The 230686-nt window shown below is 44.5% G+C and carries 221 protein-coding genes, 4 tRNA genes, 7 pseudogenes and 4 riboswitches (1 of these 236 only partly in view); of the genes and pseudogenes, 72 read left to right on the top strand and 160 right to left on the bottom strand.

The features are described from left to right. From dltB to M1M80_RS20120, 5 genes are all read left to right on the top strand, one after another. Positions 1-729, top strand: the 3' portion of a protein-coding gene (dltB, locus tag M1M80_RS20100) for a D-alanyl-lipoteichoic acid biosynthesis protein DltB (RefSeq protein WP_060399794.1). 459 nt of this gene lie to the left of the window's left edge; the window shows 729 of its 1188 coding nt (coding positions 460-1188); the start codon falls outside the window, past its left edge; its stop codon occupies positions 727-729. Between the two features lie 16 nt (positions 730-745). Beyond that, complete coding sequence (dltC, locus tag M1M80_RS20105; protein ID WP_003227325.1) at positions 746-982, top strand: D-alanine--poly(phosphoribitol) ligase subunit DltC; 237 nt, start codon at positions 746-748, stop codon at positions 980-982. Next, on the top strand, positions 982-2160 hold the full coding sequence (gene dltD / locus M1M80_RS20110; protein ID WP_060399795.1) for a D-alanyl-lipoteichoic acid biosynthesis protein DltD: 1179 nt from the start codon (positions 982-984) through the stop codon (positions 2158-2160). Before dltC ends, dltD begins: the two co-directional genes overlap by 1 nt. A gap of 86 nt (positions 2161-2246) precedes the next feature. Beyond that, entirely contained in the window at positions 2247-3005 is a 759-nt protein-coding gene (locus M1M80_RS20115; RefSeq protein ID WP_060399796.1) for an SDR family oxidoreductase, read from the top strand. Between the two features lie 141 nt (positions 3006-3146). Then, on the top strand, positions 3147-4238 hold the full coding sequence (locus M1M80_RS20120; protein ID WP_104010202.1) for a branched-chain amino acid aminotransferase: 1092 nt from the start codon (positions 3147-3149) through the stop codon (positions 4236-4238). 30 nt (positions 4239-4268) lie between these two features. On the opposite strand, the gene licH is transcribed toward M1M80_RS20120, so the two are convergent. The 7 genes from licH to M1M80_RS20155 all read right to left on the bottom strand — a co-directional run bounded on the left by licH (position 4269) and on the right by M1M80_RS20155 (position 10621). Next, positions 4269-5597 carry a 6-phospho-beta-glucosidase LicH gene (licH, locus tag M1M80_RS20125; RefSeq protein WP_060399798.1) on the bottom strand — a complete coding sequence of 443 codons (1329 nt, stop codon included), beginning with the start codon at positions 5595-5597 and terminating at the stop codon, positions 4269-4271. Beyond that, entirely contained in the window at positions 5594-5926 is a 333-nt protein-coding gene (licA, locus tag M1M80_RS20130; RefSeq protein ID WP_019259850.1) for a PTS lichenan transporter subunit IIA, read from the bottom strand. Before licA ends, licH begins: the two co-directional genes overlap by 4 nt. 18 nt (positions 5927-5944) lie before the next feature. After that, complete coding sequence (licC, locus tag M1M80_RS20135; protein WP_060399799.1) at positions 5945-7303, bottom strand: PTS lichenan transporter subunit IIC; 1359 nt, start codon at positions 7301-7303, stop codon at positions 5945-5947. A 15-nt stretch (positions 7304-7318) separates the two neighbouring features. Further along, positions 7319-7627, bottom strand: a complete 309-nt coding sequence (licB, locus tag M1M80_RS20140) for a PTS lichenan transporter subunit IIB (RefSeq protein ID WP_003218755.1) — start codon at positions 7625-7627, stop codon at positions 7319-7321. A gap of 128 nt (positions 7628-7755) precedes the next feature. Continuing rightward, positions 7756-9681 (bottom strand): transcriptional regulator LicR, encoded by a 1926-nt coding sequence (gene licR / locus M1M80_RS20145; RefSeq protein WP_060399800.1) that lies wholly within the window; start codon positions 9679-9681, stop codon positions 7756-7758. 162 nt (positions 9682-9843) lie between these two features. After that, positions 9844-10002: a hypothetical protein gene (locus M1M80_RS20150; RefSeq protein ID WP_009968374.1), complete on the bottom strand. Its 159-nt coding sequence runs from the start codon at positions 10000-10002 to the stop codon at positions 9844-9846. Between the two features lie 28 nt (positions 10003-10030). Then, entirely contained in the window at positions 10031-10621 is a 591-nt protein-coding gene (locus M1M80_RS20155) for a DNA-3-methyladenine glycosylase (RefSeq protein WP_003236124.1), read from the bottom strand. Positions 10622-10748: 127 nt separating this feature from the next. Between M1M80_RS20155 and katX the strand changes: the two genes are divergently transcribed. Both katX and M1M80_RS20165 read left to right on the top strand, forming a co-directional pair. Beyond that, positions 10749-12392 (top strand): catalase KatX, encoded by a 1644-nt coding sequence (gene katX, locus M1M80_RS20160; protein ID WP_019259855.1) that lies wholly within the window; start codon positions 10749-10751, stop codon positions 12390-12392. A 103-nt stretch (positions 12393-12495) separates the two neighbouring features. Further along, positions 12496-13698, top strand: coding sequence for an MFS transporter (locus M1M80_RS20165; RefSeq protein ID WP_060399801.1), 1203 nt, complete (start codon positions 12496-12498; stop codon positions 13696-13698). Here the strand turns inward: M1M80_RS20165 and M1M80_RS20170 are convergent. From M1M80_RS20170 to sigY, 6 genes are read right to left on the bottom strand one after another with little or no spacing between them, the layout of a single operon-like run. Then, a complete protein-coding gene (locus M1M80_RS20170; protein WP_060399802.1) occupies positions 13695-14471 on the bottom strand; it encodes an ABC transporter permease in 777 nt (258 codons plus the stop codon). The two genes, M1M80_RS20165 and M1M80_RS20170, sit on opposite strands and share 4 nt — an antisense overlap. Beyond that, the gene (locus M1M80_RS20175; protein ID WP_003236133.1) at positions 14468-15355 is read right to left on the bottom strand and encodes an ABC transporter ATP-binding protein; all 888 of its coding nucleotides are present in this window, start codon (positions 15353-15355) and stop codon (positions 14468-14470) included. Before M1M80_RS20175 ends, M1M80_RS20170 begins: the two co-directional genes overlap by 4 nt. Positions 15356-15361: 6 nt before the next feature. Continuing rightward, the gene (gene yxlE / locus M1M80_RS20180) at positions 15362-15550 is read right to left on the bottom strand and encodes a sigma Y negative regulator YxlE (protein ID WP_003218770.1); all 189 of its coding nucleotides are present in this window, start codon (positions 15548-15550) and stop codon (positions 15362-15364) included. Further along, positions 15547-15753: a sigma Y negative regulator YxlD gene (gene yxlD, locus M1M80_RS20185; RefSeq protein ID WP_060399803.1), complete on the bottom strand. Its 207-nt coding sequence runs from the start codon at positions 15751-15753 to the stop codon at positions 15547-15549. Before yxlD ends, yxlE begins: the two co-directional genes overlap by 4 nt. Beyond that, complete coding sequence (locus tag M1M80_RS20190; protein WP_003236138.1) at positions 15750-16070, bottom strand: YxlC family protein; 321 nt, start codon at positions 16068-16070, stop codon at positions 15750-15752. Before M1M80_RS20190 ends, yxlD begins: the two co-directional genes overlap by 4 nt. Next, entirely contained in the window at positions 16063-16599 is a 537-nt protein-coding gene (gene sigY, locus M1M80_RS20195) for an RNA polymerase sigma factor SigY (protein WP_060399804.1), read from the bottom strand. Before sigY ends, M1M80_RS20190 begins: the two co-directional genes overlap by 8 nt. A gap of 211 nt (positions 16600-16810) precedes the next feature. On the opposite strand from sigY, the gene M1M80_RS20200 reads away from it, so the two are divergent. Next, positions 16811-18184 (top strand): cytosine permease, encoded by a 1374-nt coding sequence (locus tag M1M80_RS20200; protein WP_060399805.1) that lies wholly within the window; start codon positions 16811-16813, stop codon positions 18182-18184. Between the two features lie 13 nt (positions 18185-18197). Here M1M80_RS20200 and M1M80_RS20205 read toward each other — a convergent pair whose 3' ends face one another. The 5 genes from M1M80_RS20205 to cydA all read right to left on the bottom strand — a co-directional run bounded on the left by M1M80_RS20205 (position 18198) and on the right by cydA (position 24948). Then, positions 18198-19028, bottom strand: coding sequence for an NAD(P)H-hydrate dehydratase (locus tag M1M80_RS20205; protein ID WP_060399806.1), 831 nt, complete (start codon positions 19026-19028; stop codon positions 18198-18200). Positions 19029-19114: 86 nt separating this feature from the next. Further along, positions 19115-20842: a thiol reductant ABC exporter subunit CydC gene (cydC, locus tag M1M80_RS20210; protein WP_060399807.1), complete on the bottom strand. Its 1728-nt coding sequence runs from the start codon at positions 20840-20842 to the stop codon at positions 19115-19117. Then, positions 20839-22542: a thiol reductant ABC exporter subunit CydD gene (cydD, locus tag M1M80_RS20215; protein WP_060399808.1), complete on the bottom strand. Its 1704-nt coding sequence runs from the start codon at positions 22540-22542 to the stop codon at positions 20839-20841. The genes cydC and cydD overlap by 4 nt, the downstream gene beginning before the upstream one ends. Further along, positions 22542-23558 (bottom strand): cytochrome d ubiquinol oxidase subunit II, encoded by a 1017-nt coding sequence (gene cydB / locus M1M80_RS20220; RefSeq protein WP_060399809.1) that lies wholly within the window; start codon positions 23556-23558, stop codon positions 22542-22544. Before cydB ends, cydD begins: the two co-directional genes overlap by 1 nt. Then, positions 23542-24948, bottom strand: coding sequence for a cytochrome ubiquinol oxidase subunit I (cydA, locus tag M1M80_RS20225; protein WP_060399810.1), 1407 nt, complete (start codon positions 24946-24948; stop codon positions 23542-23544). Before cydA ends, cydB begins: the two co-directional genes overlap by 17 nt. A gap of 554 nt (positions 24949-25502) precedes the next feature. Between cydA and cimH the strand changes: the two genes are divergently transcribed. Then, the gene (cimH, locus tag M1M80_RS20230; protein WP_060399811.1) at positions 25503-26855 is read left to right on the top strand and encodes a citrate/malate transporter CimH; all 1353 of its coding nucleotides are present in this window, start codon (positions 25503-25505) and stop codon (positions 26853-26855) included. A gap of 181 nt (positions 26856-27036) precedes the next feature. Then, on the top strand, positions 27037-27231 hold the full coding sequence (locus M1M80_RS20235) for a hypothetical protein (protein WP_003236158.1): 195 nt from the start codon (positions 27037-27039) through the stop codon (positions 27229-27231). A gap of 12 nt (positions 27232-27243) precedes the next feature. Here M1M80_RS20235 and M1M80_RS20240 read toward each other — a convergent pair whose 3' ends face one another. The 4 genes from M1M80_RS20240 to M1M80_RS20255 all read right to left on the bottom strand — a co-directional run bounded on the left by M1M80_RS20240 (position 27244) and on the right by M1M80_RS20255 (position 31127). Beyond that, positions 27244-28083, bottom strand: a complete 840-nt coding sequence (locus M1M80_RS20240; RefSeq protein ID WP_060399812.1) for a polysaccharide deacetylase family protein — start codon at positions 28081-28083, stop codon at positions 27244-27246. A gap of 101 nt (positions 28084-28184) precedes the next feature. Then, the gene (locus tag M1M80_RS20245) at positions 28185-28910 is read right to left on the bottom strand and encodes a ZIP family metal transporter (protein WP_060399813.1); all 726 of its coding nucleotides are present in this window, start codon (positions 28908-28910) and stop codon (positions 28185-28187) included. Between the two features lie 105 nt (positions 28911-29015). Beyond that, positions 29016-30113: a maltodextrin ABC transporter ATP-binding protein MsmX gene (gene msmX / locus M1M80_RS20250; RefSeq protein WP_060399814.1), complete on the bottom strand. Its 1098-nt coding sequence runs from the start codon at positions 30111-30113 to the stop codon at positions 29016-29018. Positions 30114-30233: 120 nt separating this feature from the next. Next, positions 30234-31127: a PucR family transcriptional regulator gene (locus tag M1M80_RS20255; protein ID WP_060399815.1), complete on the bottom strand. Its 894-nt coding sequence runs from the start codon at positions 31125-31127 to the stop codon at positions 30234-30236. Positions 31128-31311: 184 nt separating this feature from the next. Here M1M80_RS20255 and M1M80_RS20260 point away from each other — a divergent pair, with 184 nt between their 5' ends. Continuing rightward, the gene (locus M1M80_RS20260; RefSeq protein ID WP_060399816.1) at positions 31312-32769 is read left to right on the top strand and encodes an aldehyde dehydrogenase family protein; all 1458 of its coding nucleotides are present in this window, start codon (positions 31312-31314) and stop codon (positions 32767-32769) included. A 40-nt stretch (positions 32770-32809) separates the two neighbouring features. Here M1M80_RS20260 and M1M80_RS20265 read toward each other — a convergent pair whose 3' ends face one another. After that, positions 32810-33646, bottom strand: a complete 837-nt coding sequence (locus tag M1M80_RS20265) for a YitT family protein (RefSeq protein ID WP_003236173.1) — start codon at positions 33644-33646, stop codon at positions 32810-32812. A gap of 69 nt (positions 33647-33715) precedes the next feature. Beyond that, positions 33716-33818, bottom strand: a riboswitch (guanidine-I (ykkC/yxkD leader). Positions 33819-34207: 389 nt separating this feature from the next. Between M1M80_RS20265 and M1M80_RS20270 the strand changes: the two genes are divergently transcribed. Further along, positions 34208-34747: a DUF4352 domain-containing protein gene (locus M1M80_RS20270; protein ID WP_119914626.1), complete on the top strand. Its 540-nt coding sequence runs from the start codon at positions 34208-34210 to the stop codon at positions 34745-34747. A gap of 73 nt (positions 34748-34820) precedes the next feature. On the opposite strand, the gene galE is transcribed toward M1M80_RS20270, so the two are convergent. Next, a complete protein-coding gene (gene galE / locus M1M80_RS20275) occupies positions 34821-35840 on the bottom strand; it encodes a UDP-glucose 4-epimerase GalE (protein ID WP_060399818.1) in 1020 nt (339 codons plus the stop codon). Between the two features lie 264 nt (positions 35841-36104). On the opposite strand from galE, the gene M1M80_RS20280 reads away from it, so the two are divergent. The 9 genes and pseudogenes from M1M80_RS20280 (at position 36105) to M1M80_RS20315 (ending at position 43977) form a co-directional block, all read left to right on the top strand. Then, positions 36105-36578, top strand: a complete 474-nt coding sequence (locus M1M80_RS20280) for a DUF1453 family protein (protein ID WP_060399819.1) — start codon at positions 36105-36107, stop codon at positions 36576-36578. Positions 36579-36595: 17 nt separating this feature from the next. Next, complete coding sequence (locus tag M1M80_RS20285) at positions 36596-37816, top strand: sensor histidine kinase (protein ID WP_032731727.1); 1221 nt, start codon at positions 36596-36598, stop codon at positions 37814-37816. Next, on the top strand, positions 37803-38459 hold the full coding sequence (yxjL, locus tag M1M80_RS20290) for a two-component system response regulator YxJL (protein WP_060399820.1): 657 nt from the start codon (positions 37803-37805) through the stop codon (positions 38457-38459). The genes M1M80_RS20285 and yxjL overlap by 14 nt, the downstream gene beginning before the upstream one ends. A 49-nt stretch (positions 38460-38508) precedes the next feature. Further along, the gene (pepT, locus tag M1M80_RS20295; RefSeq protein WP_003236188.1) at positions 38509-39741 is read left to right on the top strand and encodes a peptidase T; all 1233 of its coding nucleotides are present in this window, start codon (positions 38509-38511) and stop codon (positions 39739-39741) included. Between the two features lie 104 nt (positions 39742-39845). After that, entirely contained in the window at positions 39846-39974 is a 129-nt protein-coding gene (locus M1M80_RS21585; RefSeq protein ID WP_003236190.1) for a hypothetical protein, read from the top strand. A gap of 278 nt (positions 39975-40252) precedes the next feature. After that, a complete protein-coding gene (locus M1M80_RS20300; RefSeq protein ID WP_080030776.1) occupies positions 40253-40531 on the top strand; it encodes a hypothetical protein in 279 nt (92 codons plus the stop codon). 174 nt (positions 40532-40705) lie between these two features. Continuing rightward, positions 40706-41194 (top strand): LURP-one-related/scramblase family protein, encoded by a 489-nt coding sequence (locus M1M80_RS20305; RefSeq protein WP_060399821.1) that lies wholly within the window; start codon positions 40706-40708, stop codon positions 41192-41194. Between the two features lie 65 nt (positions 41195-41259). Next, a riboswitch (SAM riboswitch) is annotated at positions 41260-41366 on the top strand. A gap of 83 nt (positions 41367-41449) precedes the next feature. Continuing rightward, a pseudogene (locus M1M80_RS20310) lies at positions 41450-42588 on the top strand (5-methyltetrahydropteroyltriglutamate--homocysteine S-methyltransferase). A gap of 68 nt (positions 42589-42656) precedes the next feature. Next, positions 42657-42763: riboswitch (SAM riboswitch) on the top strand. Positions 42764-42840: 77 nt separating this feature from the next. Continuing rightward, positions 42841-43977, top strand: coding sequence for a 5-methyltetrahydropteroyltriglutamate--homocysteine S-methyltransferase (locus tag M1M80_RS20315; protein ID WP_060399822.1), 1137 nt, complete (start codon positions 42841-42843; stop codon positions 43975-43977). Positions 43978-44026: 49 nt separating this feature from the next. Here M1M80_RS20315 and M1M80_RS20320 read toward each other — a convergent pair whose 3' ends face one another. From M1M80_RS20320 to M1M80_RS20340, 5 genes are all read right to left on the bottom strand, one after another. Next, entirely contained in the window at positions 44027-44800 is a 774-nt protein-coding gene (locus tag M1M80_RS20320) for a 3-hydroxybutyrate dehydrogenase (RefSeq protein WP_060399823.1), read from the bottom strand. Positions 44801-44816: 16 nt separating this feature from the next. Next, positions 44817-45473, bottom strand: coding sequence for a CoA transferase subunit B (locus M1M80_RS20325; protein ID WP_019259883.1), 657 nt, complete (start codon positions 45471-45473; stop codon positions 44817-44819). After that, positions 45470-46186 carry a CoA transferase subunit A gene (locus M1M80_RS20330; protein ID WP_060399824.1) on the bottom strand — a complete coding sequence of 239 codons (717 nt, stop codon included), beginning with the start codon at positions 46184-46186 and terminating at the stop codon, positions 45470-45472. The genes M1M80_RS20325 and M1M80_RS20330 overlap by 4 nt, the downstream gene beginning before the upstream one ends. 23 nt (positions 46187-46209) lie before the next feature. After that, positions 46210-47628, bottom strand: a complete 1419-nt coding sequence (locus M1M80_RS20335) for a GntP family permease (RefSeq protein WP_060399825.1) — start codon at positions 47626-47628, stop codon at positions 46210-46212. Between the two features lie 150 nt (positions 47629-47778). Continuing rightward, complete coding sequence (locus M1M80_RS20340) at positions 47779-48639, bottom strand: putative RNA methyltransferase (RefSeq protein ID WP_060399826.1); 861 nt, start codon at positions 48637-48639, stop codon at positions 47779-47781. 380 nt (positions 48640-49019) lie between these two features. Next, a riboswitch (purine riboswitch) is annotated at positions 49020-49121 on the top strand. 127 nt (positions 49122-49248) lie between these two features. Between M1M80_RS20340 and M1M80_RS20345 the strand changes: the two genes are divergently transcribed. Continuing rightward, positions 49249-50442, top strand: a complete 1194-nt coding sequence (locus M1M80_RS20345; RefSeq protein ID WP_060399827.1) for a NupC/NupG family nucleoside CNT transporter — start codon at positions 49249-49251, stop codon at positions 50440-50442. Between the two features lie 41 nt (positions 50443-50483). Here M1M80_RS20345 and M1M80_RS20350 read toward each other — a convergent pair whose 3' ends face one another. From M1M80_RS20350 to M1M80_RS20360, 3 genes are all read right to left on the bottom strand, one after another. Next, the gene (locus tag M1M80_RS20350; RefSeq protein WP_060399828.1) at positions 50484-51155 is read right to left on the bottom strand and encodes a DUF3298 and DUF4163 domain-containing protein; all 672 of its coding nucleotides are present in this window, start codon (positions 51153-51155) and stop codon (positions 50484-50486) included. Positions 51156-51301: 146 nt separating this feature from the next. Next, entirely contained in the window at positions 51302-51592 is a 291-nt protein-coding gene (locus M1M80_RS20355; RefSeq protein ID WP_003236216.1) for a hypothetical protein, read from the bottom strand. A 49-nt stretch (positions 51593-51641) separates the two neighbouring features. Further along, on the bottom strand, positions 51642-53702 hold the full coding sequence (locus tag M1M80_RS20360) for a catalase (RefSeq protein ID WP_060399829.1): 2061 nt from the start codon (positions 53700-53702) through the stop codon (positions 51642-51644). Between the two features lie 202 nt (positions 53703-53904). Between M1M80_RS20360 and citH the strand changes: the two genes are divergently transcribed. Further along, complete coding sequence (gene citH, locus M1M80_RS20365) at positions 53905-55185, top strand: citrate transporter CitH (protein WP_019259891.1); 1281 nt, start codon at positions 53905-53907, stop codon at positions 55183-55185. Between the two features lie 180 nt (positions 55186-55365). Here citH and bglS read toward each other — a convergent pair whose 3' ends face one another. The 5 genes from bglS to M1M80_RS20390 form a co-directional block, all read right to left on the bottom strand. After that, positions 55366-56097 carry a beta-glucanase gene (bglS, locus tag M1M80_RS20370; protein ID WP_003236223.1) on the bottom strand — a complete coding sequence of 244 codons (732 nt, stop codon included), beginning with the start codon at positions 56095-56097 and terminating at the stop codon, positions 55366-55368. Between the two features lie 476 nt (positions 56098-56573). Next, positions 56574-57998, bottom strand: a complete 1425-nt coding sequence (locus tag M1M80_RS20375) for a glycoside hydrolase family 1 protein (protein WP_060399830.1) — start codon at positions 57996-57998, stop codon at positions 56574-56576. A gap of 20 nt (positions 57999-58018) precedes the next feature. Beyond that, positions 58019-59851, bottom strand: a complete 1833-nt coding sequence (locus tag M1M80_RS20380; protein ID WP_060399831.1) for a PTS beta-glucoside transporter subunit IIBCA — start codon at positions 59849-59851, stop codon at positions 58019-58021. Positions 59852-60166: 315 nt separating this feature from the next. Beyond that, entirely contained in the window at positions 60167-61000 is an 834-nt protein-coding gene (licT, locus tag M1M80_RS20385; RefSeq protein ID WP_044454766.1) for a transcriptional antiterminator LicT, read from the bottom strand. A 93-nt stretch (positions 61001-61093) separates the two neighbouring features. Further along, on the bottom strand, positions 61094-61774 hold the full coding sequence (locus M1M80_RS20390; protein ID WP_060399832.1) for a hypothetical protein: 681 nt from the start codon (positions 61772-61774) through the stop codon (positions 61094-61096). A 205-nt stretch (positions 61775-61979) separates the two neighbouring features. Here M1M80_RS20390 and M1M80_RS20395 point away from each other — a divergent pair, with 205 nt between their 5' ends. After that, on the top strand, positions 61980-63266 hold the full coding sequence (locus M1M80_RS20395) for an MFS transporter (protein WP_080429068.1): 1287 nt from the start codon (positions 61980-61982) through the stop codon (positions 63264-63266). A gap of 18 nt (positions 63267-63284) precedes the next feature. On the opposite strand, the gene dbpA is transcribed toward M1M80_RS20395, so the two are convergent. Beyond that, positions 63285-64724, bottom strand: coding sequence for an ATP-dependent RNA helicase DbpA (gene dbpA, locus M1M80_RS20400; protein ID WP_060399834.1), 1440 nt, complete (start codon positions 64722-64724; stop codon positions 63285-63287). Positions 64725-64805: 81 nt separating this feature from the next. Then, positions 64806-65954: a rhamnogalacturonan acetylesterase gene (locus tag M1M80_RS20405; RefSeq protein WP_060399835.1), complete on the bottom strand. Its 1149-nt coding sequence runs from the start codon at positions 65952-65954 to the stop codon at positions 64806-64808. Positions 65955-66118: 164 nt separating this feature from the next. Here M1M80_RS20405 and M1M80_RS20410 point away from each other — a divergent pair, with 164 nt between their 5' ends. Together M1M80_RS20410 and M1M80_RS20415 are read left to right on the top strand one after the other, a co-directional pair. Further along, complete coding sequence (locus M1M80_RS20410; protein ID WP_060399836.1) at positions 66119-66460, top strand: PadR family transcriptional regulator; 342 nt, start codon at positions 66119-66121, stop codon at positions 66458-66460. Continuing rightward, on the top strand, positions 66457-67014 hold the full coding sequence (locus M1M80_RS20415) for a DUF2812 domain-containing protein (protein ID WP_060399837.1): 558 nt from the start codon (positions 66457-66459) through the stop codon (positions 67012-67014). The genes M1M80_RS20410 and M1M80_RS20415 overlap by 4 nt, the downstream gene beginning before the upstream one ends. A gap of 18 nt (positions 67015-67032) precedes the next feature. Here M1M80_RS20415 and M1M80_RS20420 read toward each other — a convergent pair whose 3' ends face one another. From M1M80_RS20420 to M1M80_RS20500, 17 genes and pseudogenes are all read right to left on the bottom strand, one after another. Further along, positions 67033-67470, bottom strand: coding sequence for a hypothetical protein (locus tag M1M80_RS20420; RefSeq protein ID WP_044454778.1), 438 nt, complete (start codon positions 67468-67470; stop codon positions 67033-67035). A gap of 221 nt (positions 67471-67691) precedes the next feature. Beyond that, positions 67692-68045 carry a DMT family transporter gene (locus M1M80_RS20425; protein ID WP_266131953.1) on the bottom strand — a complete coding sequence of 118 codons (354 nt, stop codon included), beginning with the start codon at positions 68043-68045 and terminating at the stop codon, positions 67692-67694. 237 nt (positions 68046-68282) lie between these two features. Beyond that, positions 68283-68399 (bottom strand): annotated as a pseudogene (locus M1M80_RS20430) (hypothetical protein); the annotation flags it as partial. A 21-nt stretch (positions 68400-68420) separates the two neighbouring features. Beyond that, positions 68421-68873, bottom strand: a complete 453-nt coding sequence (locus M1M80_RS20435; protein ID WP_060399838.1) for a hypothetical protein — start codon at positions 68871-68873, stop codon at positions 68421-68423. A gap of 13 nt (positions 68874-68886) precedes the next feature. Beyond that, positions 68887-69183 carry a YxiJ family protein gene (locus tag M1M80_RS20440; protein ID WP_060399839.1) on the bottom strand — a complete coding sequence of 99 codons (297 nt, stop codon included), beginning with the start codon at positions 69181-69183 and terminating at the stop codon, positions 68887-68889. Positions 69184-69206: 23 nt separating this feature from the next. After that, the gene (locus M1M80_RS20445; protein WP_248596955.1) at positions 69207-69506 is read right to left on the bottom strand and encodes a hypothetical protein; all 300 of its coding nucleotides are present in this window, start codon (positions 69504-69506) and stop codon (positions 69207-69209) included. A gap of 25 nt (positions 69507-69531) precedes the next feature. Next, entirely contained in the window at positions 69532-70014 is a 483-nt protein-coding gene (locus tag M1M80_RS20450) for a hypothetical protein (RefSeq protein WP_060399840.1), read from the bottom strand. A gap of 30 nt (positions 70015-70044) precedes the next feature. Beyond that, positions 70045-70803: a hypothetical protein gene (locus M1M80_RS20455; protein ID WP_060399841.1), complete on the bottom strand. Its 759-nt coding sequence runs from the start codon at positions 70801-70803 to the stop codon at positions 70045-70047. Positions 70804-70806: 3 nt separating this feature from the next. Next, positions 70807-71310: a DUF2716 domain-containing protein gene (locus tag M1M80_RS20460; RefSeq protein ID WP_080429130.1), complete on the bottom strand. Its 504-nt coding sequence runs from the start codon at positions 71308-71310 to the stop codon at positions 70807-70809. A gap of 17 nt (positions 71311-71327) precedes the next feature. After that, positions 71328-71780 (bottom strand): hypothetical protein, encoded by a 453-nt coding sequence (locus M1M80_RS20465; protein ID WP_248596986.1) that lies wholly within the window; start codon positions 71778-71780, stop codon positions 71328-71330. A 72-nt stretch (positions 71781-71852) separates the two neighbouring features. Further along, positions 71853-72179: pseudogene (locus tag M1M80_RS20470) on the bottom strand (DNA-binding protein); the annotation flags it as partial. A gap of 228 nt (positions 72180-72407) precedes the next feature. Next, complete coding sequence (locus M1M80_RS20475) at positions 72408-72824, bottom strand: YxiG family protein (protein ID WP_060399843.1); 417 nt, start codon at positions 72822-72824, stop codon at positions 72408-72410. Positions 72825-72874: 50 nt separating this feature from the next. Then, a pseudogene (locus M1M80_RS20480) lies at positions 72875-73256 on the bottom strand (hypothetical protein). Further along, positions 73250-73720 carry a YxiF family protein gene (locus M1M80_RS20485; protein WP_060399845.1) on the bottom strand — a complete coding sequence of 157 codons (471 nt, stop codon included), beginning with the start codon at positions 73718-73720 and terminating at the stop codon, positions 73250-73252. The pseudogene M1M80_RS20480 and the gene M1M80_RS20485 overlap by 7 nt, the downstream one beginning before the upstream one ends. A 180-nt stretch (positions 73721-73900) precedes the next feature. Further along, complete coding sequence (locus M1M80_RS20490; RefSeq protein ID WP_060399846.1) at positions 73901-74350, bottom strand: hypothetical protein; 450 nt, start codon at positions 74348-74350, stop codon at positions 73901-73903. 245 nt (positions 74351-74595) lie between these two features. Further along, positions 74596-75531: a DMT family transporter gene (locus M1M80_RS20495; protein ID WP_060400072.1), complete on the bottom strand. Its 936-nt coding sequence runs from the start codon at positions 75529-75531 to the stop codon at positions 74596-74598. 67 nt (positions 75532-75598) lie between these two features. Continuing rightward, positions 75599-76060, bottom strand: coding sequence for an SDR family NAD(P)-dependent oxidoreductase (locus M1M80_RS20500; RefSeq protein WP_225515539.1), 462 nt, complete (start codon positions 76058-76060; stop codon positions 75599-75601). A gap of 661 nt (positions 76061-76721) precedes the next feature. Here M1M80_RS20500 and M1M80_RS20505 point away from each other — a divergent pair. Beyond that, positions 76722-77486: a TerC family protein gene (locus M1M80_RS20505; protein WP_060399847.1), complete on the top strand. Its 765-nt coding sequence runs from the start codon at positions 76722-76724 to the stop codon at positions 77484-77486. Positions 77487-77762: 276 nt separating this feature from the next. Here M1M80_RS20505 and M1M80_RS20510 read toward each other — a convergent pair whose 3' ends face one another. The 13 genes and pseudogenes from M1M80_RS20510 to M1M80_RS20570 all read right to left on the bottom strand — a co-directional run bounded on the left by M1M80_RS20510 (position 77763) and on the right by M1M80_RS20570 (position 89319). Then, complete coding sequence (locus tag M1M80_RS20510) at positions 77763-78209, bottom strand: universal stress protein (RefSeq protein WP_003236288.1); 447 nt, start codon at positions 78207-78209, stop codon at positions 77763-77765. A gap of 102 nt (positions 78210-78311) precedes the next feature. Continuing rightward, positions 78312-79721 carry an aryl-phospho-beta-d-glucosidase gene (gene bglH / locus M1M80_RS20515; RefSeq protein WP_060399848.1) on the bottom strand — a complete coding sequence of 470 codons (1410 nt, stop codon included), beginning with the start codon at positions 79719-79721 and terminating at the stop codon, positions 78312-78314. 22 nt (positions 79722-79743) lie between these two features. Beyond that, the gene (gene bglP / locus M1M80_RS20520; RefSeq protein ID WP_060399849.1) at positions 79744-81573 is read right to left on the bottom strand and encodes a PTS beta-glucoside transporter subunit IIABC; all 1830 of its coding nucleotides are present in this window, start codon (positions 81571-81573) and stop codon (positions 79744-79746) included. Between the two features lie 298 nt (positions 81574-81871). Continuing rightward, positions 81872-82387 (bottom strand): DUF2247 family protein, encoded by a 516-nt coding sequence (locus tag M1M80_RS20525; RefSeq protein ID WP_080429069.1) that lies wholly within the window; start codon positions 82385-82387, stop codon positions 81872-81874. Between the two features lie 439 nt (positions 82388-82826). Next, positions 82827-83330: a hypothetical protein gene (locus M1M80_RS20530; protein ID WP_060399851.1), complete on the bottom strand. Its 504-nt coding sequence runs from the start codon at positions 83328-83330 to the stop codon at positions 82827-82829. Between the two features lie 16 nt (positions 83331-83346). After that, positions 83347-83727 (bottom strand): hypothetical protein, encoded by a 381-nt coding sequence (locus tag M1M80_RS20535; RefSeq protein ID WP_060399852.1) that lies wholly within the window; start codon positions 83725-83727, stop codon positions 83347-83349. A 101-nt stretch (positions 83728-83828) separates the two neighbouring features. Beyond that, entirely contained in the window at positions 83829-84080 is a 252-nt protein-coding gene (locus M1M80_RS20540) for a hypothetical protein (RefSeq protein ID WP_060399853.1), read from the bottom strand. Positions 84081-84083: 3 nt separating this feature from the next. Next, a pseudogene (locus tag M1M80_RS20545) lies at positions 84084-85601 on the bottom strand (T7SS effector LXG polymorphic toxin); the annotation flags it as partial. Between the two features lie 289 nt (positions 85602-85890). After that, the gene (locus M1M80_RS20550; protein WP_014481380.1) at positions 85891-86217 is read right to left on the bottom strand and encodes an Imm8 family immunity protein; all 327 of its coding nucleotides are present in this window, start codon (positions 86215-86217) and stop codon (positions 85891-85893) included. A gap of 16 nt (positions 86218-86233) precedes the next feature. After that, positions 86234-87850 carry a ribonuclease YeeF family protein gene (locus M1M80_RS20555; RefSeq protein WP_060399854.1) on the bottom strand — a complete coding sequence of 539 codons (1617 nt, stop codon included), beginning with the start codon at positions 87848-87850 and terminating at the stop codon, positions 86234-86236. A 19-nt stretch (positions 87851-87869) separates the two neighbouring features. Further along, on the bottom strand, positions 87870-88139 hold the full coding sequence (locus M1M80_RS20560; protein ID WP_060399855.1) for a YwqI/YxiC family protein: 270 nt from the start codon (positions 88137-88139) through the stop codon (positions 87870-87872). A gap of 11 nt (positions 88140-88150) precedes the next feature. Then, positions 88151-88516, bottom strand: coding sequence for a YwqH-like family protein (locus tag M1M80_RS20565; RefSeq protein ID WP_060399856.1), 366 nt, complete (start codon positions 88514-88516; stop codon positions 88151-88153). A gap of 374 nt (positions 88517-88890) precedes the next feature. Next, positions 88891-89319, bottom strand: coding sequence for a very short patch repair endonuclease (locus M1M80_RS20570; RefSeq protein ID WP_060399857.1), 429 nt, complete (start codon positions 89317-89319; stop codon positions 88891-88893). Positions 89320-89471: 152 nt separating this feature from the next. On the opposite strand from M1M80_RS20570, the gene M1M80_RS20575 reads away from it, so the two are divergent. Next, entirely contained in the window at positions 89472-90578 is a 1107-nt protein-coding gene (locus tag M1M80_RS20575) for a DNA cytosine methyltransferase (RefSeq protein WP_060399858.1), read from the top strand. Between the two features lie 84 nt (positions 90579-90662). Here M1M80_RS20575 and M1M80_RS20580 read toward each other — a convergent pair whose 3' ends face one another. The 4 genes from M1M80_RS20580 to M1M80_RS20595 form a co-directional block, all read right to left on the bottom strand. Continuing rightward, positions 90663-92663: a Z1 domain-containing protein gene (locus tag M1M80_RS20580; protein ID WP_060399859.1), complete on the bottom strand. Its 2001-nt coding sequence runs from the start codon at positions 92661-92663 to the stop codon at positions 90663-90665. 11 nt (positions 92664-92674) lie between these two features. After that, positions 92675-93634, bottom strand: a complete 960-nt coding sequence (locus tag M1M80_RS20585; RefSeq protein WP_080429070.1) for a restriction endonuclease PLD domain-containing protein — start codon at positions 93632-93634, stop codon at positions 92675-92677. A 122-nt stretch (positions 93635-93756) separates the two neighbouring features. Next, complete coding sequence (abnB, locus tag M1M80_RS20590) at positions 93757-95175, bottom strand: arabinan endo-1,5-alpha-L-arabinosidase AbnB (protein WP_060399861.1); 1419 nt, start codon at positions 95173-95175, stop codon at positions 93757-93759. 73 nt (positions 95176-95248) lie between these two features. Next, complete coding sequence (locus M1M80_RS20595) at positions 95249-96238, bottom strand: Gfo/Idh/MocA family protein (RefSeq protein ID WP_060399862.1); 990 nt, start codon at positions 96236-96238, stop codon at positions 95249-95251. A gap of 243 nt (positions 96239-96481) precedes the next feature. On the opposite strand from M1M80_RS20595, the gene hutP reads away from it, so the two are divergent. From hutP to M1M80_RS20625, 6 genes are all read left to right on the top strand, one after another. Beyond that, on the top strand, positions 96482-96928 hold the full coding sequence (hutP, locus tag M1M80_RS20600; RefSeq protein ID WP_003236310.1) for a hut operon transcriptional regulator HutP: 447 nt from the start codon (positions 96482-96484) through the stop codon (positions 96926-96928). A gap of 112 nt (positions 96929-97040) precedes the next feature. After that, the gene (gene hutH, locus M1M80_RS20605; protein ID WP_060399863.1) at positions 97041-98567 is read left to right on the top strand and encodes a histidine ammonia-lyase; all 1527 of its coding nucleotides are present in this window, start codon (positions 97041-97043) and stop codon (positions 98565-98567) included. After that, positions 98564-100222: a urocanate hydratase gene (gene hutU, locus M1M80_RS20610; RefSeq protein WP_060399864.1), complete on the top strand. Its 1659-nt coding sequence runs from the start codon at positions 98564-98566 to the stop codon at positions 100220-100222. The genes hutH and hutU overlap by 4 nt, the downstream gene beginning before the upstream one ends. A gap of 12 nt (positions 100223-100234) precedes the next feature. Continuing rightward, complete coding sequence (gene hutI / locus M1M80_RS20615) at positions 100235-101500, top strand: imidazolonepropionase (RefSeq protein ID WP_060399865.1); 1266 nt, start codon at positions 100235-100237, stop codon at positions 101498-101500. Beyond that, the gene (hutG, locus tag M1M80_RS20620; RefSeq protein ID WP_060399866.1) at positions 101493-102449 is read left to right on the top strand and encodes a formimidoylglutamase; all 957 of its coding nucleotides are present in this window, start codon (positions 101493-101495) and stop codon (positions 102447-102449) included. Before hutI ends, hutG begins: the two co-directional genes overlap by 8 nt. Before the next feature lie 78 nt (positions 102450-102527). Next, positions 102528-103955, top strand: coding sequence for an amino acid permease (locus tag M1M80_RS20625; protein ID WP_003236315.1), 1428 nt, complete (start codon positions 102528-102530; stop codon positions 103953-103955). Positions 103956-103998: 43 nt separating this feature from the next. Here the strand turns inward: M1M80_RS20625 and M1M80_RS20630 are convergent, their stop codons facing one another. The 17 genes from M1M80_RS20630 to M1M80_RS20710 all read right to left on the bottom strand — a co-directional run bounded on the left by M1M80_RS20630 (position 103999) and on the right by M1M80_RS20710 (position 120652). Further along, positions 103999-105300, bottom strand: a complete 1302-nt coding sequence (locus M1M80_RS20630; RefSeq protein ID WP_060399867.1) for a pyrimidine-nucleoside phosphorylase — start codon at positions 105298-105300, stop codon at positions 103999-104001. A gap of 28 nt (positions 105301-105328) precedes the next feature. Then, entirely contained in the window at positions 105329-106510 is a 1182-nt protein-coding gene (nupC, locus tag M1M80_RS20635) for a nucleoside permease NupC (RefSeq protein WP_003236317.1), read from the bottom strand. 93 nt (positions 106511-106603) lie between these two features. Next, positions 106604-107272 (bottom strand): deoxyribose-phosphate aldolase, encoded by a 669-nt coding sequence (gene deoC, locus M1M80_RS20640; protein ID WP_060399868.1) that lies wholly within the window; start codon positions 107270-107272, stop codon positions 106604-106606. A gap of 105 nt (positions 107273-107377) precedes the next feature. Further along, complete coding sequence (deoR, locus tag M1M80_RS20645; protein ID WP_060399869.1) at positions 107378-108319, bottom strand: DNA-binding transcriptional repressor DeoR; 942 nt, start codon at positions 108317-108319, stop codon at positions 107378-107380. 135 nt (positions 108320-108454) lie between these two features. After that, on the bottom strand, positions 108455-109282 hold the full coding sequence (locus M1M80_RS20650; RefSeq protein WP_060399870.1) for a DUF1206 domain-containing protein: 828 nt from the start codon (positions 109280-109282) through the stop codon (positions 108455-108457). A gap of 64 nt (positions 109283-109346) precedes the next feature. Continuing rightward, entirely contained in the window at positions 109347-110465 is a 1119-nt protein-coding gene (eutH, locus tag M1M80_RS20655; RefSeq protein WP_003236325.1) for an ethanolamine utilization protein EutH, read from the bottom strand. Between the two features lie 69 nt (positions 110466-110534). After that, on the bottom strand, positions 110535-111872 hold the full coding sequence (locus M1M80_RS20660) for an MmgE/PrpD family protein (RefSeq protein WP_060399871.1): 1338 nt from the start codon (positions 111870-111872) through the stop codon (positions 110535-110537). Further along, positions 111869-113011 (bottom strand): N-acetyl-sulfur-metabolite deacetylase SndB, encoded by a 1143-nt coding sequence (sndB, locus tag M1M80_RS20665; protein WP_060399872.1) that lies wholly within the window; start codon positions 113009-113011, stop codon positions 111869-111871. The genes M1M80_RS20660 and sndB overlap by 4 nt, the downstream gene beginning before the upstream one ends. 16 nt (positions 113012-113027) lie before the next feature. Beyond that, a complete protein-coding gene (locus M1M80_RS20670; RefSeq protein ID WP_003236332.1) occupies positions 113028-113777 on the bottom strand; it encodes an amino acid ABC transporter ATP-binding protein in 750 nt (249 codons plus the stop codon). Between the two features lie 12 nt (positions 113778-113789). After that, complete coding sequence (locus tag M1M80_RS20675; protein ID WP_003236334.1) at positions 113790-114464, bottom strand: amino acid ABC transporter permease; 675 nt, start codon at positions 114462-114464, stop codon at positions 113790-113792. Positions 114465-114486: 22 nt separating this feature from the next. Then, entirely contained in the window at positions 114487-115281 is a 795-nt protein-coding gene (locus M1M80_RS20680; protein WP_060399873.1) for an amino acid ABC transporter substrate-binding protein, read from the bottom strand. Positions 115282-115305: 24 nt separating this feature from the next. Beyond that, complete coding sequence (locus tag M1M80_RS20685; RefSeq protein ID WP_003236337.1) at positions 115306-115803, bottom strand: GNAT family N-acetyltransferase; 498 nt, start codon at positions 115801-115803, stop codon at positions 115306-115308. A 13-nt stretch (positions 115804-115816) separates the two neighbouring features. Then, complete coding sequence (locus tag M1M80_RS20690; protein WP_060399874.1) at positions 115817-117142, bottom strand: LLM class flavin-dependent oxidoreductase; 1326 nt, start codon at positions 117140-117142, stop codon at positions 115817-115819. Positions 117143-117585: 443 nt separating this feature from the next. Next, complete coding sequence (locus M1M80_RS20695; protein WP_060399875.1) at positions 117586-118572, bottom strand: choloylglycine hydrolase family protein; 987 nt, start codon at positions 118570-118572, stop codon at positions 117586-117588. Between the two features lie 309 nt (positions 118573-118881). Beyond that, entirely contained in the window at positions 118882-119694 is an 813-nt protein-coding gene (gene yidA, locus M1M80_RS20700) for a sugar-phosphatase (RefSeq protein WP_060399876.1), read from the bottom strand. Positions 119695-119733: 39 nt separating this feature from the next. After that, on the bottom strand, positions 119734-120294 hold the full coding sequence (locus M1M80_RS20705; protein WP_060399877.1) for a hypothetical protein: 561 nt from the start codon (positions 120292-120294) through the stop codon (positions 119734-119736). Beyond that, entirely contained in the window at positions 120284-120652 is a 369-nt protein-coding gene (locus M1M80_RS20710; protein WP_060400074.1) for a DUF3255 family protein, read from the bottom strand. The genes M1M80_RS20705 and M1M80_RS20710 overlap by 11 nt, the downstream gene beginning before the upstream one ends. Before the next feature lie 158 nt (positions 120653-120810). Here M1M80_RS20710 and cotNE point away from each other — a divergent pair, with 158 nt between their 5' ends. Then, entirely contained in the window at positions 120811-121176 is a 366-nt protein-coding gene (gene cotNE / locus M1M80_RS20715) for an inner spore coat protein CotNE (protein ID WP_003236354.1), read from the top strand. Between the two features lie 246 nt (positions 121177-121422). Further along, positions 121423-121776: a hypothetical protein gene (locus M1M80_RS20720; protein ID WP_060399878.1), complete on the top strand. Its 354-nt coding sequence runs from the start codon at positions 121423-121425 to the stop codon at positions 121774-121776. A gap of 43 nt (positions 121777-121819) precedes the next feature. Here M1M80_RS20720 and M1M80_RS20725 read toward each other — a convergent pair whose 3' ends face one another. Further along, positions 121820-122218 carry a hypothetical protein gene (locus M1M80_RS20725; protein WP_060399879.1) on the bottom strand — a complete coding sequence of 133 codons (399 nt, stop codon included), beginning with the start codon at positions 122216-122218 and terminating at the stop codon, positions 121820-121822. Positions 122219-122394: 176 nt separating this feature from the next. On the opposite strand from M1M80_RS20725, the gene M1M80_RS20730 reads away from it, so the two are divergent. Beyond that, positions 122395-123360 carry an iron-hydroxamate ABC transporter substrate-binding protein gene (locus tag M1M80_RS20730; protein WP_060399880.1) on the top strand — a complete coding sequence of 322 codons (966 nt, stop codon included), beginning with the start codon at positions 122395-122397 and terminating at the stop codon, positions 123358-123360. 40 nt (positions 123361-123400) lie between these two features. Here the strand turns inward: M1M80_RS20730 and M1M80_RS20735 are convergent, their stop codons facing one another. The 15 genes from M1M80_RS20735 to iolA form a co-directional block, all read right to left on the bottom strand. After that, entirely contained in the window at positions 123401-123748 is a 348-nt protein-coding gene (locus tag M1M80_RS20735; RefSeq protein ID WP_014478474.1) for a YxeA family protein, read from the bottom strand. A 13-nt stretch (positions 123749-123761) separates the two neighbouring features. Beyond that, complete coding sequence (gene yxdM, locus M1M80_RS20740; RefSeq protein ID WP_060399881.1) at positions 123762-125630, bottom strand: ABC transporter permease YxdM; 1869 nt, start codon at positions 125628-125630, stop codon at positions 123762-123764. Next, on the bottom strand, positions 125605-126378 hold the full coding sequence (gene yxdL, locus M1M80_RS20745) for an ABC transporter ATP-binding protein YxdL (RefSeq protein WP_003236367.1): 774 nt from the start codon (positions 126376-126378) through the stop codon (positions 125605-125607). Before yxdL ends, yxdM begins: the two co-directional genes overlap by 26 nt. Positions 126379-126521: 143 nt before the next feature. Continuing rightward, on the bottom strand, positions 126522-127499 hold the full coding sequence (gene yxdK, locus M1M80_RS20750) for a two-component system sensor histidine kinase YxdK (protein ID WP_003236369.1): 978 nt from the start codon (positions 127497-127499) through the stop codon (positions 126522-126524). Continuing rightward, positions 127496-128185: a two-component system response regulator YxdJ gene (gene yxdJ / locus M1M80_RS20755; RefSeq protein WP_003236371.1), complete on the bottom strand. Its 690-nt coding sequence runs from the start codon at positions 128183-128185 to the stop codon at positions 127496-127498. Before yxdJ ends, yxdK begins: the two co-directional genes overlap by 4 nt. Positions 128186-128292: 107 nt before the next feature. Then, the gene (gene iolJ, locus M1M80_RS20760) at positions 128293-129165 is read right to left on the bottom strand and encodes a 6-phospho-5-dehydro-2-deoxy-D-gluconate aldolase (protein WP_060399882.1); all 873 of its coding nucleotides are present in this window, start codon (positions 129163-129165) and stop codon (positions 128293-128295) included. 20 nt (positions 129166-129185) lie between these two features. Beyond that, on the bottom strand, positions 129186-130022 hold the full coding sequence (gene iolI, locus M1M80_RS20765; protein WP_060399883.1) for a 2-keto-myo-inositol isomerase: 837 nt from the start codon (positions 130020-130022) through the stop codon (positions 129186-129188). 86 nt (positions 130023-130108) lie between these two features. Beyond that, positions 130109-130978: a sugar phosphate isomerase/epimerase family protein gene (locus M1M80_RS20770; protein ID WP_003236377.1), complete on the bottom strand. Its 870-nt coding sequence runs from the start codon at positions 130976-130978 to the stop codon at positions 130109-130111. A gap of 18 nt (positions 130979-130996) precedes the next feature. After that, on the bottom strand, positions 130997-132031 hold the full coding sequence (gene iolG / locus M1M80_RS20775; protein ID WP_060399884.1) for a bifunctional inositol 2-dehydrogenase/D-chiro-inositol 1-dehydrogenase: 1035 nt from the start codon (positions 132029-132031) through the stop codon (positions 130997-130999). Between the two features lie 22 nt (positions 132032-132053). Then, on the bottom strand, positions 132054-133370 hold the full coding sequence (gene iolF, locus M1M80_RS20780) for a myo-inositol transporter IolF (protein WP_060399885.1): 1317 nt from the start codon (positions 133368-133370) through the stop codon (positions 132054-132056). A gap of 14 nt (positions 133371-133384) precedes the next feature. Beyond that, on the bottom strand, positions 133385-134278 hold the full coding sequence (iolE, locus tag M1M80_RS20785) for a myo-inosose-2 dehydratase (protein ID WP_060399886.1): 894 nt from the start codon (positions 134276-134278) through the stop codon (positions 133385-133387). A 15-nt stretch (positions 134279-134293) separates the two neighbouring features. Next, on the bottom strand, positions 134294-136207 hold the full coding sequence (gene iolD / locus M1M80_RS20790) for a 3D-(3,5/4)-trihydroxycyclohexane-1,2-dione acylhydrolase (decyclizing) (protein ID WP_060399887.1): 1914 nt from the start codon (positions 136205-136207) through the stop codon (positions 134294-134296). Positions 136208-136239: 32 nt separating this feature from the next. Further along, positions 136240-137217, bottom strand: a complete 978-nt coding sequence (gene iolC / locus M1M80_RS20795; protein WP_019259953.1) for a 5-dehydro-2-deoxygluconokinase — start codon at positions 137215-137217, stop codon at positions 136240-136242. A 23-nt stretch (positions 137218-137240) separates the two neighbouring features. Beyond that, positions 137241-138056 carry a 5-deoxy-glucuronate isomerase gene (gene iolB / locus M1M80_RS20800; RefSeq protein WP_060399888.1) on the bottom strand — a complete coding sequence of 272 codons (816 nt, stop codon included), beginning with the start codon at positions 138054-138056 and terminating at the stop codon, positions 137241-137243. A 74-nt stretch (positions 138057-138130) separates the two neighbouring features. Further along, the gene (gene iolA / locus M1M80_RS20805) at positions 138131-139594 is read right to left on the bottom strand and encodes a methylmalonate-semialdehyde dehydrogenase (protein WP_060399889.1); all 1464 of its coding nucleotides are present in this window, start codon (positions 139592-139594) and stop codon (positions 138131-138133) included. Between the two features lie 420 nt (positions 139595-140014). Here iolA and iolR point away from each other — a divergent pair, with 420 nt between their 5' ends. The 4 genes from iolR to M1M80_RS20825 all read left to right on the top strand — a co-directional run bounded on the left by iolR (position 140015) and on the right by M1M80_RS20825 (position 143028). Next, positions 140015-140770, top strand: coding sequence for a myo-inositol utilization transcriptional regulator IolR (gene iolR / locus M1M80_RS20810; RefSeq protein ID WP_003236399.1), 756 nt, complete (start codon positions 140015-140017; stop codon positions 140768-140770). Positions 140771-140823: 53 nt separating this feature from the next. After that, positions 140824-141756, top strand: a complete 933-nt coding sequence (locus tag M1M80_RS20815; protein ID WP_060399890.1) for an aldo/keto reductase — start codon at positions 140824-140826, stop codon at positions 141754-141756. A gap of 309 nt (positions 141757-142065) precedes the next feature. Then, positions 142066-142716: a hypothetical protein gene (locus M1M80_RS20820; protein ID WP_060400075.1), complete on the top strand. Its 651-nt coding sequence runs from the start codon at positions 142066-142068 to the stop codon at positions 142714-142716. A 3-nt stretch (positions 142717-142719) separates the two neighbouring features. Next, a complete protein-coding gene (locus M1M80_RS20825) occupies positions 142720-143028 on the top strand; it encodes a DUF2653 family protein (RefSeq protein ID WP_060399891.1) in 309 nt (102 codons plus the stop codon). 42 nt (positions 143029-143070) lie between these two features. On the opposite strand, the gene M1M80_RS20830 is transcribed toward M1M80_RS20825, so the two are convergent. Together M1M80_RS20830 and M1M80_RS20835 are read right to left on the bottom strand one after the other, a co-directional pair. Then, complete coding sequence (locus M1M80_RS20830; RefSeq protein WP_060399892.1) at positions 143071-144288, bottom strand: MFS transporter; 1218 nt, start codon at positions 144286-144288, stop codon at positions 143071-143073. Between the two features lie 154 nt (positions 144289-144442). Further along, on the bottom strand, positions 144443-144913 hold the full coding sequence (locus tag M1M80_RS20835) for a hypothetical protein (protein WP_060399893.1): 471 nt from the start codon (positions 144911-144913) through the stop codon (positions 144443-144445). 78 nt (positions 144914-144991) lie between these two features. Between M1M80_RS20835 and M1M80_RS20840 the strand changes: the two genes are divergently transcribed. From M1M80_RS20840 to M1M80_RS20850, 3 genes are all read left to right on the top strand, one after another. Next, positions 144992-145558 carry a CGNR zinc finger domain-containing protein gene (locus M1M80_RS20840; protein WP_080429071.1) on the top strand — a complete coding sequence of 189 codons (567 nt, stop codon included), beginning with the start codon at positions 144992-144994 and terminating at the stop codon, positions 145556-145558. 134 nt (positions 145559-145692) lie between these two features. Next, positions 145693-146181 (top strand): HPP family protein, encoded by a 489-nt coding sequence (locus M1M80_RS20845; RefSeq protein WP_248596987.1) that lies wholly within the window; start codon positions 145693-145695, stop codon positions 146179-146181. Between the two features lie 118 nt (positions 146182-146299). Further along, positions 146300-147685 carry a sugar porter family MFS transporter gene (locus M1M80_RS20850; protein WP_060399896.1) on the top strand — a complete coding sequence of 462 codons (1386 nt, stop codon included), beginning with the start codon at positions 146300-146302 and terminating at the stop codon, positions 147683-147685. Between the two features lie 40 nt (positions 147686-147725). Here the strand turns inward: M1M80_RS20850 and htpG are convergent, their stop codons facing one another. Together htpG and M1M80_RS20860 are read right to left on the bottom strand one after the other, a co-directional pair. Then, positions 147726-149606: a molecular chaperone HtpG gene (htpG, locus tag M1M80_RS20855; protein WP_060399897.1), complete on the bottom strand. Its 1881-nt coding sequence runs from the start codon at positions 149604-149606 to the stop codon at positions 147726-147728. 175 nt (positions 149607-149781) lie between these two features. Then, on the bottom strand, positions 149782-150033 hold the full coding sequence (locus M1M80_RS20860) for a hypothetical protein (RefSeq protein WP_060400076.1): 252 nt from the start codon (positions 150031-150033) through the stop codon (positions 149782-149784). Between the two features lie 117 nt (positions 150034-150150). Between M1M80_RS20860 and M1M80_RS20865 the strand changes: the two genes are divergently transcribed. Further along, entirely contained in the window at positions 150151-150972 is an 822-nt protein-coding gene (locus M1M80_RS20865; protein WP_060399898.1) for an SDR family oxidoreductase, read from the top strand. 28 nt (positions 150973-151000) lie between these two features. On the opposite strand, the gene M1M80_RS20870 is transcribed toward M1M80_RS20865, so the two are convergent. Further along, positions 151001-152143 carry a TetR/AcrR family transcriptional regulator gene (locus tag M1M80_RS20870; protein WP_060399899.1) on the bottom strand — a complete coding sequence of 381 codons (1143 nt, stop codon included), beginning with the start codon at positions 152141-152143 and terminating at the stop codon, positions 151001-151003. Between the two features lie 142 nt (positions 152144-152285). On the opposite strand from M1M80_RS20870, the gene M1M80_RS20875 reads away from it, so the two are divergent. Continuing rightward, positions 152286-153623 carry an aldehyde dehydrogenase family protein gene (locus tag M1M80_RS20875; RefSeq protein ID WP_060399900.1) on the top strand — a complete coding sequence of 446 codons (1338 nt, stop codon included), beginning with the start codon at positions 152286-152288 and terminating at the stop codon, positions 153621-153623. 415 nt (positions 153624-154038) lie between these two features. Here M1M80_RS20875 and M1M80_RS20880 read toward each other — a convergent pair whose 3' ends face one another. The 3 genes from M1M80_RS20880 to M1M80_RS20890 form a co-directional block, all read right to left on the bottom strand. Beyond that, positions 154039-154464, bottom strand: coding sequence for a DUF5391 family protein (locus M1M80_RS20880; protein WP_060399901.1), 426 nt, complete (start codon positions 154462-154464; stop codon positions 154039-154041). 122 nt (positions 154465-154586) lie between these two features. Then, positions 154587-155528 carry an aldo/keto reductase gene (locus tag M1M80_RS20885; protein WP_060399902.1) on the bottom strand — a complete coding sequence of 314 codons (942 nt, stop codon included), beginning with the start codon at positions 155526-155528 and terminating at the stop codon, positions 154587-154589. A 79-nt stretch (positions 155529-155607) separates the two neighbouring features. Further along, positions 155608-155988 carry a MerR family transcriptional regulator gene (locus tag M1M80_RS20890; RefSeq protein ID WP_060399903.1) on the bottom strand — a complete coding sequence of 127 codons (381 nt, stop codon included), beginning with the start codon at positions 155986-155988 and terminating at the stop codon, positions 155608-155610. A 155-nt stretch (positions 155989-156143) separates the two neighbouring features. Here M1M80_RS20890 and M1M80_RS20895 point away from each other — a divergent pair, with 155 nt between their 5' ends. Further along, entirely contained in the window at positions 156144-156599 is a 456-nt protein-coding gene (locus tag M1M80_RS20895) for an RDD family protein (RefSeq protein WP_060399904.1), read from the top strand. A 29-nt stretch (positions 156600-156628) separates the two neighbouring features. Here M1M80_RS20895 and M1M80_RS20900 read toward each other — a convergent pair whose 3' ends face one another. The 3 genes from M1M80_RS20900 to yxaF all read right to left on the bottom strand — a co-directional run bounded on the left by M1M80_RS20900 (position 156629) and on the right by yxaF (position 159626). Then, a complete protein-coding gene (locus M1M80_RS20900) occupies positions 156629-157837 on the bottom strand; it encodes a DUF418 domain-containing protein (RefSeq protein WP_060400077.1) in 1209 nt (402 codons plus the stop codon). Between the two features lie 107 nt (positions 157838-157944). Beyond that, a complete protein-coding gene (locus M1M80_RS20905) occupies positions 157945-158958 on the bottom strand; it encodes a quercetin 2,3-dioxygenase (protein ID WP_060399905.1) in 1014 nt (337 codons plus the stop codon). Between the two features lie 92 nt (positions 158959-159050). Next, on the bottom strand, positions 159051-159626 hold the full coding sequence (yxaF, locus tag M1M80_RS20910) for a transcriptional regulator YxaF (protein WP_060399906.1): 576 nt from the start codon (positions 159624-159626) through the stop codon (positions 159051-159053). A 129-nt stretch (positions 159627-159755) separates the two neighbouring features. On the opposite strand from yxaF, the gene M1M80_RS20915 reads away from it, so the two are divergent. Further along, positions 159756-160829 (top strand): SDR family oxidoreductase, encoded by a 1074-nt coding sequence (locus tag M1M80_RS20915; RefSeq protein ID WP_060399907.1) that lies wholly within the window; start codon positions 159756-159758, stop codon positions 160827-160829. A gap of 48 nt (positions 160830-160877) precedes the next feature. Here the strand turns inward: M1M80_RS20915 and M1M80_RS20920 are convergent, their stop codons facing one another. Continuing rightward, complete coding sequence (locus M1M80_RS20920) at positions 160878-161309, bottom strand: MarR family transcriptional regulator (RefSeq protein ID WP_003236430.1); 432 nt, start codon at positions 161307-161309, stop codon at positions 160878-160880. Between the two features lie 223 nt (positions 161310-161532). Here M1M80_RS20920 and M1M80_RS20925 point away from each other — a divergent pair, with 223 nt between their 5' ends. Both M1M80_RS20925 and M1M80_RS20930 read left to right on the top strand, forming a co-directional pair. Further along, positions 161533-161937 carry a CidA/LrgA family holin-like protein gene (locus M1M80_RS20925; RefSeq protein WP_060399908.1) on the top strand — a complete coding sequence of 135 codons (405 nt, stop codon included), beginning with the start codon at positions 161533-161535 and terminating at the stop codon, positions 161935-161937. After that, positions 161907-162599, top strand: coding sequence for an LrgB family protein (locus M1M80_RS20930; protein ID WP_003236432.1), 693 nt, complete (start codon positions 161907-161909; stop codon positions 162597-162599). Before M1M80_RS20925 ends, M1M80_RS20930 begins: the two co-directional genes overlap by 31 nt. Positions 162600-162692: 93 nt before the next feature. On the opposite strand, the gene M1M80_RS20935 is transcribed toward M1M80_RS20930, so the two are convergent. Then, positions 162693-163205, bottom strand: a complete 513-nt coding sequence (locus M1M80_RS20935; RefSeq protein WP_060399909.1) for a DUF1433 domain-containing protein — start codon at positions 163203-163205, stop codon at positions 162693-162695. A 60-nt stretch (positions 163206-163265) separates the two neighbouring features. Between M1M80_RS20935 and M1M80_RS20940 the strand changes: the two genes are divergently transcribed. Both M1M80_RS20940 and M1M80_RS20945 read left to right on the top strand, forming a co-directional pair. Beyond that, a complete protein-coding gene (locus M1M80_RS20940) occupies positions 163266-164732 on the top strand; it encodes a DUF2974 domain-containing protein (protein WP_060399910.1) in 1467 nt (488 codons plus the stop codon). Between the two features lie 14 nt (positions 164733-164746). After that, complete coding sequence (locus tag M1M80_RS20945; RefSeq protein WP_060399911.1) at positions 164747-165157, top strand: hypothetical protein; 411 nt, start codon at positions 164747-164749, stop codon at positions 165155-165157. A 45-nt stretch (positions 165158-165202) separates the two neighbouring features. On the opposite strand, the gene M1M80_RS20950 is transcribed toward M1M80_RS20945, so the two are convergent. Beyond that, on the bottom strand, positions 165203-166234 hold the full coding sequence (locus M1M80_RS20950) for a polysaccharide pyruvyl transferase family protein (protein ID WP_060399912.1): 1032 nt from the start codon (positions 166232-166234) through the stop codon (positions 165203-165205). Positions 166235-166327: 93 nt separating this feature from the next. Continuing rightward, positions 166328-167476, bottom strand: coding sequence for a glycerate kinase (locus M1M80_RS20955; protein ID WP_060399913.1), 1149 nt, complete (start codon positions 167474-167476; stop codon positions 166328-166330). Positions 167477-167672: 196 nt separating this feature from the next. Here M1M80_RS20955 and gntR point away from each other — a divergent pair, with 196 nt between their 5' ends. The 6 genes from gntR to ahpF all read left to right on the top strand — a co-directional run bounded on the left by gntR (position 167673) and on the right by ahpF (position 175335). Beyond that, positions 167673-168404: a gluconate operon transcriptional repressor GntR gene (gene gntR, locus M1M80_RS20960; protein WP_060399914.1), complete on the top strand. Its 732-nt coding sequence runs from the start codon at positions 167673-167675 to the stop codon at positions 168402-168404. Next, positions 168397-169938 carry a gluconokinase gene (gene gntK / locus M1M80_RS20965; RefSeq protein WP_060399915.1) on the top strand — a complete coding sequence of 514 codons (1542 nt, stop codon included), beginning with the start codon at positions 168397-168399 and terminating at the stop codon, positions 169936-169938. The genes gntR and gntK overlap by 8 nt, the downstream gene beginning before the upstream one ends. 28 nt (positions 169939-169966) lie before the next feature. Continuing rightward, positions 169967-171313 carry a gluconate permease GntP gene (gene gntP / locus M1M80_RS20970; protein WP_003236443.1) on the top strand — a complete coding sequence of 449 codons (1347 nt, stop codon included), beginning with the start codon at positions 169967-169969 and terminating at the stop codon, positions 171311-171313. Positions 171314-171336: 23 nt separating this feature from the next. Then, on the top strand, positions 171337-172743 hold the full coding sequence (gene gnd, locus M1M80_RS20975; protein WP_060399916.1) for a decarboxylating NADP(+)-dependent phosphogluconate dehydrogenase: 1407 nt from the start codon (positions 171337-171339) through the stop codon (positions 172741-172743). A 485-nt stretch (positions 172744-173228) separates the two neighbouring features. Continuing rightward, complete coding sequence (ahpC, locus tag M1M80_RS20980) at positions 173229-173792, top strand: alkyl hydroperoxide reductase subunit C (RefSeq protein ID WP_003236447.1); 564 nt, start codon at positions 173229-173231, stop codon at positions 173790-173792. Between the two features lie 13 nt (positions 173793-173805). Continuing rightward, complete coding sequence (gene ahpF / locus M1M80_RS20985) at positions 173806-175335, top strand: alkyl hydroperoxide reductase subunit F (protein ID WP_019259981.1); 1530 nt, start codon at positions 173806-173808, stop codon at positions 175333-175335. Between the two features lie 111 nt (positions 175336-175446). On the opposite strand, the gene M1M80_RS20990 is transcribed toward ahpF, so the two are convergent. The 3 genes from M1M80_RS20990 to M1M80_RS21000 all read right to left on the bottom strand — a co-directional run bounded on the left by M1M80_RS20990 (position 175447) and on the right by M1M80_RS21000 (position 180403). After that, positions 175447-176799, bottom strand: coding sequence for a polysaccharide pyruvyl transferase family protein (locus tag M1M80_RS20990; protein WP_060399917.1), 1353 nt, complete (start codon positions 176797-176799; stop codon positions 175447-175449). Between the two features lie 282 nt (positions 176800-177081). Further along, positions 177082-178521 (bottom strand): 6-phospho-beta-glucosidase BglA, encoded by a 1440-nt coding sequence (bglA, locus tag M1M80_RS20995; RefSeq protein ID WP_060399918.1) that lies wholly within the window; start codon positions 178519-178521, stop codon positions 177082-177084. 13 nt (positions 178522-178534) lie between these two features. Continuing rightward, a complete protein-coding gene (locus M1M80_RS21000) occupies positions 178535-180403 on the bottom strand; it encodes a beta-glucoside-specific PTS transporter subunit IIABC (protein ID WP_060399919.1) in 1869 nt (622 codons plus the stop codon). 157 nt (positions 180404-180560) lie between these two features. Between M1M80_RS21000 and M1M80_RS21005 the strand changes: the two genes are divergently transcribed. Together M1M80_RS21005 and fbp are read left to right on the top strand one after the other, a co-directional pair. Next, positions 180561-181271 carry a GntR family transcriptional regulator gene (locus M1M80_RS21005; protein ID WP_060399920.1) on the top strand — a complete coding sequence of 237 codons (711 nt, stop codon included), beginning with the start codon at positions 180561-180563 and terminating at the stop codon, positions 181269-181271. Positions 181272-181566: 295 nt separating this feature from the next. After that, positions 181567-183492, top strand: coding sequence for a fructose-1,6-bisphosphatase (fbp, locus tag M1M80_RS21010; RefSeq protein ID WP_060399921.1), 1926 nt, complete (start codon positions 181567-181569; stop codon positions 183490-183492). 1009 nt (positions 183493-184501) lie between these two features. Here the strand turns inward: fbp and M1M80_RS21015 are convergent. From M1M80_RS21015 to M1M80_RS21030, 4 genes are all read right to left on the bottom strand, one after another. Then, positions 184502-187540 carry a DEAD/DEAH box helicase gene (locus tag M1M80_RS21015; protein ID WP_060399922.1) on the bottom strand — a complete coding sequence of 1013 codons (3039 nt, stop codon included), beginning with the start codon at positions 187538-187540 and terminating at the stop codon, positions 184502-184504. 250 nt (positions 187541-187790) lie between these two features. After that, a complete protein-coding gene (locus M1M80_RS21020; protein WP_060399923.1) occupies positions 187791-191495 on the bottom strand; it encodes a P-loop NTPase family protein in 3705 nt (1234 codons plus the stop codon). A gap of 290 nt (positions 191496-191785) precedes the next feature. Further along, positions 191786-192265 carry a 23S rRNA (pseudouridine(1915)-N(3))-methyltransferase RlmH gene (rlmH, locus tag M1M80_RS21025; RefSeq protein WP_060399924.1) on the bottom strand — a complete coding sequence of 160 codons (480 nt, stop codon included), beginning with the start codon at positions 192263-192265 and terminating at the stop codon, positions 191786-191788. A gap of 80 nt (positions 192266-192345) precedes the next feature. Continuing rightward, positions 192346-192516 (bottom strand): CxxH/CxxC protein, encoded by a 171-nt coding sequence (locus M1M80_RS21030; RefSeq protein ID WP_003236479.1) that lies wholly within the window; start codon positions 192514-192516, stop codon positions 192346-192348. A 184-nt stretch (positions 192517-192700) separates the two neighbouring features. Between M1M80_RS21030 and M1M80_RS21035 the strand changes: the two genes are divergently transcribed. Further along, a complete protein-coding gene (locus tag M1M80_RS21035; protein WP_060399925.1) occupies positions 192701-193114 on the top strand; it encodes a hypothetical protein in 414 nt (137 codons plus the stop codon). A 33-nt stretch (positions 193115-193147) separates the two neighbouring features. Here M1M80_RS21035 and fdhA read toward each other — a convergent pair whose 3' ends face one another. The 6 genes and pseudogenes from fdhA to M1M80_RS21065 all read right to left on the bottom strand — a co-directional run bounded on the left by fdhA (position 193148) and on the right by M1M80_RS21065 (position 197580). Then, the gene (fdhA, locus tag M1M80_RS21040; RefSeq protein ID WP_080429073.1) at positions 193148-194374 is read right to left on the bottom strand and encodes a formaldehyde dehydrogenase, glutathione-independent; all 1227 of its coding nucleotides are present in this window, start codon (positions 194372-194374) and stop codon (positions 193148-193150) included. Positions 194375-194436: 62 nt separating this feature from the next. Continuing rightward, positions 194437-194607 (bottom strand): hypothetical protein, encoded by a 171-nt coding sequence (locus tag M1M80_RS21045; RefSeq protein WP_060399927.1) that lies wholly within the window; start codon positions 194605-194607, stop codon positions 194437-194439. 179 nt (positions 194608-194786) lie between these two features. After that, a pseudogene (locus M1M80_RS21635) lies at positions 194787-195024 on the bottom strand (DUF2651 family protein). 18 nt (positions 195025-195042) lie between these two features. Next, the gene (locus M1M80_RS21055) at positions 195043-196206 is read right to left on the bottom strand and encodes a hypothetical protein (protein ID WP_060399928.1); all 1164 of its coding nucleotides are present in this window, start codon (positions 196204-196206) and stop codon (positions 195043-195045) included. A 10-nt stretch (positions 196207-196216) separates the two neighbouring features. Beyond that, positions 196217-196954: a YiiX/YebB-like N1pC/P60 family cysteine hydrolase gene (locus tag M1M80_RS21060; RefSeq protein ID WP_060399929.1), complete on the bottom strand. Its 738-nt coding sequence runs from the start codon at positions 196952-196954 to the stop codon at positions 196217-196219. A 155-nt stretch (positions 196955-197109) separates the two neighbouring features. Next, positions 197110-197580, bottom strand: a complete 471-nt coding sequence (locus tag M1M80_RS21065; protein WP_104010203.1) for a GNAT family N-acetyltransferase — start codon at positions 197578-197580, stop codon at positions 197110-197112. Between the two features lie 110 nt (positions 197581-197690). Between M1M80_RS21065 and rapG the strand changes: the two genes are divergently transcribed. Further along, a complete protein-coding gene (gene rapG / locus M1M80_RS21070; protein WP_060399930.1) occupies positions 197691-198788 on the top strand; it encodes a response regulator aspartate phosphatase RapG in 1098 nt (365 codons plus the stop codon). Beyond that, positions 198789-198905, top strand: coding sequence for a Phr family secreted Rap phosphatase inhibitor (locus tag M1M80_RS21075; RefSeq protein ID WP_060399931.1), 117 nt, complete (start codon positions 198789-198791; stop codon positions 198903-198905). Positions 198906-198939: 34 nt separating this feature from the next. Here the strand turns inward: M1M80_RS21075 and rocF are convergent, their stop codons facing one another. The 3 genes from rocF to rocD form a co-directional block, all read right to left on the bottom strand. Continuing rightward, positions 198940-199830 carry an arginase gene (rocF, locus tag M1M80_RS21080; protein WP_003236498.1) on the bottom strand — a complete coding sequence of 297 codons (891 nt, stop codon included), beginning with the start codon at positions 199828-199830 and terminating at the stop codon, positions 198940-198942. A gap of 73 nt (positions 199831-199903) precedes the next feature. Beyond that, positions 199904-201307: an amino acid permease gene (locus tag M1M80_RS21085; protein ID WP_060399932.1), complete on the bottom strand. Its 1404-nt coding sequence runs from the start codon at positions 201305-201307 to the stop codon at positions 199904-199906. A gap of 223 nt (positions 201308-201530) precedes the next feature. Continuing rightward, positions 201531-202736 carry an ornithine aminotransferase gene (gene rocD / locus M1M80_RS21090; RefSeq protein WP_060399933.1) on the bottom strand — a complete coding sequence of 402 codons (1206 nt, stop codon included), beginning with the start codon at positions 202734-202736 and terminating at the stop codon, positions 201531-201533. 240 nt (positions 202737-202976) lie between these two features. Between rocD and rocR the strand changes: the two genes are divergently transcribed. Then, entirely contained in the window at positions 202977-204362 is a 1386-nt protein-coding gene (gene rocR, locus M1M80_RS21095) for an arginine utilization regulatory protein RocR (RefSeq protein ID WP_060399934.1), read from the top strand. Positions 204363-204367: 5 nt separating this feature from the next. Here rocR and M1M80_RS21100 read toward each other — a convergent pair whose 3' ends face one another. Then, positions 204368-205819 carry a sensor histidine kinase gene (locus M1M80_RS21100; protein ID WP_104010204.1) on the bottom strand — a complete coding sequence of 484 codons (1452 nt, stop codon included), beginning with the start codon at positions 205817-205819 and terminating at the stop codon, positions 204368-204370. Next, a complete protein-coding gene (locus M1M80_RS21105) occupies positions 205816-206499 on the bottom strand; it encodes a response regulator transcription factor (RefSeq protein WP_060399936.1) in 684 nt (227 codons plus the stop codon). Before M1M80_RS21105 ends, M1M80_RS21100 begins: the two co-directional genes overlap by 4 nt. A gap of 212 nt (positions 206500-206711) precedes the next feature. Between M1M80_RS21105 and M1M80_RS21110 the strand changes: the two genes are divergently transcribed. Together M1M80_RS21110 and M1M80_RS21115 are read left to right on the top strand one after the other, a co-directional pair. Continuing rightward, positions 206712-207611 (top strand): PepSY domain-containing protein, encoded by a 900-nt coding sequence (locus tag M1M80_RS21110; protein WP_060399937.1) that lies wholly within the window; start codon positions 206712-206714, stop codon positions 207609-207611. A 171-nt stretch (positions 207612-207782) separates the two neighbouring features. Then, positions 207783-208283, top strand: a complete 501-nt coding sequence (locus tag M1M80_RS21115) for a PepSY domain-containing protein (protein WP_060399938.1) — start codon at positions 207783-207785, stop codon at positions 208281-208283. 2 nt (positions 208284-208285) lie between these two features. Here the strand turns inward: M1M80_RS21115 and M1M80_RS21120 are convergent. The 14 genes and pseudogenes from M1M80_RS21120 to dnaB all read right to left on the bottom strand — a co-directional run. Continuing rightward, positions 208286-208409: pseudogene (locus M1M80_RS21120) on the bottom strand (hypothetical protein); the annotation flags it as partial. A 19-nt stretch (positions 208410-208428) separates the two neighbouring features. Next, entirely contained in the window at positions 208429-209631 is a 1203-nt protein-coding gene (gene htrC, locus M1M80_RS21125) for a serine protease HtrC (protein WP_003236516.1), read from the bottom strand. A gap of 81 nt (positions 209632-209712) precedes the next feature. Further along, positions 209713-210507, bottom strand: coding sequence for an MBL fold metallo-hydrolase (locus M1M80_RS21130; RefSeq protein WP_003236518.1), 795 nt, complete (start codon positions 210505-210507; stop codon positions 209713-209715). A gap of 20 nt (positions 210508-210527) precedes the next feature. After that, on the bottom strand, positions 210528-211370 hold the full coding sequence (walI, locus tag M1M80_RS21135; RefSeq protein ID WP_003236521.1) for a WalRK two-component regulatory system regulator WalI: 843 nt from the start codon (positions 211368-211370) through the stop codon (positions 210528-210530). Continuing rightward, the gene (gene walH / locus M1M80_RS21140) at positions 211357-212724 is read right to left on the bottom strand and encodes a WalRK two-component regulatory system regulator WalH (protein WP_060400078.1); all 1368 of its coding nucleotides are present in this window, start codon (positions 212722-212724) and stop codon (positions 211357-211359) included. The genes walI and walH overlap by 14 nt, the downstream gene beginning before the upstream one ends. Next, positions 212714-214549: a cell wall metabolism sensor histidine kinase WalK gene (walK, locus tag M1M80_RS21145; RefSeq protein ID WP_003236524.1), complete on the bottom strand. Its 1836-nt coding sequence runs from the start codon at positions 214547-214549 to the stop codon at positions 212714-212716. Before walK ends, walH begins: the two co-directional genes overlap by 11 nt. Positions 214550-214556: 7 nt before the next feature. Then, positions 214557-215264, bottom strand: a complete 708-nt coding sequence (walR, locus tag M1M80_RS21150) for a cell wall metabolism DNA-binding response regulator WalR (protein WP_032731843.1) — start codon at positions 215262-215264, stop codon at positions 214557-214559. 383 nt (positions 215265-215647) lie between these two features. Next, positions 215648-215720 (bottom strand) — tRNA-Phe (locus M1M80_RS21155). A 35-nt stretch (positions 215721-215755) separates the two neighbouring features. Continuing rightward, positions 215756-215832: transfer RNA gene (locus tag M1M80_RS21160), tRNA-Asp, on the bottom strand. 81 nt (positions 215833-215913) lie between these two features. Beyond that, a tRNA-Glu gene (locus M1M80_RS21165) sits at positions 215914-215985 on the bottom strand. A 9-nt stretch (positions 215986-215994) separates the two neighbouring features. Further along, a tRNA-Lys gene (locus M1M80_RS21170) sits at positions 215995-216070 on the bottom strand. Between the two features lie 223 nt (positions 216071-216293). Further along, the gene (gene purA, locus M1M80_RS21175; protein WP_003236530.1) at positions 216294-217586 is read right to left on the bottom strand and encodes an adenylosuccinate synthase; all 1293 of its coding nucleotides are present in this window, start codon (positions 217584-217586) and stop codon (positions 216294-216296) included. Between the two features lie 205 nt (positions 217587-217791). Then, positions 217792-218211: a VOC family protein gene (locus tag M1M80_RS21180; RefSeq protein ID WP_060399939.1), complete on the bottom strand. Its 420-nt coding sequence runs from the start codon at positions 218209-218211 to the stop codon at positions 217792-217794. 116 nt (positions 218212-218327) lie between these two features. After that, positions 218328-219692 carry a replicative DNA helicase gene (gene dnaB / locus M1M80_RS21185; RefSeq protein ID WP_003226923.1) on the bottom strand — a complete coding sequence of 455 codons (1365 nt, stop codon included), beginning with the start codon at positions 219690-219692 and terminating at the stop codon, positions 218328-218330. A 168-nt stretch (positions 219693-219860) separates the two neighbouring features. Between dnaB and M1M80_RS21190 the strand changes: the two genes are divergently transcribed. Beyond that, positions 219861-220061 carry a DUF2188 domain-containing protein gene (locus M1M80_RS21190; RefSeq protein WP_003236532.1) on the top strand — a complete coding sequence of 67 codons (201 nt, stop codon included), beginning with the start codon at positions 219861-219863 and terminating at the stop codon, positions 220059-220061. Between the two features lie 47 nt (positions 220062-220108). Here M1M80_RS21190 and M1M80_RS21195 read toward each other — a convergent pair whose 3' ends face one another. Beyond that, positions 220109-220312, bottom strand: coding sequence for a hypothetical protein (locus M1M80_RS21195; RefSeq protein WP_060399941.1), 204 nt, complete (start codon positions 220310-220312; stop codon positions 220109-220111). A gap of 120 nt (positions 220313-220432) precedes the next feature. Here M1M80_RS21195 and M1M80_RS21200 point away from each other — a divergent pair, with 120 nt between their 5' ends. From M1M80_RS21200 to M1M80_RS21210, 3 genes are all read left to right on the top strand, one after another. Further along, entirely contained in the window at positions 220433-220576 is a 144-nt protein-coding gene (locus M1M80_RS21200) for a YycC family protein (RefSeq protein ID WP_003236536.1), read from the top strand. A 72-nt stretch (positions 220577-220648) separates the two neighbouring features. Beyond that, complete coding sequence (locus M1M80_RS21205) at positions 220649-221857, top strand: CynX/NimT family MFS transporter (protein WP_060399942.1); 1209 nt, start codon at positions 220649-220651, stop codon at positions 221855-221857. A gap of 117 nt (positions 221858-221974) precedes the next feature. After that, entirely contained in the window at positions 221975-224062 is a 2088-nt protein-coding gene (locus M1M80_RS21210; RefSeq protein ID WP_060399943.1) for a glycosyltransferase family 39 protein, read from the top strand. A 35-nt stretch (positions 224063-224097) separates the two neighbouring features. Here M1M80_RS21210 and rplI read toward each other — a convergent pair whose 3' ends face one another. The 4 genes from rplI to M1M80_RS21230 form a co-directional block, all read right to left on the bottom strand. Further along, positions 224098-224547 (bottom strand): 50S ribosomal protein L9, encoded by a 450-nt coding sequence (gene rplI / locus M1M80_RS21215; protein WP_003236543.1) that lies wholly within the window; start codon positions 224545-224547, stop codon positions 224098-224100. Further along, on the bottom strand, positions 224544-226523 hold the full coding sequence (gene gdpP / locus M1M80_RS21220; RefSeq protein ID WP_060399944.1) for a cyclic-di-AMP phosphodiesterase GdpP: 1980 nt from the start codon (positions 226521-226523) through the stop codon (positions 224544-224546). The genes rplI and gdpP overlap by 4 nt, the downstream gene beginning before the upstream one ends. A gap of 36 nt (positions 226524-226559) precedes the next feature. After that, positions 226560-227489: a YybS family protein gene (locus M1M80_RS21225; RefSeq protein ID WP_060399945.1), complete on the bottom strand. Its 930-nt coding sequence runs from the start codon at positions 227487-227489 to the stop codon at positions 226560-226562. Positions 227490-227715: 226 nt separating this feature from the next. After that, a complete protein-coding gene (locus M1M80_RS21230; RefSeq protein WP_003236551.1) occupies positions 227716-227865 on the bottom strand; it encodes a hypothetical protein in 150 nt (49 codons plus the stop codon). A 145-nt stretch (positions 227866-228010) separates the two neighbouring features. On the opposite strand from M1M80_RS21230, the gene cotF reads away from it, so the two are divergent. Further along, positions 228011-228490, top strand: coding sequence for a spore coat protein CotF (gene cotF, locus M1M80_RS21235; protein WP_019260014.1), 480 nt, complete (start codon positions 228011-228013; stop codon positions 228488-228490). A gap of 29 nt (positions 228491-228519) precedes the next feature. Here cotF and hypR read toward each other — a convergent pair whose 3' ends face one another. Next, entirely contained in the window at positions 228520-228897 is a 378-nt protein-coding gene (hypR, locus tag M1M80_RS21240; RefSeq protein ID WP_003236556.1) for a transcriptional regulator HypR, read from the bottom strand. Between the two features lie 205 nt (positions 228898-229102). Here hypR and M1M80_RS21245 point away from each other — a divergent pair, with 205 nt between their 5' ends. Continuing rightward, the gene (locus M1M80_RS21245; protein WP_003236558.1) at positions 229103-230032 is read left to right on the top strand and encodes a manganese-dependent inorganic pyrophosphatase; all 930 of its coding nucleotides are present in this window, start codon (positions 229103-229105) and stop codon (positions 230030-230032) included. A gap of 32 nt (positions 230033-230064) precedes the next feature. On the opposite strand, the gene M1M80_RS21250 is transcribed toward M1M80_RS21245, so the two are convergent. Next, positions 230065-230511 (bottom strand): DUF6376 family protein, encoded by a 447-nt coding sequence (locus M1M80_RS21250; protein ID WP_060399946.1) that lies wholly within the window; start codon positions 230509-230511, stop codon positions 230065-230067. Positions 230512-230686 lie beyond the last annotated feature (175 nt).

Raw genomic sequence — 230686 nt, forward strand, 5'->3', positions numbered from 1 at the left:
CTGTTTTTCCCGACGATTTCCTCCGGTCCGATCGACAGATACCGCCGGTTCGTCAAGGATGAACAGAAGGCTTGGACGAAAGAAGAATACGCCGACCTATTGTATACAGGGATTCATAAGATCTTTATCGGTTTCCTGTACAAGTTTATTATCGGCTATGCAATCAATACGTACTTCATCATGAATCTTCCCGCGATCACGCACAATAAGATTCTTGGGAACCTGCTGTACATGTACGGCTACAGCATGTATTTATTCTTTGATTTCGCCGGCTACACGATGTTTGCCGTCGGGGTCAGCTATATCATGGGCATTAAATCACCGGAAAACTTTAATAAACCGTTTATCAGTAAAAATATTAAAGATTTCTGGAATCGCTGGCATATGTCTCTGTCATTTTGGTTTAGAGATTATGTGTTTATGAGATTCGTATTTTGGATGACAAAGAAAAAGTGGATCAAAAACCGTATGGCTGTCTCAAACATCGGGTATTTCCTGCTGTTTATGCTGATGGGGGTTTGGCACGGGCTTGCGCCGCAATATATCATCTACGGCCTCTATCACGCCTTGCTGATGACGTGTTACAACTTTTTCGAGAAGTGGAATAAGAAATATAAATGGCTGCCGTCCAACCGCTGGACAACCGTTCTCGCTATTGTGATCACGTTCCACTTCGTTTGCTTCGGGTTTTATATTTTCTCAGGAAAATTATTTCATCACCACCATTAAAGGAGATTAGAAAGCTATGGATTTTAAACAAGAGGTATTAGACGTTTTAGCAGAGGTTTGCCAGGATGACATCGTAAAGGAAAATCCTGATATTGAAATTTTTGAAGAAGGTTTGCTTGATTCTTTTGGAACAGTAGAATTGTTGCTTGCGATTGAAAACCGTTTTGATATTTTAGTGCCGATCACTGAATTTGACCGGGATGTTTGGAATACGCCTAACAACATTGTAAACCAGCTGTCTGAGTTGAAATAATGAAAAAGCGTTTTTTCGGTCCAATTATTTTGGCGTTTATTCTATTCGCAGGCGCCATCGCAATTCCATCTTCATGGCTGACAGGCTTCATCACCGATAAACGGGTGAAAGAGTCAGCAACAGCCTTGAACCCAAGTATGTTTCAAGGGCTTTATTTACAAGATCAAATGCTCAAAGATCCGACATATCTTCCGATTTACGGGTCTTCTGAGCTTTCCCGGCTGGACGAGTTCCACCCATCTAATTATTTTCAAGTAAACAATGAGGGGTTCACGCCATACCTTGTCGGCAAAGGCGGGTCCCAGTCATTGATTCATTCTTTAAACTTCGCTGCCCATATGGATCAGCTGAAGGGCAAAAAAATCGTATTCATCGTGTCTCCGCAATGGTTTATTAAGCGCGGGTCTGATGAACAGCATTTCGCCCCGAACTATTCTGCGCTGCAAGGGCTAGATTTGGCATTTAACGAGCAGATCGACCCTGATGTGAAAAAGAAAATGATGAAACGCATGCTGCGCTTTAAGGCCGTGCAAAACGATGCGATTCTTTCCGAGCTGTACAAAGCAATGGTAAACGGCCAGACATGGAAAGCAAACGCGCTGAAGCCGGCGGCAAAAGTCTATTACAGCATGCTGGAAAAGAAAGACATGTATTATTCAGCGATGGAATCATCCGGGCCAAAGCGTTATATCTCGCAGTCAGTAAAGGATAAGTCATGGTCTGAATTAAATAAACTCGCAGATCAATCAGGCAAACGCCACTCCGGATCTAACGATTTTCATATCGACAATCCAGTTTATAAAAAGCTGAAGCCGAAAGTGCCAAAGCTGAAAGGGAAAAACAAAGGAAGATCGTATGCAGTGTCACCGGAATACGGCGACTTTGAAATGATGCTTGATATCCTGAAGGATGCGGGTGCAGAGCCTATGTTTGTCACCATCCCTGTTAACGGAAAATGGTACGACTACACAGGCTTCCCGAAAAAAGGCCGCACCGACTATTACAAAAAAGTGAATAAACAGATTAGAGCGAAGGGCTTCCAGGTTGCTGATTTTTCAGGACATGAATATGACCCGTATTTCATGAAAGATACCATCCACATCGGCTGGAAAGGCTGGGTGTACGTCGATAAAGCAATTGACGAATTTTATAAAACCGGAAAAGTCACTTCATCCTGAGCATCTCGTAGGACGCTGCTGCATATTTCCTGCTAAGATTTGAAATAGTAAAGGAATCACAGCCAACTAGTAAGAGGTGTACATTAATGAAGATGACAGGCAATACGGTTTTAATTACAGGGGGTTCCGCAGGCATTGGGCTTGAACTGGCCAAGCGGCTGCTGGAATTCGGCAATGAAGTCGTGATTTGCGGACGCAGCGAAGCGCGGCTTTCAGAAGCGAAGCAGCAGCTCCCAAACATCCATACAAAGCAATGTGATGTTGCAGACCGTTCGCAGCGGGACGCATTGTTTGAATGGGCTCTAAAGGAATTTCCGAACCTGAATGTTCTCGTCAACAACGCCGGCATTCAAAAGGAAATCGACTTCAAAAAAGGGACAGAGGAGCTTTTTGTGGACGGAGATGAAATTGAACTTAATTTCCAAGCGCCTGTCCATTTATCAGCCCTTTTCACACCTCATTTGATGAAGCAGCCCGAGGCGGCAATCGTTCAGGTCACGTCCGGCCTTGCATATAACCCGTTAGCTGTTTATCCGGTGTACTGCGCAACAAAAGCGGCGCTTCACTCGTTCTCGCTTACACTCAGACACCAGCTTCGGGATACGAGCGTGGAAGTGATTGAAATGGCGCCGCCTATGGTGGACACGGGATTAAACCAAAAATCACGCGATAAACAAGGCCTGACATACCGGGGCATTTCAGCTGAAGAATATGTTCAATATTTCTTGGACGGCTTGAAAGAAGGCAAACAAGAGATTACAAATGAACGTGTTGAAGGTCTTCGGAATGCCACTCGCGCCGATTATGACAGGGTGTTCGAACAAATGAACACGCAGGAGAATTAATTTCTCCTGCTTTTTTCTTATGAATTTCTTACAAATTTGAGCAAACCTATTGCGAATATTTGTTGAAGGTATACAATAGAATATAAATTATTTTCAAATAAGTTTGATAATATAAACAATTTAACAGCAGGGAGATTGACCATGACTAAACAAACGATTCGTGTTGAATTGACATCAACAAAAAAACCGAAACCAGACCCAAATCAGCTTTCGTTCGGAAGAGTGTTTACAGACCACATGTTTGTAATGGACTACGCGGCGGATAAAGGATGGTACGACCCAAGAATCATTCCTTATCAATCTATTTCAATGGACCCAGCGGCAATGGTATATCACTACGGCCAAACCGTGTTTGAAGGGTTAAAGGCTTACGTGTCAGAGGATGACCATGTCCTGCTTTTCAGGCCGGAAAAAAATATGGAGCGCCTGAATCAATCAAACAACCGCCTCTGCATCCCGCAAATCGATGAAGAACAGGTTCTCGAAGGCTTAAAACAGCTTGTCGCGATCGATAAAGACTGGATTCCGAATGCGGAGGGCACGTCCCTTTATATCCGTCCGTTCATCATCGCCACCGAGCCTTTCCTTGGTGTTGCGGCATCTCATACGTATAAGCTCTTTATCATTCTTTCTCCGGTCGGCTCATATTACAAAGAAGGCATCAAGCCGGTCAAAATCGCTGTTGAAAGTGAATTTGTCCGTGCGGTAAAAGGCGGAACGGGAAATGCCAAAACCGCAGGGAATTACGCTTCAAGCTTAAAAGCGCAGCAGGTAGCCGAAGAGAAAGGATTTTCTCAAGTACTCTGGCTGGACGGGATTGAAAAAAAATACATCGAAGAAGTCGGAAGCATGAACATCTTCTTCAAAATCAACGGTGAAATTGTAACGCCAATGCTGAACGGAAGCATCCTGGAAGGCATTACGCGCAATTCCGTCATCGCCTTGCTTAAGCATTGGGGCCTTTCCGTTTCAGAACGGAAAATTGCGATCGATGAGGTCATCCAAGCCCATAAAGACGGCATCCTTGAAGAAGCCTTCGGAACCGGTACAGCTGCTGTTATTTCCCCGGTCGGTGAGCTGATCTGGCAGGATGAAACACTGTCGATTAACAACGGTGAAACAGGAGAAATCGCAAAAAAACTATATGACACGATTACAGGCATTCAAAAAGGCACTGTCGCGGATGAATTCGGATGGACGACTGAAGTTGCAGCGCTGACTGAAAGCAAATAAGAAAAAAGCCGGCCACTGGGCCGGCTTTTTTTACGCTTCAATTTTGTTAAAGAACTGCGGCAGGTACGCTTTGTGCGCCTCCATCATTTCGTCTAAAATTTGTTTGGCCACAGTGTCGGATGGAACGAGCGGGTTAATCGTCATGGCGAGGAGTGCTGTTTGATAGTCGCCTGTGACCGCCGCTTCTGCCGCGACACGCTCAAAGGATTTGATTTGCTGGACGAGGCCCCGGACAGACACCGGCAAGTCGCCGACAGCTATTGGCTTAGGGCCGTTTTTCGTCATCACGCAGTTCACTTCAACCGCGGAATCGTCTGGGATGCTGGCGATTGCGCCGTTATTGACCGTGTTCACCGGCTGAATGTCGTGTTTATCATTGTAAATGGAGCTGATCAAGTTACACGCTGCATCGCTGTAGTAAGCACCGCCCCGTTTTTCCAGCTGCGGCGGTTTGATCGCAAGGTTCGGATCTTTGTAAAGTTCGAACAGCTCTTTTTCGACCTTCTGTACAACTTCAGCGCGGGTGCCTTCCGTTTGTGATGCTTCCAGTTCGTGCTCCAGCATCTCTTTCGTTTTGAAGTAGTAACGGTGGTAGCCGCAAGGGATGATATCGAGCGCTTTTAAAAATTCCGGCTCCCACTCTGCTCCTGAGATGTTTTTCATCGTCATTGCGTTTTTCGGATCACCCATCGCTTCGATTACTTGATCCTTCACACTTACGCCGTCCAAGAAAACATCCAGCCCGAACACCATGTGATTTAATCCGGCGAATTGGACTTCTACGCGGTTCACATCTACGTCAAGCGCTTTGGCCACACCCATTTTGATGCCGATCGGAACGTTACAGAGACCGACGACTTTCTTCAGGTTAGAGTAGCGAAGCAAGGCCTCTGTCACCATGCCGGCAGGGTTTGTGAAATTGACGAGCCATGCATTCGGGCAGAGCTCTTCGATATCCTTTGCGATCTCAAGGATGACCGGAATCGTTCGCAACCCTTTAAACAGGCCTCCCGGGCCGTTCGTTTCCTGGCCGATGACGTCATATTTTAATGGGATACGTTCATCCTTGGCTCTTGCCTGCAGAAGCCCGACGCGGAATTGAGTCGTGACAAAGTCTGCGTCTTTCAGCGCTTTTCTCCGGTCGAGCGTAAGGTGAATGTCGATTGGGACGCCGGCTTTTTCAACCATCCGTTTGGCGAGCGTGCCGACAATATTCAGCTTTTCTTCGCCCTCAGGGATATCGACGAGCCATAATTCACGGACAGGCAGCTCATCATACCGTTTAATGAACCCTTCCACAAGCTCTGGCGTGTAGCTTGAACCTCCGCCAATCGTTACAATCTTCAATCCTTTTGTCATATGCTTGCTCCCCTTTGCTCAGTGATTTTTTCATATAACTCAATGAACTCCGCCGCCAGATCCTTGACTGTCATCGCATTCATTAAATGATCCTGTGCATGCACCATCAGAAGCGTCATTTCCGTTTTTTCTCCGCCCGCTTCATTTTGGATCAGCTCTGTCTGATAATGATGGGCTTTTGTTAATTCTTCTCCTGACTCTTGAAGCTTTTTCCGCGCTTCTTCTGCGTCACCGCTTTTCGCAGCGGCAATGGCCTCCATTGCAGAGCTCCTTCCGTTTCCTCCGTGAAGGATAATTTGAAAAATGATTTGCTCCATTTTCTCATTCACGCGATTCACTTCCTTTCTCTACAGAGCCGCTTCTTTGTCATCTGATGCTGCAGGCGTTTGGACGAGCTCCAGATCGTTTTCTTCTTTCAGCTTCTGTTTATCCCACATTCTAAAGAACGGGTAGTAGACAACAAAGGATACGGCGATATTAATGGCTTGCATGACCGCACCTGAGACTTTTCCCCCTGTCGCCAGATAGCCTGAAAAGATCGGCGGCATGGTCCATGGAACTGCAATACCCGCCGGTTTAGCAACAAGTCCGGTGCTCATTCCGATGTATGTGAGTGTCACTGTGACAAGCGGCGTGATGATAAACGGAAGTAAGAGCATCGGGTTCATGACGATCGGCATTCCGAAAATAATCGGTTCGTTAATATTGAAGATGGCCGGCCCGATCGCAAGCTTTCCGAGCTGCTTCATTTGTTTGCTTCGGGCGCGCAGGAACATCGTGACAACCAGTGCCAAAGTGGCTCCGCTTCCGCCGATATTAATCCAGATATCAAAAAACTGCTGGGTGAAAATCTTAGGCAGCTCCTCACCCGCTTGGAACGCGATCCGGTTGGCATCCATGGCGCCGTACCAAATCGGTGCCATGACGCCGCCGACAATGTTGGCGCCGTGAAGGCCGCAGGCCCATAAAAGCATTTTGACAGCTTCTGCGACAAGGCTGCCTCCGAGGCTTCCGCCAAGAATGGATAGCGGCGTCCCCAGTAAAACGCTTACAATATTATGAAGGCTTTCAAACGGTGTTGCTTCAACAATCAGCCGGGCTGCCCAAATCAGGAAGATGACGGCAAAGCCGGGGATTAACGCGACAAATGACTTGCTGACTGCCGGCGGAACACCATCCGGCATTTTGAAGACCAAATTGCGCTGGATAATGAGGCGGTAAATCTCTGTGGACACCATCGCGATAATCATGGCGACAAACAGGCCTTTGCTTCCCATGAGTGAAAGCGGAATCCCGCCGCCGACCATAATCTCTTTCGTCGAACCATCAGGCGTAAACGGCACTTGATACGGTGTCGCTAACAAAAATGCCGCAAGTGAAATAGCTCCGGCCGACAAGGCATCAACACCGTATTTCTCGGCGAGCCGGTAGGCGATGCCGAACGCGGCGACCAGACCCATAATTTCAAAGGTGGCGTCAACTGGGTAGGCCAGCTTTTCAGACCAGGCGCTGCCAAACGTTTTTGCCATAAACTCAGCGTATCCCGGGATCGGGAGGTTGCCGATGATGAGGAAAAAGGAACCGATGATAATCAGCGGCATCGTAAGGATGATACCGTCACGCAGCGCCTGCAAATGGCGCTGTCCCGCAATTCTTCCCGCTATAGGCATGACCTTTTCTTCTAAGATCTGATTGACTTTATTCACATAGCCCGCCCCTCTCTATGACACATGTCCAAGCTGTTCAGCCGATTTCAGCACTTCTGCCCCGTTGCACGTGCCATAATGGACGGTATTAATGACGTCTACCGGAACCCCCTTTGACTCTCCTAGTTTTTTTAGCTGCGGAAGCATATAACGGACTTGCGGGCCGAGAAGCAATACATCCGCTTTATCAATATGATTTTGTACAGAATCACCTGAAACTGCCCAAATGGTATAGTCTTTTCCTTGTTCCTGCGCACTTTTTTCCATCTTGCTCACCAGTAAGCTAGTAGACATGCCTGCTGCACAAACGAGTAATATATTCATGTAAAAGACCCCCTAGAGTTTGATCAATTTTGTCATGTCCTGTTGTTGATATCATCATATTATGAAATCGCTTTCATAAACACTCAAGGTTTTTCCGCAGGAAACGGAAAAAAGGTATATACAGGCTGTCAGTTCAGCATTTTTTGGTCAAACACATCCGAAAGCTCTTGATACGAACGGCATTTGATCAGCTGGTTCACCGCCGCCGGGTCATCCAAAATGCTGCCAAGCAGTTTATACATGCTTTGCAAATCCGCTTTGTTCTCCTTTTCGACACAAAGCAAACAGACAAATTGAACACGCTGATTCTCCCAATCTATCGGTTTTTTGAGCGTACAAACGGCCCAAAATGTTGTTTTTGTCTGCGGAACGAGCGGGTGCGGTATGGCAACAAGATTGCCAAAGCACGTTGGCGACATGTCTTCTCGTTCAAAAATGGATTCTATGATTTCTTTTTCGGCATAGCCGCAATCAACTGCTTTCTGCCCTAAAAATTGAATCACTTCCTCTTTTGAGCGCAGATCCTTCTGGAAAAACACGAGTTCTTTTTTAAGGTAGCGGGCTGCTTTTTCTTTTTCATCACTCAGAATGGATTCAATTTTTATAAAGTCGGTTCCGCCCAAGAGTGTGTTGACCTTCAGCACTGGTACAGGGAGCTCTTTTTTGATCGGGATGGTGCTGATGACAAAATCAATGGATTCATAGGACATCTGGTCAAGACTGTAATACTCAGCAGTTCCTAGAATATCGAGCCGTTTGCCGAAATGGGAGCGGAGTTTTTCACGCAATAGCTGAGCGCTCCCGGCACCTGATGCGCACACAATGATACAGCGCTTCGGCGGGCTTTCTGTTTTTTTTCGTTCAATCGCGGCGCCAAAGTGGAGGGCCAAATAACCAATTTCGTTTTCATGAATGTCGATGCCCGTTTGTTCCTTTATCACCATTCCGGCAACGATCCCGGCTTCAAAAGCGAGAGGATAGTGTTCCTTGATCGCTGCCAGCATCGGATTTCTCAGGTTCATGCCGTATCGGTTGCGGCTGATCGCCGGCTTTATATGGAGCGCTAAGCCGATTTTCAGCTCTTTGTCATGCAAGATTCCGAGCTTCAGTTCACGATCAACGGCCTTTATCATAGCAAATGTCAGCTGATCGGTTTCTTCGTCTATTGAAAATGTATCCTCCCCGCATTGTGGTTGTGTCATTCGCTTTGTGCCGAGGAGATGCATGGCGATATAGGCCGTCTCGTCTTTCGGAAACGTAACGGCAAGTGCTGATTCCAGCTCTTTTACGATGGCTTCGGCAGCCAGGTATTCTTTTTGATCCAGGATATGATCCATATCTTCCGGGAAAAGAGATACGTAGTTTTCCGTTCTGATCCGTTTACAAGCGATGGCAATATGGATGATGAGGTTATTCAGCCCTAAGTTAGACAGAGGGATGCGGTCGTTTTTGATTTTTTTCAGGATGGCTGAACGGATGATTTCGATTTCTTCATCTGGCAATATATCAGCCTTTTCATTCAGAACATCAATCTCTGTTTCTCTTTCATCGACAATGTACTCTGCCATACAGTACCTCATCTGGACCTCGTCCCCGCGCAGCTTGAAGCCGTAATTCGGGCGTGTTTCCATGACGATGCGATAGGGCAGCAGACGTTTCTTTACTTCTTTTAAATCCGTTTGGAGTGTAGATTTTGAGATAAATAGTTCTTCAGCCAATTCATCGAGCTTGAGGTAATGCTCCGCCAGCAGCAGACGTTTCATGAGATAGGCCATTCTCTCCTCCGGCAACACCGGCAGGCCCTTTTTTTGCTGAAATACATCTTGCAGCAGCATTCTGAATGTCTGCTCGTCGTGAATGCGGAGTTTGTAACCAGAGCCTCTTACCGATTGGACAAAGGCACCATGACCGCTTAGCACGCCTTGCAATTCCTTTATATCATTGCGGACCGTCCGCGTCGTCACGTTTAATTGCGCGGCAAAAAACGAGCTTGTCACCGGGGCTTCAGCCGCCATCAGCAAGCGCAAAATATCACGAAGTCGCCCATGAAGCATGAGAAAAACCTCCTATCAAGTAGATGCAGGGATAAAGTGAATAGGCAGAAAGGATGATGAAGGAATGCGAAATGTATATAAATTCTATAATGGGGCGAATGGCAAGTCAATGAACATCGGAGGGACAAGAGGGAAAACTGACCCATAAAAAAACAGCCGGATTCAGCCGGCTGTTCGGGAAGCGGACATGTTCTTTTGTTTAGACGCCTTGCGATCCTTCATGATTTTTCGAACAATCGGGTAAATGACCGGCGCCCATTTGATAACGGTTTTGATCATCTTTTTCAAAGCTCCGATTCTCCCTTCTTTTTTCTCAACCATTCCCCTGATTGCCTTTTGCTTAAACATGCTAACGTGACACGTACCTGTTTCCCGTCACCCAGAAACGCCACGGATAATCGCGCGCCTCTCCGCTGTTGTCAATGCCGATGCGCGGCCCGGTAGAAATCTCTTCCGGTGTGTACCCGCTTTCAATGTAAAGCGGCTGTTCCGTGATCCAGCGTCCGTAGTCATTCATCGTGACGCCAAGCGCTTTCGTCAGCTTTCCGGGCCCGTTTGTCCATTCCCTCGGACGCCGGCCCGGCCTTCTCTCCTCCATTAACAGCTGGCCTTCATGAGGCTCAATCGCCCTGATTAATACCGCTTGCGGAACATCCACTTCTGCGGCAACGACATTCAGCAACGTATGGGTGTGCATCACGTATGTATACACTCGTCCGGCTTCCGCAAACATAATCTCAGTCCGCTTCGTCCGGCGATTGTTAAAGCTGTGGGCCGCTCTGTCTCCGGCGCCCATATAGGCCTCTGTTTCCACAATATAGCCTGACGCTGTGCCTTCATCTGTTTCTTTTACCAGAAGGCAGCCAAGAAGCGACGGGGCAAGCTCAAGAGCGGTTTTTTGGTAAAACGTGATGGGCAGCGGATTTTTTTCTCTCGTCACGAATCGAACTCTCCTTTTACCGATTTTTGTACATTGTACCATTCCCGAAGCAGCTGAAAAAAAACGGCTGTTTTAAAATCTTCCCATTCAGGGAATATTGTTACCGTTAATAAAGGAGGGTCAACCAATGAATGATGATCATCAGAAAAAACATCACGGAACAAATGCCCAAAGCAGCGAGGATACGCTTTCTCATAAGACGTCCGGGAAAAACGAGTCAGAGGATACCTTAACGAACAGACAGGGGCACCCTGTCACTGACAACCAAAATGTAAGAACTGTCGGGAATAGAGGGCCTACAACACTTGAGAACTATGATTTTCTCGAAAAAATCAGCCACTTTGACCGTGAACGCATTCCTGAGCGGGTTGTTCATGCCAGAGGAGCGGGTGCACACGGGTATTTTGAAGCGTACGGAAGCTTTGGAGACGAACCGATTTCAAAATACACCCGGGCTAAGCTCTTTCAGGAAAAAGGCAAGAAAACACCGGCATTTGTCCGTTTTTCTACGGTGAATCATGGAAAACACTCACCTGAAACATTGAGAGACCCGCGCGGTTTTGCCGTTAAGCTTTATACCGACGACGGAAACTGGGATTTGGTCGGGAACAATCTGAAAATCTTTTTTATTCGCGACCCGCTGAAATTTCCGGATCTTGTGCACGCATTTCAGCCTGATCCAGTAACCAACATCCAAGATGGTGAACGTATTTTCGACTTCATCTCTCAGTCTCCTGAAGCGACACATATGATCACCTTCTTGTTTTCGCCTTGGGGCATCCCAGCCAACTACAGGCAAATGCAGGGTTCAGGCGTACACGCCTATAAGTGGGTGAATGAGGAAGGCAAGGCCGTTCTCGTGAAATACCATTTCGAACCAAAGCAGGGCATCCGCAACCTGACACAGAAGGAAGCGGAAGAGATTCAAGGGAAAAACTTTAACCATGCAACACAGGATTTGTATGAAGCGATTGAAAATGGAGATTATCCGGAGTGGGAAGTGTATGCCCAAATTATGAGCGATGATGAGCATCCCGAACTGGACTTTGACCCGCTCGATCCGACAAAACTGTGGTATAAAGACGATTTCCCATGGAAGCCGATCGGCAAATTGGTGCTTAATAAAAACCCGGAAAACTACCATGCGGAAGTGGAGCAAGCTTCTTTCGGAACGGGAGTGCTTGTTGACGGGCTTGATTTCTCAGATGATAAGCTGCTTCAGGGCCGGACGTTTGCCTACTCTGATACGCAGCGCTACCGTGTAGGCGCAAATTACCTGCAGCTTCCGATCAATTCGCCGAAAAAGCATGTCGCCACCAACCAGGAAGGCGGGCAAATGCAATATCGGGTCGATAGAGCAGAAGGCCAAAACCCGCACGTCAACTATGAGCCCTCCATTATGGGCGGGCTGAAAGAAGCGAAGCAGGATGGAAAAGATCATACGCCGCATGTCGAGGGCGATGTAAAGCGTGAGGCGATCGACAGAACGAACAACTTCGGTCAGGCCGGAGAAACATACCGGAGATTTACTGAATTTGAACGGAACGAATTGATCACGAACCTGGTTAATACGCTTTCTACATGCCGCAAAGAAATCCAGGATCAGATGATTGAGAATTTCACAAAAGCTGATCCGGACTACGGGAAACGCGTGGCAGAAGGACTGAAAAAGGCCTCCGAGAATAACAGCAACGGACCGATCGGCACAACAGAAACGGAACAGGCTACAAAACAGGCTGAACAGGAAAGCCATCCGTCTGATCCGTATTAAAAACAGCGAACAGGACTTTTTTGAAGTCCTGTTTTTTTATTTTTCTATTGAAACGCTTTCAGCAGTTGTGTTGTACTGGAAGGAAAGGGGGGGGAGAGAAACGATGGAATTACAGCAGGATATGATTCCTCAGAAAAAAACAATCGGCGCTTTAGATCACGCCGTTTTTTTATGCATGATATTTTGTTTTTGGTTTTCAGGCTATATTTATGTTCCTGTATTCAGCCTGTATTTGGAGGATCTGCACTTTTCATACGGCGCAATCGGCATCATCCTCGGCAGCTACGGGGTCACGCAAATCCTTCTGCGATTCCCGCTCGGCCTTCTGTCAGACATCCTGTTTTCTCTGCGCAAGCAATTGTTAATTGCCGGGTTTGGGTTTTCCGTCCTCAGCAGTCTGCTTTTTCTGATGTTTGACTCTTTCCTCTTCGTGCTGGCCGCGCGGCTGTTTGCGGGGATAACCGCTTCTATGTGGGTAATGGCGACCATTTTATACGCGCACTATTTCAACAATAGCAATGCGTCAAAAGCAATGGGCATCATGCAGTTTTTCACCGTCATGCCTCAGTTTGTCAGCATTGTGTTCTGCGGGCTTGCGGCAGCCCATTTAGGCAGGCAGGTCCCGTTTTGGATGGCGCTGGCAGCCTCGGCCGCCGGTCTGGTGATATGCTGCTTTATTAAAGACCCGTCGGCTTCTCCAGTGAACCGCGACACAATTCGTGTGCAGCAATACATCAAAGACACATTGCGGCTGCCGAAGCTGAAGCTTTTCACCATCCTCTCTATGACAGCTCATGCGGTGTTATTTATGACAGTGTTTGGATTTACGCCGCTTTTCATTAATCAGCTCGGAATGGGTGATGCGGAGCTGCTTTGGGTGATGAGCGCTTTTTTCCTCCCTCACGCAGCCGCCACACTAAGCTTTGTGTTTCTGCGCTTCACAAGCCGAATTGCTTACTTCGTGATGCTCATCAGTTTTGCTGTCACCGGAGTCTGTTTGCTATTCGTTCCTTTTTCAGCTACATTGTTCACGGTTTGCATCACACACGCCTGCATCGGTCTGGCGCTCGGTTTCGTATTTCCTTTGCTGCTAAGCCGGGTCGTCGATATCAGTTCTGCCCGTTTGAAAATGTCAGTGATGGGGTTTTATCAATCGTTTTATGCGCTGGGCATCTTCCTCGGACCCCTTCTTGCCGGAAAAACCGCACAGCTTTTCGGGCTTGCGGAGGTTTTTTATGGAGCCGGGTTACTGGCATTTGCCGCCTTTCTTGTGATGCTCGTGAAAATGCGTAACATGATTAATTAATAGCTTTCATACTGCCGGAAGCGCCACACAGAAAACATGGCCAGAAGCATGATGCACAAAATGGAGAATGTGAGCGACCATCCAAAGAAATCCGCTCTCTCTCCATGAAGAAGGATATGCTCCGCCTGCTTGCAAAGCGCAGCCGGAAGCCATTTCGCACCATCAGGAAATAGCGAAACAGCAAAGGAAACTGCAGCTGTCAGCCCGATACCGGAAGCCGCAGCTGCTCCGAGAGACCGAAACATCGTGCTTCCGGCAAGGCCAGCAGTCACAATAAACATGATCCAAAGAGCGTAAAGTCCAAGGCTTGCGGCAAAACGGCTGAATGATGTGTCCTCAAACAGCAGCCAGATGTAATAATAAGCAAGCCCGTATCCAGCTGCAAACGACGCGATGCCGATCACGCTTTGGGTGAGCCATTTGCTCACGATATAATGGGCTGCAGTCACAGGCCGCGACATGATCAGCGACGTTACGCCTTGATTTCTTTCATTTGCTACGCTGCCCATAACGCTGAAAATGATCAGAGCCATGCCAAGCGTGTTAAATTGGGAAAGCGTGCTGACCATCACTTCAGACCCGGAAGGCATCGTAAAACTGATTTTCATGCCGTCAGGAAGGTTTCCTCCGTGTTCAATGATTTCTGGCATATAATAAATGGTCAGCGGCTGTGTGAGCCCTACGATCATCATCGCAATCGGCAGCCAGATCAGCTTGCCGCTTTTCCACCCTTCCAGCCATTCTTTCTGCAATAACGTCATCATCACCTTCATGCGTGCACCACCTTTAGATAGACGTCTTCAAGAGACTCCGTTTTCTGTTCAAAACGGGTGACCGTCAATCCCGTTCGGATACAATCACTCAACAATGTCCGGCCAGCTTGTATATCAGGCAGTTCGAAAACAGCTTGGGACGGATTCATATAGACAATAGCTGATACGTAAGGCTTCTCTTCAAGCCAGCCCTTCAGTTTCTCTTTTACAGTAAGGGTGAAAACGTTCGTTTGATGCTGTTTTTTCAGCTGCTGTAACGCCCCTTTCCATGAAACCTCTCCGTTTTTCATGATCACCACCTGATCACACACCTGCTCCGCATCGTGCAAAACGTGTGTAGAAAACAGAACAGCCATATGCTTCTTCAGCTCCCGCATCACGTCCAGCACCTCGAACCGTCCTGACGGATCAAGTGCAGAAACCGGTTCATCCAATATCAAAAGCTTCGGTTTATGGAGCAGGGCCTGTGCCAGACCGAGTCTTTGCTTCATGCCGCCTGAAAAGCCGCCGATCCTTTTGTGCGCGGATTCCTGCAAGCCGACAAATTCCAGCATCCCGCCGATTTCCTCTTGGCATTTTTTCTTCGAAAGACCGGACAGTCTTCCGGCAAATGTTAAAAATTCGTTTGCGGTCATCCATGAATAAAAAGCAGGATACTGCGGAAGGTACCCAATCAAATGCCGGTCCGGCTTTTTCTCCCCTAACAGCTTGATGGTTCCAGAGGTTGGCGAAAGCAGCCCGGCCAGCATTTGCAGCGTTGTGGTTTTACCGGCTCCATTAGGGCCTAATAGTGCGACACACTCGTTTTCATTCACGTGAAAACTGACATTCTTTACAGCCCGATGATGCCGATACGATTTACATAATGACTCAATAGACAGCATGCCCGCTCACCTTTGCTTTCTGCCGACGGTAAAAAATAAAATCGGCCCGATAATATTGATACATACAATGATTGCAGCCCACATCCACTTTGGCCCGTTTGTCCGCTCTTCCTTTATACAGCTGATGAGAGCGAACACCGCCAGCACAAGCTGCAATACAATCAGCGGCAAAATCATTTCCCAAGAAATATTCATTGCTTGATCCCCCTTTTCTTCCGGTCCGGCCTAATGACAAAAAAGTAATAACAAATCAGAGGCATCGGTGCTGTAATCAATCCGACAATCCCCCATACCCATGCCATGCGATTACGTTTTTTCGCATCAATAAATAAAAAGATCCCCTGTGCCAATACGATGAGATAAGCCGCAACCATGATGACAATTTCTGTTTGTGTCATCGGCGCTCCACCTCGCATTCACCGAGATGTCTTTTTTTCTCAGCCGCAATCAAAATCGGCAAAACAGCAAGCACACAAACCTGAAGTACAATAAACACAGCGGGAGCTTGAGTGAATGCCAGGATTGCCGCACTCACAACCATCAGCGCACAGAATACAAATAAGATGATCTCTTTCATCAGTTTTTTTCTGCGTTCAGCTTTCATTTGTAACAGCTGGTAAAGCAGTTCTTTTTGATCTGGTATAGAGGGATTGGCTGTTTGATCAATTTTCTGCAATTCTGATTTGAAATGAATTGAAAGCTTTTCTTTATTCATCGTTCCACTCCTTTCTGATTTGCTGGAGCCCTTTATGAACTCTGGACTTCACCGTGCCTTCCTTGATCTGCAGCATCAGCCCGATTTCGGCGTAGGTATAGCCGTAGTAATGCCTTAATAAAACTGGCGTGCGCAATTTAGGTTCCAGCTTTGAAAACATATCCAGCGTTTCGCTCCATTCTCCCCCTTTCACTGACACGTCCCACTTGATCTTGCGGATTGTTTCCTCCGTAACTGCCTGATTCCGTTTCCATTCTCTCTTTCTCTTTTTCTGGTGATCGAGATAGAGCCTGGATGCTATAGAAATCAGCCACGTGGAGAATTTGGAACGGCCTTGGAAGCTTCTTAAATGAATGTACCCTTTCAGAAAGGTTTCCTGAACAAGCTCCTCGCTGAGGTCAGGATGAAGGGAAAGTTTTAACAAGTATTTATATAAAAAAGAATAATGATAGTGGAAAAGGGCTGTAAACGCCTCGTCGTTTCCCTCTTTCGCCTGCTGAATCAGCTGCTGTTCTTCATGTGTATCCAATGGCCGCGATCCCCCCTTTTTTGTTTTTCTGCCTTATAAGACGACACCGGATTCAAAAGCGTTCAGCTTTTTTACAATTCTTTTCAGCCATTGACAGATCAGGCTTCCCGACCGTTTGGCCGCACATCCTCATTTGTAAACCCCCTCATAGTCTGTTAAGCTATGACTTTATGTCGATTTTAAAAAAACATCCAATATGGAGGACGATGCATTGAAAGTAGAAAGGCGAACGATTGAATATATTCCGAATGAAGAAAGACATGGTAAAGCGAAAGATTTATTTCCCGTATGGTTCGGGGCTAATATGCATATCACCACGTTAGTGACTGGCACGATTCCCGTTGCAATGGGACTTAATCTGTTTTGGAGTGTTGCCGCTATTATTTGCGGAACCTTAATCGGTGCCATATTTATGGCGTCTCATTCCGCGCAAGGCCCTCAGCTTGGCATCCCGCAAATGATTCAAAGCCGTGCCCAATTCGGCGTAATTGGAGCGATTCTTCCCCTCTTCCTAGTCATGTTTATCTACCTTGGTTTCTTCGCAAGCAGTACGATTCTGGCGGCTGGAACCTTAAGCAGCTTTGTTCCCATCCCGGGATCATGGAGCATTATAGGCTTAAGCGCCGTATGTTTTTTACTCACGATTTTCGGCCATGATTTGATTCACAAAATGCAAAAAATCCTTTCTTGGACCTCTTTTGCTGTATTTTTTGCTGCAACGATACTCATTTTTAAATTGCCGATTCCGGCAGGCAGCTGGATTCCCGGAGCGGTTGATCTGCCAATTTTCTTGGTGGCGGTCAGCGCAGTCGCGACGTGGCAGCTTGCATACGCACCGTATGTTGCCGATTATTCAAGATATCTGCCAGTTAAAACGCCGGCGTCCAAAACGTTTTGGTACAGCTATGCAGGTACATCTGTCAGCTCCATCTGGATGATGCTGCTCGGCGCTTTGCTGACGACGGCACTTCCTGACTTTACGGCAAACTCAGGCAGCCAGATTGTCCAATTGTTCGGCCCCTTCTCGTTCATTATGCTGATCATTGTGTTATTTGGGCAAATGGCGATCAATGTCTTTAACCTGTATGGGGCTTTCATGTCCACGACAACAACGCTTGAGCCGTTTCTGAAATTAAAGGTCACGCCCAAAGTCAGAATCATCATGATCCTCGGCGTCACGCTCGTCGGCACAGTCTTAAGCCTTCTCGGGCAAAGCAATTTTATGGAGCTGTTTTTGAATTTTATCTTTTTCATCAGTTATTTCTTAATTCCGTGGACAGCAATTAATCTAGTCGATTACTACTTCGTCCGGCACGGAAAGTATCAAGTCAAAGCCATGTTCGATGTGAACGGGCCATATGGAAAAGTCAATTGGATCACCACGATTGCGTTCGTTCTGTCCATCTTGCTGGAAATCCCGTTTATCAATACATCCTTTTACATCGGACCGCTGGCCAAAATGTTTGGCGGCGGAGACATCGCATGGATTGTCGGCTTGGCCGTTCCTTCTGTTCTTTATTATGTATTGATGAAACCGCGTCTGAAAAAACGAGCAGGTTATCAAGAAAAGCTGTCTTCTCTATGAAGACAGCTTTTTATCATTCAAATCGCTTCCACACGCGAGGCAGCATGTCAGAAAGCTCATGAGCGAGCAGCGTATGGGCGGAGTGCTCGTCTGTCCAGAGCTCGGCGCACGCACCGTGCAGATAAACCGCGTTTAATATGGCATGCTTCGGATTTTTATGGCAGCAGAGCATGCCTAATATCATGCCGGTCAGTGTGTCACCGGTGCCGCCCTTGGCGAGTGCCCCGTTTCCGGTTGGGTTGTGCCAGCAATCACCATCGGGAAACGCGATAACGGTTTGATTTCCTTTTAACACAATGACAGCCTGAAGCTGAGCCGCCCATTCCTTTGCGTATTCCGCTCTTTTGTTTTGTAATTCTTTCACCGGCACCCCTGTCATGCGGGAAAACTCACCCGGGTGCGGCGTGAGGATGACGGGCGCCTCCCGTTTCGGATACGTGCGCTTCGCCAGCGCTCCGGCATCCAAAATAACGGGGCAATCCGCCGCAAGCACATGATCAACTGCCTGCTGTACGCTTTCAGTTTGCGGAAGCCCTGATCCGATGGCGATGGCCCGGTACGTCTCTTCAAGCTGAGCGTCCGCTGCTTTTTGCCAGCCGTCACGCCAATAGGTCGCCTCGGGTAAAACAGGAACAATCAGCGGGATCACGCTTTCAGACGTGCCGATGACAAGCTTTCCGAGACCGCTCCGCATCGCCCCAAGCCCCGCAAGAAGCGCTGCGCCCGGCATGTCGTTGCTTCCCGCCAGCAGCAAAGCCGTACCGTACGTTCCTTTATGGCTCTCCGCATCTCTTTCAGGGAGCGAGGCTCTCACATGCTCTTCCGTCCAAATTGGCACATTCATCTCTATCCCTCCTCTGCTTTCTCTTCCTATTTTTCCTGTACCTTCTTTATTTCAAACAAAAAAATGACAGCCTCAGGGGCTGTCTTCTATTTTACAGGAACGTCAAGATGATACAGGCGGCGATACCGTTCGTTTGACGCCAGCAGTTCCTCATGCGTTCCTTCCATTTCCGTTTTTCCGTTTTCGAGAAACACGATTTTATCGGCCGCTTCCACTCCCGCGAGATGGTGCGTAATCCATAGAATCGTTTTTCCTTTCAGCACTTCAAACACCGTTTCCATCAGCTCGCGTTCGGTGATGGGGTCGAGGCCGACTGTCGGCTCATCGAGAATGATGATCGGCGTATCCTGAAGTAAAATCCGGGCGAGTGCGATCCGCTGCCGCTCTCCACCGGAAAACCGGATGCCGGTTTCCTGAACAGAGGTATGATATCCGTCAGGCAGTGACTCGATGTAGTCATGCAGCTTCACCTGTTTTGCGGCGCGGCGCACATCCTCGTCGCTTGCTTCTCCGTTTCCAAGCCTGATGTTGTTTAGAATGCTTGTATCAAAGAGGTGCGGCTTTTGATTTAACACGGCCACCGCATCAGCAATCTGATCCTTTAACAGCGCTGTCTCCACTCCGTTTAACGTTACAGTTCCTGAGTCCGGTTTTAAAGCGCCCTCGATTAATGCGAGGGACGTTGATTTCCCAGACCCGCTCCGGCCGAGCAGCGCCATTTTTTCTCCTTGGCGCAGCGTAAAGGAAAAGTTGTGCAGCACTTGGCTGCTGTCGTCATAAGAAAACGTCACATCACGAAAGGACAGTGTGACATCTTGGAGATCGAGCGTTTCAGCCGCTGATTCTGTTTGTGACGCCTCCGGCTGAGGAGCCACTTTGTTCATGCGTCTGATGGAATCCTGATAGCCGGGCACTTCACCCAAGGCATCAGAAAGTGGCAGAAAGGCTTCCGTTAGCGGGAACACCACAAGCACAAAAGCCGCAATCATCGTTTTGGACAGTTCACCGTCTGTATGCTGACCCGCCGTCCAAAATAACATCAGCAAAATAAGGCCGGCGACAAGGCATTGCGCGGCAAAGTCCCGCCATCTTGTAAAGCGTTGTTTTTTCCGTTCAAGCTCAAACCAATCATGTTCCTCTTTTTCATAGGAATCAATAAACGCATGCCGGCGTCCGCTGAACATCCAGTCGCTGACACCCATCACAGCATCTGTCAAACGGCTGTACAGCATATTCCGCCCGCTTTTCAGCTTCGCATTCTTCGCTCTGGTCACGAGCAAAGACACAACCGGAAACAGCACAACAAGAACAAACAAATAAAGCGCAAGCAATATGGCAAACGGCCAAGAGAAGAACCCAAGCGCAATCACTGAAACAGCATACAGGAGCAAGGCTGAGATCGCAGGAAAAATCGTTTTTAAGAAGGCATCCTGCAAATGCTCAATATCCTCAGACAAAATGCCGAGCATATCCCCCGTGCGAAAACGGGAACGCAGCATCAAGGCACCCGGCTCAAGCATGTTGTAAAGGCGGACGCGCATGTCGGACACGATTTTCAAAATGATGTGATGGCCGACGAGGCGTTCCACATATCGTGACACAGACCGCGCGATCCCAAAGGTGCGCACAGCGACAATCGGCACATAAATAAGCAGGATGTTTTCCGGCCTTGTCGCCGCCTTGGAGATCAAAAACCCTGAGGTGAACATGAGAAAAGCAGCAGAAAAAATCGTCACCGCGCCCAAAAAGATAACCAGAACGAACAGGCGGGCATTTTGCTTGATATACGGCAGAATCCATTCTTCTTTCTTCATGCTCTTTCCCCCAGTTGTGCCTCCACGAGTTTGGTGTACACACCGTTTGTCGCCAGCAATTCATCGTGAGTTCCGATTTCTGCAACCCTGCCCCCGTCCAGCACGATAATTTCGTCCATATCGAGCATCCAGTGAAGGCGGTGAGTTGCGAGAAAGACGAGCTTATCCTCAAATAAATCCAGCATCGTTTCTTTTATTTCATATTCTGTTTCGATATCAAGGTGGGCGGTCGGCTCATCCAGCAGCAGAATCGGACGGTTACCCAAAAAGGCGCGAGCCAGCGCGACACGCTGAGCCTGGCCGCCGCTGAGCGTCCGGCCGCCTTCCCCGATCCGGCCCTCTAATCCGTCCGGAAGTTTGTCCACCAGCTCCGTCAGTCCCGCCGCTGCAGCTGCGAGGGCTGTATCCCCGGCCGAAGCGCTTGGGTGGTAGAAGCGAATGTTATTCGCCAGCGTATCATCAAAAATGTACGGATGCTGCGGGATGTAGAGGAGGTTTTTCTGCCAGCTGCCGTCCTGCAAATGGGACCGGCGTGACCCATTGACCTCGATCATACCGCCATCCGGCTCCAAAAAACCGCCGAGGATATCAATTAATGTTGATTTTCCGGCACCGCTTGCACCGATGATGCCGATTTTTTTCTTGCCTTTGAATGACAGGTCAATATCGGACACCGACCGGCCGACTGACACACCTGACAGCTTCAGCTCATCCTGTTCGGACCACGTCCCAAGCTGAAGCGGCGCCTCTTCTTTAAAACCAGGCTGCGACAAAATCTCTTGAATGGTTTTGCCTGCTTCCTGCCCGTTTAGCGTTGCATGATAATCATTCCCCACTTCCCGCACCGGCAGAAAATACTCAGGTGCGAGAATAAGCGCCGTTAAAGCGGGCCCAAGCAAAATATCGCCGTCAATGAGGCGCAGGCCAAGAAACACTGCAACTGTCGCCACCGACAGCATCGTGAAAAAATCGAGGGCAAATGAAGATAAAAATGCCACCCGAAGCGTACTCATCGTTGCTTTGCGATACCGTTCACTAACGTAGAAAATATTTTTGCTATGTGACTTGCTCAAACCTAAGAAACGCAATGTCTCCAGCCCGCGAAGAGAATCAACAAAATGATTGGAAAGTCTCTGATAGGATTTCCACTGACGATCCGCTTTTCTCTGCGCGACAAGGCCGAGGAGAATCATAAAAATAATCAGAATCGGCATGGCAGCGACTAAAATGATAGCTGATGTGCGATCCTGAAAAAATACATAAATGACAACCGCCGCAGGCACAATCGCCATGCTGACCATTTTCGGCAGAAACAGCTCCAGGTAGCGCCGGAACTGGCTGATGCCTTCCATTGCCAGCGTCACCATTTGCCCTGTCCCCTCTTTCTTTGCAAAGCGGGGGCCTAACCGGAACAGCTGATCAAGAAAACTCTTTCTCAAATCTGCTCCTGTCCGGGCGGCATATTGATAGACGATTTTCTGGCGCGCCACCGTCACCCCGTGCCGGGCGACAAAAGCGATGAGGAAAAAGCCGATCACCGGAAACAGGGAGGCAATGCTCTTCCCGTTGAACAGCCCGGTTACGGCTTCACTCAGCCACTCTGCCTGCATAATAATGGCGGCTGTCTGAATCAGCGTTAAACAAGTAATCACGGTGAGAATCCGCTTCATTCCTTTATATCGAAACAGGTCTTTTCCCATTAATAAGTCATAGGCTCCTTATGGCTGACGCGCTTCCGGAAGACATAATAGCTCCAGATCTGGCTGCCGATTACAAACGGCAATAGGGTTAATGCTGCAATTGACATGACTTTAAGCGAATAATCACCGGAAGAAGCGTTAGCTACTGTTAAATCGTACGCGCTTTGAATCGAGCTGACCATCACCCGAGGGAATAATGAAATAAAGATCATCCCTACAGTCAGCGCCAGCCCCGCGCCTGTCATTCCGAATGTCCAGCCGTCTTTTTTCTTACGGATAAATACAGCAGCAAGCATAAAGCAGATGACAATCAAAACAACAAGCGGAATGGTAATCTCGCCGCGGCGTGTAAACATGTCTGTCTGATAGGCAGAAAGGGCCGCGAAGGCAAGAACCGCTACAAAAACAACACCCATTATCTTTTGTGCCATTTTCCGGGCGCGGTTTTGCAAATCACCAATCGTACGCAGCGTGATAAACATTAATCCATGCTGGAAGCAAAGAAGTGTTACAGTCACACCGCCAAGTACAGAGTATACATTGATATAATCAGATACATGTGCGTGAATGTTCATATCGGCATCAATCGGCATCCCGCGGAATAATGTCGTGAACAGCACACCAAGCACAAACGGAGGAATCAGACTGCCGAAGAAAACGACCCAGTCCCAAACCTTTACCCATTTCAAATGATCGACCTTGCCGCGGAACTCAAACGCGACCCCGCGGCCCATTAACGCAAGCAGCACAATGACAAACGGAATGTAATAACCGCTCAGCATCGTTGCATACCAGTTCGGAAATGCAGCGAAAATGGCGCCTGCACCAGTCAAAAGCCATACTTCATTCGCATCCCAAAACGGTCCGATCGTGTTGATCAGCACTCTGCGTTCTAATTCATTATGGCCAAGAAAACGGGTCGCCATGCCGACCCCGAAATCAAAGCCTTCCAAAAAGAAGAATCCTACAAACAATACAGCAACGAGTATAAACCAAAGATCATGAAGAGATGCCATGGTATACCTCCTGACTAAATGGATCTGTTGATACAGGCACATCATGATGCTCATCATGCTCTGCACCTTTTTTAATCTCACGGATGAACAAGAAGACAAGCAGCACACCCAGAATCAAGTACATCACTCCGAAGGCGATGATTGAAAATAGCAGGGAGCCCGCCGTTACGTTAGGCGACACGGATTGAGCCGTAGTCATCAAGCCCATAACCGTCCAAGGCTGACGCCCGATTTCTGTCATAATCCAGCCAGCAGAGTTCGCGATAAACGGGAAGGAAATCAAAGCGATCATGATGCGCAAATACCATTTGCTGTTTTCAAGCTTTTTGCGGCGGTTTAGCCAAAGGCCGCCTAGCGCAGCAAGAATCATGACAACACCTGCTCCTACCATGATGCGGAAGCTCCAGAACGTCGTTTTGACAGGCGGAATGTAGTCGCCTTTTCCGTATATTTTTTCGTACTCAGCCTGAAGTGTTTTCATCCCTTTGACACTTCCGCTGAATTTTTGATATGCCAGGTAGCTCAAGGCATAAGGAACTTTGATTTCATTTGAGCTTTTTTCATTTTTTGTATCGATTGTGGCAAAAGCCGTCCAAGCAGCAGGGTCACCGCTGTCTTCCCAAAGGCCTTCACTGGCAGCCATTTTCATCGGCTGTGATTCCATCAAGTGCTCAGCCTGCATGTGCCCGCTAAGGCCGACGCCAAGACCGGCACAAAGGCCGACGATCATTGCGAGTTTAAAAGATTGTTTAAAGAACGGCACTTCTTTTTTCTTCAATAGTTTAAAAGCACTCACTCCGGCGATAAAGAAAGCCCCAGTGGCGAGCGCACCGAAAATGACGTGCGGGAATTCAACCCAAAGCTGAGGGTTTGTAATCAGCGCGCCAAAGTCATTCATCTCTGCGCGGCCGTTTTTGATCGTAAAGCCGACCGGCTCCTGCATAAAGGAGTTCGCTGTTAAAATCCAGAAAGACGACATAATCGTTCCGAATGACACGAGCCAAATGCAGAGAGCGTGAATTTTTTTCGGCAGGCGGTCCCAGCCGAAAATCCATAATCCGATAAAAATAGATTCCATGAAAAACGCCAATAATGCTTCAATCGCAAGCGGAGCGCCAAATACATCTCCGACAAATCTGGAGTAATCAGACCAGTTTAATCCAAACTGGAATTCTTGCAAAATCCCCGTTACGACACCGACTGCGAAATTTATTAAGAATAAGTGCCCCCAAAACTTTGCCATTTTGAGGTACAGCTCATTTTTCTTCACAAGATAAAGAGTCTCCATCAACGCAACCATAAACACAAGCCCGATAGACATCGGCACAAACAAGAAGTGAAACAACGTTGTTGATGCAAATTGAATACGGGCTAATACCAATTCACTCATGCTTTATCCTCCATTTCCGGTTGAAACTGTTAATTTGCTCACTACTTCACAAGTAGAACCGAAACTTTGATCAGTAATTCACAAAATAGACGAAAAAAATATTGTTCAATATTTCACAAATGTGTCAAAAAGTCGTTCAATATGATGCAAGATTGCCAGACTGACCAAATGACACAATCTCTGACTGGTTCATATTAAGTACTTTACAACGATTCATTTCAAAAATAAAGCCCAAAATACCTAAAAAGTCCTGAATGATGTGACGGATTATTGTCTATTTCGTTGCTGATTTATGACGGCTGCTAGGATAAATGACCCTTTATTATCGTACATCAACACATCGTTCCTTGCGAATAAAATGCTTGTCCGGCACCAGCACTCGTTTCTCAGCATTCTGTCACAGATCGATTTTAGTCAGAATGCCTCTTTTCATCAGTAACGTGATGAAGTGAAAAGTTGAATAGTAAATTTTTAATATATTAATAATTTCAATTTTTTAGTATACTTAACATAGTGAACAATTTCACTGCATCAAGAATAGGGGAGGTTTTTCAATGGAAGAGCTTCAAACACAAATGCAATTGCAAACGGATACAATTCACGAAGGGGTTCGAAAAGAGAATTGGTTTGCAAGAGCCATGAATATAAAAGTAGGCATCATACCGCTTCCTGTGTACGCCTTGCTGTTTATATTAATCACTGTTTTTGTTATGCATCACGATGTAAAAAGTGACATCTTGACATCCATTGCCGTCATGGCATTTTTCGGGTTTACCTTTGCCCAAATCGGCAAATCGATACCGATTGTTCGTTCTATCGGCGGCCCGGCCATCCTAGCTACTTTTATTCCGTCCGCTGTCGTCTACTATCACCTGCTGCCTCATGATATCGTCAAATCCACCACAGAATTTACAGAAAACTCAAACTTTCTATACTTGTTTATCGCAGGAATTGTCGTGGGAAGCATCCTCGGCATGAAAAGAGAAACACTCGTAAAAGCATTCATGAAAATCTTTATTCCGCTTATTGCCGGTTCTGTCGCGGCCGCTATTGTCGGACTGGCTGTCGGCACATTGCTCGGACTCGGATTTCAGCATACACTGCTGTACATTGTCATTCCGATCATGGCAGGAGGAGTCGGAGAAGGCGCTATCCCGCTGTCCATCGGTTATTCTGACATTATGCCCATGACTCAAGGGGAAGCGTTTGCACTTGTTCTGCCGTCGATTATGCTTGGCAGCCTGTGCGCGATCATTCTAGCGGGATTGCTGAACAGAATCGGAAAGAAAAAACCGAAATGGACAGGCAACGGCAAAGTGGACCGATCTGAAGAAGTGTCCCCTGCGCTGGAGGAATCACAAAGCGGCCAGCAAATGTTCAACCTTTCCTTATTTGCGTCAGGCGGTATCCTTGCCGTTTCTTTATATTTAGTCGGCATGCTCGCTCACGACTTTTTTGGATTTCCGGCACCCGTTGCCATGCTGTTACTGGCTGTCATGATTAAGCTGTTCAGATTGGTGCCTGCCTCAATTGAAAATGGCGCGTTTGGGGTGTCCCGCTTCTTTTCAACAGCTGTAACCTATCCGCTGCTCTTTGCGATCGGCGTGTCTATGACGCCGTGGGACAAGCTTGTCGCTGCCTTCAACCCCAGCAATATCATTACGATTCTGTCTGTCGTTGTGACCATGATGGCCGTCGGCTTTTTCACCGGAAAATGGCTGAACATGTATCCAATTGAGACAGCTATTATCAATGCGTGCCATTCAGGGCAAGGGGGCACCGGGGACGTCGCCATTTTAAGCGCCGCAGAAAGACTTGAACTGATGCCATTCGCCCAGGTGTCTACCCGAATCGGGGGAGCGATTACAGTGTCCTTAACCTTATTGCTGCTTCACCAGTTTTATTGATACACCGCAAGCAAGTTCTTTGTAAAACGAAAGAGCTTGCTTTTTTGCTGTCCGTGTTTTTGCAAGTTCCTGCCTCATGCGCTGGCTCAGAGACCGGCTGAAAGAATCGATCTCTTTGAAGTGAAACCGATCAGCGTTTCATCCGTATAACAGATATGGTGAAAAAAGGGAGTGACCAGAAATGATTGTGATCATCTTATTGATTGTAGCTATTATCGTTTTTCTTTCAGTCATTCAGCCGCAGCCCTTGGAAAACAAAAGGCGGCAGCAGGCGGACAGCGGGTTTTTCGGTTATTCAGATCATGGCTCGCATCATGATGGATGCGGCAGTGACGGAGGTTTCAGCGATTCCGGCTGTGGCGGCGGAGGCGATTGAGCGCCTCCTTTTTTATTTCATCGACTCGATGTACACACCAAAAGATGCGCCTGACATGCCCGGGGACACGCGCACGCGATGGAGGGCGTACATTCCCTGGTCTCTCGATGCCGCGCCCGGTTCTGTCGTCACGCCCATTTGATAGCCCGTTTCTTTGGCGGCCTTTAGCGTATCCTCATTGTAGCGCCCCACCGGATAACTGATGATAGAGGTTTGCTGATGAAACATGCCGTCAAACAGTTTTTTCGAATCAGCCATCTCACTGTGCTGCTGTTCAGGCGTTAACCCGTTCAGCTCAAGGTGGTCAATCGTATGGCTTTCAATCGATATGCCATGCTTCGCCATTTCTTTCATTTGGTCCTCTGTCAGATGATGTTTATGTCCGATCGATTTGCCTATCATAAAAATCGTCGCCCTCATCCCGTACTTCTTCAGCACCGGATACGCGTCTTGATAATTGTCTGTGTATCCGTCATCAAACGTGATCAGCACGCATTTCTCACTCGGCTTTTTATCCTGCGTCAGCATGAGATACGCTTCTTTCGGCGTTAATGTCTGATAGCCGTTATCGTGCAGCCACTTCATATGTGCTTCGAATTCTTTCTTCGGGACACGGAGGCTGTTTCCTGAGGAAATGCTGTGATACATCAAAATCGGCAGCTTTGCCGGTTTCTCTGTTTTAATCCATGCGGATGTATCGTCTTCTTTTTTCTGAATATGTACTGTCTTTTCTTCCGGTTTCTTTTGTTCTGCTTTCGGCATCTGCTGCTCCGCGTTTGCCTCTTGATCAGCGCAAGCCGCGAGAGCAAAGCAGCCGCCTAAAAGAAAGGCGCTTAAAATCAATCGTTTCATCGTTCTCCTGCTTTCTGTCTATTTCTTCCTCCTTTTTCATCGGTTTGTTTCTGAGATTTTCAAGCAAAAAAAACCGGACATGGAACATGACCGGCTCACATTTAAGGGAACTGATTCAAAACCAGCGAGGTTAACAGGCCAAGTGCAGCGATCAAACCTGTCATCGGACCGCTGTCTTCGTACGCCTCGGGCATCATCGTCGAAGCAATCATTGCAATGATGCCCCCGCCCGCAAACGCTGCGATTGCTGACATCACTTCTTCAGAAGCGCCGTCGAGAAAGAAATATCCTGACCATGATGCGAGAATCGAAATCACGAACACTGCAGCCCAAAGCAGCATAATTTTCGTTCTGGAATACCCGCTGTTTTTCATTCCTGCTGTACTGGACAGCCCTTCAGGTATGTTGCTGATAAAAATGGCAAACACCAAAAGGAAGCTGACCGATTGTTCTTCGAGAAGGCTGGCGCCAATCATAATCGATTCCGGAACAGCATCCATGATGGTGCCGATAAAAATGGCGATTCCGCCGCCGGCAGCTGCTTGTCCCGATCTTTTTCTTTGTGACGCGCCTCTTTTGGAAACCGCGTAATCAAAAATCGTAAAAACGACTGCCCCCGCAATAAATCCGGCGCCTGTCGACACAATTCCGCCTTCTGCCACTGCATCTCCAAGAAGCTCGTAAGCGGCAGCGCCAATTAAGACGCCTGTGCCAAAAGCCATAATATAGCCGATGATCTGTTTGCGAATCGAAAAAAACATGGACGCCAGCGCGCCCAGCAATACAGCAGAGCCGGAGATCCCGCCCCACATTGCCGCATGCCACATCACGATCTCCCCTTTCTTACCAACCACTACCCCCTGCGGTTTTTTCTGTAAACCTTTAAGAGAACACAAAAAAACCGGACATGTCTCCATGTCCGGTTTTTGAACTTAACGAATTCTCACTTCTGTCTCACTGTCAAAAAAATGGCCTTTATTCATATCAAACGCAACCGTCAGCTCATCACCTGATTGAATATCGAGACGGGCGTCGATCCGCGCAATAAAGTCTTGATTATCAATCTGCGAATAAATCATGATTTCAGAACCGAGCAGCTCTGCGACATTGATTTTCGCTTTAATCGAAGAGTTCTTATACGATTCAACGACAATTAATTCATCATGAATATCCTCAGGACGGATCCCGAAGATGACTTCTTTGCCAATGTAGCCCTTTTCACGCAGCACCTTCATTTTTCCTTCCGGCACGGTTAATGCTGCAGAACCGATTTTGATTACGCCTTCCGTCAGCTTTCCTTTGAAAAAGTTCATCGCCGGTGATCCGATAAATCCGCCGACAAATACGTTTTCAGGGAATTCGTATACATCCTTCGGCGTCCCGATCTGCTGGATTTTTCCGTCTTTCATGACCACGATCCGTGTCGCCATCGTCAGCGCTTCTGTCTGGTCATGCGTCACGTAAATCGTTGTGGTTTGCAGCCTCTGATGGAGCTTAATGATTTCCGCCCGCATTTGCACCCTCAGCTTCGCGTCCAGGTTCGACAAAGGCTCATCCATCAGGAACACCTTTGCATCCCGCACGATTGCCCGTCCAAGTGCAACCCGCTGTCTCTGCCCGCCTGACAGCGCTTTCGGTTTGCGGTGCAAATATTCCTCCAGCCCGAGAATTTTAGCAGCTTCTTCTACCCTTTTTTTGATTTCTGGCTTCGGCATTTTTCGAAGCTTCAGCCCGAATGCGATATTATCGTAGACCGTCATATGCGGATAGAGCGCGTAGTTTTGAAATACCATCGCGATATCCCTGTCCTTTGGCGCTACATCATTTACCCGTTTTCCTTCAATATAAAAATCGCCTTTCGAAATTTCCTCAAGCCCTGCAACCATCCGCAGCGTTGTTGATTTCCCGCAGCCTGACGGGCCGACGAATACGATAAATTCCTTATCGGCAATGTGAAGGTTAAAGTCATCAACAGCCGCTTCCTTCTGATCATAATATTTATAAATGTGCTCCATCCGCAATTCAGCCATCTAACATCCCCCTTTGTTATTGTAAACGCTTTCTCAATTTGAGTGTAACAGCTTTTTCATATCGCTGGAATGGGCAGCGTTCATAAAATCAGCAAGCCATTTTTCGTGCATATTTCCAATTTATTCTGAAACTTCGCTTTGCAGGCAGATAAAATAGGCGAGCAGCGCGCCTTTATACGTTTTAATGTCTATCCCTGACCGCTCAATAAATTTATCAATTCGATATTGCAGGCTGTTGCGGTGCAGATGCAGCTTTTTAGCCGTTAACGTCACGTTTGAATTGTTTTCAATAAAGAGCTTGATTGTCTTCCTCAGCTCAGATTCATTTCCAAATAAAAGCTCCGCTTCTTTAGAGAGCAGCGTTTCCAGCTTTTCTTTTTCTGCTTCTAATAATAAAAAAGGAAAAATCATATCAAAGGTCACACTCTGCACCTGAGGCAGCCGTTTTTCAGCAAACAGGAAATACGTCTGTTCACGGGCGTAATGTGTTCGCAGATTCTCATCCGGCTCATAAAATCTCCCGGCATAAAAACGGACACTGAAGTAGAAATCACTCTCAAGAACTTTAGCGAGTGATTCCAGTTCGTCTTTCCCCGCCGCCGCTTCACTTTCCTGCTCGACAATCACGCCTCTGTCCTCATGCATCCACACAATCACAAAAGGAACCGGCCAAAAATGGCGGACGGCTTCCGCAAAGGACGCCCGCTCCATTTTGCCAATTAAATGAAAATGAACAAATCTCGTCCGCTTTTTTATGTTCGCCGGCACTTCCCCTTTAGAAAAAAGAAACGCAAACCACTTGTTTTCCTCCGGCGACTTCAAAGACATTTGATTGACCTCATCCGCAGGCGTCAAAAATGACTGCAGCAGCAATGTCTCTTTTTCGCTAATTTCCGTTTTCGGAATGGAGATATATCTCTGACTGTTCTCATCAAAAAAGCATAGACAGTCTTCCTTTACGCAAAGCTCATCAGACACAATCGAACCGGGATAAATATCCAGCAGCGATTTCATATGGTCTCCTCTCTCATGTAAGGATCTGTATATTTAGTATAAGGCGAAATGCAAGGTTCTCCAATAAAAAAGAGTATATCCGGCATAGACAGACGAGAAACTGAAAGGGAAACCTCGTTCGTTTACATATTGGCTTCAGCGGAAATAGAAGAGGATATGCAGGACCAAAGGAGGATGATTATGAATGGGTTTAGAAACGTTAAACAAAAGTTTTATCAACGGAAAATGGACAGAAGGAGAAAGCGGGCGTACGGAGGACATTTTGAATCCGTATGACCAGTCTGTGATTACAACAGCATCGTTGGCAACAAGCAAACAGCTGGAGGATGCGTTTGACATTGCACAGCAGGCGCAAAAAGAGTGGGCCAAGAGCACGGCAGAAGACCGAAAAGCAGTCCTGCAAAAAGCGCGCGGCTATTTACAGGAAAACCGTGATGACATCATTATGATGATCTCCCGCGAAACCGGCGGAACGATCATTAAAGCAACGATTGAGCTTGAGCAAACCATTGCGATTTTGGAAGAAGCCATGACGTATTCCGGCGAGTTGGGCGGCGTGAAAGAGGTTCCATCCAACATTGAAGGAAAAATCAATAAGATTTACCGCCTTCCGCTCGGCGTGATTTCATCGATTTCTCCATTTAATTTTCCAATGAATTTATCAATGAGAACGATTGCACCTGCGATTGCGCTGGGAAACAGTGTTGTTCACAAGCCAGATATTCAAACCGCTCTTTCCGGCGGAACCATCATTGCAAAAGCATTTGAACACGCCGGCCTTCCTGCGGGTGTCCTCAACGTCATGTTGACGGACTTAAAGGAAATCGGGGACGGCATGCTGACCAATCCAATCCCGAAATTAATCAGCTTTACGGGATCAACCGCAGTCGGGCGTCACATCGGTGAAATCACTGGGCGTAACTTCAAGCGGATGGCCCTTGAGCTCGGCGGCAACAACCCATTTGCCGTCCTATCAGACGCGGATGTCGATCGTGCTGTAGACGCCGCGATTTTCGGGAAATTTATTCACCAGGGACAAATCTGCATGATTATCAACAGGATCATCGTTCATCAAGATGTGTACGATGAGTTTGTTGAAAAATTCACCTCCCGTGTCAAACAGCTTCCGTACGGCGATCAAACCGATCCGAAAACCGTTGTCGGCCCGCTGATCAACGAACACCAAATCGAAAAAGCGCTGGAGATCATTGAGCAGGCAAAGGCAGACGGCATTGAGCTTGCGGTTGAAGGAAAACGCGTCGGAAACGTGCTCACACCGTATGTCTTTGTCGGTGCTGACAACAACAGCAAAATTGCCCAAACGGAGCTGTTTGCCCCGATTGCCACCATTATCAAAGCCTCCAGCGATCAGGAAGCGATTGATATGGCAAATGATACAGAATACGGCCTCAGCTCGGCTGTTTTCACTTCTGATTTAGAAAAAGGCGAAAAGTTTGCCCTGCAAATTGACAGCGGCATGACCCATGTCAACGACCAGTCCGTTAATGACTCGCCGAATATCGCCTTTGGCGGAAACAAAGCAAGCGGTGTCGGCCGCTTCGGAAATCCTTGGGTGGTCGAGGAATTTACCGTGACGAAATGGATTTCGATACAGAAGCAATACCGCAAATATCCGTTCTAAACGAACAAATCCCTCTGCTTCAAGTGCAGAGGGATTTTCATTATTTAGATATATCAACAAACCCTTCACCAAACACATCGCGTACGTCATGGACGATCACAAACGCTTTTTTGTCGCAGCTTCTGATGATTTTCTTCAGCATGGACAGCTCCTGTTTGTTAATGACGATATACAAAATCTCTTTCGACTGGCCCGTATAGTTTCCCTTCCCTGATAAAATCGTGACACCCCGATCCATCAAGGTATTTACCTGCTCTGCAATCTCACTCTTATTTTCCGAAATGACCGTAATGGCTTTTTTCGTATTCAATCCTTCAATAATGAAGTCCATCACTTTCGTTCCGATATACAGCATCACGATCGTAAACATCATTTTTTCCGCACCAATAATAAAATAAGAGCTAAATACCACGATTAAATCAAAAAACAATAACGCGTAGCTGATATTCCAGTCTAAATATTTATTAGCGATTCTGGCCAGAATCGCAGAACCGGCGGTCGTGCCGCCGACACGAATAATCATTCCAATACCGACTCCCGCAAATACACCCGCGAAAATCGTATTAATGATCAATTCATTAGACGGAATACTCCACCCGTGTGTCAGATGGAGAAAAAGCGAATTCGCCGCTACGGCAATGATGGTATAGACAGTGGTTTTACCGTCTAGAAACTTGTAGCCGATTAAAAGCAGAAATGCATTTAAGATAAAGTTCGTTACTCCGGGAGACCATTGAAACACATAATACAAAATCAGCGTAATCCCAGTGACCCCGCCTTCCCCAAGGTCATTGGGAATCGCAAACAAATTCACTGCAAGCGCAAAGAAAAAAGCACCAATCACAAGCATCAGCACATCCAGCATTTTCTTTTTCATCACAAAACACTCCTTCTCCAGATAGTATCAACAAAAAAACCCAGGAGTACGCTCTCGCAAAAGAGCAGAAACTCCTGGGCTTTTATCCCACCGTGTCATAACAGCCAGGCTGTTATGTGTTTTCTCTCGGTCACAGACCAATTTGCATTGCGGAACCCTAGAAAACCACTGTTTTTTATCATATCTTGTTTACTTTCCAATATTAGCATTATAAGGGACGGTTCGAATTGGTTCAAGGGATATTTGCGGAGATTTATTCAGATGGGCTACAAGAAAAAGCGATTTATTTATTAACAAATAATAGATATGACCGATAAGAAAAATAGCATATATTTTACAAGTAAAATTAACTATAAATGATAATAATTATAAGAAATTCATAATTTTATATTGACTAAGTGAAATAATATAGGCATTATAGTACATATGTTTTGTACATTTAATTACATAGGAGGAAATATAATGTCAGGAAAACTAGTACCCTGTAAAGCTTGCGGTCAAGAAATTGCAAAGGGTGTAAAAAAATGTCCTAACTGTGGTAAGGATCAACGTAACTTTTTTATGCGACATAAGATCATTACGTTTATTCTCGCAGTTGTTGTTATCATTATTATTGCTAACATTGGGGGCGGAGGCGGTTCAGAAGCCACTTCCAAAACATCAAGCAGCAGCAAAGCAGAAACTGAAAAAACATACAATATCGGTGATACTGTAAAAACTGAAAAAACTGAAGTAACGGTTACGAAAGTAGAGGACAGAGATTCTGTCGGCACTCAATACATTGAAAAGAAAGCGTCTGATGGAGGCACTATCGTAGCTGTTCAATATACAATTAAAAACGTATCTAAAAAGCCGATAAGTTCTTTTTCAATTCCAACTGTTAAATTAGTTGATGGCGATGGCACTTCTTATGATTCCGATATCGATGCTTCTTCGACCTATGCAACTGAGACAAAAGTTGACAACTCTAAAATATTAAGTGATCTAAATCCTAATATTAAAGTAACAGATGTGAAAGCATTCGAAGTGGACAAGGATGCTTACGCTAAAGGAACTTGGAAGCTCAAATTCAGTAATGATGTTATTGTGAAAATCAAATAATAGCTGAAAAGGGTGCCCTTCAGGCGCCCTTTTTCTCTAAAAAAGGCCTTCTCTGTTGAGAAGGCCTCTATTCTTATTCCGCACTCTTATACCCATTCACATTAGAAGACTGCCATCTCCAAGAATCAGCACACATTTCCTCAAGGCCTCGTTTCGCTTCCCAGCCCAGTTCCCGCTTGGCTTTTGCAGGATCTGCGAAGCAGGTCGCAATGTCTCCAGGACGGCGGTCCGCAAAACGGTAAGGAACCTCTTTCCCTGACACTTTTTCAAAGGCTTTGACCATTTCAAGCACGCTGTAGCCTGTGCCTGTTCCGAGGTTGTATGCGTCGGCTCCTGTGGCGTTCAATACTTTTTCCAGCGCTTTGACGTGGCCTTCTGCAAGATCAACGACATGAATATAATCACGTACGCCTGTCCCGTCTTTTGTCGGATAGTCATTTCCGAATACGCTTAGTTGCTCAAGCTTGCCGACAGCCACCTGCGCCACATACGGCATGAGGTTATTCGGAATGCCGTTCGGGTCTTCACCGATCCGTCCGCTTGGATGCGCGCCGAACGGATTAAAGTAACGAAGCAGCGCAACGCTCCATTCATTGTCGGCTGTATGCAAATCACGCAAAATTTGTTCAAGCATGAGCTTCGTCTGCCCATAAGGATTTGTCGCACCTAATGGAAAATCCTCCGTAATCGGTGATGTTTCCGGAACGCCGTACACCGTCGCAGACGAACTGAATACGATTTTTTTGACGCCGTATTTCTCCATGACCTCACATAAAATAAACGTTCCTGTCAGATTGTTATGATAATATTTGAGCGGAATCGCCACAGATTCACCGACTGCTTTTAACCCCGCAAAATGAATCACAGCTTCAATTTCATTTTCCGCAAAAACGGAATCTACCGCTCCCCGATCCAATAGATCCGCTTCATAGAACGTTAAATCTTTTCCCGTAATCTCCTTGACGCGGTTCAGCGCCTCAGCCGAGCTGTTGGACAGATTATCAAGAACGACAATCTCATAGCCGCTGTTCAATAACTCCACACATGTGTGGCTTCCGATGTACCCGGCACCGCCTGTAACAAGTATTGCCATGATGTAAACCCTCCTAAAAAATGACCTGATATTATTATATAGTGTTTAGAACTGGCCTACATCCATTTTTAAGAAGTTTAATTGTTTATTAATAGTTTCTTCATATTTTTTGTAGGCAATCATATAAAGGACATTCAGCATTTTCACGCCATGTTACATGACTTTATGCAGCGCGAACAAGTATAGCAGCTGAAAAATCAATCTGCCGGTTGACGTTTTCTTTTGCAATTTTCGCTATGCTTCATACAGAAAGGATTTGATGACATGGCGATGAGCCCTTATATTTTTATTGTCTTTTTTCTTATTATTTTATCGATGTATCGAGAAAGAACGGTAAAACCCGTGAAATTGCTGATCATTCCGCTGCTGCTGTTATGGGGCGTATCAGCATCTTTTCAGCCTTCATATTTTCATTCTGTTTTACACGTGGCGATCAGCGGCATCTTATTACTGATTGGGCTGGCCTGCGGGTTTGGCATCGGGAAGATGGTAAACGTGCGGATTCATCCAGAAACCGGAAAGGTTACTTCACGCGGCTCACTTGGAAGTGTTATCCTCATTCTAATGATACTTTCTTTGCGTATGGCTGCGAGAATATGGCTGCCAGAGAGCAACGAGATTTTTATTGCCATTATTCATTCTATGTTCTTCATTCCCCTCGGCACTATCACAGCCCGCAATATCATGCTTTACAAAGCATACAGACGGCTGACCGCAGGCAAAGTATCGATTCAATAACTGAAAGAAGGACCAGCATGAACCGACAATCTTCGGCTCGGCACTACAAGAAATTTGTGCCGAGCCTTATTCTCATATTGAATTGCATACAATGTTTATCTCATCCATCCGAAGCTGATCCCATTTTGTTAGCGTTTGTGTTTGCGGTGTACTTAGCATTCATTTGGATCATTCCCTATGTAACATCCGCTGCTGTTAATTTCAGCATATTCGTCGGTCTTTGGCTCCTGACCGTTTTTCTTTGGGCTGTTTCCGGCCAAGAGCAGGGAGCCGCCTTTTTCTTAATCGTATTTTTATTGGTTTATACGGCTATAAAGCTTCCTGCACGCCTGTCCTTGATCTTTACAATATGCCTAATTGGAGGCAACGTTTTCTTTCTGTACACTGTTTTTGACAGCAGCTGGGACGATATCATCAGTAACATCTCGATCATGATCGGACTGTACGTATTCTTCTCCTCCATGCGTTTCAGACGGGAAGCCAGAAAAGAGGCTGAACGGAATCATGCTGAATTAGCGAAAATGCACTTGCAGCTGGAGCAGGCGCATGAAGAACTCCAGAAAGCGCACGCAGAGCTGCAGGAGGCTTCTGTTCTTTCTTTAAGGTACGCGGTCCTTGAGGAGCGCACAAGAATAGCCCGCGACATTCATGACAGCATCGGCCATGAGCTGACTTCTGTGATTGTTCAGCTTCAATCTCTTCCCTATATCCTAAAAAGCAGCAAGGAGGATTCAGAAAAAGTCATTCAAAATGTACTGAGTGTCGCCAGAGAATGCCTTCAAGAAGTACGGTCTGTCGTTCACCAAATGGGACGAAGTGAATCCATGGTTGGCCTTACCGCTTTGCGGGGGCTTATCCATCAAGTGGAGGAACGGAGCGGCTTGCACGTTTCTTTAGACACTGCCGGCCTGTCAGAAGAGTCTTGGCCTCAAAACGTAAGCGAAACGATCTACCGCATCTTGCAGGAAGCGCTGACCAATATCATTCGCCATGCTCACGCTTCCCATGCGGCTGCCATCATCTCAAATGACGAGACACATCTTTATCTCACAATCACCGACGACGGACAATTCACCGGCAATCTTACTTATGGATTTGGCCTGACAGGAATGAAAGAGCGCGCTGAAAAAGCAGGCGGTTCCCTGTCCCTCAGCACTGTGCAGCCGAGCGGCCTGCAAATTGAGCTGGCATTGCCGCTCATGACAACGAATAAGGAGCAAAAAGATGAACAAAGATAAAATACGCGTCGCACTTGCCGATGATCAGCCGCTAGTGCGCGAAGGATTCCGCTATGTCATCAACGCACAGCCGGATATGACGGTTTCCGGTGAGGCCGGCGACGGTCACGGCATCATTGCACTGGCAAAGCAAACAAAACCCGACGTCATCCTCATGGATGTCCAAATGCCGCATTGCTCAGGCATCGAAGCGGCAAAAGACATTATGTCTACACTCCCATATACAAAGATTGTCATTTTAACCACCTTCGACACGGAAGAATATGTATTTGAAGGCATCCGTGCGGGTGCAGTCGGCTATTTGCTGAAAGATACGCTTCCTGAAGAATTGATAGACGCCATTCGCGCCGCGGCCAGAGGCGAAGCGATTTTCCGTACGGCCACAGCTGCTAAAATTATCAGTGAGACATTTCGCTCGAAGCAACAGACTCAAGCCGAAGAACTGGCAGAGCCGTTTACCAAAAGAGAACTCGAGGTTCTTCAGCAAATGGCCTATGGGTTGAGAAATGAAGAGATTGCTGAAAAGCTTTTCGTCAGCGAAAGCACGGTAAAAACCCACGTGCACCGCATCCTGCAAAAATGTAACGCCCAAGACCGGACACAGGCAGTCGTTTTTGCCATTCGAAACGGTATTGTGCAATAGAAATCTCTCATCCCGCCATGATAAAATAAGACAAAGGAGATGATTGGAAATGAAAGAAGAAATCATTGAACGGTTTACTACATACGTAAAGGTCGACACACAGTCCGATGAATCCGTCGACACCTGCCCTTCCACACCCGGCCAATTGACGTTAGGAAACATGCTTGTCGATGAATTGAAGTCAATCGGCATGCAGGATGCAGCCATTGATGAGAACGGCTATGTCATGGCGACTCTTCCCTCCAATACTGAAAAAGACGTGCCGACAATCGGCTTTCTCGCCCACGTCGACACCGCCACCGACTTTACCGGCAAAAACGTGAATCCCCAAATCGTAGAAAGCTACGATGGAAAAGACATCGTTCTCAATGAACAGCTGCAGGTCATCCTGTCGCCTGATCAATTCCCTGAGCTGTCCGGCTATAAGGGCCACACACTCATCACCACAGACGGCACAACCCTTCTCGGCGCAGACAATAAAGCCGGCATTGCCGAAATCATGACAGCCATGGATTACCTCATCAAACACCCTGAAATCAAGCACGGCACAATCAGAGTCGCCTTTACGCCTGATGAAGAAATCGGGAGAGGCCCGCACAAATTTGATGTGAAACGATTCAATGCGTCCTTTGCCTACACAGTTGACGGCGGTCCGCTCGGCGAGCTTGAATACGAAAGCTTCAATGCCGCTGCCGCAAAAATCACGATCAAAGGCAACAACGTACATCCCGGCACGGCAAAAGGGAAAATGATCAACTCTGCAAAAATCGCAATGAAGCTGAACAGCCTGCTGCCGGCAGACGAAGCGCCTGAATATACAGAAGGCTACGAAGGCTTCTACCACCTGCTGTCGATTCAAGGAGATGTAGAGGAAACAAAACTCCACTACATTATCAGAGACTTTGACAAAGAAAACTTCCAAAGCAGAAAAGAAACAATGAAGCGAGTCGTTGAAGAACTTCAAAACGAATACGGGCAAGACCGGATTCAGCTTGATATGAACGATCAATACTACAACATGAGAGAGAAAATCGAACCTGTCATCGAAATCGTCAACATTGCCGAGCAAGCGATGAAAAACCTCGGTATCGAACCGAAGATTTCTCCAATCCGCGGCGGCACGGACGGATCCCAGCTGTCCTACATGGGACTCCCGACGCCAAACATCTTTACCGGCGGGGAAAACTTCCACGGAAAGTTCGAATACATCTCAGCTGATAACATGGTCAAAGCCGTAAACGTCATCGTTGAGATTGCAAAGCTGTTTGAAGAACAGGCGTAATGCCAAAAGCCAGTCCAAAAAAGGGCTGGTTTTTTTGTGTAAAAACGAAACATTTTGAATACGTCCTCCGTAAAACAAGTATCAACACATGAGGAGGAAAAACAATGACAAAACATGCAATTGCTGCAAAAAAGAGCCTATTTAAAAAATGGATCACGATCCGGCCTCTTAAAATGCAAAAGAAATCGAGCCCGTTTCAAAAGATCAGAAAAATGTTCAAACGCTTCTTCTGATAAGACATCCAAATCCCCAAAACCACAATCTGCATTCCCCCGTACCGCCCAAATGCTCCGTAATTTGGGTTTTTTGTGTTTGATTCCGAAAAATAGGGTATAAACCTAACAAGCAAGAAAACAGCACCCAAAAACAGGTAATTGGAATTATGTAAATTTAGGTTAAAAGTTATATAAAGGAATTTATTTTATCGTCGATAGTAACTATAGAACCAATCACTAACATGAACAATCACCAATTTACAAGACTATTTTCAGGTTATCAGGTTAGACTGTTTTTGAGGGGCAGTTATTTATTTTTAACCAATTTGGAATTTTTTGAATACTTTTTGACATTTTATCCGTACAATAGAGAATACCAAAACTTTTTTTGGGAGGAATGTAAAATGATCCTTTTTATTATCATCGCATTATGCGGCTATCTTCTTTTTTCTTTCAGCAAGGACAATCGCCGCAAACCGCAAAAGACAAGCCCTCTTCCAGCAGCCGCACCTCATCACAACAACCTAATCGACCTTGACGCGATCCGCCAAAAACGCCGGATGCATCTTTCCTAATACTATATTTCAAAAGAAAGGCTGCTGAACGATGCAGCCTTTTTTTAATTTAGAAACATTAATTACTCGTAAAAAACGGCCAGCGCGTTTCTGGTTACTAGATTTGGAACTTGAAACCTTTTTGCCCCCCTGTCCGTAATCTCTTACAAGGCAAATCAAAAGGAGACTTCAGCAATGATCGAATTATTTATGAAACAAAAGATGTTCTCGTTTAAAGATGCATTTCACATTTATGACCGGGATGAACAAGAGACATTCAAGGTCGAGGGGCGGTTCTTTTCGTTAGGGGACTCGCTGCAAATGACAGATTCATCCGGAAAAACACTCGTTTCCATAGAACAAAAAGTAATGTCTTTATTGCCGCGATATGTGATTTCAATTGGCGGGGAAACAGTTTGTGAGGTGACGAAGAAACTAACATTTTTCAAACCAAAATTTGAAATTTCTAAGCTCAACTGGGAAATTGACGGTGACTTGTGGAAGGATGAATTCCAGCTGACGGACGGAAAGAATGTCCGGATGTCGGTGAGCAAGAAGTGGCTGAGCTGGGGTGATTCCTATCATTTGCAGATTGCAAACGAAGAAGATGTGCTGATTTGCACGGCCATCGCTATCGTACTGGATATGGTATTATATGACGATGAAGATGAAAGTATTTTCTAAAAAGTGTTGACAATTGATCCAAAAGTAATAATATTAAGATAATTGAAATTTGAATATGAAGATATACCTTATCAAGAGAGGTGGAGGGACTGGCCCTATGATACCCGGCAACCGCTGTTTCAAACAGAATGGTGCTAAATCCTTTAGAACATTGCGTTCTTGCAGATGAGGCGGAGATTTGATCGTTCAAGCTCTTCCTTACACAAAGGAAGAGCTTTTTTATGCTCAACACATTTCAGAAAAGAGGCGAATGACATGGCTCAACAAACAAATGCCGCAGGACAAAAAACAGTACAACAACACAAAGCTCCTTTCCGCGCCGATCATGTCGGCAGTTTACTGCGCTGCGCTCCGCTCCGGTGAAAGAAGCCCGGCAGAAAAAAGCGGCCGGCGAGATCACGGCGGAACAGCTTCGTGATATTGAAAATCAAGAAATCACCCGCATTGTGGAAAAACAAAAAGAAATCGGTCTCGATGTGGTAACAGACGGAGAATTCCGCCGTTCTTGGTGGCATTACGATTTCCTGGAAGGGCTTGACGGAGTGGAACCGTTCATCCCGGCTGAAGGGATTCAGTTCCATAACGCGAAAACAAAAGCACGCAGCATCAAAGTGACGGGAAAACTTGATTTTACGAGCCACCCAGCGCTTGCCGATTATCAATTTTTACATGAGATTGCCGGCGACGCGACACCAAAGCTGACGATTCCGAGCCCGAATATGCTGTTTTTCGGTGAAAAGGCGGATAAAGGGATTTATGACGACCAAGAGGAATACTTTCATGATCTGGCCCAAGCGTACAAAAAAGCAATTAAAGCCTTTTATGACGCTGGATGCCGCTATCTTCAGCTTGATGATACGTCATGGTCTCTTTTCTTTGAGGAAAAAGGCAGAGAGGTTGTCCGGGCGCTCGGCGGCGATCCAGAAACATTGCCTGACTTGTTTGCCAAAACGATTAACGATGCAGTGGCAGACCGCCCTGATGATTTAGCAATCACGATGCACATTTGCCGCGGCAACTTCCGTTCAACTTGGGCGGCATCTGGAGGCTACGACGCTGTAGCGGAAACGATTTTGGACGGCTTAAACCTGGACGGGCTGTTCTTGGAATACGATGATGACCGCTCTGGGAATTTTGATCCGCTCCGTTTCGTGAAACGCAAGGATCTGCAAATTGTGCTTGGCTTGATCACATCGAAATACGGCGAGCTCGAAAATCCTGATGATGTGAAACGCCGAATCAATGAAGCTGCGCGTTTTGTCAGCCTGGATCAGCTGTGCCTCAGCCCTCAGTGCGGTTTTGCCTCTACAGAAGAAGGCAATCTTTTGACAGAGGAGCAGCAATGGGCAAAGCTGCGCCATGTCGTCGACATCGCCAACGATGTGTGGGGATAATCTATCATTGACAGAAACAGAAAATGTGTGAATAATAGATACTATCAGAAAATTTCATAAAAAGGTTTTCCTTATCAAGAGAGGTGGAGGGACTGGCCCTGCGATACCCGGCAACCGCTGTTTAACAGAATGGTGCTAAATCCTTTAGAGCAATGATTGCTCTTGAAGATAAGGTTGAGATTGTCACGCAAGCTCTTCCTTATCCAAAGGAAGAGCTTTTTTATATTCGAATGGAAAGAAGGAATGGACAACATGTCACAACAAACAACACCCGCAGAACAAAAATCACTTCAAAGAAAAAAACCGCCGTTTCGCGCGGATCAAGTCGGAAGCCTGCTGAGATCAGAGCCCGTCAAAAAAGCGCGGCTGCAAAAAGCGGCCGGCGAGATTACGGCTGAGCAGCTTCGCCAGATCGAAAACGATGAAATCATCCGCATTGTGGAAAAACAAAAGGAAACCGGACTGAACGTCGTGACAGACGGTGAATTCCGCAGAGCGTGGTGGCATTTTGATTTCCTGGAAAACCTGGATGGCGTTGAGCCGTTTACTCCTGAGCAGGGCATTCAATTCCATAACGTACAGACAAAAGCACGCGGCATTAAAGTCACAGGCGATATCGACTTTTCAACTCACCCAATGCTTGAAGATTACTCATTTCTCCATAGCATTGCCGGTGACGCGACGCCAAAAATGACGATCCCGAGCCCGAATATGCTGTTTTTCCGTGGGAAACTTGAAAAGGATGCGTACAAAAAAGACTATCACCTTTTCCAGCACGATGTATCCAAAGCATATAAAAAAGCGATTCAAGCGTTTTATGACAGAGGCTGCCGCTACCTCCAGCTTGATGATACGGCATGGGCTGTTTTCTTATCTGAAAAAGGCTTAAAACAAATCGAGGCGTTCGGAACAACGCCTGACGAGCTTCGCCAGCTGTTTGCGAAATCGATTAACGACGCGATTGCAGACCGTCCTGATGATCTGACGGTAACCATGCATATTTGCCGCGGCAACTTCCAGTCCACTTGGACAGCGGAAGGCGGCTATGACGCAGCAGCCGAAACCATTTTTGACGGCTTGAACCTGGACGGTCTATTCCTGGAGTATGATGATTCACGCTCAGGCGGATTTGAACCGCTCCGTTATGTAAAGCGCTCTGATCTTCAGCTTGTCCTCGGCTTAGTGACATCTAAATTCGGTGAGCTTGAACATCCGGACGACGTGAAACGCCGTATCGAAGAAGCGTCCCGTTATGTGAGCTTAGACCAGCTTTGTCTCAGCCCTCAATGCGGATTCGCTTCAACTGAGGAAGGCAACAAGCTGACTGAAGAACAGCAATGGGCGAAGCTCCGCCATGTGGTTGAGATCGCTAACGATGTTTGGAAATAAGCCAAAAAACACACTTGATTCCCTAACGGAGCAAGTGTGTTTTTTTATGTCATTGAGCGGTGTAGCCCCCATCAAGGACGACAGCCTGCCCGGTGACGCCCTTCGCTTTCCCGCTTGCCAAAAACACCGCATAATCCGCGATTTCCTTGACGGAAAGCAGTCGTTTTTGCGGGACAAGCGGAAAAATGACCTGTTCAAGTACGGAGTCGTAAGGGACATTTCTCGTTTTCGAAAGATCGCTCAGCTGATTGCGGACAAGCTGAGTATCGACATAACCCGGACAGAGCGCGTTGACTGTAATGCCGTGGGGCGCGCCTTCCAGCGCCCCGACCTTTGTCAGCCCAATGACGCCGTGCTTGGCGCTATTATAAGCGGATTTCCCCGCAAAGCCGACTAAGCCATTAACAGACGCGATATTAATGATTCTGCCAAACTGCTGTTTTTTCATGATCGGAAACACATGCTTCATCGCGATGAAGGGCGCCGTCAGCATGACCTTGATCAGCTGCTCAAAGGTTTCTGTGGGAAACTCTTCAATCGGGGCGACGTGCTGAATACCGGCATTGTTCACCAAAATATCCAAGCGGCCGTATCGTTTCTGGATGGTGTTCACCGTATCAGCGACTTGCGCTTCCTTTGTCACATCACACGGAACGGCTTCTGCGTCAAAGCCTTCTTCGGCAAGCTTGGAGGCGGCCTTTTCACACGCTTCCTGATGGAGATCCGAAACGATGACGCTGGCGCCTTCACGGGCGAATTCCCTTGCGATTTCGAATCCGATTCCGCCGGCTGCCCCTGTCACCAATGCGACTTGTTTGTTCATGTCAAACACCTTCCCGTTAAGAATTTTGTTTGAGCACAGACTGGCTTACAGCGAAATTAGCTTCTGTTTTTTCATAAACCTCTTCAATTGTGACGCCTTCCTGAAGCTCAGTCAGTGTCATGCGGCCGTTATCAAAATCAAACACAGCCAAATCCGTAATCAGCCTGTGCACGACTTTCTGGCCTGTCAGCGGAAGGGTGCAAGCTTGTTTCACCTTTGACTCGCCATGTTTATTGACATGCTCCATGATGACAACGATCCGTTTCGCCCCGTTGACGAGATCCATGGCGCCGCCCATCCCTTTGACCATTTTCCCGGGGATCATCCAATTGGCCAAATCGCCCTGCTCAGAAACCTCCATGCCGCCAAGGATAGCCAAATCGATATGCCCGCCTCTTATCATTGCGAATGACTCAGCGCTGTCAAAATAGGAAGCGCCCGTCACTTCAGTGATCGTTTCCTTTCCTGCATTGATCAAATCCGCGTCTTCCGTTCCTTCCACAGGATAGGGGCCGATCCCGAGCAAGCCGTTTTCTGACTGAAGCATGACGTGAACGCCATCGGGTATCTCATTTGCGACAAGCGTCGGCATTCCAATCCCAAGATTGACGTTCATGCCATCCTTAATTTCTTGTACCGCCCGTTTGACCATTCGTTTTCTCGCTTCCTTCATTTCGCCTCACCCTTTCCCGCCGCTTGCCGAACTGTTCGTTTTTCAATCCGTTTTTCATGGCTTGCGCCAAGCACCACATGCTGTACGTAAATTCCCGGCGTGTGGATGTGATCTGGATCGAGCTCTCCCGCTTCCACGATTTCTTCCACCTCGGCAATCGTAATCTTGCCTGCCATGGCGGCAACGGGATTGAAATTTCTCGCCGTTTTTCGAAAAACCAAATTCCCCATAGTATCCGCTTTCCACGCTTTGACGATTGCCACATCGCCGGTAATGCCTCGCTCCAGCACATACGTCCGGCCGCCGAATGTTTTATGTTCTTTTCCCTCGGCTATTGAGGTGCCGACGCCTGTCGCCGTATAAAATCCCGGTATGCCCGCGCCGCCTGCACGAATTCTCTCAGCGAGCGTTCCTTGGGGAACAAGCTCGACCTCAAGCTCTCCGCTTAAAAACTGCCACTCAAAAATTTTATTTTCGCCGACATAGGATGCGATCATTTTCTTGATTTGCCTATTAGCCAAAAGCAAACCAAGCCCCCAGTCATCCACTCCGCAATTGTTGCTGACAACGGTTAAATCCTTTGCTCCCTTGTCTCTTATCGCCAAAATGAGCTGTTCAGGAATGCCGCACAGCCCGAATCCTCCTGCGATCAGCGTATCACCATCATGAATCAGTTCCGCAGCTTCCTTACTAGATGACAGCACTTTTCCCATATTGATGCCCCTTTCGTTTTCTCCTACACTAGACCCGTCAGGCTGTAAATCGCGATCACAGCAAATACGGCAGCCGTTTTGATGAGCGTGATCGCAAAAATATCCCGATACGATTGCCGGTGAGTCAGTCCCGTCACGGCCAGAAGCGTGATGACAGCACCATTATGCGGCAGCGTATCCATACCGCCTGATGCCATCGAAATGACCCGATGCATCACTTCCGGCGGAATGTTGTAAGCCTGAATCGCCTGCAAATATTGATCCGACATCGCGCTTAACGCAATGCCCATACCTCCTGAAGCCGACCCGGTGATTCCCGCCAGCGCTGTTGTCGTGACAGCCCCGTTTACAAGCGGGTCGGTAAAGGTGTGCGAAATTCCGCTACTCAGCTTGTGAAACCCCGGCAGTGCGGCGATAACGCCGCCGAAACCATACTCGGCACCCGTATTCATAGATGCCAGCAAGGCGCCGCCGATCCCTTCATTCAGCCCCTCCTTCATTTGGGCAAACACTCTTCTCCAATCAAATAAAATCGTTGTGATGATGCCGATCACCAGAGCGAGCTCCACCGACCAAATGGCAGCTGCTGAAGAAATATCAAGCTTTCCGAACTCCTTTAATCCGATCGACGAAAAATCAAATCCATTCGGGTACCACTTTGGAAGGTATATGGTGAAACATTTATTCATTGCACCTACGAGTATAAGCGGGACAAAGGCAAGCGCATGCTGCACCGGGCTTTTGTCAGGTTCAGCCGCGAACTCAGACTTTTCGAGAGCGGCTGAATCCTCCGAATCAAAACCGCCATAGCCTTCGCCGGATGCCTGCGCTTTTTTCCGCCTCGATTCCAAATAGAGCATACCCGCTGCCAGCACAATCACTGCGCCGATCAAGCCAAGCCAAGGAGCGGCATAAATGTCTGTTTTAAAAAACGTCGTCGGGATGACATTTTGAATCTGCGGCGTCCCCGGAAGTGCGTCCATCGTAAACGTAAAAGCCCCTAAAGCAATCGTTCCCGGGATAAGGCGTTTCGGTATGTTTGCTTCTCGGAATAAATTTTTTGCAAACGGATATACGGCAAACACGACAACAAACAGGCTGACGCCGCTGTACGTCAAGATAGCACCCATCAGCACAATTGCAAGTATCGCTCTTTTTGCCCCGACAAGCCTGACAATCGTTTTCGCAATCGATGCCGCAAGTCCTGACATTTCGACGACCTTTCCAAAAATCGCACCGAGCAAAAATACCGGAAAATACAGCTTAATAAAACCCGCCATCTTTTCCATAAAAATCGATGAGAAAAAAGGAAGCACATGGCTTGGATCAGTCAGCAGCACCGCGAATAACGCGCAAATCGGCGCAAACAAAATGACAGAAAATCCCCGATACGCCGTAAACATCAGCAAGCCTAGCGCCAATAGAATAATGATCAGTTCCACAAGCATCCCCCATTTCTACGGACTAGAAAGCGTTTACAAAAACTCCCCGCATCGGCTGTTTCCGTCCCCTTTCCATATGTACGAGAAGCGGGGGCCAACTATTCCGATTAAAAAAGGAAAGCTCCTTTTTTCGGAGCTTTCCTCTGCCATTCATTTCATTCCTATTAGGATATCGACATCAACCGTGATATCGGCTGATTTCATCTCTTTCAGCAGGCTGACTCGGTCTTTCGGCGCCGACCAGGCGAGCGGCGTCATCTGGAGCAGCCAATGTATCGCTTGCCGGTTAAGCGTTTTGACATAGCTCAGCCTCGCTTGTTGGCTGCGTTCAACATTCGCTGTAAAACGCTCAACAGCTGCCGTATTGGAATACGTACGCCTTGGTGAATCAGTATATAAAAATTGCCTTAATTCTATTAAATAATCTTTTCGCGGCACTACTTTGATGAGCATGCCGTCATCCTTCAGCAATCTATGAAACTCTGCATAATTGGACGGCGAAAAAATAGACAGGACAACATCAAATTGGCGGTCATGAAAGGGGGCACACGCCACATCGGCAACCGCCCACATTTGATCTTTGAATGTCTTAGAAGCTTTTACAATCCCATCCTTTGAAAGATCGATGCCTGCTCCCATCGCTGTTTTCCCTGCATAATCAAAACCGCAAAGCGCATTCAAATGAGATCCCTCACCGCATCCGCTGTCCAAGATGGTGAAAGCTTCTTCACCAGAGGTGGGGTGACTGATGAGATCTGCCATTGCATGATGGAGCGGTTCAAAAAACCGGCATTCCCCAATCAGCCTGCTCCTCGCCTCAAAAAGCCCGGCATCGTAACCGGTTTTGACCGGCTTCGTCAGGAAGTTCACATATCCGTGCCGAGATCTATCAAATGTGTGCCCTCGTTCTGTACAAATCAAACTTTTTCCTGAAGCCGCATCCATGGAAGAGCCGCAGAGCGGGCATCGAAACATGGGTGCGAATTGGCTGACATCAGCTGTTCGTTTCATGATAAAAAACACCTCATTCATTCATTTTTAGATAAATGAAAAAGGCATAGACAAATAAACCTGGGCCTTTGGCCAGGTCTGGCAGATTGTCTATACCTGTCATTATCTATAACGAATGAATTGGATAATCATGAAAAAAACTCCCTTTTTTGCTGTATGGGGTTTCCCCATGTACATCATACAACAAACCTCTAGGAGCTGAAACCATATATAGAAGAAAAAACAGCGCTGCAATGCTGTTGCCTCATCAAAATCATATCAACATAGCAATCCAACATGTTTTTCCTTTATTTTCTCAATTTCAAAATATAAATTTTATTATTGTGAAAATAGTTAAAAAGGTTGATTTTCAAAAATTGAAAGGATAAAATACTGCTATCAACTTAGAAAATAGACATTCTTGTATATGATCAGTAATATGGTCTGATTGTTTCTACCTAGTAACCGTAAAAAACTAGACTACAAGAAAGTTTGAATAAATTTGAACGAGTTGAAAAGGACAAGTTCTTTTCTGTTTGCTCTTATTTTTCACACTTTCTGCACTTCCAGAATTTGTGAAGGATAAGAGCTTTTTTTGTTTCCATAATAAACCTCATAGGAGTTGCTATCATGTACTTTTTATTAAACCTTGTCGGTCTCATTGTGATTATGGCAGTTGTATTCCTATGTTCTCCGCAGAAAAAGAAAATCAAGTGGCGCCCGATCATTACGTTAATTGTTCTGGAATTGCTGATTACTTGGTTTATGCTGGGAACAAAAGTCGGGAGCTTGGCCATCGGTAAAATTGGTGATTTCTTCACTTGGCTGATTGCTTGCGCCAGTGACGGTATCGCGTTTGCCTTCCCGTCTGTCATGGCGAATGAAACAGTAGATTTTTTCTTTAGTGCACTTCTTCCAATTATCTTTATCGTCACATTCTTTGATATTTTAACATATTTCGGCATTTTGCCTTGGCTGATTGATAAAATCGGATGGGTGATTTCAAAGGCTTCCCGCTTGCCGAAATTAGAAAGCTTTTTCTCTATTCAAATGATGTTCTTGGGAAATACGGAAGCACTTGCGGTCATCCGCCAGCAGCTTACGGTATTAAATAACAACCGCCTGCTTACATTCGGCTTAATGAGCATGAGCAGCATCAGCGGCTCCATTATTGGATCTTACCTGTCAATGGTGCCGGCGACATACGTATTTACAGCGATTCCTTTGAACTGCTTAAACGCGCTGATTATCGCAAACCTGCTGAACCCTGTTCACGTGCCGGAAGATGAAGATATCATCTATACACCGCCTAAAGAAGAGAAGAAAGACTTTTTCTCTACGATTTCTAACAGTATGCTTGTCGGCATGAACATGGTTATCGTTATTTTGGCAATGGTGATCGGATATGTCGCATTAACGTCAGCAATCAATGGCATTCTTGGCGTTTTCGTACACGGCCTCACCATCCAGACGATTTTTGCTTATCTCTTCAGTCCTTTCGCATTCCTGCTTGGGCTGCCGGTACACGATGCGATGTACGTCGCTCAGCTGATGGGAATGAAATTGGCAACGAACGAGTTTGTTGCGATGCTTGACTTGAAAGAAAATCTCAAATCACTTCCGCCTCACACAGTTGCGGTGGCGACGACATTCCTGACGTCATTTGCCAACTTCAGTACAGTCGGCATGATTTATGGTACGTACAACTCGATCCTTGACGGCGAAAAGTCAACGGTCATTGGGAAAAACGTGTGGAAATTGCTCGTCAGCGGAATTGCGGTATCTTTACTAAGTGCTGCGATTGTCGGCCTGTTTGTGTGGTAGAAACATTGAGCCATATCCCTTTGCGGATATGGCTCTTTTGATTATTGATAAATAGAGGAAGGCACCTGCACATCACGGATTCCGGCTGCATAAGGTCCCAAGTCATACTGGCCGAAGACGATGGCGATCCCGTTTTTCGTAAAGTAAAACGTTGTGTCTTGGTTAAGGATAATATCCTCTTTCTTTACGTCAGGGAAAAACAGCGTGTCATGTTTTTTGATATAGCTGTATAGGTAGTCTTTCGTTTTGCTGATTTTTGTTTTGGAGTTCAGAATCTGATTCAGTGTCACCCGCTTTTGTGCTTTCAAGTCATAGTTGAAGGACTGAACAGATGTTAAACCATGGGCGCCGCCTGAATAAATATAATTGAGCGTTTGAATGCTAAGCTTGCCTGCCGCATTGTATTTGACGCTGAAGGATGTTTGATATTCCGCTTTGAATCCCTGCTGTTCGCCTGCTTTTTTGTTTTTCAGGTATTCCTGATACGATTGTTCAATGTAGGCTTTCAGCTCTTGATTGATTTTCTTTTCAAACGCGGCATTTCCGATGTGATGCACCTGTGGATACTTTAATTCCTTGATCTTTTTGTACGTATGGCTGCTGACAGTCGGTGTTTTCTCTTGAGCTGCTTTTGATGATGGGGCCGCATATGCAAATACAGCAAAAAGCAAAACTGCAATCCCCGCGGCTTTCAGCATGTTATTCCATTTCATACGATCTCCTCCTTTGATGTGCATTGCTTATTATTCCCTTTTTTCTGCAAGGTACACTTTTATAGACTGATGGAAGTGAAAAGAAGTTTCTAGGTCTAATAGCTCGATTTTTCTAATAAAAAAAGAGACACAATATGTCTCTTTTTTTATTGTTTACGCTCAGCAATTGCTTCGTGAACCGCTTGTGCCAAATCTGTATTTCCAAACATCTCTAACACCGCAATGACGGTCTGATCCGGAATGTGTTCTGATTCGTGTTTGGGCACGACCAGTTCGTCCATGGTTTTTTTCAAGCTTTCATTCAGCTTTTGCTGCGGATATGCTTTGGCGTACAGCTCCACCGGATCAAGATCATGGTTCACGCACCATTGGGCAAACACCAAAATCATCATATTTTCATCGCGTTCGTAAGCTTCAGCGAGTTGTTTTTCGTTCATTTGTCATGCTCCTTATGAAAAGTATCTTCCTTTAAGATACAGGAGCGGATCAAATTCGTCTATCCCAATGGCGGTGAGCGGCGACGGCCTCGATAAACGCGTTGCTGAAGGCGGTGTAGTCCGCTTCATCTTTCGCAGTCACGATGCCCGGCCCCTCTGTTGTCCCGACAGCTGATTGAAAAAGATCAATTCCTTCGTTCGCTGCACCGATCGCCTTATAGTGGTTGTATGCTTCTCTTATAAACGCCATCGCTTGTTTGTTGCCTTTTAACTCCGGTCCTCCTGCGGCATAGACGGCATCATACAGAACAGAATCAGCCGTCAGGAACGTGCCGCCGGCCTCAAGCTGCTGTCCGGTGCCGCCTGTGATGTACCCCAGCGTTTGGCTGATGATATCCGCTGTGATCCCTTCTTGCTTTAAGGCGTCCAGCACTGTTTGCAGCTCTTTTTCATGAAATCCGTTTCCGGCGAGAACAGCGACTTTTCTCGTTGACGCTGTTTTCACTGTACGGGCTTGGCTTAACGCAGGTGAGGTAAGAATTTCTTTTGATGCTTTCCGTTTCGCCGGCGGCGCCACGCCCACTCCTTTGGCGATTTCTTCTGCTAAGCCTGCATCCACATTGCTGAAGACGTCAACGACCTGCCGCTGCACGTCCTTGCTTTTGACCTTCCCGACCTCGAAGCAGAAAGCAGAGATGATGTGCTGCTTCTCGACAGGAGACATACTGTTCCAGAACAGCTTCGCCTGTGAGTAATAATTGTTGAAGCTGTCGCTCCGCTGGCGGATTTTTTTGCCCTCGACTTTCTCCTGATAGTGGACGTAGCCGCCTTCTTCAGCTGTCGCAGGCGACGGGTCATTGTTTTGCAGAGAGTTTTTATGATAAGCGACCGGCCCCTTATTGATCGTCATCCGGTGATAGCCGTCGTATTGATTGTTATGGAACGGACATACCGGCCGGTTAATCGGAAGCTCATGAAAGTTCGGACCGCCAAGACGGATGAGCTGTGTGTCCGTATAAGAGAAAAGCCGTCCCTGCAATAGCGGGTCATTGGTAAAATCGATGCCCGGCACGACATTTCCCGGATGGAATGCGACTTGTTCTGTTTCCGCAAACACATTATCCTGGTTGCGGTTCAGCGTCATTTTCCCAATGATCTTCACCGGTACGAGCTCTTCCGGCCACAGCTTTGTCGGATCAAGGATATCAAAATCAAATTGGAATTCATCTTCTTCATCAATCATCTGCACGCCGAGCTCATATTCAACCGTGCCGCCGTTTTCAATCGTTTCCCACAGGTCGCGGCGGTGGAAGTCGGGATCTTTTCCGGCAATTTTCTGCGCTTCATCCCATACGAGAGAATGCACGCCGAGCACCGGCTTCCAGTGGAATTTCACAAAACGCGCCTTTCCTTGTTCATTGACAAATCGGAACGTGTGAACGCCGAAGCCTTCCATCATTCTGTAGCTGCGAGGAATGCCTCTGTCAGACATCGTCCACATCACCATGTGAGCCGACTCAGGGTTATTGGCGACAAAATCCCAAAACGTATCATGAGCGGTCGCGGCCTGAGGCATTTCATTGTGAGGTTCAGGCTTAAACGCGTGAACCAAATCCGGAAATTTGATCGCATCCTGAATGAAAAACACCGGGATGTTATTTCCTACAAGATCATAGTTTCCTTCTTCAGTATAAAATTTCGTCGCAAAACCTCTGGCGTCCCGCACTGTGTCTGCGGAGCCTTTAGAACCCGCAACAGTTGAAAACCGGACAAATACAGGTGTCTTCACTGAAGGGTCCTGAAGAAATTTGGCCCGTGTATACTCGGTCATCGGCTCGTAAACCTCAAAAAAGCCATGCACGCCATACCCGCGCGCATGCACAACACGCTCCGGAATCCTCTCATGGTCAAAGTGCGTCATTTTCTCCCGGAAGTGAAAATCCTCCATCAGCGTCGGGCCGCGAACCCCGGCTTTTAACGAGTGCTCATCCTCTGACACCCGCAAACCTTGGTTTGTCGTCATTTTCTTCCCGCCGTTATCGACCCTGTACTGCTCAAGCTGCTCATCCTTTGAGTGTTCATTTACACGTTTGTTTTGATCATCACTCATGTCTGTTCCCCCTTTTTAAAACGAAACATTCTACAGCACATTTACCCGTGGCAATCTTCATATAAACTGCTAATCCGCTCAATAGGATTTTAGGTCTACATATCAGGATGAGGTCATACACATTTGAAATAAGCCTTCTTCTCAAAAAGAAAACGTGGAAGCGCTTACTAAAAATGTGCTGTTAAATGGGGGAGGTCATATCGTGCTTGCCATACTCGGTTTTGTGATGATGATTGTCTTTATGTACCTTATTATGTCTAACCGGCTTTCCGCTCTTATTGCGTTGATTGTTGTTCCTGTTGTGTTTGCCCTGATCAGCGGATTTGGCAAAGATCTTGGCGAGATGATGATTCAGGGCGTAACAGACCTCGCTCCTACCGGCATCATGCTGTTATTCGCCATCCTTTATTTCGGCATTATGATTGACTCAGGTTTGTTCGATCCTCTCATTGCCAAAATCCTTTCGCTTGTCAAAGGAGATCCGTTAAAAATCGCCGTCGGCACCGCGGTTCTGACGATGACCATTTCGCTGGACGGGGATGGGACAACAACCTATATGATTACCATTGCGGCGATGCTGCCTCTTTACAAACGGCTCGGCATGAACCGTTTGGTCTTAGCGGGAATTGCAATGCTCGGTTCTGGGGTCATGAACATTATTCCGTGGGGCGGGCCGACAGCGAGGGTTTTGGCTTCCTTAAAATTGGACACGTCGGAGGTCTTCACGCCGCTGATTCCCGCTATGATCGCCGGCGTTCTCTGGGTGATCGCCGTTGCTTATATCCTCGGAAAGAAAGAGCGAAAGCGGCTAGGCGTCATTTCGATTGAACACGCGCCGTCCTCCGATCCGGATGCAGCGCCGCTTAAGCGTCCCGCTCTCCAATGGTTTAACCTGCTGCTGACTATCGCTCTGATGGCCGCTCTGATCACCAGCCTGCTTCCGATCCCTGTTCTTTTTATGATCGCGTTCGCCATCGCCTTGATGGTCAACTATCCAAATGTCAAAGAGCAGCAGAAACGGATCTCGGCGCATGCGGGAAATGCGTTAAACGTTGTGTCCATGGTGTTTGCGGCTGGTATTTTCACAGGCATTCTCTCCGGCACAAAAATGGTCGATGCGATGGCACATTCTCTCGTTTCACTCATCCCTGATGCCATGGGCCCGCACCTGCCTTTGATCACTGCCATTGTCAGCATGCCATTCACCTTTTTTATGTCGAATGACGCCTTTTACTTCGGTGTCCTTCCCATCATTGCAGAAGCCGCTTCCGCTTACGGAATAGACGCCGCTGAAATCGGAAGGGCCTCCTTGCTGGGTCAGCCCGTGCATTTGCTCAGCCCGCTTGTGCCTTCCACCTATCTATTGGTCGGAATGGCAGGCGTCAGCTTTGGCGACCATCAAAAATTCACCATTAAATGGGCCGTGGGGACAACGATTGTCATGACGATTGCGGCACTTTTGATTGGGATTATCTCGTTTTAATAAGAAAAGGATTTCCGCTGGCGGAAATCCTTTTGTTCTGTATCATCCGAAAACCCAAGATCAAAATATATATCACATAGGATATTTTGAGTGAATAGAAGATATTCATGCCAACAACTTCTCACTACAATCATAAGAGCCTGGCTATATTGAGCCAGCAGGCTCTTATCACATTTGACATTATTTTTTTGTATAACGCACCCAGTCGTAATGAGCGTATAGCGGTGTTACACCATTGTAGGAACCGAGCCATTCATCGACACCCGTACCATTCCACAAGTTCATCATAATCTTTCCTGGTGTTGTCGGGATTTGGCTTGTCGCAGTATGTTTTAATTGCCCATCGACATACCATTTAATAGAGTTTGGCTGCCAATCGAACGCATACGTATGATAGGCATTAGCCGCATCAAATCCGAGATCCACTATCTTCTCATGGTTTCCTACACCATTTGTGTAATAGTTAAATTGAACCTTTGTTGTGTCTTTTCCTAAAAATTCAATATCAATCTCATCCCAAGGAGTTCCATCCGTTGGGCCTGTGTATGTGAAGAACGATGAAACGATCCCTGTGTTTTTAGCTGGTTTCATTCTGACTTCATAAAGTCCATAGCCATATGCTTGAACAGACCGGTTTTCCCCGCAGTCAAACTTGTTATAAGATGGACTTGTTAGCGCCAAACGCATTTCACCTAATGACGTCATGGATACGTTATTTGCACGCCAAGTGCAGTTGAACATATTTCCATTTGAATAACCATTTGCTTTTTGCCATAAACCGGAGTTATAGCTGTTAAAAGGGTCAAAAAACGATCCGCCTGTTTGAGCCGAGGCAGTAGAAGTGATTGCAGACAAACTCATAAACAATCCAGTGACAAGAAACAACAACACTCGTTTCATACGATAGGACATGTTGATATTCCCCTTTCTTCGAAAGCGTTTTCTGTATCGATCATACATGATTCTTTTAAAAGGGAACATCGGTCATAATAATGATAATAACGAATCCAAGAATCCTGTAACTATCATTTTTAGATTGATAATTAATTTGGCTTTGCATCTTTGGATTATACTTAGACCCAACTTTAACAAAATGAAGGTGATGAGATGTATCGAATTCAATAAGTAAAGAACATGTTTGGTATTCCTTCTTCAACGCTGCGGTTTTATGAAAAGGAAGGAATTCTTCCGAAAATTAGTCGGATGCAAGCAGTCATAGTCCTGCCTGTTCCAGACAAAATCCATGTGATCCGTGTTCGATCTGACGAAGGCCGAAGAAAAAATGTCGTCAGGGTTATTCGTCAAGAACAGATGAAGGATCAAATAGTTGGTCTTCGGAATTATACATGGAAGACATTTATGAATCGATGTTCATAATTTTTATATTTTTAACTCCCCTTCAACACTTCACCGTTTGAAGCAATCACCTCTTTATACCAATAAAAGCTTTTCTTGCGGATTCGGCGCAGATCCTTCAGATCAAATTCATCACGGTTGACGTAAATGAAGCCGTAGCGTTTCGAGCAGCCCTGATGCGTAGAAATCAAGTCAATGGCTGACCATGGAGAGTAGCCTAACACATCGACACCGTCTGTGATGGCCCATTGAATTTGTTCGATGTGCTGTTTTAAATAATCAATGCGGTAATCGTCATTGACCGTATCATTTTCTTCTAATTGATCGAAAGCGCCAAGCCCGTTTTCTGTGATGATCAATGGCAGCTGGTAACGGTCATAGATTTCTCTCAGCGTGGATCGGAAACCAACCGGGTCAATCTCCCAGCCGAAGTCATTTTTCTTCAAATGCGGGTTGCTGCTGCCGCGGTAGACACCGTCTTCTCCCGTTTTCAAATGCTGGTCTCCTCCGCGTGCCACTTCATCCGATCCGTCGCCTTTGCTCGCTGCCGCTGTTTGAGAGGTGTAGTAGTTAAAGGCGATAAAATCAGGTTTCGCAGATTGCAGAATCTCCATGTCACCATTTTCAATGACTGGCGTATAGCCTTTTTCTTTCATATAAGCCCACGCCGTCGTATTGTAGCGCCCATGAACTGCCATGTCTAAATAGAGCCAGTTCCGAATCGCATTATAGTTGAAAGCCGCCACAATATCCTCCGGTTCTGAAGACGCTGGGTAGATGAGCGCGATATTCGGAGCAGGGCCGATTTTAGCTTCCGGCAGCATGTCGTGGCAGAGGTTCATGGCTTTTGCCTGCGCCACCAGCATGTGATGGTTTTGCTGATACAGCTCTTTTTTCGGGTTTTTGAGATTCGGATCAAGTGTGCCTAAAGCGCTGCCATGAAGGATCATCATGTTTTGTTCGTTGATGGTCAGCCAGTACTTCACACGGTCACCGAAGTGCTCAAACAACACCTTGGAATACCGTTCAAACGCATCAATTGTGGCTCTTTGCGACCAGCCGCCTTTTTTCTGCAGGGCATTCGGCAGATCAAAGTGATACATCGTAACAATCGGTTCGATCTTATATTTGAGCAGCTCATCAATCAGGTTGCTGTAAAATTCAATTCCCTTTTGATTAATGTCTCCGTCACCGTCAGGAATAATCCGCGTCCATGCAATGGAAAAACGGTACGCTTTAAAGCCCATTTCGGCAAACAGCGCAACGTCTTCTTTATAGCGATGGTAATGGTCGCTGGCGACTTTAAAATCAGTTGTTCCCTCTGGATAGCTGTCGCGTGCGTCAATCACTGACGGGCCTTTTCCATCTTCGTTCCACGCGCCTTCCACTTGATAGGCAGAAGTTGATGCTCCCCACAAAAAATTCTCCGGAAATGCTGCAAGTGTTTTATAGTTCATTGTCTGTTCCTCCAATGGTTTTAGATTAAAGAAAAGATTCTTTCTTCTATTTTGACTTGCTTTTGATCTGTTTGAATGACGTCGGTATATTGATCTGCGTTTGTGATGACGATCGGCGTGTTCATATCAAATCCCGCCTTTAGTAAGTCATCCAGGTCAAATTCAGCAAGCAAGTCTCCTTGTTTGACGGTTTGTCCCTGTACGACCTTAGGATAAAAGTGCTTACCCTCCAGCTTCACCGTATCAAATCCGAGGTGAATGAGGATTTCTGTTTCCTGATCAGTCACCATTCCAAATGCATGGCCAGTCGGAAAAACGGTTGATATCACGCCATCCGCTGGTGCGACGAGTCTGCCTTTCTCCGGCAAAATCGCTATTCCCTTTCCGAGTGTCTCAGACGCAAACACTTTATCCTCCACTTCTGTTAGCGGAATCACTTTTCCTTCTAACGGACTGCTGATCTCTTCCCGGCGGACTGCGGGTGCAGTTGGCTCTGCTTTGATATCTGTTTGTTCTGCAGGATCTTCAAACCCAACAATATACGTTAGGATGATTGATAGAATAAAAGATACCGAGATTCCCAAGATAAAACCGGCAAAGCCCTGTCCGTAGAAAATCGGGATCGTCAATAGACCGGGTGCGCCTGAAGCGATGGCGACGCTGTGAGCCTGCCCGATAATCGCCCCGCCAACGGCCGCACTAATGACACCGCATACAAAAGGTTTTTTCAGCCTGAGCGTGACGCCGTAAACGGCCGGTTCTGTAATGCCAAAAATCCCTGTGACAGCAGCGGAACCGGCAAGCGCCTTTAATTTTTTGTTTTTCGTTTTCAACATGACACCCACTGCAGCTCCTGTTTGTGCAAATACAGCTGCCGCTGTAGCCGGTTTAATCGAATCCTGTCCATTGACCGCAATGTTATTTAAAATGACCGGCACAATCCCCCAGTGGATGCCAAAGATGACGAGAATCTGCCAGAGTGCCGCGATCACGGCGCCGGCCAGCATCGGGTTAAAGCTGAAGATTGCCAGAATCGCAGACGCGATGGCATTTCCCGCGTTTACCCCAATCGGGCCGAATACAATTAATGTGAGCGGTACAATGGTTACAAGACAAACGAGCGGGGTAATGAAGGTTTTCACACTATCATGAATCACCCGGTTCAAATACTTCTCAACATAACTCATCACAAAAATCGCCAAAATGATCGGGATCACAGTTGATGTATAGTTCATTAACACGACTGGAATCCCGAAAAAGTCCGTTTCTGCATTGCCGTTCTTCAGCTCAATGATCGTTGGATAGATAAGCGCCCCGGCAACCGTGACAGAAACAAATAGATTCGCGCCAAACTTTCGGGCAGCGGTAATAGCCAGCAAGAGCGGAAGAAAATAAAACAGGCTGTCCGCAGCGGCATACAGTATCGTATAAGTGGTTTCCTCTGGTTTGAGCCAGCCGGCATTTGTACATATCATCAGCAGGCCCTTTAAAATTCCCGCTCCTGCCATCACGCCAAGTAAGGGTGTAAAAATGCTCGATACGATATCAACAAGCCGTCCGAACAGATTTCCTTTCTGGGCAGAACGTTCAGCTCGGTCATCATTCAGCAGATGAGACATTCTTCCAATCTCTTGATACACCTCTGAAACGTGATTGCCGATCACGACCTGAAACTGTCCTCCGCTTTCCACTACAGTTACGACTTCATCCAAAGCTTCGATTTTATCTTTATCTGCTTTCGATCGGTCGTTTAGTGTAAAACGCAGGCGTGTCGCACAATGTACAAGGGAACGCACATTTTCTTCCCCGCCAACCAGCTGTAGTATATTTTTTGCCGCTGCTTGAATCCCCATTTTCCTCTCATCCCTTCTGCTAAAAAATAAAAAACCTAAACTACCCCTATCGCAATAGGAACAAGTAGTTTAGGTTTTGCCTGCCTGACCAGTAACAATCCTATGAAACGCCATCATTCGTTTTTTTCTGTAAAACGCCGTCATCACCATCCCTCTGAAAAAAATAAAAACCTAAATTACCATCAGCACAGACAGAGATCATCCGCACTCATTGTAATTTAGGTTTTGCCTGCTTATCAGTAACAATCCTAATATCACCGTATGTTGAATGTAAGAAAAAATTAACACAAGAAAATAAAAATGTCAACGCTTTCATTATGTTTGTTTGACGATCCTTTCTATGTGAATCGTTAAATACAGCAGCTCGTCACTGGTGAGCTTGTGTTCATACTCCCGCTCAATGTAGTTTTGGATTTTCTTCGTGCATTCATACGCGCGATGGTACTTTTCTTTCACCGTCTCCAGCAAAAAATCGTCCTGGCTTTCCATGTGTGTACCGTTAAAAAGACGCTGCGCGAAAAACTTTAAGTGGGTGACAAACCGATAATAGTGAAGAGATTCTTCGTTGAAATCAATCTTAAAATGGTATTTTACGATACTCAAAATCTCTTGCATGACTTTTGTAATGTTGATGATATTGGGCATCTCTTCGTTCAGCTCGGCATTTACGATATGCAGGGCAATAAAGCCTGCTTCATCCTCCGGCAGAGACACGCCAGTCTTGTTTTTTACCATTTCCAGTGCTTCTTTGCCGATCGCAAATTCATCTTTGTACAGCCGCTTTGTTTCCCACAGCAAGGCGTTTTTGATATCAAGCCCTTTCTGATTGCGCTGGATAGCAAAGTTAATATGATCGGTCAGCGACACATAGATGCTGTCATTGAGCTTTTTGCCGAGCCGGAGTTTCGCATAGCTGATAATCTCTTCGGATACTTCCATACACTCGATCGGTATATCATACAAAAGGGTTTTGAATTTTTCTGATACATCCTTGTTATCGAGCGTAAACACCTTCTCAATGCGGGCTTCATCGACATCATCGCCGGACTTTTTCTGGAACGCGAGCCCCCTGCCCATGATGACCAATTCTTTTCCCTGTTCATTGACCACGCTGATCACGTTATTGTTGATCACCTTCGCAATTTTCATGACATGTCCCTCCAATCAACTAAGAACAGACTACACCTTGATTGTACATTCTTTTTGTACTAGGTCAATATCATCAGGGAAAGACGAGACAGGTTAATACAATTCACTCAGCACCGGCTGCCCGGGCTGTTTTTGAAGCAGCTCCTCCAGATGGCGTTCAAATGATTCTTTGTCAGCTCCCTGCTTCTTAACAATGCTGTTCATGATTTTGACGCTTTCGGCGCTGTATTGCGTATATTGTTTTTTCAGCTGATCCAGCTGCTGTCTTGTCTTCTTCGCGTTTTTCGGTGTGACTTGGCTGATGAGTTTGATCATACTGTCTGTGATCTCAAAAAAGGCGTCTCTATTTTCTTTTAGCTGCTGAATGTCGTTGCGGCTCTTTTCTTGATTGCGGGTTTTTTGAAGCAAAGCGAATGCCTCGCTGTTTTGTTTTTTGAGCGGTTTGTTTTCGAGTTGAATCGATTCAAGGTTCTCCTTCGCAATGTCTGCTTCTTCTTCAGTCATGCTGCTCCGGACGAAGTATTCAGGATTGCCGATTCCATAATCAAATGCTTCGCTTACGTGTATCATGGAACTGAATACAACGGCCAGCTGCCTATCGCTCGGGAGGGCTTGGAAGTCCTGCTTTTTCTTATTGCTCATCGGTTTGGCTGCGGTTTGTTTTACCATCTTTTGATCACGATCTGCAAACGTCTGAGCCTCACCTTCACTTTCGCATGCGCTCATCGCAAGAACTGTGACCAGCAGGCTTATACACAAGCCTATTCGCCTCATGCTTTGTCTCCTCTCTGCTGCTCCTCTTCTGGAAAATACAAAAAATATAGATAAATGGTACCAGATAAACCTGCGCCGAACAATAAATCAAAAGTATGATTTGAAGGGCAAAAACATAAATATTTTGTAAAAAATAACGCCAATTCCATTCTTTTCAGGCCTATTTCTCGTACAATAGAAGTATCGTTACCGGAGAGGGGCTCTGATGATGAAACGTTTTACGAAACAAGAAAACAGCTGGGTTTTATATGACTGGGCAAATTCTGCTTATTCGATTGTGGTGACCACTGCGGTGTTTCCGTTATTTTATAAATCAGCGGTTGCGGAAAGCGGTGTCAGCGCTGCCCAATCGACTGCCTATTTGGGCTATACCATTGCGATTTCAACGTTTATTCTCGCCATGCTCGGGCCGATTTTAGGCACGATCGCCGACTATGAAGGGTGCAAAAAAAAGTTCTTCGGTTTCTTTGTGTCAGCCGGTGTCGCCAGTACCGCGATGCTTGCCTTTATCCCGAGTGAACATTGGCTGCTATTGTTGCTGTTTTATACGATATCGGCTATCGGTTTTTCCGGCGCCAACGTGTTTTATGATGCCTTTCTCGTTGACGTCACTTCAGAAAAACGGATGAATCTCGTCTCTGCACGGGGTTTTGGCTTAGGATACATTGGAAGCACGATTCCATTTATCATCAGCATTGCTGTCATCCTGCTTGCACAAGCAGAGACGATTCCGATGTCTGTATCTGCCGCAAGCCAATTGTCCTTTTTCATAACGGCTGCCTGGTGGGGGCTGTTTACCATCCCGATGCTGAAGCATGTCCATCAGCGCTATTACATCAAAAGAGAACCTCATATCGTCATCAACAGCTTTAAGCGGCTCGGCCAAACGATGAAGCGGATTAAGCAGTACCGGGCGCTGTTCCTCTTTTTGCTTGCTTATTTCTTTTATATCGACGGAGTCGGCACCATTATTACGATGTCGACATCCTATGGATCTGATTTAGGGATCAGCCCCACAAGCCTCCTGATCATCCTGTTTGTCACCCAGGTCGTCGCCGCGCCGTTCTCGATTGTATACGGAAAACTGGCAGAACGCTTCACGGGGAAGACAATGCTGTACGTCGGGATCGTCATTTATATGATCGTCTGCGTGTATGCCTATTTTATGGAGACAACGCTTGATTTCTGGATACTGGCTATGCTTGTCGCCACCTCGCAAGGCGGTATTCAAGCCCTGAGCCGTTCCTATTTCGCCAAGCTTGTGCCAAAGCGCCACGCTAATGAATTCTTCGGTTTTTACAACATTTTCGGAAAATTCGCCTCAATTATGGGGCCTCTGCTCATTGCCGTTACCGCCCAGCTGACCGGGAAATCCTCGACTGCGGTGTTCAGTCTGATCATTTTGTTTGTGATCGGAATCGTCATCCTCGCCTTTGTGCCGGAAGAGAACAGTGCCGATGTCAGCCAGCAGCAAAATGACCTGCCCCTTTAACCGGGAGCAGGTCATTCATCATTTATTCGCTTTATTCACCTTGAGCTTTTTCCCTTTGACGGTTGTGTTCTTCATCACTTTGAGAACATGAGGGCCTTTTCCGTTTAAAATCTCCACGTAAGAGGCGTTATCCATGATCGTGATAATGCCGATGTCATCAGCTGACACACCATCAATTTTGGCAATCGTTCCTACAAAATCAACGGCTCTGATTTTCTTCTTCTTTCCGCCGTTAAAATACAGCTTCATAATGTCTTTATTCAGCTCTTCGCTTTTGTCCTTTTTGGTTTCCGGACGGTCATTCAATTTAGCTAGAAAATCAGGTTTCTTCTTTGCCACTTCCTCTTGAGAAGGGGCTTCTATTTTTTGAATCTCAAACCCGATATATTCTTCTATGTCGGCTAAAAACCGTTTTTCGAAGGCCGTGACAAACGAAATGGCCTTTCCTTTGTTTCCTGCACGCCCCGTCCGGCCCGTGCGGTGGACGTAGCTTTCCTTTTCAAGCGGCAGATCATAGTTGATGACAAGGGAGATATTTTCAATATCAATCCCGCGCGCGGCGACATCTGTCGCGACCAGGTAACGATACTCGCCCCGTTTAAATTCATTCATGACGTCGAACCGGTCTTCCTGAATCATTCCGCCGTGAATTTTATCGCATGGATATCCTAAGTCATCCAATCCATCGGTCAGCTGATTGACATGATCTTTCGTCCGGCAGAAAATGATGCAGCTGTCGGGATTCTCCGTCATCAGCACATCTTTCAGCAAAGCAAACTTATTCTCTTCTCTTACTTGAATCGCCGCATGTTCAATATTCCTGGTGGTTAAGCCGGCCGCTTTGATTTCAATATGCTCCGGGTTTTGCATGTATTGACGGCTTAATTTCTCAATATCCTCCGGCAGCGTCGCCGAAAACAGCATCGTCGTGCGCTCAACCGGAAGATGCTTGATAATCGCCTCCACCTGCTCGATAAAGCCCATATTCAGCATCTCATCCGCTTCATCAATGACTAAATAGGAAAGACGGTCTAACGGCAGCGTGCCCTTTTCGATATGATCCAAGACACGTCCCGGCGTGCCGACAACAATGTGGCTTTTTTGCTTCAGTTCAGCTTTTTGTTTATCAAAGGAGGACTTTCCAAACACGGCTGTCGCTTTGATTCGTTTAAATCTCCCGATGTTCGTGATATCCTCTTTTACTTGAACCGCCAGCTCACGGGTCGGTGTTAAAATAAGCGCCTGCGGCTTGTTTTCATCCCAATCCGCCAGCTCACAGAGAGGAATCCCGAACGAAGCCGTTTTCCCGCTTCCCGTCTGTGATTTGACGACAAGATCTTTTCGTTCAAGGGCAGCGGGGATCACGCTCTGCTGCACCTTGGTCGGTTCTGTATATCCCAGTCCTTCTAATGCTCGTAAAATGTCATGACTGATTTGATAGTTTTTAAAATGACTCATGTATAAACTCCTGTCTCTTGCAGATGTTCTCATTATACTCTAATTGGCGAAGGCATATGTGTTTTGCCGAAAAATGACGTATTAAAAGCCATCGATTCCCTGGCGTTTTAACTCCTCAACAGCTAGTCGCGCCAGTGCGTCGGCTCCCGCGCGGTTCGGATGCAGCGTATCTCCGTCCATATACAGCGCGAGTGTTTTTTCCGGACCGATTGATGTAAAGTACGCCGAGCTGAGGACATTCAAATCAATGAGGTGCGTTTTTTCCTCTTCGGCTAAAGCCAAAATAGAAGCCCTGTACCATCGGTTTACAGACGTATGGATGCCTTCAGAAGTAAAATCTGTCGCCCGGCCCTGAGGTGTTGATAGGATGACTTCCGCACCCTTCGCTTTCACCTGACGGATCATATCACGCATAATCTCCTTAAACTCCGCTTCGGATTCATTATGCTTCGGATTTGTGTCATTAATGCCCAGCTGCAAGATAAAATAATCACCCAGTTTGATGTACTTCAAGATCGCCTCGAGCTGACCGTCATTTCGAAACCCTCTCGCGATCTGCCCGCCAGACGCCATGTTTCTCACTTGAAAGGTGTGTTTGTCGATATAGTGAGGCAGCATCTGCCCCCAGCCCGCCTGCTTGCTGCTGTTGAGCGGATAATAATTGCACATCGTCGAATCGCCGCCGACATAAATAGTTCGATTGGTTACCGGCTGATCAGACAATTTCTTGATTTTTAAGGCGCTGAGCGTAAAAGCGGTGCCTGCCTTCCCCTCTGTCACCAGCAGATTCAGCTGCCCGTCGGTGACAGGAATTTGGAACGTATCCTCCGCACCGTCACCTGTCATATTGATGACCTGAAACACACCCTCTGCTGCCACACTGGCCCTTGCCGTATTGCCGAGCGTCACCTTCACCTCATAAAGGCCATTCGGAAGATCCACATTAAACGTATTGTCGCTTTTCGTCCCATACGTCAAAAATTGGACCGCATCACTCTTCACACCAGTCCCGGACGCCGCCACATCCTTCATATTCTCCGGTGTCTGAAAACCGTAGCCCTTTGACCGGTCATAGCGATTAGACGCCCTGACACCAATGTAATCAGGCTCAACCGAACCGCTTCCAAAGTCAAACTGATATACCTTCGGCTCCGCAGCTTTCATACTCTTAATTTCGCCGAAACACAACATCAACATCATCACAAAAACCGCAGTCATCCATTTTTTCATCAAGAAACCCCCTCTATGAAAACGCATACATTAATGCATACTCGGTGATTGTTTCTTTATGATGACTGATTGCAGAAAAAAATTGCGTTGACAAATAAAAAGGAAGATTTTATTATATCAATAAGTGATATATCATTTATTGATATAAGAGATGAGGTGACCACTTGCCAAAGCAACGTCCGCAGGAAATGGATCAGCTTACCGACCCAGCCTATTATATTGTCTTAACCTTGCTGGAGCCAAAACACGGATATTCGATCATGCAGGAGATTGAAGACATGACCGATGACTCCTTTACGATCGGCCCGGCTACCTTATATACATTGTTAAAGAAGCTACTGCAAGAAGAGATCATTGAGCTTGTCAACAATGAAAACCCGCGCCGCAAAGTGTACCAAACGACACGAAACGGCCAAGAATTGCTGAAAAAAGAAATTCAGCGCAGAAAAGTGATGGCGGAACACGGTGAACGCGCTTTTCAACAATTGAAAGGGGATCAGTCATGAAACAGAAAAAATATATGATGTCTGAAGGATTGGCGTTTTCAGAAGAAAAGGATATGAAGAGACTAAGTGATATGGCCAGCAAAGGATGGTTGCTCGATTCATTTGCGTTTATGGGGTATAAACTTAAAAAAGCTGAACCGCAAAACCTGATCTACAGCTTAGACTATCGTGCCGTCGATGATCACAACATGGATGAATACCTTGAAATATTCGAAAATGCCGGATGGGAGCATGTTTGTTCTGAATACACCACACATATCTTTGCCGCTGCACCCGGAACGAAGCCGATTTACTCCGACCGTTCAACTATGATTGAAAAATATAAACAAAGTGAATATACCCTTCGCTATATCACATTGTTTATGCTCTGTCTTACCGCGGCTTTCACTGTCATCAGGAGTATGCTTATTTCTGCTGAAGCTTCCATACTTCATAACACCATACACATCCTTTTTATCTTTCTCATCGCCATCACTATTCCGGCTACCCTTACTTACGCAGCCGCTGTCTTCAGAATTTGGCGAGTCAAACGCAGAAACCCCAACCTTGAGTGAAGGCTGGGGTTTTGCTATTTAATAAAGAGAAGCGAATGTATAGTTAATCGTTTTTTTAGTTCCTGTATTACTGAATTTAAATCTGTATTTTGTTTTATAGCTCTTAGATGCTTTACTGTAGCTCAAGTTGGTATAACCCTTTTTCTTTGCATAAAACGTTTTAATGGTTTTCCACCCTTTACTTGTCTTCTGTTGCATCTCGGCTTTTATGTTCCCGCTCCCAGATCCGTTTGCATTAATGCTTGCATTCGTTCCTTGACCTGAATAAAAAATCTGAAATGTAGGTGAGTACGTATAGTTTTTGAATGAGCCTGAATGGTAATGGGTAGTCCAAATACTGCCTCTTTTCACCCAATCTTTTGCTTGAGCTTTGTTACCGGCAAGATCTATAGCAGTAAAGCTTGTCAATGCGATAACAAAAGCAACGAAGGTCATGATCAATTTCTTCTTTTTCATTATGTAATTCCTCTCACTCTCGTATAGTTCTTTTATCATCTTTAAATATAATAATCATGATTAGAAGATGATGCATCCTCCTAAAATACTAAATTATGGCGATTTATCATGCATCTCGCATACATAATGACTATAGACTCATTTCTTTAGATTCATTTCCTGTTCTGCTTGTAAAACAAAAGCAACTGCCTTCGACAGCTGCTTTTATCATTCGATATTCTTTACATTTGAGAATTCTCAGCAACCACATCCGCCTTCCCCCGCCTCCTGACAAGCGTCAAAGCCATACCCGCAAAGATCATTACGATGCCTAGTGTTTGATAGAGGTCTGGGTGGAAACCCGTAAAGACGGTATCGAGTACGATTGCGACAGCCGGGTCGAGGAAGACAATAATTGAAATAAATTTTGTTGATAAGAATCGCAAACTGTCAAAAAACAGCAAATAGACAATAACAGTATGGATGATACCGGTAGACACCACCATGATCCAGTTCCTCGGTGATTGTTTCTTTATGATGGCTGAAGGCAGAAAAAAAATTGCGTTGAAGAATAAAAATGAGGTGGGGAGTCTCAAGCAAAAGGGGGAAAATCAGTGTGACTTCTTGTCACACTTGATCACATCTCAACCTCCGCAATAGAAGCTTATTTGGTCTTCTTCGTCATACACATAATAACGGAGTCTTTCCCATTGATCGTCAGTCGGTAAAATCTCCAATTCAACCGAATCGATAGATTCAAGATCATCCAGCTTCGATGCACCGATGTCTTCAAACCGCAAATGAATGTCACAGGTTTGAGCAGATAGTGTTAATTCAAACACAGGAATATGAATATATTGATCATCTTCTTTCATGTAGAGAGAAAACTCGTTTAATGTAAATGGACCTGTATCCGCATGATGCTTTTTCAATTTCTCGTATTGTGATATTCAAATGGATTTCCCCTATTTTTAGTTACCGCCAACCATATAGATGTCTACAGCATCGTGTTCAAACCACATGATCCGTTCGCCTGAGTCCGTGAGACATTGGAGTTTCCCTTCTGCAAAATAGCTTTTATCCAGTTGAGGATCAGTGATCAGAAAAACATCATCATTGATGGAAGCTAGCAGAAAGAGATAACCTGCAATGCCCCAGTCTGTTTCATGTACTACGCATTGGAAATGAAATTGCCTTTTCGCCAGCTTCGTCACTTTGTAAGCATAGCCTTTGAAAAACTCTGACAGGTCTTCTATAAATGAACCCCCCGTTATCACCTGTATCATGATTCGCTCATAGGCAAGCACCTGCCAAAAACGATAAAAAGACTCAGCATCTCCAAGTTCGCATGACATAACGGTTTGGTCAGGCTTAAGCTCGATCATGTCCAAATTGCCAATACTGCTTATAGAGGTTTTTTCCATAAAATCCTCCTTATTAGTTGGATAGCGCAGCGCAAATCTCTTGTCTGACTTGCTCATACAAAAGAATGTGATGATACAAATCAGTATCGTTTTTGATCATATCCGGCGGGATGTCAGGATACAGCTCAAAAAAGCTTTTCTCCAACGAATGCCGCTGATGCCGGGGCATCCTTTTATTCGCCAGCACATAACCCAAACTGCCAGCAACAAGCATAAAAAACTCATATATATCCGCTTCAAAGCCGTACAATTCATCAGGATACGGCTTTTCTTCAAGCTCTTGCTGTCTTTTTCTCAGTTTTTCAAACACGTGATCCTCTCTCTTCTGTCATCTCATATTTTCGGCAATAAAAGCGGAACGTCTCCTCCTCCCATTCTTCCACAACTGTAGATGCCTTGCGGCTGCGGTTTTATACGGAGAAGCACATCAGACATGTCCTTTAGGGTTTCCAAATCTCGTATCGTAACGGCTGAAACGTCTTTGAATGTAAAAATAATTGAACGGAAATGATAAACAACTGCTAACTCAATCGTATAAATGGCGTCTCTATCTGTTTCTCGATAAAGATGCCATTTCTTGATATGCTGTAACAAAATTGGAGAAACTCCAGAAATATTCAATTCAGTTGCCAATTTTGATTCCTCCGTTGACGCTTTCCTATACTCCATACTCACAGTAAGGCTTCAAATCAGGGAATGCAGCCTTTAACATCCTTTCTATTCCTTCTTCATTAACGGTAAAAATAAGATCTGATGAATCAAAAAAACCGACTTCAAAAACACACTCTTTCACAGGGGAGCTATAGTCATCTTCATAAAAGTCAGCATTCCCATCAACAAACGGAACTCGTGTTAAATCGTACGGTATCGTCTCTTTAGGCACAGCAGTTAAAATAGAAAATATCACATAAATCTCAAATTCATTTAATATACGATAAAATTCCTCACCTGTGATAAAAAGATAGTCTTCACGCTCGCCAATGATATCGTTCCAATGATTCTTATCCTCGGATAAATCCATCATATTCAAAATATCGCCAATGACCCAATTATACTCAGTGATAGGGAGAGGGAATTGTTTGAAAAAATCATTTAAAAGAAAAAGATCAGAATCAGCATATTCCAGACAATATCTGCTCATATGTACCTCTTCCCCAATAAAAGTCCCTTTTTACAACTCATACTTGATCAATTCCTCCATCGAGGTTCCCTTGAAATATTGATTAAGTACATCCTCAATACTCAAATGACCAAATAGCCCAATTGGATTGCTAAAGGTCTTCCCCTGTTTTTTGTCAACTTCTATTAAATCACTCTCTGCCGCTAATGAATCGTCTTGGCTAATGAGATACTTTCCATCCTCATACATGACAAACGTTATAGCAGAATGATCAAATTTCTTCATCAGATCTATCGGCACCTTGGAAACAACCTTCCAGTTTCCCTGAAGAAAGCCTGTATATCCTGTATTCGCAATAAAAAGGGCTCTTTGCTGTTCTGCCATCATGAGAAAAATGTCATCTTTACTCAAGTGATCCTCTGTAAAAATATCAAAATACTGAATGAGAACATCATCATTTTTATCTGCTGCCAAATCTCCTTTTGCCACTAATGCATATGTAAACTGATTGATTTGCTGTAAAGGGATTTGAATGACAGCACCCGGCCTAACCTCGCTTAAAGTATTCCTCTTTTTCAACTTTATGTTGATATCAGTAAGTTGTTTTCCCTCTAATTCTTTAAAAAATGAATCACCGTCAGATTCTAATACCTGAAGAAAAGTATAAACAAATTCGTTTAGGGTGGGCTTGCGATCTAGTTGTTCAAGGTAAACAGCATGAAAAGCTTCAATGGCGTCGTGGCAAATATCTAAACCATCATCACTTACTAATACCTTTTTATTCTTATGTTTCTCTTCCCAAAAACCCATGCTTCACCTCCGTTTACTTGTACTAATATGAAACAGGATAGGCGGATCATTATCTACCGACTCCAACAGCTCCTCACCAAATACAGTGATTGTACATTTCCACGGATCACCCAAAAGCCCCCAAGAAAAATCCTGATGAAAAAAGAAATAATAGTCTCCGTTTGGAAATACCGGAACAGGCCATTCGCCAAATTCATCCTTAGGCATTGTCTGATGAGGGCTAAAGATATATTCGTCATGCTGCCAATCGAATGCGTATATTACATCCTGCTCTCCAGTACATGATTGAAATGCTTTTAAAATAGAAGTCTCTAAATCACTCAGCACTCTGCTCACATCATTATGACCAGCTTTACTGCTCATCCCGCTTGAGATATCAAACACTCGATATGGATCAGGCGGGATGATGTGATGAAATCTGCTTCCGGGCTTCCACTTTATGAGTTGGTTCACTTCTGACCAGATGCTGTCTTGTTTTGTCTGACTTAAAGCTCGCCAATTCATCATCATCCCACCCTTTGACATTATTGGATATCCTGCATATAGACACCAGAAGAGGTCACTGCGTAAACAGCGTTACTTGTCAGTTTCAGCTGTTGAACGTCTAGGGCTTCACCGCTCGAGTCACAGCATGTTATCTCTTCCATCTCTTGACTCACATCGGTAGAAATCAAATAAAGAGACGGCTTAAGGTCTGCTCTGTAACAGTTGACCGTCCCGATCCAAAAACCTTCTTTAGATACTGTGAACTGATCAAGTGCTTCTGATTTAGGTGCCTCATCCGACAGAATCCACACCCTTCTCACAACCGTTTCATCAAATGCGGCAATGACTGCATCTCCGTAATACAGCATATAAATCAATCCGTTTTTTTCTGCAAGCCCATAACATTCATCTACAACCGGTGCATCCATTTCTTCAAGCTTTCTATCAATATACATTTCCTTCTGCTTACCATCTAACGTAAAACACCACACACTATGGCCGTTAGGATTCTCATCATGATAAATCCCTTCATCACATAAACCGACCCAAAGCTGTTGTTTCTCATCCAAAAGACAGCAGGAAACCCCGGAAGGCAAGTGAAAAGCACTTTTCACCCTTCCCTCTTCTGAAAAAACCTTTACCTTCGGCTCATACGATTCGTAATAAACGAAGACATAGCCATTTGCACATTGTTGAAAGAGCTGAATATCATTGTATGCAATCTGCTCTTTCACTTTAAAATCCCGAACATCACCAGAAGGATCATAGATTGTAATGGTGATATCACCCTTCACACCTTTTCCAATGTAGACACGACCTTGTGAATCGACATAGAAAAAACAATCTTGGGTATTTATATTAATGATTTTATTCATGTTTAATTTTTTCATTGATATGCTCCCAGGTTAGAAATGAAGTGATAAGAATAATCCATTTATTAGCTATTAGTAACGGACCACGACATAAGATATTACAGCCTGGTTTCATTAATCGTATTGATATTTGGCTACTTTCCAATTTGGTCTTAAATCGCGATGACATCGCCGTTTACATTTTGTATGGCTGCTTTTATGCCGTATAAGAAAAGTGAGGCTGATAACCTTTCTTATGTAATGGATTTATTTAAGATTTAAATGATATGCATAAAACGATTGATCATCAAAGCGAACTGTTTCAGTTTCTATAGCAATCAGCATTCTGTTCATGTCAATGAGAAAATTAGCATTTGATTGATACTCCGGAATTATAGAATTTGATAGATTTCCGATTCCTTCCGGGTGATAACTGAATTCAAATACTTGCCAATTGTATTCCTCTGGATCTATTTTTTCTAATCTTATATCACCGTCACCTCCATTAAAATAAACAGAAGCAACATTTTGAAATAAAATTTTATGCAAGTATTCACCTTCACCTTCAACAACTTTAATTTCAAGTGAGAGCTCTTTTTTAAACACATTAAAATCTAAATGAAGGACACTGCACCCCTCATCTATATAATCAACCCATTCAATAATTGTTTTGTACATTGTCATCTCCTACCTCTTTTTAATCAATAACGCCTTACCACCAAGCAGAAAACAAATTACTCCATATATTGTTTTAACCAATCATTTAAATCATCTGTTGGATGCAAAAAATTTTCAGGAGAATCTTTCAAATCAATCCCGCTTAGAAGGATTAACATATCCCAGACTCTATCGTCTTCTACTTCGGGGTCATCCGCATAAACATAAGTGCCCGCCCAATCTGACACTTCTTCTCTTGTTGTTTGTCCATTTAAGACACTTTTGATTTTATTTATGCATTCTATTAGATTTGGCTCGCTCAATTTGATCACCACCGTATTCAAGTACTAAATGATTTGTTATTAGTATATAAGGCACCGTACTGATATTTAGATATTGAAGTTTTTTTCGTAAAAAATATGTTCCAAAAGGTTTCCTTTTAAGAAAGCAATCTACCAATATACAAGCTCACAGCCATATTCCGTGTGCAATATACATAAACCAAACTGACACTCAGGCTCAACCAAAATAAAACTATGATTGAGAAGCCCTTCGTCGAACCCAGTACATTCCAATAAGCCCTCAAGGTGCTCGAGACATTTTCCAAAAGCACAAACTAGCGCACCAATTTCGCTGCTGTATTGATGAAACAGCAGCACGTCCCGGTCATCATAAGCAACATATGACTGAGATGTTTTCAAGATCAGCTGTTTCGCTTCCGTTTTTCCGGGAGCATCAACCTGACGGATGTTAGCTGATATTGAATTTGATAAAATCAGCTCAAGCAATTGCTTGCTTTGCATCAGATCGGCAAAACGATAAGTGAAGCCCTTTTCTGCATAAGGGGCTAATTTTTCTTTCATTTCGCTCATCAACAAACGTCTTTTATTCTCGGCGAGTTTTTCGATTAAACTTTTTTGCACGGACCACACTTCCTATCGTCGCCAATTTCTCAAGTTCTTCTAATTTGACTAATCATCCTCTTGTTTTCTTTGTCGTTCATCGTTTAGAATCGTTCTAAAAAAAGCTTGTATCACTCAAGATATCAGCTTTTTTTCTATTTAGAATTCACCCAGTGGATTTTCTGCAAAATGGAATAGTTGTTAAATGATATTTGAAATATTTTCTCTGTTTCTTGAACCTATTCTGATAGTCTCGGAATCTATTATTTCTATATGGCAGAAAACAACATTCAGTAAATCCTTAACAAGTGTTTTTTCCGTTAAATGAACTCTGCTCAATATATCTTTTAACTCAACGTTTTTTTTCAATAAAATGATATTCTCATGAGCAACAATTGTATTTTCGTATTCTTCTGCTGATGTTTTCATAAAAGAAATTTTTTTATGATTAAACAAAGTATTTGTTTTTAAATTCGCAGAGTATATACAATCATTACTATCCTTATTTGAAACCGAGTAAGAATACATTTCATATTGTTCATTTTCTATATTTTTCAATACATCGAATATTATATGCTCTATTGTTTTATATTCTTTTTTAACCCAATCATAGTCATTGAGAGTTGATATTTCATAAAATAGTACATTCACTTTTCCCCTTAATTGCAATTGAGAAAGCCTTTTTCCATCCCTTATCTAGAAACATATTATCTTGTAAAAGGGATCTAAATCCGCACCACGTGTCAAATGATTCGCTACGAAATTTGAAATAACTGTATTATTGATTTAACATGTTAGCGTCATTGGAATATGATTACAATGTTTTTTCTGGAATGTTTATGTTATTTTAAGAATCAAAAAAAGGCCTCTTAGGCCTTTTTATATTTTTTCTATCTTTATTGAATTTGTTCAATATCCTTACCCTCAGCCGCCAGATCCGCCTTCCCCTGCCTCCTGACAAGTGTCAAAGCCATGCCCGCAAAGATCATCACGATGCCAAGTGTTTGATAGAGGTCAGGGCGGAAGCCTGTGAAGACGGTATCGAGAACGATCGCGACAGCCGGGTCGAGGAAGACAATGATTGAAATAAACTTCGTTGATAAAAATCGCAAACTGTCAAAAAACAGTAAATACACGATGCCCGTATGGATGATACCGGTAGATACCACCATAATCCAGTTCCCTTGAGACAGATGGGCAAAAGCACCAAAATGAATAAACGGAATCAGGATGATGACCCCTAAACCGGTTTGCAAGAAGGTGGTCGTGTATGGGCTGAGGTTGTGAATGCCTTTTCCCAATAAAGTTGTGAACGCATAAAACAGTGCGGCGAGAACGGCCCAAATGATTCCTGATCCCATCAGCTGTGTAAATGAAGTGCTGCCGTTAATCCCGGAAATCAGCGCAGTTCCTAGAAAACAGATGATAATGGAGCTGACGGAGATGACATTTAATTTCTCTCTGTAGATGATGCTCCCCAGGAGAAGAACAAGCACCGGTGCAAGGTGATAAACGGAGATGGCGATCGTGACAGATGTTTCTTCAAAAGACTTAAACAAGAACACCCAGTTGAATACAAGAAAGAAACCGCACGCCAATGTTTGCAGCACTTCTCTCTTGCTCCATTTTTCGGTTTTATACTGCCCGGACACCAGCCAGCAAAAGCTTAAAAATAGCGTCGCGCAAAGGCAGCGGACAAAGACCAATTCAAATGAGGGAAGATTGGTATGCTCTGAGAAAAAGCCGATGGAACCGAAAATCACCATGGAGATGACCATTTTGATTATGGCTGTTGATTTTTGTTTTGGTATGATTGAGAGGTCTTGCTGCATCAAATGTATTCTACCTCCAGTTATGTATATGAAAAAGCACCCCAACTGTAAGGTACTTTTCCCTTTATTATAGTTTCTTGCCGGCCGTCCAGCCGCCGTCTATGACAAAGTTTGAGCCTGTAATAAAGTGCGCCTCATCAGAAGCCAAATACTTCATACAGGAAACGATATCACTCGGCTGCCCCCACGTATGGAGGGCATGATTATCTTTGATCAGCTGAACCATTTCATCGTCTTGAAAATACTCATCCGTCAATTCTGTTTGGATCACGCCCGGTGAAATGCTATTCACCCTGATTCCCTTTGACCCGAATTCCATAGCGAACTGCTTTGTCAGTCCGATGACCGCATGCTTGGAAGACACATAGGCAGCCCGCACAGGCTCTGCCATCAGCCCGGACACAGAGGCAATATTGATCATACAGCCTCGTTTTCCCAGCTTAGACCACAGCCTTGCCGCGTCCCGGGAAAGAATAAAGGCTGCTGTGAGATTAATGTATATGACTATTTGAATGATTCGGCTGATCATTCTAGAACAGGGGTGATTTTCCTTATTCCTGCTACGTTGATTAAGATGTCCGGAATCAATTGGCTATGTTCAAGCTTTGGTATCAAAAATTCTGCCTGCTGAACATCAGACAAGTCTGCTTCTTCCATGTGAAATTCACTGTTTCCTATAGATTCTGACAACTATTCGTTTGAATATCTACTCCAACGACCCGAAAACCGTCCGCTAGAAATTATTTTACCGCCAAAAAGCCGATTGCCGTTCCGCTATTTGCCCCAGTAATCATTATATTTTTTTTCGCCATTTTACATTTCTTCTTTTTTCATTTTGATAATTTTACATAATCTTGCATACTATAGTTTGTTCATATAATTTAGCATTACGTTCCATCCTCTATTTTCCATATTTTTATCATACAGGAAATTGCCAAAAAACTCATTTGCTTTTTAAGGAGAGAGATCATTATGGTTCAAGCTGCAGGTGCACGATGAAATGAGCAGATGATTTTTTACATCTATATCTGTTCAAAAATGTCCTTCCAGGTGAATTTTTTTGTTAGCAAGAAAAAGCAACCCAAGAAATACCAACCTGCTCAATAGAGTTAACTATAAATGAGAAGGGTAATACTGTTGATATCGAAACTTTTACGGCACACTTTACGTTTTAGAAAGGAAAGATGTTGATGGAGTCTATCTGGCTGGAATATGCCTGGACATTGTTAATCTTAATCGGATTAGAAGGACTGCTATCGGCTGACAATGCCCTTGTATTGGCAGTTATCGCCAAGCATTTACCCAATGATCAGAAAAAAAAAGCGATAAATTATGGAATCATAATGGCATTTGCCTTCCGGTTTGCGGCGCTTTTTGCCATTTCGTTTATCGCAAATGTCTGGCAGATTCAGGCGATAGGAGCAGCGTATCTTCTATACCTGGGCTTAAAGCATGTGATTAAGGCCCGTTTCGGGAAAAAAAGTGAGAATATTCATGAGGAGGACAAAGAGGAGGCTGCCGGGAAAGGTTTCTGGCCCACAGTCGGGAAAATTGCTTTAGCGGACCTCGCTTTTGCCATTGATTCGATTCTGGCTGCGGTTGCTTTAGCTCTCGGGCTTCCGGATTCACCACTTGATGATTTCGGCGGCATGGATGGAGGACAATTTATTGTTGTTGTCCTAGGTGGGATTGCCGGCCTTATCCTGATTAAGTTTGCAGCAACTTGGTTTGTAAAGCTTCTTAATCAGCGCCCTGCACTGGAAACAACCGCATATGCCATTGTGGCCTGGGTCGGTGTCAAACTGGTGGTCATTACCCTTGCCCATGAGGATATTGGAATCCTGGACCATCACTTTCCACACAGCACCACCTGGACGCTAATCTTCTATGGCGTATTAGTGGCCATTGCTTTATTCGGCTGGTTTGCGCCGGCCAATAAATCAGCAAAGAAATAAAGATATAAAAAGCAACAATGAATAGAAAACTGGAAAGTATATTGGGGCATCTAAACATATACTAATATTTGAAACCAAACAAGATAGAGGCGTCATCCCTTACTGATCAAGGGGGCGCCTCTTTTGGATATTGTTGTTATAATAAAAACAAATTTTTAAAGATTGTGTTTAATGAACAGTTTACGAAATTGTGGAAAAGCAAACTCTCTTCTAGCTATTTAAATACAGTAAGTCTCGGATGCTGGCCATTCGCCATATCAGATATTTAATTTTTATCTATCGAACAATTAAAACCGGGCAAGTTGATAATTGAGACACTTTATGGCTGACGCTTCCAAGCATCATTTCTTTCAGGCCGCTGATGCCCCGGCTGCCGACTACGATCAGGCTGACGCCTTTCTCTTTTGCGTGATTTAGTATCTCGTGCGCCGGCTCGCCATTCGCATAAATGATTTCAGCTTGAACACCGTTCTCGGCTGCATTTTCTTTTGCCTTCTCAAGAATTTTCATGCCTTCTTTTTTAACCTCATCCCTGATTTCATCAATAAAGTGTTCAGGCACATAGACAATTCCCGTCAGAGAAGAAGTCGTGACGACGGCTTCTCTCCCCACATGAAGGATGCTTAGTTCCGCCTGCTGTTCTTTGGCCAGATGCACTGCGGCATCAAGCGCTTTTGCACTCATGTCTGATCCGTCAATCGCAACTAACATTTTATTAAACATGCTCTTCCCGCCTTTCGGACTGTGGGTGGTTCATCTTTCTCTTTTATTGTCCGCCTGCTTCCGGTTATTGTCAATTGAAGTGCATGCGTTTTCAAAAAGATGTCAGAGACTCTCTCCGTTTGTGGCAATGACCTGCTGATACCAGCTGAAGCTTTTTTTCTTTATACGGTTTAATGTTCCGTTTCCTTCATTGTCCCGATCAACATAAATGTAGCCGTAGCGTTTTCTCATTTCCGCAGTGGATGCACTGACAAGGTCAATTGGCCCCCATGATGTGTAGCCGATTAAATCAACGCCGTCAGCAATGGCTTCCCGTGCTTCAATTAAATGTTCTCGCAGATAGTTGATTCTGTAATCGTCCTGGATCGTGCCGTCCTCGTCAACTTTGTCGACAGCGCCAAGGCCGTTTTCCACAATGAACAGCGGCTTTTGATAACGGTCGTATAAGGTGTTGAGAGTGATGCGCAAGCCTTTCGGATCAATCTGCCAGCCCCATTCTGATGATGTCAAATAAGGGTTTTTGACTCCGCCCAGCAGGTTGCCGCCTGATTTTGCAAGATCTTCCGGATCGGTGCTTGCCGCCATCGACATGTAATAGCTGAATCCGATGTAATCCACCGTATGTTCTTTCAAGATCTCTTCATCGCCTTCAGCCATTTCAATTTCAATATTGTTTTCTGCCAGGAAGCGCTTCATATATCCCGGGTACGCGCCTCGTGCCTGCACATCTGAGAAGAAAAGTGTTTTGCGCTCATTCTCCAGTGCCGCGAAGACATCCTCCGGCTTAGATGTCATCGGGTAGGTTGTCGTAGCTGCAATCATACAGCCGATTTTCGAACCAGGAATGATCTCGTGTCCCGCTTTGACGGCAAGAGCACTGGCCACAAACTGGTGGTGTGCCGCCTGGTACATCGCGTTTAATTTTTCTTCTCCTTCTTCAAAGACAAGGCCGCCGCCAGTAAACGGCGCATGGAGTACCACGTTAATTTCATTGAACGTCATCCAATACTTCACTTTGTGCTGATAGCGTTTGAAAACCGTTTTGGCATAGCGTTCATAGAACTCTATGACTTTGCGATTCTTCCAGCCGCCATAATGTTTCACTAAACCGAGCGGCATTTCATAATGAGATATGGTGACAACAGGCTCAATATGATGCTTTAACAGCTCATCAAACAGATCGTCATAAAATTTGAGGCCTTCTTCATTCGGCTCCTCTTCATCGCCATTCGGAAAAATTCTTGTCCACGCTATCGATGTGCGGAACGCCTTAAATCCCATTTCTGCAAACAAGGCAATGTCCTCTTTATAACGATGGTAAAAATCAATTCCGGTATGATACAGATTTAAAGAAGTCATCGATTCATCAAATGGAGACATGATGCCGTTCGGTGATACATCAGCTGTCGAAAGCCCCTTTCCGCCCTCGTTATAAGCACCTTCCACTTGGTTGGCAGCAACTGCGCCGCCCCATAAAAATCCTTCTGGAAATCTCTTTGCATTTGAACTCATATTGATCACCCCATCAGTTTTTTTAAGATAAAGCTAGCAGCGCTTCTTTTGTCTGCACTCTGCCGATTTCTTTCACCGGCGAAAACGAATATTGGTCTGTGTTGGTCACGATCACCGGGGTAATGACGTCATATCCCGCAGCTTTGATTTGTTCCAGATCAAAGGAAACGAGCAGATCTCCCGGTGCGACCTTGTCGCCTTCTTTGACGTGAGCCGTGAACCATTGTCCTTCCAGCTTCACCGTGTCCAATCCAATGTGTATGAGGATTTCTGCTCCCTGATCACTCGTAATGCCAATGGCATGTTTTGTTTTAAAAATGGTGGTAACGCTTCCATGAACAGGTGAGACAACTTCTCCTTCTTCAGGCTCAATGGCAAACCCTTTTCCCATGATCCCGGCAGAAAACACTCCGTCATTGACTTCACTTAATGCTTTCACTTCTCCTTTAATCGGGCTGTGAATGATTTCTCTGCTGCCTTCATGCACAGCCGGCTGCTGGCTGCCGTCAGAAGGCACATCCTCGAATCCAAGCAAATACGCAGCTGCTGTTCCCGCCGCGAAAGCAATCACAAGACCGATTATCGCGTAAATAAACGTTGGGCCGATAAAAACAGGGATGCTCGGCAGACCTGCATTCCCTCCGACGATATAGGAAGCAACACCCGTCATTCCGTAAAACGCGCCACCGGCTGCACCGCCAATCAAAGCGGCCGCAAACGGCTTTTTCAATCGCATATTCACGCCGTACATCGCAGGTTCTGTAATCCCCATCAGCGCCGTGATGCTTGTGGTAAGCGCAAGTGATTTAAATTTTTTGTTTCTGGAGCGAAGGAAGACGGCAAATGATGCTCCGGCCTGCCCCATATTCGCCAAAAACATAGCCGGCAATAAATAATCGTGGCCATTTTGAGCAATGTTGTTGATCATAATTGGCACAAAGGCATAATGCATGCCCGTCATAATGATTAAAGAGAACGTTCCCGCAAGCAAAATCATCGCCACAAGCCCTGCATGATCAAATAAATAATTGACACCAGCAGACAAGTATTCTCCTAAAATAGCGCCAAGCGGACCGACTGTAATCAATGTCAGCGGCACGACGATCAATAATGTGAATGTCGGAACTACAATCAATTTGAGAGACGCGTGTGTGAAACGGTCAATCCATTTTTCCACGTACGAAGCAATCCAAATCGCCAGCAAAATCGGAATAACGGTTGAAGAATAAGTGGCAGCGGTTACAGGAAGCCCGATAAAGGAAATCGGTTTCCCTGAACCAAGCAGAGCCGTCAATTCCGGATGCAGAATCGCCGCCGCAATGGCTGCCGCTACGTATGGATTGCTTCCGAATTTTCTCGCCGCACTCATCGCGAGCAGGAGCGGCAGGAAGTAGAACGCGCCGTCACCGACAGCCGTCAAAATGACATGAACCTGGCTCTTCTCCGCCATCCAGCCAAACGTAACTGCCAGCGCAACAAGCCCTTTGATCATCCCCGCTCCCGCAATCGCAGGCAGAATCGGGGTAAACACACCAGAAATCACATCAAAGACCGCACTCAGCACATTCTTTTTCTGAGAAGATGAACCAGCGCTCTTCTCATCACTGAGATTGCTGTGCTTCAGCATCGCCTGATACACCTTCGGCACATCGTTTCCAATGATAATTTGAAACTGCTCGCCGCTGATATTGGTGCCCATCACACCCGGCAACTGCTCCAACTGACTGCGGTCCGCCTTCGAATTGTCATGAAGATTAAAACGCAGCCTCGTCATGCAGTGAATCATGCCCCGAACGTTTTCTTCACCGCCTACGAGTTGTAATATGTCTTTCGATAATTTATCATAATCCATGTGTATACCTCCTTTTTATGGGGGACTGCTGGATGAAAGGTGGCCGCCTTTCACCAGCTTTTTTTGTATCAAATGCCGCATCACCTCCTAAATGAGAATAAAAAAACCTAAATGACACAGAATGCGAGAGTCTCCTCCTGCACCTGCACCATTTAGGTTTTGCCTGCTTTCACAGTAACAATCCTGACGGGTCGTTTTATTTGTTTGTAGGTATACTTTAGCACTAGATTTATGGGATGTCAACGCTTTCATTTTTGGTTTTTGACTAAGGGAATTACTTTTTAAGTAGTATTTATGTTTATAACGGTAAGCCATTTTTTATATTTTGTTTTTCTTTTACTAAAAAATCTTGAAACAAATTACATAATCTATTTATACTTTTTTCATAGGAATTTAAACGCGGGTTGCATCCATTATTAGAAGGCTGATAATGAATAAAATCCTCCATATCTTCAGGGTAATTCATATCTGCATAAACTTCTGCAAGCTTGCTCAAAAGTTCAATTGCATGATCACTATACTTTGATTTTACTTCAAGAAGAATAACATATCTCCATTTTCTTTTTTCAATAGCATAATAACTATTTTCTTCAACTCGTATTATATTTAAAATGGCTTCTTCAATATCATCCTTGTCTCCCCAAGCCAGTTCTAGAATTTCTTCTTGTTGTACACCCGGATGGTTCATCAAATATTCAACAGCATAATTCATTACTTCAATTTTGTTTATCCACCCTTGCTTCAACCCAACGTAAAGAGTTTTCCAATCGTAATTTACATGATGTACTTTGAAAGTATTTAAGGCGGTTTTCAATTTCTAACATCCTTGCTTTCATATATGTCATTAAATAAAAATAATTCCAAGTTGCTTTTTAAATATAACCTTTACCTTTGGTTCGTTATGAATATATATAAATAGATCAGAATTACACCTCTTTAATTGAGTAACATTTATAAACTTAGATTCAAAAACAAGCAACTCATTGAAGGCAAGACTTAGATTGCACTCCAAAGCGTATACATCCCTTGTCAGAATCAGTTTAAAGCCTTTCATATCCTGGATAGAATACATGAATACTTCTGCAAGGGGATCACTCGACACGCTTATTGGCTCGCTATCAAACAGTTCTAATAAATCATTTTCATTATAAATAGTAAAAATTACAAACCACCCCTTACCTTTTTATTTTGGTTGCTAGAAAGTGATGATAATTTTGAAAAACCTTAAAAGGTTCGCTCTTCATGGTTTTTCTTTATTTTAATGCCTCTTCTAATATGTTAATTTCATCATCTCCTACATCGTTTATAATAATGCCACAAAAGTTGTCATCACCATCTAAACAAAATAACACGTGATTATTTTCTATAAGAGATTCTATCTCATGAGCTGAAAATTGAATATGAACTATCTTATCTGTTATATATACGTTTAATATTCCTTTTTCATCGATATACGTTTCATTCTGTTGGAGGTCTACGCTAAGAACAGGAACCCCTTTTATTAGTTCAATGTTTTCAATATTCCATTCTTTAGATTTATAAACACTTTCACACAGCATTAATGTAATAGAACGAATTTCTCCTGTTTTTTGTGCAAATCCTATTTCGATTAATGATTTTTTAAAATCACCGGTTCTCCAGTATACCGTTTTATCTTCTGATATATCCCAATTTCCAAATTCTATATTAATTGGTGTATAGACATCAAATTCTACTTTCATAGGTTTTTTATCTCTACATTCTAATGTTTTTAACATGATTTCAAATTACCTGCTAATTACTTAAAAATTCTATGCTTATCCTGTCAACCTTTATCTCAACATGTTCCCCAATCAAATGAGGATATTCAGAAAAATACTCATCTTCATCAGTAAGAACAATTCCTGCATCAATTGAATCCTCTTGTAAAACTCCCCTAATATAATATTGATATCCTAAATCAATTCGTGTTATATCTTTTATTCCTTCTTTATTTTCACGAATCATTAACTCATCAAAAATCGTAAAGCCAATCAACACAGGATATTTTTTCCCGACTTCGATTTCATAAGGACAAACTGATGAAAAACCTGTGAATTCAATACCATCAATTTTGAGTGTCACTTCCGCTTCTATATGTGTATCAAGTCCTTTAACAAGCGCTTTATATATCATAGGTGAACCTCTATGTTTTTTATTATATTGAATAAGATAGAGATTGTTTTTATACATTAAAACCTTGAAAGGCGTTTTGCCAATCAAGGTTTTATCATAGGCTAAGACTCAAAAGCTGTTTTTTCTGGAAATACACCTCCTTCTCTTACTAAACAAACAGCTAATCTTTGTGCAGCTCGATCAAAATAAAATGTTGACGGGAGATCTTTATCAGGAATTTCTTCTAACTCTGAAAACTTCCTAGTTATTTTATTTAATTTAATTTTACCCATAGTATTTTCATTAGGTCCAAATTTGTAAACCACAGTTTCATCATCTTCATATTCTTTTAGTAATAAAACGTATGAAGCCAATTTTTACTCCTCCTCTGGTGGATACCAAGGTCGTCCGGACTTTACTGTTTTATCGTGTGCCGTCCTATAATCCGTCTTGAATATCCCTTCAAATTTCGATTCAAAAAGTTCATGATTTAATAAATCAATATCATTTTTATGGTAAGTCCCTCTTTGAAGTCTATCCCATGCTTTTGCGATTTCATAATCTGGATCGAATCGACCTATTCCGTGTTCCTTCTTGTGCTCTCTGATAAACAAATGCTCTTTAATTCTCTGTACTCTTTGTTTAGTCATTCCTGTATTATTAGCGATAGACTGAACATCAGTTTTTGACTTTCTAAATACTTTGTACATCTCATCTGCTTTGTCTAATTGTTTAAGATATTCATCAATTGAAAGTTCTCGGCCACCAGTCTGGATATTACCTGTAACCTTAGCAGCAACCTTATTAACCTCACCCTTACTTTCCTTCTCCGCAACATGTTTAGCCACATCTGTGACAACGCGTTTCCCGCCTCGGACCGCCAATTTTTTAACAGCACCCTGAGGGCTTACCCACTCAATAAATTCATATTGAGTTCCGGCAAGAAACGAATCAAGTGGCTTAGCTCCACCTACTTTATCTTCTGGAATGTAAGAAACCTCTTCTAGACGCTTTTTCCCTCCAGAGTAGAATTCTCTCATAATTTGGCCGTTTTCATATACAAAATATTTGCCGCCGACGTAGTCGATGCTTGCAGTATCGCGAGTTAGTTCGTCAATCACTTCTATCGTATCTATCTTTTTTAATCCTTTATGATTATATAGTTTATCATTTATCACCCGTATGTCTCCATAGACTTTCGGGTGGGCTGCTGCTTCCTTCTGTAATACAGTTACGTTACTGTCATCAGCATGAATCTCACGCTCGATCTTCTGTTGTTTGCCATCCTTCATCACGGTATCAACGTTGGACTGCTTATGTTTCTCTAGCTTCTTCAGCATCATCTCCATCGGTGAATCATCAGGCTGCTTCATTTGCGGGTTAATGGCGCCGAAGGTTTGGTTGATGTTTTCTTCCTCCTGTGATTTCAAGATCGAGCCGCTTTTGTAGCCTGTGATTTCAATTTTCGGGCCGGTGTACATGTTTTCGAGCTGGTCTATGTATTTTTTCATCGTTTGAAAATCTGATTTTGCGGTTTCTAGTGCTTGGGTTTGCTGGCCGTCAAATTGAAAGAGCTTATGCAGGGTGTCTGTAATCAGCCGTTCAGCCTGTTCTGTTTCCATCCGAAAAAAGGAATCATTGACTGTCGGCAGGCTGACGATGTGGTCGATGGCTGATGTCTGCCGATTGACTGCGTCTGTGAGCTGTTCTGTCACTTCTCGTGCATGCTTGACCCCGTGTCTTGCATCGTGTGAGAGAAAAGCCTCTGCAATCATGCCATGGGAGTCAGATTCTACTGAGGAAATCCCGTGCTGCGTTTGTTTCAGCACTTTTTTGTATTCGTCGATAAACATGCCAGAGAAAAGGTGAAAGGGTTTATGAACTAGCTTTATAAAATATTTTTATTAAAAAACCTTGAAAGGCACTTTGCCAATCAAGGTAAAACAGTTACCACTACACTACTCTAAAGCTACTCACTAGGAAGCAAACCAGAGGGTCCTGAAAACCATTTAATTAAAATAGTTATGATGTGAGATTTTTATAACCAGGAATCTCTTCTAACATGAAAAACCTCTAGTTGTTTATCATATAACATGTGTATTAAATTCGAAATTGATTACAGTTCCGATATATTCATATTCTTTTAGTATAACTATAAGCGACTAGCCAACAACTCTTTTGGTGTTATCCTTGTAATTTAAAGTATTGAGCTAAATTATTCATATACTTATCATAGTCATCGTCTTTACATTTATTCATGATAGTCTCTACAGTAGAATTGACAGTTTTTATATTAAAATCTCTCATTATGAGATATCCATGACCTAATTCAATTTTTGTACTTTCAAGTATCTTATCCAATCTTTTAGGACTAATAATATTAAAAGTAAATAAATCAGAAGCACCTGGTATATCAGGCAATCCTACGTCAAGTTCAAATGAAACGTAGAAATCATCAGCGTCCTCACCCCAATTTTCATAGTCTTTAGTTAAAGCTTTAATTTCTAACATAATTATATCCCACCTTTTAATCTAAAATATCAACATGTACATTTCTTAATTCTGTTTTTGATCCTACAACAGTAATTTCATTTTCAGTGAAGTTCGCTCTCCACATTTTTTCCTTTGGTTTATATTGCAATCTGAAAGCTCTCATTTTATCTACACTTTTGTACCCTAAAAAATTTCCTGCTTTATCATACATTTTTTCCGCTCCTTGACCAACCCAGCCTTCTCCTGCATCTAGTGCATTCTGACGTGTTGAGCTACCAAGAGTTGATAAACCTTTAGGGGAATTTTTTATTCCTATAACCGTTTGGGAAGAGCTTAAATTATCTACATATCCAGGATGCCACCACTTACTATTAACACTGCCTTTAGAAGGTTTCTTTTTTACGTCTCCCTTTATATCCTTCTCCACTACATGTTTAGCCACATCTGTGACAACACGCTTCCCGCCTCGGACCGCCAATTTTTTAATAGCGCCCTGAGGACTTACCCACTCAATAAATTCATATTGGGTTCCGGCAAGAAATGAATCCAGTGACTTAGCTCCGCCTACTTTATCGTCTGGAATGTAAGACACTTCTTCTAGACGCTTCTTCCCTCCAGCGTAGAATTCTCTCACAATTTGGCCGTTTTCATATACAGAATATTTGCCGCCGACGTAGTCAATGCTTGCAGTATCACTTTCTAGCTCGTCAATCACTTGAATCGTATCTATCTTTTTTAATCCTTTATGATTATATAGTTTATCATTTATCACCCGTATGTCTCCATAGACTTTCGGGTGAACTGCTGCTTCTTTCTGCAGAACTGTTACGTTACTGTCATCAGCATGAATCTCACGCTCGATCTTCTGTTGTTTGCCATCGTTCATCACGGTATCAACGTTGGACTGCTTATGTTTCTCCAGCTTCTTCAACATCATCTCCATCGGTGAATCATCAGGCTGCTTCATTTGCGAGTTAATAGCGCCGAAGGTTTGGTTGATCTTTTCTTCTTCCTGCGATTTCAAGATGGAGCCGCTTTTGTACCCTGTGATTTCAATTTTCGGACCTGTGTACATGGTTTTGAGCTGGTCTATGTATTTTTTCATCGTTTGAAAATCTGATTTTGCGGTTTCTAGTGCTTGGGTTTGCTGGCCGTCAAATTGAAAGAGCTTATGCAGGGTGTCTGTAATCAGCCGCTCAGCCTGTTCTGTTTCCATCCGAAAAAAGGAATCATTGACTGTCGGCAGGCTGACGATGTGATCGATGGCTGATGTTTGGCGATTCACTGCGTCTGTGAGCTGTTCTGTCACTTCTCGTGCATGCTTGACCCCGTGTCTTGCATCGTGTGAGAGAAAAGCCTCTGCAATCATGCCATGGGAGTCAGATTCTACTGAGGAAATCCCGTGCTGCGTTTGTTTCAGCACTTTTTTGTATTCGTCGATAAACATGCCAAAGAAAAGGAGAAAAGGCTTGTGGCACTCCTCGTAGAAGGTCCGGATCGCATCTCCGCCTTTTCCTTTTAGCGCATCCTTCATGCCTGCCAGATGCTCAACGCTTTTTTCCAGCTTCTCCAGCTGCTGTTTTTGCTTGTCCAATTTCTCAATGGTATGCTGAATGCCCTCGTGAAGAGCGTGGACATCTAATGTTTTCAATCCCTTGTCCTCCCGCGCTTTATTTCATGGAAGATGATATGTTTTCATCCGTTTCCTTCATGGCGTTTACCGCGCTTTCCGTTTGTGCAATATGCTTGGCCAGAACGGACGCATATGCTTCAGTGATTTCTTTGATGTCCTCATTTAATTGCTCGATGGACTTTACAACATTCAAATGGTTTCGTCCTGAGATATGGCCGGGCAAGGAGGACTTGAGTTCCGCTGAATTCTTAAGCTGAGAGAGCCCTTGCTTCACTGTGCCATAGACCATTTTAATTTCCTGTGCCATTTGTGCTCACCTCACTTTTTATGTTTTTCCTTCTCTATTTCGTGCTCTATTCTCGTGATTTGGCGTCTTATGGAATATACGTCGCCCTCTAATGAATGGATTTTTCCTTCAATGCTTTCGATGATTCCGCTGACTTGTTCACTTTTGATTTGACGATATGCTTTGTTCATTTCTTCACGAATATCTTCAAACCGCTCAGCATGTGTTCCTCTCCATGCCTCCCGGTTAAGATGAGGCCGGTGAATGAGATGCTGGGCCTCGGAAAATTCGTGTTTGATTTGCCTGATTTCGTGCAGCACTCGTTTTAACTGATGGATCTGTTCCTGTTTTTCATGTAAGTCGGCTTTTACCGAATGTAACAACATTTCACTATGCATGCCGCAACACCTCGTGTTTCTATCAAACTGTGTCAATTCTTTACAATACAGACTATTTTCATATTACATGATGGGTCATATTGGATAAATAGGTAAAAAGGTTTGTCTTGAGGAAAATTTAAATAAGTATATTTATCTATCATCCTCTCCATTCCTCTTTCTCGCGAATGTCATTCAGCTTACACAGGACTATAAGTGTAGGTACAATCGACCTCATTTGATTCGCGGTGCCATTTACAAATATCTGTTACCTATAGTCAATAATAATGATAAAATTAGGATCTATATACATCTAAAGTGAGAGGGGGAAAATATAGCTTCGATGGGGATTAATTAAGAAAACCATTTTAAAACCTAGATGACTAATCCTCTTATTATCTTTTAGAGTATCCATCTTTTGTTTCTTTTATAAACTTTTCAATTTTATCTATTGCCATGTTAAAATCTTTCTTGAATTCATGCTCCCATATCCTTAAGATATTCCAGCCTTTCTCTTTGTAATAAAACGTTACTTCACTATCCCTGATCTTATTGCGTTTTAGTTTAGCCTCCCAATATTCTTTATTGCTCTTTGGCATATTTCCATGAATATCACAACCATGCCAAAAACAAGAGTCAATAAAGATCACTATTTTATATTTTTTTATTGCAATATCAGGTTTTCCCAACAGAGATTTTACATTTCTTCTAAAGCGCACTCCTCTTCTCCATAATTCAGCAACTGCTTTATCTTCTAATTTTGATTTTGATTTTATAGCTTGCATGTTTTTTCTTCTTTGTTCTTTTGTATGTGTATCAGACATTAAATCACTCCTTACCTTTTCAATATTCATTTTTCCCCGTTTAATTAAACTTAAATCTTATAAAAGGTAAAAACAAACGTTCCCCTTGCTGCAAAAAAATATGTTATAGTTTATAATATGTATTACTTAGATTAATTAATGGAGGTTTTTATATGATCTTCCGTAAAGGAGAGCTTTTTAGCGGACCCGGAGGACTTGCTTTAGGTTTAATAAGCGCGTGTATTGTTGATGATTCTGGTAATGAATATAAAATCAAACACGAATGGTCTAATGATTATGATGAATCAGCTTGTAAAACATACAGACGTAATATTTGCCAAAACATAGATGACTCGAGTGTAATTGAAGGTCCTGTTCAGGAACTTGACATTGAAAGCCTCCCGCCAATAGATGCTTTAGCGTTTGGATTTCCTTGCAATGATTACAGTGTAGTAGGTGAGCACAAAGGGATGAGCGGTGATTATGGTCCGCTTTATTCTTATGGTGTTAAAGTTCTTAATTATCATAACCCTAAATTTTTTATTGCTGAAAATGTAGGCGGACTTCAAAGTGCAAATGAGGGGAAAGCGTTTATACAAATATTAAAAGAACTGGCCTCTGCAGGAATGGGCTATCATTTAACACCTCATTTATATAAGTTTGAAGAATATGGTGTTCCTCAAAAAAGACACCGAATCATAATAGTTGGTATTAGAAAAGATCAGGACTTAGTATTTAAAGTGCCTGCACCTATTACACCAGATAAATACGTAACTGCAAATGAGGCTCTTAATAACCCTCCAATTCTAGATTTTACAGAGAATCATGAACTAACAAAACATAATCCTAAAACAATTGAAATGTTAAACTATATTCCTCCCGGCAAAAATGCTTGGTATGAAGGAATTCCTGAAGATTTGCGCCTAAAGGTCAAAGGGGCGCGAATGAGTCAGATTTATAAAAGGCTCCACCCAGATGAACCTTCTTACACCGTAACTGGCAGCGGAGGTGGAGGAACTCATGTTTATCACTGGGATGAACCAAGAGCATTAACTAATAGAGAACGTGCTCGCCTTCAAACCTTTCCGGATCATTTTGTTTTTGAAGGAAAAAAAGAAAAAGTAAGACAGCAAATTGGAATGGCTGTCCCTCCTAAAGCAGCTAAAATTATAGCGGAAGCTGTTTTAAAAACCTTTGCAGGTATTGAATATTCCTTTGTCAAACCTAAATGGACATTTGATGAGTTAGTCCATGAAGGGAAAGTACCTTACACTGTCTAAGCTTATTAAAAGCTTGTAGAAGTTTTACTTCTACAAGCTTTTTTGATAGGAGCAGCAACTTCCTCCTATACAACTTTTTAAAAGTTAACTAAACATTTCATTCGCAGAAAACATAAAATATGTATTTCCATCAGGAAATCTTAGATTTGGAACCCATAACGGCTTGTTATCAGTCCAGCCCTTATCTAAAGAACCAGTATATTTATACATTATCAACGTAGGACCATCTGGGTTATACAATTGATTATCATCTGAAGATAACATTGACCTTGCATACTTTTGTATATCTCTATTTCTTCGTACAGCAAGATAACCACGATTATTATACATATTTTTCATATTTTTCAAACATGCTAATACAGCCTCATCATCCCAGCTGCCTCCTTCAAAATTCTCTGATTTAGTTAGATTTATAATCTCAATCAGAGTCTGAATCGGCACCATAGTTAGTCCCTGATCACTCTTGTAACTTGATAATAGTTGATCCAATAAACTAACATTACTCACTAATGGATTTCTAGGAAAATACCGTTTTCCTGACATATAAAAAAGTACTGAATCCAAATAAACAACGTTTGATCTTGTCGGTTTAATTATAGAATGTTTTGTTCTTGATAAAACTAATGCCTGCAAGTCATTCGGATTAGATTTATCAATTACTTCTCGAAGCCTTTTTTCTGAAAGATAAACCTCCTTAAAAATGTCTGAAATTGAATGAGATGTATAAAACCTCAATGCGCCCAAATCTTTTTGTCTATAACCGTACATCCTTGCATGTTGAAGAATAGTGTCAACCTTGGGAGCTTGGCTTGTACGCCCATAATAGGTTACTAGCAACCTTTTAATCGTTACTCCTCGTCCTAGCTTATTTCCACCTATCAATATATTAAATGGGGCACTGTAGTTTGGTCTTTTAAAATGACTTCCTGATATAATTAATTGTGATTGTGTACTAGTAATATTATCTGCAATTTCGCTTATAACTGATTCAAAAGAAGGTACTCGACTATTAGTCTGAGATAAGTCACGGTAAGCTTCATTCAAATATGTATAAACAATATCTCGTTCTTCCTCACGATTTTCCTCATGTAAAGCTATAGATAAACTCGTAATAAAACCATTAATTATAGCCTCAAGTCTTTTATGATCATCCTGTTTATGACTGACATGGCATAAGAATGTATAATTTGTTTCCTCTTCGTTACATATTTTCATAGCAGCCCCTACAAAAAAGGTGCACAGTGCCTGTCTCAAGCCAGTGGGAATTGCCAAACCGCCTGTGTAAAAGGACAGATTGGAATTTTCATTCATTATGTCATCTATTTCTGTATCTGCAAATGACTTCATAGCAAATGATTCGTCCTCAAAAAAAACTTCTCCCCCTACATAACCTACTCCCGGATCAAATTTTTCAATGAAATCTGGACGAAAAGCTTTATTAGCACCTTGTAAAAAGAGAGCTTGAGGGGTAGCCGTAACCTGTACGTACACATGTTTCGGAAAATAATCTCTTAACTTAACTATAGAAGCACTTACTTCACTTAACTTACTTTGCATATCACTGTTTGCAAATGTATTTAGGCTAGCTTGGTCAGCTTCATCATCAAATATTATTGCTCTGGTAGAAGTCGAAATATACTGATCAATAAACTCTTGCATTTTGGGCAAGATCAATTTATTCTTGGTTGTGACCAATACTATCCCACTATGCTGAAGAGCTGTACGGATTCTGGTTGTCATTGATTCAATTCCCCAGGAGTCCTTACCGAGTGTTAACAATCCAGGTAATGCTTCTTGTATACGTTCAAGTGTCTGATCATATAACCAAAGATTATCAGAAGTTAATACTATAAATAATCGGTGCCCATTATCAGCTGCTTTTGCGATTGTCATTAGCATATTGTTAGTTTTACCGCTTTGAACCTGGCCAAAAAGCAATCCTTGACGAGTTTCATCATAAGGTTTCCCTATTTTTATATTCATTTTTTCTGCAGTTGTCATTATTCTATCTATTTCTTCTTGTGGCAAATCCCTTTTAAGAACCCGATTGAATTTTTTCACCTTACTAATACCTGATTGAATCATTTACAGTCTCCTCAGCTAAAATCCATAAAATACGTTTCATTATTTATTTTATAAATAGTTACATAGTGTCTACCATACCTATCTAAATCTTCTATACTCACAAAACCTCCCAATGGGACACCAAGGCGATTTCTAAAATATTTACCCAAGATACTATTATCTCTACATGTCTCAAGAGCCTTATTATCATCTTGAGCCACCACACAAATAAAACTCTCTCCATCATCAGTAATAACCGAAAATTCTATCTTCTTATCTGGAAAAAAGTCTGCTTTTCTCACTTCTTTAGGTACAGGTATGTATGCTTGATTTAATTCTCTTCCTGGTCTTTGTCCCCAATTCAAACCCGACTTTTCATGAATTTTTCTTCTGTTATTATTTACGGTTAACGGAAAATTAAAATGGCAGTAACCTTTTTCTTTTACTAAGTTTCCTAGTGCAGAACCATCAATATTTGAATTGTTAGAATTTGATTGATATGTGAATTTCATAGTTTTTTCAAGACTTGGTTGATCAAACGGTACATACTCTTTTAAATTAGAAAATATGTTTATCACTTGCGAAGGATTAACACTAGCCATTGTTTCACTATAATTAGAGTATCCATTTCTTGTGAAATTAGCAGATCCTAAAAAAGCTGCTTCAGAAATAAATAAACCTTCCCGTTCCCACAAAACTATCTTAGAGTGTACAGGTTTATTGCCATTATGATAATTCACAGTCAGTCGCTTTGTATCATCTGCCATCTTCAAATATTCTTTGTGGTCCCAAATAGTTATTGGCTGGACTTTTGTCATGCCTATAAATAACTCAATTTCTACTTCATTAAGAGTATAAAGTACATGATGTAAAAAAGAAGGAGAGGCATAAGCAGTAATAATCTTCAACTTTCTCCTTCCTTCATTGTAAGGATTAAGTATTATGTTATTAAATAAATTGCTATTAAATACAGAAATAGCGCTGACCTCCAATCAATATTTTTATACAAAATAGAATCTTAAGTATCATAGATTTTTAACAAAATATGCTTTTCACTTATTATATATTGTTTAAACTAATAGAGTCTAGAATTTCACACCGTTATTTGAAAAAATCAGTTCACTCCCCAAACAGACTCACCGCTGCCATTCAACACACTAAACGTCATGACGTTCTTCTCTCTCACCGAATCCCACTGGCGTAAAAATACTCCATTATATGTCTTGCCCGCTAACGTGATGTCGGCTCTGTTTTTTCCGGTTTTCTTCCATATTCCGGTCATTTCCCCGGAAATGGTATGATTTTTGTTGAGCTGGATGTTGATGGTTTGTTTGATGTCGGCTGAGATGTCTTTTCCGTGCTGGATGACTTTGTATGTTCCTGTGATGTCTTTTTGTTTTACTTCTTTCAGTGTTTCGCCTGCGTAACGATATGGCGCTGCTACCGGCCAGCCGTCTTTGTTCATGAACAATTGGTGGACTCTGACTTCGTGTTCTTCACCCCTGCCCGGGAAGCGGGTGTGGAAGATTAAATAGGAACGCCCGGTTTTTTCGTCATAGTATGCGGAGTTGTGGCCTGGTGAGACGTACCCGGTGCCTTTTTCATTTTCTGTTTCAAAAGTGTAGCTGCCCATGAGTTTGACGCCGTATGGTTCGATGGAACGGTCGTCGAAGAATGTGCCTTCTTTGCCGCGGACGTCAAGCATTGGATTGCCTTCTGCATCATAGTAAGGGCCGTCCGGTTTCTTGGAGCGGGCCACACGAATGTTATAGCCGCCTGTTGCATCGAGACCGCCATATGATAGGTATAAGTAGTAGTATTTGGTGTCTGGATTGTAGAGAACATACGGGCCTTCGATTCTGCTGTGGTTGCCGCCGAGCAGTTTTTTCCCGTATCCCTGTCCAGGAAGCGGGAAGCCTGTTTTCGGGTTCATTTCAAGTATGAAAATGCCGCCTGAGTATGATCCGTACACCATCCATAGCTTTCCGTTTTGATCAAAGAAGGTATGCGGGTCGACGACATTCGGATGTTTGGTTGCGTCATATGGTGTTCCATCGTCGCTTGTGCCTTCCATGCCTGATTTCAAAAAGATGCCTTTGTTTTTGTACGGGCCTTCGATGTTATCAGCGACGGCAACGCCCATGGCAGATCTTGGCGAATCACCGCGGCAGGCGTTGTAATACATGTAGTATTTGCCGTCCGCCAGCTGTGTGACGTCAGCCGCCCAAAGGGTATCGGATTGCGCCCATTCGAAGGTATCTTTTAATTCTTCATAGACATTGGGAATCAGAGGATTATTGTTGCTTACGCTGGTGGTCAGCTGCTGCCATTGCATGAGGTCATTCGTTTTTGCTGAAGCGAGATGAGATCCAAAAACATAAAAGGTGCCGTTTGTCTCAATGATGGAAGGATCATGGACGCTGACTTCTGTAAATACTGGTTTTCCTGCTTTTTGCGCATAGACGGAGTTTGGCAGGGTGAAGGCCATGATAAGGGCTGCCAGAAAACATACACGGAACAATCGGTTGAACATCTAAACAATTCGCCTCACTTTTTTTATTAAAATTTTAATCGCTTACATTTCTCTATGAAGAAACACCGGCCCGCTATGAAGGCCGGATGTTTTCATATTCAAACGGGTAGGTAATGCCCCACTGTTCTCTAACATTGTCCATGATGCTCATGACATCCAGGGAGAGACTGATGGTCTGGCTGCTTGTTTGGTGCAGGACTGCTGCTTGCATATCCTCTACTTCATAGTTCAACCCTTTTGCCGTTTCTCCTTCTTCAATCAACTCTGTTTTTCCATGTGCGTACGTAATGACGGCTTTGTCCGGCCTTGTAAAGTCGTCGACTGTGATAAAGCCCTTTTCTCCAGCAACTACGCCTCTTTTTGGCATTTTCACCCTCATTGTCAGCGATATGACAGCCATTTCGTTGTCGGCGTTTTTTAAGATGATGCCTGACTGCTCGTCTACACCTGTGTCAGCCGGCTTGGCCGTGCTGAGGATCTCATTCGGCTGGCTCGTGAGAAAATACCTTGCGAAAGCGAGCGCATAGGCTCCCGTGTCTAACAGTGCGCCGCCAGCCAGTTCTTTATTAAAGAATCGGTTAGTGACGTCGTATGGTTTGCGCGTTCCGAAGGAGACTTGAACCATTTTAAGAGGCCCAATGCGACCCTCCTTTACGATCTCACGGAGTTTTTTATAAAGGGGCATATGGTAGATGGTCATCGCTTCAGACACAATAAGCTGTTTTTCTTTGGCTATGTCTATGATCTCCTTTAGCTGCCTCGCATTGACGGTAATCGCCTTCTCACAAAGAACATGCTTGTGATGCTGAAGGCTTTTCATCATATATTCATAGTGGTTTGAATGCGGAGTGGCAATGTAGACAATATCGACATTCTCATCTTGCAGCAGTTCTTCATAGCTGCCGTATGCTTTTTCGACATGATGCTCCTTGGCGAACGCCTTGGCTTTATCCAAGCTTCGTGACCCTGCAGCATAGACTGTTCCGTTTACTTCTCTCAGCGCTCTGGCGAAATCTGATGCGATTGCGCCAAGTCCGATGATTCCCCACTTTAAGCTCTTCACTGGACTTCGCTCCTCTTCTATTGAAATTTATATTTAGAGTACGACAGCAGCCGCCCGCACTCCTGTCTGGCTATCATGTGCAATGTGCTGAAAGAAAACCCGGCCTGCTTTCTCTGTCACGCTATTACAATAGCAATCTAACTTGTTAAAGACTGTAAAAAACCTTTTGACTTCTGCTGCTGAACCAATTAATATAATACTCAGTTAATAGTTATCAGAATTTTTAGGAATTGAGTGATTCATATGACACTGCACAAAGAGCGCCGGATCGGCCGGCTGTCTGTTCTTCTGCTGCTGAATGAAGCGGAAGAAAGCACACAGGTCGGGGAGCTGGAGCGAGATGGATGGAAGGTCTGTCTCGGCAAGGTAGGATCAATGGACGCGCATAAAGTAGTAGCCGCAATTGAAACCGCTTCCAAAAAGAGCGGTGTCATTCAATCTGAGGGCTATCGCGAGTCACATGCGCTTTATCATGCGACGATGGAGGCTTTGCATGGCGTGACCAGAGGTGAAATGCTGCTTGGATCGCTGCTTCGGACGGTTGGCCTGAGGTTTGCCGTTTTGAGGGGAAATCCTTATGAAAGTGAAGCGGAGGGCGATTGGATTGCTGTCTCGCTTTACGGAACAATCGGGGCGCCGATTAAAGGTCTTGAGCATGAGACATTCGGCGTTGGTATCAATCACATATGAAACAGCCCATAGATCATAGACGATAGGGGGCTATGCGTGAAAACAGATGTTCACAGCATAGCCCCATTTTGTATGGGCGCTTTATCAAAGTAAAGACAAAGGAGTTGGGCTTATGGTGACTTTAGACGGTTCTTCATTGACAACAGTCGACGTTGCTCGTGTGCTGTTTGATTTTGAAGAGGCAGCAGCTTCCGAGGAAAGTATAGAGCGCGTGAAAAAAAGCAGAGCGGCAGTGGAACGGATTGTTCACGAAGAAAAGACAATATACGGCATCACCACCGGATTTGGCAAATTCAGTGATGTCCTGATTCAGAAAGAAGACTCGGCGGCGCTGCAGCTGAATTTAATCCTTTCACATGCCTGCGGTGTCGGCGATCCTTTTCCTGAGTGTGTTTCTCGGGCCATGCTGCTTTTGCGCGCCAATGCGCTGTTAAAAGGTTTTTCCGGTGTACGTGCGGAGCTGATTGAACAATTGCTTGCTTTTTTAAATAAACGCGTCCATCCTGTCATTCCACAGCAGGGATCACTTGGCGCAAGCGGGGATCTGGCGCCGCTTTCCCATCTGGCGCTTGCGCTGATCGGGCAAGGAGAAGTCTTTTTTGAGGGGGAGAGAATGCCGGCAATGACGGGCTTGAAAAAAGCCGGTATTCAGCCGGTAACACTGACATCCAAGGAAGGGCTTGCCTTGATTAACGGGACTCAGGCCATGACTGCTATGGGTGTGGTCGCATACATTGAAGCAGAAAAACTAGCCTATCAAACCGAACGCATTGCCAGCTTAACGATTGAAGGGCTGCGAGGAATTATAGATGCGTTTGACGAGGATATTCACGCAGCCCGCGGCTATCAGGAGCAGATCGATGTCGCAGAACGAATTCGCTTCTATCTGTCTGACAGCAGCCTGACTACCTCTCAAGGAGAACTGCGGGTCCAGGATGCCTATTCATTGCGCTGTATTCCGCAAGTACACGGTGCGACTTGGCAGACATTAGGATATGTCAAAGAAAAATTAGAAATTGAAATGAATGCAGCTACGGACAACCCTCTCATTTTCAATGATGGTGACAAAGTCATTTCTGGCGGAAACTTTCACGGACAGCCGATCGCCTTTGCCATGGATTTTCTAAAAATCGCAATTTCAGAGCTTGCGAATATCGCAGAACGCAGGATCGAACGCCTTGTGAATCCGCAGCTGAATGACCTGCCGCCGTTCCTAAGCCCTCATCCCGGTCTGCAATCCGGTGCAATGATCATGCAGTATGCCGCGGCCTCACTCGTTTCTGAAAATAAAACACTGGCCCATCCTGCGAGTGTGGATTCTATTCCGTCATCCGCCAACCAAGAAGACCATGTCAGCATGGGAACCATCGCTGCGCGGCATGCTTATCAGGTGATCGTGAATACAAGAAGAGTCATTGCGATCGAGGCGATTTGCGCATTGCAGGCGGTTGAATACAGAGGCATAGAACAGGCGGCGTCCTATACCAAACAGCTTTTTCAAGAAATGAGAAAAGTCGTGCCGTCCATTCAGCAGGACCGTGTTTTTTCCTATGACATTGAACGCTTGACTGACTGGCTCAAGAAGGAATCTTTATTACCTGATTATCAGAATGAAGAACTGAGGGGGATGAACATATGACTGATGTAAAAAAATCAATCCGTGCCAACAAGGGAACAGAGCTTGAATGCTTAGGATGGGAACAAGAGGCGGTGCTTCGAATGCTTCGAAACAACCTTGATCCGGAAGTCGCCGAGAAGCCGGAAGACCTCATCGTATACGGCGGAATTGGCAAAGCCGCACGGAATTGGGACGCTTTTCACGCCATTGAGCATTCTTTGAAAACACTAAAACATGATGAGACATTGCTCGTGCAATCCGGAAAGCCCGTTGGCATGTTCCGTACTCACCCGCAGGCACCGCGCGTGCTTTTAGCAAATTCTGTTCTTGTTCCGAAGTGGGCGAACTGGGAGCATTTCCACGAGCTTGAGAAAAAAGGGTTAATGATGTACGGACAGATGACGGCAGGCAGCTGGATTTACATTGGCTCACAGGGCATATTGCAAGGAACCTATGAAACTTTCGCTGAGCTTGCGAGACAGCACTTCGGAGGAAGCTTAAAAGGAACATTGACGCTGACAGCCGGGCTCGGCGGAATGGGAGGCGCCCAGCCGTTGTCTGTCACGATGAATGAAGGGGTCGTCATTGCCGTCGAGGTTGATGAGAAACGTATCGACAAGCGGATCGAAACAAAATACTGCGATCGAAAAACAGCCTCGATTGAGGAAGCCTTAGCGTGGGCTGAAGAGGCAAAGCTGGCAGGAAAACCTCTATCCATTGCTCTTCTCGGAAACGCGGCTGAGGTTCACCACACACTTTTGAACCGAGGCGTCAAAATCGATATTGTGACGGATCAGACGTCCGCCCATGACCCATTAATCGGTTATGTTCCCGAGGGCTATTCACTTGAGGAAGCTGATCGTTTGCGCCAAGACAATCCAGACCTTTACGTACGCCTTGCGAAGCAAAGCATGAAAAAACATGTGGAAGCCATGCTGGCATTTCAACAAAAGGGCTCTGTTGTATTCGACTACGGCAACAATATCCGGCAAGTCGCAAAAGATGAAGGCCTGGAGAATGCCTTCGATTTTCCGGGGTTTGTCCCTGCCTACATCCGCCCCTTATTCTGTGAAGGAAAAGGACCTTTCCGCTGGGCGGCGCTTTCCGGTGATGCGGCAGATATTTACCGTACGGATGCTTTATTAAAAGAACTGTTCCCAGCCAATAAAGCCCTTCACCGCTGGATCGATATGGCACAGGAAAAAGTCACGTTCCAAGGCTTGCCGTCCCGTATTTGCTGGCTTGGATACGGAGAACGGAAAAAAATGGGCCTTGCCATTAACGAGTTGGTCAGAAACGGGGAGCTAAAAGCGCCTGTCGTTATCGGGAGAGATCATTTAGACTGCGGGTCTGTCGCCTCTCCAAACCGGGAAACAGAAGCGATGAAGGATGGAAGTGACGCTGTCGGCGATTGGGCTGTGCTCAATGCGCTTGTCAACACGGCCTCGGGTGCAAGCTGGGTTTCCTTCCACCATGGCGGCGGCGTCGGAATGGGCTATTCCCTGCATGCCGGTATGGTTGCAGTTGCCGATGGAAGTGAGCTGGCTGACGAGCGGCTCGCCAGGGTCTTAACGAGCGACCCGGGGATGGGCATTATCCGCCATGCCGATGCGGGTTATGAACGTGCAGTTGAAGTAGCGAAAAAACAAGACATTATCGTGCCGATGCAAAAATAAAGGAGTGATGACATGCCGAAACAAATTGATACGATTCTCACTAACATCGGTCAGCTTTTAACGATGGAAAGCAGCGGCCCCCGTGCAGGCAAAAGCATGCAGGATCTTCATGTGATCGAAGACGCTGTTGTCGGCATCCATGAACAGAAAATTGTGTTCGCCGGAAAAAAAGGGGCTGAAGCCGGTTACGAGGCAGACGAAATCATTGATTGCTCGGGACGGCTTGTAACGCCGGGTCTCGTTGATCCGCATACCCATCTTGTATTTGGCGGATCTCGGGAAAAAGAGATGAATCTAAAACTTCAGGGCATCTCTTATTTAGATATTCTCGCGCAAGGCGGCGGAATTTTGTCTACTGTCAAGCACACCAGGGCAGCTTCAGAGGAAGATTTGCTGCAAAAAGGCCATTTTCATCTACAAAGAATGCTGTCCTACGGCACAACCACGGCTGAAGTGAAAAGCGGCTATGGCTTGGAAAAAGAAACAGAGCTGAAACAATTGCGTGTCGCAAAAAAACTGCATGAAAGCCAGCCTGTTGACCTTGTCTCCACGTTTATGGGAGCCCATGCGATCCCTCCCGAATATCAAAACAATCCAGATGAATTTCTGGATCAAATGCTTAATCTTTTGCCGGAAATCAAAGAGAATGAGCTCGCCAGCTATGCAGATATTTTTACAGAAACAGGTGTTTTTACCGTCAGTCAATCCCGCCGCTATTTAAGAAAAGCGGCTGAGGCTGGCTTCGGGTTAAAAATACACGCAGATGAAATCGATCCGCTTGGAGGAGCTGAATTAGCGGGAGAGCTAAAGGCTGTCTCAGCCGACCATTTGGTAGGCGCCTCAGACGAAGGCATAAAGAAATTAGCTGAGTCTGGAACGATCGCCGTCCTCTTGCCGGGCACGACATTTTATCTTGGCAAAAGCACATACGCCAGGGCAAGAGACATGATTGATGAGGGTGTATGTGTCAGCTTGGCAACGGACTTTAATCCTGGCAGCTCGCCGACTGAAAATATCCAGCTGATCATGTCCATTGCCGCTCTTCATCTGAAAATGACTGCAGAAGAAATATGGCATGCGGTCACAGTCAATGCCGCACATGCCATAGGAAAAGGAGAAGAAGCCGGTCAGCTTAAAGCCGGCCGATCAGCTGATCTTGTCATTTGGCAAGCCTCGAATTATATGTATATTCCGTATCACTACGGCGTCAATCATGTACATCAAGTCATGAAAAACGGAACAATTGTAGTCAACAGGGAGGGAGCCATTCTTGGATAAATACCCTTTTCTCAGAGAGGCAGGTTCTTCGTTTAAAGACCGGAATGTAACAAAAATGGGCGATCTGATAGCAAAATGGGACGGCCAAGGCATTAAGGGGCCGGCATTGATAGGTGTCCCCCTATCAAAATCCTCCATCAGTCATTCCGGCGCTTCCTTTGCCCCCGGAACAATCCGCCAGGCACTGAAACATTCATCGGCCTATTCTGCTGAGCTTGGCGGACATGTCGTATCAGATCTTCTTTACGATCTGGGGGATATCGATATTCACGTAACTGATATTGTAAAGTCACATCAGCAAATCTTCTATACCATGCATGCTCTGCTGTCGGATCATCCAGATTGGGTGCCGCTCATACTGGGGGGAGATAACTCGATCAGCTACTCCACCATAAAAGCGATCGCGCAAACGAAAGGAACGACAGCAGTGATTCAATTTGATGCCCATCACGATGTTCGGAATACGGAGGACGGGGGGCCGACAAACGGCACTCCCTTCCGCCGCCTTTTGGATGAAGAGATTATTGAGGGTCAACATTTGATTCAACTGGGGATCAGAGAATTCAGCAACAGCCTGGCATATGAAACATATGCGAAAAAACATAACGTGAACATTCACACGATGGGCATGATTCGTGAAAAAGGATTAATCCCGACGATAAAAGAGATTCTTCCTGCCGTTCAAACAAAAGCAGGCTCCATTTTTATTTCCGTTGATATGGATGTCTTAGACCAGTCCCATGCACCCGGCTGTCCAGCGATTGGCCCGGGCGGCCTCTATACAGATGAATTGCTCGAAACAGTCAATTACATCGCACAGCAATCCAATGTTGCCGGGATTGAAATCGTTGAAGTTGATCCTACCCTCGACTTTCGGGATATGACAAGCAGAGCCGCAGCTCACGTTCTGTTACACGCATTAAAAGGAATGAAACGCTCCCAATTCTAGTGATCTTCTGGCAGGTTGTATTTTGGGCACGAGAAACTCATCTGCCTAATGAACGGCAGCTAAAAGGAGGGCGAGACGGTGAATCTTCAGGAGAACAGCGGTCAACAGCTAAAACGCACGATGAAAAGCAGGCACTTATTTATGATCTCATTGGGAGGCGTCATAGGGACAGGGCTTTTCCTCAGCACGGGTTATACGCTAAACCAAGCCGGACCCGGCGGTACGATACTCGCTTATTTAATCGGCGGGTTGATGATGTACCTCGTCATGCAATGTCTCGGTGAATTGTCGGTCGCCATGCCCGTGACCGGTTCCTTTCAAAAATACGCCACAACATTCATCGGGCCATCAACCGGTTTTATGGTCGGCATCATGTACTGGGTAAATTGGGTGGTGACGGTAGGTTCTGAGTTTACCGCATCCGGTATTCTCATGCAGCGCTGGTTTCCTGACAGCAGCGTATGGATGTGGAGTGCGATTTTTGCAGTTCTCCTTTTCGTATGCAACGCATTTTCAGTCAAGTTATTTGCGGAAACCGAATTTTGGTTTTCCAGCGTGAAGATTGTCACGATCATTTTATTTATCATTTTAGGAGGAGCCGCCATGTTTGGCCTGATCTCTTTAAACGGGACGGCTGATGCTCCTATGTTGTCAAATTTCACAGATCATGGAGGATTGTTTCCAAATGGCTTTCTCGCCGTATTTATCGCCATGATATCTGTGAGCTTTGCCTTTTCCGGAACAGAATTAATCGGAGTCACAGCAGGAGAATCAGCAAATCCTCAAAAGGATATTCCGCGATCCATCCGTAATGTCGCATGGAGGACAGTCATTTTTTTCATTGGCGCTGTGTTCGTCTTATCCGGGCTGATTTCGTGGAAGGAAGCAGGCGTGATTGAAAGTCCGTTTGTAGCCGTATTTGCAGAGATCGGAATCCCTTACGCCGCAGATATTATGAATTTCGTGATATTAACAGCCTTGCTGTCCGTCGCCAATTCAGGCCTATATGCTTCAACCCGCATGATGTGGTCGTTAGCAAATGAAAACATGATCAGCTCCCGTTTTAAGAAAGTCACATCTAAAGGCATTCCCTTAAATGCCTTAATGATCAGTATGGCCGTATCCTGTTTATCTCTCGTTTCCAGTATCGTGGCGCCTGGAACTGTATATGTGGTGATGGTAGCGATTGCTGGATTTGCAGGAGTCGTGGTCTGGATGAGCATTGCGCTGTCCCAACTCTTGTTTCGCAAGAGATTTCTTAAAAAAGGAGGAAATGTAAAAGATCTGACATTTCGCACGCCGCTTTATCCTCTTATGCCTATAGCCGCTCTTTTATTATGCTCAGCTTCTTGTATCGGTCTTGCTTTTGATCCCAATCAAAGAATCGCACTATTCTGCGGAATTCCTTGTATCATCCTTTGCTATCTCATCTTCTATTTCAAAAGAAAGTTTGAGAAAACAAAAAAAATCAGCCAAGAGGAATATCCGATCGATCATATCCTTTAATTAAAACAGCACACCCCAATCAGGATGGGATGTGCTGTTATTTTTATTCTGTAATTAACGTATGAATCAGCTTCGGCGCCTTCGCTTCCGCTGCGATGCGGATGTTGTCATAGACTTTCGCGATGACTTCATCGACGTTTTCGCGGTTGGCATAAAGCGTCACGAGCGGTTCGCCTTTTTCTACCTTGTCGCCGACCTTTTTGCGGAGCATGATGCCGACGGCTAAATCGATTTCGTCTTCTTTTGTGGCGCGTCCGGCCCCTAACAGCATCGCTGCGACGCCGATTTCGTCCGCGACAATCTCGGAGACGACACCCGCTTCTTTGGCAGGCACATCAATTTGATATGCAGCTTGCGGAAGCTTAGACGGATCATCAACAATCGAGCTGTCGCCGCCTTGGTTTTTGAGGAAGTCCTTGAATTTCTCAAGTGCCTTGCCGTTTTTCATGACTTCTTCCAGCTTCGCTCTCGCCTCGTCCAAAGTATTGGCTTTTTTCGCAAGCACAACCATTTGGCTTCCAAGCGTTAAGACAAGCTCATGAAGATCCTCAGGTCCCTCTCCTTTAAGCGTGTCGATCGCTTCTTTGACTTCAAGCGCATTTCCGATCGCAAAGCCGAGCGGCTGGGACATATCAGAAATAACAGCCATTGTTTGGCGGCCGACATTATTTCCGATGCGCACCATCGCTTTGGCGAGTTCAGCCGCGTCTTCTTCCGTTTTCATGAAGGCGCCCGCACCCGTTTTTACGTCAAGCACGATCGCATCCGCCCCGGCAGCGATTTTTTTGCTCATAATCGAGCTTGCGATCAGCGGGATGGAATTGACCGTTCCCGTTACATCACGAAGCGCGTACAGTTTTTTATCAGCCGGCGTCAAGTTGCCGCTTTGGCCGATGACAGCGACCTTGTCACGGTTCACGAGCTTAATAAATTCATCCTTCGTCAGTTCCACGTGAAAGCCGTCGATCGCCTCTAATTTATCAATCGTCCCGCCCGTATGTCCGAGGCCGCGGCCGGACATTTTGGCAACGGGCACGTCAAGAGCCGCAACAAGCGGGGCGAGAACGAGTGTTGTCGTGTCGCCGACGCCGCCGGTAGAGTGTTTGTCGACTTTAATTCCTTCAATGGCAGAAAGATCAATCGTTTCACCGGAATTCACCATAGCCATCGTCAAGTCTGCACGTTCACGGTCACTCATATCCTGGAAGAAAATCGCCATGGCAAGCGCGCTTGCCTGATAATCAGGAATGCTTCCATCTGTATAGCCGTTCACGAAAAATTGAATTTCTTCTGTGGTGAGTTCTTTACCGTTCTGTTTTTTGATGATGATATCTACCATTCTCATTATGTTCACCGATCCTTTTCGATTAAGTTCAGTAAATCAAGCCCACAATTGCCGCTGATAAAAAGCTGACAAGCGTAGCGCCGTATAATAATTTCAAGCCGAAGCGAGCAACAACATTTCCTTGCTTTTCATTCAGTCCTTTTACGGCACCGGAAATGATTCCGATTGAAGAGAAGTTCGCAAATGACACAAGGAACACGGATACGATCGCTGTCGTACGGCCGCTGAAGTCGAAGCCGTTTTGTGTTAGCGACGTCATGGCGACAAATTCATTGGATACCATTTTTGTTGCCATAATGCTTCCCGCATTAACAGCTTCATTCCATGGGATACCGACAAGAAAAGCGAATGGAGCAAACACATATCCAAGAAGGCCTTGGAAGGAAATACCGAATACTGCGTTAAAAATACCGTTAATCAAGGCAATAATCGCGACAAATCCGATCAGCATCGCAGCGACGACAACCGCTACTTTGAAGCCGTCAAGGATGTATTCTCCGAGCACTTCGAAGAAGGATTGTTTTTCTTCTTCTTCAACACGAAGCATATCCTCTTCTTTAGCAACATCGTAAGGATTAATAATAGAAGCGATAATGAAACCGCCAAATAAGTTCAAAACTAACGCCGTTACAACATATTCCGGTTTCAGCATCGTCATATACGCGCCGACGATTGACATTGATACGGTTGACATCGCAGAAGCACAAAGCGTGTACAAGCGCTGCTGATTTAAAAGACCGAGTTCTTTCTTCAAGGAGATAAATACTTCCGACTGCCCTAAAATAGCAGAAGCGACTGCATTATACGATTCCAGTCTTCCCATACCGTTTACCTTGCTGAGGGCAAGACCGATATATTTAATAATAAACGGGAGGACCTTCCATTTTTGCAGAATCCCGATCAGAGCGGAAATAAACACGATTGGCAAGAGAACATTCATAAAGAATGTCGTTTGGTCCGCATTCACCAAACCGCCAAATACAAAGTTGATTCCTTCTGCCGCGTATTCAAGCAAGTAATTGAATCCTTTTGCAAATCCTCCAACGAGGAAATTCCCTACCCCGGTATTGAGGAGAATGAAGCCGAGAATAAATTGCAAAATGAGCATAACAACAATTGGGCGGATCTTAATTCTTTTTTTCCCGCTGCTCGCGATCCACGCGAGGCCTAAAAACACGATTAAACCGATAATCCCAATCAAATACTTCATATGTGTTCTCCTTTATTTGTATTCGCTTACAATAACTGTTTCCCCAGAAAAGAAAGATAAGCAACGGAAAGCAATGTGCCTTCCGTCAGCTTCTTAGTAGTCTCCGCCTGATGCGTTTTCTCCTTTTACAATGGAAACGCCTGCGCTTGCGCCGATTCGGCTCGCTCCCGCCTCGACCATTGTGTCTACATCTTCTTTCGTTCTTACGCCGCCGGATGCTTTCACGCCGATATCAGAGCCTACTGTTTTGCGCATTAAAGCGATATCTTCCTTCGTTGCGCCGCCTGTAGAGAAGCCTGTTGATGTTTTCACGAAATCCGCTCCCGCAGAAACCGCTAAACGGCATGCACGTTCTTTTTCTTCATCAGTCAGAAGGCACGTTTCGATAATGACTTTGACAAGCGCTTTTCCGGCTGCAGCTTCAACTACACCGCGGATATCCGCTTCAACAACATCATCTTCTTTGTCTTTCAAAGCGGCAATGTTAATGACCATGTCCACTTCAGTGGCACCTTTTGAAATCGCGTCTTTTGTTTCGAACGCTTTTGTTTCCGTTGTGTTGGCACCGAGCGGGAAGCCGATGACCGTACAAACGTCAACTCCTGTTCCCTCAAGCTCTTTTGCAGCAAGCTGCACCCATGTGGGATTTACACATACAGAAGCAAACTTGTATGTTTTTGCTTCTTCGATTAATGTTAGAATTTCCGCTTTTTGTGTATGCGGTTTCAAAGCTGTATGATCAATTATGTTAGCTAATGACATCCTTCGCACACTTCCTTTTTTGTTAAGATATTTTTTAGCATAACCGACTTTTGAACATATGTAAATTGGTAATTGAAATTTTGTTCAGCAAACGGTTTGAACGTGTCACAAAACATTAACAAGCGCCCTTGCGGTATGCTGGTCAATGATTAAAACGTTGGCATATTTCCCCGTTAACGCACCGTGTATGGAGGTCACTTTTCTGCTCCCGCCGGCCACTAAAATGGAGCGTTCCTTCAGTCTGAGATCTTCAAGCTCGACGCCGATGGTCCGGTCATTGATGGCGGCGCTGCAAATGTTCCCTTTCGCATCAAAAAAGCGTGAACAGATATCCCCGACAGCCTGTTTTTTCAGCAGGGCTTTCTCTTCTTCATTAAAATAACCGAGCCGGAATAACAGCGCTTCGTCACGGACTGTGCCCACCGTGAAGAGAGCGATATTCGCCTGCTTACCCATCTCGATGATCCGCTCAATATGACGGTCTTTCTCCACCATTCGCTTCACATCCGCATTATCAAACACGACGGGAAGCGGGAGATAGCGCGGCATCGTTTGAAAAGCCTCCGCAAACAGCTGAATTGTTTCAGCGGAATACGTGTTTACCCGGGAATGGCTGATGCCGCCTTTCAGCTGGACGACCTCGACGCCTTTTACCTGCTTCGGCTGCATGTTTTGCGCGATTTGATACATGGTGGTTCCCCAGCTGACACCGACAATATCGCCGTCTTTCACCGTTTCATGCATATATTCTGCACCATAGCGGCTTAGGTCATGTGTAATTCCTGCATAATCGGGTGTCGGAGAAAACACAACATGCGCCTCGAGAAGCCCATATTTCTCTTCAAGCATGGAACCGAGCGCATCCAAATCTTCAAAAGGGTCCATGACGCGAATCTGGACAAATCCTTTTGCTTTTGCGTATTGCAGCAGCCGGGAAACGGTCGGCCTTGAAATGTTGAGCTGCTCAGCAATTTGCTGCTGACTGTAGTCAGACTGATAGTAAAGCCTTGCCGCTTCTATGCTTAATTGTTGTTTTTCCCGATCCATTCTGCACCTCCCTGTGGATCAGTTCATGATGAAACTGCTTTCGATTTGCTTTTATTATACAGGCTGGCGCCGGCTTTCATCCACCGATTTCTCAGAAACTGAAAAATGCTCTGCACGCGAATCTGCGCCCAGAGCTTACTTCTCCCATGTCATATGCTGATAAATCCCTTTCATAATAGCGTACAGTCCATATAGGATCAGTCCAAACGCCAAAAAAGATAGAATCATTTTGCCATGCGGCTGCTGCGCGAGTTCGGCGAGCGCGCCGTCAAAGCCCCTTGTGTCGTCAGGGTCAGCGGTCATGGCTGTCTTGATAAGAAAATAGCCGATAGCCGAGAAAATAATGGCACGGGCGATATTGCCTGCCCGCCCGGTGTTTTTCGCGATGCATATCATCTGTTTGTTCATTTTTGACGTATCAAATTCTTTCATAAAAGCAGCCCGCACACCTTTTATAAATTGAACAATCGCAAAGAGGATAAAACCTGCTCCCGTAAGCCCTGTGAGCCATTGGCCGAACGGCTGCGCCAATACATAAGCGGACCACGTCTGCTCTGAAGTGCTGCCGTCCCCTTGGCCAAATACAAAGCGCAAGGCTTTCCAAGCAATGGATGCGTAAACGGCGGCGCTGAAAAAATTCCCCGTTCTCCGCGACAGGCCGCGCCTGCTTGTCCCGTGTCCCTCCGTGTCCTTAAGCGCACTCAGCACCATCCAGATCACATAACCAATAAGACCGACACCTATGAAAAAAAGCAAGAATGACCCATACGGCATGCGTGATAACGTTTGGAGCGCTCCGCTCGAATCCTTTGCGCCGCCCGCCCCGGCTGCCGTCATACATGCTAAAATCCCGAGCAGGATAAAAACGCCGCCAAATGCAAAATAACCAAGCCTCCCGAATCGCTTGATCCAAGGCTTGGTTTCCTGTTTGATTTTTGACATGTACTGGTCTTTCACGGCCATGTGTCCAACCCTCTTTCACAGAATCCTTACTGTAATATTCCCGATTGGACAAAGTTGAAACAGCTTATGTCTCAGCATGTCCGGCTGAGACATGTTTTTGCTGATCAGCTGATTGTGCGGGCGTCATCCAGGCAGCCGCTGCCGCAGCTGTGATTCCGCCAGTTATTTTTCCAATGATCATAGCAGCCGCCATTTCTTTTTTCATTCCGGCCACAAAACCGAGATGGCTGCCAAGCACAAAGGCTGCGCTAACCGCAAACGCGACATTGATGACCTTTCCTCTCGGCGTCATATCTTTTAATGAAGCCAGCATTGGAATATGATGAGCCAATGAGGTCACCAAGCCTGCTGTTGCTGTCTCATCTAAATGAAAGCATCTCCCCAGTGCCTGAAGCGGCTTTTTAAAGGCTTTTGTGATAAAGGCCGTCATCGGAAAAGCTCCTGCCAAGGCAATGGCGATGGTGCCTGTTGTTTGTATCCCAGTTTCGATGTTCTCCATTCCTGGTATCAGCACAATGCCGGTTAGCGTTTCAACGGAGACAGCTGCAAGCCCGATAATCGCAATCACACTGACAGCCTTTCCGAAAAGATGAAATAAACGTATGATGCTGTCGGTGTACCGCCATAACCCAAAAGCGATCAAAGCAGACAAAAGACTCGGAATCAGGAGGTTTTTACCTATCATGACGATGTCAAAGCCTGCGCATAATCCGCCGATGAAGCAACCGATCGGCACTGTACACAGCCCGATTAATATTCCTTTTGCAAAGTACGGGTGGTCCTCTTTTTCGATGATGCCTAGAGCGACGGGAATCGTGAAGACGATTGCCGGCCCCATCATCGTTCCTAAAAACACCCATGAAAACAGCCCGGCCTGTGGATCTTTCGCCATTTCTCCAGCGAGCGCATATCCTCCCATATCAATCGCCAAGATGGTATTCGCAAAGGATGAAGGATCGGCGCCAATCGCTGTGTAAACCGGAGAGACGATGGGAATCAGGATGGCCGCCAGTACGGGTGCCAGCGACACAATTCCGATCATGGAGAGCGCCAGCGGACCCATGGCCTTGAAGCCGTCCGCAAACCGCTCGCCAAGCCCCCATCTGTTCCCTAAACAATAATCCGCCGCTCCCCATAGTAAAAAGGCAGCCAAAATGAATACAACCGCGTCATTTACCGTCATGGTTTCTCCTTTTTCAAACGTATGATTGGTTTTATCATATCATCTGAAAATGGTTAATAGAGCTGAATCTTATTCAATATGCGCCAAAAATTCTTTTATATCTGCTTGCTCAACTGCTGTTATGATGTCTCGCGCTTTTTCATACGGAACCGTTAATGTCAATTTTTCTTTTATGTCTTCTTCAGACAGCTCATTGCCGGGAGCTCCTTTTGGACAGTCCACACGCGCTTCGCATATGCGGCCGTCTGATAAATAGGCCCGGATAATTGTGAAACGGCCTTTTGGAACGGCATGAGGAGCCGGCTGAATGGCATTGTCATACACTCGCTGAATATGTTCTATTGTCGATTGAATGCCGCTTGGGATCGGCTGGCTGTTGAAATGCTCAGCGGTCAGCTCATGTCCATGCAAAGCAAGGGCAATGACATATTCAACGCTGAAACGGCCTTCCTCTCCAGTTTTCGGCGATCTTTCCGTTAATGCAGCATCTCCGCCTGGCGGAAAAATCACTTCAACCCGCTCGGTATTGGCGGCAGAAATGGCTTGCTCGGAGACAAGTTTGCGTATCGCATCTGCGGCGTGGTGTGCCGCGGAGCAAAATGGATAAATTTTAAACCATAGACCCGGCTTCACGATTCTCCATGGTGCGCCCCAACGGTTAAGCAAAGTGTTTTGGGCTTTTTCCAAATCGCCGTACAGACCGAAGAAACCAGCTTCTCCATCAAGTGCCGTGCGGGACCCGCCAAATTCTGATTGGGCCAGCTTAACGGCTAGTATGCCAGCCTGAGCTGCCAGCCCGGCGTGCAGCGGTTTCATTTCTGTTCCAAATTGCGCCCTCATCCCGGCAGATTGCGTAGCTGCAAAACCAATGGCTTTTTCCAGCTCTTCTTGAGTCAGTTCCTCTGCGTAACCTGCGGCGCAGGCAGCAGCGATCGCGCCAAGCGTTCCTGTATTATGCCAGCCCTTTTCATAGTGGCGGCTCCCAATTGATTCGCCCAGCCTTGCCATCACTTCAACACCGACAATATAAGCGCCAAGAAGCCGCTCGTCATGTCCGCGAGCGGCAGAAGCCATAAGAGCCGGCACGATCACTGCACTTGGATGCCCTCTTACTTCGGAGTGGACATCATCAAAATCCAATGCATGGGCGATAAATCCATTGAGCATCGCGGATTGTAATGGCGCGGCCTTTTTTCCTTGCCCGATAATAGGGACAAGGGGCGTTCCTCCTTCATCCTCAATCAGGCGGAGGAGCTTTTGAATTCCTTTATCTTCTCTTCCTGCGAATGAAGCGGCTGTAAAGTCGAGTAATCCTTTTTTTGCTTCACGCATCGCGTCAATTGAATGCTCAGGCTGTGACGTTCTCACAGCCTCTGCAAGACCTGCTGTCAGCCCTTGTCTGCTCATTTGATGCTCTCCAGTACAATAACAGCCAGCTCAGCAAAATATTGAGAGGCAACCGTCAGGGCTTCTTCATCCAATGTAAAGGCCGGATGATGCCACTCCTCTGTACCGTTCGTTCCCATCCAGACAAAAAATCCCGGGATCTTTTCTTGATACAGAGCGAAGTCTTCTCCGCCCGGAGACTGCTCAGCATGAACGGTTTGGTAGCCAAGCCGTGCCGCAGCTTCAGATGCCGCGTTCAAAAATGTGCCGTCATTCTGAACGGAAGGCAAATAAGGAAACCACTTGAATTCTGCTTGTGCCCCATAGCCCGCGGCAATTCCTTCAGCCACTCGTTTCATATGTTCCGGAACAGCCTGTCTCGCTTCTTTTTGAAAGGTTCGAACGGTGCCCTCCATTTCAGCCTGGTCTGGAATCACATTCCACGAAGTGCCCGCCTGAACTCTTGTAATACTAACGACCGCGTTTTGCAATGAGCTGATGTTGCGGCTGACCACAGATTGCAGGCCGCTGATGATTTGTCCGGCTGCAGCGATTGGATCAATACTGTTATTCGGGATGCCGGCGTGTCCGCCTTTCCCTTTGACGACGATCTCAAATCGGTCAACACTTGCCATGAGCGGACCTTCTTTTACACCTATGGTCCCGACAGGCAGATCCGGCTTATTGTGCATGCCGAAAATCGCGGAAACGCCATCAAGTACGCCGGCTTCTATTACCTTTCTTGCTCCTGCGGCTATTTCTTCCGCTGGCTGAAAGATAAAGCGGACAGTACCTTTCAGATCGGCTCTTCTTTGATTCAGCAAAATGGCCGTGCCGATAATGGAAGCAGTATGAAAATCGTGTCCGCACGCATGCATCGTGCCGTCAATCTTTGATGCAAACGGCAGATTCGTTTGTTCTTGGATCGGGAGCGCATCAATGTCCGCTCGTATTGCTATCACGGGGCCGTCTTCCTGTCCTTTGATTTCCGCGATCACGCCTGTTTCCAATTGAGGAACGTCAAGAATCTCGATATGCTCTTCCTCAAGCCAGCGGCGGATTTTTTTCGTCGTTTCAACCTCTTGAAATGACAGTTCAGGATGTTCATGAAGATCACGCCGCATATTGATTAAACGAGTATGAAACGTTTTGTCGGCCATTGTTCTTCTCCCCTTCTTATATAAGCTCTGCAGGCTCTCCCACCTGCTTGATAAATCTCTTCGTCCGCTCATTTTTCGGATGGTCAAACAGTTCTTCCGGCGTTCCCTGCTCGACAATATGGCCATCTGCCATAAATATCACTTTATCAGCGACCTCTTTTGCAAATGCCATTTCGTGTGTCACGATGATCATCGTTGTTTGTTTTTCCGCGATGGATTTAATAACCTGAAGCACCCCTGTGACGAGCTCAGGGTCAAGCGCAGAAGTTGGTTCATCCAGCAAAATCGCATGCGGATTGACCGCAAGTGCCCGCGCGATGCCGATTCGCTGCTGCTGGCCGCCGGACATTGTGATCGGATAGCTGTCAGCTTTATGCTCTAGACCGACTTGTTTCAGAATATCCATTCCAATGCGTTTTGCTTCATCACGTGATTTGTGTTGAGCCACGATTAAAGCTTCTGTAATGTTTTGCAGAGCGGTTTTATTTTTAAACAGATTGTAGTTTTGAAAGACCATGGCCGTTTGCTGGCGAAGCCGGTGTGCTTCCTTGCGTGTAAACTTTTCCGCGTTCAGCTTGGCTTCCCCTATTTCAATGAGGCCTTGATCCGGACGCTCTAGTAAATTCAAGCACCGGAGAAGCGTTGATTTTCCAGAACCGGACGGACCGATGATCGCAACTACTTCTCCGCGTTTCACCTCTAGATCGATTCCGTCGAGCACGACGAGATCTTTAAACGCTTTGCGAATATTTTTTACTGTTATCAACTGATTTCACCTCTAAGTCCGGTATGGCTTGCTCATGGCGCGTTCAAACAAGTCCTGCAAAATGCTGTAGATAATGGTAAGAACCCAATAGACAATCGCAACCGCCAAGTACGTCTCAAAATATTTGAGGTTTCCTGATGCGTACATCTTCCCTTGGGCGAACATCTCCATGACCCCTAATGTAAAGGCCAATGACGTTTCTTTGAGTAGTCCGATAAATGTATTGCCCGTTGCCGGAATCGCATTTCGGACAGCCTGCGGCAGAATAATCCGTCTGTATGCCTGAAGTTTTGTCATGCCGACAGACAGGCACGCCTCCAGCTGCCCGTCATCAACAGAATTGAGGGCGGCACGGAAGATTTCTGCTAAATAAGCTGCGTTTTTTAAGCTTAATCCGATGATGGCAGCTGTGAGAGCTGTCATTTTGCTCATCTCTGGAAATAACTGCGGCAGCCCGTAGTAGATTAAGAACAGCTGCACAAGTGTCGGCACGCCCCGGAAAAAAGAGATATACAGCTTTGACAGCTGATGAAGCACTGGGATTTTGTTCTTTGTGATGAGTGCAAGAATAAGTCCTCCGATAATGGCAAAAATCATAGCTGCTACAGCCATAAACAAGGTAATCGGAAGAGCCTGAATTAAAGTCGGGAACGCTGATATCATGAATTCCCAATCAATTGTGTTCATTCTGGTGATTCACCGCCGTTTCTTAATGCTTCTGTTCTACTGTGATATCTTCATTAAAATATTTTTCGGAGAGCTTTTTCAGTGTTCCGTCTTTACGCAATTCATCAAGCGCATTATTGACTTTTTTGCGGAGCTTGTCGTGCGCGTCGTCCTTGGCAAATGGGAATGCAACTTGTTCGTAAACAATCGGATCTCCTGCAAGCTTTAACGGCAAGCCGGTTTTCTTAATTTGCGCCATCAGCACAGTTCGGCTGTTGACATAAGCGTCTACACGGCCGTAAGCAACATCCTTCAGCGTGCCTTCTTGTGTTTCGTATGTTTTGATATTGATTTTTTTATCAGGATCTTTGCTTTCAAGGTTTTTTGCATGATTTGAACCGAGAACGGCAGCGACCGTCTTCCCTTTTAAATCGTCAACTGATTTGATGTCGTTATTGTCTTTTTTGACGACAATCTGTGTTCCCGCATAAGCGTATGGTTCAGTAAAGTTATACATTTCCTTGCGTTCATCTGTCACCGCTACCTGGTTGGAAATGGTGTCAAGCTTTCCTGTTTGAAGCTCCCCCATCAGCCCGCTGAATTCAAGCAGCTTCCAGTCCAGCTTCATGTCAATTTTCATAGCGACCGCTTCCATCACTTCCACATCAAAACCTGTCAGTTTTCCGTTTTCTTTATAAGCAAACGGGTAGCTCTGCCCGGTTGCACCGACATGAAGTACGTTGTCATCCTCTTTACTGCTGCTGTTACCATTGCCGCAAGCTGAGAGCACCGCTAATAATGCGGCAATTAACAGCACAGTCCACTTTTTCTTTTTCATTTTGATTTCCCCGCCTTTTCTCTTTTATAGATCATTTCGCAATTGTTTTTTCATATAGATTGTCATATGCCCTTTGCCAAGGTCTTGTTCACCCGCGCGGACATAGCCTTTTCGTTCGTACATCTCAATCAGCCACGGATGCTTATCCGCTGTTCCAAGTGAGACAAACGGAACCTTTAACGTATCACGAAGGATCGTTTCCTCAAGCCATTGAAGCAGCTTTGTTCCGATTCCTTTTTGACCGGTGTCAGGGTCAACAGCGAACCACCAGATATGCGGAACGCCATAAGGTCCCGGCTGCTGTCCCCACGGCATTCTTAAGGAGATGGTCGCGATGATCCGCCCGTCCTCTTCCATGACGTAGCAGGCGTTTTTCCTGATGTTAGTTAACACCAAATCCAAGTCCGCATGAGCGGCTGCAAAACGAATACCGAGCTTTCGAATCGGTTCATAAGCCCGCAATGTCAGCTCGAGAAGCTGTTCGGCATCACGTTCAACTGCAAGGCGATATTGTGCCTTCATCTAGCGTTCCTCCTTACTTTGCATAACGGTTTACCGGCTTTTCCAAACCGAAGTGCTCTCTTAATGTTGTGCCTTCATATTCTTTTCTGAACACGCCGCGCTCCTGTAAAATCGGAACCACTTTCTCAACAAACACTTCAATTCCTTCCGGAAGAAGCGGAGGCATGATGTTAAACCCGTCACACGCTTTCTTATCCACCCATTCCTGCATCTTGTCAGCGAGCTGCTCCGGCGTACCGACGAAGATATGATGGCCTCTGGAGCCTGCAACATATTTGTAAAGCTCGCGTATTGTCATATTGTCTCGTTCAGCCATTTCTTGAACAAGCTTGAACCGGCTCTTCACCGCATTGGAAGCATCCGCGTCAAGCTTCGGCAGCGGCCCGTCAAGCGGATACGAAGACAAATCAATTCCGCCTAAATAATTTTGGAGAATTTGCAGACCGACGGATGGAATAATCAGATCTTGAAGCTCCTCATACTTGGCTTGTGCTTCTTCTTCGGTATCAGCAATGATCGGGAAAATCCCCGGCATGATTGCAATTTTTTCCGGATCACGCCCGAATTCGGCTGCCTGCTCTTTGATCGATTGATAAAATTCTTGAGCCGATTCCAGATGGTTTTGCGCTGTGAAGATCACTTCTGCTGTTCTGGCAGCCAGCGCTTTTCCGTCTCCTGATGATCCCGCCTGGATAATCACCGGCTGTCCCTGCGGCGTTCTTGAAACGTTCAGAGGCCCGCGAACCGAGAAATATTCTCCTTTATGGTTAAGCTCGTGCATTTTTTCTTTCTCAAAGAATTCACCTGTTTCTTTATTGCGGATAAAGGCGTCCTCTTCCCATGAATCCCAAAGTCCCTTTACAACCTCGACAAATTCCTCTGCCCGCTGATAACGCAAATGGTGTTCAAGGTGCTTTTCACCGCTGAAATTAAGCGCTGTTGATTCAATAGATGAAGTGACGACGTTCCATCCGGCACGGCCGTTGGACAGATGATCCAGTGAAGCGAACTGTCTGGCAATGTGAAATGGCTCGCTGTATGTGGTAGAAGCTGTTGCTGTCAATCCGATTCTTGATGTGACCTGCGCCAAAGCAGAGAGCAAGGTAAATGGCTCAAACCTTGTTAACACATTCGGATGAGACTTGCTGTCTATTGAAAGGCTATCCGCTAAAAACAGCATATCCAGCTTGCCTCGCTCCGCTGTTTTCGCAAGATCTTTAAAATAATCCAAATTCATGCTCGCATCTGAAGGCGCGTCCGGGTGCCGCCAAGACGCCACATGATGTCCTGTCCCCGCAAGGAAAACCCCTAATTTGATTTGTTTCTTTTTGCTTGTCATGACGTTTCTCCTTTTATTAGGTTTTAGGCTGAAAAATCCGAAAAATAAACTACTATATTCCTAGTTGTTTAATATGAATAAATCAAAATGTACATTTGTCTTGTGAGTTTGTCAATGAATTGAGAAAAAATTTTTCTTTTCTAGCAGAAAAGAACCTCGCGGGATCATGATGGGGCGGCATTAGTGCAACCTGTATATTCGAAAAAATAAATTGAGTCTGATGATGCTGAGACTCAGTTTTGATCCAAAGTTTTTTATATAAATGCAGCTTGCACCTTATCTGTGCTCCAACCTTACGCATTTTTGATTTCGCCATCTGTTTTGGCGCTGTTTTTGCTCTTTGCAAATAAACGCACGTGATCGGCGTTGTCATTCAGAAACTGTGACATTGTACAAAAAAAATAAGCTGACCCCGAATCATACCGGAATCAGCTGATTGAATCTTAATTAAGCTCTAAAATAGTTTCTTCTGCTTTAGCGGAAAACACTTTAGGCTCCAAACGGTCAAGGTCTTCATGAAATAAACTTACTTTTTGGATTTGCCGATTGTCGTAGTGGTGAAAGTAGTAGTTTCCCGTGTCGCTGCACATCACAGAAGTATATTGCGTATAATCAATTTCGTCTTCTTCCGTTATTACAGCACCCTTTGGTATCGCCATGTTTGCCAAAAGCTGAAAAGCTGCTGATACTCCTTTCGTTTCATCTGCCGCCGTCTCTAGATGTTCTTTCAGAAAAACAGCTCTGACAAACCGTGAAGGCGGTGTATAATCTCCCGGCAGACCCACAGTACCCGAGCCTTGGCCAAAAGCGGACAGCGTTAATCCGCCCATCTCCTTGCTCTCGAATTGTTTCGGCCTTATTCCTATATATTGGCGAAGATTGCTCACATGCCATAAAAAGTCGGGGCTGTTCGTCATGACACCTGGTTGATTGTCATAGATTTTGATGCCGTCTGCTCTCGGTTCTATCGTCAGGCTGCGTCCCGTCCGGTCTGACAAAATCCAGTGCAGCGGTAAAACTGTATCCAGTAGATCTAATTTCTTCTCCACAATCGTTAAAAAGTGGATCTTTTCTTTTACGTCTTCCAAAGACTTGCAGGCTGACAGCGCCCATGTTACAAACTCATGCGGGGCAATATGAACGCCGTCTCCCCGTATCGTTTTTTCGTACTCCGCATATCCCATAAAATAAAGCGTCGCACAAGATAAACCGCTTTCATTAACACCGTCGGCAAATAATATATTTCCAAGTTTTCTCCCCATACCGATAAACGCGTACTGTGTTTGATGCACCTTTCCGTCAGCTTCACTCTTCCAGTTGTAACGGCGCGGATAGAGAATGACCTCCGTCCCCAGCTGAAATGCGAAATCCATTGTCCTCGCTAATAAATGATTCCGGTCAGCAGTTTCCAATGTAAGACTTGTGCACATCTGATTCAGTCCCCTTTCAATTCAGGATAAAATCATACATTTTGTGAACAACTTGTTTTATCAGCATAACGAAAGTCAAATAGATTCGTCAAAAGATTAACATTACCTTCCAAAAGAAAGGTAAGGAAATTCGTTCATGAGAAAAAATGTACTATGCTGATGTTTATGGTGATTGCTTCCTTTTTATTTCTACAGGCCTCTGCAGCAGGAAAAGAAATCTTAGTGTCCATTCCGCAAAAAAACAGACCGTACTTGGCACAATAAAGCCGAGATAACAAAAAATCCAGCCTTCTAAGAGGCTGGATTTCATTATTTCGCCAAAACAAGCTCGTGAATGGCATGCGCAACACCATGTTCATTGTTGGAACGTGTTTGAAAGTTTGCGGCTTCCAATACTTCTGGGATGGCGTTTGCCATGGCAACGCCGCAGCCCGCCCATTCAATCATTGTCAGGTCGTTCCCGTTGTCGCCTATGCACATAACTTCCTCCTGTTCAATTCCAAGCAGCTGCGCCAGCTGACGTACGGCATTTCCTTTACTGGCTTCAGGATGAAGAATTTCATAAAAGAAAGGTGCGCTTCTGACCATCGTATATTTTTCTCTCACGTCTTTTGGAATTGATGTAATGACGTGGCTTAAGTTCTCCGGTTTATCAATAAACATCACTTTTGGGATGAGGATATCTTTTGGCACCTCGTCAATCTTGCGGTAATGAAGCGGCACTTGTGTCACATAGGATTCGTATACGGTAAATTCACTGATATCCCGGTTAGGCGTATACAGGTTAGATGAGTCAAAGAAATGCATCGGCGTCTTCAGCTCTAAGCTCAGGTCATATAATGAAGCCAAATCATCATATCCGAGAGACAGCTCCGTGACCACTTCATTTGTATGCGTATTTTGAACAAGCGCTCCGTTATACGCGATGACATAGTCACCTTCTTCAATTAAATTTAATTCATCTAAATATCTCCGCACGCCCCCGATAGGCCGGCCGGTGCAAAGCATAATTTTGACGCCTTCCGCTTTTGCCGCGTGAAGCGCGTTGCGGACCTCCTCTGTTACTTCATGATGATCATTTAAAAGTGTTCCGTCCATATCAATTGCAATTAGTTTGTACATCCTGCATCTCCTTAGTGTCGTTTTCAGGCTATAGTCCCATCATATCGTTTTTTCTTTTTGATATTCAACCTGAAGAGATGATTTTCTCCGGATTCTGTTTAGACGCCGGCCTTGTCTTCGGATACGCGTGCGCGGTTTCCGCATTCTTTCCGTCTCCATGCCGCCGTTTTCTGCTTTTTCCTGTTTCATCAGCAGGAAGCCGGCAGCTAAAAATGGAATGCCGGTGATATTCAAGATGGCAAGCTTTACTCCCGCTGCCATCAAAAAGAATACCCATGAAGATGCGGGGTTTCGTCTGATCATGACGTAAGCGGCCATTTCCAGAACAATCAAGATGGCATGAAGCACAACAGAATAAATAAGCAATAGAAGCGCAATAAACAATACATAATTCACGATTGCCCCTGAGTAGATCATAGCGCGCAGCATTTGTATAAACGATAAGGACTGCATCGATCCGCTGATGACATTAGGGTTATAGATCGTATAGTCACTAAATAAGTGTTTGATCTTGAGAAAAGCCCATAATATAAATAGCCACTGAATGATATGTAGAATAAGTCCTGTTACCACCAGTCTTTCTGCTTTTTTATTTCTCATCTTTCTCCTCCTTGCCTGTCTTTGATTCGATTCTTGTCATCGTTTTTGTCTGGCCATTTTGCTCCCAGATCAACGTCCCGTTTTCTCCTCTTTTCAGCGTGCTTTTGAGCGGATAATAGGAGCCGAGATACTGAATCTCAATGGACCCGTCAGTGCTTTGGGAAATCACCTTATACGCCATAAATGGCAGATGCACCTCTCCTCTTCCTTCAATGACTTCCGTCTCCACTACCTCGTCTTTGGTAAATGTGACTGTTGCTGATTTCACGCCGTCCATGGGCCCGGGAGTCATTCCCTCATCCCACGTTCCGTAATAAAACGGCGTCTCCTCTTTTTGCTGTTGGCAGCCCGATACCATGATGAATACAGCAGTTAAAAGCAAAATGTTATATTTGTTTCTCAAGGAGATCACATCCTTTCCTCCTCTTTTTGGGCGAATGCCGTGGCACTGTGCCAATGACTACATAAGTTATAAGGAATTCACCCACATTTACATTTTTTAAGGAGACTGATCACATGAACCCTTATCAATATTACAGCCCTCAGCTGCCTCAGCAGGAACCTTACTATAGCCACTATGAGTACAATTCTTATCCGCAGCAGGATGTATACGATCCATACCAAATGGACAGACAGCCGGCATTGGAAAGAAGAATCGCAGCACTTGAACGGCAAAATGAACAGCAGTCGAGAGAATTAACCCGTCTGACAAACGAAGACCGCCGTCAAAATCGGGAAATTGCACGGATTGCCGAACAGGTCAATCAGCTAAGCCAGGCTGTTGAACGCCATACACGCCGCTTAAACCGGCTCAATCAGCGCCTCCGTACAGTAGAAAACAGGCTGAATATCCCATTTACTGCAGGCGAAGGCGGTTTTTGAAGCAGGCACAGAAAAAAGCGGAATACGATTCTCCTGATTTCAGGGTTTCGTTTTCCGCACTTCTTATGGTATTAAAGCGCACCATTTACATAAAAAGGGTTTTTACCAGTATACAATGTTTACCGTTTTCATTCAAAGATAGAGAGGCTAAGGAAAATAATTGTAGTTAATCATTTGCAGAATTTCTTTTCAATCAGGTTGCATGATAATACCGACTCACGTCAATCGATACTGGAGGGATCATTCATGCATAATACACAACACGGCTTGCAGCAGCTAAACCAATGCCGCCAGACTGCTCAGCAGCTCATTCAGCAAACACAGCAAAGCAGCCAGCAATATCGCCAAATGCTTCATCAGGAGCAGCAAAACATCCAAATGCTGCAGCAGATTCTAAACCACGAACAACAAGCTGCACATACCATTCAGCAAGCGCTGCACGGACATGACATGGCGATTCAAAAATGCCAGCAGGTTGTCAACATGTGCAACCAAATGCAGCAGGAACTCACTGGGCAATCCAACGTGATGAATACGAATGTGTCTACACTTCCATTCGGCCAAAACACGCCTTTCCAGCAGCAATCCTATCAGCAGTAACATATAAAAAGCTCAACACAATGCTAGTGTTGAGCTTTTTTTCTTACTGTTCTTTTCGAATATGTATATCTTGAATAGACTGTTTCGGCGCATGAAATCTGCTCTCCGCTTCACTTCTTGCCTCGGCAAAGGCCCGTGCCTCTACATGATCCTTGTAGACCTCCAACTGAATCAGATACAGCGGGCGCACTTTAAAACCATGAATAATCGTCACAGCCCACAGCGGGAGCACAATAAAAATCCCGGGCAGATCGGGCAGCACAAAACCAAACGCAAATACGAAAAAATAAATGATTCCGTACATGATCCACTTTCTATTTCTAACCTTGATGCCAATAAATAAAAAGGCAAAAAAACTGGTAATGGCAAAAGGCATGAAAATAAACAGCATCCACCAGCTATGCAGCCATTCCCAAGCAGCACCTCTTTTAGTAATTCCCATATTTTTCTCCTCCTATTTACCTATAATAATCGATTAAGCAAATCGCGTCACCTGTAAACGAAAAAACTTTCCCTCTTTAAAATAGTGATAGACGGGGCACAGGTTTCTTGCTATATTATTAATTGATAATGATAATCATTACTAATGAACCAAAAATACATATTGGGGGGTTCTTGATGAAAAAGAACACATTGCTCGTGGGCATGCTGGTGCTGCTTCTCATGTTTGTCAGTGCTTGCAGCGGCACGGCTTCGAAAGGAAGCTCAAGTGATTCAGCTTCCGAAAAGACAGAAATGAGAACATACAAATCAACAAAAGGGAACGTCAACATTCCTGCACATCCGAAACGCATCGTAACTGATTTTTATGCTGGAGAATTGCTGTCTGTCGGGGCGAATGTGGTCGGCTCGGGCTCATGGTCATTTGATAATCCGTTTTTAAAATCAAAGCTGAAAGATGTGAAGGATGTCGGTGATCCGATCAGCGTTGAAAAAGTGATGGAGCTTCAGCCTGACTTAATTGTTGTCATGAATGAAGAGAATGTCGATAAATTAAAGAAAATCGCTCCAACTGTTGTCGTTCCTTATAACACAGCGAAAAACGTAGAAGACACAGTCAGCATGTTCGGGGATATCGCCGGAGCGAAAGATGAAGCTAAATCATTTATGGCTGACTTTAACAAAAAAGCAGAAGCAGCCAAAAAGAAAATTGCCGGTGTCATCGACAAAGATGCGACCTTCGGCATTTATGAAAACACGGACAAAGGCGAATTCTGGGTGTTCAATGACAATGGCGGACGCGGCGGCCAAGCTGTATACAACGCGCTTGGGTTAAAAGCGCCTGAAAAAATTGAGCAAGATGTCATCAAAAAAGGAGAGATGAAACAGCTCTCTCAAGAGGTCATTCCTGAGTATGCCGCAGATTATATGTTCATTACGGACTACAATCCGAAAGGCGAAAGCAAAACACTCGACAAGTTGAAGGAATCCTCTATTTGGAAAAACCTAGACGCTGTCAAACATAACCGTGTGTTTATCAACGACTTTGACACGTTCTACCCGTACGATCCGATTTCTGTCAGCAAACAGGTGGATATCATCACCGACATGCTGATCAAACGGGCCGAAGAAAATAAAAAATAAAAAAACGGCACAGTCATGACGCTGTGCCGTTTTTTATGATTCACTTTAATTTTGACTGTACGGAGTCCGGCATATCTTCAAACCTGACTTCTTCCCAAGTCTCGACATACTTTCCTTTCGCCTTCACCTTCAAATACGCGTTTTTCCGAAGCTCTTTGCCGGCGAAAAAGGTCACTTCTTCTTTTTTTCCGGATGCATTGTATCCGTCTAATGTATACTCAGTACCGCCTGGGCTAAGATGTTTGCCATCTCGATCAATCTGCACATAGACATCTTGCTGGTGAATAAACGGATTAAATCTGTCTGTAACATCGTTATGAAAAAAGAGAAGCCCGCATATTACAGCAGCAGCCGCCAAGACGGCCAGGATTGCCATTGCTTTTTTCACCTTTGCACTCCCCTTACTTGTTCATTTTTTTCAAATAGCTTGACCGCACCGCGAGGAAGAATAGAAGCTGAAAAATGAAAAACCCTCCGATGGTGAGACTAAGCGGTCCCGCTACATCGGAATAGCCTTCCACAGCCAATGTCCTCAAGGCAAACAGCGTATGCATGACCGCAATGACAAATGGAAAGAAGAAAAGAATTGCCAATTGTATTGTCACGCTTTGTGCCATTTCACGCTCACTCAGGCCGATTTTGGCCAGTGAACGGTAGCGCTCCCGGTCTTCATCTAAATCAGTGAACAGCCTGAAATATAAGAAACTTGCTGCCGCGACAAAGAATACAATTGCGATAAACAGGCCGATAAATAAACTCAGGCTCGGCAACTGCACCGTATCATAGTAAGTCCCGGCTTTTGCCATAAAATCAGAATGAACGTCGATATAGTTGCCGTAAATCTCATTTTTCAAGGATTGGCTGATCCCAAGACTGTCTTTCCAATGATCGTAGCTGTAGCCGTATAATGACGCTTTATCACCGAGTGATTTAAGCTGATCAAAGGTTTGATCGTTCACCGCGATGATGGCATTCAATGAAATCAGCGGTTTTTTAACTTCTTTTACTGACAGTTTTTGTCCGGACAGCTTGCCTTTTTGGTTCAGCAGCTTCAGCTGATCCGGCGCTTTGTTTTTGAAATTGCGGTCATACGTGCCCGGGAAGTAGACAGCCTCATCATTTTTCAGGCCGCTCAGCTTAACATGGAAGTATTTTGATACATCCGATTTGCTGATCATGTAAACAGGGGGAACAGTTTCTCCTTCCTGATAGCGGACATAGGAAACATCTATTTTGTCTTTCTTATACGTAAAGCCGTGTGTTTTCAGTTCATGGTCAATATCTTTCAAATGAGTCTGTTCTTTTGGATTGTTGCTAAAAGATATATACTCCATCTCATAAGCGGACTCTTCTGCTCCGACGGTCGATTTGTACATTGCGAGCACGCCTGTCGCAGTAAACGCAACCGCTGAAATAATGCTGACAATAAAGAACAGGCGGGCGTTGTCTTTTAAACGATAGACAAGATCAGAAACCCAAATGACATTTTTCCCGCGCAAATAAAAGGTTTTCCACTTTTTCAGCGCGCGCAGAATCCATATGCTGCTTTGGCTGAAAAAGAAATATGTTCCGATGACGGTGAGCAGTAAAATGATAAACGGTTCGGCCCCGTGGACATTGCCTTTAAGGACCATGCCGTACCCGCCGCACAGACAGGCGATGCCGAATAAGGACAGAAGTACGGACGGCTTAGGCTCCGGCTTAATCTTGTCAGTGCCCTTTATTAATTTGATAACCGTATTTGATCTGACAAAAAGGATCGTAAACTGCGATAAAAGGAAAAATAAGAGCAGAAATCCGCCGGCCGTAATACCGAGCGCTTTCCAAGGCATATACAAAGGCAGCGCGTCCATTTCTAAAATATAAGCGCCGACCGTAAAGAACGTCTTTGAAAAAATGAATCCTCCGATTATGCCGGCTGCAATTGACATGACGCCGATGATCATATTTTCCGCAGTAATGAGCTTTCTCAGCTGCCCCGGCGTGATGCCCTGCATGAGCAGGATGCCGAATTCTTTATTTCTTGATTTCAAAAATGCGTTAACCGAATACAGAACAAATAAGAAAGAAAAAACAAAGATCATCCATTCCGCGGCGGTTAAGCCTTTTTTGGCGATATTATTCAGGTAGCCTTCCTTTAATGCCGGATGAAACAGGAACATCGCAAAGGTAAAGAAAATCAAAACGGAAAAGGCGCTGCTTAAAAAGAATGCAAGATAGGCCCTTTTGTTTCTCGTGACGTTTTTATAAGCGAACTGAAGAAAGGTCATTTGCGTTTCCCCCCAGCATAGACAGCACATCGAGAATTTGTTCATAAAATACTTGGCGGTTTTCCCCGCGGTAAATCTCATTAAACAGTTCGCCGTCTTTTATAAAGATGACGCGGCGGCAGTAGCTTGCCGCAACAGGATCGTGGGTCACCATCAAAGCCGTGACATGATCATCCTGATTCAGGCTCTGCATCGTTTCCATGACGTCTTTTGATGCTTTGGAATCAAGGTTGCCCGTCGGTTCATCGGCCAGGATGAGTGACGGCTTATGAATGACCGCTCTTGCGATGGCGGCACGCTGGCGCTGTCCTCCGGATACTTCAAACGTCCGTTTGTTGAGCAGATTTTCGATACCGAGCTTTGTCGCGATGCCTTGCAGTTTTTCTTTCATTACAGACGGTGCTTCTTTTTCAAGCGTTAACGGCAGCATGATATTTTCACCGATTGTCAGCGTGTCCAGAAGGTTGAAATCCTGAAACACAAATCCGAGCTGCTTGCGGCGGAAATGAGCGAGCTTTGTCCGCTTCAGACGATGCGGGTTTTCTCCGTGAATCAGGATATCGCCTGAATCCGGACGGTCGATCGTTGAAATGATATTCAAAAGCGTTGTTTTTCCGGACCCGGACGGCCCCATCACCGCCGTGAACTCGCCTTCTTCAATTGAAAATGAAATTTGCTTTAAGGCTTGATAGGACACTTGTCCTTTATAGGTTTTATTTATATGTTTGACTTCAAGCATATTCGCCATGAGAATCCTCCTTATGGTTTTATTCTTGTTGATCTGGGCTGCTTTCATGTAGTGCCGGGACGTTCAACATAAAAATCCCCTTGACATAAATCCATGTTATCAAGGGGAAACAAAGCGAGCTATGTTGTTTTCTTAACGCAGCCTTACATTTTTGTAAGAAATGAAAATCGAACTGATGTCCCTTCACCGGGAGACGAGCTGATGTCTACCCTATGATTGAGCTTACCTGTAATTTCTTTGACGAGATGGAGGCCGATTCCCGTAGATTCTTGGAAACGCCGCCCGTTTTCACCGGTGTAATAAGGGTCAAACACCCGCTTGATATCTTGGGAGGGAATCCCGACACCGTAATCTTTGACTTCAAGCACCGTCCTGTCTTCATCGCGGAAGACATTCAGCTCAAGTCTGTCACTCTTGCCCGCTGAATACTTGACCGCATTTGTGACCACTTGGCCGATCGCAAATTTGAGCCATTTTGCATCGGTGTAAATCTGATGATCGTCGCAAATGTCCATTTTGGGATAAACGCGGTATTGAATAAAAAATCGTTTATAGCTTTGAATGACTGATTGAAGAAGCTCGGACAGAGAAACCGCTTCAATTTTAAAATCCCGTTCAAACAGGTCGAGCCTTGAAGAATAAAGAAGCGTCTCCAGCCCGAATTCAATCTGCCGGACTTCTTTTTTGATTTGTTCAAAAACGGGCTCATCCTCTTCTTGAATGATTAAATTAATGACCGACAGCGGCGTCTTTACTTGATGCACCCATTGATTCATATACGTCACCCGCGCGTCAAGCTTGGCTTCGGTCTCATGGAGCTTTTGGTGCTGCAGCCGGATCAGCTCCATCTGCTTTTCATACAGCTCTGAACAGAACACTGAAGAACCGAGATACGGGATATCCGTCCCTTCCTGCCCCGAGCTGAGCCAATGATACACGCCGCGGTCTTTGTACCAGCGATAGGCAAGATAGCCCGCCAAAATAAGAAGCTGCACGCCCAATATGTAAAACAAGTGAGAAAAAGAATGAAGACCCGCAAACCAGTAATAAAAGAAGACAAACAGCCCTTGAAGGAGAAAAAGCAGAATCAGCACTGTATGAGACCGTAGAAACAGCTTCATGACTGCGCCCTCAGCTGGTAGCCTTCGCCCCGCACCGGTTCAATAGAAACAGGCGCATTCAGCTCCCGCAGTTTTTTTCTGAGCCGCGTGATATACACGTTAAGTGTATTATCATCGACAAAAATGTCGGTGTCCCACGTCTTTTCCATGAGACGGTCCCGACCCGTCACCTTTTCTCCCCGCTCCAGCAGCACTTCCAAAAGCTTACTTTCTTTTTTAGAAAGCTCGCTTTTTTCATCCTGATAACGCAGTTCAAACCGTTCTACAAAGAGCTGAACGCCGGCATATTCAACCACTTTCTCCCCCTGCTTTGCGGCGTACTCCCCGTACGCCCTGCGGATCTGGCTTTTGATTTTCGCCAGCACAATATCGTAGGAAAACGGTTTTTCTATATAATCGTCTCCCCCGTTTTCAATCGCCATCACCTGATCCATTTCCCCGCTTCTGGCTGAAATAAAAATGATCGGGCTTGTGGAGTGCTGGCGGATCTGGCGGCACCAATAATATCCGTCATATGCCGGCAAATTGATATCAAGCAGCACTACATCAGGCTTTTCCCGCAAAAAAACATCAAGAACAGCCGTGAAATCCGCGGTGACCACTGTTTGATATCCGTATTTTTCAAGGTAATTCTGCAACAGTCCACGAATGTCTTCACTGTCTTCCACAATCATGATCTTATTCAAACTGAACCACTCCCGTTTCTTACACTGCTGCCATCATCATAATCGTTTTGGGCGTATGGACGCAACACCGCACAAAAAAACCGCCATCTCGGCGGTTTCTGGTCTCTTCAGCCGACCTGCTGCTTAGCTGCTTTACCGGCTGATCCGAACTCTCTCATTTTGCTTCGCACTGTCTCTTCCACAGCTTCAATGCCGGGTGTCATATAGCCGCGCGGTTCGTACAGATCGCTGTTTTCCTGAAACATGCGGCGTGTTTCATCTGCCCAGGCTACCATACATTCCGTATTGATATTGATCTTCGCGTGGCCGAGCGTGATGGCTTTTTTGATCTGATCCTGCGGAATCCCGGATGCCCCGTGAAGAACGAGGGGAATATCAGTCATGCGGGAGATAGCCTCCATTTCCTTAAATCCGAGATTCGGCTCACCCTGATATTTGCCGTGTACAGAGCCGAGGGCCGCGGCCAGCGCGTCGATATTGGTTTCTTTGACGATCCGCTCACATTCCGTGATATCGGCATAGCGGACCCCGCCGACCAGTCCGTCTTCCATTCCGCCGACCGTGCCGACTTCAGCTTCTACTGACACGCCGTGCTTTCCGGCATAATCGGTGACTTCTTTTGTCATCACGATATTCTCGTCAATCGGCTGATGGGAGCCGTCAATCATCACTGAGCTGAATCCGGCATCAATAGCCTGTCTGCAGCGTTCCGCACTGCTTCCGTGATCGAGATGAAGCACGACCGGAACGGTAATCGCCATGTCCTCCATTAACGCGCCGACCATGGCGGCAATCGTTTTAAATCCGCCTAAATAGTCAACCAGGCGATCGGAAGCCGCGGCGATGACCGGTGATTGCTCCTTTTGCGCCGCCTGTAAAATCGCCTTCGTCCACTGCAGGCCGTTGATATTAAACTGGCCGACTGCATATTGCTCCCGCTTTGCATCTTCAAGAAGCTCTTTCATCGATACAAAAGCCATGTCCACCCCTCCTTTATCCATTACATGTTGAAGTATTTTGATACGACATCAACCGTTGTTTTTTTCGCTGTTTGAATGGCTTCCTCAGCACTCAGCTTATAGTATTCAGGCCGGAAGAGCTCAACCGATACAACATCAGAGAAGCCGATTTCCTTGAGGGCTGATAAGTGGGCATCTAAGTCAATCGCACCTTGGCCCGGCCACACACGATCCTCATCCGTTAAAAAGCCGATTGGGAAATCTTCCGTATCGTCGATATGATAGATGAAAATTTTCTTTCCGTCCGCCTGCTTTAAGCTTTCAATATTTGAACCCATTGCATGAAAGTGGAAACTGTCAAGGACAAGCCCGACATTGTCACGGTTGACTGTGTTTACGATGTCGTACGCCTGTTCAAACGTATTGACCGTACATTGCGGGTGGCCGACAAATTCAAGCGCGATTTTTACGCCGTACGGCTCCGCGATATCTGAAAGCTCAGTCAGCACCTCTACACTGCTCTTTTTGATCTCTTCTTTTACAATCTTCTGCTCAGTCACAAGCGGAACGGCCACGACATATTTCACACCGAGGGTTTTGCACGTTTCCATCATGCCTTTAAATTCAGCGATGATCTCATTGTGGCCCTTTTCATCACGGTTGTTGAAGAACACGAGTGCGTTTAAGGCAAGAGGTTTGATGTGATGGGTTTGAAAATATTCCGCAAGATCATCCAAAGAATGGTCTTTTAAGTACTCCGGCAGCTTATCCATTGTGCGGATTTCAATATAATCATAGCCATGCTTTTCACATAGTTCTAAATCCTGTTTAAGGTTTGAGTTTTCCAATGTTGTAGCTTCATTAAAACAAAGTTTCATGTCAGACTCCCCCATCTGCGTTTTAGATATGAAGGGAGTTCGGCAGGAGGGCTGTTCGCCATATCCCGCCGAACTCCATGCTCAGCTTATGCCAGACCTAATTCTTCTTTCATTTTTCGAAGCATAAATCGGCTTGATTCATCTGCTCTTTCGTCGACCCAAGCAAAAACGGCATTTGTCGCAATTCCGTCGAACTTCATCTCTCTCAGCTTTCTGAAAATCGTCTCAAAATCAACCTCGCCTTGGCCAATGTCCAAATGCTGGTGAACCGTTACTTTCGCGTCAGGCGGATTGACGATGTAGCGCAGGCCGTGAGCCGCTTTATGATTAAAGGTATCTGCAAATAAAACGTGTGTGAGGCGGTCGCCGGCTTCGTCAAACATGGTCTCGATGTCGCCTTTGCCGTCATCATAGAAGAACGTATGCGCAGTCGAGTAGACAAGATTGATCCAATCCTTGTCAAGCGCGCGGATCATATCCATCGCACCTTTGTGCGTTTCGATAAAATCGTACGGATGGGCTTGAAGATTGAGTTTAATGCCTTCTTTTTCAAAGACTGGCAGAAGCTCATCCATGGATTTGATAAATTTTTCTTCACTTGTTAAAGGATCATATTTTGAACCGCTGAATTCACTGTTCATCAAATCCACTTCTAGTTCAACCGCAATTTCGATCGCCCTTTTCCAATTGCGCACTGCAGCCTGACGGCGGTCTTCTTCAGGACCCGCCCAGTGGTAAAGAGGAAGGAGCGATGAAAGCTTAACACCTGTATCCCTTAAAAGCCGCTTTAATTGTTTGATCTTTGCTGAATCGACTTTCGGATATTTATAGAATGGACAAAAATCCTCGCGCGGCGATAGTTCGATATATTCATAACCAAGCTCCGCCGTTTTATAGACCATTTCCTCTAACGTTAAATCATCTCGATACATTGATGGATCTAATGCTAATTTCATGTTTTCACTCCTCTTTTTTTAGTTTTCTACTGTTGTAAAAGATTGATAGAATTCCGGTTTTTCCTTCAATTCAACCTTTTCTTTTTGTCCAGATTCCTGGGCTTTTACACACGCGTCAGTGGTAACGGCAGCAATGTAGCCGTCCCATGCCGTCGGTCCGCTGACCTCGCCTTTCTTTTGAATCGAATCAATGAAGTCTTGGATTTCCACATCGTACGCAGCCACAAAGCGTCTCTGCCAATCCATCAGAATATCTGTGCTGAATTTTCCTTCTTTTCTCATGCTGATGCTTGATGGTTCAGGAAGCTTGATGACGCCGTCTTCTCCGACGATTTCACATTGAATGTCATAGCCGTATTTACAGTTCACATAGATTTCAGCATTGATGACGATGCCGCCTTTAGTTTCAATCAATACAATTTGCGGATCTTTTAAATGCGGAAGCGCATTTTTCGATTTCTTCGGATAGATAACTTGAACGGACTCGTAGTCATCATTGACGAGCCAGTGCAGCACATCAATTTCATGAACAAGCGTATCAACTACGGCCATATCCGTTGTGTAGTTATCTCCCACAGTCGGGTTGCGGTGTGCGCAGTGAATCATAAGCGGCTCGCCGATGACATGGTTGTCGAGCGCTTCCTTCAGCTGTACGTAACCGCTGTCATAACGGCGCATGAAGCCGACTTGAACAAGGCGTTTGCCCACTTTCATTTCCTCTTCAACGATGCGCATGCATCCTTCAGCCGTTGTCGCGAGCGGCTTTTCACAGAACACATATTTCTGGGCTTTAATGGCTTTCAGCACACTCGATTCATGCGCAGGCCCCCAGCTAGTCACTAAGACAGCATCTACATTTTCGTCTGCAAGCAGGATGTCATCATTCGGATAAACCGTCGCGTTTAATTGGTATTGCTCAACAACCTTTTGTGCAGTTTCTTGATTGACATCCGTTACAGCAACGATTTCTGCGCCGGACAACTTGTTCGTGATGCGGTTAATATGTTCTTTTCCGATTGCTCCAGTTCCAATTACGCCAATACGTAAACTCATTGACAGCCACTCCTTCTGTTGGTTACATCATTTTGCTTTCTGTTCCTTGCTTTACTTGGCTCTGAGGAGATCCGTAGAGTTCCTCTTGAATTTGTTCAAGCGACTTGCCAGACGTATTCGGCGCGAAGAGAAGCCCGATGATCATACTGGCCGTCACACATCCGAGGAGAATTGCAGCCATCGTTCCAATGCCGAAATTGGTCATAATCATTGGGACAAACAGACTCCAAATCCCTATTGAAATACGTACGAGGAAAAACATTAGTCCTTGTGCAGAAGCACGATATTGCGTAGGAAAGATTTCACTGGCCCATAACTGATAGTTGGCTTGCTGCCCGGCTCCGTTATTGATGCCGATCACGACAATAAACAGGAGCAGAATCGGCAGGCCTTCAACCGGCAGCAGAAACAGCGTCCATCCGATCACCGCCATAAAAGCGGCGATTCCGAATACGGTTTTTCTATATTTGTCGGCAAAGGGCATGAAGATGAAAGCGACCCCCAACCCTGTGAAGATAAACAGTCCCATTTGCAAAAGGTTTGCCATGTTGGCAGATACACCGCCGACCTGCTGATAAATGTATGGCATAAAGAAGCCCATCACACCGGCGGCTAAATTCCAAACCAAGTACACACCCATCAAAAACAGTATGCTTTTTAGATACATTGGCTTGAGCAAATCAAAATACGATGTTTTGTCCAGTACGGCCGGCTTCTCTGTTTGTATGTCTGCGGGATGATTTTTCTGCTGCCACGCATCTGACTCGGGAAGCCTGATTCTCAGGATGTACGTAATCAGCGCAATGACAAGCAGATGGGCAAATACGATTTTATTCCCCAAGAGGCCTAAATCACCGACCAGTACGGAGAGAAGCAGCACAACGACAGCGCCCGCGGCCCAGGCGACTTGTGCCACGCCGCAATGGCGGGCCCGATTTTTCTTTGGCGCATTTTCTGCAATAATGGTCCATGATGCGGTAATGTCGGCTCCCACTGATAAACCGATAATCATGTAACCGCTTAACAACATGGGGAAATTAACCCCAAACAGAACCAAACAAATCCCTAATGCATAAACCAGCATGCTATTGGTATAAACAGCCTTCCGCCCGACTTTATCAGCCAGATACCCGCCAAGCAGGGCGCCGACAGCGGCAGAAATTGCATTTGCGCTTAGCGCGCCGAGCAGCCCGATTTGTGTATCAGATAGCTTTAGATAACTGACCCATAACGATAAACCGGCAGATCCAGCCACAATCGAACCGGCATCAATATAGTTGGCCAATGCTGCCGCGATTGTCCGTTTATTGAAGGCCGATTCTGCATTGGTATTGCCCATATATCCAGTCCCCATTAAGCCAGATCCAACAACTGCTCATCAATATAGTTTCTCGCGATCAATGCATACTCAAGTGGGTTAGCTACATCGGGGTCCTGTTCAGCTTCAACGACAATCCATCCGGAGTAATCGTGCTTCAACAGCAGCTGATATACTTCTCTAAAGTCAATGCATCCATCACCGGGAACCGTGAACATGCCTTTTAAAAATGCTTGTCGAAACGATTCCCCTCCAAGCCTGCATTGTTCCATGACATTCAGGCGGGCATCTTTAAAATGCACATGCTTAATGCGATTGATATGCTTCTCAAGCATTCCCATGTAGTCGCCGTCAGAAATATACGCATGGCCTGTATCATAGAGGAGGTGTACATGCGCAGGGTCTGTTCCTTCCATCAGGCGGTCCACTTCTTCTGCTGTTTGGATGCCAGTGCCAAGATGGTGATGATACACAAGCTTCAAGCCATGCTGATCAGCAATTTTGCCAAGGTGATTCAGCCCTTCGCAAAGCCGTTCCCATTCATCATCCGTAAAGTGCGGCTTCTCTGTGAACACATTTTTCTCCAAGCTTTGCACACTGTGTGTTTGTTCAGAGACAACTGCGACATCCGCGTTTACTTGTTGCAAATACTCACAATGCAGGGTAAATGCCTTTGCCGCTTCACCGAGTCCGTCACGCAAGATAAAGCTGCTGAACCATTTTCCCGCGATTCTTAAATTTCGAAGTTTCAACTCTTTGTTCAGGATGGCCGGTTCGGGGAAAAAGCCCCCGACTTCCGTACCTTGAAAACGTGCGACAACGATATCACTTAACAAATGCTGAAGTGTGTTTCCCGCTCCGATTTCAGGAATGTCATCATTCCGCCACCCAATAGGAGCAATGCCCCACAGGATTTTTTCTTTGCCCATCTATGAGCCTCCCCTCTAATACTGCTTCGCAGATTCCAGCATTTTTTCTTTTGCTTCGTATGCCTTCTGAACGCTTTCTTGTTCAGACACTTCTGCTACGCCGACATGCCACCAGCTGTCATAGCCGTCAGTCATTGTTTTTGGCAGAACCTTCATTTCAATTAACGTTGATACGTCCTGTTTCTTCGCATCCTCTAACGCCGCTTTTAACTCTTCTACTGTGTTGGCACGGTAGGATTTTGCACCGTATCCCTCAGCAACTTTCGCGTAATCAACATTCAAAATTTGGTTATCATCTGTGCGGAACTCACAATAGTAGCTGCCGCTGCCATGATCCATTTGAAGGTTGTTGATACATCCAAAACCAGAGTTGTCAAAGAGCAGCACATTGATTTTCTTGTTGTACTGAATCGCCGTGATCAGCTCGGAGTGAAGCATCAGGAAGCTGCCGTCTCCGACAATGGAATACACTTCTCTGTCAGGGTGGGCCAATTTAAGCCCCAGTGTGCCGGACACTTCATAGCCCATGCAGGAATACCCGTACTCCAGGTGATACGTATTCGGAACATTAGAATGCCACAAACGCTGCAAATCTCCTGGAAGGGAACCTGCTGAACAGATGATCACGCTGTCTTCAGGAATCGTCTCGTTGATTGTCAGCAATGCCGTTGTTTGCGGCAGCTCAGTGTTCAACGCGTCAGCGTATTCATTTAGAATCTCCTGAGAGAAATGATTTTTGATTTCCGGATCAAACGCTTCCCGTTTAAACGTCACTTTGCTGAGGCGTTCGCGTTCAGCAAGCCATTCGTCCTTCAGCTCCTTGATCGTGGAGCCGAATTCGCTCTTATAGCCTTCAAGCAAACCATGCAGTTTGCCAAGCGTCACTTTCGCATCCGCTACCACTTGGAACGCGTCTAGTTTATACGCCTGCATTCGGCTGACATTGATGTTCAGGAACTTCGCTTTATCAAAATCAAAAGCGGTCTTAGAGGATGTCGCAAAATCCGTATATCTTGTACCGATACCGATAATCAAATCAGCTTGGCGGGCCGCTTTATTTGCCGCAAGTGTACCTGTGATGCCCATTCCGCCGAGGTTGTTCGCAAAATCAGCTTCAACTGTCGACTTTCCTGCCTGCGTTTCAACTAACGGAATGTTATACGCTTCAGAAATGGCAACCAATTCATCGCGCGAACCGGAGTATTTTGCGCCTCCGCCGACGAGGATCACAGGATTTTTGCTGGCTTTAATCAGCTCCGCCGCACCTTGAAGCTCGCGCTCGCTCGGCTGCATGCGATCAATATAGTGAACCCGTTTGACGAAGAAACTTTCATCAAAGTCGTATGCTTCTCCTTCAACATCCTGAGAAATGCAAATCGTTGCCGGACCTGCTTTTGCCGGATCAGTCATGACTTCAAACGCGCGCAGTAAACTGCTCATGAGCTGCTCAGGGCGCGTAATGCGGTCCCAGTATCTCGATACAGGTTTCAATGCATCGTTTGTTGTAATCGCCGCACTGTATTCTTGCTCCATTTGCTGCAGTACAGGGTCTGGCTGTCTTGTCGCAAATGTATCTGCCGGAATTAAGAGAACTGGGATATTATTTGCCAATGCAGTGCCGGCTGCCGCCACTAAGTTAGCAGCTCCCGGTCCGACGGATGTAGAGACCGCATATATTTTTCTTCTCAGCATTTGCTTGCTGTACGCCATTGCGGCATGGGCCATTCCTTGTTCGTTTTTCCCTTGATAGACTTTCAAATGGCCTGCATCCTGCTCAAGCGCCTGGCCGATCCCTAATACGTTTCCATGACCGAAAATCGTGAAAATCCCTTCAACGAAAGGCTCTTCCTTTCCATCTACATGGATGTACTGCTGGTTTAAGAATTTAATCAGCGCTTGTGCTGTTGTTAAGCGAATTTTCTTACCCACAAACGATCCCACCTTTACTCGATCTTTTTCAATTATGACTGTGCTTCAATAAGCTGTACGATTTCATCTGCAGTCGGCATCGCTTCTGACGAACTGTGCTTGCTCACCACAATGGAGGCTGAAGCGCTGCCGTATTTCAATGCCGTTTCGATGTCTTTTCCGCTGACAAGGCCATAGATAAAGGCTGACGCGTAGGAGTCACCGGCTCCAAAGGTTTTCAGCACTTTTGTCTTGTACGCTTGGGCGCGGAATACCTCGCCGGATTTGCTGTATGCGTAAGAGCCTTCAACGCCGTGTTTGATGACAACGAGGTCGGCTGAATGATCAAATAAATGATTGACGGATTCTTCATTGCTTCCGCCTGTGCGGTTTTCCATTACATCAAATTCATCACGTGTGCCGATGACGATATCAGACTGCTCGGCGACCAAAGAATAGTAAACGGCTGTTTCATCCGCTGACTGCCACGTATACGGGCGATAATCCAGTTCGAACACCACTTTAACCTGATGCTTTTTCGCATATTGAACAGCTTTTAACACCGCTTCCCGTGATGGGCTTTTGGCGAGCGCTGTCCCGGAAACAAGCAGCATTTTCGCATTTGCGATATAGTCCTCGCTTACCTCGGAAGGCTCAAGATAAAGATCCGCCACATCATCGCGATACATTAAGATGCTGCATTCCTCTGGGCTGAGAATTTCTGTAAATGCAAGGCCTGCTTTGTGGCCATCTTGATCCACAATCATCTGTGTTGTGTCAACGCCGGTATTTCTCATATAGGACTCTATGAATCTTCCATGCTGGTCATCTGGAATTTTGCCGATGAAGCCCGCTTTTAAGCCAAGCTTCGCGCTGCCGATCGCGATATTCGCAGGTGAACCGCCGACATATTTCGAAAATGTCATCGTTTCTTCCATTGGGCGGTTGTATTCGACTGCGTTCAGATCAATACATGCCCGGCCGATGGCAACAATATCAAAAGCCTTCTCTTCATTGAATGTATACTTCATCGTAAACAGCCACTCCTCACTTGTTAACGTTCTAAAATCCACTCATGCGCCGGGTCATTATGAAACTTCCATTTCCGCGTCGGCCCTGCCATGACATTTAAATAGTAGGATGTGTATCCGTCCGGCACGCCTACCGGGTGGTATCCTGCAGGAACGATGACAACGTTTTCATTTTCTACAGTCATTGTCTCGTCAATCGAGCGGTCATCTGTGTATACACGCTGAAACACAAAGCCCTGTCCCGGGTCTAACTCATGGTAGTACGTTTCTTCTAAAAAAGATTCCTCCGGCAAATTGTCTTGATCATGTTTATGAGGCGGATAGCTGGACCAGTTGCCGCTGTCTGTATAGACTTCAACTACTAATAGGCTGTTAGCTGAAGGGTCTGAATCCGGAAGAATGTTGTGAACAGTACGTTTGTTTGAAAACTTCCCGCGATGCTCAATGCCATTGTCTTCCGCTTTGATCAGCTTTGTCGGAAGCTGTTTTTCCGATGGAGAATAGCAAAGCGCCACTCTTGCGTCGCTGACCGCTGTGATCTCAAAGGAACGGTCATTTGACATATAGACGCTGTCTGTCGGTTTTCGTTCGAATACGCTTTCACGTGTGCCGATATTCTCAAAAGTCGACTCGTGATCGGTCACTGTAATGTTTCCCGTTACCGCGACAATACAGATTTCCTGTTTTTTCAATTCTTCTGCATAGCTGGAACCGGAAGCGAGATCTAACACTTTAAACTCTACATAGGTGAGATCAGAGTTGGATTTCGTTACTTCGTGCACCAGTTTGACCCCATTAGACACTTCATTCGACTGCGGCTTACGCAACAAATAACTCATAGTGAAGCCCTCCTCTTTCTATTGGTAGAATGAGTCCGAACAGCGCACATAGACGCCGTTCGGCTGTTCGTCGTTTAGTTGAAATCAGGTGCTGGATATCTTGCCGTAACCACTTTTTTACGCGTATAGAAGTCAACGCTGTCTTTTCCGTTCGCATGCAGCGTTCCAAAGAATGAAGACTTCCAGCCTGAGAATGGGAAGAATGCCATTGGAGCAGGCACACCCAGGTTGATGCCGAGCATTCCCGCATCAATGTTTTCACGGAAGTAGCGGATTGCGTTTGAGTTGGATGTGAACAGGCAGGCACCGTTCGCAAACTCAGACTTATTGGCAATTTCGATCGCTTCTTTCAGGTTTTTCACGCGGATGACTGACAAGACCGGAGCAAAAATTTCATCTTTCCAGATCGTCATCTCTGTCGTGACATTGTCAAAGATCGTCGGGCCGACAAAGTAGCCGTCGTCAGATACATTTTCACGTCCGTCACAAACGAGTCTCGCGCCTTCTTCGAGCCCTTTTTCAATGTAGCTGAGCGTGCGCTTCTTGTTGTCTTCGCGAATAACCGGTCCTAAGAATACGCCGTCATCAAGGCCGTTACCGATTTTAATGTCAGCCACTTTTTCCTGCAGCTTCGCCATAAACTCATCAGCGATTCCTTCTTCAACTGTTACAACCGCACAAGCCATGCAGCGTTCACCAGCCGAACCGAAGGCTGCTCCGATGATGTTTGTGATCGTATCTTCGAGATTCGCATCGTTCAGGACAATCGTATGGTTTTTCGCGCCTGTCAGAGATTGAACGCGTTTTAAGTTTTCGCTTCCTTTTTTGTAGACGTACTCGCCGACTGGCTTGGAGCCTACGAATGAGATCGCTTTAATTTCAGGATGCTCGAGGATGCCGTTCACAACGTCATGCGCACCGTATACGACGTTGAATACCCCTTTCGGAAGGCCCGCTTTTTCAAAAAGCTCAACCAATTTCTCTGTTAACAGCGGTGTCCGCTCAGATGGTTTTAAAATAAATGTGTTGCCGAGCGCGATTGCCATCGGGAACATCCAGCAAGGAACCATCATCGGGAAGTTGAAAGGCGCGATTCCGCCGACAACTCCGATTGGGTAGCGGTAGTTGGCAGCTTCAACATCTGTTGCGATGGAAGCAAGTGAGTCACCCATCATCAGGGAAGGTGCTCCAGCTGCGAATTCTACGTTTTCAATTCCGCGTCCTACTTCTCCAAGAGCTTCTTTTGTGTTTTTTCCATTTTCAATCGTAATCAGATGAGCAAGTTCTTCTTTATGCTGAGACAGCAGCTGCTGGAAGTTAAATAGAATTCTGGCACGGCGCGGAACCGCCACTTTTGACCATGTTTTAAATGCCTCAGCCGCTTTTTGCGCAGCGTAATCAATATCCTCTTTTGTTGAAATCGGCACTTGGCACAGCACTTCTTTCGTCGCCGGATTCACAACGTCTTCATATTTATCTGTTTTGCTTTCAACCCATTCACCGTTGATGTAGTTTTTTAATTTTCTGATTTCTGCCATTCTTATTGCCTCCTTCATTAGTAAACACATACACTTGTATGGGTGGTTCAGGATAGATTCATATCAATATCCACTGTTTCAGTAAGCCAAGAATTAAACGCTTTCAAAAAAACCAAAAAAATAAATGGTGATGATGCAATTTTAGATACAAGCAACCATTTCATACACATCAGGTTACTTTTTGGTCATTTCTTGGTTATATTCTAATCGCATAATACCCATAAGTCAATCATAAACACTAAATTTTTTCATTATTTTTATTATATTAATCTTCTGATCAATTAAGAGAGTCACGAGAAGCCCGTCGAATCTTGCAAAAGATATACACCGATGTTATCATTTTTTTAGCAACTATTGATCAACTTTTGGTTTTTATTATATATTTATGTTACGTAAAGATTCAAGAAGGAGTTTTTTAATATGAAACTGATGCGGATTCAGGAAATGGAAGAGTACATTTTATCGCATGGCACTGTTTCCTTAGATGAGCTGTGCCAAGTGTTCAATGTCTCCAAAAACACAGTCAGACGTGATATCAACAAGTTAACAGAAAAGGGTGCGATTGAAAAAGTATACGGCGGCGTAACATCTATTGAGAAAACCGCATTAGTTCCTTTTGAGAATCGCACCATTCAGCACCAAGATGAAAAAACAAAAATTGCCCATTATGCTTCCCGTTTTATTGAAGATCACGATTTGATCTTCATTGATTCAGGAACGACAACAAAGTCTATTCTCGATACGCTTGATCCGGCCAAAAATGTCACCATTTTAACTAACAGTTTAGACATTATCAATGCGGCTTCAGCTTTGAAGAATATCAACTTAATCATGATCGGAAACAACTATAAGAGAAAAACGCGCTCCTTTGTCGGCATGGACGACCCGGCTATGCTTGATAAGTACAATATCAACAAAGCCTTTATGTCCGCTACCGGAACGACGCTGACACACGGATTGACCAATTCGGATCTGCTGGAGTACGAAATTAAAAAGAGGATTTCGGAAAAAGCAAAAGAAGTGTATTTATTGGCTGACCATTCAAAATTCGGAAAATCAACGCTTCTGACGTATGCGCCGTTTGACAGGCTGCATTGCATTGTGACATCTCAGCCATTAGATGACGAGTACACACAGTACTGCAATGAGCACCAAATCAGCATTCATCTGGCCTAACGTTTACAATAGTGTTGAGAGTCTTTCATCCATTTTATTCTAGGAGGCAGATCATGAAAAAAGCAAAGCTCGGAAAATCAGACTTGCAGGTATTCCCTATCGGATTAGGAACAAATGCTGTCGGAGGACACAACCTCTACCCGAACCTGAATGAAGAAACCGGAAAAGAATTGGTGCGCGAGGCAATCCGTAATGGCGTGACGATGTTAGATACCGCTTACATTTACGGGATCGGCCGTTCCGAAGAATTAATTGGTGAAGTGCTGCGCGAATTTAACCGTGAAGATGTTGTCATCGCAACAAAAGCCGCGCACAGAAAACAAGGAAATGATTTTGTCTTTGATAATTCACCAGAATTTCTTAAGAAATCAGTTGATGAAAGCCTGAAGCGTTTGAATACGGATTATATCGATTTGTTCTACATTCACTTCCCGGACGAACATACGCCGAAGGATGAAGCAGTTAACGCACTAAATGAAATGAAGCAAGCCGGAAAAATCCGTTCCATCGGTGTCTCCAACTTCTCTTTAGAGCAGCTGAAAGAAGCAAACAGAGACGGCTTGGTAGATGTATTGCAAGGCGAATACAACCTGTTAAACCGTGAAGCGGAAAACACATTCTTCCCGTATACGAAGGAGCATAATATCTCGTTTATCCCTTACTTCCCGCTCGTATCAGGATTATTGGCAGGAAAATATACAGAAGATACAACGTTCCCTGAGGGTGACCTGCGAAACGAAATGGAAAACTTCAAGGGCGAGCGTTTCAAAGAAAATATCAGAAAGGTCAACAAGCTTGCGCCGATTGCCGAAAAGCACAACGTGGACATCCCTCACGTCGTATTGGCTTGGTATTTGGCAAGACCGGAAATTGATATTCTCATCCCGGGAGCGAAACGTGCCGATCAGCTGGTTGATAACATCAAAACAGCAGACGTGACGCTTTCTCAGGAAGATATTTCGTTTATTGATAAGCTGTTCGCATAAGAAGAATAAAACAGCCTTCTCTATTGGGAAGGCTGTTTTTATTTGGGCAAAATTGATCTATCATTCTATGATTGCATGATGAGAAAGCCCTTTAGTAGCTCCAATCTAACTAATTTTAAGCAAAAGCTTACAAAAAGAGCCATAAATCCGATAAAATAAAGGTAGATTATCTCAGAAAGAAAGTGATTGAAAAAGCAAAACAAGATATGAAACGTTAGATGGGAATAAGAGACTTATATGAATAAAAAAGCTTCTTTTATTTGCTGCTCAGAACAACGGGCCGTTCCGGCGGTCTATGGAGGAAACAGAATGAAACTTAAATATGTAAAAGCCTTAGTCGCAGTAACCGTTGCTTTAGGTGTACTGCTGCCATCAACCATTTCTCATGCCAAAAGTTTTAGCGGCCGCTCATCATCCAGTTACAGCAGCCGAAGTTCAAGCTCGTCATACAGCGGAAGCTATAAATCCAGCCCGAAATCAAGCTACAGTTCAGGATCAAGCTCTTTAAGCAAAAAGTCCAAGACATCTGACGATTCATCATCGTCGATTTCGCTGAAAAAGAAATCTTCCGAAAAGTCGAGCTCATCAAGCTCTAAAAAATCGTCAGGCACATTTTCCGGCGCCACATCAAAAGTAAGCGGAAAGACATACAGCGGAAAAACGTCTAAAGCTTATGTTGGCGGACGTTATGTTTCAGTGAATCATTACTACAATGCAGGATTCTCGCCATCGGGATGGTTTGGCTATTATAGCGGATTCACAACGGGCATGTTTATGATCAGCATGATGCACCCTTGGGGTTACACCTATCATCCAGTCGGAGGCCCGGGCTATGTTTCTTATGGCGCTTCGCCGATTGCCTGGATCGTTGATGTCATCGTTCTGATCATTATTTTACTCATTGTCATCGCTCTGATTCGCGCATTCAAATCACCGAAGACGTACAGAAGGAGCTTTTAGGTAATGAAATTAGTATTAAATGAGCAAGAAATTGTAGACGGGATTTGTGTGTATATATCTAATGAAGAAGAGATTTACCCTGAGGACGTTGAAGTAAAAGAGCTGTCTTACAACAAGCGTACAGGATTCTTCGCTGAAGCCAAATATGGCCTGCACCACAAGCAGCTTGATTCAGATGACATTTCAGAAGGCATTATTCAATTCTTAGAGGAATACCACAACTTCAATCCAGACGTTACAGTCGTTGAATTGCAATTTGATAAGAAAAAAGGATTCTCCGCCTTGGTTTTCGTCAACGAGAGAGAAGAATAAAAATGTCCTCATCAAAACCTTACTCCGTGCGAGTAAGGTTTTTTATGATGTTTTCCCCTCCGGCACGTGATATGCAGGTACAGAAACGGTCTGTTTTCCGGTAAACAGGAAGAGCACCGCCCCTATAATCAGCAGCCCGCCAGACAGATAAAAGCCAAGCTCCAAGCTGCCGGTCTGATCGGCAAAATATCCTGTCACATACGGCGCAAAGATAGAGGACAGCATGCCGCTGAAATTGAAAAAGCCGTACACCCTTGAATACATGGAGGCCGGGGTAATGTCTGCCATATAAGAGATAAGAACGGGATCAAGCGCCAGTTTACCCAACAGTCCATAGAGGATGAGTCCGACTATCAGTAAAGAGCCGTTGTGCGCGTATGGAATGACAAACTGACAAACCGCTCCAGCCAGCGCCAAAAAAATGATCAGCGGCTTTTTGCTTTTGATTTTATCAGAGAGAAATCCAAACAGGATCGCGCCAGGGATAGACGCCCAAGGGACGAGAGAAGCAATAAAGCCAGTATCCGCAGCATCCACTCCTCTTGCGGTCTGCAGATAGTAAGGAAGCCACGTCAGCATGCCGAAAAATCCGTAGAGGGAACAAAAAATGAGCACATACACAAGAATATGCTGTTTCGTGAACAATACCTTCATATCCGCTTTTGGATGTGATTCCGCCACCGGATGTTTTTTGCTGTTGTCTCTGACAAACAAACCAATCAACAACGCAATAAGAACCGTCGGAACCGCAAAGATATAAAATGGGTATTGCCAGCCCTTATGTAAGGTATACGTAAAAAAACTGGAAGCCATAAATCCGAGAGAAATACCAAACGCCATCCCGCTGTTAATCAAAGCCGCCACGAGCCCGCGGTATTTTTTAGGAGTAATGTTCGAGGAAATGCCATACTGTGAACCGTAATACGTGCCTTCTCCCAATCCGGTCAGGGCACGCATCGCCAAAAAGAAGACAAATGCTGATGCTAAGCCGCTTGCAAATGTCGCAACGCCGAACAGCAGATATCCGGCGACAAGCACCTTAACCCGACCGAACCGGTCCGCCAAAAACCCGGTGGGAATTTGCATAAAAGCATACGCCGCGAAAAACACAGTGGACATCAGACCCAGCTCCGTATTGTTTAATCCCCATTCCTCACCGATACTGCCCATCACAGGGGACAAAATGTTTCGATCCGCATACATAAACACCCATCCTAAAAAGAACATAAAGATCGTCAAAGCCGCTCTTGATTTCTTCATCGCACCGGGCCCCTTTCTGAGATGGGTTCATTATAATATCCAGAAAGAAAAATAGTTTTTGTTTTGTAAGCTATACTTACACATTTTTTTCTTTTCGCAATTTGCAATATGGCTTTTTTAACTTTTCGCACTTGAAAATCACATGATCATTTCATTATGCTGTTGTAAACCACGCATATAGATAAGCTGTTGTCCCTTCATAACCAAACACTAGAAACAAATTCCACTCATTATAGATGACGACATGTCTGCTTTCATCTATAAACAGCCGCTCATCAATTTGAATACCGTTATTTTCATAGGTAAGGATTCGCTGTAAAACAGATGCTCCGTCAATTTCCGAAAAGATCCCATGCTCTATCACCGGTTCCAGTATGTTCGTTAATACAGCGTCTCTGTTTTTCTCTATTGCCGCTCTGTTCCATTCCCAGCCTGCTTCGGCATACTCTTCCCTCTCCAGTAATAAACTAAAGACCTCTTCAACCGCTCTCTCTTCGGGCCTTTCAGCTGTTAAGTAAAAAACGAATGATTCTGAATCAGGCTGGCGAAACTCCTGAATACTGATATGCGGTAAAACATCCAGTTGGCTGCTGCACACTCTCTTAAGCTTTTGCTTTTTCAACATAGAAAAGCCTCCTTTTACTCATATCCTTGCGTGAAAAAGGTTTTGGCGCTTACAATGAGTTTGAAAGGAATGATCACAATGGCAAATGCTCAATTCCCTCTTATCACACAAAACCTTTCTCTCGATCTCGTTAATACTGAAATCATAAGCTATGATAAACGGCACGATCTCATCCAGTCAGTAAAAGATCTGATGGCGTGGTTAGAAATAATGGGAGAAACAGCTCCTTTTCTCAGTTCTTTTACGCTACCGCAAGTCCAAGAACAATTGCAACGGATTCATCAATTCCGGGCTGAGCTAAGAAAACACTTTGAGCGTATAGCCGAAGGCAATGAACCTTCTCTTGCTTTTATCTCCTTCCTGCAAAACCAAATCGCCGCCGCTCCCTTTTCTTATCAAGTCATAGATGACAAACTCGTCCGCATTCCGAATGGAAAACCAGATGATGCCATTTTATCGCTTATCGCTTACGATGCGTTATGGCTCATTCATACAAAAGAAATCCAACAGCTGAAACGGTGCGCAAACGAAAAGTGCATTTTGCTTTTTCTTGATAAAACAGGAAGGCGAAAATGGTGCTCCATGAAGATATGCGGCAACAGACAAAAGGTCTCACGCCATCAGAAAAAAACCAATAATGAGTAAAAATCCGTTCCCTGCGAACGGTTTTTTATTGAAACGAAAAACTAACCATTAAAAATAAAATTGACAGGTTATTTTTTAACTATTATTCTATACATACTGGAGGGATAAATTTGGAAAACAACTTCTTTTTGAAAATGAAAGGAAAAGGAAAAACACCTTTACAGGTAAACGGCAAAGACGCTGTTACAGGGCTTATAGGAGGATTTATCACCATACTGACACTCGCTTCGTTGACCACTTATACATCAAGCTTATGGTTAATGGCGCCTTTTGGAGCAAGCTGTGTGCTCGTATTTAGCGCTTGGAGTGCTCCATTATCACAGCCGAGAAATGTGATTGGCGGCCATTTTATTTCCGCGCTTACAGGGATTATTGTCCTTCACGTATTCGGCGCCCATCCATGGACCTTTGCATTGGGGACAGGGCTTGCCATTTGCTTGATGATGCTGACCAAAACCACTCACCCTCCCGCTGGCGCAGATCCGATTGTCGTCATTCAAGGTGCATACGCTTGGAGTTATTTAGTATTTCCCGTACTCATTGGATCTGTCGTCATCGTGATCATCGCTCTTGTTATCAATAATTTGCGCAAAAATCGCCAATACCCCGCGTTTTGGTTTTAAAGTAATGTCCGTTTTTTCAAAACAAATGTTTCAAATCAGATAGGAAAAGGGTACTAATCTATTAACTTTGTTAAACATAAGAGATACTCATTGGCCTAACAACTGAGGGGGAACATTTGTGAAGACAAACACAAGGAAATATATGATCTACTTTTTCGGCGCTTTAGGAGGGCTGCTTTACGGTTACGATACGGGCGTCATCTCTGGAGCGCTGCTGTTTATCAACAACGATATTCCTTTAACGACACTGACAGAGGGATTGGTTGTCAGCATGCTGCTCCTTGGCGCAATTTTCGGTTCTGCCTTAAGCGGGACATGCTCTGATCGCTGGGGCAGGAGAAAAGTTGTATTTGTCCTTTCCATCATTTTTATTGTCGGCGCACTCGCTTGCGCGTTTTCTCAAACAGTCGGCATGCTGATTGCGTCTCGGGTGATTCTCGGGTTGGCCGTTGGCGGTTCAACAGCGCTTGTGCCTGTGTACCTGTCAGAAATGGCGCCGACGAAAATCCGCGGTACACTTGGCACAATGAACAATCTAATGATTGTCACCGGGATTTTGCTCGCTTATATCGTAAACTATCTGTTTACACCGTTTGAAGCGTGGCGCTGGATGGTCGGTCTGGCTGCGGTGCCTGCCGTGCTTTTATTGATCGGCATTGCGTTTATGCCGGAATCGCCAAGGTGGCTCGTGAAGCGAGGCCGTGAAGAAGAAGCAAAACGAATCATGAACATCACTCATGATCCCAAGGATATTGAAATGGAATTGGCAGAGATGAAGCAAGGGGAAGCGGAGAAAAAAGAAACGACACTCGGCGTGCTGAAAGCCAAATGGATTCGCCCTATGCTTCTGATTGGTGTCGGCCTTGCCATTTTTCAGCAGGCTGTCGGCATTAACACGGTGATCTACTACGCGCCGACCATTTTTACGAAGGCTGGCCTTGGTACATCAGCTTCTGCGCTCGGGACAATGGGCATCGGCGTCCTCAACGTCATCATGTGCATCACTGCCATGATCTTAATTGACCGTGTCGGCCGCAAAAAGCTTCTGATCTGGGGAAGTGTCGGCATCACACTGAGTCTGGCCGCATTATCAGGCGTGCTTCTGACACTGGGACTCTCAGCATCAACGGCGTGGATGACTGTTGTCTTTCTCGGCGTTTATATCGTATTTTACCAGGCGACATGGGGTCCGGTGGTTTGGGTGCTCATGCCTGAACTCTTCCCGTCCAAAGCGCGCGGAGCCGCGACAGGATTCACCACTTTGGTGCTATCGGCAGCCAACCTGATCGTGTCGCTCGTCTTCCCGCTGATGCTCAGCGCAATGGGCATCGCATGGGTCTTTATGATTTTCTCAGTCATTTGTCTTCTCTCCTTTTTCTTCGCCCTCTACATGGTTCCGGAAACCAAAGGAAAGAGCTTGGAAGAAATTGAAGCAAGCCTGAAAAAACGGTTTAAAAAGAAGAAAAGCAGTCAAAGCCAAGTGCTGAATGAGCGCACATTATAAAAAAAGGAATCGTCTCCTCACGGGACGATTCCTTTTTCTATTACACCATAACCTTGCAAATATTGTTCGTAAATTCCACAGGATCCTGAATCGGCAGGCCTTCGATGAGAAGCGCCTGATTGTACAGAAGGTTTGTGTACAGGCTCAGCTTTTCTTTATCCTGTTCAAATGCGTCCTGCAGCGTTTGGAACACCTCATGATTCGGGTTGATTTCCAGCACTTTTTCCGCTTTTACATTTTGGCTGTCCGGCATCGCGTTTAAGATTTTTTCCATCTCGATTGTCAATTCGCCGTCAGCAGCAAGGCAGACCGGATGTGATTTGAGTCGTTTTGAGATTCTGACGTTTTTCACTTTATCTGACAGAATGTTTTTCATTTCCTCAAACAGATCCTTGTACTTGCTTTCCTCTTCCTCGGATTGCTTTTGATCCTCATCCGTGTCTATGCCAAGGTCTCCGCTTGATACGGATTTGAATTCTTTTTCCTGATAAGATGCCAGCATTTTAATCGCAAACTCATCGATGTCCTCAGTGAAGTAGAGGATTTCATATCCTTTGTCCGCGACCATTTCCGTTTGCGGCAATTTCTCAATGCGATCGTATGAATCACCGGTCGCGTAATAAATGTATTTTTGCTCCTCAGGCATTCTGGAAACGTACTCATCTAAGCTGACCAGTTTTTTCTCTTTAGAAGAGTAGAATAATAAGAGATCCTTCAATTGATCCTTATTCGCGCCAAAATCATTGTACACACCGAATTTCAGCTGTCTGCCGAATGAGTTGTAGAACGTCTCGTATTTCTCTCGGTCTTTTTTGAGCAGGCTTTGCAGCTCGCTTTTGATTTTTTTGCTGATGTTTTTCGCAATCAGCTTCAGCTGGCGGTCATGCTGGAGCATTTCTCTGGAAATGTTCAGCGACAGATCCTCAGAATCGACCATCCCCTTCACAAAGCTGAAGTGGTCCGGAAGCAGATCCGCACATTTGTTCATGATCAGCACGCCATTGGAATACAGCTCCAAGCCTTTCTCATATTCCTTGGAATAATAGTCAAACGGCATGTTTTCAGGGATGAATAGAATCGCGTTGTAGCGCACGGCTCCATCTACACTGATATGAACATGTGTGAGCGGTTTATCAAATCCGTAATGCTTTTCAGCATAGAACTTTTCGTAGTCCTCATCTGTCAGCTCGCTTTTGTTCTTTCTCCAGATCGGCACCATGCTGTTGACCGTCTGTTCTTCCTGCACCTCTTCAAATTCATTCTCGCTGCCTTCCTTCGGCTTATTAATGGTTGTGTCCATTTTGATCGGGTAGCGAATGAAGTCGGAGTACTTTTTAATGATCGCTTTTAACCGATATTCTTCTAAGAACTCGTCATAGCTATCATCTTCTGTGTTCTCTTTGATTTTCAGGATAATGTCTGTACCGACAGAATCCTTTTCACACGGCTCAATCGTATAGCCGTCTGCACCCGCAGACTCCCATTTATATGCCTCTTCGCTGCCGAGCGCCTTACTGATGACTGTCACGACATCGGCAACCATAAACGCCGCGTAAAAACCGACACCGAATTGGCCGATGATGTCATGTCCGTCTTTCAGCTCGTTTTCCTTTTTAAACGCGAGGGAGCCGCTTTTTGCAATTGTTCCAAGATGCTGCTCAAGCTCGTCCTTTGTCATCCCAATCCCCGTATCAGAGATTGTTAATGTTCTCGCACTTTTGTCAGCTGCGATCTTTATATAGTAACTGTCTTTATCAAACGTAAGCGTATCGTCCGTCAGCGCTTTGTAATAGATTTTGTCAATCGCGTCACTCGAATTGGAGATTAACTCACGCAGGAAAATTTCTTTTTGGGTATAAATCGAGTTAATCATCATATCCAGCAGTCGTTTGGACTCTGCTTTAAACTCTTTTTTCGCCACTCTGGATCGCTCCTTTTTGATATGTTGTTAGGTTATGTAAACTCTTTACAGCATCTATTTATCACATGCGGTGACAATTGTCAATTAGATTGATAGATGCATATATATGTAAATTTAACATTAGTTGGGTTTGTTTTCACTACTTTTCTAGGTCATTCTAATAAAAAAGAGAGGATCACCCTCTCTTTTTTTCCGCATCATTCCAGCGGCCAAACTCCCGCTTCATCCATATATGCACCGGGTAGAAAAACAACCCGAACGGTATCAGAAACACTAGATTATGCCATGAAGCATTCAGAAATGCCCTTGCTGTGACCGGAAACGTAATCTCTTGGAATAAAAAAGAGATGACAGTCAGCACGACAAACGCGGACGGAATCGTGACGAGGCAATAAAACTTGAGCTCCTTCTTATGCTGCACCTTCAACACACAAAAACCTCCCAACAATTTCTAGTCCATCTTAACATATGTTGGCAGTTCTTTTCTCACATGTTTATCACTGTACACAGAGGGAAGACAAATAGAAAAAGGAGGACTTGTACAATGGGAAGACTTGAAAACAAAACCGCAGTCATCACAGGCGCCGCAACAGGCATTGGACAAGCGACGGCAAAGGTTTTTGCCAATGAGGGCGCGCGCGTGATAATTGGAGACATCAATACAGATCAAATGAAAGAAACAGTTGAGGCGATCAGACAAAACGGAGGACAGGCGGACGCCTTTCACCTCGATGTGTCAGATGAAAACAGTGTGAAAGCATTTGCTGATCAAATCAAGAACGCCTGCGGAACGATTGATATTCTCTTTAATAACGCCGGCGTCGACCAGGAAGGGGGAAAAGTGCACGAATATCCGGTTGACCTGTTTGACCGCATTATCGCCGTCGACCTGCGCGGCACGTTCCTTTGCAGCAAATACCTGATTCCGCTCATGCTCGAAAACGGAGGCTCCATCATCAACACCTCCTCCATGTCAGGCCGGGCCGCAGATCTTGACCGTTCCGGCTACAACGCCGCAAAAGGCGGCATTACCAACCTGACAAGAGCGATGGCGATTGATTACGCACGAAATGGCATCCGCGTCAATTCCATTTCACCGGGCACAATCGAAACACCGCTGATTAATAAATTGGCCGGCACCAAAGAACAGGAAATGGGCAAAAAATTCCGTGAAGCCAACAAATGGATCACGCCGCTCGGACGCCTCGGCCAGCCGAAGGAAATGGCGACAGTGGCACTGTTTCTCGCTTCAGACGACAGCTCATACGTCACAGGAGAGGACATCACCGCAGACGGCGGCATCATGGCGTACACATGGCCTGGGAAGATGCTGATTGATGAGAAATGGAAGGAAGAAACGAAATAAGAGAGGGGATGTCCCTCTCTTTTGTCTTTCAAAGCAATACAACCTTATATTTCTTCACATCCAAAAACTGCAAAAACTCCCTCGCCAGCACTTCCGGCGCATGCATCTTTCCTTCATCCAGCCGATACATAATCAACCCGATAATCATCGCGGATACATAATAGGCATAAAGCTTTTTCCCCGCATGAATATCAGTCTGCTGATGCAGGTAAAACGATTCCAGCACTTTAAACATCTCAGGTATCACATGAGGAACATCCCAGTCCCGATTGAGAAAATGGACAATGGGCATGCGGTCTAAAGCAGAAAGCAGACTGGCGAGCGCCTCCTCTGCTTCCTCTAAGGAAAGCACATTCGGACTGGAGGCAACCGTCAGGTGATCAATGATCTTCGCACATGATTGCTGAATCATGGTTTGCAGCAATTCCTCTTTACTGGAATAGTGATCATAAAAGGTTGCGCGGCGGATATTGCTTTTCCGGGTAATGTCTGAAATCGTGATGGCCGCGTAGTCTTTTTTCTCCGCCAATACATCCAGCAAAGCCTTCTGCAGCGCCTCTCTCGTTCGAACCACACGCCTGTCGATTTGCGTGTCCTCCTGTCGCTCCCCTGATGCAGCCTGTCCAAACAGCCAATAAAACCGCTTTTGAGAAACAAGCTCCCATACCTTTTGGCTGATGGCTTCCGGAGTCGCGGCCGCATCCTCATTCAGCCAATACAGGATAATCGCGTACGTGTACAAAGCCCGGTAATGTCCGTAAATTTCCTGTTCGATCGGCGTTAAATTTACATGGATCGGAGCCAGCAAGACATCCTGCTGAAACACATCCTTAAAAAACCGATGAAAATGTTCTCTGTTCATCATCGTACCAAAAAAGGATCGATGCTCATGAACAAAAGACAGAGTCGGATGCACCGTTTGCCGTTTTTTGTTCAAATGAAGGGTATCCATATGCTTGAAGGCGTCATGGAGCGCTTTACCCAGCCCTTCCTTCATGTCTTCGATCACATCCTCGATGATCGAAAACTTGTCCTCATAATAAAGGTAGAGCGTCCCGCGGCTCACTTTAGCCTTTTCAGCAATTTCTTTCATTGTGATTTGTTGAATATCCCTTTCTTCCAATAAGGCCAGCAGCGCCTGTTTCACTTGAGCTTCAGCAGATTCCGGCACAAAAGACACCCCCAATCATTAGACAGATGTTCGATATATGTACGGTAACGTATAGATGGTTCACCGTTGTCTTCCTTACAGAAAAGGTACCACTTTATAATAGGTCCGAGAAAAGAAGAAAGCAAATGAGGGGGATTTTACAATGGAACAGCAAGTAAAAGACGACATTCAGCGTGTCTTTCAGCTTCAGAAAAAACAGCAAAAAGCACTGCGCGCTTCAACAGCGGAACAGCGCATAGAGAAGCTTCAACGCTTTTTAGATTCCGTCATCGCCCATGAAGAAGAAATCATCGAAGCGATTCGCAAAGACGTCCGCAAACCATATCACGAGGTCAAAAAAGCGGAAATCGAAGGAACGAAAAAAGCGATCAGAGATAATATGAACAACCTTGAAAAATGGATGGCGCCTAAAGAAGTCGGTTCATCGTTAAGCCCTGAGGCAAACGGGATTCTCATGTACGAGCCTAAAGGCGTAACACTCATCCTCGGCCCGTGGAACTATCCGTTTATGCTGACGATGGCGCCGCTTGCCGCTTCTCTCGCAGCCGGAAACAGCGCGATTGTGAAGCTGTCCGATTTTACGATGAATACGAGCAACATTGCCGCAAAAGTCATTCGGGATGCTTTTGATGAAAAAGAAGTCGCGATTTTTGAAGGAGAGGTTGAGGTGGCAACCGAGCTTCTAGATCAGCCGTTCGACCACATTTTCTTCACTGGAAGCACAAATGTCGGAAAAATCGTTATGACAGCCGCTGCCAAACACTTGGCATCTGTCACACTTGAGCTAGGCGGCAAGAGCCCAACGATCATCGACAGTGAATACGATCTAATGGACGCAGCGAAAAAGATCGCCGTCGGCAAATTCGTAAACGCCGGCCAAACCTGCGTCGCCCCTGATTATCTGTTCATTAAAAAAGACGTTCAAGACAGGTTCGCGGGCATTTTACAAACAATCGTCAACGCAGGATTTATGGAGGATGATCACAACCCAGACCGCAGCAAATTTACGCAGATCGTCAATGACCGCAACTTCAACCGCGTCAAAGACCTGTTCGACGACGCCATCGAAAAAGGGGCGGAAGTCGTATTCGGCGGCGTATTTGATGCCAGCGACCGCACGATCTCGCCAACCGTATTGAAAAACGTCACGCCTGACATGAAAATCATGCAGGAGGAAATCTTCGCACCGATCCTGCCGATGATGAACTATGAAGACATCGATGAGGTCATCGATTACGTAAATGACCGCGATAAACCGCTTGCGCTTTATGTATTCAGCCACAACCAAGACCTGATCGACAACGTCCTTCAGCATACGACATCAGGCAACGCAGCCATCAACGATGTTGTCGTTCACTTCAGTGACGTCAACCTGCCATTCGGCGGCGTCAACACAAGCGGAATCGGGTCCTATCATGGGGTATATGGATTTAAAGAGTTTTCTCATGAGAAAGGTGTATTTATTCAAGCCTCTAAATAATCATAGTGAAGAGAATCTGCATCATCTTGCGGGTTCTCTTTCGCTTTTCACCCAACCTTTCTATCATTCTATAAACCTGAAAACTAAAAGGGAAAATAAAGAAATGACTGGTTATAAAATATGTTACAAGACAATACTCCTCTAGTAAATGAAACCGTACAGCCTCTAACGTATAATATCAAAATTTATACATAGAAAAGCAAAAAAGGCTGCAGAGATCTTCTCGCCAGCCTTTTCTCACATTCAATTATTTCCCAAAATCCACTAGTTTCTGATAGTTCTGATATAAATCGTTACGTCCTCAGCAAATCAAAGCTTTCATATGAAATGATTTGACCATAAATGAGATCGCAATAAGTACAGCATATTGTCCATTTAATAATTGTATGAGCAGTAAAATTACAAGTCTAGGAAACTATGTAATACTTCTTGTAACGGGCTTTTTTGATGCAGAACGAAAAGCGGCAAAAAACCAAATGACATTGACAGCAGCCGCAGCGAGACTAACCCCAATTACAAAGGTCACCTCAGAAAGAAGATGGTCACTGAATAAACTAAACATCAAGATAAAACCGGCCGAAGACAAATGAATCAGCAGCCCAAAGCCGCAAAGCACGGCCATTACATACCTCATCGCATCTACTCCAAGCATGTAAATGAGAAAAGGAATGAAATACAACACTAGGATCATACCGATAGCTGACCACATGCCGACTGAGTTAAATTGATTGGCCGCCCCTCCCGTTTCGGCCAGCGGCGAAAGTGAAGCCGCAGCGATCATGGCACAAAAAAGGAACGCAGAAATGATTGTTACGATCGCCACGCTGTTTTTTCTAGACATAAATAGACACCTCTCAAAATAGAAAATTTATCCTTTATATCATAAAACAAAAACAGCGGAAAAAGCGATCCAAACTAAAAGATATACCCTTTCTTCAATCTGGGGTATATCTTTGGGAAATGTTATGAGCCAAACATCTGATCTATTTGTTTCAGGTCATCTTTTGATAAATGAATATCTGCTGTTTTTAGATTAGCCCTCAGTTGCTCAGGCCGAGTGGCTCCCGGAATAATCATATCAATCCCCGGCTTGTGTAACAGCCACGCCAATGCAATTTGCGCCGGTTCCGCTTGTTTTTGTCCAGCAAACTGCTTTAATTTCTCCACTTTCTCAAGGTTCTCCAGAAATGCCTGACGCTGAAAAAGCGGGTGATTCGATCTTGATACATCAGTGAAAACATCATCGTGTTTGTACCTCCCGGCAAGCAATCCGGAAGCGAGAGGATAAAACGGGATAACAGAGATGCTTTTTTCTCTGCAGTATGGCAGAATGTCCTCCTCAGCATGCCGTACAAGTAAAGAGTACTCAGTTTGAAACACGTCCAAATGGCCTTCAGCATTAAACTCCTGCAGCTGATGAAAGTCCAGATTAGATGCGCCAACAGCTCTAATTTTGCCTTCCTTTTTTAACTGAGCCAGCGCGTCCGCCGCTTCCCCTAATGGTGTTCGGCTGTCAGGAAAATGCAAAAAAAGGATATCAATATAATCGGTTTGCAATCGAATAAGCGCTTCATCAGCAGCCTTGCGCAGCGCTGACGGTCGAATGTCTGTCTTCACAGCTCCATTCACAAACTCGGGAGAAGGGGAAACCTTTGTTGAAATCACGATCTTTTCCCGATTGCCGCGCTGCTTAACGGCCTCTCCAATCAGCTCCTCAGACCTGCCCAAGCCGTATAAATATGCTGTATCGATAAAATCAATGCCTTCATCAAATGCAGCATGAATCAGATCTTTTCCCATCTCTTCCGTCACATTGGGATACATCATCGCATTACCGACAACACCTGCACCTAAACCAATGTTGAAGGCGTTCAGCCCGGTCTTTCCAATATTTACGTTTTTCATGTATAAAACACTTCCCTATTCGCGTGATTCCCTGCTGCCAGGGTTGTGTTTTATGCTAAAACCTGGTGTAAACACCAGGTCAATACCTATTTTTTTGCAGCGGGGGCCCAAATCCTTCTCCGCTCTCCAGCTTTTCTTCAATCAGCTCCCAAATTGTTTGTAATTCTTTCTGTTTCTGTTTCAACTTATCCTGATAGTTTTTCAGCAGCGCGCGCTGATGATCATCTAACCTGTCAGTCTGCTCTTGCAGGCTGAGGAAGGGTTTCATTTCCTCCAAAGACATACCCGTTTTCTTCAGACATCTGATAAAGAGGAGCCGTTTTTTATCGTCCTCACTGAACGCTCGATGCCCATTTGCCTTTCGTTTGACCGGCGGAAGCAGTCCGATCTTCTCATAATAACGGATGGCATCTTCGGTCATTTGGCAATGCTCCATCATTTCTTTTAATGTATAAGACATTTTTTATCACCTGCTAGTAGATTTATATAGTAAAAACAGAAGGATAAAAGACTCATTTTTCAGGCATATCAGGATTTTATCACCATATCATATTGCATGTGCTTTTTTTTCAAAGTATACTATTCCAGATTAATTCAAAGGAGAGAGAAAAATACATGGAAAAACCGGCAGGATTTTGGATTCGTTTTTTAGCTTATTTTATCGATGGCATTATTGTATCTGTTCCTAGTTATATTATTCTATTTATTATTAATACTGTGTTTGTAGCTGGGGCTGTGGCAGCAAACCCTTACATGACCCAAGAGGAGTATATGGTGACATACATGACGATTGCATTTTTGCCTACCATGCTGATCATGATCGTCATCAGTGTGTTATATTACGGACTGCTCACAGCTTCTAAAATGCAGGGCACACTCGGCAAAAAAATTCTTGGCCTGAAAGTGGTCAATGAACAAGGCGAACGGGTTTCCGTCGGACAAGGAATTGGCCGTTACTTTGCATATATCTTATCAGGAATCATCTTTTATATCGGTTTTATCATGATCGCCTTTGGAGAGAAAAAAGGCCTGCATGACATCATTTGCAAAACACGTGTCGTGTATAAATAATAGAAAAAAGTCTAGACGCCAATAGGCATCTAGACTTTTGTTTTCTTTACAATAGGCTGCCACGCCATATACGTAGCGCTTCTCCACAGCCACTCAAACGGCCCCATCCGAAAGACACGAAGCCAAAGGTGGCTGAAGACCATTTGAATGGCACAAACCGCAATCGTGATGAGCACACCAGCAGCAGGGTACACTTTCCCATACAGCCCCAAGCCGTAATGATAGAAAATCCACGTACACACGATAGACTGCATCAGATAATTGGTAAATGCCATCCGTCCAACAGCGGAGAAGGATTGGAGCACTGTTCTCACTCTTGTTTTATGATAAAGATAGACAACCGTTGTGACATAGAAAAACATCAAGAAAGGCGCGCCAATCAGCAAGAATATTTCCTTATCTGTTACAGTGTACAGCACTTGGGCGCTCATGCCGATGACAAGACCAGCCATCCACACTTGTTTCAATCCTTTGCGATACTTTCCCGGTTCGTGCAAGTACCGTGATTTCGCCGCCGCAGCTCCCAGCAAAAACATGCTGAAATAAGGAATCGATGCAAAGAAGAAGTTGAGCGGGTTATACGTAAGCATGCCATTCGAAGACATGTAAACAAGACGATCGTGGATCCGCTGTTCCGCAATGTCCTTCAAGCTGCCGCTTCCGTAAACATGAAGTGCTTGCTTTGCTTGCTGAGTTGCCGCTTGGACCCATTCCTGTCCGTTTGATTGATCAAAGCTTGTCAACATGAACGGAAGCGAAAACAGGAGATACAAAGAGACCGCCCATATCAGCAGTGTTTTCGGCTTTGCTTTTCGAAATAAGAGCAGGACAAAGCCAAGCAGGGCGTATTCCGTTAAAATATCCCCGTCCCAAATCAAAAAGGCATGAACCGTTCCAAACAAGAGAAGCGCCGCTAACCTTCTCGCATACAGCGGGACAAACCGCTTCCCTTTGCTTACGGCTCTCTCCATCATGACAACCATGCCAAATCCAAATAAAAAGGAAAATAACAAAATACATTTTGTTTGGATGAAGAATGTCAGTATGTCTGCTGCTGCAAAGTCTGCTGCAGACCACTTTTCTGTAAAAAAGTTCTCTTTTCCAAGCATAGACAAGTACATATCCGGATAACTGAAATGTGCCAGATTGACAAATAAGATGCCGAAAATCGCCATTCCTCTTAGCACATCAAGCACGCCGATCCGCTCATTTGACAAAGTCGGCTGTAATGAAGCCACATCCATCACGCTCCTTTTTTCTGTACCTTAAGGGTATGAAAAAAAGGAGCGAGCAAACATCGATTTAGGTGTCAGGCAGGCATGGGAACCTTACAATCTTGTCATTTTTATGGTTTCATTACCTTTAAATCTAATGCTTCGATATTCTGCAGGACGCGATCAAATCGCAGAGCCTGAGGCTCACTTGGGAAGATGTGGCCTTCATACGGCTCACCTAACGTCCGGAAAAACGGTTCAAATAAGCCTGGAACCAGTACGCCCACCATCTTTGTATAATGAGAATCCAGACGATAGGAGTGAACGGTGTGCGCAGGGACATGCAGAAAATCTCCCGGGTTCAGCTGAATTTCCTGGCCATCCGCCCACATCGTCATCTGCCCTTCAAGGCAATAAAATGTTTCTGTATGGTGTTCATGGTAGTGATCAACGATCCGATCACCTTTAGGGCCTTCCGATGATACGACGATAAATTGGCCGTCTGTATTTTTTTGTGCAGCCACAATGCGGTGAAGCTGATCCCCCGTCAACAGACGGTCGCCTTCCCCAGACTCAAGCACGTATGGAACGGCTCTATCCGGAAGCTCTGTAAGTTCCGCTAATGTTGCCGCACCTGCTGGCTTTTCATCATCCAGAAAGGCAATGTCCGCCACAGCGGCCGCTTGTGCAAATCGCTCGTTTGACACTTCTTCGATTGCGTGCGGCGGATGTTCAGCGTGATCATATGGATTCCCAATAACGGAATACATGTGCGCTACATTTCCTTTCATCGTGTAGGACACTAGTCGTGTTCTGTGGCTCTGCATCCGGTAGCTGTGCGGTGTTCCGGCCGGAATGTTCACATAATCGCCTGATACTAATAAATAATGTTCTCCATCAAGTGTCAGCTCAAGCTTACCGTCCAAAACGAGAATCCCTTCATGTGTGTCCTTGTGGACGTGAAGCGGAAAGGCATCTCCTTTTCCCCCGGAAAGCAGCACGATCTCAAACAGATCGCCTGTGCTCTTCGCATTCGCCATTACCGTGGCGACCTGTCTGCCGAACAAATAGCGCTCACCTTCTCCGCTGCGGAGCAAATAAGGCATTTTTTCTTTAGGTAATGAGTTTTCACATAATGTTTTCATATATCGTTTCCTCCAATTTAGACCAGTCTATATAATATAGTTTATCTGACTAGACCGTTCTATATAATTGTAGGAGAAAGGATAACAAAATGCTACCCTTTTTTTCTCACCAGCACTGGAATTTGCTCGGCAATGAGAAGAAGGGGCGTTTTGTCTTTATTCGTTAACGAAAGCATGATACCGCCCTCAATCATCGAATTGATCAGCATTCCAAGCTGATTTGCTTCTTCTTCTGCAAATCCGTTTCCCATTAATTTTTTCGCAAAAACCGCTTCCCAGCTTTTAAACACCTTCATGCAAACCGTCCGCAGCGGTTCACTGATTAACGCTGTCTCACTCGCCAGCAAACCGACTGGAATGCCTTGAATGCTTTCTGTATTGTCAAACTGGCTGGCTGTTTTTTTGATAAAATGCTGAATCGCTTCTGTTGGATCAGAGGATTCATCCATGCTTTGCTGTATCAGATGTTCAATCAATTTTCCTGTATATGTAACCGCTTCAATTGCTAATTCTTCTTTGCCATTCGGAAAAAAGTGATAAAGCGATCCCTTAGGAGCACCGCTTTCTTTCACAATCTGGTTCAAACCTGTCGCGTGATATCCTTGCAGCTGGAACAGACGTGACGCCGTGTGAAGGATTTTTTCACGTGAATCTCCTCTGCTAGTCATTAAAACATTCCCTCCTAGGTATGGTAGAGCGACTTATATAATATAAAAAAGAACCCTGTGATTGTCAAAAGGGCTAAGAACCTCCTGGATGGGGTAAAGGTACAAAAACGCGTTCAGGAGGGATTCTTAATGGCAAACGATGATGCAGTCACAAATACAGAACAGCTTGAACAACAGAACCCGGGCATGAAAACGAAGCTCAAACTGAAACAACTTAAGGATCAAGTGATTGTCATTACCGGCGCTTCAAGCGGAATCGGGCTTGTCACTGCGAGAATGGCAGCTGAAAAAGGGGCAAAGGTCGTGGCAGCAGCACGAAATGAAGACGCGCTGAAGGAGCTCACTGATGAGCTTAAGGAAAAAGGGCACGACGCCATATGGGTGAAAGCGGATACCGGAAAAGAAGAAGACGTCAACCGCATCGCAGAAACCGCGATCAGCACATTCGGCCGCTTTGACACATGGGTCAACAATGCCGCCGTCTCGATTTTCGGACACGCCATGGACGTCACCGTCGATGACATGAAGCGCATGTTCGACACAAACTTCTGGGGACCTGTCTACGGAACAAGAGCAGCCGTCAAACACTACACCAGCAGAGGCGTGCCAGGTGCCCTCATCAATGTAGGAAGCCTGTTCGGCGACAGGGGCACGGTCATTCAATCCGCATATGCGTCAGCCAAATTTGCGCTTCACGGATGGACGGAAAGCATCCGAATGGAGCTCGAAAAAGAACAGGCACCCGTCTCGGTTACGCTCATTCATCCGGGCAGAATTGACACGCCTTACAACGAACACGCGCGCAGCTACCTCGACAAACAGCCGGCTCATTACCGCTCTATGATCTACCCGCCGGAAGCGGCCGCCGAAGCCATCCTGTTTGCCGCCGAACACCCGAAGCGTGACATGTACATCGGCTCACAGGCAAAAGCCATCGCCATGCTGGGTGCTCTTTTCCCCCGGCTGACCGACAGACTGATGGAAAAAATTATGTACTGCAGCCAGCATGCCGAAAGACCGTCGAACCCCCGAGAAAAAAGTGCGCTTTATGAAGCGGGCTACGGCCTGCATGACAGAGGCACAAATAAAGGATGGATGCGGTCAAGAAGCTACTACACGAAAGCCACGAAGCGCCCGATTGTATCGGCGGCTGTTCTTGCCGGGCTTGCTTGTGCATGGGCTGCCGTCAAACGAAGCAGATAAACCTGAATGGCATAAAAAACCCATGCGAACACATGGGTTTTTTGGCTATTAATCGATAAAGGCCTTGTTCATACGCTGCAGAAGTTCGCCAAACATTTCTTTTTCATTTGTTGACCACTCTTTCAGCATCTGTTCATAACGTTCAAGGCGCTTTTGCTTATCGGCTTTTAATGCTTGTTTGCCGAGCTTTGTAATGGTAAACAGACTGACTCTGCCATCGGAAGGGTCTGAGAAACGATAGATAAGCTCCTTCGCCTCTAATGCAGCTGCTTGTCTTGAAAGAGTAGAGATATCTAATTTAAACGAATCGGCCAGCTCCTTTACGCGGGCAGGCCCAAATTCATCCAATTGTCTTAACAATAAGTAGGATGATCTCTCCAAATTCCCTGTTCTTTTCTCTGATTGATCCAGATAAACAGCTCTCCTGATAAAAGTCGTCAGCTCATATTCAATTAATTCAACTGGATTTTGTTTTTGCAATCGCTCTCGCTCCCCATTCCAATCTCCGACATTGACAACACCACATATACTTGTATAATACAAATGTATATTAACTGCATTAATACAAGTTATATAACTAAATCATTTTTATACTTGTATAGTACAATCATACAAAAAGAAAGTAAAGTGATTCCTCAGAACATTCGTCAAAGCAAGTCACCAGAAAGGAGGAGGCTGTTCTATTTGGAGAGCAGCACTCGATGTGAAAGCCATACGAATTATTTTGCAAGTGTTGATTTTATATGTATTTTTTATGATTGGGGAAGCCATTCAGCATCTGTTTCATTTACCAGTGTCAGGAAGCATAGTCGGATTGGTATTGCTGCTGATCTGTTTAGGTCTCCGTATTGTTCCGGTCTCCATTATTGAAGACGGAGCAGGTTTTTTATTGTCCTTTCTTCCATTGTTGTTCATCCCGGCAATGACAGGAGTGATGAAATACCCGTCTCTCATTTCATTAAATGGTTTGATGCTGCTGATTACAGTCGTTCTGAGCACCATCGTCACGATCATTGCGGCTGGATTCGTCAGCCAGCTATTAGAGAAAAAAGCAAAAAAGCGTGAGGAGAAAGAGAAATGCAGCAAGCATGTATCGCAATCATTATAATTCTTTTAACAGTTGCCGCTTATTTAGCGATGGTCAAACTCTATAAGCGATTCCCGTTACCATTTCTTATCCCTGTTCTGACAACGACAATATTGATTGTCGCGGTTTTGGTGTTGTTCCATGTTTCGTATGAAGGCTATATGATCGGGGGAAAATGGATCAATTCTTTGCTTGGGCCGGCTGTTGTGGCACTGGCCTATCCGCTTTATAAACAATGGCATATCATTGTAAAACATTGTGTTCCCATTATAGGCGGCGTGCTGGTCGGATTATGCATGGGAATGATCAGCGGGCTGATCTTCGCAGAAGCATTCGGGATTCATCATGATCTCTTATTATCCATTCTGCCAAAGTCGATCACAACCCCTGTCGCTATTCAGATCGCCGCCGGTCTTGGCGGTGTTCCTTCCATGACAGTCGTCTTTGTGATGATTGCGGGCTTTTCAGGCGTCATCCTCGGGCCGATGGTCTTAAAATGGCTCCGCATACGCAGCTCACTTGGCCAAGGCATCGCATTAGGCAGCGCCTCCCATGCACTGGGCACCTCAAAAGCATTCGAATACGGGGAACTGGCCGTATCCATGAGTTCCGTTTCTATGACGCTTTGTGCGGTGCTTGGCTCATTCTTTGGGCCGCTCGTCGTCTGGCTGTTTCATATTTAACAAAGAAAGACTGCCTACAGGAGGGCCGTCTTTTTGGGGATGCGAATCGGCGAAAGTAAACTGATCATTAAAATAAACAGGCATTATGCCTGTTTATTTTAGTTCTCCGATATCTTTTAAATATTGTTCACGCTCTTTTTTATCAGGGTAAGCGGTTTTGATATATTTATCTTTTACCTCTTTGCTGTATTCACTCCAATCTCTGAAACGATCTGATACATCTTGGGAATAGCTTATTCCATCAACTTTATTGGACTCGTATATCAAATCTGCGGAAAAGTCGAATTTATCTGGATTATCATTTATATAACCATTCACTACAATTCTTCCCATCGGATTTATATTAACTTTATCTTCAAAAGTTACAGACTTTATAAAATGATGAATATCCTCTTTTCTTAACTCTTCTTCTATTTTTGGCTTCATTATCTCGACGTATTCTTCAGCTTTTTCTTGTTCGCTTTTTTCTTTATTATTCATATTTTTTTTACCTCCGGTGACCTCCGATTTTTCTGGTTTATTCAGTTGGTGATTAATATAAAAAGCACATGTTAGTGAGACTAATAAAATCGTCCCTACAATTAGTATTTTTTTGGGATTTATCATGGTATTTCATCCTTTTTTATTTTATTATACAAGATAGGTAAAGTTTGGGGGAATAGTGAAATGGCTATAAGAAAAAACACTTTAAAAATTAGTGATGAAGATTATAATGAAATTTCCAGTTCAGCATATAACCTTAAAAAATACCATATTGGTCAAACAATAAAAATTAGCAACGGTCAAAAACTGTATGTTGTTGATTATAAAAAAACTAAAAAGGGTCTAGATGCCTTAACTCTTGTTAATGAAAGAGATTATACACTTTCAAACAATGGAAAAGACAAAGAAAAAATCCAAAACGCCATCATCGCATACCGCGGATCAGAACCTATCAGCCCCGGCCAATTCCAAGATACAATAAAACAATATCGTGATAAGCGGGAACAGCTTATTAAAGAATTAGAGAAAAAGGGAATCAACATTCCTGAAGATGAAGATGGTTCCTTTTATGACTCAGCAAAAGGGCTTCGTGAATATTCAAATGAAATTTTGCAAGATTGGCTCCATATGGACACTAGTTATTTGGTTGGTAAAAAACCGTTTGATGACGGGACAGAGAACCAGGCCATTCAGGCAGATCAATATGCAAAAAAAATACATAAAGACTTTAAAAATGCTGACATTCAAGTCACCGGTCACTCATTAGGCGGTTCTAATGCAAGCTATGCAGTCGTGATGAATGACTTTATCAAACGCGGCGTTACTTTCGAAAATCCTAACATATATGAAAACCTGCCGGAGGATGTAAAAGCCCGAGCATTAAGAGGGGATTTCCGCAGCCGTTTAACAGAGTATATTAGTCTAAATGATGGATTATCTTTGCTGAATCGGGATGCCGCTGAAGTGGGTAAAGTGAAAGTGATGTATGACGAGACTTTGCCGAATGGTGTACAAAATAATGATCTCCCTAATGAAGTGAAAATGCTTGGGCTTGCCCTTAAACATTACGGCAATCAATCTCTTGATGTCACACTGTTTGTCGAAGCCTTAATGGGAAGTCACGGTTTAGACCGCTACAACTTCAATTCAGATGGCTCTGTCCAAACCGTTGATGATGTGTTGAAAAATAACCCTGACTTTGCAATAGCAATGCTTAAACAAATGAAATCAACGAATGTGAAAGCCAATACAGGTGTTTCAATCCTCATTAAGTCACATGTATTGATGAATACAAGCACGCAGTTAAAACATATCGCTGAATCAGAATGGTCTAAGACCATACGCCAAATTGAAAGAATTGATGACATAGTAAAGGATTCTATTGAGGGTGTCAGGAACATGCATACACGAATGGTTGGTTTTGGAACATATGATGAATTATCTATTTCTGATGTCGATGATCTGATCAATAAGCTTAAAATGAACAAACCGCACCACCTTTTTTACTCAAAAGAAAAGTATGATCAGGCAGTAGATACGGCGCTTCATTTACAGCACTTGCTTCAGATGGTGGCAGATGACCTTGGGCATATGGGACATGCTTATCATGATGCAGATCTGGCAGCAGCAAGCCGGATGGGGATTTCATAAGGAGAGTACGAATCATGGATTTTATGAATAAAAAACCAACAGATGCAGACCGTTTTATACAAAGAGTGACGAGCCAGCATTCCAGCACTTCGCTTTTTTCAAATGCTCATGTAGATACATCTGAAATGACGCCAGAACAATTGGCGGCGTTCAAAGAGAAGAAAAGACAAGAACAAAAAATGGCACTTATGAATTCAATCAAAAAACAACTAAGCTATGCTTTCCAAGAAGACCGTAAGAACTTGTCTTCAATCCATGATGACATTACCGACGCCGAGCAGGCGGTTAAGGCGAAACGGGAAATGCTTGACCATCATATGTCAGGAAAAGCGATAGACAGTGTCACTGATCAAATGAAAGATCAGCTTTCGTTTGATAAAGTTCGTTCTGACGTTTCGAGTTTGGTGAATTCAATCGGTTTATAGTGACTTCATTAGAAAAAGCAGACCGCTGTCAGTCTGCTTTTTCTTTTATGTTCTAAAAAAATCAACCAACGGCTGAAAATCCTTAGACAAATCAACTTCATTCGGCTCTACTTGAAGCAGGCGGTCGATCATGCGCTCCAGTTCCTCAACATCATTCTTATCCGTATATTCAATGAAGTTTAAGCTTTCAAGCCAATCCCGGTACGAATGTTTGGCTTTGCCGTAGCTGTTTCCAAAGACGAGGCAAGGTGTTTTGGTGATAATCGAGAAAATCATCGCGTGAAGGCGGTCGGTAATCACCAATTTACTGGAACCGATGCGGTCCAGCATCTCCATAAAATGCTTTTCACGATCGGCGTAATCAATGGTGTCGACCGTATCCAGCACCGTATCGGTACGCTCCGCATAGGTTGTTTTTTCTGCCCATTTCATCATCTGTGAAATAAAGTCTTCGTCTGTCACTTTCTCCTTATCCGCTCTTAAAATAAAGAGAACGCCGTCCCGCTCGAGCTCTTTCGGCACAATATCCAAGGAGAGCACCATATCCGGTGTAAAGATCACATTGGAATCGAATGTCTCTTTTACAACATCCAACGTCTGCGTCTCACGCGCTGCAATCGTTAAGTTAGGATTTTGATGGTACGCATCCTGTGTTTTTTTCTTTTCTTTATTTCCTTCCTCTGTATCTTCAAAATACACAGATTGCGGCAGAGAAATCGATTTGTAGTCCTTAAACGCCGAAAAGACCTTTCTTCTGTCTTCCTCAATATCGAGATAAAGGTTTCCTAAATTCCCTCCGCCGGTAAAGCAGACAATATCGTCTTCACGGATGATCTCCTTCACCAATTCAATGCCCTCATCCGTCGCATAATCCATAATCTCAATGTATTCATAATACGGAAAACGGTTTTTTATAAATTTCTCTTCCGCATACGCAATCGCTTGGTCTCCAATGTTTGTGTAACTCGGAGAACCAAACAAAAATACTTTTCGTTTATCATTTAATAGGGCTTCTGGTTCAACGTTTGGCGCAATGCCTTTTACAAGTTTTTTGCCTTTGATTTCTTGCACAGTCATGTCTGCGTCCTCCTTCTGGGATGAATATCTCATTGTGTGGTTAACTGTCTCTACCCCAAAAGGAGGATGGCTATGCATTGGCGTGTGCGCCGGCTATATCAGAAATATCGTTTTCGCCAATTTGATGGATGCTGCAATGTCTCGAGCCGTTCTTTCCATATATTCTGCGGCATGTTCAAACGCGTCTTCAAGAGGCACGGCTCCGGGAACGATGCTGAAAAGCGCGTCGATTCCGTGTTGATAGGCGGCATCACTGTCTCGTGACACTGAACCCGCAATGCCAATGACGGGCACATCATATGATTTAGCTGCTTTGGCCACGCCGATCGGCGTTTTTCCATAGATGGTTTGGCTGTCAATCCGTCCCTCACCGGTAATCACAAGATCTGCATCCTGAACTTCATTTTCAAAATCAACCGCTTCAAGGACAATATCAATGCCTCTTTTCAGATCAGCATGAAGAAAAGCCAGCAGGCTCCACCCAAGACCGCCTGCTGCGCCGGCGCCCTCTGTTTCTCTGTAGGTTGTTCCGAGCGCTTTTTCTGCCACATCCGCAAAATGGGTCAGGTGCTGATCCAGTACACGCACCATGTCGTCTGTCGCGCCTTTTTGCGGCCCGAAAACAGCTGAAGCTCCTCTTGGCCCTGTTAACGGATTGTCCACGTCGCAGGCGACTTCGATTTTGACAGTCCGCAATCTGGAATCAAGCCCGCTTACATCTATTGATGCGAGCTGAGATAACGCGCCGCCCCCGGGGCCGATCTCACGGCCTGAGTCATCAAGAAGCCTTCCGCCCAATGCTTGAATCATCCCGGCTCCTCCGTCATTCGTGGCGCTTCCGCCGATCCCAATGATCAAACGCTCCGCTCCCGCATCAAGAGCCGCTGTGATTAATTCTCCCGTCCCTTTCGTTGTAGTGACAAGCGGATTGCGCTTTTCAACGGACACCAGATGCAGCCCTGATGCAGCAGACATTTCAATCACAGCCGTTTTTTCATCCCCCATCATGCCAAAAAACGCTTTCACAGGTTCCCCCAGCGGCCCCGTGACAACCTGCTCTTTGATCCATCCGTTTGTAGCATCAACCAGAGACTGAACGGTGCCCTCACCGCCATCCGCCATCGGCAGTTTTCTGTAATCGGCACCAGGAAAAACCGATTTGAAACCTCTTTCTATCGCGTCAGCGGCCTCCAGAGCTGATAAACTTTCCTTAAAAGAATCAGGTGCAATGATGATTTTCATCCAAATCGCCTCTTTCAAAACATGATTCACTTACGCTATCTATCTCCAATGTACCATATCTCGTTTAGAAATAAATACCATTCTATCTGGGAAAAATTTTATTAAAAATTAGAAATGAAAGTGTTTGCATAAATGAAATATTCACGTTATCATACTTGTATACAAGTATACTCCTTTAGTGAGGAAGGTGAGTTGTATGCTAGACTCCAAGGACCTGTTGTATCCCGCAAAATGGCTCTCAAAAGCGTCAACTGGTGTTCGTGTCGCATGCGAGCTGAGAATGCGGATTATTTCAGGCATGATTGAAAGCGGTACCATTTTATCAGAAAATACGATCGCCGCCGAGTTTTCAGTAAGCCGCTCGCCGGTTCGCGAAGCGTTAAAAATACTCGCATCCGAAAAAATCATCCGCTTAGAACGAATGGGAGCGGTTGTGATTGGGTTAACTGAAAAGGAAGTCGCGGAAATTTATGATGTGCGATTACTATTAGAAACATTTGTCTTTGAACGGCTTGTCAAAATAGACATTGAGCCTTTAGTTAAAGATCTCAGCAAAATACTTGAAATGATGAAAGTCTCCATCAAATACGAGGATGCTGACGAATTTTCATTTCAAGACGTGCTGTTCCATGAAACGATTGTCCGCGCCATTGATCATTCATACATTCAGATGATCTGGCACAATCTAAAACCCGTCATGGAAAGCTTTATTCTGTTGTCCATGCGGGTACGGTTAAAGGAAAAATATGAAGATTTCACAAGGATTTTAGATAACCATGAGCTTTATATTCAGGCCATTAAAGCAAAGGACAGGGCGCTGATGATTCAGTCTCTTCACCAAAACTTTGATGATGTGCAAGAAAAGGTAGAAGACCTGTGGCTCTCACAACAAATGCTGGCAAAAGGAGCTGAATACAACAATGACTAGTTATATGTTAGGAATCGATATCGGCACGACAAGCACAAAAGCTGTATTGTTCAGTGAAAATGGAGACGTGGTACAGAAAGCAAGCATCGGCTACCCGCTCTATACACCGGACATCTCTACGGCTGAACAGAACCCGGAAGAGATTTTTCAGGCGGTCATCCACACAACAGCGAGAATTACAAAACAGCATCCAGACAAACAGATCTCATTCATTTCATTCAGCAGCGCCATGCACAGCGTCATCGCAATCGATGAACATGATCAGCCGCTGACGCCTTGCATCACGTGGGCCGACAACCGGAGCGAAGGCTGGGCGCATAAGATTAAAGAGGAATTGAACGGGCATGAGGTGTACAAACGGACAGGGACACCGATCCATCCGATGTCACCGTTAAGCAAAATTGCCTGGATCACAAATGAACGAAAAGAAATCGCTTCCAAAGCCAAAAAATATATCGGTATCAAAGAGTACATTTTTAAACAGCTGTTCAATGAGTATGTCATCGATTACTCCTTGGCCTCAGCGACAGGCATGATGAATCTGAAAAGCTTGGATTGGGACGAAGAAGCACTGCGCATCGCAGGCATCACGCCTGATCACTTATCAAAACTTGTGCCGACGACTCAAATCTTTCAGCACTGCAGCCCGGAGTTAGCGATCCAGATGGGCATCGATCCGGAAACACCTTTTGTCATCGGCGCCAGTGACGGCGTGCTGTCCAATCTCGGCGTCAACGCCATTAAAAAAGGCGAAATCGCCGTCACCATCGGAACAAGCGGTGCTATCCGGACAATTATTGACCAGCCGCAAACCGATGAAAAGGGACGGATTTTCTGCTACGCCTTAACGGACAAGCATTGGGTCATCGGCGGGCCGGTGAACAATGGGGGCATCGTCCTTCGCTGGATCAGAGACGAGTTTGCCTCTTCCGAAATCGAGACAGCGACACGATTGGGCATTGATCCATATGATGTGCTGACGAAGATTGCCGAACGCGTCAGACCAGGTTCTGACGGTCTGCTGTTCCACCCGTACCTCGCCGGAGAACGCGCTCCGTTGTGGAATCCGGATGTGCGCGGCTCATTTTTCGGCCTGACCATGTCGCATAAGAAAGAGCATATGATACGAGCGGCATTGGAAGGTGTCATTTACAACCTGTATACGGTGTTCCTGGCGTTAACGGAATGCATGGACAGCCCGGTAACCCGGATTCAGGCAACAGGAGGATTTGCAAGGTCTGAGGTTTGGCGCCAAATGATGTCGGATATCTTCGAATCAGAGGTTGTCGTACCGGAAAGCTACGAAAGCTCATGTCTCGGCGCCTGCATTTTAGGCCTATATGCGACAGGAAAAATTGATTCATTCGATGCCGTGTCAGACATGGTCGGCAGCACATACAGGCATACGCCGATCGAAGACTCAGCCAAAGAATACAGAACATTAATGCCGATTTTCATCAATCTATCAAGATCATTAGAAAATCAATATACACAAATCGCAAATTATCAGAGGGGCTTAATCACACACAACTAGTACATGACATGAAGGGGAGGGCATTACCATGCCGTTAATCATCGTTGCACTTGGGATCTTAGCATTACTGCTATTGATTATGGGCTTAAAATTAAACACATTTATTTCCTTGCTGGTCGTATCGTTCGGCGTGGCATTGGCACTCGGGATGCCGTTCGATAAAGTTGTCAGCTCCATTGAAGAAGGAATAGGGGGAACTCTTGGCCACATCGCACTCATCTTCGGACTCGGTGCAATGCTGGGCAAGCTGATCGCCGATTCAGGAGGCGCCCAGCGCATTGCGATGACACTCGTCAACAAATTCGGCGAGAAAAACATTCAATGGGCCGTTGTCATTGCCTCATTCATTATCGGTATTGCGTTATTTTTTGAAGTAGGATTGGTTCTATTAATTCCAATTGTATTTGCGATTTCAAGAGAATTGAAGATTTCTATTTTATATCTCGGGATTCCGATGGTCGCAGCGCTATCCGTCACGCACGGTTTCCTGCCTCCACATCCGGGGCCTACCGCGATTGCCGGTGAGTACGGCGCCAACATTGGGGAAGTGCTGCTGTACGGCTTTATCGTCGCTGTTCCGACAGTGCTCATCGCAGGGCCTTTGTTTACAAAGCTCGCGAAAAAAATCGTTCCTGCATCATTTTCGAAAAACGGCAATATTGCATCACTCGGCACGCAAAAAACGTTCAAGCTTGAGGAAACACCCGGCTTCGGAATCAGTGTCTTTACTGCAATGCTTCCGATTATCATCATGTCGGTCGCAACCATTATCGACCTGCTTCAAGAAACAATCGGATTTGCGGATAACGGAGTTTTAGCTCTTATCCGATTGATTGGAAACGCATCGACTGCTATGATTATTTCGTTATTGGTCGCAGTCTATACAATGGGCATCAAACGCAACATTCCAGTCAAAACCGTGATGGACTCTTGTTCAACAGCCATTTCACAAATCGGCATGATGCTTCTGATCATCGGGGGAGGCGGCGCCTTCAAACAAGTGCTGATCAACGGCGGTGTCGGTGATTACGTGGCAGACTTATTCAAAGGAACGGCATTATCGCCAATCATCCTTGCATGGCTCATCGCGGCGATCCTGCGCATTTCTCTAGGGTCAGCCACTGTTGCCGCGCTAAGCACAACAGGGCTGGTCATTCCATTGCTGGGACATTCTGATGTCAACCTGGCATTAGTCGTGCTCGCAACAGGCGCCGGAAGCGTCATCGCTTCGCACGTCAATGACGCCGGCTTCTGGATGTTCAAGGAATACTTCGGATTAAGCATGAAAGAAACATTTGCCACATGGACCTTGCTGGAAACAATTATCTCCGTTGCTGGACTGGGATTCATATTATTGTTAAGTTTAGTTGTATGAAATTGATGAAGGAGCTGTAACACATGTTCAATACGATTGGTGTCATAGGCTTAGGCGTAATGGGAAGCAATATCGCCTTAAACATGGCAAACAAAGGTGAAAACGTCGCAGTCTATAATTACACCAGAGATTTAACGGACCAGCTTGTCCAAAAGCTGGATGGACAATCTCTCAGCCCGTACTACGAGCTTCAGGATTTTGTTCAATCGTTAGAGAAACCAAGAAAAATCTTTCTGATGGTCACAGCGGGTAAACCCGTAGATTCCGTCATCCAATCATTAATGCCTTTGCTTGAAGAAGGCGACGTCATCATGGACGGGGGCAACTCCCACTATGAAGACACAGAAAGAAGATATGACGAGCTGAAGGAAAAGGGCATCGGCTACCTGGGAGTCGGCATTTCCGGCGGCGAAGTCGGCGCATTAACAGGGCCTTCCATCATGCCGGGCGGAGATCGCGAAGTCTATGAGAAAGCCGCTCCTATCCTGACGAAAATCGCAGCTCAAGTCGGAGATGACCCGTGCTGTGTCTATATCGGGCCAAAAGGGGCAGGGCACTTTACAAAAATGGTGCACAACGGCATTGAGTATGCCGACATGCAGCTGATTGCAGAAGCGTATACGTTTCTGAGAGAAACGCTGCGTCTGCCGCTCGATGAAATTGCATCTATTTTTGAAACATGGAATCAAGGTGAGCTGAAAAGCTATTTAATAGAGATTACAGCTGAGATTTTACGCAAAAAAGACGAACAAACAGGACAGCCTTTGATCGATGTCATCCTTGATAAAACCGGACAAAAAGGCACCGGAAAATGGACGAGCATGCAGGCAATTGATAACGGCATCCCGTCCACAATCATCACAGAGTCCTTATTCGCCCGCTACTTGTCATCCTTAAAAGAAGAACGGATGGCAGCTCAAGACGTGTTAGCAGGACCAGAAGCCGAAGAAAAACACTTTGATAAAGACACCTGGATTGAATACGTCAGACAGGCACTTTACATGGGGAAAGTATGCGCCTATGCACAAGGCTTTGCCCAATATAAAATGTCATCTGAGCTTTACGGATGGAACCTGCCGCTCAAAGACATCGCCTTGATTTTCCGAGGCGGCTGCATCATCCGCGCTGATTTCCTAAATGTGATCAGCGAAGCATTCAGCGAGCAGCCAAATCTCGCAAACCTGCTGATCGCGCCTTATTTCACAGATAAGCTCCAAGCCTATCAAACAGGCCTGCGAAAAGTCGTTTGCGAGGGCATCAGCACAGGAATCTCATTCCCATGCTTGACAACAGCGCTCTCTTATTACGACGGCTACCGCACAGGCCGTTCCAATGCGAACCTCTTGCAGGCGCAGCGCGATTACTTCGGCGCCCATACGTACGAACGGACAGATATGGACGGCGTTTTTCACACAAATTGGTCTGAATAATAGCCATAAAAAACACGGTCAGTTTCAACTGAACCGTGTTTTTTTCATCTATGATTTCTTCTATCTCAAATTACAGGAGACAAGTTATGTTTTAAATATCATAAACAGTGATACAATAATAGCTAGAAACAATCCCCAAGATCATCATGTGACAGCATGCTTGCTGTTCCGTTCTATTCTGCTTTTGGTAATTGTACTTTGCCGCTTGCCCATGGTGTCATTAAATGTTCAAATGCCTAAAACGGCTTGCATTCTGATTTACAAAAGTCCCTGAAAACCTTGTCTAATTGAGAATCAATCCATATCAATAATCTCATCTGTTATAAAAGAAATACCTAAATCCTACCTATCACACCTTAAATAAGATGAAAAAAAGTAGGTTATGGCTTGACAAAAAATATATATTAATTAATAATTCATATATAATTAGAATTATTATTGAAAGCGCATATGCTTTCTAATACATTTTAGGAGGAATATACATTATGTCTTTAATCGGTAAAGAAGTACTTCCATTCGAAGCAAAAGCATTCAAAAACGGTGAATTCATCGATGTAACAAACGAATCTCTGAAAGGCCAATGGAGCGTATTCTGCTTCTACCCAGCAGATTTCTCTTTCGTATGCCCAACTGAGCTTGAAGATCTTCAAAACCAATACGCTGCACTTAAAGAATTAGGTGTTGAAGTATACTCTATCTCTACAGATACTCACTTCGTACACAAAGGCTGGCATGACAGCTCTGAAAAAATCGGCAAAATCACTTACGCAATGATCGGTGACCCATCTCAAACGATCTCTCGCAACTTCGATGTTCTTGACGAAGAAACTGGTCTTGCTGACCGCGGAACATTCATCATCGACCCAGATGGCGTCATCCAAACTGTAGAAATCAATGCAGGCGGTATCGGCCGTGACGCAAGCAACCTGATCAGCAAAGTAAAAGCAGCACAATACGTTCGTCAAAACCCAGGTGAAGTTTGCCCGGCTAAATGGGAAGAAGGCGGCGAAACTCTTACACCTAGCCTTGATCTAGTAGGTAAAATCTAAGGAGTGCATTCCATTGGTACTTGATGCAAATATCAAAGCACAATTAAATCAATACATGCAGCTAATTGAGAATGACATTGTTCTCAAAGTTAGCGCAGGCGAAGATGACATTTCAAAGGACATGCTGGCTCTTGTTGATGAGCTGGCTTCCATGTCATCTAAAATTTCAGTTGAAAAAGCTGAGTTAAACAGAACGCCAAGCTTCAGTGTCAATCGTGTCGGAGAAGACACTGGCGTTACATTCGCCGGTATCCCTCTGGGCCACGAATTTACATCATTAGTTTTGGCGCTGCTCCAAGTGAGCGGCAGACCGCCTAAGGTAGACCAAAAAGTCATTGATCAGGTGAAGAAGATCAGCGGTGAATACCACTTTGAATCTTATATCAGCCTGACATGCCATAACTGCCCTGACGTTGTACAAGCTTTAAACATGATGAGCGTGCTGAACCCGAACATTACGCACACAATGATCGACGGTGCGGCATACAAATCAGAAGTTGAAAGCAAAAACATCATGGCAGTGCCGACCGTTTACCTGAATGGCGAATCCTTCGGAAGCGGCCGTATGACGCTTGAAGAAATTCTTGCGAAAATGGGCAGCGGCGCAGATGCATCTGAGTTTGCTGACAAAGAGCCGTTTGACGTTCTTGTTGTCGGAGGCGGACCTGCTGGCGCAAGTGCAGCGATCTACACTGCGCGTAAAGGCATCCGCACTGGTGTTGTCGCTGAGCGCTTCGGCGGACAGGTTCTCGACACAATGAGCATCGAAAACTTCATCAGCGTCAAAGCGACTGAAGGTCCGAAACTTGCTGCAAGTCTTGAAGAGCACGTGAAGGAATATGATATTGATATCATGAACCTTCAGCGCGCAAAACGACTTGAGAAGAAAGATCTTTTCGAACTTGAACTTGAAAACGGCGCTGTCCTGAAAAGTAAAACAGTGATCCTTTCAACAGGTGCCCGCTGGCGCAATGTCAACGTACCTGGTGAACAAGAGTTCAAAAACAAAGGTGTCGCATACTGCCCGCACTGTGATGGGCCATTGTTTGAAGGCAAAGACGTAGCGGTTATCGGCGGCGGAAACTCTGGAATCGAAGCAGCGATTGATCTTGCAGGCATCGTTAAACATGTTACTGTGCTAGAGTTCGCGCCGGATCTGAAAGCAGACGAAGTGCTGCAAAAACGTCTTTACAGCCTGCCTAACGTCACTGTCGTGAAAAACGCACAAACGAAAGAAATCACAGGCGATCAGAGCGTAAACGGCATCACATACGTAGACCGCGAAACAGGCGAAGAAAAACACGTTGAACTCCAAGGTGTATTCGTCCAAATCGGTCTCGTGCCAAACACAGAATGGTTAGACGGAACGGTTGAACGCAACCGCATCGGCGAAATCATCGTCGACAAACACGGCGCGACAAGTGTCCCAGGCTTATTCGCTGCGGGTGACTGTACAGACAGTGCATACAACCAAATCATTATTTCGATGGGATCAGGCGCAACTGCCGCTCTTGGCGCGTTTGATTACCTTATCCGTAACTAATACAAGAAAGCCGCAATATTGCCAGATTGGCAGCATTGCGGCTTTCTTTTTTATTCCAAAAATATTGCATGTTTTATACAATTGTAATATAGTTGTAATGTTAGTGAATGGTCACTTCACACTCAGCATATTTGCTGTTTTTAAAGCGATACGCACTGATTTCCTATTTAAAGTGCCCTGATACTTTTTGACCTTGTTTTTCAGATCTTTAATGGTTTTTTCCTTTTTGGCATTTTCTAATGCCATAAGCGCTTCCCAGCGTTTCGCTGTTTCTGTGGAACTGCAGCCGCTAACTGTAGTCACAGGCGGAAGAAGCTTTGTGTTAGATAGCTTTTCGTCAAAAGGAACGGTATCAGGAATCGCTTTCTCTTTATAAATATGATCCAACTCATTTTGATTCAGGAAGCTGATGAAATGGTCAAAGTTTTGCGCTTGCCGTTTTTCAGGCTGATGAAAATCAAGTGTTTCAATTAATTCTGACAGTTTTGTTTGCTCCGTTATCTCATTTGCCATGACATGCGTTAACTGATGGTACTCAGCTAATTCCCGCATTCTAGCATCTTTCGGAAGCAAAAGGCTCGGTGTTCCGGCAATCGTCGCTGCGATATTTCCATGCAGCCTTGCGCCAAAGCTCAAATCAGCTTGTCTCAGGAAATCCAGCCATGTCGGCACATTTAAAAAGAACCGGACTCTATCATTCTGATAAGCTGGGTCGTCCATGCTGACCGGGTAATTATCGGCAGGCTTCGCTATCGCAGGCGCACCAGCATACGTTAGAATCATCTCTTTTCGCCATTGCGGGATAAAGTAATGATTCGGGAACTCTTTCATGCTTCTCGTAATGAAGTCCAGCACATGCTTAGGAGACAGCCTTGATGAGTTAACCGTCACCATTGATTCTGGTGTGATATGGGTTTCTCTTATCTTCAGTTCTCTTCCAAACGCATACATAGACGGACAGCCAATTACAGTATGGTCAATACCTTCACGGAATCCTAATCTGGAAAGGTATTTCGCTGTAATCTCACCGCGGACACCGATCATATTTGATCTCTCCAGCACGGCACTCACAAACGCCTTTACATCCTCATCAAAAGGAAAACCTTCATTTAATTTTGGTTCAAACGGAGCCCGTAAACCAACACCAATCACAACAACCGGAATGGTTAGTTTCTTAATTAATTGGGTATATTTCCGTAAAGAAGGCACGAAATCCTCGCGGAATGCATCTGCCAGCGGAATAATATACATATCATATGTTTTATTAATTTGTTCAGCGTCTGCTGGATGAATCCGATAATAATCAGGAGTAATCGTCGTTTCTTCAGTCATCAGCGTACGAAACACACTGTAGGCATATACTAAGTTTCCTACGTTGCCGCCAATGGAGTTGCGAACAATCATTTGAGCTGCATCAAATGTATCAAATGGTGATATGCCAGCTCTTATTAAAATGTTTTTCAATGTGATGTTGCCCCTTCCTATCCAAATTTTAATTAGGAGATTTGCTAAGGGAACTCTATCATGTTCTTATAACCCAGCCAGACACCTGCTTTCATCCCTTTTTACTCACAAACTCTCTCCCTCTCTTCCCTTTCTAATATTAAATTATACAAAAAAGCATCTCACAGGTGAAATCATAACATAGCAATCCGCACTGGTAATCTATTCCCATCACTGGATGTCAGACCACAGCGCACCAAAAACCCGAACCAAGCACTTCAATGCTCGATTCGGGCCAGCTGCTTATAATTCCTCACCATTCGTTTGAATGACGTTTTTATACCACTCAAATGAATCTTTCTTATACCGCTTCATGGATCCGTTTCCTTCATTGTCACGATCAACATAGATCATGCCGTAGCGTTTTTTCATTTCGCCTGTTGTAAAGGAGACGATATCAATAATCCCCCACGGCGTGTAGCCGATTAAATCAACACCGTCGTAAGTGACCGCTTTTTCCAATGCTTCAATATGTGATCTCAAATATTGAATGCGTTCCGGATCATGGATCTTGCCGTCTTCCTCCAGCGTATCCACTGCGCCAAAGCCGTTTTCCACGATGAATAACGGGATTTGGTACCGGTCATAAAACCGGTTTAACGTATATCTCAGCCCAGTTGGATCAATCGCCCATCCCCAGTCACTAGAGGTGATATACGGATTTTCGACACTATTCGGCAATCCCCCGTTGACGATATCGCCCGTATTATCATTTTCCACATCACTTTTCACGGTTGTTGACATGTAATAGCTAAAGCCTAAGTAATCGACGGTACCCTTTCTTAAAATCTCATCATCACCGTCTTCGAATGTGATGTTGTAGCCCTCTCGTTCAAATTCCTTCAACGCGTAGCTTGGATAGTAACCGCGAACCTGTACATCAGGAAAGAAATAGCGCTGTCTCATTTCTTCCTCAGCCAGCATCACATCTTCAGGATTGGAGGAGTAAGGATAAATCGGCACGTGTGACACCATGGCCCCAATTTGAAAGTCTGGATTGATGTCTTTTCCTTTTGCCACCGCTAATGCGCTCGCCACTAATTCATGGTGCGCCGTTTGGTACATCACTTCCTTGGCATTTTCGTTTTCGCCGACCGTAACACCTGAATTCGTCCATAGGAACAGCGGATTGTTCACATCCATTTGGTTGTTGATCTCGTTAAATGTCATCCAGTACTTCACTTTATCTTTGTAACGGTTGAAGCAAGCTTCTGCGAAATTGACGAAGAAATCCACGACTTTCCGGTTTCTGAAGCCGCCATATTCCCTTGCCAAATGCAGCGGCATTTCAAAGTGAGACAGTGTAATCACCGGCTCGATCCCATGCTTCAGCAATTCATCAAACACATCATCATAGAATTGCAAGCCCGCTTCGTTCGGTTCAGCCTCATCGCCTTTCGGGAAAATCCGGCTCCAGCCGATGGAGGTTCGCAGACATTTTAAGCCCATTTCCGCAAACAAAGCGATATCTTCCTTGTATTTGTGATAGAAATCAATGGCTTCATGGTTCGGATAAAATTCGTTCTCTTCAATGGTATTCTTGATTTTTCTCGGAACGCCGTGTGCACCCGCTGTCATCACATCGACGACACTTGGCCCTTTACCGCCTTGATTCCATCCGCCTTCAAATTGGTGGGCAGCTAAAGCACCGCCCCATAAAAAATCCTTCGGCATGTTTCCCATGTGTTATTCCTCCTCAGCTTACAACTGTAAATAATTTTTGATTCAGCGTACTTTCTTCAAGTTCCTCGATGAGAATTTCCTGATATGCATGTGAATTCGTGATGATGACGGGGGTAATCGTTGTTAATCCCTTCTCTTCAATGAAAGCTTTATCAAACTCAGCAAGCACTTCGCCTTTTTTGACTGTATCGCCCTCTCTCACCTTCAAGGAAAAAGGAGTACCGTCTAATGTCACCGTATCCAGTCCGATGTGAACAAGCAATTCGACACCAGATGCTGAACGCAGGCCGATCGCATGCTTCGTAGGCGCCACCATGACGACGGTTCCGTCAAACGGGGCATAGAGCTTGTTATCGGATGGCTCGATCGCCAAACCTTGTCCCATTGCGCCCGAACTGAATACTTCATCAGGCACCTTAGAAAGCGGGATGACCTTGCCGCTAAACGGAGCATATACTGATTCTTCATTCGCCTGTGCCGTTTGAACATTTTCCTTTTCCGGCTGTGCAGCAGTATCTTCTCCGTAGCCAAAGATCTGAATCAGCACAACAGGGAGAATCACCGCAATCGCAGCACCGATTAAAATGCCCCAGATGGATGTCGGGAATTGTTCATTGATGCCATTGACGACTGTCAGCGGCCCCGGAAGTCCCGCATAGGCAAAATAATACGGATTGAAAAAGCTTGCCACGACTGCCCCAACCGCACCGGAAATACAGCCAAAGATAAACGGCTTCTTAAATCTCAAGGTCACACCGTAGATCGCCGGCTCTGTAATACCAAATAGCCCCGTGACCCCAGCCGAAACGCTGACTTTTCTCGTTTCCTTGTTTCTCGCTTTCAGGATGACACCGAGTATAGCCCCAACCTGGGCGATGACCGCAATCGTTTGATACGCTTGGAACGAATCCCGACCGTATAAATCAAAGTTTGCCAATACCATCGGCGTGATGCCCCAATGTACACCAAAGATGACGATGACCTGCCAGAAAGCGCCGATGATCGCCCCAGCCAAAGCCGGCACGTTTTCCGCCAAAAAGTTGTAACCGTTTGCAATCCCATTTGCGCCTAATGTTGTCACAGGGCCAATCAGAAGTATCGTTAACGGCACCATAATGACCATGCATACAAACGGAACAAACAACGGTCTGACCACTTCGTTCATTCTCTTATTCAAGAATCGTTCTACATAAGACAAAATCCACACTAAAAATAATGGCGGCAGCACGGAAGACGTGTATGTCGTTTCCGATAAGGCAATCCCTAAGAAAGAAATACTTTTCCCATCTGCAATTTGAGCTGCCATCTCCGCCCATGTCGGACTGACTAACGCGGCACAGCACGCTACAGCGATATACGTGTTGGTTTTAAAATGCTTTGATGCCGTAATCGCGATAAAAATAGGCAAAAACGTAAACGGCGCCCAAGATATGAAACTGAAAACCTGATAAACTCCTGTTTTCTCAAAGCCCTCAAACAATAAGTTAATCATAATGAGTGCACCTTGCAAAATACCAGCAGCGGCCAGAATGTATACAAACGGCGCAAACACAGCTGACATCGTCGCAATGATCCGATTCAATATCGTTCCTTTATTCTCACCCTGTTCGCCAGACAGATCAATATGGACCAGCTTTGAAAATTCCTCATACACTTCCCCTACGTGCTGTCCAATGACAACCTGGAATTGGCCGCTGTTCTCCACAACCGTAATGACGCCGGGCATCGACTTCACGATATCCTTCGCTTTGGGGTTAGACCGCTTCAGCACCAACCGAAGCCTCGTCGCGCAGCGAGAAGCTCCAATCACATTCTCTTCCCCGCCAACGGCCTCCAAAATGTCTTTCGCTAGTCTGCTATAATCTCTCACTTTACCCGACATTTTCACCCACCCCTTAGTTTTGGTTGCGCTTTCATTATAATTGTACCGGTATAATTTATCAATACCCAAACAAAATATTTTGACACTAACTATCATTGTAAGCGGTTTATGCTATAATTTTGGCAAGTGAAACTAAACGAATAAATGAGGAATGCGTATGTTAAAGTACCAGCAAATCGCAGCGGAAATTGAAACATATATAGAAGAGCACCAGCTCAAACAGGGTGACAAACTGCCAGTGCTAGAAACCCTCATGGCCCAGTTTGAAGTCAGCAAAAGCACAATCACAAAGTCCCTGGATCTATTAGAGCAAAAAGGCGCCATCTTTCAGCTCAGAGGGAGTGGCATCTTCGTCAGAAAGCATAAACGAAAAGGCTACCTCAGCCTCCTGTCAAATCAGGGCTTTAAAAAAGACCTCGAGGATTTCAACGTCACCTCAAAGGTCATCGAACTGGACGTGAGAAAGCCAACACCGGAAGCGGCAGAAAACCTGAACATCGGAATTGACGAGGACATCTACTATGTCAAAAGGGTCCGCTACATCAACGGCCAAACTCTTTGCTACGAAGAATCCTACTACAACAAATCTATCGTGACGTATTTAAACAACGAAATCGTCTCTCACTCGATCTTCCACTACATCCGGGAAGGACTGGGATTGAAGATTGGTTTTTCTGATTTGTTTCTTCACGTGGGTCAGCTTAATGAGGAGGAAGCGGAGTATTTGGAGTTGGAGGCTGGACTGCCGAAGCTGTATATAGAAAGTATTTTTCATCTGACGAATGGACAGCCGTTTGATTACTCGAAGATTTCCTATAATTATGAGCAGTCGCAGTTTGTGGTGCAGGCTAATAGTTTTTTGTTGTGAAATAACGCTCAACCTGCAGAAAGTGAAAGAGACCAAGAACAATTTATTCTTGGTCTTTTTTCTGAATGACTTACCCGACATTCTTGCAGCCTTAGCTTTCTCTTCTGTTTTCTGCTTTATCTATATCCTCGCTCATCTCAGCACCTCTTTCCTCGTTTTAATTGTCTCTAAAAGCAGTTATGCGTTACTATCATATAAAGGTCCAATGTTTAAAAATAATGTCATACTTTTAAATTCACCTTATCATGCAAATGCTCATAAATAGGGGTTTATTCTAAAAAGGGGATGGACGATTTTGGAAAGCAAGTACTTAGATCTACTCGCACAAAAATATGATTGTGAAGAAAAAGTGGTAACGGAAATCATTAATTTAAAAGCGATACTGAACCTGCCAAAGGGCACTGAGCATTTTGTCAGTGATTTGCACGGGGAATATCAGGCATTCCAGCACGTGCTACGTAATGGTTCAGGACGAGTAAAAGAGAAGATACGCGACATTTTCAGCGGTGTCATTTACGATAGAGAAATTGATGAATTAGCGGCATTGGTCTATTATCCGGAAGACAAACTGAAGTTAATCAAACATGACTTTGATGCGAAAGAAGCATTAAACGAGTGGTATAAAGAAACGATTAACAGAATGATTAAGCTTGTTTCTTATTGCTCCTCGAAGTATACCCGCTCCAAATTACGCAAAGCACTGCCTGCCCAGTTTGCTTATATCACGGAGGAGCTGCTATACAAAACAGAACAAGCTGGCAACAAGGAGCAATATTACTCTGAAATCATAGATCAAATCATTGAGCTTGGCCAGGCTGATAAGCTGATCACCGGCCTTGCTTATAGCGTTCAGCGATTGGTGGTCGACCATCTGCATGTGGTCGGCGATATTTACGACCGCGGACCGCAGCCGGATAGGATTATGGAAGAACTGATCAACTATCATTCTGTCGATATTCAGTGGGGAAATCACGATGTCCTCTGGATCGGCGCCTACTCCGGTTCCAAAGTGTGCCTGGCCAATATTATCCGGATCTGTGCCCGCTATGACAACCTGGATATTATTGAAGACGTGTACGGCATCAACCTGAGACCGCTGCTGAACCTGGCCGAAAAATATTATGATGATAATCCAGCGTTCCGTCCAAAAGCTGATGACGACAGACCAGAGGATGAGATTAAGCAAATCACAAAAATCCATCAAGCGATTGCGATGATCCAATTCAAGCTCGAGAGCCCGATTATCAAGAGACGGCCGAACTTTAATATGGAAGAGCGGCTGTTATTAGAGAAAATAGATTATGACAAAAACGAAATCACACTAAACGGAAAAACATATCAACTGGAAAACACCTGCTTTGCGACGATTAATCCGGAACAGCCTGACCAGCTATTAGAAGAAGAAGCAGAAGTCATAGACAAGCTGCTATTCTCTGTCCAGCATTCCGAAAAGCTGGGCCGCCATATGAATTTTATGATGAAAAAAGGCAGCCTTTATTTAAAATATAACGGCAACCTGTTAATTCACGGCTGTATTCCTGTCGATGAAAACGGCAATATGGAAACGATGATGATTGAGGATAAACCGTATGCGGGCCGTGAGCTGCTCGATGTATTTGAACGATTCTTGCGGGAAGCGTTTGCCCACCCGGAAGAAACCGATGACCTAGCGACAGATATGGCCTGGTATTTATGGACAGGCGAATACTCCTCCCTCTTCGGAAAACGCGCCATGACGACATTTGAGCGTTATTTCATTAAAGAAAAGGAAACGCATAAAGAGAAGAAAAACCCGTATTATTATTTACGCGAAGACGAGGCAACCTGTCGAAACATCCTGGCAGAATTCGGCCTCAATCCAGATCACGGCCATATCATCAACGGCCATACACCCGTAAAAGAAATCGAAGGAGAAGACCCAATCAAAGCAAACGGAAAAATGATCGTCATCGACGGCGGCTTCTCCAAAGCCTACCAATCCACAACAGGCATCGCCGGCTACACGCTGCTATACAACTCCTACGGCATGCAGCTCGTCGCCCATAAACACTTTAACTCCAAGGCAGAAGTCCTAAGCACCGGAACCGATGTATTAACGGTGAAACGATTAGTGGATAAAGAGCTTGAGCGGAAGAAAGTGAAGGAAACGAATGTTGGTGAGGAGTTGTTGCAGGAAGTTGCGATTTTGGAGAGTTTGCGGGAGTATCGGTATATGAAGTGAGGGATAGTGGGGTCAGAGAATAAGATATGATCCCCTAAAGGTAGACAGATGAAAAAAAATCTGTTTGCCTGAGGGGAGTTTTTCCATCGCGGGAAAATGGAACATGAAAGAAGCAAAACTAAACATCTCTCAGAATGTGATGAGGTAAATGATTCGGCGAAAGAGGTTTGGGATAAATATAGAATTCACATCGAACACGTCGTGAATGGAGAACATTGTATGACATAGCTAAGTTAAAAGCCCAGAACGTTCTAAAAACCAAAGTTCTACTCTGCGGAACTGTAAACGTGCTGACGTGAAGGGGCTTCTTCTCAAACAGTAAACCCCTACTTAACAGCTGGGCTGAGCTTTCTAATAGTCACATAGCGTTAAAAGATTGTGACTACTATTACAGATCTCACTAGATCTAGCACTTTTAAGAATCCAATGAATTACTTTATGGTATTCATTATCTTCTTTCCTTTAGAAGATGGTGAAAGAAAAAGAACGATAAAGTACTCTTGTACTAACTTAGAAAACCATATTAACTATTTATAATCTGGTTTTCTGCGTTTGTTTCTATTCACTTTACATAGTTACCTTTGAACATTCCAGCGCATGTTGAATTACTAATATTTGAGTATAACTTTTCGCATTACTATACTGTTTTGAAAATCAGAACGTTAATCTTTAATAATGCGCGCTTGTTTCCCTATCAAAAGGCTATGTTGTCACAGAGAGGGTACAAGCATTGGGGCGCACAGAACGACGGTAACAAGTATACCGGAAAAGGCCAGCACCACCGTCGCACTTTAAAAAAGCTTTGGTCAGTACCTTCGTCCCTTCTACATGCTATTACCTAAACTTAGAACATACTGAGATGAACAATAAATGGTTATACATTTAGTTTTTTGGAGATTTGAAAATTCCTTCATTAACTTATTGAACATTTCTATTTTGTAACTTAAAAATTTAAAATAACTAATTTTTTCAAGTATTATGACTCACTCTGGATTTTTCATAAAACTCTTTATAGTTTGTTAAAAGCGAGAATAAATCTGGCTTGCGCTCGCCCAACTGCTATAGCAGTTTGATTTAATAGATAGTCAATTTGAATTACTTCCGCTTTTTGCTTTTCATACTTTTTATTCTTTTCAGCCAAATATCTAGATTTTGAAAAAACATCTCCTAATAAGGCTATGACATATGTTTGAGAATTTGGTTTATTTTGAACTTCCTTTAACTTTTTCCAAATCCCCTCAGCTGTTAAATTGTTGGGGTTAAGAATCTTCCTATTTGCTTTTACTTTATAATAGCTGTTAACCCATTCCTCCTCCCAATAATAGTAATTAGGTTTTCTTGCACTTCCTTTATTAACATAATCAAGATTTTTGACAATCTGTCCACAAACCTCTTGAAAAGCTGAAGCAGACAATTTGGATTTACCTGCTTTACAGTGAATGAAACAAACTGTATCTGTTTTTTCACTAATTGTTATAAAATCAGCAATCTCAGATTGTAAATCTGTACAAATAATATAATCAGCCTCTTGTAAAAGAGTTTTTATTGTAGATGTATTAGTGATATTTTCTCCTTTTTTTGCCACTAAATAAAACAGTGAATTTGGATCCCACATTGATTTGTAAGACTTGGTGCCTATTTCCTTTTTGCCTTTTTCATTTATTTTTTTTGTTCGAGTTGGTAGGGCTAGTTCATATTCATCAAAAAAGTCTTCAAGCCAATTATAATCAGAAGGTATACCTGTTTTATAGAAATCACCCTTAAAATAGCGGTAAGTATTACCTTCTACGATAATTTGAAAAGCCTGCTCTTCATTCAACCAATCTAATAATCGAATTTTACTTTTATTTTTTGTTGAAATATACACATTTGGTTCATTTGTAGATTGAGTGAAATTAAGGATATACTTACCTTCTGTTAATATAAATTTAATTTCTATCTCGTATGAATTACCATCCCACTCAAGATCAAACTTCGAGTCTTTTATATTATAAAATAATTGGTCTAACTCAGTTAAAGTTCCATAGCTTGTTCTTAAATCACTGTCTCCTGCATTTGATAGAATTAGAATTGATTTTGGAACTACCTTTGCTGGAATATCAGTTATTGGAGCAAAGCGATTGAAAATTTCGTGCTCTTGATATGATGTATTTGTTATTTTCATATCTATCTCTTCTAACCAATCTAAGTATGAAGATAAAGTTATGTATTCTGTGCCTTGTGAAATACGGGCATTGGAAAACCCAATGTAATTCCTAATACTCGGCTTTTTCTTTCTACTTCCTACCAAGGTAGTACAAAGATTAAACTTATCATTTACATCAGGAACCATTGTAGAAACATCTTGTGAATCTACAATCATTCTGTTGAAACTATTATAATTTATACTCCCATTTTGTATAGTCACTGAGGAAATATGAGAATCATTTGGTAAAATTTTTTTCAGCTGAGTTGCATTAACTTTTTTCCACTCATCATAAATAAAAGAAGGTATATATTGATTACTGGAATGGTAATACAACTTATTTTTTATTAAACGAAATACTGCAATTTCTAATTTGATTTCAAGAAAGCTATTATGAACCAAAATACTACTATTTTCATACCTTGAATATACGATACAGACAGTTTGTTTATCTCCTATATTGATTTTTTCTAAAATTAAGAAATCTAAACTGTTAAACTCATCAATAATCTTTTCTGTAAAATCATTAATATACGACTCCACATCAGCTATATCCTTAATAGCTTCAAAAACGTTTGCCTTCATTGGTAATTGGTATTTTTTTATTCTTTCTTCAATTGTCTGGTAATCATTCACTGAAAAACGCTTTAAAAATTTCTTGTTAAGATAAGTTGTAGAAGGATTAGCCTCTTTAACCTTCATAAAATAATCATGGTACCTGAATACAATTTCTTCAGGGTTTAAAGATATTAACCTTTCATACTCTGTATATGAGTCCCACCAATCTTTTTGATATGATTGACTCTCCCTTAGCAATATTATTGCCTTCCTAGGTTCACTTCCTTGTCTGATAACCCGACCAATTTGTTGTATTAATGAACGTGGATCAGGTAGTGGTTCATAAATACCTAATATACAAAATTGTTGATTATCAATACCTTCTATGAGTTTATTTTGATGGATCCAGATTCTTACATCACTTGTTTTAAAATCTTTTGGAACATGGTCTGTTAATAAATCATTACTATCATTCTTAAAGCGTTCATGTATACCGATGACTGTCACCTTATCCTTCAATTCCTCGACCATTGCACGTATTTCATCGGCACTTCCGCAACGGATAATACACTTTATTTCACCTTCATCACAAGATTCCTCTAGAACATACTCTCTATATCTATTATATATTATCTCAGCAAATGTTCTAATTTCTTGATTGATATTTATATGTTCAAATGCAATATCTCTAATAACCCCCATAGTTTTTGCTTCTTCATATGAGTATGTATAAGTATAATTATTATCAAGCAGAAATTTATTATTATCATTACGAACTGGAGTTGCCGTAAATAAAATAATCTTTTTTCCAAATGATCTTATGACTGTTTGCCAATTATCAGCAGGCTCCTTATGCCCCTCATCAAACAATACCAAATCTATTTTATCTTTAAGATCCTCAAATAGTTCAATGTGCCTTTGTTTAAGCATAAGTAATGATTGAATAGTACTAATGAAAATAGTTGGTGAATCTGGTATGTTTGTCAAAATAGACGGTTTAATCATATAAACAGTTTTAGCAGGGCGCCTCGATAGCCCCATCTTAACCCATACTTCATCTGATATATCTTTTACTAATTGATCTCTAACGGCTTTTGTAGCTGTAACTACAATTATAGACTTATTGGGAGTAAGTTCAGTGCTAGTTACAGCAATAACTGTTGATTTTCCAGTCCCCATTGGCATTTTAACAAGTGCCTGTTTCATTGAAACACTTGAAATATATTGTCCAATCATTAAGAGGGCTTCATTCTGATATGAGCGTAACGCTTTTATCAAATCCTCATCTAACTCTGCAGCATTCATTGTTTTTTCATTCCTTTTGAACAAAGTCTTATACCGTTGTAAACTTTCAAGAGCGTATACAAAATAAATAAAAGATAAAAAAGAATTACAAAGGAATAAATAAGAGCGCTTCTCTAAGTGCATCGTATTATTATAGTTATTTCACCTAAAAAGTTTAGTAAGTATGCCAATTAATTTAAAATAATACAAGAGACTACAAAACTTCTTTTTAAGCTTGTTTAATTTAGGATAAAATGAATTTTTTATCTAGTTAATAATCCTCCATAAACTCCTTTATTTTAACTTTTTTTATTTTTTCTTTATAGCCTTCAATTTTATTTTGAACCCATCTTTTATGCCTCAGAAGTTTAATTCCAGTTAACCCCTTATCAATAAGTTCTAATAACTCAATTTTATCTTCTAATACAGGAACCTCACTTCCACTCCAAGAAAAAGTGATTGGGGATAGGGGTATTTTACAAAACAAGTGAAATGAACTATTACTTTTCAATAGGTGAATTAGATAATTAGCCTTACTTTCTTTACTTAAATTAGCTATAGCATAAAATAACAATGTAATCTTTTCTTCATCCAAACTCCATAAAGAAATTTTCTCTCTTAACCAAGAATCATGTCTTTCAATTGCTATTTCTTTTTTTGGAACGGATAATAAGCTTTCTAATATTGATACAGCGTTACAAAAGTTACTTTTTGACTGATTAACGACAAGGGGCACAGCCCTGTCAAGTATAGACTGCCAATTATCTTTTTCCCAAATAAAAGACAAATCAACATCAATTAATCTTAGTGATTTATTCTGATTTTTCAATATCTGTTCCAGAAATTGATCTATTATAGTTACATCAAAATCAAAGAACTGTTTTAGGATTAAAAACTCTCCATCTATATCGGAGTCAATTTCCAATAATTTAAAATAAGCACTTTTTAACGTATTTAAATCATTTCGGAACAAGAAAAATAGCTCTTTATTAATTTCGGAGTATGGATTAAATAAATCGCTTAATGTTTTTTGTATAGTAATATCCTGTTGCTGCAATATTATTTTAGTTACATTTACATATACATTTTCATCAATTTCTAAATATTTTTTTAAAAAGCCCAAATCAATTGCATACCCAGATACATCCTCTTGTTCTTCATTAAAGTAATCATATATTTTACTGAGAATATCTACGCTAGGTTTTTCCTCAGATATAACTCTAAGAAAACAATATAACCAATAGTTCTGATCATAGAATTTATTTTCACGTAATAACATTTCTATATCATTATCACCTATCGCACTTCTTAATTTATTTATAATGGGAAGTGGGTATAAATGTACCCGATAGTTTCGGGAAATATAGATTCTAATAATATTAACAATATATTCATCTTTAACATTTTCCAAAAGAGTACTCAAGCTATTTACGATCTTATTTTTTTCATTATGGAAAATTTCATTACCTACAACTTCATCTAAAACCTGGAAAACAATGTTAAATTCTTGAGTGTTAAACCTTTTTGCCATATCAACTAATAACTGCTTTTTTTCTAATACTCTTTCTCGATAATTTGATCCATAAATATTTTGTGCTAATATTTTATAAATATTAAATTTGTCAGTACTCAATTTATCTATTAAATGTATATCTAATTCCAAATCTCTCCTTAATAAAAAGTCATTTATTCTATTAAATATAATACTTTCTCTTAATGTTACCTCTGGTAAATTCTCTATAAGTTCTGAAATAAATTTAATATCACGAATTAAAATATCCTTATTTATTTTTCCTGAATCTTGGTATCCAAATTTATAAAGTATTTTTTTTATCTCTTCACCATTCTGGTTATATAAGTCTTTTAATTTTTCCCATGCAATTTCTCTTATTTCAAGAATATCTGGAGAATATTCTAAAATTAAGTCATAGTATTTGATAGTGTATCTATCTGACATTTCAGTGATATGATGATTGAACTTCAAATAGTATTCAATAATCCTAATTAATAGCATTTCAAAAACAATGGAATTCTCCCGATTATATTGAGCTAATATCAAATTAATTAATTCTTTTTGTATGGAAAAATTTTGTCTTTCAGAAAATTCTGTAAATCCAAAGTCCTGGGTTAAAACAGAATAAACAGAAGAAAATTCTGTAGGTTTTTTTTGTAAGTATTTTATTATTAATTCGAGTGATTCACTATAGTACTTAGTTTGACTGAAATTAGATAGTGTAGAAAGAATTTCTGATCGATTAGACGTTTGCTTAGAAGTATCAAAATTTATTTGATACTCCTCCTCTCTGGATAGCTGCTCAACTTTATCTTGTATATAGTAAAGTGTTTCTATTTCTAGAGCAAACCAAAAAGTGTGTAAAAAATTCTCTAAATCTTTATCTGATTTTTCTTTCAAATCTCTGTAGACTTTGGTAATTTCCCTTTTTATTAGTTCGTAATTTTTCTTTTGATAAAAATATGAAAAAACACCGTTTAGATTTTCAACAATTCTACTTTTTAATTTTGGGAAATATGCTTTTATTAAATCTGAATACCGTAAAAGTTTTTTATCAAAAACAGTTAGATAAAAAATGTATGTACTCAAAATTTGGTCAGATATTTTAGCAACTTCACCCTCATAAATATCCAGTATTTCCATCGAATGTAGTTTATTGGTAATTCTTAATAACTCAACCTTCTCGATATTTGTTAGTTGAGCCATTAAATCTAAGTTTTTTTCATCCTGAAGATTTACAACATTTAGAAAGCTATAGATAGTTGCAGTTTTTAGGAGTTCATTATTTTCTAATTCATCTTCAAAGTCAGTCTTAACACCCCTGTAGTATTCTTCCACTAAATCTATAACGTTGCCTATACTCTCTAATGTATTTTCTCTTACTGCAGTCTCGCATGCCATGATCGCTAACCTTGCATTACCTTTGGAAATCTTACATATTCTCTCTATATATAAGTGATTTTTTATATCATATTCTTCTTTACATAAGGTTTCTATATCTTTATCTTCCAAAACGTCGATTTTAATTAAATTGCTGTTGAATCTTGATACTTTGTCTAAAATCTTTCTTTCTGCATACTCTCTTACGGATACAATTAATTTGAACTCAATTCCTTCTTCTTTTAATCCTAAATACTCTAATATTAAATTTAACTGAGTTAAGTGGTTAACATCATCAATAAATAACAAATAACTTCCACTGCTATTAAAGTGTAATTTTAAATCCTTATATAAATTTTGACCATTATTTCTAAGACATTTAATTTCATATTCTAGGTTTGTTTCTTTGAATCGTTTAACACATTCTAAAGCGAGTCTAGTTTTCCCAACCCCTGGTTTTCCTGACAATATAGTTACTTGATTTCTATTTATTGAGTCTATTAATAAATCTATTTCTGAATCTCTTGCATATAAAGTTGTATTTAGTGTTGCTGCCAATTTACTTCGATTGTAAACTTTTACAAAGTCATCAATATCTAATATTTGTTCTGTATCTAATGTTATATTTAAAAAATCTGATACTATTGATGGAAACTCGTAAACTTTAAAAGAAATAGTATCTATAGTAAGTAACTCTAGCCTTATATTATAGTTACCCACTTTTGAAGCTAATTTACTAATTTCCTCTGTAGAAAGCCTCCCTGTACAACAGCAAATAATTTTTTCTATATCATTAAGTGAAATATTCGTTTTTGTTTCATCTAAACACTTATCTAGATCATCTTCAAACTTCTTATAAATATTACCTTTTTGGACTGTATATTCTATAAAAATATATTTATTTTCTGGTGTTCTTATTAGTGTATCTGGTGTTCCTGTTTTTGTATTATTGTTTCCTATAACAGAACCTATCGAATAGACTTCACCATCGATTGTCTTAGAAAAATAAATATCCATCATTTTTTGAAACTCTCCACCATTTAGCTCATTAATTTTATTTTGGATTTCATTTATTTTTGACAATGTTCACACCTCTAATCCATTTAAAATTTCCAGCATTAACTATAATTTTTTTGAATATATATAAAAATTATCCTATTGCGCTCTCTATATTATAGCTAAAGATAGTCTAAATGCTATTATTCTTTTATATAACCTCTTAAATGCATTTCCATAGTTTTCCATCAGAAATATTCAGAAAAACCTCTTCACTAATTTTGAACCATTAATCAAGATGATAAGTCTCCCACTCTTCCTTAAATTCATGAGGGACCATAAAACTATAATAAATATATATTTTTGAAAAACCTCATTTACTTATGATAAGGCTCCCCACGATTAATCCGAAAAGCCCGATAAATCTGCTCAACTAGTATGAGTCGCATCAACTGATGAGGAAACGTCATTTTCGAGAACGACAGCTTCTCATCCGCTCGCTTCATCACTGCGTCACTCAATCCGAGTGATCCGCCGATGACGAAGGTGACTTTGCTTTTTCCATAAGTAGCCAGCTTATCTATTGTATCGGCTAGTTCTTCGGATGTTTTCATTTTTCCTTCGATGGCGAGGGCGATGACGTGTGCGTCGGGGCTGATTTTTGATAGGATGCGGTCGCCTTCTTTGTCTTTTATGATTTTCATGTCCTGGTCACTTAGGTTTTCCGGTGCTTTTTCGTCCGGGAGTTCGCTGATGTCGATTTTTGCGTAGGCCGAAAGTCGTTTGGTGTATTCTTCAATGCCTTGCTTGAGGTATTTTTCTTTTAGTTTTCCGATTGTCACAATATTGATATTCACAGGTCATCCCCACTTTAGAAACAAGTTATTCATATATGTTGTCCACAATTGTGGATATCTTTTCTGTATTTTGTGTAAGATCATTCGTTCCCCACTATATATACTGCGGGGTCTCCACATAATTCACAGGCTGTGGATAAACTGTTAGTATGTTCGATTTTTCTGATTTCGGGTGGCAGTTCGTGGTCGTCTATGTACATATCCAGCACCGTTTCGATGTGTTCTTCACAGGAATAATACGTTTGTTTCATGTTCAAATCCTCCGATGATTTCTTCCATTTTTACAAATGTTCTCTTCTCAATATAACCTATTTATTCACATGTTAGTAGTGCTTCGGGCTGAGTTTTATCCACAATTCGACAAACAAGCTGTTGATGACTCTATTTCGCTCGTGTGTTAGTTTGGATGTAACCGATGTATGGGGAGGTCTGCATTTGCGCTTTAGATGGGTTTGGCTTTTTGTGATCATGTTGCTGCTTGCTGGGTGTCAGCCGTCTTATTGGGTGTTAGAGAAGGATCGAATCGGTGAAGGCAGTCCAGACTTAGAAATATACGCTAATTATCTCCAAATGCATGATGACGTGAAAGGATATCAAGTCTTCACTATTTTAGAAGGGAGAAAAATGGTTATTGTGTCTCTCGGAAGCAGCGAGAAAGATAAGAAGCTTGACGTGTCAGACGTCAAATTCTCATCTAAAGAAACGATTGTAACTGTGAAGCGAAAACCTGCTCCTACGGCAAATGAGAAAAACCCTTTTATTTTGATTGGACTGGACAAAATTGAAGGGGATTTAATTGTTCAAGACGTAACAGGAGATCGCTTTGAAGAAACGGATTACCAGCAATAAAGCCGGCGTTCTGAGAACGTCCGGCTTTTTCTTTTACTTCAATGTCCCATGCGGATCGATGACGAATTTTTTGGCTGCGCCTTTGTCGAAGTCGCTGTAGCCTTTTGGAGCGTCGTCCAGAGAGATAACGGTGGCGTTGACGGCTTTTGCGATTTGCGCTCTGCCGCTCAAGATCGCTTTCATCAAATTGCGGTTGTATGTCATGGCAGGTGTTTGTCCGGTGACGAAGGTGTGGGCTTTGGCCCAGCCGAGTCCGAAGCGGATCTTTAATGAGCCTGTTTTGGCGTCTGCATCCTTTGCACCGGGATCTTCGGTCACGTATAAGCCCGGAATGCCTAGGCTTCCGCCGACCTGGGTGACGTCCATGATCGAGTTCAGCACGGCAGCAGGCGCTTCTCCTTGATTGCCGTGTCCAGATGCTTCAAATCCGACACAGTCCACTGCGGCATCCACGGTCGGTTCACCTAGTATTTGTTCAATTTGCTCGCCGAGGCGGTCGTGTTTTTGCACGTTGACCGTTTCACAGCCGAAGCTTCTCGCCTGTGCCAATCTGTCTTCGTTCAGATCGCCGACGATCACGGTGGAGGCGCCTAGGAGCTGAGCGGAGTGAGCAGCTGCTAAGCCGACAGGCCCCGCTCCCGCGATATAGACGGTTGAACCTGTTTGCACGCCCGCTGTGTACGCCCCGTGGAAGCCGGTCGGGAAAATGTCAGACAGCATCGTCAAATCGAGAATCTTTTCTAACGCCTGTTCTTTATCAGGGAATACCAAAAGCTGAAAATCAGCGTACGGCACCATGACGTATTCCGACTGTCCGCCGACCCAGCCGCCCATATCGACGTAGCCGTAAGCCGATCCCGGCCGATCCGGATTGACATTCAGGCATACATGCGTTTTCTGCGTTCTGCACATGACACAGCGCCCGCAGGCAATATTGAAAGGAACGGATACAATGTCGCCTTTTTTGATAAATTCAACATCCCGCCCCGTTTCAATCACTTCTCCGGTGATTTCATGCCCTAGCACTAAGCCTTCAGGCGCCGTTGTGCGGCCTCGCACCATGTGCTGGTCGCTTCCGCAGATATTAGTTGTAATGACTTTGAGAATAACCCCATGCTCACATTTTCGGTTCACATTCGCCTTCGGAACGCCGGGCCCGTCCTTCAAGATTAACTCCGGATAACCGATATCCTCCACCGCTACAGTCCCTTTGCCTTTGTACACAACCGCTTTGTTTCCTGTCAACGCCATTCCTCCCATTCATGTTTTTGGACTCTTGGTCCTTGAACATGACTTCGGTTCGGCATGACCCTTTCCCTTTTTCACGCCTGCTTTTTCTGTATTCTTACAACAACAAATATGCCAAGAAAGCAGCCGATAATGGTTCCGAGGATGTCCAGCCAATCTGTTTTACCTCCTTTTAACAGGAACACAGTAACTGCCGAGATTAGACCGATGGTGATTGCCTGAAGAATAACCCGATTGGTGCTCATATCATTCCTCCTTTATCTGCATCAATTTTATATATTCATTTTACAGTAATTAACACCTGTTTGCTTGAAAAGGCCACTCGAGATTTATCGTTTTGAACAACGTTCTATCATTGATTAAATTGCTCTACAGAAAAAAGAGACTTCACAAGTCTCTTCATAAACAGCGATCAGTTGAATAATCATTTCCTGAGAAATAATGTGACAACTCTGGTTACTAACGCAATTGCAGTATAGAGCACAACCCAAAACATGAATGAACTATTACCGGAAGCTAACGTAAATAACAATATCAAACTCGCAATAAGGACGATGAGCGGACCAATCCAAACTTTCTTCCATATGAAATAACCCGTTCTGCACCAATTACGCCTCCATCATCGGAAAAACAAAAACGACGAGCAGTATAACAGCTCCCAAATCGGAACCCCCTTCACCTTAAAAATCCTTCATCACCTCAAAATCGTAAAGCTTTAAATGACTCTTCGGCGTCACAATCTCCTTTACCTTCCCGATCTCTTTTTCCTTCACTTTCTTTCCTGTTTTCAGGCTGTACTGTTCAACGTATGCAGGCTTGTTATAACTGTATGTGAAGAAATAAAGTCTGCTGCCTTTTTGGGTGATTTCTCTGAAATCGGCTTTCATTTTGTCTCGGGAAAGGGTGAAGGCGGTGCTTGTTTTTCCTGTCTTTGCATCGATTTTGTATCCCTTTCCGAAGCCGTCAATGAAGTACAAGTGCCCGTCATAAGGGAAAAAGCTTCTTTTAAAGCTGAAGGGCATGGAGCTGTATATCGTTTGTTCGTCGTTTTTGTATTCGGCGATGTCGTGCAGCTCGACTTCGCCGCTTTTCTTGTTGATCTTGACCATTTGATAGAGATTGCGGGCTTTTTGGCCGCGAACCATAACATACACAGCTTGATCGTCCACAGCAAGCTGGGATTCGACTGAGGCTCCTTCCCGGTACTGCCATTCCGTTATCTTGTGATAAGTGAGCTTCTTTTGATCTGCTTGAATCTGGAGGAGCTGATAGCCTTTTTCGTCAGCTGTCGGGACGAGTGCGTAAATAACGCCGTCATGAAAACCGGAGGCGCGGATGTAGTAGGGGATGACGTCTTTTTTCCACTCTCCGTCGATCTGGCGGTATAGCTCTGAACGGTACCCGTCTCCCTTTTTGTCGTAGCCTGAGTTGTAGAGGGTGTAAAAACCGTCCGTATTTTGCAGAAAGCCCGCGCTGTCTCCGGTGTGCTGATAGGCTCTTTTATGGGAGCTAAGGCCGTCTTTAATCGTATAAATTGTGTTTTTATCCTCCAGCATCACACTGTCGCCGTGTACCTTGGCTGAGCCCAGCTCAAGGCCCTTCATCTTAAAGGAAGACAGCGACCCGTTCTGGCTGATAAACAGGGCGTAGCTTTTCCCACCGCCAAATGCATCTTGATCCGCAGAGGATGAGAAATACAACAGGGCTTCTTTGTCATCCAGAAAATCGGCGTCTCTAAGATCCTGCTGACTCACGGCTTTATGGCTTTTGAGAGGAGAAACAAAGACAAATAGTGCAATTCCTGCGAGTATCAGCAAGGCGATAGCGATCATCCTCTTTTTCATATCCTTCTCCTTAGTAAATGGTCATGATGGTTGTCGTATAGGAAGAGCTGGTGATGTCGCGCGGATACACGCCTAAGCCTCCGTTGCTGTCGATATCAATGCCCGCTTTCAGCAAAAAGGCAGACCATAGGAGCTTTGAACAGTTTTTGGCGCCGTCATGGCCGGTATTTCTATTATTGACGAAGTTAAATGAGTATGGGTCGCCGACTTTTGATACCGCCCAGTCGGCAGCAGATGTTTTTTGAGATGAGGTGACGCTGACTGTTTGTACGATGGAGTTGTCTTCCACTTCTCTGGCATTGTAAGCGATCTGCCTGACGCCGTCGCTCGGGACAGATTCCACAATTTTGTCAGCAGCGGAGTACATGCCGACGTGGCCGTGATTGTAGTAGGCTGTGTAGGAGTTGGTGTAATAGATATTGCCTTTCGCACTTGTCGGGAGTTTTTTCGTGCCGGACGACCCGCCCATGACGGACATGCCGCTTTCCTTGGCGAGCCTGTCACCTTCTGCTTTATCAGCTGTGATTTCCTTATAAAACTGCTTCAGAATGACATCTTGCTTTACGTGCTGCTGTTTGGCAATCTGACTGGCGGACTTCATGATTTCTTCTGGTGTCGTGCCTGGCTGCAGTGCGGCGATTTCTTCAGCATAGTTTGTGGTCTTTACGGCTTTGGCGGGAGAAACAAACAGGCCGCCGCACATTGTAAGCGCTACCAAAAACATCGACACCCGTTTTTTCAACTTCATTCCATCTCCTCTTTTCTTGTGAATGTAGGAAAGGTGTTTTCCTCACCCACATTATATTAGGAAAATAAGGAAAGTAACTAGGTGATTTACAGAATTTTTAGAAATCATTTACAGAAGGCTGTCCGCAGAAAAAGGCCTTTATCAGGCCCTTTTCGTTAAAGCTTCTTGCTCATCACCACGTCCGTTTCTTGAAATCCGGTTCGCTCATATAGCTTCCGCGCCGTCTGATTATGGGCAAAGACGTGAAGGGACAGCTTCCGGATTCCCATGCTGCGAGCCGTCTGATCTAGTGCCGCCAATGCTTGCTTTGCGTAGCCCTTGCCGCGGTACGGTTCATATAACCCAAAGTCATAAATAAACGCTTCCTGCTGCGGATGCTCCGGCTCAGCATGGATCCAGAGCCAGCCAACGCTTTCCTTTTCATTCAGCGTAAGGCTCCATACATGGTGATGGAGTGTTTCCAGACCTTTCGGAAGAAGATCAGAAAAGGTCTGCTTAGACAGGCGCAGTGCGTCTTCAGGCTGCCAAGTTCCCGCTTTTACCTTTTCTTCGGCGTAATGCTTTGTTGTGTACGTGAGATAAGACCGAAATTCTTCTGTCTGCATAGGGGTCAGTATGATTGTCATATCATCTCTCCTTCATATATTGACTAGAGGATTTTACATAAAATAGAAAGAGGTGTTACTATCAGAATAAGCAACTGAGATTGATAAGTCACTAGAGAAAGGAGTTTCACATGAATAAGATCGCACCCGCAGAAATCGCTAGCATGCTCAACGATTGGTATCTTGCCATCAAGAAACATGAAGTTGAAGAGTCCTCCCGTTTATTTGAAGAAGTGAAGCCTTTATTGGATGACATGGAAGAGGATCAGGAGGTGCTTGCCTACTTCTCCTTATTGGAACTGCGCCACAAGGTTTTGCTTCACGAGGCGAGAGGACAGGGCTTTCAGCATGAGGAGCCTTCTCATATGAATGCTACGTCTGACATGCTGAAATATTACTTTTTTCTATTTGAAGGCATGTATGAGGCCTATAAAAATAATTACGACATTGCCATTGGGCTGTATAAAGATGCAGAGCAGTATCTCAACAACATCCCCGATCCGATTGAGAAAGCCGAATTTCACCTGAAGGTCGGAAAGCTCTATTATAAGCTGGGGCAAAATATTGTGTCCCTCAACCATACACGGCAAGCGGTCAAAACGTTCAGGGAAGAGACCGATTATAAAAAGAAACTGGCTTCAGCACTGATCACCATGTCAGGCAATTTTACCGAGATGAGCCAGTTTGAAGAAGCTGAAACGTATTTGGACGAAGCGATTCGGATCACGAGAGAATTAGAGGATCATTTTTTTGAAGCCCAGCTTTTGCATAACTTCGGACTTCTCCATGCGCAAAGCGGCAAATCAGAAGAGGCGGTCTCCAAATTAGAAGAGGCCTTACAGAACGAAGAATACGCCCGCTCTGCCTATTACTATCATTCTGTCTACTTGCTGATACGAGAGCTGTTTAAAATCAAAAAATACGAACAGGCTGTATCTTATTACCAAGAAGCGAAGGAAAAATTGACTGTCGAGCCGAATAGAATATGTGAGGCAAAAATAGACATTTTATATGCCATTTATGCAAAAGGAGGTCATGCGGAAACGTTTCACTTATGCAAACAACATATGGATGATTTGGTGTCCGAGAAAGAGTATGACAGTGTAAGAGAACTTTCCATTTTGGCTGGCGAACGGTATAGGGAGCATGAGCTTTACAAAGAAGCTGCCCACTTTTTTTATGAAGCATTACAAATTGAAGAACTGATCAAACGAACGGAGGTTATATAAATGAAAAAATTTCTGATTGGTGCAGGCGTCGCAGCAGTGATTTTATCAGGATGGTTTATTGCGGACCATCAAACCCATACACAGGAGATGAAAGTCGCTGAGAAAATGATTGGATAAATGAAAAACCCCGCGGGATGCGGGGGTTTTCTTATTACAGCAACTTTTTCCCTAACAGAGATTCAACGAGCTCTACTGCTGTTTGGCCAGTCTTGTTTTCATGATCAAGAATCGGGTTGACCTCAACGAATTCAGCTGAGGTGATGATGCCTGCGTCATACAGCATTTCCATAGCCAGATGGCTCTCCCGGTAGCTGATGCCGCCGACGACAGGGGTTCCGACACCCGGTGCGTCGTTCGGATCAAGTCCGTCCAGATCAAGGCTGAGATGGACGCCGTCACATGCTGATAAATAATCAAGGGTTTCTTCAATCACCTTTGTCATGCCGAGACGGTCGATTTCGTGCATCGTGTACACCTTCATGCCGCTTTCCTTAATATACTTGCGCTCTCCTTCATCAAGTGACCGGGCGCCGATGATGACGACGTTTTCCGGTTTGATTTTAGGCCCGTAGCCTTCAAGGTTAACCAATGACTCGTGGCCGATGCCAAGGCTGACGGCAAGCGGCATGCCGTGAATATTTCCGGATGGTGATGTTTCCAGTGTATTCAGGTCGCCGTGCGCGTCATACCAGATGACGCCGAGATTATCGTAATGCTTCGCTGTGCCTGCCAGCGTGCCGATCGCAATACTGTGGTCGCCGCCCAGGACAAGCGGGAATTTTTTCTCTTCGATGACTTGGTTGACCTTCTGAGCCAGTTTTTCATTTCCCGCCAAAACAGAATTCAGGTTTTTCAGTTCCTCGTCATTTTTGATCTTTTCGCGGTTGATCGGAATGTCACCGAGATCTTCAACCGTATACCCCATGTCTGACAGCCTCTCGATCAGATGAGCGTACCGGATGGCACTCGGGCCCATGTCCACTCCGCGTCGTGCTTGTCCTAAATCCATTGGCATTCCAATAACCGAAATCGTTTTATCCATCTGTGATTCCACCTCAACATATAAGATAATGTCCTATGCGGGTTATAACAAAGATGACTTGCGGACAACGTTTTTAAAGCTCTAGCTGACGATTTGCCTGCTGGCGTTTTTTAATGACGACATGATAAATGATGTAGCAAATAACCATAAACGGTACGCCGCAATACAGCGCGATACGCTGCTCCGGATCAAATGCAAGGCTGATGAGAACGACCGTATTTAACGTCAGGCCGATCAGCGGAAGCGCCGGATACAGCGGTGTTTTGAATTTCAAATCTTCCGTCTTACCGCCTTCGCGGATATATTTGCGTCTGAACATGATTTGGGAAAGTGAAATCGTGATCCAGCCGACCTGCGCACTCATGCCCGCTAAGGATAGAAGCACCATATACACGGTTTCAGGCGCCGCCACTTTTGATAGAAGCGACAGGCAGGCCACAGCCATCGTTACGATTAACGCGTTCAGCGGCACACCGCGTTTATTAGTTTTGCCCAGCGCTTTGAAGGCCTGTCCTTCATTCGCCATCGCGTACAGGATACGTGTCGATGCGTATAAACCTGAGTTCGCAACTGATAACAGCGCGATTAAAATAACAAAGTTCATAATATCAGCGGCATACGGAATTCCGATTTGCTCAAATACGGCAACAAATGGACTTTCCACGACTCCCGCCTGTTTCCACGGAATCATGCCGGCAATGACAATGATTGAAAGCACAAAGAAGACAAGCGTTCTCCATACTGTCTGTTTAATGGACCGCGGAATCGTTTTTTCAGGGTCTTCACTTTCTCCGGCTGCAACTCCGATCAGCTCAGTTCCCTGGAACGCGAAGTTCACGGTAATCATCGTAATCAGCATTGCCTTTATGCCGTTCGGAAATAACCCGTCTTCATAAAAATGCGTCAAAAACGGCGCCTGCTCTCCGCCCTTCAGATCAATCAGGCCAAACATGGCGGCTCCGCCGAGAATAATAAATAAAAGGATGATCAAAATTTTAATGCCTGAAAACCAGAATTCAGATTCTGCAAAGGCTTTTGTGGTGATCGCATTTAATACAAACATCAGTGCCGCAAATACCAGACACCAGATCCACACGTCTATGTGCGGAAACCAGCGTTGCATCAGCTGCCCCGCTGATAAGAATTCAATGGCGCATGTAACCGCCCAGCCGAGCCAGTACAGCCAGCCGAACGAAAACCCGAAGGCCGGGCTGATAAATTTTGTCGCATAGGTCTGGAAGGACCCCGACACAGGGTAGGCGACTGCCAGCTCTCCTAAGCAGAGCATCGTCAAAAACATGATAAAGCCGCCCACTAAATAGGACAGAACCGCGCCGAGCGGTCCCGCCTGGTTAATGGTAAACCCGGTTCCAAGGAAGAAACCGGTTCCGATCACTCCGCCCAATGAAATCATGAACAAGTGGCGTGATTTCATCGTCCGCTGGAGCTGATTTCCGTTATCTTGGTTAGTATTCACATTCTGCACCCCTTCAGCAACTTGTATTGGATCTAAGCTGGAACATCTACATGGTGCGTATCCCAGTTTGCTGTCCAAAGAGTCTCTATCTATTTAATATAAAATTCACTTCTTCTCATAAAGATACATTATACTAAAATACTGTAGCTGAGCAAATAGGGAGTGCTGATTTTTCTGTTGTAAATTTATACAAACGAAGTGAATATCCCGCCATGGTGCAGATTTATGCGTTTTGCAGCACGTACTTAATTTTCTCTATTGCCCAATCCAAATCCTTTTTGGAAATGATTAATGGCGGTGCAAAACGAATGACTGTATCATGCGTTTCCTTGCATAAAAGCCCTTCTTCCTTCAAACGCTCACAATACGGACGTGCGGCTTCCGTCAATTCTACACCGATAAACAGCCCTCTGCCGCGGACTTCTTTAATGACAGGGTTATCAATGCTCTCAAGCTCGCTTTTAAAGTATTCGCCAAGCTCAAGAGAACGATCCGCCAGCTTTTCATCCTCCAGCACTTCCAATGAGGCGATAGACACTGCACATGCCAGCGGGTTCCCGCCAAATGTAGAGCCGTGTGAGCCCGGGTTAAACACGCCTAATATCTCGCGGTCCGCCGCAATGCATGAGATCGGGAACACACCGCCGCCAAGCGCTTTGCCCAAGATATACATATCCGGAACAATGCCGTCCCAATCACAGGCAAACGTCTTGCCTGTACGTCCAAGACCGGTCTGAATTTCATCCGCAATAAACAGGACATTCTCTTCCTTACAAATCGCCGCTGCTTCCTGCAAAAACCCTTCAGGCGGAATGACAATTCCCGCTTCGCCTTGAATTGGTTCGAATAAGAACGCAGCTGTATTCGGCGTAATGGCCTGACGAAGCGCTTCCGCATCACCGTACGGGATTAATTTGATTCCCGGAAGCATCGGGCCGAATCCTCTTTTATATTCCTCTTCAGAAGAAAGAGATACCGCCAGCATCGTCCGGCCGTGGAAGTTCCCGACACATGCGATGATTTCCGCTTGGTTGTCTGCTACGCCTTTTACTTCATAAGCCCAGCGTCTCGCCGCTTTCACCGCGGATTCAACCGCTTCAGCTCCTGTATTCATCGGCAGAATCATCTCTTTGCCTGTCAGTTTAGCTGTTTTTTCATAAAACGGTCCAAGCTGATCATTGTGAAACGCTCGCGACGTGAGGGTGATTTTATCAGCCTGATCCTTCAATGCCTGAATGATTTTTGGATGTCTGTGACCCTGGTTTACTGCAGAATAAGCACTCAGCATATCCATATATTCATTGCCTTCCGGGTCCTTTACCCAAGCACCCAGCGCTTCAGAAATAACAATCGGGAGCGGATGATAATTGTTAGCTCCGTAATGAGACGTCTGATCAATAATTTCCTTGGATTTAGATAAAGCTGGCATATTTGAATTCCCCCTTGTTTTCTGTTTCCACATGTTATCCTGCTTTCCCTTTTTATAAATGCAAGTTCTGTGCCAAATCAAGATTTCGTGTGTTTTCTACAATTTTCGAGGACAAGGTGCAAAAACATTCTGATATTTCGAGCAAAAATTTCAGCAAGTGCAAAATTCTTTTGCATATCCTCTCCATTCTTTTATAAAATAGAAGCAATATTAAGAAAATAATCGAGGGAGGTTCATACAGTGGTCAAAGACAGCGAATTCCTCACATTGGTTTTTCAAAGCATTTTGGATGAAATCGATGTTGGCCTGCACGTAGTAGACGAGCATGGAAACACGATCGTTTATAACAACAAAATGATGCAGATTGAAGATATGGAGAAGCATGACGTCCTGAATAAAAACCTGATGGATGTATTTATGTTTTCGAAACAACAGGACAGCACCTTGGTACAGGCTCTTCAGGAAGGCAAAACAATTAAAAATGTGAAGCAGAGCTACTTCAATAATAAAGGTCAGGAAATCACGACGATCAATCATACCTATCCCATCGTCCACGACGGCAAAATCAGGGGCGCAGTCGAAATTGCCAAGGATGTGACAAAGCTTGAACGGCTGATCAGGGAGAATATGAACAAAAAAGGCAGTACAACCTATACATTTGACAGCATTCTCGGCACCAGCCCGGCCATTCAAGATGTCATCGAAAACGCCAAGCGGGCAACGCGCACATCATCATCTGTCCTTCTCGCAGGCGAAACCGGCACGGGAAAAGAGCTGTTCGCGCAAAGTATCCATAATGGCAGCGACCGCTCAGGCGGCCCGTTTATTTCACAAAACTGCGCGGCGCTGCCAGACAGCCTTGTGGAAAGCATTTTGTTTGGAACGAAAAAAGGCGCATTTACCGGCGCTGTAGACCAGCCCGGCCTGTTTGAACAAGCCCATGGCGGCACGCTGCTGTTAGATGAAATCAACTCGCTGAACCTGAGTCTTCAGGCAAAACTGCTCCGCGCTCTTCAAGAACGGAAAATCAGGCGCATCGGTTCGACAAAGGATACACCGATTGACGTGCGTATTATTGCTACGATGAATGAAGACCCGATTGATGCGATTGCGGGTGAACGGATGCGGAAGGACTTGTATTACAGGCTGAGCGTCGTAACATTGATCATCCCGCCGCTTCGAGAACGGAAAGAAGACATTTTGCTTCTCGCGTCAGAGTTTATTCAAAAAAACAACCATCTGTTCCAAATGAATGTCGAACACATCAGCGAAGACGTGAAGCAATTTTTCATGTCTTATGACTGGCCGGGAAATATTCGGGAGCTTGAGCATATGATCGAAGGCGCAATGAATTTCATGACGGATGAGCAAACGATTACGGCTTCCCATCTGCCCTATCAATACCGCATGAAAATCAAACCGGCTGATACCCCAGAGCCTGAAGCACCAAGACACCAGCCGGCCGCGGACTTAAAAGAAAAAATGGAGAGCTTCGAAAAATATGTGATTGAGAACGTGTTAAGAAAACACGGCCATAACATCTCGAAGGCTGCTCAGGAGCTTGGCATCAGCAGACAAAGCCTTCAATACCGGCTGAAGAAATTTTCCCACTCGCCTGCCGAGTAACAGCCCTATTCTGCGGCAGGAAGCCTGATCAGAAAAACAGTGCCTCTGCCGATTTCACTTTTGACGTCAATCGTCCCATTATGGCTGTCGATAATCGACTTTGTAATGGCAAGCCCCAGTCCCGAACCTCCATATTTTCGGGAACGGGATGGGTCTGCCCTGTAAAACCGGTCAAATAAATGCGGCAAGTGCTCCGGTGCGATGCCTGTGCCGTTGTCCGCTATCATCAGCATGACGCCATCATCGTTTTTTTGCAGCGAGATGGTGATGGCACCGGTTTTCTCATCCGTATACTGCACCGCGTTGTAAACCAAATTCAAAATGACCTGTTTCATTTTATCCCCGTCAAACACCGCTTCAGCATGATCCTCAAGCAGCAGCTGCAGTTTTCTTTCTTTCGCAAGCAGACTGAGCTGCGGCTCCATTTCCCTTATGAGCGAATCGAGATCGCCTCTCTTCATTTCAAAGCTCGGCACCCGATCGATTTTTGCAAGAAACAGCAGATCCTCTATCAGCCGAGTGGCTCTCTTCGATTCTTCATACATACTATTGAGCGCTCTTTCTCTCTGCTCCGGCTGAAGCGCTGCGCCCCGCAGCAGCACTTCTATAAAGCCGTGTATGGACGTTAAAGGCGTTCTCAGCTCATGCGAAGCGTCTGATACAAATTGCCGGATGCGCTCCTTCGCTTCTTTTTCTGCTTTGAATGACGTTTCAATCCGCTCCAGCATGCGATTAAACGAAATGGCAAGCGTATCGATTTCCATTTGTTTTCGATAAACAGGAAGTCTTTTATTCAAATTTCCCGCATTGATATGCCCCATCATATGTACCATTTGTGATAACGGTTTGAGCGTATGTCTGACCACGGGCAGGAATGTAAAAAGCCCGAGCAGGAGCGCGACGAGCGAGAGCGTGGAGTAAATACTGATTTGCCGGAGCAGCACATCCTTCAGCGGTGCTGTTAAAGCACTCATTTGGATCACGCCTGCTTCTTTTCCATCAATATTAATAGCCTGAAACACAACCAGCGCTTCCTCGCCTGCTTCATTTTTCGTGATTCTGTAATGCAAGGCCATCGTGTCTTTCAATGCCTCGTCATATACACTTTTTTTAAATGTTGGCGGTGCTCCCGCATATGGGTCCGTCGACAATACCGTACTGGCTTTTGTTTTTTTATCGATAAAAACAATTGTCACACCCGGATAAATAAAGGCGGGACGGACAGCACCATCTGACTTGTGCGAGCCGTCGGGATTGCTTTTGTATCTTTCAATGTTTTTCCATATGGTCGGCTCCGTCGAGTTGATATAACTTTGAATGCTGACAGCGCGGTTTTCATATAAAAGGCGTTTTCCAAACACATATTGCATGGCGCCTACAAACACCAATAGAAGAACAAGAATGCACAACGAGCGGAATAAAAGCTGAAAGCGAAGCGTTTTGAATCGTTTTTTCATTCAATATCCACCCGATAGCCCGCGCCCCGTACCGTTCGGATCACTTCATGCGTTTTGTCATTCAATTTTTCCCGTAAGGAACGGATGTACACTTCGACAATATTTTCTTCCCCGTAAAAGTCATAGCCCCATACTTTATCCAGAATCCTCGCTTTACTGAGCACAAGGCCGTGATTCAACACCAAAAATTTCAGCAGCTCGTATTCCGTTGCCGAAAGCTTCAGCACCTCTTCCTGATAACGGATTTCTCTGCGCCGGTCGTCAATCCGAAACGGGCCGAGCGCCACTTCTTCGAACAGGTTAGGGAAGTGATCCCGAATTCTTGCATAGATACGCGCCAGCAGCTCTTCAAAGCTGAAGGGTTTGATCATATAATCATCAGCGCCCTCTGTCAGCGCTTTTACCCGAACCCCCACCTCATCCTTTGCCGTAAGCATAATAACGGCGGTATGGCCGTTTTTTTTCATCATTCTCGATACTTCCAGTCCATCCATTCCGGGCATCATCACATCCAGGATGGCCACATGCGGCTGAAATGTTTTTGCGATGTTCATTGCTGTCATTCCGTCAGCCGCGGTCTTGACTTCAAAGCTTTCATTTTCAAGTCCCATTGTCAAAAAATCTAATATCGCCGGTTCATCGTCCACGAGCAAAATCTTGATGCCTTTCATCCTATTCATGCTGTGCTCTCTCCTTAGTTGGCATAAACCTCTGATTAGTTTTTTCCCTTCCCCTCCTATTATTCGTTTTTATCTGAAAACCAACTGAATCTTCCCTAAAAATCAGCTGAATTCAGCAAGTTTTCAGCCAGCCCTCATTTGATTTTCAGCTTCGGCCTATACAATTGCCTTAGTTGGTTCAGCCAACAATGAAATCAAAGGAGGAACAACACATGAATATCACTAAAGTTTTATCAGGAGCCGCGCTGGGAACGATTCTTTCAATCAGTTCTTTAACTTCCGCTCATGCCGCTGTCATTCAAAAGGATGATACATCAGCGAAGGTCGAGACGAAGCAGCAGGCTTCCATCACAATAGCAAAAGCAAAACAAGTTGCTTTGAACAAATGCAAAGGTACTGTTCAATCTGCCCAAATGAAGAAAGTGAACGGCACTTACGTATATGTTGTCAAAGTTCTCGGTGAGGACGGCAAACAGCATACGATGAACGTCAACTGCGACAGCGGAAAAGTTGTGAAGCATGACATTCAAAAGAAACAAAGCTACATCAGCAAATCAAAAGCACATTCTATTGCTTTGAAAAGCTGCAATGGTGCGGTTCAATCTTCTGAACTGAAGAAAGAGAACGGCGTTTACGTTTATGTCGTGAAAGTAATGGGTGAAGACGGCAGCCTTCACACGTTCCATATCAATGGAGAAAACGGCAAAGTCGCAAAACACGAGCAAAAGAAACAAGCACATATTTCAAAAACAAAAGCGCATCAAATCGCACTGAACAAATACAAAGGCGCAGTTCAATCTTCTGATCTGAAGAAAGAAAATGGCGTTTACATCTACGTTGTAAAAGTGCTTGGCGAAGATGGCAGTACTCATACAATCCATGTCAACTGTGACAGCGGTAAAATCGTAAAACAAGAAGTGCAAAAGAAAAACGCAGCCATTACGAAAACAAAAGCACATAACATTGCCCTAAACAAATGCAAAGGAACAGTGAAATCTTCTGCTTTGAAGAAAGAAAACGGTAAATACGTTTACGTGATTAAAATCACTGCACAAAACCACACTGAGCAAACAGTGAAAGTGAACGCTGAAAACGGAAGCATTTGCAAATAAAAATTGATACTTGCCAGCAGTGAAACAACTGCAATTCAACGTGTAACACCAGTCTTGTTTTAACACGAAGTTCTAAGTTCATGTCTACCTTTTTCTAAATACTCTTTTAAACTGAACGTGCGTGACCCGCGTTCAGTTCTTTTTACATCATCATCTAAGGAGGACGTAAAAATGAATGTGAAAATATTATCAGCAGCTGCTTTAGGCGCTGTTATCTCAATCAGTTCTTTATCTTCCGCACACGCGGCTGTTCTGCATAAAGAGGACACTGCTAAAGTCCAAACACAGCAGCAGGCTTCTATTACGCTTTCTAAAGCGAAAACTGTGGCATTACACAACTGCAAAGGCGCGGTTCAATCAGCACAAATGAAGAAAGCAGACGGCGTTTATGTCTATGTCATTAAAGTGCTCGGTGAGGACGGCAAAGTTCACACCTTCAACGTCAACTGCAGCAGCGGAAAAGTCGTCAAACATCACGTTGAAAACAAACAAGCCGCAATCACAAAAGCAAAAGCTCAAAGCATTGCGCTGAACAAATGCAAAGGCACAGTAAAATCTTCTGCATTGAAGAAAGAAAATGGCATCTATGTGTACATCATTAAAATCTCAGTTAGCAACCACACGGAACAAACCATTAAAGTAAACGCTGAAAACGGAAGCATTTGCAGCTGACAGGCATTGCCTGCTGTTTCACGTGTAACACCCATCTTGTATTTTTCTTCATATTCGATATATCCTTTTTCAACTGAACGGGCTGACCCTCGTTCAGTTTTTTTGCATGAAAAAGCAGTCTGGCAACGGTGCCAGACTGCTTTTGTTAACTTCCTAATTGGTCTGCGGAGGAGAGCTTAATATCAACGGATTTTTCTTTTCCGCCGCGGTAAAACCTCACCTTCACCCGGTCACCGACTTTTTTCTGATAAAGCCGTTTCCGCAGATCAACAATATCATTTACTTTGTGTCCGTCAAATTCCGTGATGACATCCAGTTCCTTAAGCCCTGCTTTTCCGGCAGGTGAAAAGGCGTCGACACCCATCACAACCGCGCCATTGGTGACATCCTTAGGAAGCTTCAGTGTTTCATCCCAATGATAGCTTGCGATGTCGCTTAGCGATTTCATTTCAATGCCAAGGAACGGTCGTTTGACTTCGCCATATTTCTCCAGATCCTCTATCACCGGAATCACAAGCTTAGACGGAATCGACAGGCCAATCCCTTCAACCGCCGACTCGGCAATTTTCATTGAATTGATGCCAATGACTTTCCCGTCCATATTTAACAAAGCGCCGCCGCTGTTCCCAGGGTTAATGGCCGCATCTGTTTGCAGGACTTCTGCGTTCCAGTCAGGCTGTCCGTCATCGTTTGAATCCACTGGAATTGCCCTCTCCGTACCTGAGATGACCCCCTGTGTGACAGAGCCTGCAAACTCAAGGCCTAACGGGTTGCCAATCGCAATAACCGGCTCCCCTGATTTCACTTTATCTGAATTTCCGAAGTCGGCGACTGCTTTTATTTTATTGCTTTTCACCCGTAAAACAGCCAGGTCCATCAGCTGGTCGCTGCCGACAAGGTCAGCCGATACACGCGAGCCATCTTTCAGGCTGATTTCAATTTGGGAAGCGCCCTCGATAACATGATGGTTGGTCACGACATAAGCAGAGTTGTCATTTTTCTTATAGATGACGCCTGAGCCGCTCCCAGCCTCGCCGCTCTCTCCCCAAATATCTGATTTTTGGATGTTCACAACACCGACAACGGCGGGCGACACATTGCTGACAATCTTGGTGACGGCGTTGTTGACACTGACATTCACCGTCCTGATTGATTCTTGGCCATTGTTGTTCTGCTGCTGATCTAAGGCGCCCGTATCTAACCCTTCATTTGACAGGTACGGCATGATAAACGCCATTAATACGGCACCGACAATCACGCCAATCAGACTAGAAAGGAAATATCCTTTTTTGCTTCTCTTTGGCTGTTCAGGAGTAGTATGTTCTTCCTCACGATCGTAATCCACCATATTCCATCCTTTCCAAGAACGTTAATATGGTTATATTGTGGGTTAGAAACTCCTATAATAGTCATGATTTACATAGAAAAATTATACAGCGCAAAGCGGCGTGGCCTTCTTCGGATCGGTGTCATACAAATCAAATGTCTCACCCGTCACAAACCCTTTAGAAGCTAATGTCTGCTGCACAGACATTCTCGCCAGCTCCTTCATGTTGTTGTCCTGGCTCAAATGTGCCAAGTAAATTCGTGACGTCTCATCGCCAATGACATCGGTCATCGCCAAGGCAGCATCTTCATTTGAAACGTGCCCCACGTCACTTAAAATCCGCCGCTTAATGCTCCACGGGTATCTTCCCATTTGCAGCATACCGACATCGTGATTGCTTTCAAACACAAACACATTCGCTGACCGGATGATCCCTTTCATCCGGTCGCTGACGTATCCCGTATCTGTCATTAATGCGAGCTTTCGGCCGTTATAATGGAATACATAAAACATGGGTTCCGCCGCGTCGTGAGAGACGCCAAACGATTCCACGTCAAGTCCGCCGAACGACTTCACCGTCTCCATCGGAAACACAAATTTTTGATCGGTGTCTATTTTGCCGATATGGTTCTCCATCGCTTTCCATGTCTTCTCATTCGCATAAATCGGAAGCTTGTACTTTCTGGCGACCACACCGAGTCCCTTAATATGGTCACTATGCTCATGCGTCACAAAAATGCCGTCTACATCATCCAGCTTACGCCCGATCTGCGCCATCAGTCCATCCATGGCTTTCCCGCTCAAACCGGCGTCCACTAAAAATGCGTGATCCTCTGTTTCGAGGTAAAACGCATTTCCCGTACTCCCGCTCGCAAGTACGCTAAATTGCAAGCTCATGTCTGTTCACTCCATTATTTTCATTGATCTGTATCTAAAATCGTACTCTCCAAAGCATTCACAGTAAAATACTCTTGTACTGTCTTTTTCTCACCGTTCACCTTTTTATCGTACTCGACCGTAATTCTCCATACCGGTGCCAGCACCTGCGTACTTGTCAGCGGATATTGTGCTACGTAGCCGAATTTACAGCTCTTCACAGTGCTGTATTCTTTTAATTGATTTTGATAGTACAATAGCTCAACCGCATCCATTTCAGTGATTAAGCTTTCTTTCTGAATTTGCTTAAAGGTCTCAAGCGTTGTCTGGTCGTACGACACAACCTCGTTTTTAGCGTTTAAGTGCAGCACCACTTGCCCGATCATATTAGAGGAATTGTCGGTCTTCTGGTAAATATAATGACCTTCATACGTTTGGAAGAAAACAATTTCTTTCTTCGATTTATCAACCTTCCAAAGCTTATATTTTTCGCCGTCTTGGATTTTCGAAGAAACAAGCGTCTGAGCATCGTCCTCGATATTCTTCTTTGATAGGGCGATCGGATTCGTGAACTTCATTTTCAGGCTCGTTACTTTATGATCATCACTAGGCATGTCCATCAAAGGCTTTTGATCCTTCAGCGCCTCAATTTCCTCCTTGGTGAAGGTCTTTTGATTTGCTGTGATCCGGTAGCCTTCTGTCGCTTCCTTATTCAGGCCTTCATACGTGATATGGTCGGCCTTCATATCATGCTCGACATCATTTTTAATGACCTCATATTCCTTGCTGGTCGCCTGCCATTTTTGAAAAAACTGATAGCCTAAGAAAATATCTAAAATGAGGAAGGCAACGATGAAGATTGATTTTGTCTTATTCCACTCCACTGTTTGCCCCCTCCTTCATCAATAAATCCTTTGTGATCGGCACAATTTTTCCATTTACTTTCATCGCCCAGACCGGTTCCAGTTCAACAAGAGGATCATCGTTGGTTGATGTTGATACCAATTGATAAGCAAGGAAGATCTGATCAATTTTGTCCGTATCATAAGCGGTTTGTTTGGCAAGCAGCATCTTCACCTCGCTGCCGCTCATCAGCTCTGTCTCACTTGTTTTAATCGGGTTCGTTCCGAGACTGTAATTCGGCCGCTTATAGCTGAGAATATCATCGTTCGCCCACTGCACCGTAATCGCCGATGTCGCTCCGAACGGTTTGGCGGTGCTGTTAATGACCGGCATCTGATCCATAAAGATATAGAAGCTCAGCTGCTGGCTGTCATTGATATTGAAAAATTGATAGTGATCCGTCCAGCTTCCCGTATCCTCAAGGTATTTTTGACTCTTTTTGATTAATTCACCTGTTTGATAGGATGTGCTCTGCACTAAATTGCGCTGCTGGAATTGCACCTGGCGCTGGCTTAGATTCACATCTAACCGGCTGATCCCATCTGTCAGGACATTTCTGTTGTTGTAATTCGAATCTTCCCTTACAATGCTCGGATCGCTGAACAAAGCCTGCTTAAAGGTGTTAGTTTTAATCGATTCTGTGACAAACTCTTTTTTGTCCATCGTAAGCGGTTTGTTCGGCAGCAGGAATTCTTTTTTAGAGCCAATTGAGAACAAACTGTACGCCGGCATGTTTGATTGCCTGTTTTCCAAGTCGTTCATAATGTTCCGGTAGTTTGCCGATTCAACGGTCACTTCCAGAATGAGCTGTTTGCTGTAAGACACCAAATAAATTTTCTTGTTCGCTTTTGTTTCATTGAACGGAATCAGAATATGATCAAACGAACTGTATTCAAACGACTGATTAGACCATTTAAACAGCGTTTGGAATATATCAATAGGAATCGTGTCACTGAATTGCAAGTCAAGCTTCGCTTCATAACCGCCTATTCCATAAAACCAGCTCTTGAATCCAACCTTGTCATACTGATCAGAGATATCTTTAATTCCTTTTACATCCCAATGCGGCAAGTCAGACCAGACTTCTTCATAGAGAGCTTCATCTTCCACTTTATAATGAGCGCCGTCATCATGGATAAACATTTCCCTTGGCCTTACCGTTTCAGACAGCTTTTGGGTGTTTTTTTCGATTTTATGCTTTTCACGCACAGTAGACTCTGTTGATGATGAGCCTTCAGAAAAGTTTGGCTGGAACGTCCATATCCCCCACGTAAAAACAAGACTGATGACGACGAGTACCGTAAGTAATATCGTTTTTATATTTTCACGCTTCATCCCAATCATCCTCTTGTTCCTCTTTATATGGAAGAGTAAATGTAATCGTCGTGCCTTTTCCTTCTATGCTGTCCGCCCAAATATCTCCGCCATGCGCCTGAACCATTTCTCTTGCAATCGCCAGCCCCAGGCCGGTGCCGCCAAGCTTTCTCGTTCTCGCTTTATCAACCCTGTAGAAGCGGTCAAAGACTTTTTCGACATCTTTTTTCGGAATTCCGATCCCTTCATCCTTGACGCTGATATAGAGGAGTTCTTCCTCTTCATTTACATCAATGGAGAACGTGACATGTCCGCCTTCCGGTGAGTATTTTAAAGCGTTGGAAATAATATTATCGAGCACCTGGGTAATTTTATCCTGGTCAATCTCGACGTACAGATTTCTGTCCGGCAGATTGCGGATAAATTCCACATGCTGTTCTTTTGTCATTTCAAAACGGTCAATAATAAGCGACATAAACCGGACAATCTGAATCCATTCCCGGTTGAATTGATAATCCTTGCTGTCAAATTTCGAAAGCTGAAGCAGGTCATTGACAAGCCGGATCATACGCTCTGTTTCATTTTGCGTCACCATTAAGAAACGCGGGGCAATGTCTTTATTTTCCCACGCGCCTTCAGCTAACGCCTCCAAATAACTTCGCATTGTCGTGAGCGGCGTCCGCAGCTCGTGTGATACATTCGCAACGAATTCCCTGCGTTCCTGATCCATTTTCTCTTGCTCGGTTACATCGTAAATGACAGCAATTAAACCATCGATTTTGCCATGTTCCCTCTGAATCACAGAGAAATTCACGCGAAGCACCGTTAATTGATCATCGCGCTCAATTTCAAGCAGCATAGAATCCTGCTGCTCCACTAAATCTTCAAATGTATAATTCTCTTGAATCCCCAGCAAGCTCGTAATCGGCATTTCTAAGGCTGTTTCACGTGAAACGTTCAGCAGCTCCAGCGCCGGGCTGTTTAAGAGAATAATCGCTCCGTTTCGGTTTGTTGCGATAACGCCGTCTGTCATATAGGCAATTACAGAGGCAAGCTTTCTGCGCTCTCCTTCTGTCATCGCCTGGGCATCTTCAAGCTCTCTCGTTAAGTGATTAAACGTGGTGGCAAGCTGCCCAATTTCATCATGCCCATACTTTTTAACCTTCCTCGAGAAGTTCCCTTTCGCAAGCTCCATCGCCTGCTTTCTCATATCTGAAAGCGGGTGGGTAATGGTTCTTGCCAGAAAAATACCGAGAAGGGCCGTCAAAACGAGTGCCAAACCAGTGCCGGACGCCAGTATCGTGTTGATGGTCTTCATTTGATTAAAGACCTCTTCCATACTCGCAACAACATAGATCGCGCCGACAACCTCTTGGTTTTCAGTCATGACGGGCTTCGCGGAAATGAGGACTCTGATTTTGCTTTTCGGGTCATAGTACTTTCTTAAATACGATTGTTTAGTAGAAAAAATTCTTTTAAAGATCAGATCGGTTGTTTGTTTCCCTGCAACTTCCTCACCATACGGTTTTGAAGAACCGACCACTTCATAGCTTTTATCTACAAAACTAATTTCCCTAACCTCATCACTTTTCGTGAAGTCATTCAAAATACGGCTGACGTCATCCTTGATGACGGTGCTGTCATTATCGCTTTTATATTCTTGTTCGATATAGTAAGAAAGGTTGTCGATTCGCTGATTCAGCGATTGTTCATAAGAGCTGATCAGCGACTTCTCTACCTGATTGACAAAATACACACCAATGATTTGCATTGCAATGATAATCAAAAGCACATAAATCAAGGTAATCTTAAATTGGATCGACCGAAAAAAACCAACCTTATTCATATGGGCATTAGTCCTGTTCTGGGTTTCTCAAGTAATAACCTACGCCGCGGCGTGTGACGATCCAATTTGGATGGCTCGGGTTGTCCTCGATTTTTTCACGAAGCCGGCGGACTGTTACGTCAACCGTTCTGACATCGCCAAAGTAATCATATCCCCAAACGGTTTGAAGCAAATGTTCACGTGTCATCACTTGTCCGATATGTTTTGCTAAATAATGAAGCAATTCGAACTCACGATGAGTCAATTCGATTGTTTCATCTCGTTTTGATACGACATACGCGTCAGGGAAGATGACGAGAGAGCCGATATGAATCTCGTTAGAGGACGACTCTTCCTCCGCAGGCGCTGTTGTCAGCTGACGGCGCAGGTTCGCTTTTACACGTGCCAGAAGCTCGCGTGTGCTGAATGGTTTTGTGACATAGTCATCAGCGCCGATTTCAAGCCCGATGACCTTGTCAATTTCTGAATCCTTTGCCGTCAGCATAATGATCGGCATATCATATTTCTTTCTGACTTCACGGCACACTTCAACGCCGTCTTTATTAGGAAGCATAATATCTAAAAGAATTAAATCAGGCTGAAGCTCTTCTACCATTTCAACGGCTTCATTTCCGTCGTGGGCACAGTGCACTTCATAGCCTTCTTTTCTTAAGTTAAATTCCAATATATCTGCAATCGGTTTTTCATCATCTACTACAAGGATCTTTTTATCCATCATTTTGATTTTCCTCCTGCCGAATAACTTCATTTCATCTATATAACATTCGTTTCATCACTTATGGCCCATGTAAACAATGGGTCCTTGTCTATTATAACGGTTTAAGGTCAAAAGATAAAAAAAATAAAGGTTTAGAAAAAAACACATGTTTCACCTTTATCCTCCAATTGTTTATCTTTTGTCATGCTGGTCAACTTTTTTTAAAAAAGATAACTTTACTGAAACCTCCCCTCACCGGAGTGCGTCTTTATCAATGACGTCTTCTTCTTTGAACCGGCCGCAGGGCCGGTTCTCCCTTTTTCTTCTATTATAACACTCCTCATGTTTGCTTTTTTCCTAAAAGAAAAAACGCACCTACGATTGCAGATGCGTTTGGTAAGTGGCTCGGGACGGAATCGAACCGCCGACACACGGATTTTCAGTCCGTTGCTCTACCAACTGAGCTACCGAGCCAAATGTTTTATTTTTCTCTACTAAGTAAAGTAAAATGGCGGTCCGGACGGGACTCGAACCCGCGACCTCCTGCGTGACAGGCAGGCATTCTAACCAACTGAACTACCGGACCTTACAGTAATTGCCCGGAGAGCTGTCGTGTCAGCTCTCACAGACAAATAAGGAATTTAGCAATAACGCTAAAGTAAATCAATGACCCGTACGGGATTCGAACCCGTGTTACCGCCGTGAAAGGGCGGTGTCTTAACCGCTTGACCAACGGGCCTTCACGAAATGGTGAGCCATGAAGGACTCGAACCTTCGACCCTCTGATTAAAAGTCAGATGCTCTACCAACTGAGCTAATGGCTCTTAAGATGTCGGAATTTCCATAGAGCAAACGACTTGGATTATGTTCTCATCTTGTACTCTATTGAAGCAGTTTCCGTAACAACGAGATTTATAATATCACGAACAAATAGAAGTGGCAATAACTTTTTTGGTTTTTTTTCATATTTTTTTCTCAGACCAACTTATCTGCGGCTTTCAAACAAAAAACAAGCCCCTATATCAGGGGCTTGCAAGCATATTCTATTTAGTTCGCGCGGTACACGCTGCGAAGGACATTTGTTTGTGAACGGTCTGGACCGACAGAGAAAATAGAAAGCGGAATGCCTGTCAGCTGAGACACACGCTCAAGATAGTGGCGCGCGTTTTCCGGAAGCTCGCTCAAGCTCTTCGCACCTGTGATATCCTCAGTCCAGCCCGGCATTTCTTCATATACCGGCTCACATTCAGCAAGTGCTTTAAGGCTTGCTGGGAATTCTTCAATGATTTCGCCTTTGTAGCGGTACGCCACACAGATTTTCAGCGTTTCAATTCCTGTTAAAACGTCGATTGAGTTCAAAGAAAGATCTGTAATTCCGCTCACACGGCGGGCGTGGCGGACAACAACGCTGTCAAACCAGCCGACACGGCGCGGACGGCCTGTTGTTGTTCCATATTCGCGTCCGACTTCACGGATTTGATCGCCGATTTCATCTTTCAGTTCAGTCGGGAAAGGACCGTCACCGACACGAGTCGTATATGCTTTTGATACACCGACAACGTGCTGGATTTTGGTCGGGCCGACACCAGAACCGATCGTGACACCGCCGGCAACCGGGTTAGATGACGTAACAAACGGGTATGTTCCTTGGTCAATATCGAGCATAACCCCTTGCGCGCCTTCAAACAATACACGGCGCCCTTCATCAAGAGCATCATTTAAGACAACAGATGTATCGCAAACATACTTTTTAATCTGCTGGCCGTACTCATAATATTCGTCTAAGATATCCTCAATTTTAAATCCATCTGTCTCATACATTTTCTCAAGCAGACGGTTTTTTTCTTCAAGATTGCGTTCAAGCTTCTCCGCAAACGCGTCACGGTCTAACAAATCCGCGATGCGAATTCCGATGCGGGCTGCTTTATCCATGTAAGCAGGGCCGATCCCTTTTTTCGTTGTGCCGATCTTGTTGGCCCCTTTGCGCTCTTCTTCCACCTCATCCAATTTCAAATGATACGGCAGAATGACATGAGCTCTGTTGCTGATTCTCAGGTTATCTGTACTGACGTTGCGCTCATGAAGATACGCAAGCTCTGTGACTAATGCTTTCGGATCTACAACCATTCCGTTTCCGATCACACACGTTTTATCCTTATAGAAAATTCCTGACGGGATTAAGTGAAGCTTGTATGTGATTCCGTCAAACTTGATTGTATGCCCTGCGTTATTTCCGCCTTGATAACGGGCGATCACTTCTGCATTTTCTGACAGGAAATCTGTGATTTTACCTTTCCCTTCATCGCCCCATTGCGTACCTACTACAACTACTGAAGACATGTCCGTGCACCTCCGTTAACCTTTCAAAACGATTCTATTCAAACAAATCAAGTTTATCAGTGAAGAAACAGAAAGTCAATTGTAAATCCGAACATTAAATTATTGTAAATCTATATTCGTTCGCTTTCATTCGTTTTATAAGCGTTTTCTCACCGTTTTGTTATAAAAAGCTCGTGAAACTTTCATCCTTTAGCACAAAAAAGAATCACTTACCTGATATTCCATTTGTATTCATAAAAACGATTCGCCAGCCATCCGGATCCTCTATCGTCACGCCGCCATGGCTCCAGTACGGATTCTCAGATTCGACCTCTTGATAGCCCATGTGTCTCAGCCTTGAAGTGATCGCTGTCAGTTCATCCGCATTCGGCACATAAAAAACGAGGAGGCTGTCGGGGTGAGGAACAGGGGCACTGCTTTCCTCCTCATGCTGGGTGAATTCGAGATGATAATCGGCATGAGGGAGGCCGAACATGACACCGTCATACCCATTATGCTCCGAAAACGCTCCTATTCGTTTCAAGCCCAGCCCTTCTTCATAAAAACGAATGATTTCATTAAGCTGGTTCGTGTGCCGCGCAATCCGGATTTGCGCTGCATGAAAATATAAAAAACGATTTCCCATATTACCATCTCCTTTTTGCACCATTTTATTAAAACGCTTTCAATTTTTCATCCGCTGAGCGGACGATATTTCTTCAATCCTTTGAATGAAAAAACCCCAAGATCAGCTCTTGGGGTTTATGCGCCGGGAGGAACACCTGCGTCATCAAAACGCCGTTCCAGGTTGACGAATTTATTGTATTCTTTTACGAACGCAAGAGACACGGTTCCTACCGGGCCGTTACGCTGTTTGGCAATAATGATTTCGATAATATTTTTATTCTCGGTTTCTTTGTCATAGTAGTCATCACGATAAAGGAACGCAACAATATCCGCGTCCTGCTCGATACTTCCTGATTCCCGGATATCAGACATCATCGGACGTTTATCCTGACGCTGCTCAACGCCCCGGGAAAGCTGAGAAAGCGCGATAACAGGGACTTGCAGCTCCCTGGCGATCGACTTCAGTTCACGGGAAATTTCTGATACTTCCTGCTGACGGTTATCCTTTGAACGTCCGCTTCCCTGAATCAATTGCAGATAGTCGATCAAAATCATGCCAAGTCCGCTTTCCTGCTTCAAGCGGCGGCACTTGGCGCGGATTTCACTCACGCGGATCCCCGGCGTATCATCAATGTAAATCCCGCTGTTCGACAGGCTTCCCATCGCCATCGTCAGCTTGCCCCAATCCTCTTCCGTCAGGTTGCCGGTACGGAGATTCTGGGCATTGATATTTCCCTCGGCACAGAGCATACGCATAACGAGCTGCTCTGCCCCCATCTCTAGACTGAAAATCGCTACGCTCTCGTCGGTCTTGGTTGCCACGTTTTGTGCGATGTTCAGGGCAAAGGCTGTTTTTCCCACTGACGGACGGGCAGCCACAATGATCAAGTCGTTGCGCTGGAACCCGGCAGTCATCCGGTCAAGCTCAGTAAATCCTGTCGGAATCCCCGTGATATCGCCTTTTCGATTGTGAAGCTGTTCGATATTGTCATATGTTTGGACAAGGACGTCCTTAATATTTTGGAAGGCACTCGTATTTTTGCGCTGCGCCACTTCCATAATCGTTTTTTCCGCTTCACTGAGTAAATCCTCAACCTCATCCTCACGGGTATACCCGTCTTGAGCAATGGTTGTCGCTGTTCTGATCAATCGGCGAAGAATCGACTTTTCCTCAACGATTTTCGCGTAATATTCTATGTTAGCCGCTGTCGGCACCGAGTTTGCGATATCTGTCAGATACGAAATGCCGCCCACTTCTTCCAGCAGGTCTGTGTTCGCAAGCTCTGATGTAACCGTCACTAGATCAACCGGTTCACCTCGGTCTCCGAGCACCAGCATCGCATTATAGATTTTTTGGTGGGACATTCTATAAAAATCATCTGGAATCAATACTTCTGAAGCCAGTGTTAAAGCAGACGGCTGTAAAAAAATAGCGCCTAACACGGCTTGTTCGGCTTCTATATTTTGCGGAGGAAGCCGATCATTTAGAAGGTCTGTCATGCTAAGCACCGTCCTCTCATTAAAAAATCTCCAAACTCCATTCTACCATTTCTGCAGAAAAAAAATAGAAAAATTGTCTGTTTCCTGTTTTTTTCAGTTAGCCGATTGGGTCGTTTCGGACAGTAACAGGGCGGGAAAAACGCAATAAAACGTGAGGAGGAATGAAAGATGATAAAAAAATATGCGGTTACACCCAATGTCGATGCGGACGGCTGGTTTATTAAGGTGGAGAATGTGGCGCCGACAGCTTTGTATACATCTAAAGACGCCGCGATAGAAAAAGCCAAACAGGTGGCAAAGGAAAACAGCCCGGCAAAGCTTGTGATTTATGACCAGTTTAAAAATGTGGAAGAAGAACACTCATTTTAATGAATGAAACCCTTCGCTGCAGCGGGGGTTTTTTAGCGGATATCAGCTTATTTCATCAATTTGAAGCCTGTGTGCATCATCAGATCGGCCGCCTTTTGATACAAATCCCACTCCTCGAACGAAGCACATTTCCCCATCAGCTCCTGAAGCTTTAGCCTTACTGCTATATATTCTTCAAAAGTGACAGCTTTCTCAGTGTCTTTTTGGTGTTCATTCAGCATTTGTTTTAATAACGACAACGGTGCGTGCATAAGAACCCTCCTTCCCTCTTTTATAACGGGCATTTTCGGATTGCTCCATTCCTTTGTTACATCTTCTTACATTTCACATCTGATTCTTGTACAATGGACAGAAGAGAGGAGGGATCTTTTGTGAGACCTTTGCAAATTTCCGCTGAAACTGCACAAAAGCTTGCAGAGTCCTTGAATCTGCCGCTTGAACAGATCATGCATATGCCTCAGCATATTCTGCTTGCCAAAATGGCTGAATTGCAGAAAGAAGAAAAACAATCGTAGCATTCGTTCGCATACTTGCTTTCATCTTACGGAATTATAATTAGTATATGTTAGAAAGAAGGAGTAACTGCTTTGCCACATCCACAAAATAAAAAAATCCAATCGTTTTGGCTGATCGCCGGCATTATCTTTATCGCGTTTAACTTACGGCCTGCGATCACTTCAGTCGGTCCGGTCATCAGCTCTATCCGGGCAGAGCTGCACATGTCCAATGGGGCAGCCGGGTTTTTGACCGCACTCCCACTGCTTTCGTTTGCCATTCTTTCTCCGCTTGCGCCTAAGGTTGGACAGCGTCTCGGAAATGAGCGAACCTTGTGGCTTGGTCTCATGATACTGTTTATCGGCGTTTTGATTCGTTCTACCGGCTATACTGCCGCTTTGTTTTTCGGAACGGCACTCATCGGAGTCGGAATTGCGATTGGCAACGTACTTTTGCCAAGCTTAATCAAACATAAATACCCTGAAAAATCAGGGATCATGATCAGCCTGTATACGACATCAATGAATATATTCGCGGCTTTAGCATCGGGTATCAGCGTTCCTTTAGCAACCCAGATGGATGGCGGATGGAAGCAGGCCTTTCTCTTATGGGGCGGGCTGGCTTTCCTTGCATTGCTGATTTGGATACCTCAGCTGCGCCATCGGGATACGGCAAACCAGGCGATGAAGCTTCAATCAAGTTCCATATGGTCTTCCAAAATGGCATGGCATGTCACCATCTTTATGGGACTCCAATCATTTTTATTCTACAGCAGCATCGCTTGGTTTCCTGAAATTCTCCGTTCACACGGGATTGATACGTCAACAGCCGGATGGATGGTGTCACTCATGCAATTTGCGAGTCTGCCTTCCACTTTTCTGACACCTGTTTTAGCAGATCGCTTGAAACATCAGCGCGGCATTGTTGCGGGACTGACCGCAGTCTATCTGATCGGCCTATGCGGATTATTAGCGGGTGGCAGCCATACACTGCTTGCCATCTGGATGATGATTATCGGTATCGGACAAGGCTCAAGCATTAGTCTGGCGCTCACCTTGATTGGTCTCCGCAGTGAAAATGCCCAGCAAGCCGCGGCACTGTCAGGCATGTCTCAGTCATTCGGCTACCTGCTTGCGGCCGTCGGTCCAATCTTTGTCGGCTATCTTTTTGACCAGACGCATTCATGGACAATGCCGATTGTGCTTCTGATTGCTGCCCTGATCGTAATGGGTGCAGCCGGGCTGGGAGCCGGACGAGATCGATACATTCTTCAGACAGAGAAACAAAGAAATTCAGCATAAAAAAGCGGGGAAGATCTCTCCGCTTTTTTCTATGAAATTCTTCGAATATTTATGGTTTATTCATAAGTTTTTCATATTTGTTTTTTACAATAAGACACCATAAAGAGGTGAAAAACGATGAAAACCAAACGATTCGACTTAGTCCTTATTCTTATTTTGCTTGCAGCGGCTTTTCTGAATACGTATCACATTTGGCAGGATGACACAGCGAACCAATACTATTTGGCGGCTGTGAAAAGTATGACGCAAAGCTTCCACAATTTCTTCTATGCGTCATTTGACCCTTCCGGATTTGTAACAGTGGATAAGCCGCCTGTTGTGTTATGGATTCAAACGATTTTCGCACTGATTTTCGGCGTTCACACATGGAGTGTCATCCTTCCTCAGGCTCTCTCCGGAGTTGGATCTGTATTCCTACTCTACAGAATGATCAAACCGGCCTTTGGAATTGGAGCGGCTCGCATTGCCGCACTTGTTATGACACTGACGCCTATCGCAGCAGCCGTCAGCCGGACAAACAACATCGACAGCATGCTTGTCTTTACCTTATTGCTCGGTTCAGCTTGCCTGCTTCGGGCAGTGAAACAGGATAAGCTGGTTTGGCTGCTGACGGCATTTGCCTTGATTGGGCTCGCCTTTAACATGAAGATGATGCAAGCGTTTATGGTATTGCCTGCATTTGTGTTATTTTACCTGATTGCATCTCGGGTTTCTCTGAAGAAAAAAACCGGGTCTCTAATTCTGTCTCTTGTCCTTCTGACAGGCCTTTCGATCTCATGGGCGGTTGTGGTGGATTCAACCTCATCCTCCAGCCGGCCGTATGTAGGAAGCAGCCAGACCAACTCAGTGTTAGAACTGGCCTTCGGCTACAACGGCACCGAGCGGCTGCTTGGACAAACCACTGGCCTTGCACAAGGTGATATCAATGCAGCTGGCGGCGGTAACATGCAGAATCATAACACCATGCAAGCGCCAAACAGCAGCGAATCATCTGGAAACAGCAAGCTTGACGGAAGTGCCGCTAATCAAAACGGCAATCAATCATTCGGGAATCATTCACAGGCGCCTCAGCCGCCTACCGGACAAAACGGCACCTCCAATGGAGGCGGAGGCACACCTCCAACAGGCGGTAACGGACCTGGAAACGGAGGGCCTGGCGGTGGCGGCGGAAAAAGCATGAATATGTTCGGCACCGGCGATGCAGGACCGCTTCGTCTCTTCCAATCGGCACTTTCCGGCCAAATCAGCTGGATGCTTCCATTCGCATTGATCGGATTGCTGGGCGGAATCGTCAGCTGGTACCGTGATCGCCGCGGACAGGCAGCTGAAATGAAAGAAACGATATTCTGGGCGGCTTGGCTCGTTCCAGTGGCTGGTTTCTTCAGCGTCGCAGGATTCTTCCACCAGTATTATTTGATTATGCTGGCACCTCCGATTGCCGCACTTTCCGGTATCGGATGGTATACGATGTACCGCTTATACAAAAACAATAAAGACTGGGCCAGCTACCTGCTGCCGGCAGCCGTTCTGATCACAGCCGCGTTCCAGGTGTATATTCTGAGCGCTTATACAAGCCAAATCGGCAGTGTATGGATGTATGTCCTGGGACTCTCAGGACTCGGCATCACCCTTGCGCTTCTGATGCTTAAACGCAGCCATCCGTTCAGCAAGCAGCTGACCATCATCAGCTTATGCGTTCTGCTGCTCACACCGGTCTACTGGTCAGCTACGCCGCTTCTATACGGAGGCAACAGCGTCCTTCCTGAATCGGGCCCGCAGCTCAAAAGCTCAGCAAACGGCGGGAACATGTTCTCCTCAGAGGTTGACACCGGACTCCTGTCCTATCTGAGAAAGCACAATACCGGCGAAGAGTATCTATTTGCTACTTTAACAACTGTAACGGCTGCGCCATACATCATTCATGAAAATGAATCCGTTATGGCAATGGGCGGATTTAACGGCACAGATCCCATTCTGACTGTATCCAAACTGAAAAAGCTGGTCAAAGAAGGCAAAGTGAAATACTTCCTTCTTTCAGGAAATAACTCAGGTAACAGCGAACTTGTTTCCTGGATTAAGAAAAACGGAAAAGAAATATCCTCTGACGAGTACAGCAGTTCCTCCAGCAGCACAAACAGCAGCCAGCAAGGCATGAGAGGAGGACCTGGCGGAGAAAGCCAGCAAACTCTTTATCTCGTGGAATAGAAAAGAGGCTTGGAGCAATCCAAGCCTCTTTTCTATTAAGCTTCCTCTTTCACATGTACCTTTAACACAGCCTGCACCTCAGGATGCAGCTTCACAGGCACGTTTGTATATCCTAACGCACGAATGCCGTCCGGCAGTTCGAGCTTCCGCTTATCTACTTTAATCTTATGGTCTTTTTGGAGCTGTTCAGTAATTTGCTTGCTTGTCACAGAACCAAATAAACGGCCGCCTTCACCTGATTTCGCGCTGAGCTCAACAGTCAGTTTTTCTAATGTCTCTTTTAAGCTCTTTGCCTGTTCAAGCTCGGCGATGGCTTCTTTTTTCTCTTTCTGCTTTTGTCCGTTTAGCGCGCTGATGTTTGTCGCGTTCGCTTCAACGGCGAGGCCTTTTTTAATCAGAAAGTTATGCGCATAACCGTCTGCTACGTTTTTGACTTCGCCTTTTTTTCCTTTTCCTTTTACATCTTGTAAGAAAATAACCTTCATCTCTGTACGCCTCCCTCAAAATACTCATCTATGGCGTGCTTCAGCCGTTCCAGCGCTTCAGAAACTGAAATGCCGGACAACTGAGTCGCCGCATTTGTTAAATGCCCTCCGCCTTCCAGCGCCTCCATGATGATCTGAACATTTACCTCGCCAAGTGACCGCGCACTGATACAAACGGTTTGTTCATCCCGTCTCGCCACCGCAAATGAAGCCTCAACCTCACTCATCGACAGCAGCGAATCAGCCGCCTGCGCAATCAGCACTTGATCGAAGTATTCCTCTTCATTTTCAGGAAGAGAAGCGATCGCAATGTTCTCTTTATAGAGGGCCGTATGCTGGATCAGCTTCGCCCGTTTAATATAGGAATCAACGGTTTCTTTCAGGAACTTCTGCACAAGCACAGTATCGGCACCTTTTGCCCTTAAATAAGAAGCCGCATCAAAAGTCCGCGAGCCTGTGCGGAGAGAAAAGCTCTTTGTATCCACTATTATACCAGCTAATAGGGCTGTTGCTTCAATCATATTGATTTTTAAGCGCTTTGGCTGATATTCAAGCAGCTCTGTCACCAATTCCGCTGTCGAAGAAGCGTACGGCTCCATATAAACGAGCAGCGGATCTCTGATAAACTCTTCACCCCTGCGGTGATGGTCGATAACCACGATATGTTCAATTTTATTGACCAGCCGTTCCTCCATGACAAGTGACGGCTTATGTGTATCAACGATCACAAGCAGCGTATCATCATTGGAAATTTCCATCGCTTCTTCAGGCGTAATAAACCTTGACCACAGTTCTTCATATTTTTTGATTTCCTCAATTAAACGCTGCACACTTGATCCGATTTGATTTGGGTCAATGACGATAAAACCATCTTTGTTATTTGCCTGAGCCACCTTTAAAATTCCGATCGCTGCGCCGATAGAATCCATGTCGGGGAATTTATGCCCCATAATAATCACATTGCTGCTTTCAGAGACGATTTCCTTTAAGGCATGAGAAATGACGCGGGCCCGCACCCTTGTTCGTTTCTCCATTGGGTTTGTTTTACCCCCGTAAAACTTCACCTTGCCGTTCGGCAGCTTAATGGCTACTTGGTCTCCGCCGCGCCCCAGCGCTAAGTCCAAGCTGGATTGCGCCAAATCGCCAAGTTCTTTCAGCGAGGAGACGGAAGCCCCGACACCGACGCTTAACGTCAGTGCGACACCGTCAAATGAGGTTTTTTCCCGCACCTCATCAAGGATCGAGAACTTCGCATTTTCGAGTTCAGTTAAGATGTGTTCATTAAGTACAGCGATAAAGCGTTCTGAAGACGTCCTTTTCAGGAAGATCCCGTACTCCTGCGCCCAGGCGTTCAGCAAAGATGTCACCTGGCTGTTCATCGTGCTTCTCGTCTGGTCATCCAATCCTTGTGTCACATCATCATAGTTATCAAGGAAAATATAAGCCAGTACGGTTCTTTCGTTTTCATATAGCTTTTCAATCTGAGTTTGCTCCGTCACATCAAAGAAATACAGCAGACGCTCATCCCGCTTGATGACAACCTTAAACTTGCGGTCATTCAATGAAACCGTTTCCGATTCCACCTCTTGTTTGATGAGCGGCACAACTGACTCACAAGTATCGTAAAGTGATCTTCCCACTAATGTGCTTTCATTAAAGCAAGAAGAAAGAAACGGATTTGCCCATTCTATATAATATTGGTCATTAAAAAGCATGATGCCGATCGGCATTTCCATCAATGCCTCTTCACCGACTTTTTTCAACCTGTAGGATAACGTAGAAATATAAGTATCAATCTCTTGCCGAATAAGAGAATCAGCACGTTTAATAAAAAACAAAATAACTGCAAGCAGCAGCACTTCGACGGTTCCTAAAATCCAGTTAAAATAAAAGCTGATGAGGATTGTAATGATTGACAAAGCAATCAAAGCATAGATGGGATACCGAAACAGCGGTTTTTCATAAAAGCTTGGCATTTCTATCACTCCCCACCATGTGAGTAAAACTCATGTTCACTTCACCTTATTCCTTATATTAAAGCCCATATCTATAACGCCTAAAATACGAATGGCTGCCATAAAGATCGGAAGCATCAGTCCAAGAACCACCGCAATCACAGCCGCAGCCTTCGGATATTGTTTCTTATGGCAATAGAAAAAGATAAATGATAAACCTTGGATGAAAATCAGAAACCCGAGTATAAACTCCCCATTTAAAGCGATAGAGTACAGCATTTGGCCTTTTTCTAAAGGCAAAAATGAAAGCATGACAATTATTAAATACAGCACTACAACACTTTGCGGAAACTTCAACTCTCTAAAAGGCTTTAGATTAGGAATATCGGGGGAGAATCGCCTTAAGAGCGGCTTAGCGATAAAGTAACTGAGGAAAGAAAAAATAGCTCCTACCATCACAATAGCTGTTGGAAAAAGATATTGAACCATACCCAATTGTTCTTCCATCAGTTTCAATTGCTTCTCAAGCTGTTCAGCATTGCCCGACTGCTTCACTACAGTTTCTACAATATCAAGGGATTGCCGGTATTGTGTCATCGCTTCATCAATGATATTGATACCCAAAAACTGAATGCTTATCACAAAATAGAAGACAATACAAAGCATATAAATAAGAGCGCCCGAAATAATGGCGTGCCCGGGCTCTTTCCTTTTGAAAAAATGTCCCATGGCAATGCCGGCGCAAGCTGACATAAAAGCTACAATAAGTCCGTTAAAAGACCCGACTATAAAAACAACCGGAAGACTGACAGCGCCCATCCATATCCCTAACTTCAATCCATGTCTGATTGTATACAGGATCATGGGCAGCGGCAGTGCAAATAACAGAATTGTTCCAATTACAGGAACATAAACGACCAAAAGCGTGATGATCGCAAACAGACTGATTAAAATAGCACCTTCCAATAATGCTCTCGTTTGTTTCACTTAGTCACCTCGTATCATCCTGAACATACGAATAGAAAAGAGCAGCATAAACGACTGCTCTTTTTTCATCGCTGCAACATGTTTTGCACCGAATGTTTTTTATATCATCTCTACATTTTGCTTTTATATTTTAACATAAGTCCAAATCGCAAGTAAAATGACGCCAATGTTTCATGTGGAACATTGCAAATGAAAAGACATTCTTTAAAAAGAATGCCCATCACGATTAATGTTTATCATCCATAAAGCCAGAAGATTCCTTGTTTTTCTTTTTCGTTTTTCTGACATACATAAAGATTAAGATGACCAGTAAAAGGGTTGTTGCTTGCAGAACGCCGCTGCTAAACAAGAAAAAGTCCTTTATCATGTCCCACATCGTGTTTCACCTCTTTTTGCATGTTCTCAACCCGTTTCCTATATAAGGTGAATTTCCCGTTTTAAAAACTTCAAAACATCATGAACAACATTAATCGTTGGGCATATGCTGATATGGAATCTGATTGATAAAGGAGAACTGTTACATGGATGAACGCAGAACATTGGCTTGGCATGAAACATTGGAAATGCATGAGCTGGTTGCTTTTCAATCAAATGGACTCATTAGACTCAAGAAAATGATAAGAGAAGTAAGAGACCCTCAGCTCAGACAGCTTTACAGTGTCTCCATTCAGGCCGTTGAGCAAAATTTAAGAGAGCTTCTCCCATTCTTCCCTCAGGCGCCGCGAGAGGATGAAGAAGAAGAACGCGCGGATGACCCCTTTTACAGTGGCGACCTGCTCGGTTTTGCCAAAACATCTGTCCGCAGCTATGCCATCGCGATTACTGAAACAGCCACACCTCAATTAAGAAACGTACTGGTCAAACAGCTGAATGCTGCCATACAGTTGCATGCGCAAGTTTTTCAATACATGTATCAGCATGGATACTATCCATCTTATAACCTGTCTGAGCTGTTAAAAAATGATGTCAGAAACGCCAACAGAGCCCTTTCGATGAAATAAAACAAGCAGCAAAGGAATTCCCTTTGCTGCTATTTCTGCTGATCCTTTAGCAAACCGTTCGAACGATATGATTCCAAGACATCTCTATTGGATTCTCCCCATTCTTTCATTTGCAAAACAATCGGTTCAAGCGTTCGCCCAAATTCCGTCAGAGAGTATTCAACCTTGGGCGGTACCTGGTGATACACCTCACGATGCACGATGCCGTCCGCTTCCAGCTCGCGCAGCTGAAGGGTGAGCATTCTTTGAGTGATACTCGGGCAGATTCGGCGAAACTCATTAAACCGTTTCTTGCCATCTATCATGTGATAAAAAAGAATTCCTTTCCACTTTCCGCCAATGACATCTAGCGTAAATTCAACAGGACAGCCTTCTTTGTTCGGGTATATATTCTTTTTTTCACTCATACTAGACCCTCCAATAGTACCTTTTTTGATACTACATTACATTTTGCAACTAAGCTACCCAGTATTTTACACACCTTTCCCCCTCAGCTCAAAGAAAATGCTTCTTATTCACATCAATTTTTAAGGGTTTGTATGATTACACCTGCAGCAAGACGTGTTAAACTATATAAAGATTACACTACTTAAAAAAAGATAAGGAGCTATCATGGAAAAGATACTTATTTTCGGACACCAAAACCCAGATACAGATACGATTTGTTCTGCGATTGCTTATGCTGATTTGAAAAACAAACTCGGCTTCAATGCTGAGCCAGTCCGCCTTGGACAAGTCAACGGCGAAACACAATACGCGCTTGACTATTTCAAACAAGAAAGCCCGCGTCTTGTTGAAACAGCTGCAAACGAAGTAAACGGCGTTATCCTTGTTGACCATAACGAACGCCAGCAAAGCATCAAGGATATTGAGGATGTTCAGGTTCTGGAAGTGATCGACCACCACCGCATCGCTAACTTTGAAACAGCTGAGCCGCTTTACTATCGTGCTGAGCCTGTAGGCTGTACGGCTACAATCTTAAATAAAATGTACAAAGAAAATAACGTGAAAATCGAGAAAGAAATTGCCGGCCTTATGCTGTCTGCGATCATTTCTGACTCACTGTTATTCAAATCTCCAACTTGCACAGACCAAGACGTAGCGGCAGCAAAAGAGCTTGCGGAAATCGCCGGCGTAGATGCTGAAGAATACGGCTTGAACATGCTGAAAGCGGGCGCTGATTTAAGCAAAAAAACAGTGGAAGAACTGATTTCTCTTGATGCGAAAGAATTCACACTCGGCAGCAAAAAAGTCGAAATCGCACAAGTGAACACAGTAGACATTGAAGATGTGAAAAAACGCCAAGCTGAATTAGAAGCTGTCATTTCAAAAGTTGTGGCTGAGAAGAACCTTGACCTGTTCCTTCTTGTCATCACAGACATCTTAGAAAATGATTCACTTGCCCTTGCGATCGGTAACGAAGCAGCGAAAGTGGAAAAAGCGTTCAACGTTACATTAGAAAACAACACAGCCCTTCTTAAAGGCGTTGTTTCCCGTAAAAAACAAGTCGTTCCTGTCTTAACAGACGCAATGGCTGATTAATAAAAAAGCATCCCGTGTAGGGATGCTTTTTCTTATTCACCCAGCTTTTCAATTTGTCCCATCACATCAGTGATTTGTTTTGCGTTCTGGACAAGGTCTGACTGCTCCCATTCTTCAAGCGATACCTTGCCTTCCTCCACTTGTTTCAACACATCGTCAGCATTTTTCTGCAATGTTTCGTTATGCTCCTGAATGGTTTGATGAATCTCCGCCGCGGCATCAGGCGGCGTTAATTCATTAAAATCAGCGGCGGCCTTCTGAATCGATTCAAGCTGTGCCTCTAGTTTTTCTTTCGCCTCGGTGTCATTTACAGCCTGTTCAGCCAATTCAGGCGCTTCCTCTGCAAATGTCTTGACCTTCTCCACATAGCCCGTTGCTTCACTCGTATAGTTCAAACCGTCATTCACCTGATCAAGTATGCCGCATCCGCCTGCACTCAAAAGCCCCACTCCGGCAAGTACTGTCAAAATGATCTTCATCGTCAGCCTCCTCATCGTTTCTTCTTCATTTTTTCTTTTAAGATCGGGATCAATTTCTCTTTCGCTAACGGCAGCCCTTTCTTCACCAATTCACGCTTCAGCCACTTTTTCAGCTTAGACATTCTGACGCTCCTCTCCCTTTTTGATAAAAATGAAAAAACTCCACCGATTTGGT

Origin of the sequence: Bacillus inaquosorum (assembly GCF_023238325.1) — a bacterium.
Classification (GTDB): domain Bacteria; phylum Bacillota; class Bacilli; order Bacillales; family Bacillaceae; genus Bacillus; species Bacillus inaquosorum.

Excerpts from the sequence above, each read along its gene's own strand:
- M1M80_RS20150 (WP_009968374.1), bottom strand. The coding sequence starts at position 10,002 with ATGGTTGAGAAAAAAGAAGGGAGAATCGGAGCTTTGAAAAAGATGATC.
- M1M80_RS20115 (WP_060399796.1), top strand. The coding sequence starts at position 2,247 with ATGAAGATGACAGGCAATACGGTTTTAATTACAGGGGGTTCCGCAGGC.
- M1M80_RS20460 (WP_080429130.1), bottom strand. The coding sequence starts at position 71,310 with ATGATGAATTGGCGAGCTTTAAGTCAGACAAAACAAGACAGCATCTGG.
- M1M80_RS20895 (WP_060399904.1), top strand. The coding sequence starts at position 156,144 with ATGGAAAAACCGGCAGGATTTTGGATTCGTTTTTTAGCTTATTTTATC.
- licB (WP_003218755.1), bottom strand. The coding sequence starts at position 7,627 with ATGAATATATTACTCGTTTGTGCAGCAGGCATGTCTACTAGCTTACTG.
- pepT (WP_003236188.1), top strand. The coding sequence starts at position 38,509 with ATGAAAGAAGAAATCATTGAACGGTTTACTACATACGTAAAGGTCGAC.
- M1M80_RS20330 (WP_060399824.1), bottom strand. The coding sequence starts at position 46,186 with ATGGGAAAAGTGCTGTCATCTAGTAAGGAAGCTGCGGAACTGATTCAT.
- msmX (WP_060399814.1), bottom strand. The coding sequence starts at position 30,113 with ATGGCTGAATTGCGGATGGAGCACATTTATAAATATTATGATCAGAAG.
- licH (WP_060399798.1), bottom strand. The coding sequence starts at position 5,597 with ATGACAAAAGGATTGAAGATTGTAACGATTGGCGGAGGTTCAAGCTAC.
- M1M80_RS20120 (WP_104010202.1), top strand. The coding sequence starts at position 3,147 with ATGACTAAACAAACGATTCGTGTTGAATTGACATCAACAAAAAAACCG.
- M1M80_RS20875 (WP_060399900.1), top strand. The coding sequence starts at position 152,286 with ATGGAACAGCAAGTAAAAGACGACATTCAGCGTGTCTTTCAGCTTCAG.
- M1M80_RS20170 (WP_060399802.1), bottom strand. The coding sequence starts at position 14,471 with ATGAAGGTGATGATGACGTTATTGCAGAAAGAATGGCTGGAAGGGTGG.
- M1M80_RS21055 (WP_060399928.1), bottom strand. The coding sequence starts at position 196,206 with ATGAAAAAGAGGATGATCGCTATCGCCTTGCTGATACTCGCAGGAATT.
- M1M80_RS21075 (WP_060399931.1), top strand. The coding sequence starts at position 198,789 with ATGAAAAAATTTCTGATTGGTGCAGGCGTCGCAGCAGTGATTTTATCA.
- cydC (WP_060399807.1), bottom strand. The coding sequence starts at position 20,842 with ATGAAGAAAGAAGAATGGATTCTGCCGTATATCAAGCAAAATGCCCGC.
- gdpP (WP_060399944.1), bottom strand. The coding sequence starts at position 226,523 with ATGCCAAGCTTTTATGAAAAACCGCTGTTTCGGTATCCCATCTATGCT.
- M1M80_RS20510 (WP_003236288.1), bottom strand. The coding sequence starts at position 78,209 with ATGTTTAATAAAATGTTAGTTGCGATTGACGGATCAGACATGAGTGCA.
- M1M80_RS20865 (WP_060399898.1), top strand. The coding sequence starts at position 150,151 with ATGGGAAGACTTGAAAACAAAACCGCAGTCATCACAGGCGCCGCAACA.
- yxdL (WP_003236367.1), bottom strand. The coding sequence starts at position 126,378 with ATGGCGAATATGCTTGAAGTCAAACATATAAATAAAACCTATAAAGGA.
- M1M80_RS20550 (WP_014481380.1), bottom strand. The coding sequence starts at position 86,217 with ATGTTAGAAATTAAAGCTTTAACTAAAGACTATGAAAATTGGGGTGAG.
- M1M80_RS21105 (WP_060399936.1), bottom strand. The coding sequence starts at position 206,499 with ATGAATAGGATGAAAGGCATCAAGATTTTGCTCGTGGACGATGAACCG.
- M1M80_RS21230 (WP_003236551.1), bottom strand. The coding sequence starts at position 227,865 with ATGTGGGACATGATAAAGGACTTTTTCTTGTTTAGCAGCGGCGTTCTG.
- M1M80_RS20405 (WP_060399835.1), bottom strand. The coding sequence starts at position 65,954 with ATGAAAAAATGGATGACTGCGGTTTTTGTGATGATGTTGATGTTGTGT.
- bglH (WP_060399848.1), bottom strand. The coding sequence starts at position 79,721 with ATGAGTTCAAATGCAAAGAGATTTCCAGAAGGATTTTTATGGGGCGGC.
- M1M80_RS20725 (WP_060399879.1), bottom strand. The coding sequence starts at position 122,218 with ATGGGAATTACTAAAAGAGGTGCTGCTTGGGAATGGCTGCATAGCTGG.
- rplI (WP_003236543.1), bottom strand. The coding sequence starts at position 224,547 with ATGAAGGTTATTTTCTTACAAGATGTAAAAGGAAAAGGAAAAAAAGGC.
- M1M80_RS20710 (WP_060400074.1), bottom strand. The coding sequence starts at position 120,652 with ATGGTATCGGGCTGCCAACAGCAAAAAGAGGAGACGCCGTTTTATTAC.
- M1M80_RS20660 (WP_060399871.1), bottom strand. The coding sequence starts at position 111,872 with ATGAGCAGACAAGGGCTGACAGCAGGTCTTGCAGAGGCTGTGAGAACG.
- M1M80_RS21030 (WP_003236479.1), bottom strand. The coding sequence starts at position 192,516 with ATGAAACAAACGTATTATTCCTGTGAAGAACACATCGAAACGGTGCTG.
- M1M80_RS20840 (WP_080429071.1), top strand. The coding sequence starts at position 144,992 with ATGGCAAATGCTCAATTCCCTCTTATCACACAAAACCTTTCTCTCGAT.
- yxlD (WP_060399803.1), bottom strand. The coding sequence starts at position 15,753 with ATGACACAAACAGAAATTGTCATCATGGTTGCGGCTTATCTCATCGTA.
- iolC (WP_019259953.1), bottom strand. The coding sequence starts at position 137,217 with ATGAAGTATACATTCAATGAAGAGAAGGCTTTTGATATTGTTGCCATC.
- iolE (WP_060399886.1), bottom strand. The coding sequence starts at position 134,278 with ATGGGCAAAGAAAAAATCCTGTGGGGCATTGCTCCTATTGGGTGGCGG.
- M1M80_RS20720 (WP_060399878.1), top strand. The coding sequence starts at position 121,423 with ATGCATAATACACAACACGGCTTGCAGCAGCTAAACCAATGCCGCCAG.
- M1M80_RS20375 (WP_060399830.1), bottom strand. The coding sequence starts at position 57,998 with ATGAACTATAAAACACTTGCAGCATTTCCGGAGAATTTTTTGTGGGGA.
- rapG (WP_060399930.1), top strand. The coding sequence starts at position 197,691 with ATGAATAAGATCGCACCCGCAGAAATCGCTAGCATGCTCAACGATTGG.
- abnB (WP_060399861.1), bottom strand. The coding sequence starts at position 95,175 with ATGTTCAACCGATTGTTCCGTGTATGTTTTCTGGCAGCCCTTATCATG.
- M1M80_RS21065 (WP_104010203.1), bottom strand. The coding sequence starts at position 197,580 with ATGACAATCATACTGACCCCTATGCAGACAGAAGAATTTCGGTCTTAT.
- M1M80_RS20915 (WP_060399907.1), top strand. The coding sequence starts at position 159,756 with ATGGCAAACGATGATGCAGTCACAAATACAGAACAGCTTGAACAACAG.
- iolF (WP_060399885.1), bottom strand. The coding sequence starts at position 133,370 with ATGGGCAATACCAATGCAGAATCGGCCTTCAATAAACGGACAATCGCG.
- M1M80_RS20360 (WP_060399829.1), bottom strand. The coding sequence starts at position 53,702 with ATGAGTGATGATCAAAACAAACGTGTAAATGAACACTCAAAGGATGAG.
- M1M80_RS21015 (WP_060399922.1), bottom strand. The coding sequence starts at position 187,540 with ATGAATGCTGCAGAGTTAGATGAGGATTTGATAAAAGCGTTACGCTCA.
- bglS (WP_003236223.1), bottom strand. The coding sequence starts at position 56,097 with ATGTCCTATCGTATGAAACGAGTGTTGTTGTTTCTTGTCACTGGATTG.
- M1M80_RS20280 (WP_060399819.1), top strand. The coding sequence starts at position 36,105 with ATGGCGATGAGCCCTTATATTTTTATTGTCTTTTTTCTTATTATTTTA.
- M1M80_RS21115 (WP_060399938.1), top strand. The coding sequence starts at position 207,783 with ATGAATGTGAAAATATTATCAGCAGCTGCTTTAGGCGCTGTTATCTCA.
- M1M80_RS20905 (WP_060399905.1), bottom strand. The coding sequence starts at position 158,958 with ATGAAAACATTATGTGAAAACTCATTACCTAAAGAAAAAATGCCTTAT.
- M1M80_RS20380 (WP_060399831.1), bottom strand. The coding sequence starts at position 59,851 with ATGGGGATTCAAGCAGCGGCAAAAAATATACTACAGCTGGTTGGCGGG.
- M1M80_RS20305 (WP_060399821.1), top strand. The coding sequence starts at position 40,706 with ATGATCGAATTATTTATGAAACAAAAGATGTTCTCGTTTAAAGATGCA.
- rocF (WP_003236498.1), bottom strand. The coding sequence starts at position 199,830 with ATGGATAAAACGATTTCGGTTATTGGAATGCCAATGGATTTAGGACAA.
- M1M80_RS20815 (WP_060399890.1), top strand. The coding sequence starts at position 140,824 with ATGAAAAAAGCAAAGCTCGGAAAATCAGACTTGCAGGTATTCCCTATC.
- M1M80_RS21110 (WP_060399937.1), top strand. The coding sequence starts at position 206,712 with ATGAATATCACTAAAGTTTTATCAGGAGCCGCGCTGGGAACGATTCTT.
- galE (WP_060399818.1), bottom strand. The coding sequence starts at position 35,840 with ATGGCAATACTTGTTACAGGCGGTGCCGGGTACATCGGAAGCCACACA.
- M1M80_RS20630 (WP_060399867.1), bottom strand. The coding sequence starts at position 105,300 with ATGAGAATGGTAGATATCATCATCAAAAAACAGAACGGTAAAGAACTC.
- cydA (WP_060399810.1), bottom strand. The coding sequence starts at position 24,948 with ATGAGTGAATTGGTATTAGCCCGTATTCAATTTGCATCAACAACGTTG.
- M1M80_RS20165 (WP_060399801.1), top strand. The coding sequence starts at position 12,496 with ATGGAATTACAGCAGGATATGATTCCTCAGAAAAAAACAATCGGCGCT.
- M1M80_RS20235 (WP_003236158.1), top strand. The coding sequence starts at position 27,037 with ATGATTGTGATCATCTTATTGATTGTAGCTATTATCGTTTTTCTTTCA.
- M1M80_RS21045 (WP_060399927.1), bottom strand. The coding sequence starts at position 194,607 with ATGAGCACCAATCGGGTTATTCTTCAGGCAATCACCATCGGTCTAATC.
- M1M80_RS20560 (WP_060399855.1), bottom strand. The coding sequence starts at position 88,139 with ATGGCACAGGAAATTAAAATGGTCTATGGCACAGTGAAGCAAGGGCTC.
- M1M80_RS20945 (WP_060399911.1), top strand. The coding sequence starts at position 164,747 with ATGGATTTTATGAATAAAAAACCAACAGATGCAGACCGTTTTATACAA.
- walR (WP_032731843.1), bottom strand. The coding sequence starts at position 215,264 with ATGGATAAAAAGATCCTTGTAGTAGATGATGAAAAACCGATTGCAGAT.
- dltD (WP_060399795.1), top strand. The coding sequence starts at position 982 with ATGAAAAAGCGTTTTTTCGGTCCAATTATTTTGGCGTTTATTCTATTC.
- cimH (WP_060399811.1), top strand. The coding sequence starts at position 25,503 with ATGGAAGAGCTTCAAACACAAATGCAATTGCAAACGGATACAATTCAC.
- nupC (WP_003236317.1), bottom strand. The coding sequence starts at position 106,510 with ATGAAGTATTTGATTGGGATTATCGGTTTAATCGTGTTTTTAGGCCTC.
- yxdM (WP_060399881.1), bottom strand. The coding sequence starts at position 125,630 with ATGACCTTTCTTCAGTTCGCTTATAAAAACGTCACGAGAAACAAAAGG.
- M1M80_RS20535 (WP_060399852.1), bottom strand. The coding sequence starts at position 83,727 with ATGATATATAAAGCGCTTGTTAAAGGACTTGATACACATATAGAAGCG.
- M1M80_RS20880 (WP_060399901.1), bottom strand. The coding sequence starts at position 154,464 with ATGTCTAGAAAAAACAGCGTGGCGATCGTAACAATCATTTCTGCGTTC.
- yidA (WP_060399876.1), bottom strand. The coding sequence starts at position 119,694 with ATGTACAAACTAATTGCAATTGATATGGACGGAACACTTTTAAATGAT.
- M1M80_RS20570 (WP_060399857.1), bottom strand. The coding sequence starts at position 89,319 with ATGTCTGATACACATACAAAAGAACAAAGAAGAAAAAACATGCAAGCT.
- iolB (WP_060399888.1), bottom strand. The coding sequence starts at position 138,056 with ATGAGTTATTTGTTGCGTAAGCCGCAGTCGAATGAAGTGTCTAATGGG.
- M1M80_RS20455 (WP_060399841.1), bottom strand. The coding sequence starts at position 70,803 with ATGGGTTTTTGGGAAGAGAAACATAAGAATAAAAAGGTATTAGTAAGT.
- iolA (WP_060399889.1), bottom strand. The coding sequence starts at position 139,594 with ATGGCAGAAATCAGAAAATTAAAAAACTACATCAACGGTGAATGGGTT.
- M1M80_RS20565 (WP_060399856.1), bottom strand. The coding sequence starts at position 88,516 with ATGCATAGTGAAATGTTGTTACATTCGGTAAAAGCCGACTTACATGAA.
- M1M80_RS20930 (WP_003236432.1), top strand. The coding sequence starts at position 161,907 with ATGCAGCAAGCATGTATCGCAATCATTATAATTCTTTTAACAGTTGCC.
- M1M80_RS21180 (WP_060399939.1), bottom strand. The coding sequence starts at position 218,211 with ATGGGAAATCGTTTTTTATATTTTCATGCAGCGCAAATCCGGATTGCG.
- htrC (WP_003236516.1), bottom strand. The coding sequence starts at position 209,631 with ATGGTGGATTACGATCGTGAGGAAGAACATACTACTCCTGAACAGCCA.
- M1M80_RS20255 (WP_060399815.1), bottom strand. The coding sequence starts at position 31,127 with ATGAAATCGCTGCTGGATATTTATCCCGGTTCGATTGTGTCTGATGAG.
- dbpA (WP_060399834.1), bottom strand. The coding sequence starts at position 64,724 with ATGAGTCATTTTAAAAACTATCAAATCAGTCATGACATTTTACGAGCA.
- M1M80_RS20830 (WP_060399892.1), bottom strand. The coding sequence starts at position 144,288 with ATGAAGAAATCAAGAGCGGCTTTGACGATCTTTATGTTCTTTTTAGGA.
- M1M80_RS20820 (WP_060400075.1), top strand. The coding sequence starts at position 142,066 with ATGAAACTTAAATATGTAAAAGCCTTAGTCGCAGTAACCGTTGCTTTA.
- iolJ (WP_060399882.1), bottom strand. The coding sequence starts at position 129,165 with ATGGCTTTTGTATCGATGAAAGAGCTTCTTGAAGATGCAAAGCGGGAG.
- deoR (WP_060399869.1), bottom strand. The coding sequence starts at position 108,319 with ATGGATCGGGAAAAACAACAATTAAGCATAGAAGCGGCAAGGCTTTAC.
- fdhA (WP_080429073.1), bottom strand. The coding sequence starts at position 194,374 with ATGGGAGGAATGGCGTTGACAGGAAACAAAGCGGTTGTGTACAAAGGC.
- M1M80_RS20650 (WP_060399870.1), bottom strand. The coding sequence starts at position 109,282 with ATGGCCGTGAAAGACCAGTACATGTCAAAAATCAAACAGGAAACCAAG.
- M1M80_RS21100 (WP_104010204.1), bottom strand. The coding sequence starts at position 205,819 with ATGAAAAAACGATTCAAAACGCTTCGCTTTCAGCTTTTATTCCGCTCG.
- M1M80_RS20695 (WP_060399875.1), bottom strand. The coding sequence starts at position 118,572 with ATGTGCACAAGTCTTACATTGGAAACTGCTGACCGGAATCATTTATTA.
- M1M80_RS20240 (WP_060399812.1), bottom strand. The coding sequence starts at position 28,083 with ATGAAACGATTGATTTTAAGCGCCTTTCTTTTAGGCGGCTGCTTTGCT.
- M1M80_RS21130 (WP_003236518.1), bottom strand. The coding sequence starts at position 210,507 with ATGAGCTTGCAATTTAGCGTACTTGCGAGCGGGAGTACGGGAAATGCG.
- M1M80_RS21245 (WP_003236558.1), top strand. The coding sequence starts at position 229,103 with ATGGAAAAGATACTTATTTTCGGACACCAAAACCCAGATACAGATACG.
- M1M80_RS20450 (WP_060399840.1), bottom strand. The coding sequence starts at position 70,014 with ATGAGCAGATATTGTCTGGAATATGCTGATTCTGATCTTTTTCTTTTA.
- M1M80_RS20420 (WP_044454778.1), bottom strand. The coding sequence starts at position 67,470 with ATGAAAAAGAAGAAATTGATCATGACCTTCGTTGCTTTTGTTATCGCA.
- M1M80_RS20190 (WP_003236138.1), bottom strand. The coding sequence starts at position 16,070 with ATGAATAAAGAAAAGCTTTCAATTCATTTCAAATCAGAATTGCAGAAA.
- M1M80_RS20770 (WP_003236377.1), bottom strand. The coding sequence starts at position 130,978 with ATGAAATTAGCATTAGATCCATCAATGTATCGAGATGATTTAACGTTA.
- cydB (WP_060399809.1), bottom strand. The coding sequence starts at position 23,558 with ATGGCATCTCTTCATGATCTTTGGTTTATACTCGTTGCTGTATTGTTT.
- M1M80_RS21000 (WP_060399919.1), bottom strand. The coding sequence starts at position 180,403 with ATGTCGGGTAAAGTGAGAGATTATAGCAGACTAGCGAAAGACATTTTG.
- M1M80_RS20730 (WP_060399880.1), top strand. The coding sequence starts at position 122,395 with ATGAAAAAGAACACATTGCTCGTGGGCATGCTGGTGCTGCTTCTCATG.
- ahpC (WP_003236447.1), top strand. The coding sequence starts at position 173,229 with ATGTCTTTAATCGGTAAAGAAGTACTTCCATTCGAAGCAAAAGCATTC.
- M1M80_RS20885 (WP_060399902.1), bottom strand. The coding sequence starts at position 155,528 with ATGAAAAACGTAAATATTGGAAAGACCGGGCTGAACGCCTTCAACATT.
- gntR (WP_060399914.1), top strand. The coding sequence starts at position 167,673 with ATGCTAGACTCCAAGGACCTGTTGTATCCCGCAAAATGGCTCTCAAAA.
- M1M80_RS20685 (WP_003236337.1), bottom strand. The coding sequence starts at position 115,803 with ATGAAGGCACAATATCGCCTTGCAGTTGAACGTGATGCCGAACAGCTT.
- M1M80_RS20265 (WP_003236173.1), bottom strand. The coding sequence starts at position 33,646 with ATGAAAAAGAAAATGCTGGATGTGCTGATGCTTGTGATTGGTGCTTTT.
- M1M80_RS20825 (WP_060399891.1), top strand. The coding sequence starts at position 142,720 with ATGAAATTAGTATTAAATGAGCAAGAAATTGTAGACGGGATTTGTGTG.
- deoC (WP_060399868.1), bottom strand. The coding sequence starts at position 107,272 with ATGTCATTAGCTAACATAATTGATCATACAGCTTTGAAACCGCATACA.
- iolI (WP_060399883.1), bottom strand. The coding sequence starts at position 130,022 with ATGAAACTTTGTTTTAATGAAGCTACAACATTGGAAAACTCAAACCTT.
- yxaF (WP_060399906.1), bottom strand. The coding sequence starts at position 159,626 with ATGACTAGCAGAGGAGATTCACGTGAAAAAATCCTTCACACGGCGTCA.
- bglP (WP_060399849.1), bottom strand. The coding sequence starts at position 81,573 with ATGGATTATGATAAATTATCGAAAGACATATTACAACTCGTAGGCGGT.
- M1M80_RS20285 (WP_032731727.1), top strand. The coding sequence starts at position 36,596 with ATGAACCGACAATCTTCGGCTCGGCACTACAAGAAATTTGTGCCGAGC.
- gnd (WP_060399916.1), top strand. The coding sequence starts at position 171,337 with ATGTTCAATACGATTGGTGTCATAGGCTTAGGCGTAATGGGAAGCAAT.
- M1M80_RS20345 (WP_060399827.1), top strand. The coding sequence starts at position 49,249 with ATGTACTTTTTATTAAACCTTGTCGGTCTCATTGTGATTATGGCAGTT.
- M1M80_RS20890 (WP_060399903.1), bottom strand. The coding sequence starts at position 155,988 with ATGTCTTATACATTAAAAGAAATGATGGAGCATTGCCAAATGACCGAA.
- M1M80_RS20270 (WP_119914626.1), top strand. The coding sequence starts at position 34,208 with ATGCGACATAAGATCATTACGTTTATTCTCGCAGTTGTTGTTATCATT.
- M1M80_RS20940 (WP_060399910.1), top strand. The coding sequence starts at position 163,266 with ATGGCTATAAGAAAAAACACTTTAAAAATTAGTGATGAAGATTATAAT.
- walK (WP_003236524.1), bottom strand. The coding sequence starts at position 214,549 with ATGAATAAGGTTGGTTTTTTTCGGTCGATCCAATTTAAGATTACCTTG.
- cotNE (WP_003236354.1), top strand. The coding sequence starts at position 120,811 with ATGAACCCTTATCAATATTACAGCCCTCAGCTGCCTCAGCAGGAACCT.
- licR (WP_060399800.1), bottom strand. The coding sequence starts at position 9,681 with ATGCTTCATGGGCGACTTCGTGATATTTTGCGCTTGCTGATGGCGGCT.
- dltC (WP_003227325.1), top strand. The coding sequence starts at position 746 with ATGGATTTTAAACAAGAGGTATTAGACGTTTTAGCAGAGGTTTGCCAG.
- M1M80_RS20495 (WP_060400072.1), bottom strand. The coding sequence starts at position 75,531 with ATGCAGCAAGACCTCTCAATCATACCAAAACAAAAATCAACAGCCATA.
- M1M80_RS20530 (WP_060399851.1), bottom strand. The coding sequence starts at position 83,330 with ATGTTAAAAACATTAGAATGTAGAGATAAAAAACCTATGAAAGTAGAA.
- M1M80_RS20435 (WP_060399838.1), bottom strand. The coding sequence starts at position 68,873 with ATGGAAAAAACCTCTATAAGCAGTATTGGCAATTTGGACATGATCGAG.
- M1M80_RS20350 (WP_060399828.1), bottom strand. The coding sequence starts at position 51,155 with ATGAAATGGAATAACATGCTGAAAGCCGCGGGGATTGCAGTTTTGCTT.
- cotF (WP_019260014.1), top strand. The coding sequence starts at position 228,011 with ATGGATGAACGCAGAACATTGGCTTGGCATGAAACATTGGAAATGCAT.
- M1M80_RS20320 (WP_060399823.1), bottom strand. The coding sequence starts at position 44,800 with ATGAACAAACAAGTCGCATTGGTGACAGGGGCAGCCGGCGGAATCGGA.
- gntP (WP_003236443.1), top strand. The coding sequence starts at position 169,967 with ATGCCGTTAATCATCGTTGCACTTGGGATCTTAGCATTACTGCTATTG.
- M1M80_RS20955 (WP_060399913.1), bottom strand. The coding sequence starts at position 167,476 with ATGAAAATCATCATTGCACCTGATTCTTTTAAGGAAAGTTTATCAGCT.
- M1M80_RS20575 (WP_060399858.1), top strand. The coding sequence starts at position 89,472 with ATGATCTTCCGTAAAGGAGAGCTTTTTAGCGGACCCGGAGGACTTGCT.
- M1M80_RS20580 (WP_060399859.1), bottom strand. The coding sequence starts at position 92,663 with ATGATTCAATCAGGTATTAGTAAGGTGAAAAAATTCAATCGGGTTCTT.
- M1M80_RS20950 (WP_060399912.1), bottom strand. The coding sequence starts at position 166,234 with ATGACTGTGCAAGAAATCAAAGGCAAAAAACTTGTAAAAGGCATTGCG.
- M1M80_RS20500 (WP_225515539.1), bottom strand. The coding sequence starts at position 76,060 with ATGATCAGCCGAATCATTCAAATAGTCATATACATTAATCTCACAGCA.
- dnaB (WP_003226923.1), bottom strand. The coding sequence starts at position 219,692 with ATGACAGACCTTCTAAATGATCGGCTTCCTCCGCAAAATATAGAAGCC.
- yxlE (WP_003218770.1), bottom strand. The coding sequence starts at position 15,550 with ATGAATATTTCTTGGGAAATGATTTTGCCGCTGATTGTATTGCAGCTT.
- M1M80_RS21190 (WP_003236532.1), top strand. The coding sequence starts at position 219,861 with ATGATAAAAAAATATGCGGTTACACCCAATGTCGATGCGGACGGCTGG.
- iolR (WP_003236399.1), top strand. The coding sequence starts at position 140,015 with ATGAAACTGATGCGGATTCAGGAAATGGAAGAGTACATTTTATCGCAT.
- iolG (WP_060399884.1), bottom strand. The coding sequence starts at position 132,031 with ATGAGTTTACGTATTGGCGTAATTGGAACTGGAGCAATCGGAAAAGAA.
- sndB (WP_060399872.1), bottom strand. The coding sequence starts at position 113,011 with ATGGCCGACAAAACGTTTCATACTCGTTTAATCAATATGCGGCGTGAT.
- katX (WP_019259855.1), top strand. The coding sequence starts at position 10,749 with ATGAATGATGATCATCAGAAAAAACATCACGGAACAAATGCCCAAAGC.
- M1M80_RS20475 (WP_060399843.1), bottom strand. The coding sequence starts at position 72,824 with ATGACAATGTACAAAACAATTATTGAATGGGTTGATTATATAGATGAG.
- M1M80_RS21250 (WP_060399946.1), bottom strand. The coding sequence starts at position 230,511 with ATGAAGATCATTTTGACAGTACTTGCCGGAGTGGGGCTTTTGAGTGCA.
- M1M80_RS20505 (WP_060399847.1), top strand. The coding sequence starts at position 76,722 with ATGGAGTCTATCTGGCTGGAATATGCCTGGACATTGTTAATCTTAATC.
- M1M80_RS21060 (WP_060399929.1), bottom strand. The coding sequence starts at position 196,954 with ATGAAGTTGAAAAAACGGGTGTCGATGTTTTTGGTAGCGCTTACAATG.
- M1M80_RS20935 (WP_060399909.1), bottom strand. The coding sequence starts at position 163,205 with ATGATAAATCCCAAAAAAATACTAATTGTAGGGACGATTTTATTAGTC.
- M1M80_RS20680 (WP_060399873.1), bottom strand. The coding sequence starts at position 115,281 with ATGAAAAAGAAAAAGTGGACTGTGCTGTTAATTGCCGCATTATTAGCG.
- rocD (WP_060399933.1), bottom strand. The coding sequence starts at position 202,736 with ATGCCAGCTTTATCTAAATCCAAGGAAATTATTGATCAGACGTCTCAT.
- cydD (WP_060399808.1), bottom strand. The coding sequence starts at position 22,542 with ATGGGAAAAGACCTGTTTCGATATAAAGGAATGAAGCGGATTCTCACC.
- M1M80_RS21210 (WP_060399943.1), top strand. The coding sequence starts at position 221,975 with ATGAAAACCAAACGATTCGACTTAGTCCTTATTCTTATTTTGCTTGCA.
- eutH (WP_003236325.1), bottom strand. The coding sequence starts at position 110,465 with ATGACGGTAAATGACGCGGTTGTATTCATTTTGGCTGCCTTTTTACTA.
- gntK (WP_060399915.1), top strand. The coding sequence starts at position 168,397 with ATGACTAGTTATATGTTAGGAATCGATATCGGCACGACAAGCACAAAA.
- M1M80_RS20245 (WP_060399813.1), bottom strand. The coding sequence starts at position 28,910 with ATGTGGCATGCGGCAATGTGGGGCGGGATCTCCGGCTCTGCTGTATTG.
- hutH (WP_060399863.1), top strand. The coding sequence starts at position 97,041 with ATGGTGACTTTAGACGGTTCTTCATTGACAACAGTCGACGTTGCTCGT.
- M1M80_RS20705 (WP_060399877.1), bottom strand. The coding sequence starts at position 120,294 with ATGAGAAATAAAAAAGCAGAAAGACTGGTGGTAACAGGACTTATTCTA.
- M1M80_RS20415 (WP_060399837.1), top strand. The coding sequence starts at position 66,457 with ATGAAACAGAAAAAATATATGATGTCTGAAGGATTGGCGTTTTCAGAA.
- M1M80_RS20690 (WP_060399874.1), bottom strand. The coding sequence starts at position 117,142 with ATGACAAGCAAAAAGAAACAAATCAAATTAGGGGTTTTCCTTGCGGGG.
- yxdK (WP_003236369.1), bottom strand. The coding sequence starts at position 127,499 with ATGAAGCTGTTTCTACGGTCTCATACAGTGCTGATTCTGCTTTTTCTC.
- M1M80_RS20175 (WP_003236133.1), bottom strand. The coding sequence starts at position 15,355 with ATGCTGTCTATTGAGTCATTATGTAAATCGTATCGGCATCATCGGGCT.
- hutU (WP_060399864.1), top strand. The coding sequence starts at position 98,564 with ATGACTGATGTAAAAAAATCAATCCGTGCCAACAAGGGAACAGAGCTT.
- M1M80_RS20835 (WP_060399893.1), bottom strand. The coding sequence starts at position 144,913 with ATGTTGAAAAAGCAAAAGCTTAAGAGAGTGTGCAGCAGCCAACTGGAT.
- purA (WP_003236530.1), bottom strand. The coding sequence starts at position 217,586 with ATGTCTTCAGTAGTTGTAGTAGGTACGCAATGGGGCGATGAAGGGAAA.
- M1M80_RS20340 (WP_060399826.1), bottom strand. The coding sequence starts at position 48,639 with ATGAAACGAACAGCTGATGTCAGCCAATTCGCACCCATGTTTCGATGC.
- hutI (WP_060399865.1), top strand. The coding sequence starts at position 100,235 with ATGCCGAAACAAATTGATACGATTCTCACTAACATCGGTCAGCTTTTA.
- M1M80_RS21195 (WP_060399941.1), bottom strand. The coding sequence starts at position 220,312 with ATGCACGCACCGTTGTCGTTATTAAAACAAATGCTGAATGAACACCAA.
- licT (WP_044454766.1), bottom strand. The coding sequence starts at position 61,000 with ATGAAAATTGCGAAGGTGATCAACAATAACGTGATCAGCGTGGTCAAT.
- M1M80_RS21005 (WP_060399920.1), top strand. The coding sequence starts at position 180,561 with ATGTTAAAGTACCAGCAAATCGCAGCGGAAATTGAAACATATATAGAA.
- M1M80_RS21585 (WP_003236190.1), top strand. The coding sequence starts at position 39,846 with ATGACAAAACATGCAATTGCTGCAAAAAAGAGCCTATTTAAAAAATGG.
- yxjL (WP_060399820.1), top strand. The coding sequence starts at position 37,803 with ATGAACAAAGATAAAATACGCGTCGCACTTGCCGATGATCAGCCGCTA.
- walH (WP_060400078.1), bottom strand. The coding sequence starts at position 212,724 with ATGAAGCGTGAAAATATAAAAACGATATTACTTACGGTACTCGTCGTC.
- M1M80_RS20260 (WP_060399816.1), top strand. The coding sequence starts at position 31,312 with ATGGGTTTAGAAACGTTAAACAAAAGTTTTATCAACGGAAAATGGACA.
- M1M80_RS20355 (WP_003236216.1), bottom strand. The coding sequence starts at position 51,592 with ATGAACGAAAAACAACTCGCTGAAGCTTACGAACGCGATGAAAATATG.
- M1M80_RS20845 (WP_248596987.1), top strand. The coding sequence starts at position 145,693 with ATGAAAGGAAAAGGAAAAACACCTTTACAGGTAAACGGCAAAGACGCT.
- M1M80_RS20395 (WP_080429068.1), top strand. The coding sequence starts at position 61,980 with ATGATGAAACGTTTTACGAAACAAGAAAACAGCTGGGTTTTATATGAC.
- M1M80_RS20325 (WP_019259883.1), bottom strand. The coding sequence starts at position 45,473 with ATGAAGGAAGCGAGAAAACGAATGGTCAAACGGGCGGTACAAGAAATT.
- M1M80_RS20205 (WP_060399806.1), bottom strand. The coding sequence starts at position 19,028 with ATGAATGTGCCAATTTGGACGGAAGAGCATGTGAGAGCCTCGCTCCCT.
- hutP (WP_003236310.1), top strand. The coding sequence starts at position 96,482 with ATGACACTGCACAAAGAGCGCCGGATCGGCCGGCTGTCTGTTCTTCTG.
- bglA (WP_060399918.1), bottom strand. The coding sequence starts at position 178,521 with ATGGGAAACATGCCGAAGGATTTTTTATGGGGCGGTGCTTTAGCTGCC.
- hypR (WP_003236556.1), bottom strand. The coding sequence starts at position 228,897 with ATGAGTGAAAAAAAGAATATATACCCGAACAAAGAAGGCTGTCCTGTT.
- M1M80_RS20675 (WP_003236334.1), bottom strand. The coding sequence starts at position 114,464 with ATGAACACAATTGATTGGGAATTCATGATATCAGCGTTCCCGACTTTA.
- M1M80_RS20315 (WP_060399822.1), top strand. The coding sequence starts at position 42,841 with ATGTCACAACAAACAACACCCGCAGAACAAAAATCACTTCAAAGAAAA.
- M1M80_RS20390 (WP_060399832.1), bottom strand. The coding sequence starts at position 61,774 with ATGAGGCGAATAGGCTTGTGTATAAGCCTGCTGGTCACAGTTCTTGCG.